This window comes from Parabacteroides gordonii MS-1 = DSM 23371, from assembly GCF_000969825.1.
In the GTDB taxonomy this organism is placed as follows: Bacteria; Bacteroidota; Bacteroidia; order Bacteroidales; family Tannerellaceae; genus Parabacteroides; species Parabacteroides gordonii.
Window position 1 is genome coordinate 1 of the sequence record NZ_KQ033921.1, and the last position, 230,686, is coordinate 230,686.

Annotated in this window: 204 protein-coding genes and 3 pseudogenes; 68 read left to right on the plus strand and 139 right to left on the minus strand. The window is 45.2% G+C overall.

What is annotated here, in order from left to right; genetic code table 11:
- Positions 1–645 precede the first annotated feature (645 nt).
- Positions 646–4,086 carry a SusC/RagA family TonB-linked outer membrane protein gene (locus tag HMPREF1536_RS24360; protein ID WP_028726855.1) on the plus strand — a complete coding sequence of 1,147 codons (3,441 nt, stop codon included), beginning with the start codon at positions 646–648 and terminating at the stop codon, positions 4,084–4,086.
- A 30-nt stretch (positions 4,087–4,116) separates the two neighbouring features.
- Complete coding sequence (locus HMPREF1536_RS24365; protein WP_028726854.1) at positions 4,117–5,985, plus strand: SusD/RagB family nutrient-binding outer membrane lipoprotein; 1,869 nt, start codon at positions 4,117–4,119, stop codon at positions 5,983–5,985.
- A 238-nt stretch (positions 5,986–6,223) separates the two neighbouring features.
- Here HMPREF1536_RS24365 and HMPREF1536_RS24370 read toward each other — a convergent pair whose 3' ends face one another.
- Complete coding sequence (locus HMPREF1536_RS24370; protein WP_028726853.1) at positions 6,224–6,871, minus strand: HU family DNA-binding protein; 648 nt, start codon at positions 6,869–6,871, stop codon at positions 6,224–6,226.
- Between the two features lie 320 nt (positions 6,872–7,191).
- On the opposite strand from HMPREF1536_RS24370, the gene HMPREF1536_RS28300 reads away from it, so the two are divergent.
- The 5 genes from HMPREF1536_RS28300 (at position 7,192) to HMPREF1536_RS24390 (ending at position 13,820) form a co-directional block, all read left to right on the plus strand.
- On the plus strand, positions 7,192–7,443 hold the full coding sequence (locus tag HMPREF1536_RS28300; RefSeq protein ID WP_028726852.1) for a hypothetical protein: 252 nt from the start codon (positions 7,192–7,194) through the stop codon (positions 7,441–7,443).
- Complete coding sequence (locus HMPREF1536_RS28490) at positions 7,359–7,580, plus strand: DUF3874 domain-containing protein (RefSeq protein ID WP_157395709.1); 222 nt, start codon at positions 7,359–7,361, stop codon at positions 7,578–7,580. Before HMPREF1536_RS28300 ends, HMPREF1536_RS28490 begins: the two co-directional genes overlap by 85 nt.
- A gap of 439 nt (positions 7,581–8,019) precedes the next feature.
- Complete coding sequence (locus tag HMPREF1536_RS24380; RefSeq protein WP_028726856.1) at positions 8,020–11,382, plus strand: SusC/RagA family TonB-linked outer membrane protein; 3,363 nt, start codon at positions 8,020–8,022, stop codon at positions 11,380–11,382.
- A gap of 15 nt (positions 11,383–11,397) precedes the next feature.
- Positions 11,398–13,170, plus strand: coding sequence for a SusD/RagB family nutrient-binding outer membrane lipoprotein (locus HMPREF1536_RS24385; protein WP_028726857.1), 1,773 nt, complete (start codon positions 11,398–11,400; stop codon positions 13,168–13,170).
- A gap of 107 nt (positions 13,171–13,277) precedes the next feature.
- A complete protein-coding gene (locus HMPREF1536_RS24390; protein WP_028726858.1) occupies positions 13,278–13,820 on the plus strand; it encodes an FKBP-type peptidyl-prolyl cis-trans isomerase in 543 nt (180 codons plus the stop codon).
- 555 nt (positions 13,821–14,375) lie between these two features.
- Here the strand turns inward: HMPREF1536_RS24390 and HMPREF1536_RS24405 are convergent.
- Both HMPREF1536_RS24405 and HMPREF1536_RS24410 read right to left on the minus strand, forming a co-directional pair.
- Complete coding sequence (locus HMPREF1536_RS24405) at positions 14,376–15,242, minus strand: IS3 family transposase (RefSeq protein WP_233426434.1); 867 nt, start codon at positions 15,240–15,242, stop codon at positions 14,376–14,378.
- A gap of 50 nt (positions 15,243–15,292) precedes the next feature.
- Entirely contained in the window at positions 15,293–15,676 is a 384-nt protein-coding gene (locus tag HMPREF1536_RS24410; RefSeq protein ID WP_046151776.1) for a hypothetical protein, read from the minus strand.
- Between the two features lie 145 nt (positions 15,677–15,821).
- Here HMPREF1536_RS24410 and HMPREF1536_RS24415 point away from each other — a divergent pair, with 145 nt between their 5' ends.
- Positions 15,822–16,109 carry a hypothetical protein gene (locus HMPREF1536_RS24415; protein ID WP_147337578.1) on the plus strand — a complete coding sequence of 96 codons (288 nt, stop codon included), beginning with the start codon at positions 15,822–15,824 and terminating at the stop codon, positions 16,107–16,109.
- Between the two features lie 116 nt (positions 16,110–16,225).
- Here HMPREF1536_RS24415 and HMPREF1536_RS24420 read toward each other — a convergent pair whose 3' ends face one another.
- From HMPREF1536_RS24420 to HMPREF1536_RS24430, 4 genes are all read right to left on the minus strand, one after another.
- On the minus strand, positions 16,226–17,224 hold the full coding sequence (locus HMPREF1536_RS24420; protein ID WP_028728650.1) for a M28 family metallopeptidase: 999 nt from the start codon (positions 17,222–17,224) through the stop codon (positions 16,226–16,228).
- A 215-nt stretch (positions 17,225–17,439) separates the two neighbouring features.
- A complete protein-coding gene (locus tag HMPREF1536_RS28005; RefSeq protein WP_007658304.1) occupies positions 17,440–17,598 on the minus strand; it encodes a hypothetical protein in 159 nt (52 codons plus the stop codon).
- A gap of 194 nt (positions 17,599–17,792) precedes the next feature.
- Positions 17,793–18,332 (minus strand): beta-class carbonic anhydrase, encoded by a 540-nt coding sequence (locus tag HMPREF1536_RS24425; RefSeq protein ID WP_028728651.1) that lies wholly within the window; start codon positions 18,330–18,332, stop codon positions 17,793–17,795.
- Positions 18,333–18,363: 31 nt separating this feature from the next.
- Positions 18,364–19,140: a Cof-type HAD-IIB family hydrolase gene (locus HMPREF1536_RS24430; protein WP_028728652.1), complete on the minus strand. Its 777-nt coding sequence runs from the start codon at positions 19,138–19,140 to the stop codon at positions 18,364–18,366.
- 107 nt (positions 19,141–19,247) lie between these two features.
- Here HMPREF1536_RS24430 and HMPREF1536_RS24435 point away from each other — a divergent pair, with 107 nt between their 5' ends.
- Entirely contained in the window at positions 19,248–20,282 is a 1,035-nt protein-coding gene (locus HMPREF1536_RS24435; protein WP_028728653.1) for an aldo/keto reductase, read from the plus strand.
- A 101-nt stretch (positions 20,283–20,383) separates the two neighbouring features.
- Here HMPREF1536_RS24435 and nifJ read toward each other — a convergent pair whose 3' ends face one another.
- The 3 genes from nifJ to HMPREF1536_RS24450 form a co-directional block, all read right to left on the minus strand.
- Positions 20,384–23,947, minus strand: a complete 3,564-nt coding sequence (nifJ, locus tag HMPREF1536_RS24440; RefSeq protein ID WP_028728654.1) for a pyruvate:ferredoxin (flavodoxin) oxidoreductase — start codon at positions 23,945–23,947, stop codon at positions 20,384–20,386.
- A gap of 33 nt (positions 23,948–23,980) precedes the next feature.
- Entirely contained in the window at positions 23,981–25,159 is a 1,179-nt protein-coding gene (locus HMPREF1536_RS24445) for an ATP-binding protein (protein WP_028728655.1), read from the minus strand.
- Between the two features lie 189 nt (positions 25,160–25,348).
- Positions 25,349–26,368 (minus strand): branched-chain amino acid aminotransferase, encoded by a 1,020-nt coding sequence (locus tag HMPREF1536_RS24450; RefSeq protein ID WP_028728656.1) that lies wholly within the window; start codon positions 26,366–26,368, stop codon positions 25,349–25,351.
- An 83-nt stretch (positions 26,369–26,451) separates the two neighbouring features.
- Here HMPREF1536_RS24450 and metF point away from each other — a divergent pair, with 83 nt between their 5' ends.
- A complete protein-coding gene (gene metF / locus HMPREF1536_RS24455; protein WP_028728657.1) occupies positions 26,452–27,402 on the plus strand; it encodes a methylenetetrahydrofolate reductase [NAD(P)H] in 951 nt (316 codons plus the stop codon).
- A 71-nt stretch (positions 27,403–27,473) separates the two neighbouring features.
- On the opposite strand, the gene HMPREF1536_RS24460 is transcribed toward metF, so the two are convergent.
- The 6 genes from HMPREF1536_RS24460 to HMPREF1536_RS24485 all read right to left on the minus strand — a co-directional run bounded on the left by HMPREF1536_RS24460 (position 27,474) and on the right by HMPREF1536_RS24485 (position 38,491).
- Positions 27,474–30,713, minus strand: a complete 3,240-nt coding sequence (locus HMPREF1536_RS24460) for a glycosyl hydrolase (protein ID WP_028728658.1) — start codon at positions 30,711–30,713, stop codon at positions 27,474–27,476.
- 68 nt (positions 30,714–30,781) lie between these two features.
- Entirely contained in the window at positions 30,782–32,251 is a 1,470-nt protein-coding gene (locus tag HMPREF1536_RS24465; RefSeq protein ID WP_028728659.1) for a RagB/SusD family nutrient uptake outer membrane protein, read from the minus strand.
- 29 nt (positions 32,252–32,280) lie between these two features.
- The gene (locus tag HMPREF1536_RS24470; protein WP_028728660.1) at positions 32,281–35,673 is read right to left on the minus strand and encodes a TonB-dependent receptor; all 3,393 of its coding nucleotides are present in this window, start codon (positions 35,671–35,673) and stop codon (positions 32,281–32,283) included.
- A 390-nt stretch (positions 35,674–36,063) separates the two neighbouring features.
- Positions 36,064–36,990, minus strand: coding sequence for a FecR family protein (locus HMPREF1536_RS24475; protein ID WP_052349866.1), 927 nt, complete (start codon positions 36,988–36,990; stop codon positions 36,064–36,066).
- A 55-nt stretch (positions 36,991–37,045) separates the two neighbouring features.
- Entirely contained in the window at positions 37,046–37,618 is a 573-nt protein-coding gene (locus tag HMPREF1536_RS24480; RefSeq protein ID WP_044192760.1) for an RNA polymerase sigma-70 factor, read from the minus strand.
- A gap of 30 nt (positions 37,619–37,648) precedes the next feature.
- Entirely contained in the window at positions 37,649–38,491 is an 843-nt protein-coding gene (locus tag HMPREF1536_RS24485) for a metallophosphoesterase (protein ID WP_225608010.1), read from the minus strand.
- Positions 38,492–39,442: 951 nt separating this feature from the next.
- On the opposite strand from HMPREF1536_RS24485, the gene HMPREF1536_RS24490 reads away from it, so the two are divergent.
- Positions 39,443–40,567 carry a DNA polymerase III subunit gene (locus HMPREF1536_RS24490; RefSeq protein WP_028728663.1) on the plus strand — a complete coding sequence of 375 codons (1,125 nt, stop codon included), beginning with the start codon at positions 39,443–39,445 and terminating at the stop codon, positions 40,565–40,567.
- Positions 40,568–40,572: 5 nt separating this feature from the next.
- Here HMPREF1536_RS24490 and HMPREF1536_RS24495 read toward each other — a convergent pair whose 3' ends face one another.
- Positions 40,573–41,895 carry an MATE family efflux transporter gene (locus HMPREF1536_RS24495; RefSeq protein WP_028728664.1) on the minus strand — a complete coding sequence of 441 codons (1,323 nt, stop codon included), beginning with the start codon at positions 41,893–41,895 and terminating at the stop codon, positions 40,573–40,575.
- Positions 41,896–42,102: 207 nt separating this feature from the next.
- On the opposite strand from HMPREF1536_RS24495, the gene gldB reads away from it, so the two are divergent.
- A complete protein-coding gene (gene gldB, locus HMPREF1536_RS24500; RefSeq protein ID WP_028728665.1) occupies positions 42,103–43,098 on the plus strand; it encodes a gliding motility lipoprotein GldB in 996 nt (331 codons plus the stop codon).
- A gap of 77 nt (positions 43,099–43,175) precedes the next feature.
- Here gldB and HMPREF1536_RS24505 read toward each other — a convergent pair whose 3' ends face one another.
- From HMPREF1536_RS24505 to HMPREF1536_RS24515, 3 genes are all read right to left on the minus strand, one after another.
- Complete coding sequence (locus tag HMPREF1536_RS24505) at positions 43,176–44,792, minus strand: ABC-F family ATP-binding cassette domain-containing protein (RefSeq protein WP_028728666.1); 1,617 nt, start codon at positions 44,790–44,792, stop codon at positions 43,176–43,178.
- Positions 44,793–45,084: 292 nt separating this feature from the next.
- Positions 45,085–46,875: a glycoside hydrolase family 15 protein gene (locus tag HMPREF1536_RS24510; RefSeq protein ID WP_028728667.1), complete on the minus strand. Its 1,791-nt coding sequence runs from the start codon at positions 46,873–46,875 to the stop codon at positions 45,085–45,087.
- Positions 46,872–49,139 (minus strand): bifunctional alpha,alpha-trehalose-phosphate synthase (UDP-forming)/trehalose-phosphatase, encoded by a 2,268-nt coding sequence (locus HMPREF1536_RS24515; RefSeq protein WP_028728668.1) that lies wholly within the window; start codon positions 49,137–49,139, stop codon positions 46,872–46,874. The genes HMPREF1536_RS24510 and HMPREF1536_RS24515 overlap by 4 nt, the downstream gene beginning before the upstream one ends.
- Before the next feature lie 329 nt (positions 49,140–49,468).
- On the opposite strand from HMPREF1536_RS24515, the gene tpx reads away from it, so the two are divergent.
- Together tpx and HMPREF1536_RS24525 are read left to right on the plus strand one after the other, a co-directional pair.
- Positions 49,469–50,047, plus strand: a complete 579-nt coding sequence (gene tpx, locus HMPREF1536_RS24520; protein WP_081693360.1) for a thiol peroxidase — start codon at positions 49,469–49,471, stop codon at positions 50,045–50,047.
- Positions 50,048–50,494: 447 nt separating this feature from the next.
- Positions 50,495–51,790 carry a site-specific integrase gene (locus tag HMPREF1536_RS24525; RefSeq protein WP_028728670.1) on the plus strand — a complete coding sequence of 432 codons (1,296 nt, stop codon included), beginning with the start codon at positions 50,495–50,497 and terminating at the stop codon, positions 51,788–51,790.
- A 93-nt stretch (positions 51,791–51,883) separates the two neighbouring features.
- On the opposite strand, the gene HMPREF1536_RS24530 is transcribed toward HMPREF1536_RS24525, so the two are convergent.
- Both HMPREF1536_RS24530 and HMPREF1536_RS24535 read right to left on the minus strand, forming a co-directional pair.
- Complete coding sequence (locus HMPREF1536_RS24530) at positions 51,884–52,201, minus strand: helix-turn-helix domain-containing protein (protein ID WP_005858007.1); 318 nt, start codon at positions 52,199–52,201, stop codon at positions 51,884–51,886.
- A 1-nt stretch (position 52,202) separates the two neighbouring features.
- Complete coding sequence (locus HMPREF1536_RS24535; protein ID WP_028728671.1) at positions 52,203–52,496, minus strand: helix-turn-helix domain-containing protein; 294 nt, start codon at positions 52,494–52,496, stop codon at positions 52,203–52,205.
- Between the two features lie 242 nt (positions 52,497–52,738).
- On the opposite strand from HMPREF1536_RS24535, the gene HMPREF1536_RS24540 reads away from it, so the two are divergent.
- Positions 52,739–53,731, plus strand: coding sequence for a ComF family protein (locus tag HMPREF1536_RS24540; protein ID WP_028728672.1), 993 nt, complete (start codon positions 52,739–52,741; stop codon positions 53,729–53,731).
- On the opposite strand, the gene HMPREF1536_RS27345 is transcribed toward HMPREF1536_RS24540, so the two are convergent.
- Positions 53,690–54,001: a hypothetical protein gene (locus HMPREF1536_RS27345; protein WP_081693363.1), complete on the minus strand. Its 312-nt coding sequence runs from the start codon at positions 53,999–54,001 to the stop codon at positions 53,690–53,692. The genes HMPREF1536_RS24540 and HMPREF1536_RS27345 overlap by 42 nt on opposite strands.
- Positions 54,002–54,133: 132 nt before the next feature.
- On the opposite strand from HMPREF1536_RS27345, the gene HMPREF1536_RS24545 reads away from it, so the two are divergent.
- Positions 54,134–54,355, plus strand: a complete 222-nt coding sequence (locus HMPREF1536_RS24545; protein WP_028728673.1) for a hypothetical protein — start codon at positions 54,134–54,136, stop codon at positions 54,353–54,355.
- Between the two features lie 430 nt (positions 54,356–54,785).
- Here HMPREF1536_RS24545 and HMPREF1536_RS24550 read toward each other — a convergent pair whose 3' ends face one another.
- From HMPREF1536_RS24550 to HMPREF1536_RS28305, 3 genes are all read right to left on the minus strand, one after another.
- Positions 54,786–55,376: a DUF4948 family protein gene (locus HMPREF1536_RS24550; protein WP_028728674.1), complete on the minus strand. Its 591-nt coding sequence runs from the start codon at positions 55,374–55,376 to the stop codon at positions 54,786–54,788.
- Positions 55,377–55,463: 87 nt separating this feature from the next.
- Positions 55,464–55,970, minus strand: a complete 507-nt coding sequence (locus tag HMPREF1536_RS24555) for a hypothetical protein (protein WP_028728675.1) — start codon at positions 55,968–55,970, stop codon at positions 55,464–55,466.
- Positions 55,971–56,047: 77 nt separating this feature from the next.
- Positions 56,048–57,349 carry an SMI1/KNR4 family protein gene (locus tag HMPREF1536_RS28305; protein ID WP_225608009.1) on the minus strand — a complete coding sequence of 434 codons (1,302 nt, stop codon included), beginning with the start codon at positions 57,347–57,349 and terminating at the stop codon, positions 56,048–56,050.
- Positions 57,350–57,579: 230 nt separating this feature from the next.
- On the opposite strand from HMPREF1536_RS28305, the gene HMPREF1536_RS28010 reads away from it, so the two are divergent.
- On the plus strand, positions 57,580–57,792 hold the full coding sequence (locus tag HMPREF1536_RS28010) for a hypothetical protein (protein ID WP_199884266.1): 213 nt from the start codon (positions 57,580–57,582) through the stop codon (positions 57,790–57,792).
- Here the strand turns inward: HMPREF1536_RS28010 and HMPREF1536_RS24565 are convergent, their stop codons facing one another.
- The 7 genes from HMPREF1536_RS24565 to HMPREF1536_RS24595 all read right to left on the minus strand — a co-directional run bounded on the left by HMPREF1536_RS24565 (position 57,793) and on the right by HMPREF1536_RS24595 (position 63,832).
- On the minus strand, positions 57,793–59,673 hold the full coding sequence (locus HMPREF1536_RS24565; protein ID WP_028728677.1) for a P-loop NTPase fold protein: 1,881 nt from the start codon (positions 59,671–59,673) through the stop codon (positions 57,793–57,795).
- 96 nt (positions 59,674–59,769) lie between these two features.
- On the minus strand, positions 59,770–60,318 hold the full coding sequence (locus HMPREF1536_RS24570) for a hypothetical protein (protein WP_009041193.1): 549 nt from the start codon (positions 60,316–60,318) through the stop codon (positions 59,770–59,772).
- A 73-nt stretch (positions 60,319–60,391) separates the two neighbouring features.
- On the minus strand, positions 60,392–61,396 hold the full coding sequence (locus HMPREF1536_RS24575) for a hypothetical protein (RefSeq protein ID WP_028728678.1): 1,005 nt from the start codon (positions 61,394–61,396) through the stop codon (positions 60,392–60,394).
- Positions 61,393–61,806 carry an SMI1/KNR4 family protein gene (locus HMPREF1536_RS24580; RefSeq protein WP_005842523.1) on the minus strand — a complete coding sequence of 138 codons (414 nt, stop codon included), beginning with the start codon at positions 61,804–61,806 and terminating at the stop codon, positions 61,393–61,395. Before HMPREF1536_RS24580 ends, HMPREF1536_RS24575 begins: the two co-directional genes overlap by 4 nt.
- A gap of 90 nt (positions 61,807–61,896) precedes the next feature.
- Positions 61,897–62,586, minus strand: coding sequence for a hypothetical protein (locus HMPREF1536_RS24585; RefSeq protein WP_008620113.1), 690 nt, complete (start codon positions 62,584–62,586; stop codon positions 61,897–61,899).
- Between the two features lie 54 nt (positions 62,587–62,640).
- Entirely contained in the window at positions 62,641–63,267 is a 627-nt protein-coding gene (locus tag HMPREF1536_RS24590; RefSeq protein WP_044192787.1) for an SMI1/KNR4 family protein, read from the minus strand.
- A gap of 247 nt (positions 63,268–63,514) precedes the next feature.
- A complete protein-coding gene (locus HMPREF1536_RS24595; RefSeq protein ID WP_028728680.1) occupies positions 63,515–63,832 on the minus strand; it encodes a hypothetical protein in 318 nt (105 codons plus the stop codon).
- Positions 63,833–64,093: 261 nt separating this feature from the next.
- On the opposite strand from HMPREF1536_RS24595, the gene HMPREF1536_RS24600 reads away from it, so the two are divergent.
- The 7 genes from HMPREF1536_RS24600 to HMPREF1536_RS24630 all read left to right on the plus strand — a co-directional run bounded on the left by HMPREF1536_RS24600 (position 64,094) and on the right by HMPREF1536_RS24630 (position 69,615).
- Entirely contained in the window at positions 64,094–65,068 is a 975-nt protein-coding gene (locus tag HMPREF1536_RS24600; protein WP_028728681.1) for an ArdC family protein, read from the plus strand.
- Positions 65,069–65,137: 69 nt separating this feature from the next.
- Positions 65,138–65,776: a hypothetical protein gene (locus tag HMPREF1536_RS24605; RefSeq protein ID WP_028728682.1), complete on the plus strand. Its 639-nt coding sequence runs from the start codon at positions 65,138–65,140 to the stop codon at positions 65,774–65,776.
- A 54-nt stretch (positions 65,777–65,830) separates the two neighbouring features.
- Positions 65,831–66,040, plus strand: coding sequence for a hypothetical protein (locus HMPREF1536_RS24610; RefSeq protein ID WP_028728683.1), 210 nt, complete (start codon positions 65,831–65,833; stop codon positions 66,038–66,040).
- An 11-nt stretch (positions 66,041–66,051) separates the two neighbouring features.
- On the plus strand, positions 66,052–66,600 hold the full coding sequence (locus tag HMPREF1536_RS24615) for an SLOG family protein (protein WP_028728684.1): 549 nt from the start codon (positions 66,052–66,054) through the stop codon (positions 66,598–66,600).
- A 150-nt stretch (positions 66,601–66,750) separates the two neighbouring features.
- Positions 66,751–68,463: a ParB/RepB/Spo0J family partition protein gene (locus HMPREF1536_RS24620; protein WP_028728685.1), complete on the plus strand. Its 1,713-nt coding sequence runs from the start codon at positions 66,751–66,753 to the stop codon at positions 68,461–68,463.
- A 109-nt stretch (positions 68,464–68,572) separates the two neighbouring features.
- Complete coding sequence (locus HMPREF1536_RS24625) at positions 68,573–68,794, plus strand: DUF7688 family protein (protein WP_028728686.1); 222 nt, start codon at positions 68,573–68,575, stop codon at positions 68,792–68,794.
- Positions 68,795–69,171: 377 nt separating this feature from the next.
- Entirely contained in the window at positions 69,172–69,615 is a 444-nt protein-coding gene (locus tag HMPREF1536_RS24630; RefSeq protein ID WP_028728687.1) for a JAB domain-containing protein, read from the plus strand.
- A gap of 151 nt (positions 69,616–69,766) precedes the next feature.
- Here HMPREF1536_RS24630 and HMPREF1536_RS24635 read toward each other — a convergent pair whose 3' ends face one another.
- The 20 genes and pseudogenes from HMPREF1536_RS24635 to HMPREF1536_RS24730 form a co-directional block, all read right to left on the minus strand.
- Complete coding sequence (locus tag HMPREF1536_RS24635; protein ID WP_028728688.1) at positions 69,767–70,612, minus strand: hypothetical protein; 846 nt, start codon at positions 70,610–70,612, stop codon at positions 69,767–69,769.
- Between the two features lie 26 nt (positions 70,613–70,638).
- A complete protein-coding gene (locus HMPREF1536_RS24640) occupies positions 70,639–71,544 on the minus strand; it encodes a hypothetical protein (protein ID WP_028728689.1) in 906 nt (301 codons plus the stop codon).
- The gene (locus HMPREF1536_RS24645) at positions 71,519–71,980 is read right to left on the minus strand and encodes a DUF3872 domain-containing protein (protein WP_028728690.1); all 462 of its coding nucleotides are present in this window, start codon (positions 71,978–71,980) and stop codon (positions 71,519–71,521) included. Before HMPREF1536_RS24645 ends, HMPREF1536_RS24640 begins: the two co-directional genes overlap by 26 nt.
- A gap of 26 nt (positions 71,981–72,006) precedes the next feature.
- Complete coding sequence (locus HMPREF1536_RS24650) at positions 72,007–72,588, minus strand: conjugal transfer protein TraO (protein ID WP_028728691.1); 582 nt, start codon at positions 72,586–72,588, stop codon at positions 72,007–72,009.
- Positions 72,589–72,591: 3 nt separating this feature from the next.
- Complete coding sequence (gene traN, locus HMPREF1536_RS24655) at positions 72,592–73,530, minus strand: conjugative transposon protein TraN (protein WP_028728692.1); 939 nt, start codon at positions 73,528–73,530, stop codon at positions 72,592–72,594.
- Between the two features lie 355 nt (positions 73,531–73,885).
- Entirely contained in the window at positions 73,886–75,277 is a 1,392-nt protein-coding gene (traM, locus tag HMPREF1536_RS24660; protein WP_044192773.1) for a conjugative transposon protein TraM, read from the minus strand.
- A 20-nt stretch (positions 75,278–75,297) separates the two neighbouring features.
- Positions 75,298–76,464, minus strand: coding sequence for a hypothetical protein (locus tag HMPREF1536_RS24665; RefSeq protein WP_028728694.1), 1,167 nt, complete (start codon positions 76,462–76,464; stop codon positions 75,298–75,300).
- Entirely contained in the window at positions 76,439–76,723 is a 285-nt protein-coding gene (locus HMPREF1536_RS24670) for a TraL conjugative transposon family protein (RefSeq protein WP_028728695.1), read from the minus strand. The genes HMPREF1536_RS24665 and HMPREF1536_RS24670 overlap by 26 nt, the downstream gene beginning before the upstream one ends.
- Positions 76,724–76,728: 5 nt before the next feature.
- Entirely contained in the window at positions 76,729–77,352 is a 624-nt protein-coding gene (gene traK / locus HMPREF1536_RS24675) for a conjugative transposon protein TraK (protein ID WP_005647497.1), read from the minus strand.
- Positions 77,353–77,401: 49 nt separating this feature from the next.
- Entirely contained in the window at positions 77,402–78,406 is a 1,005-nt protein-coding gene (gene traJ, locus HMPREF1536_RS24680; RefSeq protein WP_005647499.1) for a conjugative transposon protein TraJ, read from the minus strand.
- Positions 78,407–78,455: 49 nt separating this feature from the next.
- Positions 78,456–79,085 (minus strand): DUF4141 domain-containing protein, encoded by a 630-nt coding sequence (locus HMPREF1536_RS24685; protein ID WP_028728696.1) that lies wholly within the window; start codon positions 79,083–79,085, stop codon positions 78,456–78,458.
- Positions 79,086–79,089: 4 nt separating this feature from the next.
- On the minus strand, positions 79,090–79,452 hold the full coding sequence (locus tag HMPREF1536_RS24690; RefSeq protein WP_028728697.1) for a DUF3876 domain-containing protein: 363 nt from the start codon (positions 79,450–79,452) through the stop codon (positions 79,090–79,092).
- A 207-nt stretch (positions 79,453–79,659) separates the two neighbouring features.
- A complete protein-coding gene (locus HMPREF1536_RS24695) occupies positions 79,660–80,097 on the minus strand; it encodes a TraG family conjugative transposon ATPase (protein ID WP_262496368.1) in 438 nt (145 codons plus the stop codon).
- Positions 80,098–80,189: 92 nt separating this feature from the next.
- Positions 80,190–82,001 carry a reverse transcriptase/maturase family protein gene (locus tag HMPREF1536_RS24700; protein ID WP_046151773.1) on the minus strand — a complete coding sequence of 604 codons (1,812 nt, stop codon included), beginning with the start codon at positions 81,999–82,001 and terminating at the stop codon, positions 80,190–80,192.
- A gap of 559 nt (positions 82,002–82,560) precedes the next feature.
- A pseudogene (locus HMPREF1536_RS24705) lies at positions 82,561–84,651 on the minus strand (TraG family conjugative transposon ATPase); the annotation flags it as partial.
- The gene (locus tag HMPREF1536_RS24710; protein ID WP_028728876.1) at positions 84,648–84,971 is read right to left on the minus strand and encodes a DUF4133 domain-containing protein; all 324 of its coding nucleotides are present in this window, start codon (positions 84,969–84,971) and stop codon (positions 84,648–84,650) included. The pseudogene HMPREF1536_RS24705 and the gene HMPREF1536_RS24710, both read right to left, overlap by 4 nt.
- 11 nt (positions 84,972–84,982) lie before the next feature.
- Entirely contained in the window at positions 84,983–85,282 is a 300-nt protein-coding gene (locus tag HMPREF1536_RS24715) for a DUF4134 domain-containing protein (RefSeq protein WP_028728877.1), read from the minus strand.
- Between the two features lie 18 nt (positions 85,283–85,300).
- Positions 85,301–85,888, minus strand: coding sequence for a DUF4122 family protein (locus HMPREF1536_RS24720; RefSeq protein WP_028728878.1), 588 nt, complete (start codon positions 85,886–85,888; stop codon positions 85,301–85,303).
- Positions 85,889–85,907: 19 nt separating this feature from the next.
- Complete coding sequence (locus HMPREF1536_RS24725) at positions 85,908–86,312, minus strand: DUF3408 domain-containing protein (RefSeq protein ID WP_028728879.1); 405 nt, start codon at positions 86,310–86,312, stop codon at positions 85,908–85,910.
- Positions 86,293–87,072 carry a ParA family protein gene (locus tag HMPREF1536_RS24730; protein ID WP_028728880.1) on the minus strand — a complete coding sequence of 260 codons (780 nt, stop codon included), beginning with the start codon at positions 87,070–87,072 and terminating at the stop codon, positions 86,293–86,295. Before HMPREF1536_RS24730 ends, HMPREF1536_RS24725 begins: the two co-directional genes overlap by 20 nt.
- A gap of 12 nt (positions 87,073–87,084) precedes the next feature.
- Here HMPREF1536_RS24730 and HMPREF1536_RS28015 point away from each other — a divergent pair, with 12 nt between their 5' ends.
- Positions 87,085–87,240 (plus strand): hypothetical protein, encoded by a 156-nt coding sequence (locus tag HMPREF1536_RS28015; protein ID WP_157395724.1) that lies wholly within the window; start codon positions 87,085–87,087, stop codon positions 87,238–87,240.
- 199 nt (positions 87,241–87,439) lie between these two features.
- Here HMPREF1536_RS28015 and HMPREF1536_RS28020 read toward each other — a convergent pair whose 3' ends face one another.
- Positions 87,440–87,772: a hypothetical protein gene (locus tag HMPREF1536_RS28020; protein WP_181980762.1), complete on the minus strand. Its 333-nt coding sequence runs from the start codon at positions 87,770–87,772 to the stop codon at positions 87,440–87,442.
- A 43-nt stretch (positions 87,773–87,815) separates the two neighbouring features.
- Between HMPREF1536_RS28020 and mobA the strand changes: the two genes are divergently transcribed.
- The 4 genes from mobA to HMPREF1536_RS24750 all read left to right on the plus strand — a co-directional run bounded on the left by mobA (position 87,816) and on the right by HMPREF1536_RS24750 (position 92,079).
- On the plus strand, positions 87,816–88,244 hold the full coding sequence (mobA, locus tag HMPREF1536_RS24735) for a conjugal transfer protein MobA (protein ID WP_028728881.1): 429 nt from the start codon (positions 87,816–87,818) through the stop codon (positions 88,242–88,244).
- The gene (gene mobB, locus HMPREF1536_RS24740; protein WP_028728882.1) at positions 88,241–89,539 is read left to right on the plus strand and encodes a conjugal transfer protein MobB; all 1,299 of its coding nucleotides are present in this window, start codon (positions 88,241–88,243) and stop codon (positions 89,537–89,539) included. Before mobA ends, mobB begins: the two co-directional genes overlap by 4 nt.
- 22 nt (positions 89,540–89,561) lie before the next feature.
- The gene (gene mobC / locus HMPREF1536_RS24745; RefSeq protein WP_028728883.1) at positions 89,562–91,568 is read left to right on the plus strand and encodes a conjugal transfer protein MobC; all 2,007 of its coding nucleotides are present in this window, start codon (positions 89,562–89,564) and stop codon (positions 91,566–91,568) included.
- A 115-nt stretch (positions 91,569–91,683) separates the two neighbouring features.
- Positions 91,684–92,079 carry a hypothetical protein gene (locus HMPREF1536_RS24750; RefSeq protein ID WP_028728884.1) on the plus strand — a complete coding sequence of 132 codons (396 nt, stop codon included), beginning with the start codon at positions 91,684–91,686 and terminating at the stop codon, positions 92,077–92,079.
- A gap of 115 nt (positions 92,080–92,194) precedes the next feature.
- Here HMPREF1536_RS24750 and HMPREF1536_RS24755 read toward each other — a convergent pair whose 3' ends face one another.
- From HMPREF1536_RS24755 to HMPREF1536_RS24835, 17 genes are all read right to left on the minus strand, one after another.
- The gene (locus HMPREF1536_RS24755) at positions 92,195–92,578 is read right to left on the minus strand and encodes an Imm44 family immunity protein (protein WP_009017663.1); all 384 of its coding nucleotides are present in this window, start codon (positions 92,576–92,578) and stop codon (positions 92,195–92,197) included.
- A 73-nt stretch (positions 92,579–92,651) separates the two neighbouring features.
- Positions 92,652–93,146 carry an SMI1/KNR4 family protein gene (locus HMPREF1536_RS24760; protein WP_028728885.1) on the minus strand — a complete coding sequence of 165 codons (495 nt, stop codon included), beginning with the start codon at positions 93,144–93,146 and terminating at the stop codon, positions 92,652–92,654.
- A 78-nt stretch (positions 93,147–93,224) separates the two neighbouring features.
- Positions 93,225–93,842, minus strand: a complete 618-nt coding sequence (locus HMPREF1536_RS27770) for an Imm25 family immunity protein (protein ID WP_150115651.1) — start codon at positions 93,840–93,842, stop codon at positions 93,225–93,227.
- A 35-nt stretch (positions 93,843–93,877) separates the two neighbouring features.
- Positions 93,878–94,369: an Imm9 family immunity protein gene (gene imm9 / locus HMPREF1536_RS24770; RefSeq protein ID WP_008620116.1), complete on the minus strand. Its 492-nt coding sequence runs from the start codon at positions 94,367–94,369 to the stop codon at positions 93,878–93,880.
- A gap of 73 nt (positions 94,370–94,442) precedes the next feature.
- Positions 94,443–95,000: a DUF4265 domain-containing protein gene (locus HMPREF1536_RS24775; protein ID WP_223805097.1), complete on the minus strand. Its 558-nt coding sequence runs from the start codon at positions 94,998–95,000 to the stop codon at positions 94,443–94,445.
- Entirely contained in the window at positions 94,969–95,829 is an 861-nt protein-coding gene (locus HMPREF1536_RS26815; RefSeq protein WP_028728886.1) for a hypothetical protein, read from the minus strand. The genes HMPREF1536_RS24775 and HMPREF1536_RS26815 overlap by 32 nt, the downstream gene beginning before the upstream one ends.
- 74 nt (positions 95,830–95,903) lie before the next feature.
- Positions 95,904–96,491: a leucine-rich repeat domain-containing protein gene (locus tag HMPREF1536_RS24785; protein WP_044192934.1), complete on the minus strand. Its 588-nt coding sequence runs from the start codon at positions 96,489–96,491 to the stop codon at positions 95,904–95,906.
- 79 nt (positions 96,492–96,570) lie between these two features.
- A complete protein-coding gene (locus HMPREF1536_RS24790) occupies positions 96,571–96,975 on the minus strand; it encodes an SMI1/KNR4 family protein (protein ID WP_028728888.1) in 405 nt (134 codons plus the stop codon).
- A gap of 73 nt (positions 96,976–97,048) precedes the next feature.
- Complete coding sequence (locus tag HMPREF1536_RS24795) at positions 97,049–97,630, minus strand: SMI1/KNR4 family protein (protein ID WP_028728889.1); 582 nt, start codon at positions 97,628–97,630, stop codon at positions 97,049–97,051.
- Between the two features lie 84 nt (positions 97,631–97,714).
- On the minus strand, positions 97,715–98,149 hold the full coding sequence (locus HMPREF1536_RS24800) for a hypothetical protein (protein ID WP_028728890.1): 435 nt from the start codon (positions 98,147–98,149) through the stop codon (positions 97,715–97,717).
- Positions 98,150–98,231: 82 nt separating this feature from the next.
- Entirely contained in the window at positions 98,232–99,230 is a 999-nt protein-coding gene (locus HMPREF1536_RS24805) for an SMI1/KNR4 family protein (protein ID WP_004328534.1), read from the minus strand.
- A 41-nt stretch (positions 99,231–99,271) separates the two neighbouring features.
- Complete coding sequence (locus HMPREF1536_RS24810) at positions 99,272–99,784, minus strand: ankyrin repeat domain-containing protein (protein WP_007558978.1); 513 nt, start codon at positions 99,782–99,784, stop codon at positions 99,272–99,274.
- A gap of 77 nt (positions 99,785–99,861) precedes the next feature.
- Positions 99,862–100,536, minus strand: a complete 675-nt coding sequence (locus HMPREF1536_RS24815; RefSeq protein WP_007662658.1) for a hypothetical protein — start codon at positions 100,534–100,536, stop codon at positions 99,862–99,864.
- Between the two features lie 42 nt (positions 100,537–100,578).
- The gene (locus tag HMPREF1536_RS24820; RefSeq protein WP_007662657.1) at positions 100,579–101,094 is read right to left on the minus strand and encodes an ankyrin repeat domain-containing protein; all 516 of its coding nucleotides are present in this window, start codon (positions 101,092–101,094) and stop codon (positions 100,579–100,581) included.
- Positions 101,095–101,143: 49 nt separating this feature from the next.
- Positions 101,144–101,731, minus strand: a complete 588-nt coding sequence (locus HMPREF1536_RS24825) for a hypothetical protein (protein ID WP_044192921.1) — start codon at positions 101,729–101,731, stop codon at positions 101,144–101,146.
- 33 nt (positions 101,732–101,764) lie between these two features.
- Positions 101,765–102,328 (minus strand): DUF6707 family protein, encoded by a 564-nt coding sequence (locus HMPREF1536_RS24830; protein WP_044192923.1) that lies wholly within the window; start codon positions 102,326–102,328, stop codon positions 101,765–101,767.
- A 64-nt stretch (positions 102,329–102,392) separates the two neighbouring features.
- Positions 102,393–103,523 carry a tyrosine-type recombinase/integrase gene (locus HMPREF1536_RS24835; RefSeq protein ID WP_182420060.1) on the minus strand — a complete coding sequence of 377 codons (1,131 nt, stop codon included), beginning with the start codon at positions 103,521–103,523 and terminating at the stop codon, positions 102,393–102,395.
- Between the two features lie 277 nt (positions 103,524–103,800).
- Between HMPREF1536_RS24835 and HMPREF1536_RS24840 the strand changes: the two genes are divergently transcribed.
- From HMPREF1536_RS24840 to HMPREF1536_RS24875, 8 genes and pseudogenes are all read left to right on the plus strand, one after another.
- A complete protein-coding gene (locus HMPREF1536_RS24840; protein ID WP_028728893.1) occupies positions 103,801–105,321 on the plus strand; it encodes a DUF4099 domain-containing protein in 1,521 nt (506 codons plus the stop codon).
- Between the two features lie 609 nt (positions 105,322–105,930).
- Positions 105,931–106,836, plus strand: coding sequence for a site-specific integrase (locus HMPREF1536_RS24845; protein ID WP_158236838.1), 906 nt, complete (start codon positions 105,931–105,933; stop codon positions 106,834–106,836).
- A gap of 340 nt (positions 106,837–107,176) precedes the next feature.
- Positions 107,177–107,854, plus strand: coding sequence for a tyrosine-type recombinase/integrase (locus HMPREF1536_RS24850; RefSeq protein WP_192916423.1), 678 nt, complete (start codon positions 107,177–107,179; stop codon positions 107,852–107,854).
- Entirely contained in the window at positions 107,841–108,866 is a 1,026-nt protein-coding gene (locus HMPREF1536_RS24855; protein WP_007754523.1) for a site-specific integrase, read from the plus strand. The genes HMPREF1536_RS24850 and HMPREF1536_RS24855 overlap by 14 nt, the downstream gene beginning before the upstream one ends.
- A gap of 103 nt (positions 108,867–108,969) precedes the next feature.
- Positions 108,970–111,051 (plus strand): annotated as a pseudogene (locus HMPREF1536_RS24860) (DNA topoisomerase); the annotation flags it as partial.
- Positions 111,048–111,524: a hypothetical protein gene (locus HMPREF1536_RS24865; protein ID WP_028728044.1), complete on the plus strand. Its 477-nt coding sequence runs from the start codon at positions 111,048–111,050 to the stop codon at positions 111,522–111,524. The pseudogene HMPREF1536_RS24860 and the gene HMPREF1536_RS24865, both read left to right, overlap by 4 nt.
- A gap of 232 nt (positions 111,525–111,756) precedes the next feature.
- Positions 111,757–112,806, plus strand: coding sequence for a type II toxin-antitoxin system RnlA family toxin (locus HMPREF1536_RS24870; RefSeq protein ID WP_004327332.1), 1,050 nt, complete (start codon positions 111,757–111,759; stop codon positions 112,804–112,806).
- A 4-nt stretch (positions 112,807–112,810) separates the two neighbouring features.
- Positions 112,811–113,197, plus strand: coding sequence for a type II toxin-antitoxin system RnlB family antitoxin (locus tag HMPREF1536_RS24875; RefSeq protein WP_004327330.1), 387 nt, complete (start codon positions 112,811–112,813; stop codon positions 113,195–113,197).
- A gap of 248 nt (positions 113,198–113,445) precedes the next feature.
- On the opposite strand, the gene HMPREF1536_RS24880 is transcribed toward HMPREF1536_RS24875, so the two are convergent.
- The 8 genes and pseudogenes from HMPREF1536_RS24880 to HMPREF1536_RS24915 all read right to left on the minus strand — a co-directional run bounded on the left by HMPREF1536_RS24880 (position 113,446) and on the right by HMPREF1536_RS24915 (position 120,018).
- Entirely contained in the window at positions 113,446–113,937 is a 492-nt protein-coding gene (locus tag HMPREF1536_RS24880; protein WP_028728043.1) for a dihydrofolate reductase family protein, read from the minus strand.
- A gap of 410 nt (positions 113,938–114,347) precedes the next feature.
- The gene (locus HMPREF1536_RS24885) at positions 114,348–114,707 is read right to left on the minus strand and encodes a helix-turn-helix domain-containing protein (RefSeq protein WP_004327328.1); all 360 of its coding nucleotides are present in this window, start codon (positions 114,705–114,707) and stop codon (positions 114,348–114,350) included.
- Entirely contained in the window at positions 114,682–116,781 is a 2,100-nt protein-coding gene (locus HMPREF1536_RS24890) for a bifunctional DNA primase/helicase (RefSeq protein ID WP_028728042.1), read from the minus strand. The genes HMPREF1536_RS24885 and HMPREF1536_RS24890 overlap by 26 nt, the downstream gene beginning before the upstream one ends.
- Positions 116,744–117,172, minus strand: a complete 429-nt coding sequence (locus tag HMPREF1536_RS24895) for a helix-turn-helix domain-containing protein (RefSeq protein WP_028728041.1) — start codon at positions 117,170–117,172, stop codon at positions 116,744–116,746. The genes HMPREF1536_RS24890 and HMPREF1536_RS24895 overlap by 38 nt, the downstream gene beginning before the upstream one ends.
- A gap of 238 nt (positions 117,173–117,410) precedes the next feature.
- The gene (locus HMPREF1536_RS24900; RefSeq protein ID WP_028728040.1) at positions 117,411–118,247 is read right to left on the minus strand and encodes an RteC domain-containing protein; all 837 of its coding nucleotides are present in this window, start codon (positions 118,245–118,247) and stop codon (positions 117,411–117,413) included.
- A gap of 147 nt (positions 118,248–118,394) precedes the next feature.
- The gene (locus HMPREF1536_RS24905; protein ID WP_028728039.1) at positions 118,395–119,240 is read right to left on the minus strand and encodes a helix-turn-helix domain-containing protein; all 846 of its coding nucleotides are present in this window, start codon (positions 119,238–119,240) and stop codon (positions 118,395–118,397) included.
- Positions 119,241–119,463: 223 nt separating this feature from the next.
- Positions 119,464–119,706 (minus strand): annotated as a pseudogene (locus HMPREF1536_RS24910) (hypothetical protein); the annotation flags it as partial.
- 9 nt (positions 119,707–119,715) lie between these two features.
- Complete coding sequence (locus HMPREF1536_RS24915) at positions 119,716–120,018, minus strand: immunity 17 family protein (RefSeq protein WP_081693335.1); 303 nt, start codon at positions 120,016–120,018, stop codon at positions 119,716–119,718.
- Between the two features lie 312 nt (positions 120,019–120,330).
- Here HMPREF1536_RS24915 and HMPREF1536_RS24920 point away from each other — a divergent pair, with 312 nt between their 5' ends.
- On the plus strand, positions 120,331–120,897 hold the full coding sequence (locus HMPREF1536_RS24920; protein ID WP_233426436.1) for a WG repeat-containing protein: 567 nt from the start codon (positions 120,331–120,333) through the stop codon (positions 120,895–120,897).
- A gap of 763 nt (positions 120,898–121,660) precedes the next feature.
- Positions 121,661–122,287: a hypothetical protein gene (locus tag HMPREF1536_RS24925; RefSeq protein WP_028728036.1), complete on the plus strand. Its 627-nt coding sequence runs from the start codon at positions 121,661–121,663 to the stop codon at positions 122,285–122,287.
- Between the two features lie 76 nt (positions 122,288–122,363).
- Here the strand turns inward: HMPREF1536_RS24925 and carB are convergent, their stop codons facing one another.
- The 5 genes from carB to HMPREF1536_RS24950 form a co-directional block, all read right to left on the minus strand.
- On the minus strand, positions 122,364–125,588 hold the full coding sequence (gene carB / locus HMPREF1536_RS24930; protein WP_028728035.1) for a carbamoyl-phosphate synthase (glutamine-hydrolyzing) large subunit: 3,225 nt from the start codon (positions 125,586–125,588) through the stop codon (positions 122,364–122,366).
- Positions 125,589–125,770: 182 nt separating this feature from the next.
- Positions 125,771–126,877: a glutamine-hydrolyzing carbamoyl-phosphate synthase small subunit gene (gene carA / locus HMPREF1536_RS24935; protein WP_028728034.1), complete on the minus strand. Its 1,107-nt coding sequence runs from the start codon at positions 126,875–126,877 to the stop codon at positions 125,771–125,773.
- Positions 126,874–128,760 (minus strand): amidophosphoribosyltransferase, encoded by a 1,887-nt coding sequence (locus HMPREF1536_RS24940; RefSeq protein ID WP_028728033.1) that lies wholly within the window; start codon positions 128,758–128,760, stop codon positions 126,874–126,876. Before HMPREF1536_RS24940 ends, carA begins: the two co-directional genes overlap by 4 nt.
- Before the next feature lie 237 nt (positions 128,761–128,997).
- Positions 128,998–131,919 carry a DEAD/DEAH box helicase gene (locus HMPREF1536_RS24945; RefSeq protein ID WP_028728032.1) on the minus strand — a complete coding sequence of 974 codons (2,922 nt, stop codon included), beginning with the start codon at positions 131,917–131,919 and terminating at the stop codon, positions 128,998–129,000.
- A gap of 37 nt (positions 131,920–131,956) precedes the next feature.
- On the minus strand, positions 131,957–133,087 hold the full coding sequence (locus tag HMPREF1536_RS24950) for a PDDEXK nuclease domain-containing protein (protein ID WP_028728031.1): 1,131 nt from the start codon (positions 133,085–133,087) through the stop codon (positions 131,957–131,959).
- A gap of 157 nt (positions 133,088–133,244) precedes the next feature.
- Here HMPREF1536_RS24950 and HMPREF1536_RS24955 point away from each other — a divergent pair, with 157 nt between their 5' ends.
- Complete coding sequence (locus HMPREF1536_RS24955; protein WP_028728030.1) at positions 133,245–133,793, plus strand: DNA-3-methyladenine glycosylase I; 549 nt, start codon at positions 133,245–133,247, stop codon at positions 133,791–133,793.
- Here the strand turns inward: HMPREF1536_RS24955 and HMPREF1536_RS24960 are convergent.
- A complete protein-coding gene (locus tag HMPREF1536_RS24960; RefSeq protein WP_028728029.1) occupies positions 133,788–134,636 on the minus strand; it encodes a helix-turn-helix transcriptional regulator in 849 nt (282 codons plus the stop codon). The genes HMPREF1536_RS24955 and HMPREF1536_RS24960 overlap by 6 nt on opposite strands.
- Positions 134,637–134,794: 158 nt before the next feature.
- Between HMPREF1536_RS24960 and HMPREF1536_RS24965 the strand changes: the two genes are divergently transcribed.
- The gene (locus HMPREF1536_RS24965) at positions 134,795–136,147 is read left to right on the plus strand and encodes an MATE family efflux transporter (protein ID WP_028728028.1); all 1,353 of its coding nucleotides are present in this window, start codon (positions 134,795–134,797) and stop codon (positions 136,145–136,147) included.
- Positions 136,148–136,393: 246 nt separating this feature from the next.
- Here HMPREF1536_RS24965 and HMPREF1536_RS24970 read toward each other — a convergent pair whose 3' ends face one another.
- The 6 genes from HMPREF1536_RS24970 to HMPREF1536_RS24995 all read right to left on the minus strand — a co-directional run bounded on the left by HMPREF1536_RS24970 (position 136,394) and on the right by HMPREF1536_RS24995 (position 143,679).
- Positions 136,394–136,672 (minus strand): HU family DNA-binding protein, encoded by a 279-nt coding sequence (locus HMPREF1536_RS24970; RefSeq protein WP_028728027.1) that lies wholly within the window; start codon positions 136,670–136,672, stop codon positions 136,394–136,396.
- Positions 136,673–136,701: 29 nt separating this feature from the next.
- Positions 136,702–137,577: a FimB/Mfa2 family fimbrial subunit gene (locus HMPREF1536_RS24975; RefSeq protein ID WP_028728026.1), complete on the minus strand. Its 876-nt coding sequence runs from the start codon at positions 137,575–137,577 to the stop codon at positions 136,702–136,704.
- 93 nt (positions 137,578–137,670) lie between these two features.
- A complete protein-coding gene (locus HMPREF1536_RS24980) occupies positions 137,671–138,798 on the minus strand; it encodes a fimbrial protein (RefSeq protein WP_028728025.1) in 1,128 nt (375 codons plus the stop codon).
- 80 nt (positions 138,799–138,878) lie between these two features.
- Entirely contained in the window at positions 138,879–141,281 is a 2,403-nt protein-coding gene (locus HMPREF1536_RS24985) for a DUF4906 domain-containing protein (RefSeq protein ID WP_052349843.1), read from the minus strand.
- Positions 141,282–141,364: 83 nt separating this feature from the next.
- Entirely contained in the window at positions 141,365–142,294 is a 930-nt protein-coding gene (locus tag HMPREF1536_RS24990; RefSeq protein WP_044192284.1) for a helix-turn-helix domain-containing protein, read from the minus strand.
- A gap of 443 nt (positions 142,295–142,737) precedes the next feature.
- Entirely contained in the window at positions 142,738–143,679 is a 942-nt protein-coding gene (locus HMPREF1536_RS24995; protein ID WP_028728024.1) for a tyrosine-type recombinase/integrase, read from the minus strand.
- Between the two features lie 703 nt (positions 143,680–144,382).
- On the opposite strand from HMPREF1536_RS24995, the gene HMPREF1536_RS25000 reads away from it, so the two are divergent.
- Complete coding sequence (locus tag HMPREF1536_RS25000) at positions 144,383–144,826, plus strand: VOC family protein (protein ID WP_028728023.1); 444 nt, start codon at positions 144,383–144,385, stop codon at positions 144,824–144,826.
- Positions 144,827–144,973: 147 nt separating this feature from the next.
- Here the strand turns inward: HMPREF1536_RS25000 and HMPREF1536_RS25005 are convergent, their stop codons facing one another.
- Positions 144,974–145,696 carry a DUF169 domain-containing protein gene (locus HMPREF1536_RS25005; RefSeq protein ID WP_028728022.1) on the minus strand — a complete coding sequence of 241 codons (723 nt, stop codon included), beginning with the start codon at positions 145,694–145,696 and terminating at the stop codon, positions 144,974–144,976.
- A gap of 233 nt (positions 145,697–145,929) precedes the next feature.
- Between HMPREF1536_RS25005 and HMPREF1536_RS25015 the strand changes: the two genes are divergently transcribed.
- From HMPREF1536_RS25015 to HMPREF1536_RS25025, 3 genes are all read left to right on the plus strand, one after another.
- Positions 145,930–146,808 carry an MBL fold metallo-hydrolase gene (locus tag HMPREF1536_RS25015; protein WP_028728020.1) on the plus strand — a complete coding sequence of 293 codons (879 nt, stop codon included), beginning with the start codon at positions 145,930–145,932 and terminating at the stop codon, positions 146,806–146,808.
- A gap of 22 nt (positions 146,809–146,830) precedes the next feature.
- Positions 146,831–147,286, plus strand: a complete 456-nt coding sequence (locus tag HMPREF1536_RS25020; protein WP_028728019.1) for a GNAT family N-acetyltransferase — start codon at positions 146,831–146,833, stop codon at positions 147,284–147,286.
- A gap of 100 nt (positions 147,287–147,386) precedes the next feature.
- Positions 147,387–148,934: a sensor histidine kinase gene (locus tag HMPREF1536_RS25025; RefSeq protein ID WP_028728018.1), complete on the plus strand. Its 1,548-nt coding sequence runs from the start codon at positions 147,387–147,389 to the stop codon at positions 148,932–148,934.
- Positions 148,935–148,963: 29 nt separating this feature from the next.
- On the opposite strand, the gene HMPREF1536_RS28310 is transcribed toward HMPREF1536_RS25025, so the two are convergent.
- A complete protein-coding gene (locus tag HMPREF1536_RS28310) occupies positions 148,964–149,482 on the minus strand; it encodes a GNAT family N-acetyltransferase (RefSeq protein WP_225608005.1) in 519 nt (172 codons plus the stop codon).
- A 614-nt stretch (positions 149,483–150,096) separates the two neighbouring features.
- Here HMPREF1536_RS28310 and gltB point away from each other — a divergent pair.
- The 3 genes from gltB to asnB all read left to right on the plus strand — a co-directional run bounded on the left by gltB (position 150,097) and on the right by asnB (position 158,045).
- On the plus strand, positions 150,097–154,611 hold the full coding sequence (gene gltB / locus HMPREF1536_RS25035) for a glutamate synthase large subunit (RefSeq protein WP_028728015.1): 4,515 nt from the start codon (positions 150,097–150,099) through the stop codon (positions 154,609–154,611).
- 336 nt (positions 154,612–154,947) lie between these two features.
- On the plus strand, positions 154,948–156,369 hold the full coding sequence (locus HMPREF1536_RS25045; protein WP_028728013.1) for a glutamate synthase subunit beta: 1,422 nt from the start codon (positions 154,948–154,950) through the stop codon (positions 156,367–156,369).
- Between the two features lie 11 nt (positions 156,370–156,380).
- Complete coding sequence (asnB, locus tag HMPREF1536_RS25050; protein ID WP_028728012.1) at positions 156,381–158,045, plus strand: asparagine synthase B; 1,665 nt, start codon at positions 156,381–156,383, stop codon at positions 158,043–158,045.
- A gap of 141 nt (positions 158,046–158,186) precedes the next feature.
- Here the strand turns inward: asnB and HMPREF1536_RS25055 are convergent, their stop codons facing one another.
- Entirely contained in the window at positions 158,187–158,525 is a 339-nt protein-coding gene (locus tag HMPREF1536_RS25055) for a cupin domain-containing protein (RefSeq protein WP_028728011.1), read from the minus strand.
- A gap of 343 nt (positions 158,526–158,868) precedes the next feature.
- Here HMPREF1536_RS25055 and dapF point away from each other — a divergent pair, with 343 nt between their 5' ends.
- The 10 genes from dapF (at position 158,869) to HMPREF1536_RS25105 (ending at position 169,752) form a co-directional block, all read left to right on the plus strand.
- The gene (dapF, locus tag HMPREF1536_RS25060; RefSeq protein WP_028728010.1) at positions 158,869–159,681 is read left to right on the plus strand and encodes a diaminopimelate epimerase; all 813 of its coding nucleotides are present in this window, start codon (positions 158,869–158,871) and stop codon (positions 159,679–159,681) included.
- 62 nt (positions 159,682–159,743) lie between these two features.
- Positions 159,744–160,970: an LL-diaminopimelate aminotransferase gene (locus HMPREF1536_RS25065; RefSeq protein ID WP_028728009.1), complete on the plus strand. Its 1,227-nt coding sequence runs from the start codon at positions 159,744–159,746 to the stop codon at positions 160,968–160,970.
- Positions 160,971–161,045: 75 nt separating this feature from the next.
- Entirely contained in the window at positions 161,046–161,771 is a 726-nt protein-coding gene (locus HMPREF1536_RS25070) for a TorF family putative porin (RefSeq protein WP_044192281.1), read from the plus strand.
- Between the two features lie 149 nt (positions 161,772–161,920).
- Complete coding sequence (locus HMPREF1536_RS25075) at positions 161,921–162,277, plus strand: P-II family nitrogen regulator (RefSeq protein ID WP_028728007.1); 357 nt, start codon at positions 161,921–161,923, stop codon at positions 162,275–162,277.
- Positions 162,278–162,323: 46 nt separating this feature from the next.
- Positions 162,324–163,592: an ammonium transporter gene (locus tag HMPREF1536_RS25080; RefSeq protein WP_046151822.1), complete on the plus strand. Its 1,269-nt coding sequence runs from the start codon at positions 162,324–162,326 to the stop codon at positions 163,590–163,592.
- A 198-nt stretch (positions 163,593–163,790) separates the two neighbouring features.
- Positions 163,791–164,825, plus strand: a complete 1,035-nt coding sequence (asnA, locus tag HMPREF1536_RS25085; RefSeq protein ID WP_028728006.1) for an aspartate--ammonia ligase — start codon at positions 163,791–163,793, stop codon at positions 164,823–164,825.
- 35 nt (positions 164,826–164,860) lie between these two features.
- Entirely contained in the window at positions 164,861–167,047 is a 2,187-nt protein-coding gene (locus HMPREF1536_RS25090; RefSeq protein ID WP_028728005.1) for a glutamine synthetase III family protein, read from the plus strand.
- Positions 167,048–167,238: 191 nt separating this feature from the next.
- Entirely contained in the window at positions 167,239–167,499 is a 261-nt protein-coding gene (locus HMPREF1536_RS25095; RefSeq protein ID WP_028728003.1) for a hypothetical protein, read from the plus strand.
- Positions 167,487–167,810 (plus strand): type II toxin-antitoxin system RelE/ParE family toxin, encoded by a 324-nt coding sequence (locus HMPREF1536_RS25100; RefSeq protein ID WP_028728002.1) that lies wholly within the window; start codon positions 167,487–167,489, stop codon positions 167,808–167,810. The genes HMPREF1536_RS25095 and HMPREF1536_RS25100 overlap by 13 nt, the downstream gene beginning before the upstream one ends.
- A gap of 13 nt (positions 167,811–167,823) precedes the next feature.
- Positions 167,824–169,752 (plus strand): NAD(+) synthase, encoded by a 1,929-nt coding sequence (locus HMPREF1536_RS25105; RefSeq protein WP_028728001.1) that lies wholly within the window; start codon positions 167,824–167,826, stop codon positions 169,750–169,752.
- A gap of 65 nt (positions 169,753–169,817) precedes the next feature.
- Here HMPREF1536_RS25105 and HMPREF1536_RS25110 read toward each other — a convergent pair whose 3' ends face one another.
- The 11 genes from HMPREF1536_RS25110 to HMPREF1536_RS25155 form a co-directional block, all read right to left on the minus strand.
- The gene (locus tag HMPREF1536_RS25110) at positions 169,818–171,224 is read right to left on the minus strand and encodes a Gfo/Idh/MocA family protein (RefSeq protein WP_028728000.1); all 1,407 of its coding nucleotides are present in this window, start codon (positions 171,222–171,224) and stop codon (positions 169,818–169,820) included.
- A gap of 99 nt (positions 171,225–171,323) precedes the next feature.
- Positions 171,324–172,841, minus strand: a complete 1,518-nt coding sequence (locus HMPREF1536_RS25115) for a sulfatase family protein (protein WP_028727999.1) — start codon at positions 172,839–172,841, stop codon at positions 171,324–171,326.
- A gap of 5 nt (positions 172,842–172,846) precedes the next feature.
- Positions 172,847–174,265 (minus strand): sulfatase, encoded by a 1,419-nt coding sequence (locus HMPREF1536_RS25120; protein ID WP_028727998.1) that lies wholly within the window; start codon positions 174,263–174,265, stop codon positions 172,847–172,849.
- Between the two features lie 77 nt (positions 174,266–174,342).
- Positions 174,343–175,860: an arylsulfatase gene (locus tag HMPREF1536_RS25125; protein WP_028727997.1), complete on the minus strand. Its 1,518-nt coding sequence runs from the start codon at positions 175,858–175,860 to the stop codon at positions 174,343–174,345.
- 18 nt (positions 175,861–175,878) lie between these two features.
- Positions 175,879–177,723 (minus strand): RagB/SusD family nutrient uptake outer membrane protein, encoded by a 1,845-nt coding sequence (locus HMPREF1536_RS25130; RefSeq protein WP_199884267.1) that lies wholly within the window; start codon positions 177,721–177,723, stop codon positions 175,879–175,881.
- Positions 177,724–177,732: 9 nt separating this feature from the next.
- Positions 177,733–181,260 (minus strand): SusC/RagA family TonB-linked outer membrane protein, encoded by a 3,528-nt coding sequence (locus HMPREF1536_RS25135; RefSeq protein ID WP_028727995.1) that lies wholly within the window; start codon positions 181,258–181,260, stop codon positions 177,733–177,735.
- A gap of 42 nt (positions 181,261–181,302) precedes the next feature.
- Entirely contained in the window at positions 181,303–182,322 is a 1,020-nt protein-coding gene (locus HMPREF1536_RS25140) for a FecR family protein (RefSeq protein WP_028727994.1), read from the minus strand.
- A gap of 77 nt (positions 182,323–182,399) precedes the next feature.
- Positions 182,400–182,993 (minus strand): RNA polymerase sigma-70 factor, encoded by a 594-nt coding sequence (locus HMPREF1536_RS25145; RefSeq protein WP_028727993.1) that lies wholly within the window; start codon positions 182,991–182,993, stop codon positions 182,400–182,402.
- Between the two features lie 60 nt (positions 182,994–183,053).
- Positions 183,054–184,340 (minus strand): DEAD/DEAH box helicase, encoded by a 1,287-nt coding sequence (locus tag HMPREF1536_RS25150; protein ID WP_028727992.1) that lies wholly within the window; start codon positions 184,338–184,340, stop codon positions 183,054–183,056.
- Positions 184,341–184,465: 125 nt separating this feature from the next.
- A complete protein-coding gene (locus HMPREF1536_RS27775) occupies positions 184,466–184,573 on the minus strand; it encodes a smalltalk protein (RefSeq protein WP_150115652.1) in 108 nt (35 codons plus the stop codon).
- Between the two features lie 39 nt (positions 184,574–184,612).
- On the minus strand, positions 184,613–185,080 hold the full coding sequence (locus tag HMPREF1536_RS25155; RefSeq protein ID WP_028727991.1) for an HU family DNA-binding protein: 468 nt from the start codon (positions 185,078–185,080) through the stop codon (positions 184,613–184,615).
- 581 nt (positions 185,081–185,661) lie between these two features.
- On the opposite strand from HMPREF1536_RS25155, the gene HMPREF1536_RS25160 reads away from it, so the two are divergent.
- Both HMPREF1536_RS25160 and HMPREF1536_RS26820 read left to right on the plus strand, forming a co-directional pair.
- Positions 185,662–186,306 (plus strand): coiled-coil domain-containing protein, encoded by a 645-nt coding sequence (locus HMPREF1536_RS25160; protein ID WP_028727990.1) that lies wholly within the window; start codon positions 185,662–185,664, stop codon positions 186,304–186,306.
- A gap of 4 nt (positions 186,307–186,310) precedes the next feature.
- Positions 186,311–186,850, plus strand: a complete 540-nt coding sequence (locus tag HMPREF1536_RS26820; protein WP_147337587.1) for a hypothetical protein — start codon at positions 186,311–186,313, stop codon at positions 186,848–186,850.
- A 268-nt stretch (positions 186,851–187,118) separates the two neighbouring features.
- On the opposite strand, the gene HMPREF1536_RS25175 is transcribed toward HMPREF1536_RS26820, so the two are convergent.
- The 3 genes from HMPREF1536_RS25175 to HMPREF1536_RS25185 are packed head-to-tail and all read right to left on the minus strand — an operon-like array spanning position 187,119 to position 190,140.
- Entirely contained in the window at positions 187,119–187,907 is a 789-nt protein-coding gene (locus HMPREF1536_RS25175; RefSeq protein WP_028727988.1) for an HNH endonuclease, read from the minus strand.
- A 1-nt stretch (position 187,908) separates the two neighbouring features.
- Positions 187,909–188,610 (minus strand): OmpA/MotB family protein, encoded by a 702-nt coding sequence (locus HMPREF1536_RS25180; RefSeq protein WP_028727987.1) that lies wholly within the window; start codon positions 188,608–188,610, stop codon positions 187,909–187,911.
- A 3-nt stretch (positions 188,611–188,613) separates the two neighbouring features.
- Positions 188,614–190,140 carry a MotA/TolQ/ExbB proton channel family protein gene (locus HMPREF1536_RS25185; protein WP_081693334.1) on the minus strand — a complete coding sequence of 509 codons (1,527 nt, stop codon included), beginning with the start codon at positions 190,138–190,140 and terminating at the stop codon, positions 188,614–188,616.
- A gap of 480 nt (positions 190,141–190,620) precedes the next feature.
- Between HMPREF1536_RS25185 and HMPREF1536_RS25190 the strand changes: the two genes are divergently transcribed.
- The 5 genes from HMPREF1536_RS25190 (at position 190,621) to recQ (ending at position 196,020) form a co-directional block, all read left to right on the plus strand.
- Entirely contained in the window at positions 190,621–190,902 is a 282-nt protein-coding gene (locus tag HMPREF1536_RS25190) for a hypothetical protein (RefSeq protein WP_028727985.1), read from the plus strand.
- A 21-nt stretch (positions 190,903–190,923) separates the two neighbouring features.
- Entirely contained in the window at positions 190,924–191,253 is a 330-nt protein-coding gene (locus HMPREF1536_RS25195) for a hypothetical protein (RefSeq protein WP_044192277.1), read from the plus strand.
- 19 nt (positions 191,254–191,272) lie between these two features.
- Positions 191,273–193,678 carry a BT4734/BF3469 family protein gene (locus tag HMPREF1536_RS25200; RefSeq protein WP_081693333.1) on the plus strand — a complete coding sequence of 802 codons (2,406 nt, stop codon included), beginning with the start codon at positions 191,273–191,275 and terminating at the stop codon, positions 193,676–193,678.
- Positions 193,669–194,082, plus strand: a complete 414-nt coding sequence (locus tag HMPREF1536_RS25205; protein ID WP_028727984.1) for a DUF5675 family protein — start codon at positions 193,669–193,671, stop codon at positions 194,080–194,082. Before HMPREF1536_RS25200 ends, HMPREF1536_RS25205 begins: the two co-directional genes overlap by 10 nt.
- A 105-nt stretch (positions 194,083–194,187) precedes the next feature.
- The gene (gene recQ / locus HMPREF1536_RS25210) at positions 194,188–196,020 is read left to right on the plus strand and encodes a DNA helicase RecQ (protein WP_028727983.1); all 1,833 of its coding nucleotides are present in this window, start codon (positions 194,188–194,190) and stop codon (positions 196,018–196,020) included.
- Positions 196,021–196,049: 29 nt separating this feature from the next.
- Here the strand turns inward: recQ and HMPREF1536_RS25215 are convergent, their stop codons facing one another.
- From HMPREF1536_RS25215 to HMPREF1536_RS25235, 5 genes are all read right to left on the minus strand, one after another.
- Positions 196,050–196,637, minus strand: a complete 588-nt coding sequence (locus HMPREF1536_RS25215; protein ID WP_028727982.1) for an aminotransferase class IV family protein — start codon at positions 196,635–196,637, stop codon at positions 196,050–196,052.
- Positions 196,621–197,607, minus strand: a complete 987-nt coding sequence (locus HMPREF1536_RS25220) for an aminodeoxychorismate synthase component I (protein WP_028727981.1) — start codon at positions 197,605–197,607, stop codon at positions 196,621–196,623. The genes HMPREF1536_RS25215 and HMPREF1536_RS25220 overlap by 17 nt, the downstream gene beginning before the upstream one ends.
- A 1-nt stretch (position 197,608) precedes the next feature.
- Positions 197,609–198,484, minus strand: a complete 876-nt coding sequence (locus HMPREF1536_RS25225; protein WP_028727980.1) for a carbon-nitrogen hydrolase — start codon at positions 198,482–198,484, stop codon at positions 197,609–197,611.
- Positions 198,481–199,509: an agmatine deiminase family protein gene (locus HMPREF1536_RS25230; RefSeq protein ID WP_028727979.1), complete on the minus strand. Its 1,029-nt coding sequence runs from the start codon at positions 199,507–199,509 to the stop codon at positions 198,481–198,483. Before HMPREF1536_RS25230 ends, HMPREF1536_RS25225 begins: the two co-directional genes overlap by 4 nt.
- 104 nt (positions 199,510–199,613) lie before the next feature.
- The gene (locus tag HMPREF1536_RS25235) at positions 199,614–200,864 is read right to left on the minus strand and encodes an ATP-binding protein (RefSeq protein ID WP_028727978.1); all 1,251 of its coding nucleotides are present in this window, start codon (positions 200,862–200,864) and stop codon (positions 199,614–199,616) included.
- A 204-nt stretch (positions 200,865–201,068) separates the two neighbouring features.
- Here HMPREF1536_RS25235 and HMPREF1536_RS25240 point away from each other — a divergent pair, with 204 nt between their 5' ends.
- The 3 genes from HMPREF1536_RS25240 (at position 201,069) to creD (ending at position 203,371) form a co-directional block, all read left to right on the plus strand.
- The gene (locus HMPREF1536_RS25240) at positions 201,069–201,692 is read left to right on the plus strand and encodes a hypothetical protein (RefSeq protein WP_225608004.1); all 624 of its coding nucleotides are present in this window, start codon (positions 201,069–201,071) and stop codon (positions 201,690–201,692) included.
- Positions 201,689–201,979, plus strand: coding sequence for a winged helix-turn-helix domain-containing protein (locus tag HMPREF1536_RS25245; protein WP_028727976.1), 291 nt, complete (start codon positions 201,689–201,691; stop codon positions 201,977–201,979). Before HMPREF1536_RS25240 ends, HMPREF1536_RS25245 begins: the two co-directional genes overlap by 4 nt.
- Before the next feature lie 63 nt (positions 201,980–202,042).
- On the plus strand, positions 202,043–203,371 hold the full coding sequence (gene creD, locus HMPREF1536_RS25250; RefSeq protein WP_028727975.1) for a cell envelope integrity protein CreD: 1,329 nt from the start codon (positions 202,043–202,045) through the stop codon (positions 203,369–203,371).
- Positions 203,372–203,470: 99 nt separating this feature from the next.
- Here the strand turns inward: creD and HMPREF1536_RS25255 are convergent, their stop codons facing one another.
- From HMPREF1536_RS25255 to HMPREF1536_RS25380, 26 genes are all read right to left on the minus strand, one after another.
- Positions 203,471–204,436: a glycosyltransferase family 2 protein gene (locus HMPREF1536_RS25255; RefSeq protein ID WP_028727974.1), complete on the minus strand. Its 966-nt coding sequence runs from the start codon at positions 204,434–204,436 to the stop codon at positions 203,471–203,473.
- A gap of 8 nt (positions 204,437–204,444) precedes the next feature.
- The gene (locus tag HMPREF1536_RS25260) at positions 204,445–205,275 is read right to left on the minus strand and encodes a glycosyltransferase family 2 protein (protein ID WP_044192271.1); all 831 of its coding nucleotides are present in this window, start codon (positions 205,273–205,275) and stop codon (positions 204,445–204,447) included.
- A 5-nt stretch (positions 205,276–205,280) separates the two neighbouring features.
- Entirely contained in the window at positions 205,281–205,847 is a 567-nt protein-coding gene (locus HMPREF1536_RS25265; RefSeq protein ID WP_052349840.1) for a DapH/DapD/GlmU-related protein, read from the minus strand.
- A complete protein-coding gene (locus tag HMPREF1536_RS25270; protein WP_167331504.1) occupies positions 205,840–206,949 on the minus strand; it encodes a glycosyltransferase family 4 protein in 1,110 nt (369 codons plus the stop codon). Before HMPREF1536_RS25270 ends, HMPREF1536_RS25265 begins: the two co-directional genes overlap by 8 nt.
- A gap of 29 nt (positions 206,950–206,978) precedes the next feature.
- On the minus strand, positions 206,979–207,914 hold the full coding sequence (locus HMPREF1536_RS25275) for a hypothetical protein (protein ID WP_028727970.1): 936 nt from the start codon (positions 207,912–207,914) through the stop codon (positions 206,979–206,981).
- On the minus strand, positions 207,911–209,059 hold the full coding sequence (locus HMPREF1536_RS25280; protein WP_028727969.1) for a glycosyltransferase family protein: 1,149 nt from the start codon (positions 209,057–209,059) through the stop codon (positions 207,911–207,913). Before HMPREF1536_RS25280 ends, HMPREF1536_RS25275 begins: the two co-directional genes overlap by 4 nt.
- Positions 209,060–209,074: 15 nt before the next feature.
- Positions 209,075–209,911: a glycosyltransferase family 25 protein gene (locus HMPREF1536_RS25285; RefSeq protein ID WP_052349839.1), complete on the minus strand. Its 837-nt coding sequence runs from the start codon at positions 209,909–209,911 to the stop codon at positions 209,075–209,077.
- Positions 209,850–212,180: a GumC family protein gene (locus tag HMPREF1536_RS25290; RefSeq protein WP_028727968.1), complete on the minus strand. Its 2,331-nt coding sequence runs from the start codon at positions 212,178–212,180 to the stop codon at positions 209,850–209,852. Before HMPREF1536_RS25290 ends, HMPREF1536_RS25285 begins: the two co-directional genes overlap by 62 nt.
- A 6-nt stretch (positions 212,181–212,186) precedes the next feature.
- Positions 212,187–212,966, minus strand: coding sequence for a polysaccharide biosynthesis/export family protein (locus HMPREF1536_RS25295; protein ID WP_044192269.1), 780 nt, complete (start codon positions 212,964–212,966; stop codon positions 212,187–212,189).
- 6 nt (positions 212,967–212,972) lie between these two features.
- Positions 212,973–213,251 (minus strand): HU family DNA-binding protein, encoded by a 279-nt coding sequence (locus HMPREF1536_RS25300; RefSeq protein WP_028727966.1) that lies wholly within the window; start codon positions 213,249–213,251, stop codon positions 212,973–212,975.
- Positions 213,252–213,269: 18 nt separating this feature from the next.
- A complete protein-coding gene (locus HMPREF1536_RS25305) occupies positions 213,270–214,400 on the minus strand; it encodes a glycosyltransferase (protein ID WP_028727965.1) in 1,131 nt (376 codons plus the stop codon).
- A gap of 8 nt (positions 214,401–214,408) precedes the next feature.
- Positions 214,409–215,149, minus strand: coding sequence for a sulfotransferase family 2 domain-containing protein (locus HMPREF1536_RS25310; protein WP_044192266.1), 741 nt, complete (start codon positions 215,147–215,149; stop codon positions 214,409–214,411).
- A 32-nt stretch (positions 215,150–215,181) separates the two neighbouring features.
- On the minus strand, positions 215,182–216,396 hold the full coding sequence (locus tag HMPREF1536_RS25315) for a DNA primase (RefSeq protein ID WP_028727964.1): 1,215 nt from the start codon (positions 216,394–216,396) through the stop codon (positions 215,182–215,184).
- A 47-nt stretch (positions 216,397–216,443) separates the two neighbouring features.
- Complete coding sequence (locus HMPREF1536_RS25320) at positions 216,444–217,832, minus strand: replicative DNA helicase (RefSeq protein WP_044192263.1); 1,389 nt, start codon at positions 217,830–217,832, stop codon at positions 216,444–216,446.
- The gene (locus HMPREF1536_RS25325; RefSeq protein ID WP_028727962.1) at positions 217,832–218,326 is read right to left on the minus strand and encodes a hypothetical protein; all 495 of its coding nucleotides are present in this window, start codon (positions 218,324–218,326) and stop codon (positions 217,832–217,834) included. The genes HMPREF1536_RS25320 and HMPREF1536_RS25325 overlap by 1 nt, the downstream gene beginning before the upstream one ends.
- 317 nt (positions 218,327–218,643) lie before the next feature.
- A complete protein-coding gene (locus HMPREF1536_RS25330; RefSeq protein WP_028727961.1) occupies positions 218,644–219,093 on the minus strand; it encodes a hypothetical protein in 450 nt (149 codons plus the stop codon).
- A 143-nt stretch (positions 219,094–219,236) separates the two neighbouring features.
- The gene (locus tag HMPREF1536_RS25335; RefSeq protein WP_044192262.1) at positions 219,237–220,184 is read right to left on the minus strand and encodes a glycosyltransferase family 10 domain-containing protein; all 948 of its coding nucleotides are present in this window, start codon (positions 220,182–220,184) and stop codon (positions 219,237–219,239) included.
- Positions 220,185–220,242: 58 nt separating this feature from the next.
- Positions 220,243–221,712 (minus strand): MBOAT family O-acyltransferase, encoded by a 1,470-nt coding sequence (locus tag HMPREF1536_RS25340; RefSeq protein ID WP_028727960.1) that lies wholly within the window; start codon positions 221,710–221,712, stop codon positions 220,243–220,245.
- 1 nt (position 221,713) lies between these two features.
- Entirely contained in the window at positions 221,714–222,664 is a 951-nt protein-coding gene (locus HMPREF1536_RS25345) for a hypothetical protein (RefSeq protein WP_028727959.1), read from the minus strand.
- Positions 222,665–222,674: 10 nt separating this feature from the next.
- On the minus strand, positions 222,675–223,832 hold the full coding sequence (locus HMPREF1536_RS25350) for a tetratricopeptide repeat protein (RefSeq protein WP_028727958.1): 1,158 nt from the start codon (positions 223,830–223,832) through the stop codon (positions 222,675–222,677).
- Positions 223,833–223,842: 10 nt separating this feature from the next.
- Positions 223,843–224,994: a hypothetical protein gene (locus HMPREF1536_RS25355; RefSeq protein ID WP_052349838.1), complete on the minus strand. Its 1,152-nt coding sequence runs from the start codon at positions 224,992–224,994 to the stop codon at positions 223,843–223,845.
- 18 nt (positions 224,995–225,012) lie between these two features.
- Positions 225,013–226,140 carry a UDP-N-acetylglucosamine 2-epimerase gene (gene neuC, locus HMPREF1536_RS25360; protein ID WP_028727957.1) on the minus strand — a complete coding sequence of 376 codons (1,128 nt, stop codon included), beginning with the start codon at positions 226,138–226,140 and terminating at the stop codon, positions 225,013–225,015.
- Between the two features lie 6 nt (positions 226,141–226,146).
- Positions 226,147–227,190: an N-acetylneuraminate synthase family protein gene (locus HMPREF1536_RS25365; protein ID WP_028727956.1), complete on the minus strand. Its 1,044-nt coding sequence runs from the start codon at positions 227,188–227,190 to the stop codon at positions 226,147–226,149.
- Positions 227,191–227,208: 18 nt separating this feature from the next.
- Positions 227,209–228,648: a sialate O-acetylesterase gene (locus tag HMPREF1536_RS25370; RefSeq protein WP_052349837.1), complete on the minus strand. Its 1,440-nt coding sequence runs from the start codon at positions 228,646–228,648 to the stop codon at positions 227,209–227,211.
- Between the two features lie 108 nt (positions 228,649–228,756).
- Positions 228,757–229,743 (minus strand): glycosyltransferase family 52, encoded by a 987-nt coding sequence (locus tag HMPREF1536_RS25375; protein WP_052349836.1) that lies wholly within the window; start codon positions 229,741–229,743, stop codon positions 228,757–228,759.
- Between the two features lie 5 nt (positions 229,744–229,748).
- Positions 229,749–230,432, minus strand: coding sequence for an acylneuraminate cytidylyltransferase family protein (locus HMPREF1536_RS25380; RefSeq protein ID WP_028727955.1), 684 nt, complete (start codon positions 230,430–230,432; stop codon positions 229,749–229,751).
- Positions 230,433–230,686 lie beyond the last annotated feature (254 nt).

Genomic DNA, 230,686 nt, shown 5'->3' on the forward strand with positions numbered 1-230,686 from the left:
TGGTCTTTCCTAATTCTCTTTGGATATAATTTTCAGCAATTATTTAGTACTAGGCATTTTTTTAGTTGGCGTTTAGCCATAGTTCTAAAAGAACTCTGTACATTTTATATCCGCGACAAATATATGAAATAATTATTACTCAGTGTTATTTTTCGTCAAAAAAATATCAGGCGATTTCGTTTTTAACACATTGGCTAACAATAATCAATCGATATTAAGTTAAATCAACGTTTGAATCTTAAAGGATATGTTAAATTGCCTTACATTATTTATTGTGTTTATTTTACTTCTACTTTTTTATTAACATCTCTAAAGCTTCTACTTTTAACTAGAATAACGCCCAAAAAGTACTTATCTCAATTCACTCGCTTTATTTGTTAAATACTATTTCATCAGCCGTTTAGATTTGGCATAAACGGCTAGTAATAAGTAGCATATGTATTTTTACACGATGGCGAATTAGCGTTTATAAACATAATATTTACTTAGAAAAATCCACCTTAGTTCTTTTAGAACTAAAAGCTATTAAAAACGCCATTTCACGTAGGCTTTAATCCTAAAGGGCTCTAAATTTAGTATCAAAATGAATTTAGAAGTGCTTATAACGCCAAAAATAACACTTCTTCAATTTTAAAACCATCAATTATGTTGAAAAACTTTAAACCAGTTAGCTTTATTTTGCTTGTTGGCGCATTGTGTTTACCGAAAGGCATGTATGCAGAATTAGTACCAGCCAAGCAAAGTACAAGTGTTTCCCAGCAAAACGGGAAGGTCACAGGTACAGTTGAAGATGATTTCGGCCCTGTTGCCGGAGCATCTGTCGTAGTGAAAGGAACAACCAATGGTAATATTACCGACATGGACGGTAATTTCACATTGGAAGGTGTAAAGAGCGGAGATATCATACAGATATCTTTTATCGGTTACACTACTCAAGAGATTAAGTACACAGGACAGCCTGCTATTCAGGTTAAACTAGCAGAAGACACACAAAAGCTGGATGAAGTAGTTGTAACAGCTTTAGGTATGAAGCGTGAATCGAAAGCTTTAGGTTATGCTGTGACAGAATTAAAGGGGGATGACATTAAAGTAGCTAATACTATTAGTCCGGTAGCCTCTCTGCAAGGAAAAGTAGCCGGTGTTGAAATTTCCAATTCAGATGGTGGTATGTTTGGTTCTACTAAAATCCAAATTCGTGGTGCCTCTACATTGAGCGGAAACAACCAGCCAATCTATGTTGTTGACGGAATTATTCTTGATAACAATGTCAGTAACGGAGAAGAAGCCGGTAATAGTGGGGACGAAGGGATTATTAAAGACTATGGAAATGAATTGAAAAACTTGAACCCGGATGATTTTGAATCTATCTCCGTGTTGAAGGGTGCAGCTGCAACAGCCTTATATGGTTCTCGAGGATTGAATGGTGCGGTGGTTATCACAACTAAAAGTGGTAAAGCCGGTAAAGGGCTGGGTATTAATTTTTCTCAGACTCTCGGCATAGACTACGTTTATAAACAACCGGATTTACAGAATATATATGGTGACGGTGCGCCTGCCGGCTATGTAACTTATGGTGATAAAGATGCAAACGGTAACTATTATCAGTTTGATACCATGAATCAATTTTACAGGAATGCGAATGGGGGACATGCTTTCTTGCAACCTGGAAACTGGGCTGGTAATGCCTGGGGACCTCGTTTCGACGGTAGCCCTATTGAAGGCTATGATCATGAAATGACAACATACAGTCCTGTTAAAAATAATTATAAAGATGCATATAACTTAGGCTTCAATACCAATACCAATGTATCTATATCAGGAGGAAATGAAAAGACAACATTCTATACTTCTTTATCTTATAAATATGCAGATGGTACATTGCCGAATAACTCATTCCAGCGTCTGTCTGCTTTAGCAAAAGCCAGTCATAAGATCACGGATAAAATAACAGTTGAAGCATCTATGAGTTTCGCTAACTCAATGCCGAAGAACTCCCCTTATGCGATCGGCCAATATTTCACCTCTAATATTTATTCATTCGATGATGGTTTCGGACGTTCATACGATTCAGACTATTATCGTCATAAATATAAAGGAGATCATGGTGGTTCGGCCAGCAATTCTTATGGAGACAAATATGGTTCAACACCGGCTCATAATTTATGGTTTAAGCTTTATGAAAACAATTATACTCAGAAAGAGACAAGTGTGCGTCCGACATTGAACGTTAGTGTGGATTTGTTGGACTGGTTGAAGTTTAAAGCTGAAGGTAATATGAACTATTACTATAAACGGGCAGAAAACAAAGAACTGGGTACCGGCTACGCTAATGAGGGCGGTAAATATGCTATGGACCAGTACACTAAAGAGCAAACAAACCTGAATGCAACATTTACCGGTGATAAGACTTTCGGTGATTTCAATGTACATGGATTCTTGCGTGGTGAATATTATAACACAATGGAGCAAAGTATGTCTGAAAATACGGAGGGCGGACTGACCGTTCCCGGACAGTTCTTTATCGGAAATAGTAAGAACCTGGCCAATTTCAGTGGAGAGCTAAAAGGTACCAAAAGAATGATGTCTGTCGCATTTCAAATAGGCGGTAGCTGGAAAAACCAACTCTTCCTGGACATAACCGGACGTAACGACTGGTCTTCGGCTTTGGTTTACACGAACAAAACAGGTAATTACTCTTATTTCTATCCGTCAATTTCAGGTTCATGGTTACTTAATGAAACATTCCGTGATAAGTTACCGGAGTGGATCACATTTGCCAAGATCCGCGGATCTTGGGCACAGGTAGGTAATGATACAAGTCCTTATTACATCAACCAGGGCTATACATTAAATAAGTGGCAGTTCTCTAATAGTTATATTTATGGTTTGGGTATCCCAAATAAAGCGTTGGAGTTGAACTTAAAACCGGAACGCAAAAATGCATGGGAAATTGGTATCGATTGGCGCTTTCTGGATAGCCGTATCGGAATTGATGCAACCTACTATAAAGAAAATACTAAAAACCAGATCATGGAGATTGCCGTACCGTCTGTATCCGGTATCAATAGTGAGCTGATCAATGCCGGTAATATTGAAAATAAGGGTGTTGAAGTAGCGTTGAATACTATTCCTTTCAAAAACAAGGACTGGGAATGGAGTTTGAATTTTACCTATACTAAAAACAGTAATAAAATCCTAGAATTACATCCGGATGTCGCTGATTATATTACATTGACTAATGGTGGCGGTGACTATGCTAATATCAAATCGGTAGCTAAAGTAGGAAAAGAATATGGAACATTGGTTTCAAGTCAACTCCCTAAGATTGATGAAGCTACCGGCAAAGAAGTGTTGGCTTACGACAAAACAAGACGTTATGCTTATGCTTTACGTGACGGAGAAGAAAAGGAAATAGGTTCTATCGTTCCTAACTTCCTCGGATCGGTATCAACCGGTGTTACCTGGAAAAATCTTTCGATAAATATATCGATGGATATGCGTTTCGGTGGATATATTGCTTCTTACGGTAGCCGTTATGGTGATGCTGTGGGTACAACTAAAAATTCCTTGAATTATCGTGATGCTGAACATGGCGGTATTACATGGACAAGTAAATTCGACGGATTAACTTATACGGATGGTTATGTTCCGGATGGTATATTCCCTTCAGGAACAGCGATCGAACAGGCAGATGGTTCTGTTTATACAGTAGGAGGTAGTGGAGAAACTTACCAATCATTATATGAAAAAGGACTTATCGAGCCGACTCATGCTTCAACATGGACATTACAAAGAAATGGCTGGGGAAAAGGTGTTGTAAATGACAGCTGGGTTAAAAAACTGAACTATATCGCATTGCGTGAAGTAAGTATCTTCTACCGTATGCCTTCTAATATAGCAAGTAAGATCGGAGCAAAATCTCTTAGCCTCGGACTTACCGGACGTAACCTGGGATATTTGTTGAACACAATGCCTAACCATGAAAATCCGGAATCTGTACGTGGTACAAAGACTACAGAATTCCGTTGTCCGTCTTTCTCGGCATTCACAGCTAGTTATATGTTCAATATAAATGCAAGTTTCTAATGCTGTCACATTAATTTAATAACAAGAAATATGAAATATACATCATTACTAACTGCAACATTGATCGGTGCAACATTGTTTACAACAAGTTGCATAGACGACTTTGCAGATATAAACACCAATCCAAGTACAGTGAGTAAAGGGGAACTTTCCTATTTGTTTGCTCAGGGAGTACACGATTTTGAACCGGCCGATTATACATTCTGGTTTTATAACGGTAAATACTATGCACAATTTATACAGGCATTCGTTCCCACAGGTGGTAATACGGAATTGTACAACCGTATGGATCAGACAGGAGGACAAGGAAGTCAGAATTATAGCGTGTTGAAGATTGCTCGCGAAATGGACAAGGTAATGAACGACTTAGGCCCGGAGGAAGCTGCAAAATATCAATACGTACGTACATTGCTGGATCCGTTGATCGTTTATCTGGGGATGTTCGATACTGATGGCTATGGAGATATGCCGTTCTCGGAAGCTTGTATGGCCCCCTACACAAATCCGATGTTGTTGACACCGAAGTACGATACAGTACAAGAGATGTATACGAATTGGTTAGATATGTTGAATAATACTATCGATATTTTGACAACAACTCCTGCTGTGGCACAAACATTCCCCGGTAGTCAGGATATGGTATATGCCGGAGATATCGCCAAGTGGGCTAAGCTGGCTAACTCTTTGAAATTGAAAATTGCAGTTCGCCTGCTTTCACAGGATAAAGCCAAGGCGATAGCTATTGCTGAAGAGGTTGCCAAAAGTCCGGCTGGTGTATTAAGCGGAACAGATGATGACTTTATTTTTAACAAAGGAATCACAGACTATCATTTCAATCCGGGTAATACAGTGAGTTTTGGAGCTCCTAAAAAAGAGGTAGCAGACTTCCTTATTAAGAACGAAGACCCTCGCGTACGTTTCTTCTATACCAAGAATCACTTCAACTCAAAAGTAGTACAAGCTTTCTATGATGCAGGAAAAGATGTTCCGGCTTACATCGAAGCAAATGTAAACTCTGAAATGGAGAATGGAAAGAAAGTGTTTAAAAGCTGGAAAGGCGCAGGTGAACCTTGGGTACGTTATTATGGTATACCTGCCGACATAGGTGCTGCTAACCAGACTGCTAAGTATGGTGACTATTTCGATGAGAACCGCTATAAACTGGTTGGTGCTTCTGCAGAAAAAACATTTACCCCTTATTCCATCTTCCAACAGGAAAACTGCCATGGAAACGTAACATATACTGTTCCTGTTGTTCCTGACGGTCCGGTTATCCAGGATAAGGAAAATCATGCATGGTATGGTTTCTATATGACTTCTGGTGAGGTTTATCTGTATTTGGCTGAATTTAAGTTGTTGGGTGCAAACCTGCCGTCCTCGGCGCAAGACTATTTCTCTAAAGGTGTTGAATATTCTGTAAAATCTTACGACCGTTGGGCCGGATTAAATCAGATCCCATATTATGGTACGACTTATGGATATGATCCTAATGAAGTCTCTATCGAGTTGAAAGATGGTGAAATAGAAACGATGCTGGCCAATCCGGACTATCAATTAACAGGCTCTAGGGAAGAACAGTTGGAGAAGGTTTATATACAGGAGTATATACATTTCATGTATCAGCCATCTGACCAGTTTGTTGCTGTACGCCGTTCGGGTATTCCTAAAGTCAGCAGTACATTAATCCCCTGGCAACTGCTGGGACCGAACACCGAAGTGCCCCGTCGATTGGAAATAGGCATACCTAGTAAGACAGATAAAATGTATGAGATCAAGATTGCGTCTTTGAAGTCTCAGAACTTTACAGGTGGAACCAGTCTTGAACCTTCTATCCTGAATCGTGAAAGAGTATGGCAGGATGCCGGTGCCCCTAATTATGGTGAAGGACCGAATTATTAATTGTAATCTGATTAAAAATCATTATAGCTTAAAAAAGCCATCTGGACATTGTTTCAGGTGGCTTTTGTGTAGATAGCGGCCAACTGTAGCGAATGGCAACAATGTCTATTGCGAGTTAAAACTACTCTATCTCGCGTCACCCCATCATCAAAGCATGGCAATCCGTTAACAATCAATGCACAACCCGATGACGCTACCGGGCTGAAACAGCGTCACCCACCCCGGTTTACCATATACTTTACATATCTCCAACATTCGAATCAACCACAAAATTATCCGGCAATTCTATCGGCTCCGGCCGCTTCGTATAGATACATAATCTCTTCGTTCCATCTTCTATTAAAATACCTTCCGCCACAAACTGTTTCAACTCCTTACGGGCCATATACTGCGTACAACCATTCAGCCCCTGATACCCCATCGTGGTAATATAAGCATGACGTTCTAGATACCATAACAGACGCCTTTCTTTTTCTTCCTGTGAAAAATCAGTCTTTTTAGGCTCTTTGTAACGCTCCAGAGGAATATTTTTCAGGGCCTTCTTCAGCTTGGCACAACAACGGAAGTTGACATTTTTGAAATGAACCGACTCACTACGCAACTCTTTTTTGTCTTCCACCGGACGCGAACGTAGTGAGACACTGAAATAACCGATCCCGTCCAAATAAACATTATAACCATCCTCCAGTTTTTCCGTCAGCATATCCGCAATCAGACGGACAGCACCCTTCAGATCGCCTCTGCTGTAAGTGGAGCGTTTGGAGCCCTCTTCTATCAACGCTTCGGTGTTCAGCGTACCCCAGGGAATAATACGGGGATGCAATACTATTTTTTTACCCGAACCCTTTTTCGGCGGATTCTTCTCCATTTTGTAAACTGCTGTCATACTAGTGTGCTTTTATTGTTCTCCCTATATGCTTTTAATGCAAAAGAAAGGACTCATTAAATAGTTGACCAATGTCAACTATATATTCTACCTTGGTAAAACTTTAATTTGACCTTGGTCAACTATATATTTTACCATGATAGAAATATTTAGAATATAGGACCAAAGGTACAAAAATCCGGTAGAAATACAATAGCTCCCGCTTATCTTTTTAATAGAAGAATTAACCATTATCATCCTGATAAAGATCGACTTCCAAGTGTACCAAACCAGTATTTCGGTAGCTATCTTTGAGCAAAATAATTAAAAAGAAAAGTGATATGAAAGCAACATTATTCAGTGCAAATTTAAAAACACCCAGAGCGATCAGCCTGGAAAGTCTGGCTGAATTAATAAAAGACAGTAGCAAAGCAAAACATATTATTGCTTTGCAGGACGAATTGTGCTATACAATGCCCGGAATAATCATCAATTCCAGCAAACGCCGGTGGAAGAACAACTCTTTTTTCAATATTTCCGTTTACCGGAACCCGGAGAGGAAGGTGAACTACTTCCTGCTGCTGAAATATTGAGACGCATCGAGCAACGGAGTAAAATAAAATCCGGTATTCGCAACATGGCTATGTTCGGTAGAATATTACTCAAAAATAATGTAGTAAAGAAACATACTAAAACCGGAAATTACTACCACGTAATCGAACTTCCGTAAAACAAAGGGTGACGCTATTTTAACATTACGGCGTCACCTTGTACATCCCTATCCATCAATCAATTAAACAACCAATCACGACTGATGACTCGGCTTTTACTAAAATTTACATAATTAAGGCAAAATCGCTCCAGCTACAAATCTCTCCCAATCAGTTAATAAATATTTACTAACAAAATAGCTTCAAAAATCGTAAAAAAGTACATGTATGACTGTTTTTAATACTGTTAATATATGTATCCGATAAAACATAACACCTTGATATTCAGTATTGCTTATCCTTAAAATCGCCTTAGTTCTTTTAGAACTATGGCTAAACGCCAACTAAAAAAATGCCTAGTACTAAATAATTGCTGAAAATTATATCCAAAGAGAATTAGGAAAGACCATTGTTTCGCCAAAGCAATGTCTATTTTATGTTCAATAAAAACCATCAATTATGTTGAAAAACTTTAAGCCTGTAGGCTTATTGCTATTAGCCGGTACTTTGGGATTCCCTGGGTATGTGTTTGCGGATACGGCTATTGCAATGCCAAGTACTAGCATTTCCCAGCAAAACGGGAAAGTGACGGGAACAGTAGAAGATGAATTCGGTCCTGTAGCCGGAGCATCTGTTGTAGTGAAAGGAACAACTAATGGATCGATTACCGACATGGACGGTAATTTCACATTGGAAGGAGTAAAAAGCGGTGACGTTATTCAAATTTCTTTTATCGGGTATTCCACCCAAGAAATCAAATATACAGGTCAACCGAATTTAAAAGTAAAAATGGCTGAAGACGCTCAAAAATTGGATGAGGTCGTTGTAACAGCTTTGGGTATTAAACGCGAAAAGAAAGCGTTAGGTTATTCTGTAAGTAGTGTAAAAGGCGAAGAGCTAACAGAAGCCGGTACGCCGATGAATGCTATGCAGGCTCTGTATGGTAAAACATCTGGTTTACAGTTGCAATCTACTGCTTCAGGTCCTTCCGGTGGTATGAACATTAAGGTTCGTAATGCTATTTCTTTGACCGAAGACTCTTCTACCCGTCCGTTGATTGTTGTGGATGGAATTCCTATTCATGATGAAAATACCGGACAGTCTGGTAATAGCCGTACCGGTGGTGACCATGGTACAGGTCTAAATGACATCAATCCGGAAGATATTGCTTCCATCGAAATTCTAAAAGGTGCTAAAGCTGCCGTACTATACGGTTCGGAAGGTGCTAACGGTGTTATGTTGATTACAACTAAAACCGGTGGTAAAAAAGGCTTAGGCATTGATTTCGGGATCAACCATTCCTGGAATGTAGCTGCATACTTACCTGAGTTGCAGAATGAATTCGGTACTGGTTCGAGTGCTGGTACTGCTGCTTTGAAAGAAATCTCTAAAGACGGTTTCTATACTATGACTGACCCGAATACAGGACAGCCAGTTGAGTCATTGTGGAGAGGTTCCCAATATAATTTCGGTCCGCGCTTGGATGGTCGCCAGTTGTTATGGTGGGATGGACAGTATCGTTCTTATTCTGCACAGAAAAATAATCAAAGGGATTTGTACCGCACAGGTGGTCAGACTAATGTGAATTTTGCATTGAGTAATGGCGGTGATTTAGGTTCATTCCGTTTATCGTATAACTACCGTGATTACAATGCAATCTCTTATGGTGCCGACAACAAAGCCCATTCATTCAGTTTTGCTGCGGATCTGAAAGCAAACGACTGGATTAAGGTGAAGATGAACACCAACTTCTCAAATACGAAAGATCATAATGCTCCGTATGCCATGCAAAGTTTTGCAACGTATGGTTTTCCACGCGAACAGGATGTCAACTTGATCAAAGACACGTATCTGACAGATGAAGGTTACAATTATTTCAGTATGAACCAATCTGTTACACAGATGGCTCCTTACACAAATTATATTGCTGGTTATTATTGGTCACAGTTGCGCAATTCAAATGACTATGACCGTAATCACTTGATTCAATCGTTGAACGTTGATGTCAAATTCAATGATAAGTTCTCCTGGAATACACTGGGTGGTATTGACTGGACTGTAGCAGATCAGGAGATTAAACAGCATGTCAGCAAACCTTTGTCTTACGAGAATAAGCAAGGCTGGTATCAGGTTGCAAGCAAACGTAACATGATTATGTACGGCCAGTCTTCTTTCAACTATAATCAGACATTCAATGAAGTCTGGGATTTGTCAGCGATGGTCGGTGGTGCTGTAAAGTATAATAAAGAAGATTATCAGGAACAATACGTAGCGGAAACATTCGCTCTTGAAAACTGGTTCTCTTTGAGTAATACCCGAGAAGATTTCGGACCACGTTCCAGTCGCTCTCGTGGCAATGACCTGCTGTTGAGCGTATTTGCTTCTGCTCAATTGGCCTATGCCAATCAGGTTTATTTGGAAATCCAGGCTCGTAACGACTGGTCCTCTATCCTTCCTCCAGAAAATAACCATTATTTCTATCCGGGTGCCAGCTTGTCATGGATTTTTACAGAAGCATTTGAGATCCCGAGTTTAAATTTCGGTAAAGTACGTGCTTCTTGGGCCGACGTAGGTCGTCCAGGTCCCCGTTATTATGGGAACGTAGACTTTTCATTAGGAGCTTATGGCGGACAACCGACCATGTCTTTACCGGATCATTTGCCACCGGCAGACTTTGCTTCTGCTAATGGAGGATTCCCGGTTCCTAACTTGAAACCTGAACGTAAGCGTGAATATGAAATCGGTTTGGAGGGTGCATTTTTACCAGGCAATCGTATCGGTGTAGATTTCTCTTTCTTCCATAATAATACTTATGACCAGATTACGAAGTTGACAGTGCCTTCTTCTTCCGGTTTGACAGAGGTTCGTATGAATGCGGGTGATATCGCCCAGAGCGGTATTGAATTTTCTCTGAATACAAAGCCGATCATGACTAGAGACTGGACTTGGGAAGTGGGATTCAATTTGGCTAATTATTCAACAAAAGTAAAGAAGTTGGGTAAAGGTATTAACCAGTTGGATATGTGGGGTGCTACAGGTGCCTCTGTTCGAAGCATTCCTAACGGTGAATACGGTGAAATCTATATTTATCCGTATCAGCGTGACGACAATGGTAACCGTATTGTTAATCAGGGAACCGGTGTTTGGGACTTTGATAAAACACAGATGATCAAAGTAGGTAAGATTACCCCGGATGTTGTCGGTGGTCTCACAACCAGCCTTTCATATAAAGACTTTTCATTGAGCGCTGTATTCGACTTCCAGTTCGGTGCAACCATGATTTCGCAGACAAATATGTATTTGTTGGGTAACGGTTCCGGTGTTGAATCATTGAAGTATCGCGATGAAGCTCGTGGCGGTCTACCATATTATGTAAATACAGCTGGTGAGAGAATCAAGTTAGATAGCCATTCGGCAGCCGTTCCTGCAGATTCATTCTATCCGTTCATCTTACATGATGGTGTGATCACTCCAGGTGTTACTAGTGATGGAAAGACAAATGAAAAACTGATCACTGCTGAACAATACTATAGTCAGTTATATTGGCAGGGTGGTATGGATTTGAGTGAAGATCAAATTTATAAAAGTGATTATATAGCTTTGCGCTCTTTGTCGTTTAACTACAATTTGCCGAAAAGCTTCCTGTCAAGGTTCAAGATCCAAAGTGCACGTATCAATGCTTTTGCAAACAACTTGTGCTATATCTATAAGGCAATTCCGAATGTAACACCGGAATCTACACAAGGTACTAACTCCTTTACAGAGGCTACCAGCATCCCGGGTGTTCGCAGCTTTGGTTTGGGTCTTAATGTTTCATTCTAAATCAGATAACAGAATATGAATACAATTAAAAAATACATAACCAGCTTGGCTTTAGGTGTTGCCGTAACCGGAGCAATGGTGTCGTGTGACACGCTGGATGAGAAATTTTATAATCCGGATAAGTTGACAGAAGCCGACTTCAGCTTGCTATTTGCTTCTGCCCAGACAAAAGGACATCTATTCCGGTATGACTATGGTGCTACTTTCCACTATATGAGAGGTTTTGGCAAGATGCTGGGATTAGGTGTCAGCCCGTTATATTTGGACAGAACCCAAAACAATACGATTGTCCGTCCGTGGGATGGATGGTCAGGTACTCCGTTTAATGAATTTATATTCACGCAGACTTGTACAAATTACAGCAAGGAGCTCAGTGGTATGAAATTGTTGTATGCTGACATGACGGAAGAGGAACAGGAGCAAAACAAGGTGTATATGCTTTGTAGCGATATTATCCGTTCTTATGCGTTCCAGCGTGCAACAGACTTGTACGACGATATGCCTTATTCGGAAGCTGGTGGTGCTTTTCAGGAATTGTTCTATCCTAAATATGATACACAGGAAGAGATTTACACGAGTATCATGGAAACTCTGAAAAGTGCAGCAAAAGATTTAAGTGCATATCAATTCCATACAGAAGCAGAAAAGTCGAAATTCTCATCTGTAGATCTTCTGTGTAACGGTGATTTGGACAAATGGATTCGTATGGCTAATTCTTTGCGTTTACGTATGGCAATGCGTCTATGTCATGCAAAACCAGATGTAGCCGTTTCAACGATCAAGGAGTTGGTTGCAGAAAACCGTATGTTGACCGAATATTCGCATGATCTAGGTTTTGAAGAACAGGATAAAACGCATGCATTCGAATTGACTTTCTTCCGTGGTGTTGATGAACGCGGATACGAATCTGGTGCACCGGCTACAATCATTAATGATATCATGAATTATGAATATCAACCAGGTGATGAAAACGGTATTACTCGTCACGATTTTGATCCACGTCTGTATGCTATGTTCCAGCCAGATATCCACGGACGTTATATAGGCTTGCCGTTAACTATAGAAGAAGCAGAAGCGGAACTTCCTAAATATTATACAACACAAGAATTGACTGACATGTATAATTTTAATGATGTGGTTACTAATACATGGAATCCAGAACGTATTCCAGCAATGTACAATCGTCGTACTTATTTCAATTTTGATATGAAGTTTCCGGTAATGGGATCAACAGAAACAAACCTGTTATTGGTAGAAGCAGCTGTACGTTGGCCGGGTGAATTCGGTAGTATTGATGTTAAACAATGTATCAAGAAAGCAATCGATGCTTCTACTCGTTTTTATTACAATGTTAATAAAACAATGAGCTATAACGAATCTTCTCTGCCGAGTATTCTGTACGTTCAGGCAAAGGCTAAAGCTCCGGAGTTGGATGAAGATCATTTGGCTGATTATGAAGAACTGGCAGCTAACAAGTTTGCAGGTCTAGCTTCAACAAAGGATAAACTGAAATTCATTTTCGACCAGAAGTTCTGCCATATGAACATCATGAATCCGTATGAGATTTACAATGAAGCTCGTCGATTGGTAAAAGACTTTGATGGTGAACTGCCATTTGTTGCTACTCCTAACGTTGTATTCCAAGAACGTATGTTCTATCCGTCCAGCGAGTTGACTAACAATGGCGAAAACTTTGCAAAAGTAGCTCATAAGAATACATATGATACTCCGGTATGGTGGACAACCCGTACCACTGCTGCTGAGAACCATAATGGTAATGCATTGTAATAAACATTAGCTTAATGCTACATAACCGCAAAGGCTGTCGAGAAACTTTTTCGACAGCCTTTATTCACTATATAAATCTAGTGTATAACTTAACAAAATAAGTAATAATGAAATCAATTAATGTGATCCTGTGTTGGATAATGGTGATGATGGTCGGCTTACCGGCTTGTAGTGATGACGATGAAAAGACGATACCGGCTCATACGGAAGAGGAGAAAATATGGATTGCCGATAATCAGAAATATTTTCAGGAAAAAAAGGAAGATGTAGAGGATGATGGTCAATTACTGTATCAACGATTGGTTGTGGATGATGATACGCTTTTGTATCGTATACTGGAAACGAGCCAAATAGATTCTTTCCCTAAGATAGATTCTGATGTAAAAGTTTCCATGTTGGGAATACTCCCTGTTTCCCAAACGGTTATTGTAGGTAACAAAGATGGTAATCCGATAGATCAGACTTTAGATCTGGATAGCCCTAATCTGATTAAAGGCCTGGCTACTCTTTTGCCGGAAATTCGTAAAGGGGAAAGAGTGGAAGCTATAATCCCTTATCAGTTAGGATATGGAGATCGAAATTATCCCAATCCATATATTCCGTTATGCTCAACGTTGCAGTTTACTTTCACTGTAAAAAGTTTTGACTAATCATTATAGGATGAAAGTCTTGTATTTCTTTTTGACGGTGAATTTTCTTTTGTCCTGTCTTCCTCTCGTCTTGGGAGCGCAGGAGACGAAAAAAACTCCAACGAATATTTTCTTGTTTGACCGGTTTACTAATGGGAAAATTTTGCTAACTGATGAACGTTGTATAGTAACTCAATTTAATTACAACTGCCAAACACAGGAGCTATATTTTAAGGCAGCCAATAAATACCAAATGATGTATAACACATCGAATGTTGATACTCTTTATATTCAAGATCGGAAATTTGTTCCGGCTCATGAAGGGTGACTTTACCTGAAATAGGTTTACAAATTAATTACTTCAATACTAAAAAACTTGTCAAAATAAGTTTATTCATACTGATACTCTTTACAGTAGCTAACCGTGTCTTACTAAAAAAGTTTACACGGTCAACAATGGACAATCCGGAGCCTCTTTCTTTCCGGGGGAACAAGTGGGAGGGCTCGATGCCCTTCCTCTTGTTTAGGAATAACAATGGCATAAACCATCGCCTATTCTTTCCGGGTCTTGCAAAGTTATACATAATCCTGGTTCATAGCCTCTTTGGGTGTATAAACTTTGTTTTTCCAGTACTTTTTCAATACCCCTGTACCCTGGTGGGCTTTCTCGGGAGTAAGCATATTGTTACTCATATGAGGACGCTTGGTATTATAGAAATCAATGATTTGACACATTTTCTTTTCTATCTCTTCCAGCTTCTCAAACACCCCCATCTTGTAAAGCCACTCCTGTTTGATTATTCCATTAACCCGCTCGGCTACAGCATTGTCTGTTGGCTTGTAATCCTCTGTCATACTGATAGCTATATGATGGTCAGTCAATGTCTGCACATATAAGTCACAGCAATACTGGACGCCTCTGTCCGAATGATGAATCAGTCCTGACAGAGGTTCACTACCAACCTGTTTTATAGCCTGATTTAAAGCACTTAACGTATAAACGGCATGAAGTCCGGGAGCCATGCACCAACCAATTATTTTATGAGAATAAGCATCAGTTATCAGATGCAGATAGCAAACCGTATCTTTTAATGGTATGTAGGTTATGTCGCTTACCCACAATTGATTACGCGCATCCGGTGTGAAGCCTTTTATCAGGTTCTTATGCTTGCGATACCGATGATTGGAGTTTGTTGTCCGACGTCCTTGGGAAGGCTTGAGCATCAGCTTTTTACGCCGTAGAAGCTTGTAAAAAGAATCACGTCCCATCATTTGATCACGCCCATAGAGATCACAAAGGATTAGATACAGTTTAAAAGCACCTATGCCGGGATCTTCCATTCGATATTCCTTTACAGCCGAACAAATCATGTTCTCCACGATCTCTTGGCCAGCATGTTCTTTCTTGTACTGATAGTAGGCTTGCCTACTATTACCAAACAATCCGCAAAGAGTTTCAACACTTTCTTGCTGATACTCTTCACGCAGGAGAGTTACTGTTTGGCACCAGGCTTTTTTCTGATGCTTATGCCCTCATTTTTCTCTGCTACATCAATGAGGAGCTCCAAGCCGCGAGCCCGGAGATTGGCATACCACAGAGCCTTTTCAAGCTCTGCTATACGTTGATTTAACGCCTTTTCGGACCGAGGATTTGATCGGTCTTCAATCTTTTCCATATGCTTGCTTATTACTTCTTCTGACAAAGATAACTCTTTGCCATCAATAGGATAGCGTTGCAGCCAGGATAAAAGCACACGGGTACAGCTTAGACCATACTTCAGTGTTATTGAACGAACACTGCTGCCACTGGCATAGTAGTCTGTTAGAACCTCTAATTTGAAACTTTCTTCATAATGACATTTCTTACGATTTTGCATTTTTTTACACTTTATGGTTACACTGGGTGTAAACCCTATTCAGTATAAGACAGGGTGTCGTTTTCTAGAGTGTATTTCGGTTGGAGAGGAGACTTTACTGGTTGATTGGAAAGTGAGGTTTTATTATAAAGGTAAGCGAAGTGCGATGGGAGTAGTATCTCAAGCTGGAGGCCAAGCTTCAGTAGACATGGAATGGATGCTAAATAAAGGGTTAAGCAATCCAGATAATAGTGTGTATAAAAGAGAGATTCAAAATACATACTGGATCATCTTGAATGGACAGCAAGTATCTTTCAGCAACCTTAAATCATTCTTGAAACTCTATCCCGACACTCACCGGAAAGCTATCCGTCAACTAGCGAAAAACCAGTCCATTAATTTTGATGATCCATGGCAAGTTGCTAAACTTATAATTATTTGCCAAAACTTTTAAACCAGAAAGCGATCATTACATAAATTCTAATCCCCCATTACAAGTATTTGTGATTAAAAATAAAAACAAAGAGGTTATTTCGCTTATAAGGAATAACCTCTTTGTTAAATAATCAATTAATACTTCTTCTCATTCGCCAGATTCCACATATTCAGGAAAGAGGCTTTTGTTATATCGACAATCTTATTCCAATTGATCTTTTCTACGTGGTCGCTCGGCATATGGTAATCCGGATGGCCATTGGTGTGATACCAGATAATTGGTATATCGCGTTTCGCAAATGTTCCGTTATCACTCCCTCCTACCGGTTTATCCCAGGCATGATAGATCGGTTTCAGATTCAGATTGTATTTCTTGATGTCATTCTTCAGCCAGTCACCGAAAGCCTTATTGGCTTCCGTATAGAAATAGTCAACCTGTTCAGGAACTGCTTCATTCGAGTTACGACCGATCATATCATAATTCAAATATCCTTTTATATCTTTCAGGAAAGAACAGTTTTGTACAAAATATTCAGATCCTAATAATCCTTTCTCTTCTCCATCCCAGAATGCAAAGATTACAGTACGCTCCGGTTGCTCATCGGAAGCCAGAAAGGCTTTTGCTACCTGAAGTACGGCAGATACACCCGATGCATTATCGTCTGCTCCGTTATAGATCTGATCGCCTTCCAGCATAGGATCGAATCCTAGATGATCATAATGGGCACCGATAATAACAAATTCATTCGGATTTTTACCTTCTATCTTACCCAGGATATTACGCATCGACAGTTTCTGATGTACACCTTGCTTCAATTGAGCAATCGAATCCGGATGAACCTGGAAACGACCTCTCTTCTGCCTTTCTTTATTATAAGCCTCAAAAGGCTGATAATAAGATTCATTCAAAGGAGCGATACCCATTGTTTTCAAATTGGATACAATATACTCCGCAGCAATACGGCCACCCTGAAATCCAGCCTCACGTCCTTCCAGTTCATCACTGGCTAAAAAGCCGATATAAGCTTCTGCATTTTCTTTATTGATCACGCCTAATCCTTTCTCGACCGGCGACTGTGCCCAAAGGGTAGTAGATAGCATAAGGGATGCTACAAATAATCCTGTTCTCTTCATCGTATGATTGTGTTTTACAAATTATTGGAATAATTAGTTTCAGCTTCCGGTCACAAAGATAAAAGATTAATCTAAGATTTGTAAGGGATAGAAAATAAAAAAAGGCTAATCTTCGCTGTTCTATCAGCGTCGAATGCCCATCCATTATCTCTCACCAGTCTTTATAAAAGACCCTGGTGAAGAGAATACATCAAAATAATATACTTTCTTTTTACTTAATTTTTTGCGTTAGCGCCCATTTCTTCCAACAGGCGGCGGATTTCAGCATTTACTCGCTGACTCATTGTACCATTTCTCATTGACTGGTAACGATCAGCCTGATAACGCAACATCGCTAAAGTACGAAGATTTTCTTCATTTCTACTTGTCATCATAATCTTTACATTTTTATGTCTCCCACGCTTGGAAGACTCATTAATAATTTAACCTAAACTCTTGTCTTTTCTTTTTGTTTACAGTGCAAAGATAAGCACTTTCTTTAAAACTATGCTATAAAACATATAAAATATTTCTATGTTTATATTTATTTAATCTATAGAAATAGTTTTTTTATAAGATAAACAGCCTACTAAACAGCTGTCAATTCACCTGTAACCGAGTTGATTACGAAGCCCCGGACACTAACATCGGACGGAATCAACGGATGGTTACAAACCTGGTTTACGGTATTCCTTACAGAACCTTCTGACGAATCAAAACCATGCAACCACTCTTTAAAATCGACTCCGCAGTAACGTATCATATCAATACGATCTGCCGGAATACCTCGTTTCTTCATTGCCTCAATCATCTCTTCGCTATCCATATGCTGTGCACCGCAATCCGAATGTCCGATGATCATAATCTCGGTTACCCCCAGATCATAAATGGCAACCAACAAACTTCGGATTACACTTCCAAACGGATGCGAGATCACTGCACCTGCGTTTTTGATAACTTTCACATCGCCATTCTTAATACCTAGTGCAGCAGGAAGTAACTCTGTCAGACGAGTATCCATACAGGATACAATGGCAATTTTCTTGTCCGGATACTTATTCGTTATAAACTTCTCATATCCTTTGTTCTTTACGAACTCTTTATTAAATACTAGTAATTCGTCAATCATGAGCTTGCTTTTATAGTTATAACAAAGCAGATCAAATAATGTTCAAATGTTTCAAGGCTTTGAAAATTCCATCTTCATCAACAGAATCCGTGATATAATCTGCATACTGTTTCACATCGTCTTCCGCATTTCCCATAGCGACCCCGATCCCGGCATGTTGAAGCATAGCTACATCGTTGCCCCCATCACCAAAAGCCATACATTCATTCAATGGTATTCTGAAGTATTCCAGCATTTTATCAATCCCTACCCGCTTACTGCTTCCGGCGGGTACTACATCTGTAAATAAAGGATTCCAGCGGGTAGATTCACAATTGGACAGTATGGTCATAATCTTTTTTTCCTGTTCGGCTGTAAAAAAGGAAACCAGCTGATAAGCCGTCTTCCCACGTATTTCATCCATAGGACGGATAGGCGGCTCCGGAAAATTAAGCATATTGAATATCTCCTCCACCGTTTCATCTTTATAATTCATAAAGATTTCCTTTTCCTGTACGAAAGCACAAGGGAAAGACTCTTCAGTTTCCATATAACGGATCAGGGCCTCGATATCCCTATCAGGAATACTGTGTTTATAGATCACTTTATCTTCCCCTGCAAAACAATAACCACCATTTAAAGTCACATACCCGTCAAACTTTAAATCGCCCAGATTATTAATGGAGGTGTAATGGCGCCCTGTAGCAATAAAGACTTTAATACCTTTCTTCCGTAAGAGATCCAATGCTTCAATGGTGGATTGGGGGACTTCGTGCGTTTTAAAACTGACCAATGTTCCGTCGATATCGAAAAAAACTGCCTTAATCATACTTTTCTTATAACCTAAATTTGATACAAAGATAAGAATAAATAAACACATGCAATTTTTATATACATTTGTAGATGCTATCTTAATAACAATTTAATAGGTGAGTTATGGAATATAGACAATTAGGTGGTTCGGGACTGTATGTTCCCGTACTCTGTTTAGGTACTGCTACTTTTGGAGGGACAAATGGTTTCGAAGGATGGGGACATACCCAGGTGGAGGAAGCCAGACGAATGATAAACATGTGCCTGGATGCCGGTGTAAACTTATTTGATACGGCAGACGTTTATTCCGGCGGATTATCAGAAGAAATCTTAGGAAAAGCAATGGAAGGACTTCGGAATAAACTACTTATTTCGACAAAAGCTACATTCAATCTGAATCCGGAAAGCCGCAATGCAATGGGCTCTTCCCGCTTCCACTTGATCAATGCTTGCGAGGCTAGTCTGAAAAGACTGAATACCGATCATATCGATATATATCACATGCATGGATTTGATGCAAACACGCCTGTAGAAGAAACACTCCGTGCTTTGGACGACTTAATCACAGCGGGTAAGGTACGATATATCGCCTGTTCCAATTTCTCCGGCTGGCATCTGATGAAAGCATTATCTGTTTCCGAACGGTATGGCTGGAGTCGTTATGTGGCGCACCAGGTTCATTATTCTTTGCTTAACAGGGAATATGAATGGGAATTGATGCCGCTCGGTATCGACCAGAAAGTAGGTTCTATCATCTGGAGTCCATTATCAGCAGGCCGTTTGGGAGGTAAATACAGACGTAACAATCCTATTCCTGCGGATGGACGTGTAGCACGTGGCGGAAGCCCGATCCCGGATGAAGCGACTTCATACGAACGTCTGTATAATATAATGGATGTATTAGAAGAGGTGGCAGCAGAGACGGGACATAGTATAGCACAATGTGCATTAAACTGGTTATTGCAACGCCCGACCGTTTCCAGCCTTATTATCGGAGCAAGTACGGAAGAGCAATTAAAACAAAACCTGGAAGCTGTCGGATGGAATTTAACACCGGAGCAGATAAAACGCCTGGATGATGTGAGCCAGGTTACTTCTATCTATCCATATTGGCATCAGGCACAATTTCCATTTCTAAACGCACAGCTTCAGTTTTAAAGGAAATAGATAAGAATGAAAAAGCGGAGATCCGAGTAGAATCTCCGCTTTTATTTTATAAGGGTAAAGTTTTTCTCTACCCTATATTGCATATCAAACCATTATGCTTCTTCTTCAACACCCCACTGCTGTTTAGCCAGACGCTTGTAGTTATTAAGTCTCCACTTAGCGTTGCTTTCGGCAGCTTTGAACAATTCGTCAGCTTCAGCCGGGAACTGTTTAGCCAGAGAAGAGAAACGAACCTCACCTTTCAGGAAGTCCTGGAATTTAGCCCAATCCGGTTCTTTGCTATCCAAAGTGAACGGATTCTTTCCTTCTTCTTCCAATGCCGGGTTGTAACGCCACAGGTGCCAGTAACCGCATGCAACTGCATCCGCTTCTTCCTGCTGGCTCTTACCCATACCTTTTCTCAAACCGTGGTTGATACAGGGTGAGTAAGCGATGATCAATGAAGGACCGTCATAAGCTTCAGCTTCACGGATAGCCTTCAATGTCTGAGCCTGGTCAGCACCCATTGCGATCTGAGCCACATATACGTAACCGTAAGTAGTAGCCATCAGACCCAGGTCTTTTTTACGGATTCTCTTACCTGAAGCAGCAAACTTAGCGATTGCACCTACCGGAGTAGCCTTAGAAGACTGACCTCCTGTATTTGAATACACTTCAGTATCCAGAACCAGGATGTTAACATTCTTACCGGAAGCGATCACATGATCCAAACCACCGTAACCGATATCGTAAGAAGCACCGTCACCACCAATGATCCACTGTGAACGTTTCACCAGGAAGTGAGAAAGTTCCTTGATCTGTGCGCTGAGCGGACAGCCGTGAGTGATACCTTCTTCAGCAATAGCCAATACCTGAGGTGCCAATTCTTTTGTCTTGTCGGCATCGTTCTGGTTTTCAACCCAAGCTTTAAGTACTTCCTTAGCTTCAGCAGGCGCGTTGTCGGCTGCGATAATTGCGTTCATCGCATTTGTCAGGCGGGCACGCATCTTTTCGTTAGCCAATTCCATACCCAAACCGAATTCGCAGAAGTCTTCAAACAATGAGTTAGCCCAAGCAGGACCCTGTCCCTTATCGTTTGTAGTATACGGAGTTGAAGGAACTGAACCGGAATAGATAGAAGAACAACCTGTTGCGTTAGCAACCATTTCACGGTCACCGAACAACTGAGTTACCAACTTCACATACGGAGTTTCGCCACAACCGGAGCAAGCACCTGAGAACTCAAACAACGGAGTTGCGAACTGAGAATTCTTCACGTTAGCTTTAACGTCTACCAAGTGTTGTTTGCTTGAAACCTTTTCAACGCAATAGTCCCACTTAGGAGCTTCAGCCAACTGAGTTTCCAGAGCAGCCATCTTCAGCGCTTTACCACCCTTCTTCGGATTACCCGGACAAACATCGGCACAGTTACCACAACCCAGACAGTCGAGAACGTCTACCTGAATACGGAACTGCATTCCGTCAAACTGCTTTCCTGTAGCTTTCAATGAGTCACTGAAAGGAGCACCAGCCTGTTCTGTCGTATCCAATACAAACGGACGGATAGAAGCGTGAGGACAAACATAAGCACACTTGTTACACTGGATACAGTTGTCTGCTTCCCAAACAGGAACGAAGGCAGCTACACCACGTTTTTCGTATTTGGCAGTTCCCTGATGCCATGTACCGTCTTCAATGCCTTCGAATGCAGAAACCTTCAACAAGTCGCCATCCTGAGCATTAATAGGACGAACTACTTCATTGATGAAAGCAGGATCGTTGTTTGCTACAACTTCATCGTCCGGCAGATTAGCCCAACTCGGATCAATTGTCAGTTGAGTATATTCACCACCGCGATCAACGGCTGCATAGTTCTTATTAACTACATCTTCACCTTTCTTACCGTAAGACTTTACGATGAATTTCTTCATCTGTTCAATAGCCAGGTCTACAGGAATTACACCTGTGATACGGAAGAATGCAGACTGAAGGATTGTATTGGTACGGTTACCCAAACCAATTTCCAATGCGATCTGTGTTGCATTGATATAGTAAACAGTAATGTTTTTCTGAGCGAAATAACGTTTTACTTTGTTCGGCAGGTGTTTAGCCAGTTCTTCACCGTTCCATACAGTGTTCAGCAGGAATGTACCGTTTTCACGCAAACCGCGGGTTACGTCGTACATACGCAGGTAAGCCTGAACGTGGCAAGCAACGAAATTCGGAGTATTTACCAAATAAGTAGAACGGATCGGATGATCACCGAAACGCAGGTGAGAACAAGTGAAACCACCAGACTTCTTAGAGTCGTAAGAGAAATATGCCTGGCAATATTTGTTTGTGTTGTCACCGATGATCTTTACAGAGTTCTTGTTAGCACCAACCGTACCGTCAGCACCTAATCCGTAGAACTTAGCTTCGAACATACCTTCGCCACCCAAAGCGATTTCTTCTTTCTGAGGCAAAGAAGTGAATGTAACATCGTCTACGATACCCAGTGTGAACTGGTTCTTCGGCATCGGTAATGCCAGGTTTTCGTAAACTGAAAGGATCTGAGCAGGAGTAGTATCCTTAGAACCCAAACCATAACGGCCACCTACGATAACCGGAGCATTTTCCGTTCCGTAGTAGCAGTCTTTAACATCCAGATACAACGGTTCGCCTGTTGCACCCGGTTCTTTTGTTCTGTCAAGAACTGCAATACGTTTTGCAGTCTTAGGAACAGCAGCCAGGAAGTGCTTTGCAGAGAACGGACGATACAAGTGAACAGAAACCAAACCAACCTTTTCACCCTGAGCTGTCAGGTGGTCGATTGCTTCACGGGCTGCTTCCGTTACAGAACCCATTGCAATAATTACGCGTTCTGCATCTTCTGCTCCGTAATAATCGAACAAACCATACTTACGGCCTGTGATCTTGGAGATTTCGTTCATATATTCTTCTACGATAGCAGGCACTGCATCATAGTATTTGTTAGAAGATTCTCTGTGCTGGAAGAAGTGATCCGGGTTTTCAGCCATACCACGAGCTTCCGGTTTTTCCGGATTCAATGCACGTGCACGGAATTCAGCCAGCGCTTTCTGGTCGATCAGCGGAGCCAGATCGTCATTTTCCAATGCTTCGATCTTCTGGATTTCGTGTGATGTACGGAAACCGTCGAAGAAGTTCACGAAAGGAACGCGAGACTTGATAGTAGCCAGGTGAGCCACACCGGACAAGTCCATAACTTCCTGAACAGAACCTTCTGCCAACATTGCGAAACCTGTCTGACGGGCAGACATAACATCCTGATGATCACCGAAGATACACAAAGCATGAGATGCCAGTGTACGGGCAGATACATGGAATACGCAAGGAAGCAACTCACCGGCAATCTTGTACATGTTAGGGATCATCAGCAACAATCCCTGAGAAGCTGTGTAAGTTGAAGTCAGGGCACCGGCCTGCAAAGATCCGTGAACTGCACCTGCAGCACCACCTTCTGATTGCATTTCCTGTACCAAAACTGTTTCACCGAAAATGTTTTTACGTCCGGCGGCAGCCCATTCGTCTACATATTCTGCCATAGTAGACGACGGAGTGATGGGGTAAATAGCGGCTACTTCGCTGAACATATATGAAATATGAGCAGCAGCCTGATTACCATCACAGGTCAAAAATTTCTTCTGTTTTGTCATAGACTCTTACTATTAGTATTTAAAAATAATTTCTTAGTATAAAAAGCCAAAAAGCCAAAGCGGGATCATGTTGCCATCACCTACTTCAACCTTGTCTACAGCGTAGTATAAATCGGGATTGTTTTTCACTTTCATACTTTCCTCTATCCTGAAATTATACTTTTCATTAACCAGAAAGTGTGCGTTCTTTATTCCTTCGTTCAGTTTATTGTCTTTCAAAAGCTGGTTATAGAAAAAAGATTCGCGCACCGCTTGCACATTTACCTCCATAGGGCGAATGGGGTACATCAGATTCGAATTATACATATATACGGTAGATGGTTTTTTCGGAAACGATTCGCCTACCGGATACAGCATATTCATCAAACGGGCATCGGTCAGATATTTAATGTAATTCATCACTGTCGCCCGTGATGTTTCAATATCTTTACTCAACTGGCTGACATTAGGCGTACAAGGTGCGCTGATAGCCAGCAGATACAGTAATTTACGGAGTTTCGGAAGATAGCTCTGTTCGATTTGCTTAATGTAAAGGACATCCACTTCCAGCATCATATTCATTGTCTTCAACAGGTTCTCGGAAAAATTCCGTTTCTCCAGAAAGAAAGGATAAAAACCATGATGCAGGTAATCCTGAAAATAAGCCATTGGTTTTGCAACCGAACAAATACCTTTCGCAATCTCCTGGTGGTTCTCAATCACTTCATCAAACGTATAGGCAGGAAAACTATTTCCGGACATCAGATTCAGAAACTCACGGAATGAAAAACCACGCAGATTGTATGAAACGACTTTACCCGACAGATCGGGATTTTCCTCTTTCAACCGCATAACGGACGAACCGGAAAAGATGATCTTCAGATCTTCAAAATTATCATAACAATAGCGTAATTCCTTTGACCATCCGGAATATTTGAACACCTGGTCAATCAACAGAACCTTCCCTCCTTTTGCTCTGAATTCAGCAGCAAAATCGACTAACGTACGTTCCGTAAAATAAAAATGATTCAGATTTATATACAGGCACTCTTTATTATCAGCACCAAAGTATTCGCGGGCATAATCCAGTAAAAAAGTGGTTTTACCCACTCCGCGGGAACCTTTGATTCCGATCAACCGGTCGCCCCAGTTAATCTCATCCATCAGCCCTCTGCGCACCGGCGCATGCAAATGTTCTACAAGGTATTTATGTGTTTTAAAGAATGCTTCCACCTCACTGTCTTACTATATAGGCCACAAAGATAGAAATTATCCTCAACTTTGCAATACCGACATAGCAATTTTATTTTCAGTTGACAATCCAAAGTTGGCAAAGCGTATTGACGTTTGAGAAATTGGAGTTGGCAGTTAACGGTTTTATTTAGTTTGTAACCGTTAACTGTCAACGTTCCTTATATCTGATTAATCAATAATGCTGACCCAACCGTATGTATCAGGTTCGTCACCGTATTGGATACCACGCAATTTGTTATACAATTTCTCGCAAACAGATCCGGGTTTACCGTCTTTGGCTATCACATACGATTTATTGATATCCAAATCATCGATCTGTGAGATCGGAGCGATTACTGCCGCTGTACCGCATTCTGCCGCTTCATCAAAAGTAGCTATCTCTTCCACCGGAACAGGACGACGCTCAACCGTCAGCCCCATATCTTCAGCCAACTGCTGCAAGCTCTTGTTTGTAATAGAAGGCAGGATTGAATGGGATTGCGGAGTGATGTAACTGTTTCCACGAATACCGAAGAAGTTAGCCGGGCCACATTCGTCCAGATATTTCTTTTCTTTCGGATCTAAATACAAAACAGCTGCATATCCCTGTTCTTTTGCTTTTTCACCGGCAACGAGACTGGCTGCATAGTTACCACCCACTTTGATCGTACCGGTTCCCTGAGGTGCTGCACGGTCATATTCGCGCATGATACAAACCTTTGACGGCTGGAAGCCTCCTTTGAAATAAGGGCCTACCGGAGTTACAAAGATCATGAACATATATTCGGGAGCCGGCTTAACGCCTACTTGTGCACCCAGACCGATCATCAACGGACGGATATAAAGAGCTGCACCGCTTTCGTAAGGCGGAACAAAACGTTCATTCAGTTTTACGACCTTGCGAACAGCTTCTTCAAATCTTTCGAGAGGAAGTTCGGCCATCTTGATACCACGGCTGGAAGCCTGCATACGCTTGCCGTTTTCATCCATACGGAACACGCGGATCTTTCCGTCTTTTCCTCTGAAAGCCTTCAGACCTTCAAACGATTCCTGTCCGTAATGCAGACAAGTTGCTGCCATATGAATATTGATGATCTCAGAAGAGCTTACTTCCAACTCACCCCATTTACCATCACGATAGTAACACCGTACATTGTAGTCTGTCTTCATATAACCGAATGCCAGATCAGACCAATTAATATTTTCCATATCTTGTCGTAATTAGATTATGAACGCAAAAGTAAGCTATTTCGGATGATAATTGTTACTTTTGCAGCAAAAATAATTAAAATATGAAAGTCATCGATTTGATAAACGGCAGTAAAACGACTGCTTTCTCATTTGAAATACTTCCGCCCTTGAAAGGGAACAGCATACAGAAAGTGTACAATGTGATTGATAAACTGAAAGAGTTCGATCCTAAATACATTAATATAACCTCCCATCACAGCGAATACATCTATAAGACACTTCCCGATGGTAGTTTCCAGAAGGTAAATATCCGGAAACGTCCGGGATCGGTTGCCATTGCTTCCGCTATCCAGAATAAGTATGGCATTCCGGCTGTACCGCATATTATATGTAAGGGGTTTACAAAAGATGAAACGGAATATGCGCTGATCGACCTTAACTTTCTGGGTGTTTACGACCTGCTTTTACTTCGTGGAGATGTAAAGACATTGGAAGCCGGACAAAATACAGAAATGTATCACGAACATGCCACAGACTTACAGGAGCAGGTTAACAATTTCAATAAAGGAATAGCAGTGGACGGATCAACTTTTGAAGCCAATGAAACGCCGTTCTCTTACGGAATGGCTTGTTATCCGGAAAAGCACGAAGAGGCTCCGAATATGGATTCCGATATCTTCTACCTGAAAGAGAAAGTAAAAAACGGAGCTGATTACCTGGTTACCCAAATGTTCTTCGATAACGAAAAATATTATTCATTTGTAGACCGTTGCCGTGCGGAAGGTATCACCGTACCGATCATTCCGGGTATTAAGCCGGTCGTATTCAAAAACCAATTGACGGTATTACCAAAGATATTCCGCTCCGACATACCCGAACCGTTTGCAACCGAACTTCGCAAATGTAAAAATGATGACGAGGTAAAAGCAGTCGGTGTGGAATGGTGTGTCCAACAATGTAAAGACTTAATCGCTCATGGCGTTCCGAGCTTACATTTTTACACTATGATGGCTACGGACAGTGTTTATAAGGTGGCAAAAGAAATTTATTAAAATATAAAAAGGAAAGAAACAGTAAAAACGAGTTTCTTTCCTTTTTAATTAACTAAGTAACATCTAAACAACTAGAACTTTATTATTTCAAGTTTCACTGGCCCGATCAGTCCCGTTTTCTGTAAAGGAGAATCAGGTTGATAATCGTTTATTCCAGCCCATGTTTCCCGTTGTTCTTTCGGCAAGTTCTTATCACCTATCATACGGTTGACCCAAGTATTGACCACATCAATACGAAGTGTATTCTTTCCCTGTTTCAACGCAGAAGATATATCCACACTATACGGCATTGTCCATGCTCCACCCACATATTGTTCGTTAATCCATACTTTTGCCAATTTGTTAACTTCGCCAAGATCCAGATAAACTTTTTCGCCTTTGGATAAAGGACGGTCAAAATTGAAAGTAGTCGTATAAAGCATATTCCCGGAGAAATATTTGATACTGTCATTGGCTGACTTTGATAAATCCTGAAGTTCTTCCAGACGTATCGGAGCCGGATTCGATAATTTGCCATTGAATGTGATATTCCATCCACCTTTCAGTTCAGAGAATGTTACAGGATCAGGGAAATTCTTTGTTCCGGGAGTTGGGTTACCCTTCTCACGGAATACTATAAAACCGCTTTCATATCCATGTAATGTAACTGGCACAGTCGTACCTGTTGCATCTGAAGTAAACTCGGTCAGATCACGTATATTTCCTGTTATAGGATCAAATAATTCAGGACGCAAACCTTTTACCCGGAACTTAAGAGCAGCCTTTTGTGTAGACTCACTTTGATTGGAGATAAAATAGATTTCCGTATTATCCATTTTACGATGTCCGAAAAGGAAAGGTACACCTGCAGGTATTTTACAGTCCTCTGTACATCCGATCTTTGAGAAAACCTCTTCCAATCCTACTCCGTTAAAGAGCATACCTTTTCCTACTTTTGCCGAAGTGGAATTTTTACCGTCAACATCTTTCCACAACTCCATAGCCATCGCCTTTACCTGCTCATCTGCCTGAGGTTGATTCTGAAGACTGGGTGAATGCGTCGGAGGCGTACCTAAAACAATTGCTCCATCCATAACCAATTGTTTGATTTTATTCAGGACTTCCGGACGCATCGTATTTATACGGGGCAAAACCAATACACGATAAGCCGTTCCATGCGGTAATGTAATCAAACCGTCTTTCACTTGTGCATCACGCAGCAAAACTTCCGCATTGATATAATCGAACTGATACCCAACGGGCAGAGCCGGATCCTGAATACCTGTCATCTTAGGAACATCTTCACCTATAAAATAAGCGACATCCGCTATATTAAGCCCTTGTCGAAGCATGTAATTACAACGCTTGACATAATCGATAAATAGATCAATGTGAGAATACCAAGTGTTTGTCCGATAAAATTCAGTACCAAACCACGCATTTGTCCCCGGATATCGATCTGAATCCGGTTGCTGAATAAATACATGCAATAAGGTATTATTTATTCCTTCCGAAAAATATTTATCAGTACGTTGTTTTGCATCAGCGGGTACACGCGAGAAAGCGGGGCCACCACTGGTATTTGATTCGGCAGAGACCAAGTTCTTGCCATAAATATGTGCACAAGATGAAGCGGCACGATTCTCAATATTTCCCAGATTATTCTCCCAGGAAGGAACCACATTAGGTAACCAATACTCACCTCCTACTTCATCAGATTGTCCGCCATACATCAGAAACTCCGCAGGAAATCCCCAATGTCCATAGTTTTCAAGCCAGGTTCTCAGACCGTGCTGATGGGAAAGTTCCCTGAAACCTCCAACATATTCATAAGCAATCTTATCAGCTACCAGACGTCTCATATCCCATAAAAACTTATCTGATTGGGACTGGCTACCAACTACCTGACCAAAGTAAGCCGGTATGAACGGCAGTGCATCATACCCGTAACGTTCTTTAAAACTTTTCAGGAAACCATCCGTAAAGTTCTGACCTCCGGACTCATAACTATCCTGCACTACGACTTTAAAGGTCTTGCGGTCTTCAGCCGGAATACGTTTTAATATCTTCCCGATAAATGCATCAAAATGGCTGGCCACATGCTTTTTATTAATCTTATCTACTTCCAGGCCTGTTCCATCCGGGCCGGCCGGATTGTTGGTGACTGTCGTCGAAGTCATTCCGGTTCTCGACACCGTCCACTCTCCTTCAGGCACCTCCCATGTCAATGTTCCGTCTGCTGTCATACAAGCAGAAATGTCCAAAACATCTTTCGGATCAATATTCAATGAGGTATCTGAAATCTCAGGCTGGTCACGCCACATATAATAATCCCACTGAGGAAGAGGATCCTGGAACATTTTAGCAAATGTTTTTGCAGCATAATTCTCGATCCGGGGAACAGAAGATAGTTCTACTTCCGCAATGCCTCCTTCCTGGTGGCTGTTCTTTACCAACAAACGAAACTCATTTGCAGTCGTTTCGTCAAGCGTCATAACAATCGGGGCAAATGGTTGGAAACCGACGATAACGGCCAGATGATGCCAGTCAATAACAAAACTGGAAAGCGTACGATAAGTATTTCCTTTTTTTGCCTGTAATTCGATCGTTTCATTAATATTCGAATGCGAAGGATAAATTGTCAGACTACGAGCAGTAAACTCTTTCCGGGTCTTTATATCGATACTATAATCTACATTCTGCGGAAGACGCACATCAGATAAACGATCGCCGTCAAACATCTTTTCCACTTGTTTTAATGTCGGTGAAATAGATATCTGGGCATTAGATGAGTTCAAAACCATCTGCTTTGACGACGACGATGGATAAGCGATCACTTTCACATCCTGAAAATCAGCTTTCGGTTTCTCCAGTTTAACAACCACTTTCTGTGGCCCTTTCACTGTCAGATCCGAATGTGTCAAATAACGCATCGACTCACTTGGTTTTATCCAGGGGCCGCCAGCCTGTGTCCATCCCGGAGAATTAAACAGACCTATTTCAATATTTAATTCTGCTGCCTTCTTCAAAGCCGTATGCAAAATATCCCACCACTCGTCACTCATCAGCCGGACATTTCGTCCGCCTTCATAAGGGTCAAAATAATTATGTCCGATAAACGCCCGGTTAATGCCGACACGCTTCATTTCTTCCAGGTCTTTTATAACTCCTTCCTTGGATATATTGCCACACATCCAATACCAATACACACTTGTCTGGACACTTTCAGGAGGAGAGAGAAACTCTGATTCCAGTTTTGAATTATTGACTTTAGATCCGGAACAGGACATAGCCAATAATGCAAAAACTATTATATTTAAATATCTTTTCATGGTTCACTTTATTAATTAGCAAGCTCTTTATCAGGTGTCAGACACCTGATAAAGAGCTTTGATCTTATTTAAAAATAAGGACTTAAGGCAGCTTCTGCAGCAGGCAAAGCATATAGCAATGGAATATTAGTATATGCTGCGGGAGAAACCGTATAACCTTGCGGGAAATAATAAGCCTGAGGATTCGCTTTCACACGTTGGCCATAAGCCTTCATCACAGACTCAGCATTACCACTGCGAACCAAATCCAGCCATCTTTTATTTTCAAAAGCCAGCTCCACACGTCTTTCTTTTAAAATAGCTTCACGAATTGCACTCTGTCCGGATGCCGTACAATCTACCAGGCCGGCACGTTGTCTCACCTGATTCAAATAATTCAATGCTTCACCTGTCTTATTCTGTTCATTTGCCGCTTCAGCTAAAAACAACAGTGTTTCAGCATAACGATATACAGGCCAGTTATCATTGGTGTTACCAGATAAAGCATGTGCATGGCAATATTTCTTAATATAAGGGTACGGCTCGGCATTAGCAATCAGCGTACCGACAGATGCATCCTTTCTTAAATCACCCGGTTCATAAGCTGCGATAATATCCGGTGTCGGAATATTATACCCTTCGACCGTACGAGCGGATTCCGCTATACCAGTAATCGCTGTAATTTCTTCTGCCGAGATAGGTTGAGGCAAGAATGTATAGAAAAAGAAGCTGGCATAACCTTCCGTTCCCTCCTTATATTGAATCTCAAATATAGATTCTTTATGATTCTTATTGGAGGTTTCATAAACCTGATGATAATCCGACAAAAGCTCATATCCGGTCACTTCTTTCAATATCGCTTCAGCTTCCGACCATTTCTTCAAATTAATATACACATTTCCCAACAGCATTTTAGCAGCTCCCGATGTTGCACGTCCTCCTTCCTGACTTGCTTTATCTGGTAATAAATTTGCAGCTTGTTGAGCATCCGAAATAATCTGGTTATAAACATCTTCCACTGAAGACAAAGGTAAAGATGTCTCTTCCAAAGTCTTTACCGGCGTCAGATGCAAAGGCACGCTACCAAAATACTGAACCAGGTCTAAGTAAGCAAAAGCCCGCAAGAAATAAGCCTGACCTTTAATATTATTTTTTGCACTTTCGTCGAACTCAATGCCATCGATCGGTTCCAATAAATGATTTACCCGGGAAATTACCGAATAGTTGGATGCCCATTTATTTAAAGGGACTCTATTATCTGCCTGTTCGATAAAATCCTTTATATATTCAGCCTGGGTCGTTCCACGGTCATTCGGATTAAACTTATAGGTCGTATTATCAGACCGTAACTCACCCATAGCCCATGCCCCTTCATTTCCGCTATACATCCCACGTAATGGAGCATAAGCACCATTAATCGCTTGCTCAAAGTCACTCTGACTTTTATAATAGATTGCAGAGCTTAGTGTCGTTTCCGACGGTATGTCCAGAAAATCATTCGTACAACTACTTAGTAAGAAAGTAATTCCCAGAAACGTTATATACTTACATATTTTCATAACAAAAAGACTTATTCGTTTATAATTTATCAATCGATCGTTAAGCTTATACCCAATGTAAATGTACGGGGAACGGGATAAGTAGAGAAGTCAATACCTTGCAGCAAAGCACTTGGCGCATTTCCGTTTTGATCCACACCGGCTTCCGGGTTTCCGTAAGGATATTTTGTAAATGTATACAGGTTCTGGATACTGCCATATACTCTCAGATTACTTATACCTTTAATCCCCGCACAAGGTATATTATAGCCTAATGTCACATTGTTGATTGTTAAATGGCTACCATTGTATACACTTCTGGAATGGTTCAAACGGTCAGGTTCGGTCGATCCTGTTGTTTTACCATATTTCCCGGCTCCGGGATTTTCAGGAGAACGCCATCTGTCTTTAATATCTTTCAATACATTGAATACACCATCCAGATTCGCAATACCTTCTTCATTCGCCCAAACCTTATTACCATAAGTACCGGATGTCACGATAGATAAATCAAAATTCTTATAAGAGAAATTATTGGTGAAACCGAAAACAAATTTCGGGAACGGGTTTCCTATCTCCGTTTTATCACCATCGACATCCGACCATGTAATCTGGCCATCCCCATTGATATCCTTAAATTTAATCGTACCCACCTGCGAGTCTACCATCTTGGGTGAATTATCGAAATCATGCTGATCGACGTAAACACCTAACTGGATAGGCCCGTAGAACTGTCCGATCCGACCTCCTACTTTTGTAATTGTAGAAACACGTTCTGCATAAGCAACGATCTGATCGCTGTTTCCGGATAAAGACAATACTTTATTATCGCTGAATGCAATATTGAAATTCGTATTCCATTTAAATTCGCCTACGAGGTTTTTTGTATCCAGAGAAAATTCATGTCCCCAGAATTTTAATTCACCGACATTACCCGTAAAACTGGAGAATCCGGACTCCTGAGGAATAGGCAGATTGTAAAGCAATTCGGTTGTACGCTTGTTGTAATAATCGTATGTAAAATTAATACGGTTATTAAGGAAGCCGAAATCAACACCTAAATCCAATTGTTTAGTCGTTTCCCATCCCAGGTTATCATTACCCAGTTGGGTCACGGCCGTACCGCTGGAAGACGTTTCACCAAATACCGTATTAGCACTGCTTACGACATTATAATGAGTATAGTTACCAATATTATTATTACCAACCAATCCGTAACTTCCACGAACCTTCAGGAAAGAAATCGGTTCGATCTTCTGCATAAACTCTTCTTCACTGGCGATCCATCCTAAAGAAACCGACGGGAAATTACCCCATTTTGTATTCTTACCGAAACGGGAAGAACCATCACGACGGATACTTGCATTCAGCAGATAACGTCCTTTATAATCATAGTTCAAACGAGCCAGATAAGAGATCATACTCCATTCCTGGATATCCATAGAGGGATTATTCTTTACAAGCGCCATATTGATCGTCTGGATGCGGTCGTCCGGGAAATTGGAGCCGGATATTTCAGAATAATCACTACGATATTGCTGAACGGTATAACCACCTAAAATATCGAAGGAATGTTCACCGAGCTGTTTAGCATACGACACTGTATTTTCAGACAGCCACGACCAATAGCGGAATGTCTTGTCCGAAAGATAAGCATTGATCTTACTTGGGGCGGCAGCAAAAGCACGGCCTGCAGTAGACGGCTGGAAATAATGAGTATTGCTATTTCCCAAATCAACACTGATACTTGTTTTTAATTTCAAATCACTGATCGGCTCATATTCCAGATAACCGTTGGTCAGCAAGCGATTCCACTGCGATCTGTTCGTTATGTCTTTTGCAGAACGTATCCAGTTCGGAGTTTCAAAAGAGGTTACACCCGGAGTCGTTACCATAACAGGTAATGAACCGTCTGCCTCTTTCCAGGAAAGAATAGGAGGAGTTAATCTGGCATTATCCAGCAATCCGCCACCACTTCCGAAAAATCCATCAGCAGGAGGAGCATCGTCAAAGCTGAAACTCGGTGCGATATTAAACGCAATCTTAAATTTATCATTGAATTTATATTCATTATTCGCACGGGCGGTAAACCGATTATAGGCCGAATTATTTACAACACCTTCCTGTCTGAAATAACCCAGAACGATCGAACTTGTAAAATCACCTTTGCTTGCATTGACAGAAACACTATAATCGCCAATCATGGCAGTGCGCAACATCGCATCATACCAATCGTAACCTTCGCCGTATTGCGACGGATTCTTAAAGGCATCAGGAACTTCTATCCCCATATCTTCATAATGTTCTTTCCTGAACTGAGCCCATTCCGTACCATTCATCAGTTCCGGACGTCCATGTTTAGGAACCTGCTGAATACCCATGTAAGCGTTTGAACTTACTTTGGTTTCACCGGCCTTTGCACGTTTGGTTGTAATCAGAATAACACCGAAGGCAGCTCTCGACCCATACAGAGAAGTGGCGGCCGCATCCTTTAAGACCGTCATGCTCTCTATTTCATTCGGGTTAATGTTATTAATATCTCCGACGATAGGGAAACCATCGACTACATAAAGAGGAGTAGATGTAGTAGAAATAGAAGCGGCACCACGGATACGTACATTAACACCCTGTCCCGGTCGTCCCGAACCCTGGCTGATCTGAACACCAGTAACCTGTCCTTGCATTTTCTGAGAGAACTGACCGACAGGCAGCTCGGAAAGATCATCCAATTTTACCGTTTCCATAGAGCCTGTTACACTTCGTTTATTCTGCGTACCATAGGCAACAACTACTACTTCGTCCAAAGTCTTCAGATCTTCTTTTAAAGTGATAGTGAAAGAACTCTTATTGCCAACCGGAGCTTCGTAGCTTGTATAACCGATATAAGAAACTTCCAGGATAGCATCATCGGATGTTTCCAAAGAGAACCGGCCTTCTACGTCGGTCACTGTACCGTTGGTGGTTCCTTTAATCATCACATTAGCACCGATAATAGGAAGTCCGGTTGCATCGACAACTGTTCCTGTTATATTCTTTTTCCGTTGATCGATGCCTGGTAAATTCATCCTCAATGTTTTCAGGCTCAACACAATTTGCTTGTCATTTACTTTGTAATCGATATCCGTTCCATCGAACAGCCTATGTAAAACAGATTCGACACTGTTTTCATTTACAGACACTGATACTTTACGATCTACATTGATCAATTTACTATTATATAAGAAATAGTAATCTGATTTCGCTTCTATCTCATTAAGCACTTCTTCCACTGTGGCATTGCGCATTTCCAAAGAGACACGGGCAGACTGGGAATAAAGTGTTTCCGCATGGGCTTGAAACAGAAAACCAGCTAACAAAATTGAAGTGATCCGCATACGCATGGGAATTTTTGGTAATAAGTCACAAGAAGACTTAAATTCTTTCGGAATTAATATTTTCTTCATAAATTCACACTAGATTATGATTAGGTGTAAAAACTTAATTAAAAACGGACTTTGAAAGGTAGGATGTTCAAAGAACGTTTATCTCACAGGCGGGAAAACAGCTTCGTTTTCCCGTTCTTTTTGGGGCTATGTTTCTCCTTTTCTCATATACTTTTAAAGTTAACAATTAAACAATATTTATTTCCATATCTCAATATATAGACGAACTGCCCGGAAGAATACCCTACGAAAAAAGTAATCTTTTTTTCAAAAAAATATATTTACTTTATTTTAAACTGCCCGAACAGCACAAGATTCCCCGAACAGGATATCCGATCTATAATAATCAAGACATCCCATCAATAAAAACTTCACACGAATAATTTACTGAATAAAGTAATTCCAGTTATTTTACTTTGGATAATAAGAATGAATAAGTACCTTTTTCTTCGAGAAGGCATAGTCACCCTGCTGCTCCGGTTCTATGATCTCACAACGGATCGGTGCACTCTTTTCCAGTAAAGAAAGTATTTCAGCCAGTGTCTCCGTAGTAAACGTTGCCGAATAAGAATATCCGAACACTTCTTTTCCCTGTAGTTGAATATCCACATTAAAATGACGGGAAAGTTGCTTGGCAACATCTTCCATCGGTGTTCTGCGGAACATGATCCTACCGTCTTTCCAGGCTGTTTCCATTAATATATTAGCCTTTTGCAAGGTGATATTTTTTTCGTTTCTGGCAAATACAGCCTGCTCACCCGGTTTCAAATGCTTACTCAATTGCAAATCCTCCTGCTCGACACTGATTTGTCCTTTGGCTAAAGTAGCTGTTACATTCGGTTCTTTATCATAAGCCTGTACATTAAACTCCGTTCCGTAAGCACTCACGGTTACGCCATCCGAGGTTTGTACATCAAAACGATGGGAAGCGTCCGATTCTACTTTAAAATAAGCCTCTCCCGATAAGTAAACCTGACGTTTTCCAACAAACCGGTTGGGATATATTAGTTTAGAACCGGAATTTAGCCAAACCTCCGAACCGTCGGACAAAACAACCTTTGAGACAACTCCATAAGCTGCTACCAGTTCCACTTGTTCGACCGGCAAAGATTTCCATTGTTCCAAATGATAATACAAGTAACCAGAAAGGATCAACAGCGGTAATAATAATATTGCAGCAAAAGTCCGTATGAACTGCCCCAGACGCACTTTCCAGCGATCGTTCCTGATACGCTTATGTAGTTCTGTCCAGTTCCGATCCACATTTATTTTTTTCTGTGCCATCAGTCTGTCAGAAAGTTCAAGGATAGATTTCATATCTGTATCATGCTCTTTCATAACTATCTTCTATTTTTACTATATAGACGAACAACCTACCCATATACCCTATGCCTCAATAAAGAAATCCGATAAAAAAAGGCAAATAATCCTTCAGCTCCACCCGAAGATGCTTCAAAGCCTTGGTCATATAAGACTCAACCGTTTTTACCGAAATATTTTTCTCTTCGGCTATCTCCGTATATGTTTTCCCGTCAAAACGATTACTCCGAAAGGTGGAAGATATCTGCTCCGGCAATTTATCTAAAGCCTGGTTAAGAAGGTATTCCAGTTCCACAGTCGTATACAGATCGGAAGTATCCTCTTCCGGCTCTTCCATGAACTTCTCTTCCCAACGCTTCTCGACAGCCTGTTTCCGCAACCAATCCAGACAACTGTTCCTCACGGTAGTCAATAAAAAGTTACGGGCTGAAACATGTATATCCAGACTCTTCCTATTCTTCCATATCCGAAAAAAGGTATCCTGCACAATATCTTCACAGGTTGCTTTATCTTCTACATACCGGTAAGCAAACACACATAAAGGAGAGAAAAAATCGTAGAATAATAGCCGGAAAGCTTCCTCGTCATCTGAAAAGGAAATTCGCCGGAACAATTCATCCGTTCTATCTGCTTTTATTGCACCCATCTTCGTGTAAGTATCATTTATTTATATTCCCTATTTCAATGGAATAGTATACGATTTCGTCCTTCCGTATCCGGTCAGCACAAGTCCGTTTTCATAAATATCCACCACACCAAAAGCATTTTTAGACTCTGTTTCAATCATACCTTCCGTCGTTATGCAGGGAATATTTTTATAATAGGCAAAAGCCCCGGTATGATGATGACCGCTGATCACACATTTCACACAAGAGAAATCGACGATGGTATCCAGTATCTCCTGATCGTTCAATGCGGTAAATTCTGTAGCAGGATAAATCGGATTATGCGAAAGCACCAGTACTTTCATGCCGTTTTTCTGTGCCTCTTGCAACTGGTCTTTCAGCCATTGCAGTTGTTTGCTACTGATACCGCCGTTCCAATCCTGGTCATTATTACGTTTGGATGATTTAATACGATCCAGCATAACCGGCAGTTCAGCTTCTTTCCAGGTGCCTTTTATATTGGAATAAGAGGCGATTTCATTGGTGTTCAGCATAATAAAAAGCCAGTCTCCTTTCTTAAAGGAATAATACTCTGCGGGCATATCCAACTTGTTAAACAGGTCTCCATTATTTGTAAAACCTTTGTAATCGTGGTTGCCCGTCGTATGAAAAACAGGAGCATCCAGTTTCTTCAGCAAATCGACCACCGGATCTATGTCAGCAGGGCTTCTGTCTACTATATCACCCAGATTAATCGTAAACTGCACTTTCTGTTCATTTAAACTATCTATGCAGGAAGTTAGTTTCTCCAAAGAGTTTCTGTAATAGCGATCCCCATGCGTATCACAATCGCCGTACTGAATATCAGCAATCAGACCAAAACGGATCAGAGGAGAAGTGTCTTGACTAAACATACGTGTTGCAGAAAAACTGGTTAACAAAACAAAGAGAACTATTAGATATCTGAGATTTTTCATATAATGAGTAATTAACAGGTTCTATACTCTGACAAATGTATTACTATTTTCAGAAAAAGAAAAAATATCGCTTACTATTATCTATTTGTCATTTTGATAATTTACCTGCCGGAGATTACTCTATTCTGCCCCGTTACACACAACGGTTATAAATAAAGCACTCACAAAGACATTGCATTTATCAAAAAGAAATAATCTGCCAATAAATCCAAGCCACAAAACAACAAAACAGCTTATTTACCATCTTATCGTCTACTTTTCATAAATATACCACTCGCATAGATAATCTGAAAGCAGCCATCCACTCAAGCAATATAGAGTAAAAACATGCTCTACGGCATATACTTATCTTACAAAAAGTGCTTATTTCATGAAAAAAAGCCCCCTTATTTACATTTGTTAAGTCCAGTCTTTTGCAAAAAAAGGTCCGGACTTTTATAAATTTTCTTCCGGACCTTTTTCAAAAAACACCCGAATGAAATTTTTCAAGGCCTGTGGAAGGTTTAAACGTTAATGTTTGTAACAATATCAAACCCGAATGCAGCTTTTTAATACCTTTGCCCGTCACTAAAAAAGAGAATACAAGCATATTTTATCACGTATTATTAACTATACATGTCTTTGTGTCATTTTCAACATAAATAAAAAAAAGCTGTTATAATGATAGGGGTTTTCAAAATATTTCTGTCATACAGATAAAAATTAAAAATAAGACTGATATGAAATACATATTATTCATTGCTATGGATTTGGCAGTATATCCTTTCCTGCTATTACTCTTTATAGCTAAAAGTATATTTAGTAAAATACAACCGACACATTAAAACGGCATTTCTTATTTCCCCGATTATTCGTACCTTTGTTCTATCAACTTAACAAGGAGCGTTCATGTACTTCAAAGATATAATCGGTCAGGAAGAGATTAAGAAACAATTAATACACTCAGCTCAGACAGGAGTTGTCCCTCACGCTCAACTCTTTACGGAACAGGGCGGTGCAGGTGCCTTTCCTTTGGCACTGGCTTATGCCCGTTATCTGAATTGTACGCATCGCACAGAGAACGATGCCTGCGGGCAATGTCCTTCCTGCCTGAAGTATAACGAACTGGCTCACCCCGACTTACACTTCGTATTCCCTATCGTATCGAAAAAAGAGAAGAAAAAGGAAGTATGCGACGATTACCTGTCCGAATGGAGAGGTTTTCTGAAAGGCCGCCCTTATTTCAACATAGACGGATGGCTGGATTATATCGAAGCCGGTAACTCGCAGGCGTTGATCTATTCGAAGGAAAGTGACGAAATCATCCGTAAACTGAACCTCAAGATATACGAAGCTACTTACCGCATCCTGCTGGTCTGGCTACCGGAAAAGTTACATCCTACCTGTGCCAATAAGTTATTAAAAGTGATAGAAGAACCGCCTTTGAATACGGTTATCCTGATGGTATCCGAATTACCCGACCAGATATTGGGAACGATCCTGTCGCGTGCACAGCGGATCAATGTCCGTTCCATCCATCCGGAAGCGATCACCGCTGCTATGGTCACACAGTTCGGACTGGCTCCTGACGATGCCAAACATGTAGCTCACCTGGCTAATGGCAGTTATCTGAAGGCTGTCGAAGCAATCAGCCTGAGCGAAGAAAACAGTTTCTATCTGGAACAGTTCAAGACGATGATGCGTAACTCATGGGCACGCAACGTAAAAGGAATGAAAGCGATGGGTGATGTGCTCGCCAGCATCGGACGTGAACGACAGAAGAACTTCCTGCAATATTGCCAACATCTGATCCGTGAGAATTTCATGTACCGCTTCCAGTCACCCGACCTCAATTATATGAATCTGGATGAAGCAGGATTCGCCACCAAGTTCGCCCCCTACGTGAACGAACGAAATGTATTCGACATCATGGAAGAACTGGCTAAAGCGGAACGCCATATCACACAGAACGTAAATGCCAAAATGGTATTCTTCGATCTGTCTCTCAGGCTTACGGTACTGATAAAGAGATAATATCCTTATATCTTCTTATTTCTCCAATTCCCTTTCCAAAGATAGAAGAACGAGATCAGCAGCATCCCGTTGTAAGCAAATTCCGTCGTCCAGCAAACGGCAACATCAGCCATCAGCCAGACTCCAATAAAATAGGTATAAGCCACATATACGAAGATACTTGCCATATCGATCAACAAGGCCGATTGTGTATTTCCGGTGCCCGACACACTAAAGAAATAGATAAAAGCCGGAACAGCCAGTAGATAAGAAGAAAGCATCACCCATAGAGAAGGGATAGAACTCTGTATCAAATCCGGATTATCCGTATATATCCTTAAAACCAGATCCGGGAATAAGGCGAGTAGTGCACTTATAGGCAACACGAAGAAATAACACAGCCGCATCATACGTCCACATAATCCCATCACCTGATCAGATTTCCCCTGGCCGATCAAATTACTGACCAACGAGCTTGAAGTAGAAGCAAACGCATTGACAAACATAAACAGGAAAGAAGATATACTACGCACCACATTCGTAATAGCCAACGGCCGTTCCCCCTGATGTTCCATCACGACAAAGAAGATGAACCAACCGATAAATGCAATGCCATGCTGCACCATAATCCAGATAGATACATTTAATATCTGTTTCAACATCCGGAAATCGATCCCGGTGAAACTGAACATGGCATATTTCTTATAATCGATTTTCTTCCATGTATAAATAATAAAGAACAGCACCGATACAGCTTCCGAGATAGAGGAAGCAATAGCTGCTCCGGCAATCCCTAAGGCCGGAAATCCGAATTTACCGAATATCAGGACATAATTCAGCATCACATTCGTCAGCACCATTACTACAGAGTTGGCTGTCAGTATCTTCGTCTTGGTTATACCCACATAGAAAGCCCTGAACATAACTGCCACGAATGAGAAGAAGAAACCGTAAACACGCCAGTCGATATAACTCATCGTCGCATGATACACGTCATCCGAACCGATCAGCTTCCGCAAGATAACAGGAGAATAGAAATGGGAAACTGTAAATAAAGTAGCGGCAAGTAGTAACAGGAAAAGCGAACCTTGCATAAATACCGGGCCGATCCGTGTATAATCATGTGCCCCATTCCTTCGTGCCATCAATACCTGCGCCCCGACACTAAAGCCGAACCCCAGCATATAAATAACCAGATAATAGACTCCGGCCAATGCCGACGCACCAAGTTCCACCTCTCCTACCCTTCCCAGGTAAGCCGTATCTGTTAACCCGATCATGTGCTCCATCAGCAAACTGATAAGTACAGGATAGGTGATTTGCCAAATTTGTTTATTCGTAAATTGCATATTGGATATTCAAAAGGGCTGCAAAGGTAGTAATAAGATACTTTCCATACAATATAACGTATAAATATCCGTTTATCAATTTGTCATACTATAGCGGGTAAATCAGATTACTATGGCGACTATTTGGAATTAGTATCACGAGTAATATTTTTTAACGTATTAAAATGACAAGGAAAGAAGAAGATACATAACATAAAGATATAAACGATGAGCCTCAAAATATTCCTGACACTCCTCATGACCGTTTGCTTTTGCAGCTGCAACGGACAAAATACAAATGCCAACAGCATTACCTCTGCCGTACCGATGCCAATCAACCGGTTCGATAAAGAATTGTTCCAATTGATCAATTCGGACGACACAACCCTTAATCAGCAGTTATTAGCCAAATATCCGCAAATGACCGAAATACTGGGTAAAGGCATCCTCAACATGCAGTCGCCGGATCTTCCGGGATTCTTTACCAAACTCGAAAACTTTTATTCGGAACCGACCTTGAAGAAGCTGTACGGCGATGCCATCCAAAAGTACGACTCCGTAGCAGGGCTGGAACAATCCCTGGGTAATGCCTTCGCCTGGATACACGAAAACTTCCCGACTATGCAAATACCGGCTTTATATATGCACGTCTCCGGTTTCAACCAGAATGTATTGGTGGGTGACAGCTTATTATCTCTGTCCATCGATAAATATATGGGAGAAGATTATCCTTTATATCAGGACTTCTTTTATGACTATCAACGTAGTAAAATGCAACCCTCGCATGTAGTGCCCGATTATGTTGCAGGCTGGTTGATGTCCGAATATCCGTTCGACGGAAAAGAGAACGTACTGCTCGACCGGATGATTTACGAAGGAAAGATAAAATATATGGTTCTGCTGGCTTTGCCCGAAATGACGCCGGCCAACTTGTTCGGTTATACCGACCAATCATGGGAATGGTGTAAAAATAATGAAGCGAACTTATGGAAAGCGATCGTAGAGCGTAAGCATTTATACACCCCCGATCAAATGACGACCATGAAGTATTTCGAAGATATGCCCGCTCATTTCCTGACCAGCGATGCTCCCGGAAATATCGGAAGCTGGATCGGCTTGCAGATCATCACTCAATATATGAATGAAACAAATGCGACTCCCGAAGCACTGATGAACAACAACAATCCGCAGGAGATTCTGACATTATCGAAGTACAAACCATAGGACATAAAAAAACCGCCCTATTCTCACGAACAAGACGGATAACCTAATCTAACTTAATTCTAATACCATGAAAAACACTATATCTTAATAACAGGACTTGAAGAAAAAAGTTCAACTACCCTGTTTATTTTTATTTCTTTCACAAAATAAAGATCGTGAGATACCAGCAGCACCGTACCGTTATAGTCCTTTATTGCTGCTGTTATTATATTAACACTCTGTATATCCAAATTGTTCGTCGGTTCATCCAAAATAAACAAATCGGGTGTACTATTGCTAACCATCAGGCAACAGATCGCCAGGCGCATCTTCTCTCCCCCGCTTAGTTTTGAACAGCTTTTATCCCAGGTGCCGACCGGGAAAAGAAAACGGCTCAGTATCATTTTTAACTCATGTTCCGGTTTGGCAAACAGGTTAAATTGCTCCAACTGCTCAAAAACCGTAAGATGAGGTTGCACGATCGAATATTCCTGGTCGATATAGATATATTTAAAGTCTGCACGGGTAATAGTTCCTTCCGTCGGTTCCAGTTCTCCCAAGAGTAATTTCAGTAAGGTTGTCTTTCCCGCACCGTTATTTCCGCTGAACCGGATACGGTCGCCGCTTTTTATTTGCAGGTTCAACGGATCTTGCCACAAACGGCTTTCGCCATATCCAAAGTTCACGTCTTTGGCCGTTACCAATATCTTTCCTATATGAAGATCCGGTGAATTAAAATCCGTTTTCATCTGCCGCATATTAGGCAAAGCAGTCTGTATATCCGCAATGGAAGAGCTGATCGCACTCATTTTATCATCGTGTACGTTCTTTAATTTAACGGTACTATTCTCTGCGCCCTCCTTCATGGCCCCCATCATTATCCGGGGAATGCCTTTTTTTACAGCGTTTTTCTCTCCCCTTGAACTCGATTTATTCTTTCTCTCGAGTGCTTCCCTGGCTATCTTCTTTGCCAGACGCAACTCTTTTTCTTTTTCACTTAATTGATTTTGCAAGGCAGCCAGGGCTTGTTCCTTCTGTTCCTTGTAGAATTCATAATTACCGCCATAGAGCGAAATGGTGCTTCTGTCCAGTTCGCAGGTATAAGGCAGCAGGTTCAATAAAGTCCTGTCGTGGCTCACGATAAGCATTGTGGCACGACTCGACTCAATGAAACCGTATAACTTATTTCTGCTTCCGGTATCCAGATGGTTGGTCGGTTCATCCATCAGTATAATTCCCGGAGAATGAATTTGCAGGCCCGACAGGAATACTTTTGTCTTTTCACCGCCACTAAGCGTACACATGGGCTGATCCAACCGGATATGCTGCAATCCCCAAAAGGAAAGAGCCGCCAGACAACGTTCCTCGATATTCCAGTCATCATCCAGAGCGGTAAAATTTCCGATAGATGCATCCCCGGCAATAATGGCCTGCAAGGCTTTAATTTTAGACTCTACCTGTAAGGCCTGCATAACCGTCAACTGATCGTATTGCCCGAAATGCTGGGGCACATAATAAGGTTGGGAAGAACAAACGACTTCGCCCGAAACAGGTTTCAAACCTCCTTCAATAATACGTAGCAAAGTAGATTTACCGGAACCGTTATTTCCGACCAATGAGACTTGTTCTCCTTTATTTACCGTCAAATTAATATTCTGAAACAGTGGTTCTTTATCCGCATGGATATAGCTAAGCTGCTGTACTGATATGCACATAGACTAATTGCTTTAAAAATGTTAGAAACTAAAGTGGATTAAAAACGTGCCTGAGAGTGGCACTCAGATAGCCGGGAAGGTATATAAGGAAAAGGTAATATAAACAATGGGGGTGAAACCATTTTAAGGCACCTCTTAATTAGTATGTAAACCGGCTTTACTTAAGATATTTTCATCGGAGTATTTATAAAATTATGCGGCAAAGATAAGAATACTTTTTGTATATATCCAAATATTATGCAAATTCAATCTAAAACTATGTTTGCCTCCCACCCTCCCCTTTATTAGTCTGTCAGGGACGGAAAAACGGTAACCGCTTATCTTCTTCAGCAAATAAAATGGCTGTTTTCACCAATGCCAGATGAGAATAAGCCTGCGGGAAATTCCCCAATTGTTCTTTTGTATCGAAGTCGATATCTTCACTGAACAATCCCAAATGGTTCGAATATTTCAGTATCTCATCAAACAAAAGCCTGGCCTCATCTTTCCGTCCGGTAACAAACAAGGCTTGTATCAGCCAGAACGTACAGATCGTAAAAGCAGAGGAAGGCATACCGAAATCATCCGCACTATTATAGCGATACATCAGTCCTTTATGGAAAAGAGCCTTTTTCACGGCATCAACAGTCTTAATATACCGTACATCATCCGCCTGAATAAACCCGTAAGGCTCCATCAATAACAGAGACGAATCCAATGCCAGGTTATCATACGTCTGGGAGAAACTCTGTATCTCCTCTTTCCAACCCTGTTCAAACACGTCTTTCCGTATTTCATCCGCTTCCTTTTGCCAGAGTTCGCAATAACCGGGTTTATCCAATAAAGAAGCAATCCGGACTCCACGATCCAAAGCCACCCAGCACATCACCTTCGAGGATACGAAGTGACGGCTCTCCCCTCTGATCTCCCAGATACCTTTATCCGGCTTCCTCCAATCGTCCGTCACCATAGAAAGGATGCTTTTCACCATTTCCCACATATCTTCTATTTCATCCAACGTTCCGGGCATCAAACGATAATACTGGTAGATCAGATCCATCAGGTAACCGAACGAATCATTCTGCCGTTGATGGTAAGCGTCGTTGCCGATCCTTACCGGCCCGGAGTTTTTATAGCCGGACAGATGGGATAAAATTGTCTCTGTCAATAACCGTTCTCCCCGGATGCCATACATAATCTGATAGGACTCATGACGGGCAACAAAGGTAGATTGTATGAAACGCATAAAACGTTTAGCCGCCCCTGCATGGCCGATTTGGAATAAGGTTTCGATTGACATGGATGCATCCCTCAGCCAGCAGAAGCGGTAATCCCAGTTACGCACGTCCCCGATCGTTTCCGGAAGACTGGTGGTAAGAGCTGCCAGAACAGCTCCGTTATAGTACGACATCAACTTCAGTATCAACAGACTGCGTTCGATGACTTCGTTATATAAGGTATATTTCTTTGTCCGGTTCGTCCAGTTCAACCAATAAACAAGCGTACGGCAATATTCCAGTTTTTCCCGTTCGATATCGATCGGTATCACCTTTTCATTATAAGAAAGAAGGAAGAATTCATCCTTTTCGAGGACGATCTCCTTCTGCTCGACAATATGCATTAAGGGTATGGAAGAATACAAATATTGACGGTCTTTATTTTCAAAACAACAATAGGTTTCAAGATATTGCGAAGTCATGTTATAAACGACCTTTCCCCGGGCATAGTTCGGGGCCGGATTGTAATCCACCTTAAAACGGGGAGCGCCTTTTACCGGATGGATATACCGGTAAAGTTCTGCCGGAAGATAATGTTCATTGTCTCTCGAACGGTAACAAGGCATAAAATCCAAGACCACAAACTCATCTGTTTCAGAATAAAAACGGGTTTGCAGGATATTGGTATGAGGCATGTACGATTGTGATATCTGATAACTTTCATCCACTTCAAACCCGAAGTTTCCACCTTTCTCCCTGTCGAGCAGAGAGGCAAAAACAGACGGGGAGTCAAAATCAGGCAAACACAACCATTCGATGTTCCCCGTTTCCGAGATAAGAGCTGCCGTACGGCAATTACCTATAACTCCATAATTCAGATTATTCATATCGATTGTTTTATATTATTACTCAGTAATCCTTTGAAAAAGCCAAAAGCCGATTTGATACGGTCTTTTACATTTTTCTTCTTCTCTACCACATGGCGGTCGATAATACTTTGCAGAAACGGTAAGACCTCCGCCTGCGAAGTCAGATTGTAATTCGCTACATCCGACACATTACCGACCTTGATTGTTACCGAATTACCCGGCAAGGCACGAAACATATCCTCATCCGTCGTATCATCCCCGATCGCCAGTATGAAATCATAATGCCGTTGCCGCATCAGCCGGTTTACTTCAGAACCTTTATTATAATCAGGAGATTTGATCTCTACGACTTTATCTCCCTGCATAATTTGCAGATGGAGAGGCATGCAGATGGAAACCAAAGCATTGACCAACTGCTGCGCCCGCAACGAACCGAGCCAAACATCGCATTCCCGGTAATGCCATGCCAAAGCAGTTTCTTTTATTTCCAGACGGGCACGGGGAGTCTTTTCCACAAACTTGTGCAAGACAGACAATAAACCGTCATCCCAGACTTCCTTTTTCCTTATGTTCTTATGCCACACCCCATCCTCTTTATAGAATGCACCATGTTCAGCGGCGAAAGAAACAGGCAAACTTCCCAGCCATTTATCCAAAGTGAGATGATCCCGTCCGCTATTGATGACAATATGGTTGGCCGGATCATCCGAGAGATCTTTTAAGAATGCAAGCAGTTCCCCAGTTGGACAAGCCTCTTCGGGACGAGCTGCAAGAGCCGCCAACGTACCGTCATAATCGAAAAGAAGTAAACGTTCGCGGGTTTCACGATAAGCCTTGCGGATCGTCTCCACCGTTCGGGCAGATATGAGTTTGCGGCGAAGCTGTTGGTTTTTCAATCCGGTGTCGTTCAATTCGTTTACAAAATCTCCCGCCCATTTGTTTACCGTCTGTACCGAAATGATCTCCTGCATACGTTGCAAACGCATTCTCTGTTCATCTTCCGGCATTTCCAATGCCCGGCAAATGGCTTCATCTATCTGTTCGGCATCATTGGGATTGATCAGCAATGCATCCGTCATTTCTACTGCGGCACCCGCCATTTCACTTAATATCAGGACACCGGTGGTATCAGATTTCGTTGCCACATATTCCTTAGCCACCAGGTTCATACCGTCACGCAAAGGAGTAACCAGTGCCACATCGGCTACATAATACATTGCTGTCAGTTCTTCCAGTGAGAAACTATGATAAAAATAACAGACGGGCGTCCAGTCCATCGTCGAGTAACGTCCGTTGATCGAACCGATCTCCTCATCTATTTTCGTCTTCAGTGTCGCATAACTTCCTACGTGGTCGCGTGACGGGACGATGACCATCGCCAGGGTCACTTTTCCATGATACTCGGGATGCTTTTCGAGAAAAGAGGAAAATCCCCATAACCGGTGTAAGATACCTTTGCTGTAATCCAGCCGGTCGACAGACAAGATCAGTTTATTATTCCCGAACTGTTTACGGGTACGGTCGATAGCCGACCTGACTTCCGGCTTACGGAAAGCTTCATGGTACAGTTCATAATTAATGCCCATCGGCAATGCATCCACCCGGACAATACGGTTACACAACTGTATTTCATCCAGTTTGAAGTCGATACGAAGTACGCGTTCCACGGCACTGATAAAATGCCGCATATAGTCATGTGTATGGAAAGCGATAAAATCCGCTCCCAGCAATCCGTTCAATATCTCCGCCCGTTCCGGCAAAATACGGAATAACTCATAGGAAGGAAAAGGAATATGGTGGAAATAACCGATATTTAGTTCCGGACAAGCCTTCCGCAACATCGCAGGAAGCAGCATCAACTGATAATCCTGTATCCATACCTTGTCACCGGGCTTTACCCAACGGCATATCTCATCACAAAAAAGCTGATTAACCTCCTGATAGGATTGCCAGAAACTATTCTTATAAAGGGTATATACGAAGAAATAATGGCACAAAGGCCAGATCGTACTATTGCTATATCCTTCATAATACTTCTCGATATGCGAACCGGATAAAAAGACCGGGTGAAAGTTCATTTCTTCCAGTTTAGCACCGATCTCCTGCTTTTCTTCCGGTTTGTCCACACATATTCCCGGCCATCCTATCCAATGTTTCTCACAGGAAGTCTGAAGAGAATCCAAGCCGGTTGCCAATCCGCCTTCGCTCCGGGATAATGCGAAGGTTCCATTCTGATCGGCTACTTTAACCGGTAATCTGTTTGATATTATATAGAGTTTCATACAGATTACAGGGCAAAGGGTATGCCAGAAGAACTTATTACGTTTATACAACTTGATAATCAGCATACAACAAGAATACAACACGACATATACAGATTGGTTTCCCTTTCAAAATGGAGTTGTCTTTTTCATTTTGAAAGGGGGGATTAAGAATATTCGTGTGTATCATTAAGGATTGTGACCGAAAACATATGAATGCTATTGCTTTGCTGATAACATCTATCGATGAGCCAATAGATAAAATGAATGGAGAAATCAGATCCGTTTCCCGTTATTATTATAAATTTGTAAACATACAATAAGAACATAACAAAAAGAAAAAGGTAATTATGAGTAGATTATACATTCTGTTGTGCCTGTTGCTTTGTTCCGGTATTTTATCGGCACAATCACCGGACAGCAATTCCGAGAAGATAACCATGCGAGGTAAACCTGTCACCTTATTAGGCACAAAGGCTTATGTAGGTGAAACAGCTCCTGATTTTACAGGGATAGACGGGAAGATGAAAGAAGTAAAGTTATCCGACTTCAAAGGGAAAGTTGTTATACTGTCCGTATTCCCGTCGGTCGATACAAAGGTTTGTGCCGCCCAGACGAGGAAGTTTAACGAAGAGGCTTCCGGTTTAGGAGAGGATGTGGTTGTACTCACCCTGTCGAAAGATTTACCGTTTGCCCTGGAACGTTTCTGTGCGGCGGAAGGTATCGACCGTATTTATACGCTGTCGGATTACAAGGAAAGTGAGTTCGGTATGAATTACGGTTTTCTTATGAAGGAAAATAAATTGCTTGCCCGCGGTGTGGTTGTGGTCGGTAAAGACGGCAAAATATCTTATGTACAGTATGTAAAAGAGATCGGACAGGAACCGGATTATAAAGCGGCTATAGCAGCTGCGAAGAAGGCGAAGTAAACAAAAGAGTCATGCTCATATAAGTTCCATCTGGTACATAAAATATACACTCTTACTAAAAATGAAACAAACAAAAATATCAGGTATTATAGAAGTCATAGTAGCCATAATAGCTAGTAGTTCTAAAGTTATCTCTATATTTCATACTGCATACAGTACATATACAAATCATTTATTTCAAAAAAATCGGCATAAGGCGCAAAGAAAAGCAAAGTTCTACATAAATAAATGCAGGTCAGCATCTTGTATGCAGGGCGGGTTGAAGCAGGCTTCGGCATAAAAAGCCTGAAAACACCCCTTTCGGACAAAGTTCGGCTACTAAACAGCTACCGGTTCCGAAACGGGGTATATGCGACATAACGAGTTCTGTTTCATCGCTTTGCCTTGTTTTGCATAGCTCTTGGTAAGAAATAAGTAACTACCTTTAGAAACGAAAATTTTAGAGTTATGGAAACAAAGAGAAGTACGTTTGCGACCTCGTTCTACATCAAGAGATCCGCAGTGAGAAACCGGGACGGGAAAGCCCCCATCATGGTGAAAATCTCCGTTGACGGCGATGACAAGGCAGTGGGAACCAAGCTGTTTGTTACTCCCGACCTCTGGGAGAACGGCAAGGCGAAAGGCAAGTCCGCCGAGGCAAACGAGATAAACGGGCAACTGAAGGAGGTCTCCGCCCGGCTCACCAACCACTACCACCGCATCCTCCGGGAAGAGGATTTCGTCACCGCCGAGAAGCTGCGCAACGCCTTCCTCGGTGTCGGCGTGATGGAGAACTGCATCCTCAAAGACTTCGGGAACATGAACCGGGAGTTCGGGGCGATGGTGGAGAAAGGGCAGCGAGCCAAGTCCACCTACAACAAGTATCTGGCTGTTTACAACCATTTCAAGACCTTCCTTTGGGAGAAGAAGAAGCGCACCGACATGGCTTACAAGGAACTGACCAAGGAAATCATCACCGATTTCGACAAGTACCTGCGGGTAGAGAAAGGGCTGAGTGCCAATACCCTCTGGATATACACCATGCCCCTGCTCAGCCTGACCGACAAGGCGTGGCGGCGTGGAATCGTCCGCACCGACCCCTTCGGCGAGTACAGCCTTGAGATGCAGGAGACCGACCGGGGCTATCTCACGGAAGAGGAGCTGCGCACCTTGGCTAACGCCGTGTTCGTCAAGAAACAGACCAGCCTCGTGCGGGACATGTTCCTCTTCGGGTGTTTCACCGGGCTTAGCTACATTGACATAAAGACGCTCACCCATGACAAGATACAGCGCATGGACTTCGACGGCGAGGAATGGATCATCACCCGGCGCACCAAGACCCGTGTATCGAGCAACGTTCCCCTCATGGAGATTGCCAAGGAGCTGATAGAGAGGTACAGGGGGCTTGCCGGGGGCGACCTTGTCTTCCCCATGCCCAGCAACAGCGTGTGCAACACCCACCTCAAACGGATAGCCAAAGCCTGCGGCATCCACAAGGAGATCGGCTTCCACCTGAGCCGCCACACCTTCGCCACGACCGTCTATCTCTGCAACGGCGGCACCATCGAGGCGCTCTCCAAGATACTCGGGCACAAGCACATTTCCACGACCCAGATCTACGCCGAGGTGACCAACAGGATGGTAAGCTCCGATTTCCGGGCGATCTCCGGCAACCTTGCCGCCATGCAGCGGAGCGTGCTGGAGAAGAAGGACAGGAAGCAGGACGGGAAGCGGGTGCGCCGCTCCCTCCGGGAAACGGCTTGACGCCTTTCTCCGGTGCAGAATGCGGCAAAGGCAGGAACTTCCGATGCGGTGTCCCTGCCTTTGCTGCATTTCCCGATGCACACCCCCGTGCGTTTATGTTGGACTTTTCCCCCGTTTGCGCTTTGGGCGCATGTCCACGTAGTTCTCCTCCAGCATACGCAGCAGATCCGACTGGCGGTAGAGCGTCTTGCCCGGCAGCGATATGTACGGGATCAGCCGTTGCGTGCGGTAGTCCTGCAACGTTCTCGGCGTGATGTGCAGCAGCCTGCACACGTCCTCGCCCGTGAGATAGACCTCGCCGTTCATCGCCGGGCGGAAGTGCGCCGTTACCGTGTCAAGGTACCTCATGCCTTCCTCCAGTGCCTCGAAGTACGCCCGTACCTCTTCCGTGTCCCTTGTGATCACTTCCATCTCACTCGTCCTCCGTCATTTCCCGGCTCATGGTTTCCACGAACGCCTCCACGTCCTCCGTCCGGTAGTAAATCTTGTGGTTGATCTGGCTGTACGGCAGCAGCCCCCGGTCACGGTAGGTCTGCAATGTCCGCTTGCTGATGCCTAATTTCTCGCACACGTCCGCCCCGTCCATCCAGTTCATCTTTTCGGGCGGGCGGTAGCGGGCGCAAAGCTCCCTCACGTGCTGCGAAAAGCTGCCGAACCGTTCCTTCATCTCCTCGAAGGTCTTTCTCTCGATGCTTACTATTTCCATTGTCCCGATACGTTTTTATGGTTATACTTCCCTGCAAATATACCGGTCTGTATATGTCCGTGTATCAAAACCGTACCGCTTGTCCTCGTTTTGCTTCACGTTTGTAGCCTTGTCACGTTCCGGGCGGTGAAAAGCAGGGAGAAGCTCTACATATCCGCACGCCCTTCCGCATATTTTCCGCCCTTTCCGCTTGCCGTGTGCCGGACATTTCGCATATTTGTAACCGACCAAACATCATCACTATGGACGAGGCTGTCTTTATCGCGCAATACACCTTCCTTGCCACTCCTGCGGTCATCGAGGAGGAGAGCCGCATCTTGGGCAAGATCGCACGCCGCCTGCGCTGCGAGTACGTCATCCGTTTCGAGGACGACGGCAAGTTCTATTTCCTGCTGGAGACCCGTTCCGGCTACGAGGAGCATTTCGCCCGGTGCGGCTGGTACATCGTCAGCCAGACCGACTTCAACAGCCGCCTGACCATCGGCATGGGCTTGTACGAGAGCGGGAACTTGGCGGGATTCATGTACAGGCTCGATTCCGGCAGCGAGGACGAGGCACGTTTCTGGAACAATATCCTTGTCTTCACTTTCTTCAATGACTTCCGCAAGGCGTTCTTTCCGCTCGACAACCGCTTTCAGGGTTTCTTCCGCTTGGACGGCAGCTTGTGTTTATACCTTTATGACTATTGCCCCGTCCGGCGGAACGACAAGATCACCTTCGAGGGGAAGAAGGTGTCGAACGCCGTCTGGCGTTTCAAGAGCGGTGAGCAGACCGACCTCTTCGTCAAGCTCTTCTCCATCGCCGCCAGCCGCATCCGGGCGATTCAGGAGAACAGGCACTGTGCCGTGCTGGTTCCCGTCCCGGCATCCACACGGGAGAAGCACCGCACCCGATACGAGGCGTTCTGCCGCAAGCTCTCGGCGGACATGGGAGTTGCCGACGGGTACGGGGCGATAACCGTCGCTTATGACCGGGCGCAATACAAGGGCACGCACGGGAACGGAGACCGCACCGCCAATCTGGAGTTCCACCCCGAATATTTCAAGGACAAATGTGTTTTATTGGTAGATGACGTGCTTACAACCGGCTCTACATTTCTTCAGCTAAGGCGCAAGCTGATCGAGCACGGTGCAAAGTTCGTGATAGGCATGTTTCTTGCCAAGACAATCGCTTTCGAGGACGAGCGGAAGGATCTATCCATAAATGACTATACAAATCCAACAACATCGAAGTAGTGTCAGTACAAAATGTACCAGCAGTATTTTTCCGCTATACTTGAAACGATAGCAGGCAGATGCGATAAAGCCGATGGCACTCCAACCAATCGCCACCCAGCCCGTAAGGATATAGTTTTCGGAAGATTCATAGCTCCAACTTAATCCTTCACAACCTATCGGGTAAAGTTCCGGATGCTTTGAGAATTGTATAGAGTCAGCGACAACCGCCCACAGCAACAGCAGACAGCATAGCCCCCACAATATCCTTGATATTGATTGTAGTTTCATTTATGTCGTTTCTGTTTTATAGTTGTAGCCATATCTTTTATATTTTTGCTTTATTCCTAATATTCAGAGAATAATTAACCTTTCAAAGACGATTTATTCGTTTGTTTTTGTATTATTTTATTTCTAAACAACATGTATGATACCAATAAACAAAGTAAAAATGGAATTGTAATATTATACAAACACATTGTTCCTGAAAATAAGAGTATTAAGATTGGAATAATAAAAAATGATAGAAAACTGCATAAGCTGTTACGTCTTATTTTTGCAAAACAATTCAAAAACAAAGTGGTTGATCCAACAGACAATATCAAAACTCCAAGAATTGACCATGTCAATAGCATGCCTTTATAAGTAGTATCAAGATTATCGTTTGGTACAGGTTTCGTGCTTTGAGCTGTCAGCCAAGTAATTCCCAAAGTACACAATAGGCTGGCACATAATATTCCAAACCATATTTTTAGTAAAAGATTGAATATAAAATATTTCTGTTTCATGTTCTTATTACAGCTAATGGTTTACAGCATCCCGCATATTCCATTTCATTCAATCACAAATATAAAAAACAAGAGCGAAACTTCGGAATATTCGGTTTCCCTTTTTTCCAAAGTATGCTTTAAAGCAGTTTTATAAATGGTTATTGAGGCGTTCCCCTCCGGGGCAGGCTTTCCGTTATAAGTCCTCGCAGAGGTATGGGATTTTTCCCCGGTTTGCGCTCAATCCTTAGCGCATGGCTGTTTCGTCCTGACGTCCGCTGTCAACCGCTCCGTGTCGGCATTTCAAGTTATCGTGAATGGTCTAACTTGATGTACCAGCCTGCCTTGACGGGCTTGTACAGCGTGGTGTCGTTGTACGTCCTGCGATAGATCTCGTTCAGGTCGCCGTGTTCGGTGATACGGATATTCCGGCGGCTTTCCAATCCGGGATCGTAAACGAAACTCTTGGACGTTCCCGCATCCACGATGCCGTGGGAATAGTACGGCATAACGAGGCTCACATATACCGAATCCGCCGTTTCCCATTCCCTGCGGTCAACAAGGACAAGACCGCATCCAATCTCTGCCAACAGGGAATCGAGCTGTATTCGGTCTGGCTTCAGCAGCCCATATACCGGGAGGTCTTGTTCGTCATTTGATTCATGGTATATATCGCTTTGCTCTGTTGAATCAAGTATAATGACCTCTTCCGGAGAAAGCGGCGGGTAGTGGAAACTGCCTTCTGAACTCTCTGACATGATTTCGTACACCTTGCGGAACGCCGCCTCGTGCGTGGTAAAGTGGCGTATCATTTCCTCGTCGCTCGGTGGCATGGGCGGCTCTCCGCAACTTGCGGCAAACAGGCTTGCTAAAAGCAGGATTATGGCGAATGTTCTCATATTTTTATGTAGATGATGCTTGGCAGCGCTTCGCTTTAAGCGGCAGTGCTGTTTGTTATCTAAATCTTAATGTCTTTATTGGCAAAATCAAGGCACTATTTCGTAAACGGTTCGCTCATTGTTCCTGAAAATGGTATGCTCAATCTGGCTTCCGACCTTTACGATACTGTCTATATCCGCATTGACTTTCAGGCTAAGGACGGGAGCGTATTTCAGATGTTCGTAATCGACCGGAGTATTGTTATAGGTTGTTTCGACAATAGGATAATTATGTTCCTTTGCGAACTGTTTCAAGGTATCTATGTAAGGAAGCTGCTCTTTATCCATAGCTTCAAAATCTATGTAAAATTTTCCGTTCTCCAGCACAAAGTAGATGCAGTCCACACCATTGGAACAAATACCTATAAAATCATAATCAGTATTTCCTGCCTGCACGTTTCTCAATACATCCGGCAGTTTGTCTATCGTAATCCGGGCAGCAACCGGGATATTGGAGTTTATACCGTCGTTTTGCGTCACTCGTTTATTCCCATGCCCGCAACTCAATAAACTTAAGATAGAAGTAAATATTCCCATAATTTTTAAGTATCTCATAGTTTTATGCTTATTATTAAATAGATAATGTTTGGCAGCGTTCCGCTTTAAGCGGTTTGTACTGTTTGTAATTGGAGTTATTCCATTTTATACATTTTTTTCTCCCAACTTTTTAATTCTTGAAGAACAGGCTTGGGATTATGTAATATTTGATTAAGAAACTCTGTAAAGGTTGGTTCCAACACTTTAACTTCTTGGGTCTCACAATCAAAGAGAAAAACTCCCCCTTCTTTATTCTCATCATCAGTCAATTTAAGAACAATCACGCCATGATCAGAATACCGTCCTATTGCAAAATACCCTTCATCAAGAATTTCCTCCTGCATTTCTTGGTTTTCCTCAATCAGGATTTTATCCCATGAATGTATTGGCTTCGGATAGAGGAAAACATCTATATCCCAAAATATTTCATAGAAATGTTTATATTTCAAATAGCTTTTATAGGAAAGAGGAAGAATGACATTCAGCTCACCTTCCAACTTATCAATATCTTCGTCTGAAATCTGGCTATCTATCGCTTTCCATATATGATCTTTTTCAGTTATGATATCCACCATATAATTGGTATGTCCCGGTTGAGTCACATATATTTTAGGCGATTTTCCTTCAAGCAGGTTATTGTCCAGAAAATCCTGCATCTCCGGTTCTATGGTTGGTTCATAAGAAGCAACATACATTAGGTATTCTTTATGCTCCTGAACAAGTTCCAGACATTTGTCTATGTAACTCCTTATTGTCGTCTCATTTTTGATGCTTGAAACTTTCCCTGTTTTTAATGTCGGTGTTCTACGAGTATTTTTCCGGCATTCTTCCTGCTCTGTTTTGTTTTCCGGATTCACCAATTTCATAGCGAATTTTTCCTTGATAATGATATTTTTTAACTTTTCACTGATGAACCATTCGTATGTATCTTTCGTATCTCTTGCTATATAGAAATCTTTCAAACAGCGGTTTGCTATAATGGGTGGAATAGAAAATAGGCTGCTATCATCATTTTGGGCTTGTAGCTCTGTTTGTTGGTGATCTATTACATTCATATAATTAAGAATTTTAGCAGCATAAAAGTCTTTCTTCTGATTTTCGCAGCATATCTCTATGGGATAAAAAATAACTTCGTCTTTTAAAATATGGCTTAGTCTATCTACAAATCTTTGGCTGAAAATGGGAAAGCAACAGAAGGTACGTAAAAAATCACATTTGTCTAAATCTTTTTTTGTCAGACCTTCTTGAGCAATACCTTTCAATTTGGTGTATTTCAAAAATCGCCCATCACCATTATTATGATTGAAGTAATTATATATTCTATCATAATTACCTTGAATTATGATTATAGTGTTCGATTTTCTCAGAACCGATTCTATTTTGTATATTCTTTCCATAATGATTTACTCCAATAACATGTAATTCTTTACATTTTCCGCTATTATCTTCGCTCAATTACAAATATATATCATAAGGGCGAAACTTCGGAATATTCGGTCTTCCTTTTTTCAAGGTATGCTCAAAAGCAGTTTTTGCGGGCGGTTGTTTGGGCGTTCCCCTTCGGGTCGGTCTTTCCGCTGCAAGTCCTCGCTATGCTGTGGGCTTTCCCCTGCAATCCCTAACGTGGGTGAAAGGGTTTTCACTTTCTTGCGCTTGCACCTTGGCGCACGGGCTGTCCCGTCCCGGCGTCCGTTTCCGACCATTCCGGCAGGCTGCATGGCCGAAGCCGGACATCGGGGCGGAAGGACAAACGGGACACGTCCGTGCCATCACACGGGATGAAGTTCATCATCGGCATATCCCTTGCCAGACCATCGCTTTCGAGGATGAACGGGAATAGCTATTTCACTTTTGCGGTAATTTCATCTATCGGGTTTGTAATTTTCTCAATGGAATACTTTTCTATCAATCTTCTATTTGCCGCTTCTGTCTTTAATTTCTCATTGATTAATTTTAGTTGGGGCAGATCCGATTGGCAGCATTCGTTCAAGTATTCTATTTCAGTGCCATAGGAGGTATATTTATAACGAGACTGCAAAAAATGCAGAAAGGTGTTGCGTGATTCGTTAGACAATCCCAAAATACTTTTTGAAACCTTGTCCGCATCAGCCTCTTGGAATATTGAAGTATCCCTATAAAGACGCTGTTTGACCGGGATTGCATCATTCAATGCCAGATTCAGGCGTTCGCAAGTTTCATCCGTCAGATTTTCCAGCATGGCAGACACTTTATTAGGACATTTCTCAAATCTTTGCTCGAATAGTTTTTGAAAATACGCAACCAGTACATTCAAAATTCGATCTGAACCAATATTAGAATGATTCCTTCTTGCACCCGCATGTACCTTTGAGCTACAATTCAACAAACCCTCCATGTCGTTGATACCTTCCATCAGCCTGTCTATGGAGTGCTTGCCTTGGGCAATGATGTCTTCCTCGGATACGTGAACAAGGTTGTCGCTATATAAAACCGATAGTACAGATATAATGACAAACAATTCTTTTAGATCAACGCTTTTATCCGCAAAGTAATACCGTACCGTTTCCTCGTAATGTTTCTCGTATTCTTCGTTATCCAGTCTCCAATAATCATACAGATAGTCCCAACTATTCAAACTTGCGTCTTCGGCAGCAAAGTATTGCTGCAAATAGGTTGTGTCAAAATACCCGCTTTCCAGATAGCAGACAATTTCATTGACGATAAAATCACTGAAAATATCCAACCGCTTGCCTATCTCTATAAAATGGTATTTGGAGAGGATTTTTTCACGCTCCTCATTTTTCTCTTTATCTGGGAACATATTGTGCAGGCTGTTGAACAGGCTCGCAATTTCGGTATTTCCACCCTTATACTCGCAGTAAACGGCGACAAAATTTGCCAATAGTGATGTTATGATAAGTTTGTATTTGGGAGATTCATGATAATGTTCCGGCAAAGCCATGATTATCCTGTGGTAATCGTTCAGACATTGCCGAAGGACTCTTAAATTATCGAATTTAGAGGCGTGGAATATCTTGATTATAAGCTCTTTGTTTTCAGACAATAGGTTTCTGTTGTTGGCGGATATTTCGCCAATGAAAAAATCGAGTGTCTCCTCTATATTCACTTTAATCTCGAAAGTGCGCCCGATGGTCTTTTCCTTGAAATCCTTGAATTTCAAATTAGATTTTTCGCCCTCTTTTTCGGAAATCTTGTTCTCATCGCCAATGATGATGACCTTGCATTTACAATGTTCCGAAAAGTAATTGATGTATCCCAACAAGGTTTCCAGTTTTACATCACATCTTTCAAGGTCGTCAAAAATCAGAATCTTGTTTCCTTTTATTTCGGAATTTTCTTCTTTCAACAACAAAATGGAGTCCAAGTCACAGGTTACACTTCCTTCATCCTTGCCGTCACCGTCAATGTCGTATTTCAAAGCGATTTTCGAGGCGGCTTTTAATATATTCTTGGCAAGTTTCATTCCCTTGCTGTACAACCACGGGGATATTTCCTTGTTGATTTGTTCTGTGATTTGCTGGGTAGTGGTCAAACCGTATAAAGACACATAAATAGGCTGCCATTTTAACTTGTCCGCATCTCTGTTATTTTTCAGTTGCTCCATCCATTGACGGATGAAAAACGTTTTGCCGCATCCCCAAGCGCCTCGCAACATGATGGCATATTGCGGATCGGGTATTTCCGCATATTCATTTAAAAAGGTGAGTATGTTTCTATTCATAACCATGTTCATTAGAGGTTTCAAAGTTACGGAAAAGAGTCGTAGTGTTCGGCAACCTTCCGCTTGTTCAGTCGGCTTGCTGTTTGTTATAATCAATCATATCACCGAAAAATCATTAATAGGCTTATAAGAGTATTTCACCCTAAAGCCTTCATCATCCCAGTTTCGGGCGGCGATAATCGCATGTGTCAAATCCAGCCGATATGTTTTAAGGCATGATTTGATTGCGGATACAGCCCGTTCTTCCTCCACGACTATACAATAAATATTCAATTTGCCGTTATCTATTGCAAAACTTTCGACTACACCTATACCTCGCCAGCCCAAATGTTCTTTTAGATACTCTGAAACTTTGTCTTTTAACCATTTATCCCGTTTGTTCCCATCCTTGCTTTTCAATAGATATTGAACTACTATCGTACATAATTGATTTTCGGACAACTTTGTATATCCTTCACTCGCACATACATTACTAAAATCCTGTAAACGTATAGCTGCTTCTTTCTCTGTCATACTTGTTTTCGCAATAGTTCCAACATATCCAACTTTTCCAGAATGCTCAATTAGAACCTTATCGGCATTTTCATACCACATTTCCTTGTAGTATAGACCTTTTGTTTCAATTTGTTTATATAGCGTTATCATGATATGATTGGTTATAATGTTTTGCAGCGTTCCGCTTTAAATGTTTCATCTGTTTGTCAGCAATCTTGTTTTTTTACCATATACCAACTTCACAAATACCCTTGAATCTATCTAATACCATTCCGTTTTTTTTATCACTTCCCAAATTTACACTTATATGCTTGAGGTTAGGAAGATTTTCAGGAATTATATTATCCAATACATCAAAAGGCAATTGCAAGAGTAAGTTTTTTAAATTCTCGTGGTATAAAGGAAAACTTTGTAACCGTTTCATATTGGCAAGAGACATACCGGTTAAAGAATGAAGGTTGCTTAAATCCGGCATTTCTTCAACATTGCTAAGTCCGTCTAAACCAATAGATCTTAGTTCTTTCAAGTCCAATAAAAAATTAAGATTCAATATTTTCGGAGAACGGTATATATCTATGCTTCTTAAATTTGGTGCCTTAATACCTAAATGTGCCCCATCCTTTAAATTAAAACAAGTTAATGTTTCCAAGTTTGGTAAGCAGGATAATATGTTTGAATCTAACCCTTTTATTTTTAAGCGTTTCAGTCTGTTCAGCTTGTTCAATGTAGGATATTGATATTTCGTTATAGGATAAAAACTCATACAGAGTTCTTCCAGTTTCTCCAATGAAACAAGTTCGTCAATACAGAGTTTATTATCATATAGTGCATCAATAACTATACTCCTCAAATTTCTGAATATTGAAATTCCTTCAATTGTTTTCAGAATATTCTCGGTGTAATTATACGATTCAACTCCTATTATATTGTCACTTATACATTCAAAATAGGAGAAAGCAATCAGATTGTTGTTATTTGAACGCATTACCAATGTTACTTCTGTCGTTTCATTGATTATAGCTTCTTTTAGAAGTTTCAATTTCTCTATGTCAGGTTGTTCTTCTATCAACAATCGCAACTTATTATCTTCATGCTTTAATCCGATAATCTGTTCTTCTGTATATTGATTTAATTTTTCAATGAACATATAATTTGTATTTACAGGGTTGCTAATGTCTGGTGGATAATCATCATTAAATGAGATTGATCCGCTTGTTATCCGTCTCATTCCTTTTTTAATGATGAAATAAACGATTCAAAATCACTCGCCAATAAGGAAAGAGCTACTTCTTCCATTTCCAAGAAATAGATTTTACCTTCAGCTTTGTCAAAAACGAAATAATTGCCGAATGGATCTATAGCAAATGGTATTACAGTATTCGGGATTATATCACTCAAATCAGTTATTGTCGCCGAATACGTCAAGTCTTCAAATTCTGTGGACTTTATGGGCAGAAAGAAATCCACCACATAATCCTGACTATTTTGAGTGTATATCGTTTTATTTGGTTGACCTCCGTTATTGGCAAGAAGGAACGATTTGATTTCCTGCGGGAAAATAAATTTGTTTTTCCGCTCAACATCAGCTATATCCTTAGCTGTAATTGATTCTGATTTATTGTTAAATTCAAGTTCCATTTTATTTTTTATTTTGACGGATAATGTTTGGTGGATAACCGACCATTTCGAGAGCAATTAATCCGCTTTTATCTGCCCATTCTATTCTTCTCATTGTTCAAAATGGATATTATTCTCTGCGACATATTTCTTAATCGGCTCAACTATATCGGTAACGTAGTTTGTGCACTTAAAAAATTCTCTAAATATCCAACCTCCTTCACTTGCTTTGGCTAATGGAACCAAAGTTTCTTCAATGAACTCTTCATGGTTGCACAAGAGAGAACAGATTACTCCTAAGCTAAACTGTTTATCTGCATATATATGTTGAATATGACCCGAATTTGAGTAAAAATCTATAATTTTTGTATATTGTTTGACAAAAGGTATGATATACGGAAAAAAATCCTTTTTCAAATCGTTTAAGAATCTCTCAACGTTAGGAGTCTTGTCACTCTTATTCCCGAAAAAATAATCCATATCCATTAGATGCTGCTTAAACCAATCAATATTATTATCAAAGCAAACTATGATGTTACCACCAGCGTCTTTTTTATTTAATGGTTCTAATACAAGACTACATAAATATGGATTCTTTATTTTAGCTGATACACCCATACAAAAAGTGTTTTTACCGGCATATCCACCTTGGGTTGTTTGAAAGTAAAACTCAATACTACAATCGTTTTCCACTATGTAAGTAAAGTAGTCTTTATTCTTTTTTGCTTTGACCACATTTACAGGAAGCATCTCTTGTATTCTTGTAAACATGTATTTTAGGACTTCCGCTTTAGTTTCCATATCACTTTTTTTAGTTCATATTATTGGGCAGATAATGTCCGACAGCGTTCCGCTTTAAGCGGTAGTGCTGTGTGTTAGTGATTCATTTATGTTCTCAATTTCCATATCAAGAAAGGTTACATACCATTCTATAAATGATATTCTTTGCCCATCTTTCAATTTCGGTACAAGTCCACTATAATCAGCTCGTCCATCAAACCAAATATGTCCTTTTTCATTTCCATTCACCACCAATAGAAATGTACATCCATGTCCGAAATGACTTATTTGCAGACAGCCTGCAATATGTGCGGTACTAATATACGCATTAACAATTTCCGTTTCCGGGTATCCCTCGTTCCAATTAAAGGAGGTTATCCATTCTTCATTCCAACTATCTTGATATGGGAATTTTTCATTCAAGGAAATATTAGGTTTGTCTCTTAATTTGAAATCAACAATAGCTTTATCAAGAGGCAATAATCCATATCCCGGTCCGAAACCTCCATTTCCTATTTCAGAAATAAAAGTTCTGTAATCATCAGGAAGAGTTATACAATGTTTATGCTCAAACCCCTTAATATCTTCTTCAGATAGACAAGGATTATAAGATACCTCTTGTTCCTTTACTCCAAAAGATGCAAATTCTTTATGGCGTCTTATGAAAGCCAATTTTTCTAATATTTCCTTTTTTTGATTCATAATCACTGACATGTAATTATCCACGTTTTCCGCTATTATCTTCGCTCAATTACAAATATATATCATAAGGGCGAAACTTCGGAATATTCGGTCTTCCTTTTTTCAAGGTATGCTTAAAAGCAGTTTTTGCGGGCGGTTGTTTGGGCGTTCCCCTTCGGGTCGGGCTTTCCGCTGCAAGTCCTCGCTATGCTGTGGGCTTTCCCCTGCAATCCCTAACGTGGGTGAAAGGGCTTTCACTGTCTTGCGCTTACACCTTGGCGCACGGGCTGTCCCGTCCCGGCGTCCGTTTCCGACCACTTCGGCAGGCTGCATGGCCGAAGCCGGACATCGGGCGGAAGGACAAACGGAACACATCCGTCCGTGCCGTCACACGGGGCTTCGGCTGTTCGCCGAAACCTCCCGTGCCCCGTCCCGCCCGAAAGAGTTCCCCGGCGTTTGTCCGGCAGCCGGAACCTGACCGTCCTCCCATATACTTCTCCCGCCCGTATCTCCTTGCCTTGGGAAACGGGCGTTCCCGGCTCTCCGGAAGGCTTCTTTTTCCTGCACCCGGAAAGTAACTTACCATTGGCTGAAATGACTGACAGGGCATTTTTTCCCTAAGCTGATTGGAAAAACATTGACGAAGGTAGGCGGAGGTGAAAGCAAATCCGCAAAAAATGCCAAATCTCCACCCGGCGGGTAGTATTTACCATTTTTTCAGATGGTTGCAATTCACCTTTTCCGCTATCAATGATGGTCAATGTTCTTCCCAATCAGCCAAGGGAAAAAAATTGGTTGGGGCGACAAGCGATGAAAACAGAGTAATAACGATTAAAATTTGTGAGTTATGGCAACAACGAACAGCACTATCGAAAAGATTGCACCGATGTTCACCGATTTGTTAATCAAGAAAATCGAGTGCTTGAAAACGGATTGGCAAAAACCGTGGATAGCGAGCCTTGAACAAGGTTTGCCCCGCAACATCAGAGGAACGCTCTATAACGGCGGCAATGTCTTGATGTTATTGTTCTACACCGAGTTTATGAAATTCACTTTGCCCGTGTTCCTCACGTTCAACCAAGCAAAGGAGGAGGACTTGAGCGTCAGCAAGGGCGCACGTTCGTTCCCCGTCTATTATTGGTTCAAGTTCGTGGTACACAAGGAAACGAAAAAGACAATCAAGTACGAGGAATACCGCAAGCTGACCGCAGCCGAGCAGGAAAATTACAAGGTCATCCCGCAGATGAAGTATTACAATGTCTTCAACATCGACCAGACCGATTTTGCAGGGAAATACCCCGAACGCTACGAGCGCATGAAAAAGGGAGAGCACCCCGAAGACTATTCGGACGGGATGATTTACGAGGCGTTGGACGAACTTGTCTGTCTGCAAAATTGGTATTGCCCCATCAAGGTGCAGTATTCGGACAGTGCCTACTATTCGCCCTCTTCCGACCATATCGTTTGCCCGCAGCGTGAGCAGTTCCCGCAGGGAGCGGAATATTACGGCACGCTCCTGCACGAGATGGCGCACAGCACGGGAAGCCCCCAACGGCTGAACCGCACGTTCGGCAGCTTCTTCGGGGATGCGCTCTACGCCCGTGAGGAACTTGTCGCCGAACTTACCGCAGCCCTTTGCGGTGCGTTCTTCGGCTACGCAGCCGCACCGCAGGAGAACAACGCCGCCTATCTGAAACACTGGCTCACCAAGCTAAAGGAAGAACCCGCCTTTTTGGTGGAGATATTGGGGGACGTGAACAAGGCGGCGAAGATGATTGCCGACAAGGTAACCGAACCGATGAACGAACCCGCAGCAGCCTAAGCGGGACAACAAAGAACAAGAGTATCAACCAACGGGCGGAGCAGTCCGCCCCACTAAAGACATAAGACGATGAAAACATTATCGGAAAAGGAATTTAACGGGTTAAACATAAAAGTTATGTTTACCGAGAAGGTGGAACAGGCAAAAAAAGAGCTGTCTCCACTCATGCAGGAGATAAGGAAGTACATGCCCCAAGCGGAATACGGCTACCACGTGGTAAGCGGTGAATACCCCGCATTTTACGGCGTGCGCATAGAGTTCACGTACAACGGCATCCGTTTTCATGTGTACAAGATAAACAAAGAGAACAAGTACAAGATAGCCGCCGACATGGAACACTTTGAATATGTCAACCGCTACGACATCGAAAGGGCGGGCAGCCAATACGAAAAGCCGTGCAATATCGGCGTGTTCACCGCCAAGAAAATAAACGATTGGATAAACTACTGCACGCAGATATACAGGCAGGTGGAGCAGGAAAATGCGGAGAACTCGAAAAAGGTAGCCGACTTCTTGAAAAGTATCGAGAACGAACCCGTAAGCTGGGAACGTAGAAACTATGCGAAAGGGACGATAACCCGCAACGGCTTGCGCTTCACTTTCTACATAGAGAAAGGACACCTCTCCTTTGAACTGTCCCTAAGTTATCGGGGAACGGCTGATTACGACACGTTCCGGCTGTTGGCTGATAACCGCTATATCCCGTAAGGGAACTGTTAAAGAACCACGGGCGGAGCAATCCGCCCGACAATACCCAAGAACATGAAAACGGCATTTGTTTACAAACTGATATACCGCCTAATCCTTTGGGCTTCGGTGGCTTATTTCCTTACCACCGCCGCAGGGCAGCTTTTCGCCTTGTTGCTTGTCGTGGCTCTGTTTTACTTCGTGGCACGGCTTGTTTTCGCCCTTGCGTGGCGGCTGTTTGTCGGCTTCGTGTTCGTACTGATAATCATTCTTTTAATACTCTAATATTTACCGATATGGAAACAAGGACATGGACAGAAAACGGAACACCCGTTACCAAAGAAAAGACGGTAGCCTTTTCGGGACACCGCACCAACCGTATAGCCAAGTTCACGACAGACCGTGAGAAACTCTTCAGGGAGGTGGCGTTCGACACGTTCGCAGCCATCGAAAGTTATTGTATCAAAAAAGGCTACGACACCTTTTTGTCGGGAATGTGCGAGGGCTTCGACCTTATCGCAGCAGAGGAAGTATTGAACCTCAAAAAAAGATACCCGCATATCCGTCTGAAATGCGTTGTCCCCTTCAAGGGACAAGCCGAACGGTACACCCAAGCCGACAAGCAGCGTTACGACACCATTTTGGCGCAAGCCGATGAAGTGGTAACCTTGCAGGACGGATATACCGAGGGCTGTTTCCTGCGCCGTAACGACTACCTTTTGGAAAACTCCGCTTTTCTGATGGTCTATTACGATACGGTAGCCATAGGCGGCACGTTCTACACCCTCAAACGGGCAGTAGAGCAGAAAAAGAAGTTCGCGAACGTATGCTATAACCGCAGGTAGCCCCGTAAGGGCGGATTTTCCGCCCGCTACTTTCTTTCGTGAGCCGGAGCGGGAAAAGAAAGATAGCAAAGAAACCGATTTCCCGAACGGAACGGTTTGTCAAAAATCAAAAAGAACAACTATAAACAATCAACTTAAAAATAACAGATTATGAAGACAAAAGCAAATCAATCAGCAGCAGATAAAAACATCACGATGGTAGCATTGGCAGACATTCAGCCGAGCGGTTTCAACCCACGCAAGCGTTTCGATGAAGCAGCCCTTTACGAACTTGCCGAGAGCATCAAACGGCAGGGCGTGTTGCAGCCCATCACCGTGCGCCCCGTTGACGGGACAGACCGTTACGGGATTGTTTTCGGGGAACGCCGTTACCGTGCGTCCGTCATTGCGGGCAGGGACGAAATTCCCGCAATCGTAACCGAGTTGTCGGACGAGGAAGCCGAGGAAATGGCGATTACCGAGAACTTGCAGCGCAAGGACGTGACACCCGTGGAGGAAGCCGCAGCCTATCAACGGCTTATCGAGAGCGGACGCCATACCGTGCAGACCTTGGCGCAACTCTTCGGAAAGAACGAGAACTACATCCGCACACGGCTGAAATTCACCGCCCTTATCCCCGAAATCGCCGCCCTTTTGGAGGCGGACGAGCTGACCATCAGCGTGGCGGCTGAAATCTGCCGATACGGGGAGGACATTCAGCGTGAGGTGTACGAGAAGCATTTGCAGGACGAGGGAACGTACAACAGTTGGCGGGGACTGAAAGCCGCCGATGTCGCAAGGCGCATCGAACAGAACTTCACCACCGACCTGCAATACTACCGCTTCGACAAGACCGAGTGCGCTACGTGCGCACACAACACCAACAACCTGCTGCTGTTCCGTGATGGCGGGTGCGGGCATTGCGCCAACCGCACGTGCCTTGCCGAAATGAACGCATCCTACCTCATGGAGCGGGCTGTGCAAATCATGCAGACCCAGCCGGGCGTGTCGCTCTGCCGTGACCGCTACTGCACCAACGAAACGGTGGCAGAACGGCTAATCGCTTCGGGCTACGAGGTGGAGACCCTTGACAGGTACACCGCCTTTCCAAACTGCCCGAAAGAACCCAAAGCCGAAAATTTCAACGACCCCGAACGCTACGGGGAAGCCCGCACCCGCTACGAGCAGCAATGGGCGGACTACATGGAGCAGGAGGAGGAAATCACCCGCAGGAGCGAAGCGGGGGAAATCACCGTCTATGCCAAAATCGGGCAGAAGGAGATTGACTTCTGCTATGTGGAGAACGTGACCGAAGCGCAGACAGCGGACGGAAAGCCCGCACCCGCACCGCTCTCACCCGTGGAGAAATTGGAGAAGCAGGACGAGCGCAACAAGGAAATCGCACTCGAACGCACGGTGGAAGACACCAAGAAACAAATCCTCGAAGCCGACATCACGGGCGGCAAGTTCAGTGCGGACGAAGATACCATGTTGTACTTCTTCCTTCTGTCCTCGCTCCGTAAGGAACACTTCGCAGCCGTGGGGATTGCGGAAGACAAGCAGTATATCACGGACGAGGACAAGATGGGGATTATCGGCAATCTCACCGTGAGGATGAAGACCATCATCCGCAGGGACTTCCTTGTAGCCAACTTCAAGGGAGCGTGCGGCAACAACACCGTGGCGACCCTCTTGCTTGACTTCGCACGCAGGCACATGCCGGAGGAACTCGCCAACATCGAAAGGGAGTACAACGGGGTGTACGAGAAGCGACACCAGCGCATCGAGGAAAAGAAAGCCGTCCTCTTGGTGCAGGAACGGGCAAGGGAGCGCAAGGTAACGCAACCCGAAGAAGAACCGCAAACCGAAGAGATTGCAGCCTAAGGACAAAGGGCAGGGCGGAGAAATCCGCCCGCTACTTTCTTTCGTGAGCCGTAGCGAAAAAGAAAGATAGCAAAGAAACCGATTTTTCAACTTTCAAATTTTGATAACAATGAAGCAGGAAATCAGACAGAACGGGAAAACCGTCCTTTACAGCGGGGACGGTCATAGCATCCCCATGATATTCAACAACCTTGTCGGGAAGAACCTCAAAGGCAGGGAGTATTCGGACTATATCGCTCTCGTAGCCATTCCCGACATGGGATTTACCTACGGGAAGATAGCGTATTATTCGGACGGGAATTTAATCGCAACGGGGGAAATCAAGCCATAACATTCCCCCTCTATGTTTCATCGCCGCAGGTCCGGGACGGGTAGCGATCCGCCCGGACTTCTATTTTTACCCGCCCGTGGGAAAGGATTGACCCGACATTCCGGACGCACTTCTTTTTCTTTCGGTGAGCCGGATGCGGACAAAGACAAAGAAGCAAAAAGAAACCCCTTGACCCACCGGATTTTTAGCCAAGCTCCACACTCATTTTTTAGCAAATCTACGGGGAAAAACGGACAAGTCGCAAGGCTGAACCTGACGGTTTTGCGCACAATCTCCACACCTTTGGGTCGTATTCCACGCAAAAGCCTTGCATGAAGTCCGCTCTTTCCCCGTGCCCCAAAGCAAAAAATAAATGTTTCACTTTTAATTTTTGCATTATGAATACACTGTCTTTTCCTCAAATCACCGTAAGTTACAAGGACGCTGACGCATCCAAGAGAGTTAAAATCCACTCTTCCAAGGAGTCTTACGACATCCTCAAGCCCTTCTACGAGGACTGTATGCAGCACCACGAGGAGTGCTGGGCGATGTACCTGAACCGGGCAGGCAAGCTGCTGGGCGTTTCGTGCATCTCACGCAGCGGGATAGACTGTACGGTGGTGGACATACGCATCGTCCTCCAGACGGCTCTCGTTTCCCATGCTTCGGGAATCATCCTCTCGCACAACCACCCGTCCGGCTCGACGGTGGCAAGCACACAGGACAACAACCTGACCAGCCAGTTGAAGAAAGGCTGCGAGGCAATCGGCATCCGCCTTTTGGACCACATCATACTGACCGAGGACACCTACCTCAGCTACACCGACGAGGGGATGCTTTAAGCACCCCCTTTTTTGTTCGCTATTCGTTTTGCACTTCTTTTCTTTCGTGAGCGGGGCGGAAAAAGAACAAGAAGCAAAAGAAACCGGAAGACGATAGGGCGGATATGAAAAAAGCATCCCGAAGGATGCTTTCCATTTCGTCCGGTTCATGCTACATCTTCAATCCCCGTTTCCGCTCCTGCCGGATGTCGGAGAAGGAGAACTTCCCCGTCTCCTTGTCGAACTTCACCGCCTTGTCCTTCTGCACGCCGTCCGGCGTCTCCATCCGTTTCACCTCCAGCGGCTTCCCGTTGTAGAAGTCCGTCATTTGCCGGTAGCTGAACTTTTCCCCCGTCAGGCTTTCCATCAGGCTGTTCAGCGTATATACGCTGTCTTGGTTATGCACGCTCTCCGGCACGAACTCCGGGTGGTTCCTCACCCAGTCCGGGAACTTCGTTGTCGCCATCAGGCAGACCTCCGGCGAGCGTTCCGCCCACGGGATCATCATCAGCGACTCCCGGCTGTGGGCGGCGCACCTGACATACACTTCGGGCGTGAGCAGGCTTTTCGGCACTCCGCCACGCCCGATGGCGGACATTCCTGACGTTTCAGCCGCCACCAGCACCCGTTTCTGCGTTTGCAGGTGCACGGGCAGGACGCTGATGCACCTGCCGTCCAGCGGCAGCAGGAAGTCCGCCATTTCGCCGTTCATCACCTCCGGGCGGATGCTTGCCGCCACCCCGTAGAGTTCCTCCGGGCAGACCTTGCTGCACTCCTTCAGCACCTCCATGCACACCTCCGGGGACGGGATATGCTGAACCAGCCGGAAGCGGTCGTTCCCGAACCCCGCTTCCGTTTCCAGCGCCTTCCGGCACAGTTCCGGTGTCTTCACCTCTTCGGGCACGTTCTCCAACTGCCAGCCGTCCTCTTCAACGGCGGCACGGCAAACCTCCGCCGTGCGGTCGTGCCTGCATATTATCTCCAAAGGCACCTGATACATTCTTTCTTCTTGTTCCATGTTTCTGTTTTTTTAGATAGGTTGTTTCATATTTTCATTCCGTTGCGCCTCTTGGGTGCGTCGTTCCGTTCCGGCTCTTGCCGTTCCTTCTGCTCCTGCCGCTGGCTGAGAGGGGCGATGCGGAACGTCTCTTTCTGCCGGTCGAAAGTCACCTCACGGTCTTTCAGGAAACCATCGGGCACCTCGATGCACTTGACCGCCATCGGCTTTCCCCCGTAGAAGTCCGCCATCTGACCGTAGGTGAATTTCCCGCCCGTCATCTGCTCCATCAGGCGGCACAGCGAGTACACGTTGCAATAGCTGTCCACCGGTTGCGGCACGACATGGGGGTGGGCATGGATCATCCCGGGATAGTTCAGGTACGCCGTCAGGCACGCTTCCGGCGACCGTTCCCTCCACGGAATCATCACGAATGACATCCAGCTATGTTCGGCGCATTTCCGCCACAGCTCCGGCGTTTTCAATCCCGGCTTCACCCGGTCGGAAAGTAGGGCGGACGCCCCCGACACTTCCACCGCCTTCGCCGCCCGCTCCGGCGTTTGCAGGTGGACGGGCAGCAGGGACAGGCACCTGCCGTCCTCCGCCACCAGAAAATCCGCCATCTTCCCGTCGAACACCTCCGGTCGGATTGCCGAAGCCACCTCGTAAAGATCGGCTCTGCCCTCGCCGTACCAGTCCCGTATGGCTTCCATGCAGACCTCTGCGAACGGGATATGGTGCAGCAATGCCAGATGCCCGTAACCGAGTTCCGCACTCACTGCCAGCGCACGGCGGCACATCTCCGGGGTTTTCATGTCCTCCGGCACATGCTCCAGCGACCATCCGAACTCCCTGACGGCATCGGCGCACCGCTCTGCGGTACACTCGTGCCGACACAGGTCTTTCAGTTCCGCCAAAGCCGGTACCTCACTCTTTCTCAGTTCCACTTCCATCCCCGTCCTCCTTGTCGTTGTCCGCATTGAAGTCGTATTCCAGCTCGACAGCCTGACCGTCCGAGTCCTCCACCCAGACGGTGAAGCTGCTCTGCTCGTCCGACAGCGGGGTGAAATAGAGCCGGAACGTCTCTTTCTCCAGCGGGTAGCGGTCATTGGGCAGCAACGCCGTACCGTCTTCCAGTTTGAGCGTGCCTTCCCCGTCGAAGAGGAACCAGCGGATCGTGTACCGGGTGTCCTCCCAGCGTCCTTCCCGTTTCAGCTCGCACCGTATCTCCGCCGTCTCGTTTATTTTCAGCTCTTTCGGGACGGGCATCGTCTCCACCGTGAACGGGTATTTCGTCTGAATGTCCAGCCCGTCATTACAGGCTGCGACCAGCACGAGGGCGGCCACGATGTAGCAGCCCGTGAGTATTTTATAAATCATTGTCCTCATATATACATTATTATATTATATGGCAGTTATCGAATCATAAAACGTATTCCCACGCCGACCTGCGTGTGGAACTTCCCGCAGTCGCCGCCGAACAGCACCCGTTGGCGACCGTTTACCAGCAAGACAATCTTGTCCGTCACGTAGGCGGACAGCTCCAGCGTCAGCGCACCCCCGTAGATGAAATTGTCTTCATCCGGGAGCCGGGAGCCGTCCGGCAGCAGGCTCTCGCCCCAGTTCACCGTCTCGTACCCGGCAAGGGCGAACAGCCCCAGTGCGGCGAAAAATGTCTTCTTCCGGTCGGAAAGGAAGTTCAGGTAATAGCCGCCCTCGCCCGTGAACTGGCTCGCCGGATAGAGGCAGTCCCGGTAGCCGTACCGCTTCTCCAAGTATTCCGCACCGACCACCCAATGGTGGGCGTTCTTCGTGTAGGTGCTCACCGCTATCCCGGCGTGGTAGCCGAAGCCGTCGCCGTTTTTCCAGCGCATGTTGTCCGACAGCCCGCCCGTGAGCTGTATGCCCCTCATTCCGGGCAGGCACCGTTGGGCGTGTGCCCGGTTGAAAGTCAGGCACACCCCGAAAAGCAGGATAATGAACAGTAACCTTTTCATCGCTTACTTGATTTTCAGTTCGTTAATCTGTTTTGCCGCCACGAGGTCGGCGTTCTCCACCCGGATGGTCTGGTGCCTGCCGCCGTCCTTCTCGAACAGCTCGATGACCAGCAGCTTGTCGTCCGGTATGGTGAACTGCGGGACGGCATACACCGTGCGCACGTCGCTTTTCCCCTCCGTCACCAGCACCTCGTTGTAGCTGCGCACCGGGTCGATCACCCGTTCCTGAATGGCGGTGCGCTTCGGCACTTTCTTGTCCACGATCTTGAACCGGATAAAGTCCGTCCGGAAAGCCACGTTCGATCTGTTCCTCGTTTCCGTGTGGAAATAGAACAGCCCGTTGTGCGAGTGGACGGATTTCAGGAGGAACTGCACCCCGAAGCGTTTGCAGCCCAAGTGCCGGATCTCCCGTCTGTCCTCCTTGTAGATGCTCTGCATGATGAGCTTCACCAAGAGCGGGCTTTCGTTACCCAGTTCCCGGAAATGGATGTTCATCCGGGTGTGGGAGAAGTCCGTCGTGTCCCCGTTCTCCAAAAAATCCTTCATCTCGATGTTCAGCATCTCCGGCTCATGCGCATACCGGGCATTGAACGAATAGAAGCTCCCGTCCTCGCAGATAACGGAAAAGTTCGTTTCCCCCGGAAACCCCTCGGTGGTCGCCTTTACCCGGATCACGTTCTCCGCACCGTCCGCTTTCCCGGCGATAATCCAATTGCTCCCCAAGTCCACGTACCGTACCGCCGAGGGGAAGATGATATGCACTGTCTTGGCGAACGTCACCTGCACCCCGTGGGGCGTAACCATCTGCCGGTAGGGTAGCTTCCGTGTAATCCCCTGATACAGGTCGTTGCCCGCAGCCCGCTGTATCGTATCATTCACTTGTGCGTTCGCACCCGTCACCATGCCCATAAGCAGGGCGACCCATCCAAAAATCTTTTTCATTTGTCCTTTCTTTTTAATTATTGTTCTAATTATTATTGCTAATTATCATATCCTCCAGCCACTTCCTCCATACAAAAAACTACCTACAGCATAGCAGACCGACCTCATTTTCGCAGCGTAAAGCGAACGACCGAAGTGCAGCGTTAAAAAGAAAAAGCTGTTTGAGCGTTAGCGAAAAGTCCGTTTAAATGAGAGCAGAGCCAAACTTGTTTGTGCTATGCCGAACGTAGGACTTTCGCCGTAGGCAATTCTTTTTCTTTAGCGGAACGCAGGAAGAGAGTAGCGAGAAAATGCAGTCTTGACTTTTTCTTTTTGGTATCTTTTTCTTTTGCGTCAAGGCAAAAGAAAAAGTACGCTACTCCTTGGCGTAAAGCATCAGCTCATACCCCGCTTTCAGGTGCACCTTTACCGTGCGGAACTTCTTGGCAAGGTACTGGCTGCCGCCCTGCATCAGCCCACGGGTGATGTCCATCGCCACCTGCTGTCCGGCGCTCCGTGCGAACGAGATGCTCGTTCCCAACCCGCCGCCGATGTTCGCCATCGCCTCCTTTGCCGCTTCCTGTTCCAGTGATGAAGGGACAGACAAGCCTTTCTGCCCGTCGCTGTCATACACCGCCAGCTCCACGGGCAGCAAGTTCCCTCGGTATTCGACGGACGACACCACGATATCCAGCCGTTCCCCCTGTACCTTTCCCGTACCCGCAACGAGCGTGTTCTGCGGAATCACAAGGTTTCCCGCTTGCAGCGGTTCGAGCAGCCGGAGCTTCACCGTCTGTCCGTCCATAATCGTCTGATCCCCGTGGATGCACGCCCGTATCGTGTTCTTCCCCATAGCGTACCCGCTGCCTACCGCCGTGTTGAAGCCGTAGTTCCTCGGCTGGCTGTACTGCCGCATGAACTCCGCATCGCTCAATGGCTGTTGCAGCCCCGATACCGTCCGCTCCCGTGCCGCCTGCACCGCCACGGCGGGCTGTCCCAAACCGTTGCCGTCCTGTCCGGTGGCGGGCACCTGCACGGCTGCGCCGTCCCGCCCGTTCTGTCCCATGTACTTGGCGGCAAGCTCGTAGCTCTTCTCCATCAGCGCCACCTGATCGTCGATTCCGCCCGCCTGCCGTTCCCTTTCTTCCAGCTTGGCGGTCAGCTCCTCCACCTGCCTTTTCAGCTCCTCCTTTTCCCCGTCCACCTTCGGCTCCTCGTAGAACGAGCCGAGCTGACGGTTGATGTCCCGGTAGGCGGTAACGGAGGAACGGCTGCCGCCGCCATTGTCCGAATAGTCCCTGAACGGTTCCCGTTCAGGCTCGCTGTCCGGCAGTTCCATTTCCACCCCGTCCGTATCGCTCTCTTCGGAGAAGGCGAAGTCCTCCAGCGAGCGCACCTTCTCCGCCTGCTGTTTCTCCGCCTGCGCCTGCTCGTAGGCTTTCCGCTTGTCGCCGATGATCCCGTCGTTCTCCGGCAGGGGGATGTCGGCGTTGAACGCCCCCACGGTGTCCCGGTTCACGTCCCGCTCCTCCGAAGGTGCGAATATCAGCCACATCGAGCCGAGGAACAGCAAGCCCATCAGCGGATATACCATCAGCTTCTTCCGTTGCTGCAACTGTTTCGGCGTGAGCGGCTTGGCTGTCTTCTTCTCCTTTTTCCCGCCGCCCTTGTCCTCCTTCTTTCCGTTCCCCGTCTCCGGGGCTGCGGCATCCGCCACCGTCACGTGCTGCGTTGCCGTTGCTTTTTCTTGGTTCTGTTCTTCCATCATGTCAAAAATTTATGGTTGTCCTACATTCTGATTCTTCTCCCCGGAGGCTTCCTTCTGCCTGTCTCCCCGGTTTGCCGCTTGCCGGGCGGCTCCTTCCGTTCCCGTTTGAGCGATGCCGTGGGGCTTGCCCGGTTGTCCGCACGCAGGTGCGCAGCCTTCCGTTCCCGGCTTGCCGCCTTTTCGGGGAACAGCCTCGCTTCCAGCCCTGCCAGTTCTTTCGCCGCACGCTCCCGGATGGCACGGTTGTGGCGTCCGATGGCGGCTTCCGGGTAGTCCCGGGAGAAGTCCCCGTTGTCCTCGCTCAGGTGGTAGTCCCACCTCAGCCGGGCGATACCGGCAAAGTTCTCCGTCAGCCCGTACTTCTCCACCGTCTCCTTCGGTACTTCCCGCTGACCGTCCCAGCCGTGGCGGGCGAGCCCGTGGAGCAGCGCCCGTTCCGCCTTCACCGCTTCCAGATAGTCGCCGGGCAGTCTGCCGCCCGTCTTCCTCTCGTAAAGGGCGGCGGCTTGCCGCATCAGCTTTCCCCTCTCGTCCGCCTCCCGCAACTCGATCTGTTCCATGACGGTGTGGTTGTCGCCCCGCATCTCCTCGCTCCATTCCCGGCTCAGTTCTTCGAGCCTGCGGTAGCCTTCCGCCAGCCCGTGGCGGATGGTCACCGAGTCGTCCGGTTTCTCGCCTTTCAGGGCAAGCCTTTTCAGTGCGTCGAGGTCGCCCTCCCTCATGCAGCAGTTCAGCAGCCGGTGCGCCGCATCCCGTTCCGCCTGCGCTTCGGGGGATAGCGGCTGCGGGGCGTTGCGCCTCGTGTTCTCATACTCCAGCACCTTGTATTGCGCCGCCAGACGCAGCATCGGGCTTTCCGCCGCCTCCCTCACGCTCCGGGGGATTGCCGCCCCCTCACGCATCCCGTAACGGGTCTCTTTCAGGGCGTCCATGACCGCCCGCCATTCGGGATAGCCCGTCTGGTACACGTACCGGAAGAACCTGTGTTCCAGCAGCAGCTCCGCCTGTTTCCTTGTCACCTCCGGGCAGTCCCGGTAGTCCCTGACGGACTGGAGGATTGCACCGGCATCCGCACGCCTCTTATTCAGCAGGCTCCCGAAATACGCCGCCACCTGCCTCATGTTCCGCTCCTCCTGCCGCTCCCGGCGGCGGAGCAGCCACTCACTCAACTTCTCCGCCAGTCCCATGCCGTCCGCTTTCAAAAGGGTTGATAATACTGTCATTGGGCAATTGCAGGCGTCTGATATGCTCTATCCCCAGTTCCTTCCCGTCGTTCCTGCCGATACGGTAGATGGAGGAGACGGTCATATAGACCGACAGTGCGCCGAACGCCGCCAGCATCACGAGGATGATTGCCACACGCATGTCGGGCGAGATACGCCCGGCGAGGCGGCGGAGCTTCCCGTCCGCCCAGTCCTGCGCCTTTGTGATGAATTTCCTTATCATAGCCGTCAGCGTTTGAGGGTCTGCAAATCCTTGTTCTCCGTGATCTCGAACCCCTCGATGATGAAGCCCTGCGGGTTGTTGTCGCTCCTGACCGCATCCAGCAGGCGGCAGCGGGTCACAAGGCTGCGCTCCGTAACGGAGCTTTCCCTCAGGATGATCTGCCGGGCGAATGTCCGCACGCTGTACGGGTACTTGTCGAAGTCGCACCGCAGGCTGTCTATCTCTATCATCTGGTTGATGTTCCCCGAGATTATCCGGTTGTAATACCCCTTTTCCGAGAGGTCCTTGTAGTAGTTGAAGGCGCTCTTGTCCGCCAGCAGCAGCGAGCGTTTGATATTCCCCTCGATAGCCGACTTGTCGGGCGAGAGCGTGAAGAACAGCTCGTGGAAGCGGCGCACGTGCTCCCGTGCCTCCACCGGGCGGTTCTGCCGCACGTCCTGCGAGAGCGCCAGCATCAGGCTCTTGCCGTTGTCCAGCACGTAGATCTTCTGCCGCTGCGCCTCGGCGAAGCTGTACGACTTCCACAGGGCGAAGCCCGTCACCACGGCGCACAGGCAGGCGAATACCAGCGTGAAGAGCCGTATCTGCCTGAAGCTCGTTTCGATATTTTTCAAACTTTTAAATTCCATGTTTCCGGTTTTTTATTCGTTATGACTCATTTTCTTGGGGCATCCGCCGCTACTTGATGATTTTTCCGGCGATGTTCCCCACGGCGGCACCCGCACCCGCTGCGGCGACGTTGCCGACCCTGTTTGCGGTCTGGTTCATCGCACGGTTGGCTTGGCTCACCCCGCCCGCCATGATGATCCAGTTGGCGACCGTCGGGATGGTGAAGTACCCGAATATCCCGATGATTAAAAAGATGATGTACACCGTGTTCGAGCTGTCCGGGATGAAGGTCGGGTCGCTCATCGCCTCGATGTCACGGGTGAGCATCAGCACTTGGATGCGTGCCAGCACCGAGCTGAACAGGTCGCTCACGGGCAGCCACATGTAGATGGAGATGTACCTCGTTATCCACTGCGTGAGCGTGCTCTGGAACCCGTCATAGACCGAGAGGGCGAACGCTATCGGACCGAGGATGGAGAGGGCGATCAGGAAGAACGTCCGTATCGTGTCGATCACCAGCGCAGCCGACTGGAACAGCAGTTCGAGCAGTTCTTGGAACCACAGCCGGATGTTCCGCTTCATGTTGTATTCCGTCCGGTCGATGTACATCACCGCCATCGTCTTCAAGTCCTTGGGCGACCAGCCCAGCTCGTCGAGCTTCTTGTCGAAGTCCTCCTTGCTCGCCAGATACGCCTTCTCCGGGTCACGGCGGAACGCCTCCCTCTCCAGCGTTTCCTTCTGCTCCCGGTATCGGTTCATGTCGAAGGTCTGTGATTCGAGCATCCCGTGGCAGCCCTTCACCACGGGCGAGAGCACCGCGTTGATCGTGCCGATGACGAAAGTGGGGAAGAAGAGGATGCACAGCCCGATGGCGAACGGGCGGAGCAGCGGGTACACGTCGATGGGTTCGGCACGGGCGAGCGCCTGCCACACCTTGGCGGCTACGTAGAACAGCGCACCCAGCCCGGCGATTCCCTTGGCTACACCCGTCAGCTTCTCGCAGAGCGGCATCATGTCCTGATACAATACCTGCAATATCTCGTGCAGGTTCGTGAAGTCTATCGCTAACAACATAGTCCTATATTATATTTATGTACGTAAACATTATTGTATATTGCCGGTCTCACCAGTAACGGTCTTCCGCATCCCCGTAGAGAGCCACCACCCGGCCGGCGTCCTTTTTCTTCTTCGCCCGCAGGTAGCTCACCGAGATGTTCTTGTCCGTGTAATACTGCACGAGGTTGCGGTACTCCAGCAGCCGCTTGTAGCTCTGGTCGATGATCGCCAGCCGTTCGGCGTCCGAGAGCGACATCCCCGTCACGTTCACCACGTTCTTCAGGTCTTGCAGGATGTCCGCACTCTCGCTCAGCAGCTTGGCGTACCCGAACGAGATGGTTTCCAGCTCGTCCGGCGTGTAGTTCGGGTCTCCTAACATCTTCTGGTAGTTGCGCACGTAGATTTCCGAGATGTCCGCCACCAGCCCGATGGACTTCTTCACCTTCACGCCGCCTTTCACCACGTCATGCACCGCCTTGAGCGCATCGTAATACTTCCGCCCCTGCTCGAATATCTTCGCCGTCTCCCTGAAGCCGTCCAGCGTGTGCTGTGCGGTGGCGGAGGTCTCCACCATCTCCTTAGCCGTGTTGATGATGCCCTGCGCCAGATTGCCGGGGTCGTGTACGACCCATTGGGCGTTGGCCGCACCTGTCGTCAGGCACGCCACGCCCAGAATGATTGCCTTTATCGTTCTCATGTCCTTACTGTTTTAGGGTTCCGTCACTCTTTCTCCTGTACTCTCCGCCCGGCGACAGCCGGATGCGGTCTTTCTCCCGGTCATAGTCCATCATCACGGCGAAGCCCGTCTCGATGAACAGCACCCCTTCCGTTTCCCGGACGAGGTAGGTCTCCGCTTCACTGCCGCCCATGTGGTTCCTGTGCATGACCGTTACACGGTACTTGCCGTCCTCTTCCCAGAGGGTGAAGGGCGGCTTGCCGCCCGTGCTGACCCACTCGCCGCACATCTTTTCCAACCGTTCCGCATTTGTCTCCTTGCAGGAAATGACAAACGCCAGCGCCACTGTTACCGCCGACAGCAGCAGGATTAAATTCAATCGTTTCATCTTGATTCCGTTTTTTTAAGTTTTACAAAATTTTATTCTCTCCATTCCGTTTAGCCGTTTGTACATCCAGCCGTTTAGCCAGCCAGCCGTTTAACCGTTTAACCGTTTGACCGTTTGGTCAATCATCCGACCCTTTAGCCGTTCGTCCGGTCAATCAACCATCCGTCCGGCAGCCTGTTCGCCGCTCACCGCCAGCACATCGGTACATTATTTATACTTCGTCTCCGCCAGCCGCTTGATGGCAAGCTCCAAATCCCCGCCCAGCTCTTCCGCCAGTGCGAACACCTCCGTCTTCTCGCTCTCCTCGGTGGTATAGGTCAGGTATTCGGCAGCCGATACCTCCGTGGCATACACCGCCGACTGCACACCGTTCAGACCGATCCACACCTCCTTGTACTTCCGTCCGGGATGGTTGGCAAGGTTGATGGAGAGTATCTGCGACTTCTCCTTGTCCGTCAGACCGAGCATCGACTGGATGCCGTCGAACTTGTTCATGTACTTCTTCTGGTCGAGCAGGATCTTGCAGTCCGAGTTGGTGATGATAGCCTCCTTCACGATGGGGGACGAGATGATGTCGTCCACCTCCTGCGTGACGACAATCGCCTCGCCGAAATATTTCCTGACAGTTTTATGTAGGCTAAGCACCCAGCGCCTTGTCATATTTCTATGGTAGGTTTCCAAATGCTCGCCCCCGAACCGGACTTACACCTCTCAGCGTATCCGGCTCTCCACTAATTTTAGTCTATCTTTCCGTCATGTATCTTTTTGTGACAACTCCTGCACACGGCAATCGTTTTGCGTTTGCGGGCAATCATGTGTCGTTCCCAGCTTTCCTTACCCTGCAAGTTCTTTAGTTTCCTTACATGGTGCATAACAAGGTCGTCTGTCGCTCCACATAATTCACACTCATGGGCTTTCAGCCTTTCAACAAGACTTGTCCGCCCCGCAGTATAAATTGTTCGTGGCATGGTGTCACATTCCGATTTATAGGTGGGCTTCTTGCGTTTGAAGCCACCGTCGTAAAAGTATCTTTCCTTTACACCTGTTTTAGTCATGTGCTTTATGATAAACCTACCGTTCTTACGATATTTCTTGTTTACCTTGCGTGTGCGGCACTTATATTTGCCTGCAAACGTTTTGTACATGCTGTATTCCATGATGTACTTGAAATTATTCAAGGCATGGGCACAGTTGTTGGCTATGGAGTAGTAATTATAGAAACCCACGATTTCCCGATTATAGCTATCAAGGATTTCAAGGTCGTCATTGAATATCAGTCCCGATTTACATTTCGGTTTCCATATTTCCTTTCCGTTACGGTTTGTCATTTCCAAGACTCCCCAATCGAACAGTTTTTTACGGACAGTTTCCATACTGACATTCAAGCAGACCCTTTTACCATAGGTTCTTCTTAATCTACCCCGTTTATCACGTCTTTGGTCGTTGGACTTTCTTACAGTAATTTCATATCCGAGAAACTTGGCAGGTCTTTCGGTATGGGTGACAAGTGTCTTTTCATCAGACAGTTCCAATGCCAGTTTATCAGCAAGGAAGTTTTTAATATCTCCCTTTATCTGTTGCGCATCTTGCTTACTTCCGATAATTCCCACGAGAAAATCATCTGCATATCTCGCATATTTCATTCTCCTGTAATCGGCATCCATTTCTTCGCCATTGGGATATTTAGCCCGTCCTTGTTCTATTGCTTTCAGTTCAAGGATTAGCTTTACCCTTTGCCTTTCGTCTTTTACGGACTTCAATCTTCGCACAATACGTTTTCTTGCATTGCCGAAGTCCAAACTTTCTCTACTGAATTTTCGTTTCTTCCCTTTATCGAATTTGGCTATGTATTCCTTTATATACTTATCCAGCTTGTCAAGGTATATATTAGCCAATATCGGGCTGATGATACCCCCTTGCGGTGTGCCACTGTAAGTATTGTGGAATTGCCATTCTTCGATATATCCCGCTTTCAAAAACTTGCGTACTAAGCGTATGAAGCGTTCGTCCGCAATGCGCTCCTTGAGTATGTTTATTAATACATCATGGCTTATATTATCAAAGAAACCTTTTATATCTCCCTCTACAAACCACTTTGCACCGCTAAACTCCTTTTGGATGTGAGTTAATGCAGTATGGCAGCTTCGATTGGGTCGAAACCCATGCGAGGTGTATTCAAAATTTCCCTCGTATATGGCTTCCAATACCATTCTTACTACTTCTTGTATTAACTTGTCATTGAAAGTCGGTACGCCAAGAGGTCTTTTCTTACCGTTTTTCTTCGGTATGTACACCCTCTTTGACGGTTGGGGCTGGTACGTTTCATCTTTTAACGTATCAATCAACTTTTCAATTCGTTTCAGGCTCATGTTGTCAATGGTCTGACCGTCCGAACCTTTAGTCATGTTGCCCTCTTTGGCGTAGATGTGCTGATAGGCAACATAGAACATTTCCTCATTGAACAAAATTCTGTAAAGACGTTCAAACTTGTAGCTTACATCCTTACTGTGTTCTGATAGACTGTTTAATACTCTTTCTGGACTTCTCATAATGTCTCTCACATTTTCCGTTAATTGTATTAATAATTAGCTGCTTCCCTTCGCCATGTACAAGGCGTTACCTTGCTCGGACTACTATGGAAGCTCCGTTACCACTCCGAATTTTCATAGGTCAAACCTAATAGCCTTTCGGCACTTCGGGATAGGTAATCCCCGTTTATTACATCGTAACTGTTGGCATGATAGATTGTCGGATACGACTTCCGTCCTTCACTCGCTTACTGCGGTTGTGTCGTGATAAGTTCTTGCTACATTCATACCTATACACTGAAGTAGTATCACGATATGGCGATTGATAGTTACCTTACGCCATAGCCTAAAGGGGAACCACTCGGACTATCGTTTAATCAATTCGGACTTTATCCTCATATCTATCTTTTCATCTCGCCATTCAGTCGCAGTTTGGTAACTAACTGACTTATGACTTTTCCGACATGCTACACTCCCTGCTCGGTTAAGTTTTCCCGAAAACAGATAAGTCGGCTGATGATAGGTTATTTTCAAAGAACACTTTCCTAATCTCTTGCCAAAGAGATGTTTACGATGCAACCTTTACGGGCGCACAGAGGTACTTCAGATATTCACTCATACTCGGCGAGGAAAGGGCTTTCCAAGCCTCCTCGCAGATCAGCATCTTCCGCACCCCTTTCAGGCGGCGCAGCTTGTTGATGAAGGCTTCCATGATGATGATCGTAACCACGGGGAACAGCTCGGCATTATCTTTTATACTGTCAATTTCAAATACGATGAACCGCTTGTGCAGCAGGTCGATGTTCTCGTTCGAGTTCAGCAGGAAGTCGTAGCGCCCGCCCTTGTAATACTGCCTGAGCGTGGTCAGGAAGTTGTCGATGTTGAAGTCCTTCCGGCTCACCTTGATGTCCCTTGCAGCCAGCTCCTTCCGATAATCGTTCAGCATGTACTCGTAGAAGGTGTCGAACGAGGGGACGATGTCCCGGTTCTGCTGTATCCGGCGGATGTACGCCGAGACCGCACTGCCCAGCTCGCCGCTCTCCGTCTTCGTGATTTTCTCGTCCTCGCCCTTCCACAGTGCCAGCAGCAGCGTCTTGATGCTGTCCTTCTTCTCCACGCTGAACTTGTAGTCGTCCGTGAAGAAGGGGTTGAAGCTGATGGGCTTCTCCTCCGTGTACGTGTAGTAAATCCCGTCCTCGCCCTTGGTCTTGCGGTGGATCAGCTCGCACAGCCCTTGGTACGAGTTGCCCGTGTCGATCAGCACGATGTGGCTGTTTTGCTCGTAATACTGGCGCACGAGGTGGTTCATGAAGAACGACTTGCCGCTTCCGCTCGGACCGAGGACAAACTTGTTGCGGTTCGAGATCACCCCTTTCTTCATCGGCAGGTCGCTGATGTCCAGATGCAGCGGTCTGCCCGTCATCCTGTCCGCCATCTTGATGCCGAAGGGCGAGAGCGAGTCCTTGTAGTTCGTCTCTTCGGTGAAGAAGCACAGGGCTTGCGGGATGAACGTGTAGAAGCTCTCCTCGAAGGGGAAGTCCCCCTCGTTGCCCGGTATCGCCGCCCAAAAGAGCGTGGGCACGTCCACCGTGTTGTGCCTCGGCTTGCACTCCATCAGGGCGAGCTGGCTGCCCACCTCGTTCTTGATGCGCCTGAGTTCCTCCCTCTCGTCGCTCCATGCCATCACGTTGCAGTGGCAGCGCACCGAGGTCAGCCCTTTCGAGTGCGCCTCGTTCAGGTATTCCTCGATCCATGCCTTGTTGATCTGGTTGGAGCGGGAGTAGCGGGAGAGCGAGTGCATGTTCCGGGCGGTCTGCTCGAAGCGTTTCAGGTTCTCCCCGTGGTCGTCGATGAAGATGTACTGGTTGTAGCAGTGGTTGCAGTCCAGCAGCAAGCCCACCGGGGCGGCGAACGACAGCCGGCAGTCCGAGCGGTCGGTCGAGAGCCGCTCGTAGCGGCTGTCCGTCGCCACCTTGCCCGGCAGGTCTTCCGTGTCCGAGAGGGTGTGCAGGCAGAGGATGTCGTCGCCGATGCGCATCTCATCCGGGTTCAACTGGATGTCCTTCAGCACCGTCGTGTCGTGCTGCGAGAGCGAGAGGTACTTCTCCACGATGCCCGCCGCCGTTTCCGTCCCGGTGATCTCGTCCGTCGTGAGGCGGCGCAGCGTAACCAGTCCGCTGTCGTTCATGATCTTCTCGAACTGACCGACCGCTTCGATGAACCTCGTAACCGTCTCCCGGTCCTCGATCTCCTTGGGGACAAGCCTGCCCTTGCAGAGGGTGGAGAACGTGCTTTCCTGACGGCTCCGTGCCTTCGTCGTCTTGGTAAGGAACAGGTAGCAGAAGTGGTTCAGGAACGGGCGTTCGTTGAAGTGCCTCTCAAAGCTCCGGCTCAGGAAGCTAAGGTCGTCCCTGTCCGTTTCCGGCCGGTACTTCTCCTCGATGAAGAAGTCCTGCTTGTGCACGATGGAATACTCCGGCAGCACCTTCACCGCCTTGTGCCAAGCCGAGTGGACCGCCTCGTACTCGCTTCCCGTGACGGAGAACAGTTCCGGCAGTTCCACCCTGAAGGCGACCGTCACGTCCGCCTCCTTGCTCACGATGCAGCCGTTCTCCACCGCCAGCAGCGGGAACTTGCTTTCGAGCGTCGCCGCTTTCATTACGTTTCTCATTCTTGCCAGTGTTTAAAGGTGAATAATCGGGGGATTTTCAGCCGGTTCACCACGTACCTCGGATGCCGCCTGCGGGCGGCTGCCTTCATCAGCCCGTGCGTGCCGTACCGGGCGTTCAGCCGGAAGGTCAGCCATACCAGCAGCGTAGCCGCAACCACGCCGAAGCCGATGCACACCCACTGGTTCACGCCCGCCATGTACAGGATGACGAACACCACGAACACGGCGAGCAGACCGCCGCAGAAGATGAAGAGGTACTGGCTTTCCAGCCCCTTGAACTCCACGTTCCTGCCGATCCCCTTGTTGATTTCCATGTCCATAATCCGCTGTTTTACAGGAAGAACGAACGCAGGATGGTGGCGGCTACAATCAGGAAGATGCAGGCTCCGAACCAGCTCGCCGCCGTCTTCGACGTGTCTGGGTCTCCGGAGCTGAACTTCCCGTACACTTTCACCCCTCCGATCAAGCCGACCACCGCACCGATGGCGTAAATCAGTTTCGTTCCCGGCTCAAAATACGAGGTAACCATCTGCGTGGCTTCCGTGATACCCGCCTGCCCGTTTCCCTGCGCCATTGCGCCCACGGCAACCAGTATGCAGGCCGCCGTGAATAAGATTCTCTTTTGTCTCATTTGTCTTTAAAATTTTAATTAAACATTATGGTTGTCCATCAGCCGGGCGACACGCTCACGTGCGCCCTCGAACTCGTCCAGCATCGCCTCCCAGATGTCCGACCCCATCACGGACGGCAGCACCTCACGGGCTTCCCGCTCCGCCTTTTCGTCCGCATTGTCCGACACCAGTACCCGGCGCACCTTTTTCAGGTCATCGAAGGAGTACCCCGTGGCGAAGTCGGGGTTGCCGTCCGGGTAATAAGCCCCTAATTCCTCTTCCTCCTCCAGTTCCCGGATCTCCTCCGGCGTGGGTTCATAGTCCGTCTCCTCCTCGTCCTCCTCCGGCTCGATGTCGGAGTAGTCCGCCCCGTCGTCCTCCGCTGCGGGTTCGTCCACGGCTCCGGCTGCCGCTTCCTCCCCGTCCTCCGCTGCGAAGGGCAGGTAGGTGCTTTCTCCCATGACCGTGTACGGCTTGCCCGGTTGCCCCGGTTCCTTTCCCGTTCCGTCCGTGTCTTCGTCCGTCTCCGCTGTCCCGAATATCCCGGCGATGTCCTGCCGGTAGTATTTCCACAGCACGACAAGGTAATAGAGCAGCAGGACGGTGAGCGATAATTTCAGTATCATGCCGTTTCCTCCTTCCTTTTTAAAAGAGGTTCTCCAGTTTCCCGGCGTATGCCGCCTCGATCTCCTCCCGGTATTGCTCGAAGTGCTGCGCCAGCACGTTGTCGATGTATGCCGAGAGCGACACCTTGCCGCCCGTCAGCATCACCGAGATTTTGGCGATGCGCTCGTGGTACTCACGGCGCACATAGACCGGCTTGCCGTAGCGGGCGGGGATGTCCATGCCTTTGAGGAAGGTCGTCTCGTAGTCCGCCTGCCTTCCCTTGCGCCGTCTTGTGTCCGCCGTTTTCCCTTCCTGCGCCTTCTCCACCGGCACGGAGGTTTCCCCCTTTCCGGTTCCCGGTTCTCCCGTTCCTGCCGCCTCGCCCGCCATCATCCGCATCAGCAGTTCCTCGTCGATGGGCTTCTCATTCCGCTGCTTCTTCATAGCCTTCCAGTTTGAGGATGGTCGCTATCTCACGGGTCAGTTCGGGGATGCCGCTGCCTGCCAGCATCCGCCTGTCGGGAGCCAGCAGCGTGGAGCGGAACACCGTCCGTCCCGTGCCGTCCGCCTCCTTGCGGAAGCGTTTCGTGTCGGGGATGCGGGTTTGCAGCATCGGCAGCCCCATGTCGGCGACCACCTGCCCGTACTTCTCGTACAGCCCGCTCGTTTCCCGCTTGTCGACTTGGTTCCAGAAAAGGTAAAGCCCCTTCAGACGGCTCGTCTCCTTGCCCAGCATCATCCGTTGCAGCACGTCGAGGAAGGAGAGCGTGCTTTCCAGCACCGCCTTGTCCGCACTCACCGGGGCGAAGATGTAGTCCATCTGTGCGATCGTGCGCAGGATGCCCGCCGAGTTCACCGTGCCCGGCAGGTCGAAGAAGAGCAGGTCGTAGCAGCCTTCCGCCGCCAGCTCCCTTGCCGTGTCAGGGGCTTGCTCCACCCGGCACTTGCGCACCGGATAGGCGGCACGCCCCGGCTGCCGCATCTGTTCGTAAGCCGCCCGTTTCAGGTGTTCGTTCTCCAGTACCGCCCGGCTGTCCCGCTCCCGCATCTCGTACAGGCTGTACTGCGGGAAGTCGCAGTCGATCACCGCTAACGGACACCCCAGACGGTAGTGCAGGTAGCCCGCCACCAGCACCGTGATAGCCGTCTTGCCGCTGCCGCCTTTCTGTGTGGCGAAAGCCACGTTCAATGTCTGTCTGTCCATATCGTCATTCTGTTGGTTATTCATCCGGCTGCCCGTGCAGCCGCTTCTCTGTTCACTCAATCAGTCAGCCTTTCAGCCACTTTGCCGGTCATTCGTCCGTTCATTCGTTCAGGCATCCGTTCATCCAATCATCCGGCTGTTCAGCCGTTTGACCGTTTAGCCGTTTAGTCATTTAACCGTTTGGCTGTTTAGCCGATCGTCCGGCTGGTTATCCGGTTGTCCGTCCGTTTGTCCGGCAAGACCGTCAGCCGTTCGGCTGTCCGTCCGGTCGGCTATCCGGTTGTTTCCTTGTCTATCCGGACAGTCGTTTCACCGCTTCCACGGCGCAAAGGAATATCAAAATACCGGTAGTTTATCCGTTTGATTATCAGCGTGTCGTGCATTGTCTTTCCACCCGTAGGTTTGTCGCATCCGGGTATGGTGTCCGGACGGGAAAAGGGCTGTTACTTTGCAGGCGGAAACCAAAATGGAGTAAGAATGGAGAAGAGCGGCAACCGCCCGAGGGAGTGCCCCGGCACTCCGCAGCAGGCAAGGGCATCCCCAATCTGTCCGGCAGGACGGATTTTATTTTCAAACGAAAATGGCAAGTTGTGTGCTGCGGCACTCGAAATGAATTTCGTGCCTCACCACCACCTTGCCCCCTCGATGTGGCATCCCCCTCCGGAGTCGGGGGATGCTCACGGGGGAGAGCCGTAGGCATACGGCGTTTTCAGACCATGTTTCACTTAAAATTTTACAGGATGATGGACAATCAGAAGAAGTATGCGGGCAACCACGGGCGAAAGCCCAAGCCCGACAAGATGCGCCACCGCTACGTGTTCCGTCTGGACGACGGGGACAACGCCCGTTTCCTCGCGCTTTTCGACGAGTCGGGCAAGGCGACCAAGGCGGAGTTTATCGTTTCCGCACTTTTCGGCAGGGAGATTAAGGTCATTAAACTGGATAAGGGGACGCAGGATTTCTACATGCGCCTGACCACCTTCCACTCGCAGTTCCGTGCCATAGGCACGAACTACAACCAATGCGTGCGTGCGCTCAAATCCAATTTCTCGGAGAAGAAAGCCCTCGCTTTCCTCTACAAGCTGGAGCGGCACACCCTCGAACTGGTCGAGTTAAGCAAGCGGATTTCCGCACTGGTGGAGGAGTTCCGGAGCAAATACCCCGTCCGATGATAGCCAAGATCTCGCACGGCAGCAGCCTTTACGGGGTGCTTGCCTACAACCAGTTGAAGGTGGACGAGCGGCACGCCGACGTGCTTTTCACCAGCCGGATTATCGAGCCGCAGGGCGATGCTCCCTACACGATAGGGCATCTTTCCCGCTCGTTCGGTGACTACCTCACAGCCAACCGCAAGACCGAGAAGCCCGTCCTGCATATCTCCCTCAATCCCGACCCGAAGGATTGCTTGAGCGAGGAGCGGTTTGTCAGCTTGGCGGAGGAGTACATGCGGCGCATGGGCTTCGGCGACCAGCCCTATATCGTCTATCGCCACAACGACATCGGGCGGGAGCACCTGCACATCGTCTCCGTCCGGGTGGACGAAACCGGGCGTGCGATTTCCGACAGCTACGAGCACGGGCGTTCGATGAAGGTCTGCCGGGAGCTGGAGAGGCAGTTCGGTCTTGTCCCGGCTACGCCCAAGCAGTGGAAGGAGGGGCTGCCCTTGTCGCCCGTCGGTTACGGGGACGGCAACCTCAAGGGGCAGTTGGCGGGAGTCATCCGCCCGCTTGCCCGGGAGTGGCGTTTCCGTACACTGGGAGAATACCGGGCGGTGCTTTCGCTCTACGGCATCACGGTGGACGAGGTGAAGGGGGAATACGGCGGGCGGGAGTATCACGGCTTGACCTATTCGGCAACCGACAGGGAGGGCAACAAGGTCGGCAAGCCCTTCAAGTCCTCCGTGTTCGGCAAGGAGGCGGGCGTCGCAGCCCTCGAAAGGCGGATGCACAACGCTGCCGCATGGGAAAAGACCCACAAGGAAGTCGCCGCCGCCACCGCCGGAAAGGTTTCCGCCGCCATGCAGACCGCAGGGCATGACCGGGCGCAGTTCGAGCGGGAACTCATGCGGCAGGGAATCGGCGTGGTATTCCGTCAGAATGAAGCCGGGCGCATCTATGGGGCGACCTTCATCGACCATGCCGCCAAAGCCGTCTTCAACGGCTCCCGTCTGGGCAAGGAGTTCTCCGCAGGCGTGTTCAACGACCTTTTCGCCGGGCAGGAAGGTATTCACTTGCCACAACCCTCCGCCGGAGTGGAACATCCCACCCGGCAGCAGGAGCATACGGGCGCATCCCAATGGGACGGACACGATACCGGCTATCGTCCCGACCACAAGGACGGCACCACCCAGAACGTGGCGGCCGCCTTCAACCTCTTTGCCCCCGTACCCGGCGGAGCGTCCGGCGACCAGCCCGTACCTCCGCAACGCAAAAAGAAAAAGAGGCGCAAGTACGGCAGGCAACAATAATCAACTTAAAATTCAACGAATTATGCAAAACGAAGACGATTTGCGTGGACTCGCCAAAGTCATGGAGTTCATGCGTGCGATAAGCATTTTATTTGTAGTGGTAAATATTTACTGGTTCTGTTACCAGTCCGTCCGGGAGTGGGGCATCGACATCGGCGTTGTCGATAGGATATTGCTCGGCTTCCAGCGTACCGCCGGGCTGTTCTCCAATATCCTCTGGACGAAGCTCTTCGCCGTGCTGTTCCTCGCCCTTAGCTGCCTCGGCACAAAGGGCGTGAAGGAACAGAAAATCACGTGGCGCAGGATCATCCTTTGCGGCGTGTCCGGCTTGCTGCTCTTTTTCGGCAACGGGTGGTTGCTCACCCTTCCTCTGCCGCTTCCGGCGGACACCGTGCTGTATATCGCCACCCTTACCGCAGGGTATATCTGCCTGCTCATGGCGGGACTGTGGATGTCCCGTCTGCTGAAGACCGACCTGCTCGAAGACGTGTTCAACGTCGAGAACGAATCCTTCATGCAGGAGACCGAGTTGAAGGAGAACGAGTATTCCGTCAACCTTCGCACCCGCTTCTGGTTCAGGGGCAGGGCGTATGACGGATGGATCAACCTTGTCAATCCCTTCCGTGCGACGATGGTCTTGGGCACGCCCGGTTCGGGCAAGTCCTATGCGATAATCAACCAGTATATCAAACAGACCATCGAGAAGGGCTATTCGCTTTTCCTGTATGATTTCAAGTACCCCGACCTCTCCGAGATAGCCTACAACCACCTGCTCGCCCATTTGGACGGCTACAAGGTCAAGCCCAAGTTCTACGTGATAAACTTCGACAATCCGAGGGAGAGCCACCGCTGCAACCCCATCCACCCGGACTTCATGACCGACATATCCGATGCCTACGAGAGTGCCTACACGATTATGTTAAATTTGAACCGCACGTGGATTTCCAAACAGGGCGATTTCTTCGTAGAATCGCCTATCATTCTGTTAGCCAGCATTATATGGTATCTCAAAATCTACAAGAACGGCAAGTATTGCACCTTCCCCCATGCCATTGAGTTCCTGAACCGCAAGTACGCCGACATTTTCCCCATCCTCACCTCGTACCCGGAGTTGGAGAACTACCTTTCTCCCTTCATGGACGCATGGGAATCCTCGGCGGTGGAGCAGTTGCAGGGGCAGATAGCCAGTGCCAAGATACCGCTTTCCCGCATGATCTCCCCGGCGCTCTACTGGGTGATGACGGCGGACGATTTCACCCTCGACATCAACAATCCCGAAGAGCCGAAGGTGCTCGTAGTCGGTAACAACCCCGACCGTCAGGGCATCTACGGGGCGGCGTTGGGACTGTACAACTCCCGCATCGTGAAACTCATCAACAAGAAGAAGCGGCTCAAATCCGCCGTGATTATCGACGAGCTGCCCACCATCTATATGCGTGGACTGGACAACCTCATTGCCACCGCCCGAAGCAACAAGGTAGCCGTCATGCTCGGCTTTCAGGATTTCAGCCAGCTAAAGCGTGATTATGGAGACAAAGAGTCCGCTGTTATTTGCAATACGGTCGGCAATGTCTTTGCAGGTCAGGTAGTTGCCGAAACTGCCAAGACGCTCTCCGAGCGTTTCGGCAAGGTCTTGCAGAAACGGCAGAACATGACTATCAACCGGAACGAGACCTCCGTCTCCATCAATACCCAGATGGACAGCCTCATTCCGGCAAGCAAGATTTCCAACCTCACACAGGGTATGTTCGTCGGGGCGGTAGCCGACAATTTCGACGAGCGTATCGAGCAGAAGATTTTCCATGCCGAGATTGTCGTGGATAACGAGAAGGTCAGGCGGGAGACCGCCCGCTACGTGAAGATACCGCAGATCATCGACTTCACCGACAAGGACGGCAACGACACCATGCAGCAGCAGATCGACGCCAACTACTACCGCATCAAGAGCGAGGTCAGGCAGATTGTCGCCGACGAGATCGGGCGCATCAAAGCAGACCCGGAGCTGTCGCATCTGATTAAGGACAAGTGAGGATAAAAATACCCCGTCGGCAAGAACAAGCCGGCGAGGTTCTTTTTATCGGGTATGGTGTTTTTCGGCATGAAGTAATGGTTAAGTGGGTAGAAAACATTATTTTTGTAATGATATGGATAAGGACAATCGCAAATACCGGTTCTGCTTCATCGACTATATGTGGTATGTAGCCGAGATATGGCACGAAAGGGAGCATACCAACCTTAACGGGCGTATGCTGTTGCTCTTTTGCTGGCTCTTTGCCATACTCGTACCGCTTGGAACACCGTTGATGTTTCGCTATTTCAGTTGGATTGTTGCTTTTGCCATAGTGATGATTCTTTGCTTTCTTCCCGACTTGTTCTGTCAGCTCCGCTACACAGCCGGGCGGCGTGAAGCACTTCGTGAATATTACGGAAAGATGAAACATCCCGGCAGGAAGCTCGCCAAAATAGTCCTTATCGCTATCGCCCTGACCGTGGTGAATGTCGCACTGATGTTTCACTTCGGGTTTATACATTGGGCATGATAAACGGCAGGAGAATAAGCATCGGTTCTATCTCTGGGATTACTTACATATCGGCTAATTTCCATTTCACGGCAGAAGCCGAAACATCATCATCGTTCCGCTTTAAGCAGTAGTGCTATTTGTTACTAACGAATTCATTAATTGATGCTTTCATTTTTTCTACAATTACATCAATATATTGTTGTGGAATGTTTTTATTTTTATAGTTCTCAATAGCATCAAGAATACTTTGTTTCAATATCTCAACGCATTGAGAATCATTTGCTGTTTCAAATTTATCAAATGGGAGTAGAATTTCCAATTCTATCCGATTACGTTTTTTCGAATATCTACTTAATGGATTTGCAGTAAATCCTTTTAAGCAGAATACATAGAAACTTAGTTCATTAATATATGAAATATCACATAGACAATCCATATATTCTATTACAGAGTTTCTTGCTTTACGAAACTTATCAGAAATACTATGTTCCAATTCACCTCCAATAAAAACTTTCATACAAATTTGTTATCGTTAGTAATGTTTGGCGGACAATCAATCTTTCAGAGAGATTTATCTGCTTGTTATAAACCTATTTGAAATTTGTCAGTATATCATTCTTTTTATTGGAAGACAACATTTCCAATAAATGATTGAAGCTATCGCAAACAAATTCTGCCGAATCTTCAAATTCAGGTTCAACTCCATAATAGATTTTACCGTAATTTTCCGGAGATAAATCTATGCACAAATATTGGTATCCATCTTTTACTGACATAAGAATAGGAATATGGCTATCCCAAAACAGGCGTATCATATCACAGGATTCCTTATCATCTGCCAACGCCTCAAGTCCCATCAGCTCAAATTCATTCCAACGGAATCCGCTATCGCTTTCTCCGTTAAAATCCTCTATGGAATTAAACCAAACATTATCACTTTCATTCGTGATTGTCTGAAACCGTTGTAAAAACTCCTGATAGTCCGCAGGAAGTTCGGAGTACCGATTTTGTAAATCAGAGCTTAATTCTTTTCTTTCCAATCGTTCTGTAACGACGAATCCTATATTTTTCAGTGCTTCAATCATATTTTTATTTTACGAGTTTATAATGGGTTGGTGAGGGACAGCGTTTAGCTGTTATATCGACCTTGTTAGTAATATATTTCACAGAGAATAAATGTAACATAACTCCCAAATTATGTCAATAGTGGAATTTAGCCCAAGTTTATCAAAGAACATTTTCATTTCCCCTGATAGGTTATTATTGAAAATATTTTCAATAATAACCCGGCAGTTTTTTTTACTGTTTAGTATCTTCTTATTGTAATTAGCCTGTTCCAAGACCATCTTATAAAACGGCATGAGATATAAGGTAAACACCTCATATCGCCCATTATGAAAAGAAGGTGTCTTCATTTCTATTTGAGACACATTAATTAAATTAACCAAACTGCCGCTTTCAATAATATTGACTATTTTACCTTCGCATTCTTTGAAAAAAGTTTCATCGCAGGTTTGGTTATATCCAATCTGGATCTTAATGTTTGCTGACAGATTTTCAAGCCCATCATCCGGACGATCAATGACACCAACCCACATTGTTACTTCTAATGAGCCATTATGTTTATATACTCGTGCTATTATATAACAATAATATATATCAATGATATGTTTACTTAAACATATAAGATCATCATACCATAATTTCTTAGGGCACTTAAAGTTATACTCATTGAGTAAACGTTGAAATTCATTTATAACACTGTGAAATTCAGATTTCATATTTATTACTAATGGTTTGCAGCGTTCCGCCTTATTCAGTCGGTAGTGCTGTTTGTTATAAACTCTTTTTTCTTTATTCTTTTGCCGTTACATGTAAAGCCATAAGTAAAAGCTGCATCTATGGTTTGTTTTGCACTCTCAAGAATATAATGATACAAATTATCATATTTACTAAAGCATGGAGAAAGAATGTAGAAGTTTTTAATATTTAAAGGAATATAAATCCCCGTCATATCGGATATTCCATAGCGTGCTTCCTCCAAATTTGGTACTGGTATGGAAATAGATATTTCAAACTCTTTATTAGATGGGAAACGTTTTGCCCGTTTGAAAATCCCAATCCCCCCATTAGTATTTCGAAGATTTATCTGTATGAGAAGTTTCCAATCTCCCAAATCATCTAAGTTGATTTGGTTATTGTAATCTTCCATATAACCATTCAACTCTCGGTAAATTGAGCGCAGTAAGTCCAATTCTCCAAGTTCAGGGATTTCACTACTTATTAAAACTGCATATTGATTATTCATACATTCATCCTTATATCCAGAGTTTATAATGTTCGGCAGCGTTCCGCTTATTCAGTCGGTCTGCTGTTTGTTATCAACTTATATTTTGTCTGACAACACCATGTTCATAAGCCAAACTATCACATTCTTTTTGCATATTGGTCAGAACATCTTCGACCACTTTTAAGGAAACTTCTTGTGGTACATTTATGGATACGAATGAAGAGAGATTAGAAATCTCTACCTTGCATCCCATATCAAGTAGTTTGTCTCTGACCATCTGCATACGTTTATCGTTAAAATGTACCCTCAATGTGCTATTTCCAGAGGGATTCACTATGGATTGAAAATGATATTCGCCATCTTCTTCTGTAACACATATCTCATCCCCCAAACTGATTCCATAGGTATAGAATGGCACATTATCGACAATATAGGTATCATTACTTGCCTTTTTGCACCACAAACCTTCAATAGAAAATGGTGGATAGCCATCTTCATCTTGTTCCAAGTGGAATAGCACTTTTATATGTTTGTCTTTTTTCATTTTATTCATTAATAAGTTGATAATGTTAGGTGGATAATCGGCTGTTGGTAGATTAATCCGTTTGTTAGTCGCTCTATTGTTTCCAGAATTTTTCAAGTTCATCATACTCTCCAAACCAATACTGAAAAGCTATCTTATCAATGCCGTTTTTGCCTCTCCAAAAATCCACTGGGTAATTCCAATCAGAACTTCGGCTGCTTCTTGGAGTACATCCTTCATTAAACTCATAAAAGGAACCTCTATATTTTTCAGTGTGGAGAATACTAAGGTATCCCATTATTTCCAACAGACGTTGTAAAGCTAATTCTGCAAACTTAACACTTATACGCTTTTCCTCTTTCTTCCAATGCTTGAAAAATTCTTTTTTCTTCAACAATTTGTACACATAACGAATCCCGTCTGATTCCTGCACGGATGTGATAGTCTCAAAGATTTCTTTAAGAATACTCAGCCCTTCCTTTTGTTGTTTGGGATCATACAGGAAATTCACACTTTCCCTATTCTCTTGCTGTAAGCATTGTACCATGTGAAAAACATCAGATTCATTCACCCCATATTTGGGATTGAATGGATATTTTTCAATATCTTTCTCAAAGGAAGACGAACAAATATAACAAGAGTTTATTGTAGGTTCATCCATAATTTCTCTTTGTTGTTCTACGGTCATATTCTCAAAGGAGAGGTATTTTCTTTCTAAGAATAGTTTTTTATTTTCTTTTATCCACAACCTCTCGTCTTTGTAAAAATCACCTGTTTTAGGAATGTCGTATATTGAATATGAATGAACATAATATGTTTTCATTTTCGACAAAACTTGAAGCCCAAAATGAATCCGACCTATTGGCAAGGTTTGTATGAATAGCTCAGTAAGCCGCTTCTTGTCAGAAGAAGTGTACTCTTTCAACAATAGTTCTATGGCTTCGTTATGTGTCATTTTTATTATTATTTTTAAGTGGCTAATGTCCGGCAGATAATCGACCGTTAGGGAGATTCATCCGCTTGTTATCGTCATAAATTGTACTTCATTAATAATGATTTAAATTCTTCATTTAACCTCTTTCCTCCAAATTGAGCAGCAACTTTTTGAATACTGTCTTTTTGCATTACAAATTCCAATTCAGTAGGCTTTAATTGAGAACAACACCAATCAAATACACGCAAATTGGGAATATCGGCAATGTTTTTTATATCAACTAAATTTTTACATTCCCAAATAAATAACCAATATAAACTATGTAAGTTCGATAAATTGGGGAATTTGCTAAACGGTTTTATGTTACAAATGATTAGTTCTTCTAAAGGAGAAAGATTGGCTATATAATCAAATGTTTGCTCTTCTTTTGTGGCAATACCATTAATACATAATCTCTTTAGATGTGTCAATTTGTTTAATGCTGTATAGTCATTGAATTTACACGAATACATCCTGATATCTTGCAATTCGGGCATATCCAAAATAAAATCCATTGAGTTGCCTTTAATATGCCACAACGATAACATGGTTGCATTTTTATACTTGTTCAATTTGATTTGAGGACAAGTAAGATATGCAACGTGAACACCATTCTGCTCAATTCTTTTTATTCCTTTCTCCATGTTCGTTTTTATTTTAATGACGATAATGTCCGGCAGATAAACCGCCTTCAATGTTTCATCTGTTTGTTAGCAACCGCTTTTACCATTCAGGAAAATTATCTTCTATATATTGTTCTAACGATGGAGCGATGGTTTTTATTTCGGCATCACTATCATGATAGTATATTTCGACCTCTCCTTTAGAATTTATCATTATGGGATTGCCAGAACCATCATCTGAAATCACATAAGTATCTGTAACTTCAGGATGAACTTCTCTTAATGATTTAGTTTCTTCGACCACATTTTCATTGCCGTCTAAAGCATTAATCATCATTCCTGCGTATGCTGTTCCGAAATTCTTGATAAAGTCTATATAGTCAGAACTAAATTTTACTCCTAACTCTTGTTCCGCACATAATACCTGCTCATCAGATGCAGGTGTCCCAATCATATCATGTGCCGTTAGAAATCTTCTCAATCGTTCTATAAGTTCCTTTTTCATATTTATTTCCTCGGTGGCTAATGTTTGGCAGCGTTCCGCTTTTAGTCGGTTTGCTGTTTGTTAGTCGCTTATTCTATATCGGTAGTGTTTTTTCTCTTGACACAAGCATTCTACCTCTATCATCGTAAAGCGTAAATAGTCTTTGGGATTCTGATATGAGCATATCTTCAAAAGAATCCCATGACAAGAGAGAGGTAGCATCTCTACTTTTACAGAAATGAACCTTTCCATTTTCAGAATCTATATAGAGCTTTGAGCCATCATATCTATATCCTCCAATGAAAAAATAAGTATCTTTTGCGTTTTTAGGTCTTTCGTAAATGTTTGACTCAATTAAGCCATAAGGCTCTGGAGTCGCGTTTGGATTTCGATTATATGATTTTCTCATTCCATACAAACTGAAATGGAAGAAAAGATGTAAGCCATTGGAATCAGTCATTAAAAACGAGCGGAATTGAGCCGGAATCTCTCTTTTCAAATCTCGCTCTAACTCAACAATATCATCTTCATTTAGCGTAGCAAAGACGCAAAAATTATATGCTTCAGGAGCAATGAAAGGTGCATGACCATATTCTTTTGTCCCGTTTTCATATTCTTTACATCCATACTTTTCAAAAGTCTGAATGTATTTCTTTATTTCTGTAAACGCACTCATATTCTTTTTTCTTTTATTTTTTCAAGCGACTAATGTTTAGCAGATAAACTGCCTTAAATGTTTCATCTGTTTGTTAGCAATCTTTTAAGAAAGCAACATGAAGTGCCATTCTTTAGGATAGTCCTTCTTTATCATATTGAACAACAACTTTACATTATTGGAATGCTGTTTTGTCAATATGGAGTATATATATTCATGACAGGCGCAGCAGGCTCGTTCTTTATTAGAAGCAACACAATGAAAAGAATCATCTGTATTTTCCTCTACACAAAACCAGTTCCATCCATAGTGCTTTTGGATGGTGTTTCCTAACAGGGAACCTAACTCATAAGCCCTATCCGTAATTTCCTCGTCATCTGAACTTTCAAAATTATTGAGATAGTTCTTTATGCCATCAAGGATGGCAGAGGATTCAGCACTTTCCTGCAAACCTATAAGGACTAAACCTTTAGCCGCAAGCTGATCTATTTCTATTCGTTCGTCCTCATTAATTGGACGGTATTCTATAATTTCACTCATTGCTTTCTTTTTTTCGTCAATTGCTAATGTTTGGTGGATAATCATCATTAAAGGAGATTGATCCGCTTGTTATCTGCCCGCTTTATTCCTCTTCTTCGATAAAATGATTTATAAAGTAATTGAATGACTGGGCGATGTAACGAGTATTTGTTTCAAAGTTGTATTCTCTTGAAGCGTTTTCGTCCCACTCGTCAGTCAAGTAATAGTAAATCTTTTTATTCTTCAAGTTCAACGCATAATAGTTTCCACCCGAATCCATAGCAAAAGGCAACAGGTTGCTTGGCATTAGATTTCTGCTCCACATGTCTTTGGCTATGACTTCAATTGTTTCAAAAGCATTGGTGCGTTCCTTTATCGGAAAGAACGCATTTATCTCCACCCAATCCAAATCCTCGTCCTGCGGTTGAAAACAATATGGTGATGGCATACCACCGTTGAACTTGAGGTAAAAGTTCTTCATGCCTGCCGGAATCTTTACATTCAACTCAACCTCAAAATTCTTTATATCTTCTTTTGTTAGCGAAGCCGAACAGTCCGAAAGTTCAGGCATTACACCTTCTATTTCTATAATCTCCGTTTGTTGTTCCTCTTCGATTTTTGGGAAAGCAACGAGATTATTGAAAAAATCATCTATTGAATCCGCTATCAATTGAGGTTCATCAAAAATAAATGCATCGCTATTTTTTACAAAACCAATAATTTTATAAAAATATACAGCTCTGTTTTTTATATTGATTGCAATTACACCAATATTTCTCAAATTGTTATGTCCACTGGCAAATAGCAGAATATTGTCAGAAATCGAATTAGAACTACGATGCTCCAAGGTTTCTCCTTCAACAGTATGAAAAAGAGCATTCTTAAAACTCTTATTATATTTGAACGGTTGGAAAATTCTAATTTCCACTTCGTAATATTTGTTTATGGAGATGGTTTGCTGTTTAGGTTCTCCTCCATTATATTGTAAATAGAACTCTTTCAGTCTTTCCGGCAAAACATGACCCAACTTGCTCTCAACTTCTTCAAAATCTTTGAGAGTAAGACTTTTTTGACAATTTTCTAATTCTATTTTCATATTCATTCTTTTTATGGGCAGATAATGTCCGGCAGCGTGCCGCTTGTTCAGTCGGTTTGCTGTTTGTTATCGTTGTTAAAGAATCTTCTTACATCATAATTTGCGATAGTTCTTGCCAATGATTTAGGAGATACTCCATTGTTGTTCTCTATATCGGGATTAGCTCCATTTTTCAAAAGGTGTTCGATAAAAAAGCCATCTCCCTTGTATTGCATAACAGCTTCCCATAAAGGAGTATTACCATTTGCATTTTGCATATCTATATCTGCATTATGATTCAGGAGTAATTCAAAAATACCTTTCAACTGATATTGAACAGAAAGATATAATGCAGTGCGTCCGTCTTTCCTTTTTTCATTTATATCCAACCCTTTTTTTACAAATTCGGGTATAATTACACCTGCGGGATGTACGATACTCTTGTAATTCATTATATAGTAATGAAGTAGATTACTCCCATATTTATCTTTACTATTTATGTCATAATCTATTAGAGCTTGTATAAACCTGTTTGAGTCATCACTCAATAATTCAAGTTTCATATCTTCTATTGTTCTCATTTCTTTGATTCTAATGTAAACAACGATAATGTTCGGCGGATAAACCACCTTAAAAGTTTCATCTGTTTGTTATCGACCTATTTTATTTTTAGTTTTTGACTATATGCAAGTATTACAAAACGATTATCTAATCCACAATCAATTACATCATTCTTTTCTAATTGAGAATAGGCTTTTACAAATCTATTTCGACATTTACTTGAATGTATGTAATGATTGAAGTAGTTCTCGGCTTGTTCCTTTTCACCATATCTCAACATATATGGCAGGGCAAGGAGAGAGTCTTTCGTGTATTGATTGAAACAACAGCCATGTTGCGTAATGAAGTCAATAGCCATTTGTCTATTCTCAAATAAATCAAATATCGGACAAGCATATTTTTCAAGTAAATCAATTATTGTTTTTATTGATGGAGCATAGCTTAGTCCGGCAAGATCCCAAGATTGATATTGATTTATTGGCGATAGGTATCCAATATGATTATGATATACTAAGCCATCATCATTGACATTGAGATTCTCTTCTTGCACCCACTTTTTCAAGTTTTTACAGGTAATCGTAATCAGTGGATATATAGCCACACTACAAGATGAATTATATACACTTGAACGAAACCATATTTCAAAAGTCAAATTTTTGTCTTTTGAAATCTTTTTCAAACATTGTCCATTTTTAGACGGCTTAAATCCCATTGCGATAAAAGGAATAGCTATCTCATTGCAGGCTTTAATAAATATATCTCTTGGTTTCATTTCTTGTTCTTTTCAGGTCGATAATGTTTGGCAGCGTTCCACTTATTCAGTCGGTTTGCTGTTTGTTATCAAATTCTCATTTATCCATTTCTTTACTTTTTTCGTTACAAATGACATTGGAGAAACACCTGAATTATTATTCACTGTTATATCTGCACCATTTTCCAATAATGTAATCGCAGATTTGTCATTTCTATCAAAAATGGCAATGAATAGCGGGGTACGACCATTTTCTTCTTGGATATTTAAGTTTGCCTTTGACCCTGCAAGAAGTTCTATAATTTCCGGGCTATTCTCTTGAGCAGCGAAATGCAACGCCGTCCACCCAGAGTCATCTTGCAAATCCAAATTCAAACCATTCATTTTGTATTGCTTTATTAGTTCAATGGCAAACGTACTCTTTCCTTCGACAATGAAATTCATTAATAGATTTCTTCCATCTCTATCCACAAAATCACATCCATACTTATCCACAAATGATATGACTTTTGTAAAATCATCTTCGTCGAATAATTCAAACATCAGATCTTCTGCTTCTTCGTTATATTTTGTACTCATAACTGCTTTATTTTAGAATTTGATAATGTTTGGTGGCTAACCGACCTTTTTAGGGGAGGCTAAGCCGCTTGTTATATGCCATTTCCAAATTATTAAAGATATTAAAACCTATATATGATTCTTTGTTGGGGTATCTCAACCTATAATAGCAATTCCAATAACTAATCATTTGATTTTTAGTTCGATCAAAGAATTTTTCATTTTCTCCGATAAAACGAAGGTAGCTATCCATATTACACTCCAAATGCTTCTTCACATCGTATAAAATATTATCTACATATTCTCCTAATAGCTTAAAGCAAAATGGTATAGTCCAATATTCTGTGCAGGAGATTAGGTTTTGTAGATGGCGTTGCCTTACAAAACCATTATTATGTCTTGTGAAAATACAGTCAAGAATATTTCTTTGTACTGCTGTCATATTGGACGGTGTCTGTTCTCTCATATATACCCGTTCTGGAATTGCTATATTCAAACCTCCAAGATTGACGATATAGTATCGGCTGCTTATATCATCATTTTTCATCACAAGCATATCCAATACTCTCCGTACATCTTTTGCGAGATCCGGAGGAAATGAATTTAATATTTTATCCTTTTCATACATGGCATATAATGCCCGGTGGATAATCGCCATTAAAGGAGATTGATCCGCTTGTTATCTTTTTTGCTACATTCCTTTTAAGTTCTCTTTTATTTCCTCTACTCTTGCCTCAATCTTCTCAAGGGGATATTTTTCACTTCCACCGAGAGCATATATCAATACTAACTCTCTCATTTCAGCGTAAAGAGCCTCTCTTATATCTGTTTTATTCCCAAGTTGGATACTTTCTTGAACATTTTGCTCTCGTCCTTCTAATAGCGAACCGTTGCATCGACTCTTTATATTTTCAACATCCGTCTCTGCCTGCATGATTCCCGCCAATGCCTTAGATTCATGCAGAACATCTTTACTTTTTCTTGAAGCATAATAGACTAAAGCCAACACCAGTTCGACTTGTGTCCATGTATTCCAGTTGCCAGTAAACGATACAGCAAGAAGTATTGAATACAGTTGAGTAAACTGATTGGTATAACCATAAATATACAGCCAAAAACACAGGTCTTTCAGATTTTCCAAATCTTTTGAAGACTTGAAGTTCATCTTTTTCAGAACCTTCTTGCTCAAACTCTCGATACGTTTATTCCCGAGAGAAGATAGGCTCAATACAATATTTGTTAGTTCTTCGTTCATCGCTTATTGTTTATTTATTCAAAAAGATAACATGTAATTATCAGCGGTTTTCGCTGTTATTTTCTTATTTAACTATCTCATTATCACTTTCAAGAATATCATCCAATGGAGTGCGGATGCTGCTCTTGAAAGTGTCGGCTATATGCACGTACATTTCCGTCGTTTTCAGTTGGTTATGTCCCAACAGCTCTTTCACGATTTTCAAGTCCGTGCCTTGTTCGATCAGATGCGTGGCGAACGAGTGCCGCAACAGGTGGGGGTACACCCGCTTGGTGATTCCGGCTTCCTTCGCCGCCTCTTTCAGCTTCTTCGACACGATGCTCTCCGTAAACGGCTCGCCCTTGTACCGCTCGAAGAGCCATTCCTGCGGCTTGTACAGCTTGGTGTACTCGGTCAGTTTCCTGACAAGGGGCTTCGACAGCAGCGTGTAGCGGTCTTTCCTCCCTTTGCCCTGCCGTACCCGTATCAGCGAACGGCTCACGTTAATGTCGTGGGGCTTCAAGTCCAGCAGCTCGCTGATTCTCAACCCGGCGGAGTAGAGCAGCGAGAACATGCAGAACAGCCGGATGTCCGGACCGGTTGCGTCAAGGATGGATTTTATCTCCTCCTTGCTCAGCACGTCGGGCAGCGTCCGTTCCCGTTTGGCTCGCTTTACCTCGTAACATTTCCGTTCCAATCCCAGCACTTTCTCGAAATAAAACTTGATCGAGTTGATGCGCAAGTTCTGTTGGCACGACGAGATCCCCCGTGTGTCAATCAGGTGCACGATGTAGGCGTTGATTTCTTCCGGTCGGATGTAGCGGAGGTTTCTTCCCGCAAAGTATTGCTGGAACTCCTTGAAATAGGCGGTGTACGCACGGACGGTATGCTCGCTGTACCGCAGTTGCCGCAGCGTCTCGGCATAGCCGGGCGGGATGGCGGGGCTGGTTTTCCCGTTTTTCTTGGGCTGGGTGTTTTTCAGGGCGGAGTAGTCAATATACGCCGTTTCCACATGGCGGTCGAAAAAGCCGGACAGGTCGAACCCTTCTTCCGGCAGGTAGGCTCTGTCCCCCTCGAACCGCACGCCCTTCTCTTTCGACAGCGACAGCCGGATGGCATCGTCCTCGTCGAACTCCACTTCCACGTATTTCTGCCCGTCACGGATGGCAGGTGAAAGCGTTATTCTCGGTTTGCTCTGATAGACTTTCATACGCATCGCATGGGTGGCAATGACAGACCGTGTCCCTCATTACCCATATTTTACAAATATAGAGAAAACAACGAATTATCGCCGTTTTCCGGAGGAGAAAAATGCGTGCTGGGCATGATTTTTTGGTATTTTTCACAGGAAAGGGCTGCGACAAACCTGCGAACCGGACGACAAGTGCGGACAGCCCGCCCCGGACTTGCACGTTCCCCGTGTTTCTCCCTCTATATTTACGCCCGGTTTCACTTGAGAACCAATAGTATTCACCATTTAAAAACATTAGATTATGGACGAACGACCGGACAGCAGCCAGCAGTTGATGGACATCCTGCTCGTCATGGACGAGAAAGGCACGCTCCAAGCCGTCAGCGGAGTAAAGGACGGCGAGTTACAGACCAAGAACCCCTTGGAGGACAACAACGACCTCCTGCGGGTGGATCGCCACGGCGATATGTTTTCGAATTTCTTTTCCAACCTCTGGAACCAGTTGAAAGACCCGACCCGCTTCCACTTCTTCCGTGTGCCGGAAGAGGAGGTGCAACGGGTAGCCGCCGATTTCCGGCAGCGGGAGAGCCAGTCCGTCAAGACGGGCGAGCCGCTCGTTGCGCAGTACGAGGTGCAGCCGCCCGTGCAGGCGCAGCAGCAGACCCAAGCCGGGCAGCAGCAACAGCCGGAGGGTGCGCCGCAGCAGTCCGCCGGGCAGACCGAACAGAACCCGCAGTACAAGTACCGCCCGGAGGACATCGACTGGAACAGCCTCGCCGCACTCGGCGTGCAGCGGGAGCAGATCGAGGGCAACGGGATGCTCGACCAGATGCTCCGGGGCTTCCAGACCGACAAGACCGTCCGGGTGCATTTCCACTTCGACGGCATCTCGCACAGCAACGACAGCCAGCTCTCGCTCAAGCCCGGCACGGACGGCAGGCTGACCGTGTGCAGCCACGGCATCCTCGACCCGGAGAAGATGCAGAAGCAGTTCTTCGGCTACGACATCACCGACTCCGACAAGCAGGTGCTCCGGCAGACGGGCAACATGGGACACCCGGCGACCGTCACCAACCGGGCGGGCGAACAGGTCGAAGCCCTTGTCAGCCGCAACCTCAAGACCAACGAGCTGGTCGCCTTCCCGCTCTCCAAGGTCAATATCCCGGCGGAGAAGAACGGGCATACCTTCACCCCGGACGAGATAGCCCGGCTCAAACAGGGCGAGGCGGTGGTCTGCCGGTTCCTTTCCAGAGCCAAGGAGGGGGAGCAGCCCAAGATTTACCCGGCTCCCGTGCAGTTCAGCGCAGCCAAGATGCAGCTCGAATTTCTCTTCGGCGACCGGGGCAGGCTGGCGATGGATGCGTACAAGGCGAACCTGAAACAGACCGCCAATCAGGAGGTGCCGAAGACTTTCCGCAAGCAGGAGCTTACCGAGAAGTCCCGCCTCGAACTCGAAGCCGGGGGAACGGTCAAGGTTTCCGGCTTGGTGGACAAGAAAGGAAAAGCCTACCAAGGCTACATCACATGGAAGCCCGGCGAGAAGCCCGCCTTCATGTTCCCCAAGGACTACAAGGCGGCGCTCGAAGAGGGGCGTGTCAAGCCCGCCGTGGAGAACGAGGTGCAGGTGGCGGTCAATTCCGAGGGCAAGACCGTCGAGACGACCCGCAACCTGAAAGAAGCCCTGCAATCCGCACAGCAGCGACCCACCGGGGAGCAGAAACAGCAGCAGGAGCGCAGGCAGGAGCAGAAAGAGGACCGGAAACAGGCACAGAAGCAGGAACAGCCCGACAAGCCCAAGCGCAGCCGGGGTGTCCGCCGCTGATTTCCCCGCCATTCTGTAAATGAATTACCGGTTATCCCGTCCGAGCGGCGGGATAACTTTTGTCAAACCGTTAAATTTTAAAGAAATATGATTACAGCAGTCATCGCTGAAAAGTTATCACGAGTTATGATAACTTTTCTTATCACAAGTAAATTATTATCCAAAGCTATAAGCTAATACACCAAATAACTGACAGATAATCAATCAAACTCGTGATAATAATGTTCTGATAATAATATGCTATATTGTGGAGAGAGTAATGTTGCTCCCTCCAAATATAGTATTATGGACAATAAAAATCATTTTGAATCCAAAGTTTCGGATTTTTTAGAAGCGTTGCGTAAAGCCGGATATTCAGAATCGACTATCCGACAGTATAAAAAGACCTGTCGTCTTTTTATCGTTTACATGGATATAAACTACATACAAGACTGTAATGTAGAATCCATCGATTTGTTTTTAAAGACTATGCCACAAGAAAAAACGCGGTTGATACATGGAACCAATTATCGATTACTGCTATTCGTTAATTATCTTACGGATAGAACTATCCAAAAACCAGTTGTAAGATACGTTATACGCAAATTCTCAGGAGAAATAGGAGGCATTATGACAAAATACCTTCATCTCTTGGAAGAACAAAGACTATCTCCTAAAACGATAGATGGCTACGAACATGTGTTCAGCTATTTTCTCAGGCATTTGTCTTTGAGGAATGTATCCCGCATCTCAGATATAGGTGAGGATGATGTGCTAACTTTTATATCTTCCAGCCAAAACAGTAAACAAAGAGTATTGGCAACGATGCGTGCATTTTGTCGTTACCTGTACGAACAAAAGCTTATCAATAAGAATATTGATTATGTGATAGGAAGAAACCGTTATATTGTAAAAGAAAAACTACCGTCGACATACACTTGTGAAGAAGTCTTGCAAATAGAATCTTCGGTAAATCAATCCACTCCTGTAGGAAAACGAGATTACGCCATGCTCCTATTAGCAACACGGTTAGGACTACGTTCCTCCGATATTGCCGGATTACAATTCAGTAATTTAGACTGGGATAGAAACATTATCCGCCTGATACAGTACAAGACTAAACGTGAAATAGAATTGCCACTCTTAAAGGATGTAGGAGAAGCTATCATCAATTATGTGAAATATGGCAGACCGAGTTCTTCTTCCAAACAGATATTCCTATCCTCTTTAGCCCCATATAATCCTGTGAATGGGGCGGTGGTTTCCTTGTCGGTCAGAAAGATTATCTGCCATTCAAGAATAGATACAAGGGATAGAAAAAAAGGTCCTCACGCTATGAGACATACTTTAGCCAGCCAGCTATTGCGTAATGGCATATCACTGCCCGTCATTTCTGAGACATTGGGACACAAAACTACACAAACGACAATGGGCTATCTTCGGATAGACATTGATGGTTTGATGAAATGTGTCCTTGAAGTCCCGGATGTCCCATCCGATTTCTACACACAGAAAGGAGGTTTGTTCTATGTCTGAACAATTCATATATCAAAGCGTGTTCGCACCTTATTTTAAGGATTTTCTTGCGATGAAAGAAAATCAGGTTTCCGACATTGGACGGATAAAGTGGATGCTCTTGGAGTTTGACAAGTTCTTTGTTAATAGCAACATCAGGGATGTGTTCATAACTAAAAGCATGATTGATACATGGAAGTGCACCCGCATACATGATAAAAAGAAAACCCTCTATGACAAGGTGTCCATGTTCCGACAGTTTTGCCTATACTTATGCCACATAGGAAAAGAATGCTATATACCCAAGTTACCAAAGAAGGAATATTCGGATTTTACTCCTTATGTGTTTACCCGTGGACAGATGCAGGACATCTTTGAAGCTTGCGACAAGCAAAGGATGCATAGTCATAATATATATTGTAATCTTTTTGCATTACCTGCTTTATATAGAATCTTATATGCTACAGGGATTAGAATCGGGGAAGCCATATCCATTAGGAATCGGGATGTTGATTTGAGAAGGAATTGCATCATTATTCGGAAGACAAAGAACAAGATGGAAAGGCTTATTCCTTTAAGCGACTCCCTGTCCAAGGTTCTACAACAGTATTTGGAATATCGCAACAAGATGCCCTTGCCAGACGTTGATGCCCCGGACAAGTTCTTGTTAATATCCCCATCAGGACGACCGTTATCTTCTTGTACTGTTTTGGGCGGTTTCAAGAAAGTGTTGGAAAAATGCAATATACCTTGTTCGAGCAACCGTTCCGGAGGAGCCTGCATACATAGTCTCAGACATACTTTTGCCGTCCATTCCCTTGCAAAGATGGTGCAAGAAGGAATGGACATATATTGTGCGCTTCCTCTTTTGTCGGTCTTCTTGGGGCATAAGACGTTGAAAGGGACTGAAACCTACGTGCGCCTGACACAAGATATGTTTCCCGATATTCTATTGAAACAAAATACGATAACACGGTTTGTGTACCCTCAAACAAACATAATAACTAATTTAAATGTAGATACTTATGAAAACGACTGACTTTGCGAAGCATTTAACGGCTTTTTTCACAGAGTACCTTATCGGAGAAAGAGGCGTAAGCCCTAATACCATACGGTCATACAGCGAATCATTTAGCTTGCTGTTAAACTTTCTGGACGAACAGGTAAACATAAAGGCTGATAATCTTAGATTGGAACATATTACCAGAAAAACGGTTTTAAACTTCCTTGATTGGTTACAAGACACGAAAAAATCGAGTAACGCGACTAGAAATCAAAGATTGGCGGCATTACGTTCTTTTTGTACATATATGCAATATGAGGATGTAAAGCGTCTGGAACAATGGCAAGAGATATTATCCATCAAGGTAAAAACACATGAAAAAAGAAGTGTCAATTATCTCAGCATAGATGGCATTAAGCTTTTATTGGCACAAATACCAATCAACACGAAAAAAGGACGACGGGATTTAGCTTTGATATCCCTGCTCTATGATAGTGGAGCCAGAGTACAAGAATTAATAGACTTGACACCCGCATCTTTGAAATTGGAAAAGCCTTGTCATGTCACCTTATTTGGTAAAGGACGCAAAAAAAGAATTGTCCCTTTACAAGACGAACAAGTGAATTTATTACGCAGTTATATGGAAGAGAATCGTTTAGACCTGTCCGGTTTTAATCAAAGACCTCTTTTCTTTAACAGTTGTGGCAGAAAGCTAACAAACTCTGGCATATCTTATATCTTGAATAATTATATTAATCACGCCCGAATACAAGATCCGGAACTTATACCGGAAAAAATAAGCCCGCATACTTTACGACACAGTAAAGCTATGCACTTGTTACAAGCTGGTGTAAATTTGGTCTATATTCGTGATATTTTAGGACATGTATCTATACAAACTACTGAAATATATGCTCGGGCTGATTCTAAACAAAAAAGAGAGGCTTTGGAATCAGCTTATGTTAATATGATACCAAACGATATAACAGAACGTTCATGGGAAAAAGACCAGGAACTTAAGATATGGCTAAGGAATCTATCTAAATGAAGATGATTATTATCCAAAGCTGTAATATAAAGTAATGTGTTTAAATAGCTGATATACAGACAGACAAAAATAAAGGCTTTGGATAATAATTTACTTGTGATAAGAAAAGCCTTCCGTAGCGAAGGATATAGCAAACGTGTTGAATGTCCGGGAGCGGCACGATGGCTACCTCTCAGGTAACGGCTACCTCGTTACCTGGGCGTTCGGCCATCTCGTCCAGCTCGCCATGCCCGAAGCATACGGCTACACGGGCTTCCGGCGTGAGAACCTGCCCATTCTGCCGCAGGAGTTCAAGTACATCCCCCGCCAGATACGGGAGGGCAAGGAGTACAAGCCCGACCCCGGCGTGCTCAAACAGTTGAAGGTCATCAAAGAGGTTTTCGACCGTTCCGACCGTATCGTCGTGGCGACCGATGCCGGGCGTGAGGGCGAAGCCATTCATCGGTACATCTACAATTACCTTGGCTGCCGCAAGCCCTGCCTGCGCCTCTGGATCTCCTCGCTGACCGACCGTGCCATCCGGGAAGGGCTGGACAACCTCAGACCCGGCAGCGACTACGACAACCTCTACCGTGCCGCCGAAGCCCGTGCCATCGCCGACTGGGAGATTGGATTGAATGCGACTCAAGCACTTTCCATCGCCGCCGGGCAGGGCATCTACTCCCTCGGAAGGGTGCAGACGCCCACCTTGATGATGATCTGCTCCCGTTATCTGGAGAACAGGGATTTCACCCCGCAGACCTATTACCGGCTGAAGGTTACGGCGGAAAAGGACGGCACGCCCTTCGCCGCCATCTCCGAATTGCGTTACGAAACCCTTCCGGCGGCAAACGCCGCCCTCGCTGCTGTTACCGCAACGGGAATGGTGGAGGTTGCCGACGTGCAGCGCAGGGAGGTGAGCCAAGAGCCTCCCTTGCTCTATGACCTGACCTCCTTGCAGAAAGAGGCGAACGGCAGGTACGGCTTCTCGGCGGACAAGACCCTCTCCGTCGCCCAGTCGCTTTACGAGAAGAAGGTGCTGAGCTACCCCCGTACCGGCTCCCGCTACCTCTCGGACGATGTGTTCGACGAGATACCCGACCGCATCGCCCTGCTGGAGCGGTACCCGGCTTTCGCCGCCCATGCCGCCGCCCTGAAAGGGGCTTCGCTCAACCGCCGCAGCGTGGATGCGGGGAAAGTTACCGACCACCATGCGCTCATCATCACCGAGTGTCTGCCCGGCGAGCTGTCCGCCGACGAGCGCACGGTGTACGACATGGTAGCCGCCCGCCTGCTCGAAGCCTTCTCCGCCCGTTGCCTCAAGGACGTTACCACCGTCTCCTTCACGGCGGGGAACAGCGTGTTCACCGCCAAGGGAACGGTCGTCAGGTCTGCCGGATGGCGTGCCGTGCGTGGCGAGCGGGACGAGGACGACGAGGGAACAGCCGCTTTGCCGCCCTTGCAGCCCGGCGAGTCTTTCCCCCTGCAATCGGCGGAGTGCGTGGAGAAACAGACCAAGCCCCGTCCCCTGCACACCGAGAGCAGCCTCCTTTCGGCGATGGAGCATTGCGGCAGGGAGTTGCAGGACGACGAGCTGCGGGACAGCCTGAAAGGGAACGGCATCGGCACGCCCGCCACCCGTGCCTCCATCATCGAGACCCTCTTTGCCCGTAACTACGTGCGCCGGGAGAAGAAGAGCCTCGTGCCGACCGACAAGGGGCTTGCCGTGTATCAGATAGTGAAGGACAAGCGCATCGCCGATGTCGAGATGACCGGGCAGTGGGAGACCGCCCTCGCCAAGATCGAGAGCGGGGAGATGAATCCCGACACCTTCCGCAAAGGCATCGAGATCTATGCCGCCCAGATTACCGAAGAACTCCTGCAAGTGCAGGTATCGGTGGCGGACGGCGGACATATCCCGTGCCCCAAGTGCCGTTCCGGTCGCATCCTCCTTTACCCGAAGGTCGCCAAGTGCAGCAACGTCGATTGTGGGCTTACCGTCTTCCGTGGCAAGGGGGAGAAACAGCTCACCGACAGCCAGATTACCGACCTTGTAACCAAAGGCAAAACATCCCTTATCAAAGGCTTCAGGAGCAGGGAGGGCAAGCCCTTCGATGCGTACCTCACCTTCGACAAGGACTTCCGCACCGTGTACGGGTTCCCGCCTCGCACGGACAAGTCCAAAGGAAAGGAGCGCAGGCGATGAACGGCATCGGTTGGATCACCGTGGCGGAAGCCGCCCGGCTCTGCGGCACGGACGAGCTGCGCATCACCCTCTGGATGAACGGCAACCACATCGCCTATGCCCGTTTCGACGGCATCCTGATGATCGACGGCGCATCCCTTGCCACCCTGTTTAGCCGCAACCGGGTCGCCACCATCTACGAGGACGTGGCACAGCAGCGGGGCAAGCCCGGCAGACCGGGCAGGCTCCGCCGCCTGCTCGACACCCCACTCGACACCTTCGGCTTGTCGCAGCGCATCGTCCGGGCGTGCCGGGAGCTGGGCGTCTTCACCGTGGAGCACCTGCTCGTCCACCTCCGCCGCTTCCGCTTCTCCCGCCTGTACTGTGTCCGCAACTTCGGCAGCGGATCGGCAGCCGAGACCCTCCGGCGGCTCCGGCAGGACGGCTTGACAGACAGCGGCAGCCCACGGGATTTCAAGGTCTTGTACCCGTAATCCCGGCAATATTCACTATCTTTGCCAGCCGATTATATAAGAAGGCGGATTTGTCTTTCCCATAACCGACTGGCAAATACTCGAAAGGATTTCGAACCTATTCTGTTCATAATATGAAGCGTTCCATTTCCCTTTAAACAGCCTTTTTACAGCTCAAAAAGGGTTAAATGCTTGAATTTGTGGACATATATTCGAAAAATATTGTATTTTTGTACCCGAAAATAGGACGACAATGGCTAAAAAGCACTCATTATCTGTTGAAAACATAGATCAGGTTGCTATTGATTTTATAGCGACAAAACCTTCATATTCAATCAAAATAACAGATTGCCAAGAAGGTAAATTAAAAAAAATAGCAATAACTCATAATAAGGAAACTGGTATCTTAAACTGTTTTATTAATGGCGGGCAAGTTTCTTATAGTACGCAAGGAAAAGCACATTTAAAAGGAATATGTGAAGAATGTTGGAACGTTATCCTTCAAAATACTTCAATTCCTTGCCCTGATAAGAAAAGCTTTACGGCAAAAGGAATAAGTGAAGAAGATTTTGATGCTTTTATAGATGTATTATCGGAAAGTGATGAAATCGAAATAACTACGGTCAATACAGATAACAATCCTGCTATCAGGAACCAATATCATTTAAAGGGGAAATATGATGCCAAGGTATCTATTATTTTTTATAATAATGGGACTTTATTTTTACAGGGAGCTGTAACAGCTTTTTATATTGAGCTTATTACAGAAATAATGGAGACAATATCTTCTGTTCCAACCGAAGTAATGGAAGACTTCTTGGCTATTCAACCTTTAGTAGGATGTGTGATAGAAAAAGATTTGAATAAGCATTTCACGAAAACTGAAAACATTGAAGGAAGTATTCTTGAAGATTTTCTGAAAACATCTATTGCTCTTGCTAACTCCGGTGTTGTGGTTGATGATTACGGGTGTTATACATTCGGTATAATGAAGGCTTTGGATGGCTTGATTAGCAAAAGACTCTTGGAAGACGCACCGGATTTTAAAGATTATGGTACATATTTTGAGAGAGGTAAAGATGGAAACTACCATTTTTTGGAGAATGTGGGAACTTACAATGGTAATCCCTCGTTAAAAAGAGCATTGGAAAAGGCGTATGACTTTTATAACAAGAATCGGCATACAACTTTCCATATTGATCGCAGGAACTTAGAAACAAGCAGAACCTTATATTATGATGAAGCGGTGAACATAATAAAGGATGGACTTGTTATTATAAATGACTTATGTACTAATTGGTAAAGAAATGAAGACAAAAGATTATCAAATAATCTCTTTAGGAGAACGAAGTTTTTTAGTAGTAGTTCTGTCATTGGAAATGACGGATTACTATTGGACTGCTCTCCAATCAGAATTGGCAAAATATAATGTTGCCGATGCTGAAGTTTATTTTGATTTTCTATACCGTAACGGATTAAAAAATAGATTTTTCAAAACTAAGCTCATGGGAGTTAGTCTATTGAATAATTCTTTGAGAAAATGTAAAGCTACACAAGAGTGTATTAGTGCTTCTGATAAATTCTTTACTTTGCATAAGGATGTGATTGAACATAGCGTATTATCGTCTATTCAAAAAACATTCTTTAGAAAGAAATTAGACAGAACTAATATTCTTCCGACAAATGTACTTTAACATTATAAAGGAATTAATATATTAGAACAAAAGGTGCATCATTGATGCACCTTTTGTTTATACTTCAAATTTAGGCATCAGTAAGACCTAAATTCAACATATCTTTGTCATTCCAACTATTTCCGTTATCTTTGCACCAGTAGAACCTGCCAAGCCTCTTGATAATGCTCAAATCGGCGGGTCGTTTTTTTATAACCCGTCATCCTTTCCTGAATGACCCAAGCCACTTTTCAGTGGCTTTTTGCATTTCATGGGCATACCCTTCCGTACACCGTCCGGATTTTCCCGTCCTCCAATACCTTGCTCGACCGCACGATCCACGTCCTGCCATCATTCAGCCCGCACTCCAGTGCCTTCTCGCCGCCGCCGACCAGTACCGGCACGGTTATCACCACGATTTCGTCCGCCAGCCCGTTATCCAAGAGCAAAGCCCCGGTTTCCGCTCCGTAAGCCGTTACCGTACCTTCGCCGTCCGCTTTTATTCCCCGCAGTTCCGCTGCCGCATCCCCTGTAACAAACCGCACCCGTTCCTTCTCCGTCAGGTCAATACAGCCGTCCGTCACGACCAAAGTCTCTTTTGCCGTGAGCGGCCAGCCCAGATGGTTCAGGTAAATGCGCAGGTAGGTTTCCTCGTCGATCAGCACGCAGCCGGAGGCGTCCACCGCCGTATCGAAATACTTGTCCGATCTGACCGGACAACCGTCAATGGATTGGTACACGTGCAAGGTAATCTGTTTCATATCAATGTGTTTTTAAGGATTATGTCCGCCTCGCACCCAAAAGAACAGCGTGAACTCACGCTATTCCGAAGTAAAGGTACTGGTATTACCCGATAAGCAGAATAGGCAAGCCCACGCCGTATAAGCATACAGCATGAACATTGCGCCATTCGTCTTGCTTATCAAAAATTACCAGTTTTTTACTTCAAGACGTTCAGCGAACGTACAATATGTATATCAATCCCCGCCTGCTTCCAAGCCGGGCATGAATCTTCTATGTCACGACAGCGACCGTGCCCGAAAGCACCGCCTTCTGTCTTCGTGCGAACAAAGATACGGAAACTTCCCGAATAACAAAACAATAGCCCCGCCTAATCTCACGATCCGGCAGGGCTTCATCCACTAAAAGCACCGTCAGAAAAATGTCATTCTCACGGGAACAGCCCCCTTTTCCTGCGCCTTTCCTCTTTCCGGGCTTCCTTCTCCTTGCGTTTCGCAGCCCGTTCCTCCACGTCGGCGAAACGGGTGCGGATGAACTCGTGCACGTCCTTCGTGCGGTAGAACACCTTGCCGCTGATGGTGAAGTACGGCAGCACCCCGATGGCACGGTAGCGTTGCAGCGTGCGGATGCCCACCTTCAGCAGCAGGCACAGGTCTTGGTTGTCCAGCACCTCCTCGCCGTCGAGCGTGTTGTTCTTCTTCAGCACCCTTTCCAGCAATTTCTCCGTCCGGTCGAAGCGTTCCATGATGCGCTCCATCCAGCCCTCAAACTCTTCCCTGTCCGTGTACATAGCAGTCGCCCTCCTTTTCGATGATTTCCTTTTCCCGCATATAGCGGATGTAGCCTTTCGCCGTCCGTTCCTTCACTTCCAGCATCTCCTGTATCAGCTCGCACAGTTCGATGTAGCCGTACTTCTCCTGCCGGGCGAACGCCTCCCGTGCCATCTCCGCCAGCTCCTTCTCCTTGCGCTTCTCTTTCTCCGCCCTCGGCTTCTCGCCCACATAGACGGGCATCCCGGCTTGCTTGTCCCATCTGAACTGCATCAGCGGAATATCCAGCGGGCTGCCGTCCCTGACCTTCAACGCCTTCACCACCGACACCTCCGGGTTTTCGTCCTTCTCGATGGAGAGGATGGCGGCGGACTTGCGTTGCAGCTCGCTGCCGAGGTGTCCCCGCAGTTTCAGTCCGTTCGGCACGAAATGCACCACGGCGGCGATGCACGTGCGGTAGATTCCCGCCAGCCGGTAGATCTCGTCAATCAGCGCCACGCTCTCCGCCTCGTCGTTGGCGCAGCGGATCAGGTCCGCCACCCCGTCGATGACGACCAGATGGATGCCCCCGTGCAGGTAGTGGTACCGGTCCATGCTCTGCACGATGGCGGTCAACCGCTCGCTTCTCGACATCCCCGTCAGGCAGTACACGTGCAGGTACTCCGGCATCCGCTCACGCCCGGCACGGCGCAGCAGCCGCCCCGTGTTCTTGTGGAGCTGTTGCTCGCTCTGTTCCGTGTCGTAGAGCAGCACCGCACGCCCCTTGCGGTTCGGTTCCACCCGCACCCCCAAGAGATCGGCGTCCGTCTCCCGTTCCATGATCGCCCCGGCGACCAGTGCGGCGGTGTAGTTGCTCTTGCCCGTCCCTTCACCGCCCGTGATGCAGAGGATATTCTCTTCCGAGCCTAACGGCACGTCCCCGGCGGTAACGATGGCGACCGCCTGTTCGGGCGGGTGGTCATAGTCGATCTCGCACGATTTCAGCATCGCCAGCGTGTCCCCGTACAGCGTGTCGAGCAGTTTCAGGAACAGCCCCATCAGCTCCTCCCTCGTGTGCCCGGCTTTGAAGTAGTCCGTCACGTCCTTCTCCGCCTTCGTCCCCGGCAGCGGCAGCACCAGCCGTTTCACCCCGTACTCCGCCAGTTGCGCACGGTGCTTCTCCGAGCATTCCAGCCCCGTCTTGTCCGTGTCGTACAGCAGCACGATGTGCTTGAAGCGATAGACCAGCTTGCGCACGGTCTTCGCCGGGATGACCGAGGTCTCCGAGTTGAAGCAGATGGCGTGGAAGCCGTGCGCCGCCAGCGTCAGCACGTCCTTCTCGCCGCCCGTGAGGAAGAGCAGGTCGCCCTTCGAGGGCAGTTGCTCCAGCCCGAAGCAGTAGTTGTCGCCCGTGTGCCCGCCATAGACGAAGCGCACCTCCGACATCGGGCGATAGACCTTCACGCCCCATTTCCCCCTGTACCCGAACATCGGTTCCGCCGGGGTGGAGCTGAAGCCGAACGCCTTGCCCTCCCTCGTCTCGCCCCGGTACTCGGCGAGCGATATCGTCCCGTAGCGGCGCAGCACCTCCACGGTGATGCCCGATGCGCCCCAGTAGGCAAGCTCCCCCTCGGTGAAGGGCTTCTCCGCCGCCCGGTAGGGCTTCGGCTCGGGACGGTCGGCGGACACTGCCGCCTCTTCCGTGTCCGTTCCGGCTTCCCCGGCACCGCCGCCCCTTGCGCCCGTTACGGGCCGCAATCTCCGGCAGCCCCCGGTTCCTACCGTCCCGTCGGTCGGGATGTCCCCGTCCAGTCCGAGGCACAGCTCCCGGTCGATGGTGTGCAGCACCTCCACGAAGTCGGCGGCGTTCCGGCAGTCCAGCCCTTTCAGCTTCGCCACGAGGAAGAAACAGTCGCCCGAATAGTCCCCGTTGCCGAAGTCCTTCATCCGGTACGTACCGCTCCGGCGGTCGTAATACACGTTGCACGAAGCCTTGCTGTCGGCGTACAGCGGGTTCAGGAAGTTCCTGCCCACCCGCCACTTCACGGGCAGGTAGTGGCGGAACACGTCCAGCCCGTTACTGGTTCTTGCCAGCACTTCTTCCTTTCTTACCATAGCTGCCGTTTTTTCGGTTATGCAGGGGATGTTCCGCTATCATCCGGTCGATCTTGGCGGCGGGCGTCTCCACCATCCACCGCTCACGCAGGCTCTCGACAGCCTGCCGGGGATAGCGTATCTGCCGCCCAATCATCGAATAGGGGACGATGTTCTTCTGGCGGTAGCGTTGCAGGGTGCGGTGGCTGATGTCCAGCGCCTCGCACACCTCCTTGTGCGTCATCCACTTCGGGTCGGCTTTCCGTCCCTTGGTCGCAGGGCTTTCCGCTTCCTCTTTCCGTTTGCGCTCCGTTTCCTCCCGGTTCCGGGATTCCTCCACGTAGGCGGTTATCTTCTCGATCTTCTCCACGAGCAGGCGGTAGGCGTTGCTCTCGATGGTCATTATTTCCATTGTCGTACTCATTTTTAGGTTTCTGCCGCAAATGTCGCCCGATTCGCCGGTTTTTCCTGCCACTATATCAGCACCTTGGCAAAGATTTTTTTTCGGGGCGCATTTTCGCCCTTCCTGCCGTTCCGGGCGGTAAAAAGGACCGAAACGGGGTAAAAAAGAGCGTCCGAAAGGCTCTTTCCAGCCCTTCGGACGCTCCCTTCCCGTGTCCTGCCGTCTCTGCCACCCCGTTGCCAACTTGCTACCGGCTATCCATGTCCCGCATCTTTTTCAGCAGCCTCTCCTTCATCTCGTCCAAGAACGCCGTCGGGTTCTGTTGCCCCCGCAGCCTGCCGAAAGCGTGGTACACGTTGCCCAGATCCACGTGGAAATGCTTCTCGAACAGCGCAGCCAGCTCGCCGATCTCGGCGTTGCCCTCGTCCACGCTTCCCGTCACGTGTATGCCATAGACGAGCAGTATGGCGGCAACCTTCGTGTTCGTCCAGCGGTGTTCCTTCTCCGGCACGGCTTCCGTCTCCGTCCCCTGCGCCGCACGCTCCATCCGGCGGCTCAGGTGTACCAGCAGCATCTCCACCGAGATCAGCCGTGCCGCCAGTATGTCGTAGCCCGTGGAGAACTCCGCCTCCTCGTCCAGCACGAAGCTGCCGCTCTCGGGGCTTAGCTCGCCCTTCGCCCGCAGGAAATAGTAGCTGTCCCGGTACGTCGCCCCGCTGTGGTAATACTGGTAAAAGGGCAGGTAGCGTTCCATCATCCGCTCGGCACGCTCCATCGCCTTGCGGTAGTACGGTTCGGCGACACGCAGGCAGGCGGGGCAGCCGCTCTCTATCTGGTACACCCGGTAATAGTACAGCAGCCTGCCCGTCAGGGCGGGCTTGTAATACTTGAAGTAGAGGATCTCCTTCGCGTCCCCGGCGAACGGATGGGCGAGGGCGTACTCCTTCAGTTCCCGGTTCTTGCCTTTCAGGTACGAGACCATCTCACGGCAGACGCATATCACCTCCTTGCCGTCCATGCCGGGGGCTGTGGTCGCCATGCGCTGATCCACCTCCTTCAGCAGCCCGTTAAAATATTCTTCCATATAAATCTTGTTTCATGTTGTTTATAAGGGCGCAAAGTTAGCGGACGGCAGGGAAACGGACGTTCTGAATCCTCACCGCCGGATTCGGATTGTCCGCCAATCGGCTCCGGACGGTCGGTTTTTCACGGCAGGGCTGGAAAAGGGAGGCTAAACTGTACGGGCGCACCGGGCGATTTCACGGATTTCGGCAGGAGTAGCCTTCAGGTGCTTCTTGCAGAAGTCCCACAGGTAGCTCGGAGTGGCGAAGCCGCACACGTCGGCAATCTCTTGAAGGGGCATGTCCGTGTCCGCCAGCAGGGAGGTCACGTGCGCCTTCCGCTGTTCCGTCAGCCAGCGGTGCGGAGTGGTGTTCAGCTCCTCCTTGAAACGCCGTCCCAGCGTATTTACCGACATGGCGCATTCCCGTGCCAGTTCCTCCACGTTCTTCACCTTGGGCAGAGCCAGTGCGATTTCTTCCCGGAACGAGCAGCCCCGCAGGTGCGGCAGGTACTTTTCTACCTCCTGCAAGTCCGCCTTGCCGAACATCGGCGGTATGCCCTTGCGGTACTCGGACGCCCGTTCACGGCGGAAGCGGAACAGCAGTCCCGCCAGACGGTTGCAGAGCACGTTCAGGTGCGGGTATTCGTCGTAGGCGTTGATGCTTGCCTGCATCCGGCAGAGGAACAGGAATCCTCCGCAGTCCCTTTCCCGGAAATACGCCTCCGCCGTTTCCAGCAGGAAGTCTGACGAGCTTCCGTGGCGGTGATAGGCGACCAGTATCAGCAGCCCGGCTTCCTCCTTCACCCGGTACGAAAGTACGGGGTGGTGTTCCCGCAGCAGCTCCACCAGCCGCACCATCCGTCCGTTCTCCCGTGCGAGCCGTTCCGCCGCAATCCATGTCACCGGACGCTCCGCATCCGTTTGCGGCAATACCTTGCGTACCTTTTCCATCCACTCCCGCCATCCCTCCCGGACGGCTTCATTCATTAGAATTAGTGTAAGATTCTGTTTCATTTTGTTTCAACACGATATTAAATAATACAAATCTTACACGAAATTACAAATTGTTTGCAATAGATGTCCTGCCGACACCCCGTATCGGTCACGATATTTCCTTGAATTACAGATTCGGATTTTACTCCATAGGTTCGGATATTCAGTCGTGAAAAAACAGAAAGGCTGTGCCGGTTCCACCCGCAGAACGGCATGACAGTAAGCAGGGGGAGTCGGAAGAAGGTCATTCACCGGTTGGTGAGTGCGTCTTTTCAACGGGATATTTACCGTCCCGTATCTCCTGCAACCTTTCGATCAGTGGTTGCTCCTTGGAATGGTTCTTTTGTTCGGCTATGATGAAGAACGATGCAAAACTGCCGATAACATACAGCCGGAACAGGCATTGACCGAGCAGTTTCCGGTATTCGCCCATTGTCTCGTACTTCGCCTGCATCGCTTTCAGCTTCGCAGGACGGTAATACAGCTTTCCGCTTGCTTATCCCGTTACGGAGAACAGCAACAGGGCGCATCCCGCTGCGACGGCAACGATCAGCCCCAGCCAGAAACGGTAACTCCTTTCACCCAGCGTACCCAGCCAGAAATTCCCTTCCCAACTTCCCGGACGGGAGTACGTCCACCGCCATCCGCAGACAATCCCCACGAGCCACAGCAGCAAGATTCCCGCCACGATCAGGTAGCCGTACCTCGGATGCGCCTGCAACCACTCCGGCAGACCATCCATAAACTCGCTTATCTTATCGAACCATTCCATAGCAATAACAGAAAAAGCCAAATTCATACCTTACGGACGAACCGTTATACCTCAAAAACAAAAATAGCGAAAAGTCCAATCACTCAAAAAGTTTCGCTGCAAAAATCTTTCCCGTGTGGAAGAAAATCATTTTATTTGCACCTATATAGCCGCAAACGTATGAAGAAAGCCTCCCCACATAAAAGAACCAGTCGGCCGAAGCTCCCCGGATTCTTCGACCACCTCTTTTATTGGACGTGGCACAGTTGTCGGCATGGCTTCCCGGACCGTAGTTTTGCGGTCATCAGCGTGGTTCAGTTCGCCTGCCTCCTGTTTCCTGTCGCCATCGCTTTACAGTTCTTGGACACTCCGGCTGTCCGCTTTCTTTACGAAACAGACGACCGCCTTACGCTTTTCCCGCTGATACTGCCGTTCCCCGTATTGCTCTGGAGGAATATGCGCATCTATACCGAGGAGCGTTACCGCATGATGCACGACTTTTACGGGGCGTTCCATGTATCGGTGCGGCAACGCTATCGCCTCCGTTTCCTTGTCTGCATGGCGCTTGCAGTTCTCGCCATCCTGCTTGAAATATGGCTGTTCACCCTTTATCATGACCGCTGCACGGCCATATCCTCCGGCAACACAAGCCTCTATGTCCCGTATCAGTATGACAACGGCAACGACCCCGTGCAGGAAGGCGTTTACCGCATCGTCGATGAAAAAGGGCGTATCGGATATGCGGACGAGCATGGCAATACCCTCATAGAGCCACGCTTCGCTTTTGGCTTTCCTTTCGAGAACGGGAAGGCGAAAGTAACCGACACGGGAGAACTGGAAGAAGTTCCCGGTTCGGATGGGGAATACCACTATTGGGAAAGCGATGATTGGTATTACATCGACCGCAAAGGGCAAAGGATTGAATAAAAGCCCCAAGACTGCCCTAAGCCCGAGATTCCAGCCCCCGCCTGCCAAGCCCTTGCAGGGCAAACACAAAGCAATCAAGCCCTATCGGAACATCCCGTTCATCCCACCTTTCCCCCGAAACAAACATCAAATTTCAAAACCAACTCATTTACAGTAACTTAAAAGATTTTCGGTGCAAGCCGCAAAACAGCCCTGTGTGGCTGGTGCAAGGTGCAGCTATATATATAAATATAGCTGCACCTTGCACCACAGAAATACACACTGAAAATCAACATTTTACACTTCGGGTAAAACCACGGGTGCAACCTCGTTTTTTGCACCGCCTCTTGATTTTATGCTTTTCCTGTAATCCGGTAATCCCGAAAAATAAAAAATCCCCGAAACATTTCCCTTTTTCGGTCAAAATCCCTATATTTGCATCAGTTCCAAGAGCAGAGCGAAGCAATGCAGCGAAACCCGCACAGCTACCAAATCGCTACCGGCTACCGAACTTTCTACTCTTTAAGTCTTATCTACCAACCGATTACAAAAAAACGATTGTTTTTACAAGAAAAATATTGAAGATAGAGTTTTAATATTAGAGAAAGAGTCTAATACAGTAAAACCTCAAAAGAGAAGTACACCTAAAGCCCAAATAATAATATTTACAAGCTTTAAAGGAGGAGTCGGCACTTCTACCTTAACTACATTGTTTTGTAATCATATCTCAAATCAATATAATATTCTTTTGATTGATGCACATCAACAACTAACATGTTACAATATGCGGGAAAACGACCTTATTACTACTCCTGAAGCAAAGCCTTTATATGAGATTGAAGCTATTTCAGTCGAAGGTCTGGTTAATCATCTTGATGTAGTAAAAAATAAATATGACTATATAGTAATAGATCTACCTCGTTTTTTTTATTATGAAGATAACTTAGAGAGTATCTTCATAAGAAGCAACTATATATTTGCTCCATTCCATATTCCCTATAATTATTCTGTCGAACAATCTAATAATGATTTCTTACACCAAGTAGAAGGGCGATTAGACTTATTTATTGAATTACGAAAGAAAATAAAAAGTATAAATAAAGATATTACCTTTACTTTAGTTCCATACGAAAATGACGTAACTGAAGAATTTAAGGAATGGATTGAAAAATTCGACATGTCTTTACTCCCACAAACATTTAAAAGATATAGCGAACTCCCTTCTTACATTGATACAATCTCTGATTTATGCAAGAACAAAAGTATTGCTTATGCTCCATATATAACAAACACAAAAGCAATAATATATTACTTAGAAAAAGAAACTATCGCTAATAATTATATTGAAGAACAAAATAATCTTTTTAAGAAAAGAATGAGAAATATACTCAACCAATATAAAAAGAGATAAAGGCTACACGCTCTTTATCAATAAAAACAAAAGGGTAAAACTTTAAAGCGAACTAAAGTTTTACCCTTTTATTCCTTTATTTATATTCCTGCCAGCTCTTGATCTCGATATCGTCGATCGATAAGGTGCAGAATGCTTCGATAAAGGCGCTTGCCAGGCGGGCATTCGTGATCAGAGGGACATTCAGGTCGGTTGCGGCACGGCGGATCTTATAACCGTTGTCCAGCTCACCGGCTGAAAGGTCGCGCGGGATATTGACCACCATGTCGATCTTCTTTTCATGCAACATGGTGAGTGCCTGAGGCTGTTTGCCTTCTTCACTCGGCCAATAGACCAAAGTGCTAGGGATATTGTTTTCTTCCAGGAAGCGGTGTGTTCCGCCAGTAGCGAACAGACTGTATCCTTTGCGGGCAAGCATCTTCGCTGCATCCAGCATGGCCACTTTCTGCTTCGGTGTTCCGGTCGAGAGCAGGATATTCTTTGCCGGGATACGCTGTCCGACCGACAACATACTGGTCAGCACTGCTTCCGAGAGATCATCGCCAAGACAACCTACCTCACCGGTCGATGCCATATCCACACCCAGCACCGGGTCGGCTTTCTGCAAGCGGTTGAAGGAGAACTGAGAAGCTTTGATACCTACATAATCGAGGTCGAACGCATTCTTATGCGGCTTTTCGACAGGCAAGCCCAGCATGATACGGGTAGCCAGTTCGATAAAGTTTATCTTCAAGACCTTGCTCACGAAGGGGAAACTACGTGAAGCGCGGAGATTACATTCAATAACCTTGATCTCGTTGCCCTTCGCCAGATACTGGATATTGAACGGGCCGGAGATATTCAGCTCCTTCGCGATCTGCTTGCTGATACGTTTGATGCGGCGTACCGTTTCCACATACAGCTTCTGTGCCGGGAACTGGATCGTCGCGTCACCGGAGTGCACACCGGCAAATTCGATATGTTCGCTGATGGCATACATCACGATCTCGCCATGATCGGCCACCGCATCCATCTCCACCTCTTTGGCATGTTCGATGAACTGGCTGACTACGACCGGATGCTTCTTGCTGACGTTGGCCGCCAGTTGAAGGAAACGTTCCAATTCTTCCTGGTTGGAGCAGACATTCATCGCCGCACCACTCAGCACGTAACTCGGGCGAACCAGTACCGGGAAACCTACCTCCTCCACGAATGTATTGATATCGTCCATAGAAGAAAGCTCTTTCCAACGCGGCTGGTCTACTCCGATGCGGTCGAGCATGGCGGAGAACTTCTCACGGTCTTCGGCATTGTCGATACTCTTCGCGGATGTTCCGAGGATATTTACATGTTGTTCATCCAGGCGCATCGCCAGGTTGTTCGGTATCTGCCCTCCGGTAGAGACGATCACGCCGTGCGGATTTTCGAGTTCGAGGATGTCCATTACCCGTTCGAAAGTCAGTTCGTCGAAGTAAAGACGGTCGCACATATCGTAGTCGGTCGAAACCGTTTCAGGGTTATAGTTGATCATCACCGAGCGCCAACCCTCCTTGCGGATCGTGTTCAGCGCCTGCACACCACACCAGTCGAACTCAACCGAGCTACCGATACGGTAAGCACCCGAACCCAGTACCACGATAGAACGTTTATCGCCTACATACTGCACATCGTTTTCCGTTCCGCTGTAAGTCAGATACAAGTAGTTGGTCTGTGCCGGATATTCGGCGGCTAGGGTATCGATCTGTTTCACTACCGGAAGAATGCCGCGGTATTTACGATCCTGGCGCACCTGCAGGATGGCTCTTTCACCATCTTCCATTTTATCTTTGAAGATGGCGCGGGCAATCTGGAAGTCAGAGAAACCCTGCACTTTGGCCAGACGGAACAGGTCGTCGGGTATATCGGTTATCTTGCTGAAGCTTTCCAGAGCTCCGGCGGTCTGGATGATATTATATAGTTTCTGAAGGAACCATTTGTCGATCTTTGTCAGGTCGTGTATCTGGTCGATCGTGTAACCGGCACGGAAGGCCTTGCTGATGACGAAGATACGACGGTCGGTCGGCTCGTTCAACGCCTTGTCGATATCGGGAATGACCAGCTCTTTGTTTTCTACAAAGCCGTGCATACCCTGTCCGATCATGCGGAGACCTTTCTGGATCGCCTCTTCGAAAGTACGGCCGATCGCCATCACCTCTCCTACCGACTTCATGCTTGAACCCAGTTCGCGGGCTACACCGTGGAACTTACCCAAGTCCCAGCGCGGTATCTTACATACCACATAGTCGAGTGCCGGTTCGAAGAAAGCGCTGGTCGTTTTCGTTACCGAGTTCTTCAGGTCGAACAGGCCGTAGCCCAGGCCTAATTTGGCTGCCACGAAAGCCAACGGATAACCGGTTGCTTTCGATGCCAGAGCGGAAGAACGGCTCAGGCGGGCATTGACTTCGATCACCCGGTAGTCTTCCGATTCGGGGTCGTAGGCGTACTGCACGTTACATTCTCCTACAATTCCAATATGGCGGATAATGCGGATAGCCAGTTCGCGCAGTTTATGATAGTCCGTATTGGTCAGCGTTTGTGAAGGGGCGATCACGATAGACTCGCCGGTATGGATGCCCAGCGGGTCGAAGTTTTCCATGTTACACACCGTGATACAGTTGTCGAAGCGGTCGCGCACCACCTCGTATTCCACTTCCTTCCACCCTTTCAGGCTCTTCTCCACCAATACCTGGGGAGAGAAAGAGAAGGCTTTTTCGACCAGCACGTCCAGTTCTTCTTCATTGTCGCAGAAGCCTGAACCCAGGCCTCCCAACGCATAAGCGGCACGCACGATCACCGGATAACCCAGTTCGGCGGCAGCACGGCGGGCATCGGCAGCGTTCTCCACCGCTTCGCTCTTGATCGTCTTTACATCGATCTCGTCCAGCTTGCGGACAAACAGTTCACGGTCTTCCGTGTCCATGATGGCTTGTACCGGAGTACCCAGCACACGGACGTTATATTTTTCCAGCACACCGCTCTGGTAAAGCGCCACACCGCAGTTGAGCGCCGTCTGTCCGCCGAATGCCAGCAGGATACCTTCGGGGCGTTCCTTTTCGATCACCTTTTCCACAAAGAAAGGAGTGACGGGCAGGAAATAAACCGTGTCCGCAACCCCTTCCGAAGTCTGTACCGTTGCAATGTTCGGGTTGATAAGCACCGTCTGGATACCTTCTTCCTTGATGGCTTTCAATGCCTGGCTGCCTGAATAGTCGAACTCGCCCGCCTCACCGATCTTGAGGGCGCCGCTTCCTAGTATCAGGACTTTCTTTATATCTTCTTTCATATCTACCTTATTTTTCTTGTTAACATATTTTAGGCGCATCGACTAACCAACGTTGGTTAGCTTGTCTCACTGCCTCCAGAGAGGGATTGTCAGTGCCTCCACTTAGAAGGTGTCGCTGCCGTTGGCAAAAATGCTTTGCCTGCTCACGCAAAGGGTCTTTGCCTTACCATGCAAAAGTGCTGCTACAACAACTCAACGAATTTATCGAACATAAACTCCGTATCCGTCGGACCGCTACAAGCCTCCGGGTGGAACTGTGAGGAGAAGAAAGGTTTCGTTTTATGTTTGATACCTTCGTTCGTGCCGTCGTTCATATTGATGAAGAGCGGTTCCCAGTCAGCGCCCAGTGTATCGTTATCCACCGCATACCCGTGGTTCTGTGAGGTGATGAAGCATTTCTCCGTTCCCACCATGCGAACTGGCTGGTTATGGCTGCGGTGTCCGTATTTCAGTTTGTAGATAGATGCGCCTCCGGCTTTTGCCAGCAATTGGTTACCCATGCAGATACCGCAGATCGGTTTATCTCCGGAGAGTGCCTTGCGGATATTCTGGACAGCCGCATCGCAGGTATCCGGGTCGCCGGGGCCGTTGCTGATGAACAGGCCGTCGTATTCCAGCGTATTGAAATCGTAATCCCAGGGTACGCGGATAACCGTTACATTACGCTTCAGCAGGCAGCGAATAATGTTATGCTTCACCCCGCAGTCCACCAGGACAACCCGCTTTTTGCCTTCACCTTCCCCGTAAGTAATCACTTCCTTACAGGACACTTTATCTACATAATTCACATTCGCGTACTCTCCGAAATCGGTTGCTTCGGCTTTTTCCCCGCCAATCACGATCTTTCCCATCATCACGCCATGTTCGCGCAGTTTCTTGGTCAGGGCACGTGTATCTATCCCGTAAATTCCCGGGATGCCTTCTTCCTCCAACCAGCTTCCCAAACTTTCTACAGCATTCCAATGACTATACTCATGACTGTAATCGCTTACGATAATGGCATCGGCATGAATCTTTTCACTCTCCATGAAAGTGGCAATTCCATCCGCTCCGAACGTACGGGCGGGTACACCGTAATTTCCCACCAACGGATAAGTTAACACCATCAGCTGGCCGGCATAAGAAGGGTCGGTCAGGCTTTCAGGATAACCTGTCATGGCAGTGTTGAACACTACTTCGCCGGTTACCTCTTTTTCGCAGCCAAAAGAAAAGCCACGAAAAACAGTCCCGTCGTCTAAGATCAAAGTTGCTGTTTTTTCTGTTTGCATATAATCTGTATCTTGTGTCATTTGACTAAATATTCTTCTTCCATATAATGTATGAAGGCATTGTTCACCATGCGCGCACCGCCCGGAGTCGGATAATCGCCGGAGAAATACCAGTCGCCCGGATGGTTCGGACAAGAGGCATGCAAGCCTTCGAGCGTTTGATAAACAATCTCGACCTTTGCCCGCGTACCTGCCGGGGTAAGCAATTCGACCATCTTGGCGGAGATCTCCTCGTCGGTGAACGGGGCATATATCTCCTTCACATAGTTGACGGTCGAGCCATCCGGCTGCGCCTGTTGCTGTTTCGCTTTCCGGTAAGCCTCCGTCAGCACCGGCTCCATCCCTCGGTCTTTCAGCAAAGCCACCGCCGCCCTGAATGCGATAAACTCATTCATACGCGACATGTCGATGCCGTAATAGTCCGGATAACGAACCTGCGGTGATGAAGAAACGATCACGATCTTCTTCGGATGCAAACGATCTAATATGCCGATAATACTCTGTTTCAATGTTGTTCCCCTGACGATGCTATCATCTATTACAACCAGATTATCGACGAAAGGTTCGATACTTCCGTAGGTAATATCATATACATGGGCTGCCAGATCGTTGCGGCTGTTTCCTTCGGCGATAAAGGTACGTAATTTTATGTCTTTAATTGCAACCTTTTCGGCACGAACACGCATGGAAAGTATCTGATCGAGTTCCTCTTCCTGCAAAAGATGGCTGCGGTCGGCGATCCATTCCTTTTTCAGTTTGTTCAGGTGGTTGTTCAGTCCTTCCTGCATACCGAAATAGGCAACCTCGGCCGTGTTGGGGATAAAGGAGAAGACGGTATGCCTGATATCATGGTCAACCGCTTTCAGGATCGGTTGCACCAGGTTTTCCCCCAGCTTTTTACGTTCTCGGTAGATATCCACGTCGCTACCGCGGGAGAAGTAGATACGTTCGAACGAGCAGGCTTTGTTCTCCTTCGGTTCGACGATCTGCGAGGTTCTGAACTGTCCCTCTTTGCTGATAAACATCGCCTCGCCACGCTGCAACTCTTTTATATCTTCGGCCTGTACATTCATGGCTGTCTGGATAACCGGACGTTCGGAAGCCAGTACCACGATCTCGTCATCCGCATAATAGAATGCCGGACGGATACCCCACGGGTCACGTACGCTGAACGACTCGCCGCTACCAGTCAGGCCGCAGATCACAAACCCACCGTCCCAGGTCGGCACGCATCGCTTCAGTACGTTCGAGAGATCGACATGTGCTTCGATAGCGTTTGTGATCTCCATCCCTTTCAGTCCTTCCCCCTCATATTTCTGATACAAACGCTCTATCTCGCGATCCAGGCGGTGTCCCATCTGTTCGAGCATAATGTAGGTATCGGCATACTTACGCGGATGTTGCCCGATAGCCGTTATCTCTTCAAAAATATCATTTACGTTTGTGAGGTTGAAATTTCCGCAAAGAGCGAGGTTCTTAGCTCTCCAGTTGTTGCGGCGTAAAAAAGGATGGACGTAGGAAATACCGGACTTACCGGTCGTACTGTAACGGAGATGCCCCATATAAAGTTCTCCGGCGAAAGGAAGGTTTGCTTTAGCAAAAAGGGGATCGTTTAATTTACCGGGTGGTAAATCTTTGTAATGATCGTGAACGGCGGCAAATATCTCGGTTATAGCTCCTGTTCCCAACGCTCTTTCCCGAAACATATATTCTTCACCGGGACTTGCTTCTAACTTCACGCAGGCTAAACCGGCTCCTTCTTGACCGCGGTTATGCTGCTTTTCCATCAGTAAGTAGAGTTTATTCAGACCGTACATCCAGGTACCATACTTTTGATGATAATACTCTAAAGGCTTTAGTAACCGGACCATGGCGACTCCACACTCATGTTTAAGTTGTTCCATCTGGTTATATCTTGTTTATTTCAACTGCAAAGATACGCACTTTATCAAACACATTGTTCATATTAATGCAAAATAATTGACATATTAATAGAAATAATCATTTTATCCGGCATTTGGTTAAAATATTATATATTTCCGCATTGTTTCGATAAAGTTACAATTTCAAAGAAAGAGCCGATCGCGAATATGAAATCTGTAAGGAGATTAAGGAGATATGATATAATTAATAACACCCGATCATAGCAAATCCTCCCACTCCCTATCCGTCAGCGACTTCAGCGGATCGTTTTCGGTGATGAATGTTTCGGCCAGTTCGCTCTTGGACTCTTGCAGGTTGCGTATCTTCTCCTCGATCGTGTCGGCAGTGATGAAACGGTAGACAAAGACCTGTTTATCCTGCCCGATACGGTGGGCACGGCCTTCCGCCTGCAACTCTGCCGCCGGATTCCACCAGGGATCGATGATGAATACATAATCGGCATCCGTCAGGTTCAAACCGACTCCACCTGCTTTCAGGGAAATGAAAAAGGCAGAAACATCAGGCCGGGTCGAAAAGCGGGTGATCTCCCTTTCCCTGTCGACCGTACTGCCGGTAAGCATTGCATATGGCCAGTCACGTTCCGTAAATGCCTTCGCCAACAAATCCAGGTGCGTGACAAAAGAGGAAAAGATCAATACCTTATGTCCTTCGCTGACCAATGTTTCAAAAGCATCCAGCACCTGCTCTATCTTTCCCGAACTACCCGTATAATCCGGCATCACCATCCGGGGATGATTAGCCAGCTGACGCAAACGGGTAATCCCGTTCAGAGCGACAAACGCATTCTTATTGCGTTCCTGCAAGATCGTATTCCGCAATGCATTCTTTTCTTTTTGGTAGACTTCCCGCTGTTCAGGTGTCATTTCACAGAATACCAGCTCTTCCGTCAATGGCGGAAGTTCGGGTGCTACCTGTTGCTTGGTTCGCCGCAGGAAGAAAGGACGGATAATCTCCTGCAATCTTTTCGCAGCTTTCTCATTTCCCTCTTTCGTGATCGGCTGAATAAAATATTTCCTGAAACCATCCGCAGATCCCAGCAAGCCTGGATTGATAAAATTGAATTGTGCCCATAAGTCTTTCAGCGAGTTTTCGATCGGAGTCCCAGTCAGTACCAGGCGATGCTCACATTGCAGGCGGACAACCGAATGGTATGTCATGGAAGCCGGATTCTTTATATTCTGGCTTTCATCCAGTATCACATACGTAAAACGATACTTCTCCAGCAATTCGATATCCCTCCGGAGAAGCCCGTAAGTGACCAATACGATATTATACCGGTTGAAACTCTTCCAGGGTTCCCTCCTTTTCTGGTCGCCCGTATAAGTATAAACGCTCAATGTACTGAACTTACGGATCTCCCGTTTCCAGTTCGGCAACAAAGAGGTAGGTACGACGATCAGCGATGCAGGGAGAAGCGTCTCCTCTTTCTCTTTTTTCTTTTCGTCCGGCAAATCCATTCCGAAGAACGAGAGTTGTCCACCGGAGTCGATCGTGATATTTGCCGGTTCAGCTTCAGGCAGAGTAACCTCTACGGGTTCTTCCGGATCATATATATGTTGCAGCAAAGTTATCGTCTGCAATGTTTTCCCCAGTCCCATATCATCCGCCAGGCAACCACCAAAGCCGTTTGCCGCCAGATGAACCAGCCATGAAAAACCTTCCTGCTGGTACGGACGCAAGGTCGCTTTTATTTTAGGTGGAACAGCAACAGACTCTTTCTGCACATACTCCTTCGATAAAGTATCATCCTGCTCCAATACAGAAACGATCCCCAGGTGCATTTTCCGCACTCTGATCTCCTCTGTCCGGTCGTCGCCGAAGGCAAACAAATCGCTATACTTCTCAAACCAGTCCTCCGGCAATAAAGCCACCTGCCCGTCCGGCAGCACAAACTCCCGCTTCCCCTCCTGAATATGTTTTCTGAAACGGATAAAAGGGAATTGGTAATCGCCCATACGAACCATTATACGAATATCGAACCAGTCGGGAGAAGAAGCGATCTCTTGGGTAAGCGAAACCTCTCCCAGATAGAAACTCAGCGATGTATCTGTCTTTATAAAAGAGAAGCAAGACTCCAACTCCGTTTTATGTCGTTGCAGCCAATCGATAAAAGTATATCCGCCCGACTCCGCAGCCCGGACAAATTGCGTATCTGTAATCTGCTTGAAGTTCCATTGTTCGAGCAGGCTGATATAAGTTTGTTCCAACCGCGGGTCGCGTGTAAAATAATAAATGACAGGCTTTCCATCCATCTTTTCCAACCGGGGATAAGTAAACTCACATTTCTTTCCCGGTGAGAAATACCGGTCTCCGTACCGGAATCGCAATTGTAATGCCGGTTCGTCATTTATAGACCGTTCGACCGATAATTCAGGGACACAGGTTCGTACCTCCCGAATAATATCAAAGCCGGAAGATTCGCTGGGATAGTCACCAATCAAAGGAAGTACAACCATCTCCAGATACTTTTCGGCATCAGCCAGCGGCACTTCCACATATTTTCGGGTCTGAAAAGGAATAACTTTCGATGCTTCGATCCGCTTGAATGCCAGCAACCTATCATCGAGCAGAAATATAGCTGGTCGGGATGACAGCAACATAAACCGCCTCTTCTTCAGTAAAGGGATCTCTTCCCCATCCATCCGGCTGATGGCTGTATAACGGAAAGAGTGATCCGTTATCTCGAAACGAAAAGAAATCTCCGCCTCTTTCTCTGAAAAACGTATCCGGTCATGTCCATAAAGCTGTTTGACTCCGGGCTCCTTGAAATAGACAGGTAAATGATTCGCCCGCATCAACCTGACCATCTCCCTTATTTTCTTATCTATAAACGGACGAAGCTGCTTCTTCAACAAATCCGGCGCTATCGAGTTCAGGAAAGCAGCAACGGTACGCTGCCTGGAATACACCTGCATCAGATTCTTTTCCGAATAGCTTTGCGCAATGGCAATCGCCCGCTTCTCCATATCCGACAACTCCATGTCGTCCCCGGCATGGGTAGCCTGCTCCTCCACACTGATCACATCCGTAGATACAGGTTTGGCAAAATAAGGAATAAGCAAAGGCCCCAAAACGGGATGGTTACTTAATGCGATGATTAATATATGGTTCTCGGACATTCGACTGATTATTTTATCTGAAAAGAAATTAGTTTATTTACTGATTAATAGTCTTCAATATCAAATCTTTCAACTGCTGCTCCGTTGGAAGTTGTAGTTTATATTTAGACACAAAGATCTGTTCATCCAAACCTGTTGTTGCATATTGAACTAAAGCATTATTCTTATCTGTTACCAACAAAATTCCAATAGGTGGATTATCTCCGGGCTCCATCATCTCCGCCCGATAATAATTCAAATATGAATATAATTGCGACACATGAGAATGATTAAATGCAGAGATTTTCAGTTCGCAAAGAACATGACATTTCAATATTCTATGGTAAAATACCATATCAATAAAATAAAACTCATCACCAATCAAAATACGCTTTTGTCTTGCTTCAAAGCAAAACCCATTCCCCAATTCTATAATGAAATCACGCAAATGGTCGAGTAAAAGTGTTTCAAGTTCATCTTCTTTGACAAATGATAAACGTTGTGGTGGGATATTCAAGAACTCAAAGAAATAATCATCCTTGACAGCATCAGTGACGGTCTGCGGATGGATTTTCTGTTTGATTACAGATAATGCATTTTCTATATTACCGGACAAACCAACCCGTTCATAACTCAAAGATTCGATCTGACGTCTAAGTTCCCGAACAGAAAGTCCGGTTTGAATGGTTAGCATCTCATAATACATTCGTTTAATAGGATCATCAATCTTTAGTAGCTCAATAAAATGAGAGAAAGATATTGAAGAAAATATTTTATCGGCAGGCATTCCATCTATATCACACTCACCATCAACGACTTGCAATTTATGCGACAGTGTCGCACAAATCTCTTCTTTATCCTCTTCCAACGATTTATGTGACGCTGTCGCATAAATTAATCGAAATGAGCCGCTAATAAGTCTGGCAAATGCAGGATAAGTAAGATAAAACTTTCTCGACCATTGAAATAAGGTCACATTTAATCCTTTCTGATTCAATTTTTGTTCCAGTTGCTTCAATAACTGTTCACCATATTGCGCCCGGTCTTCACCATTCTGTTCAAACTCCACAATGTAAAAACCCACAAGCCAATTACGTATAGTCTGGAATTGGTTGACTGCTTTTACTGCATTCTGCTGTAATTGCTGATGAGTATTCTCTATGATAGCTGCTAACTGCTCAAAATTCATTACTACTAACTTTTCATATTGCATCCAAATGTACTTAATATTACATAATCAAATGTATAAAAACATTACTATTTTCAGTTTTACCCTCATATATAAATTCTTCTGAAATAAATAATTACTTTTGTTTAATCATAAAATACTAAATAATTACCGAATCATGTCATACTGCGAATACATAAATACCATCACTGGTTGGGCTCTCGATCTGAACAAAACATATCACGATGAGAAATATGGTTTTCCTATCGAAGATGATAACGAACTGTTCGGCAGGCTCCTGCTGGAAATCAACCAGGCAGGCTTGAGCTGGTCGACCATATTGAGAAAAGAAGCAGCTTTCCGTATTGCTTACGACAAGTTCGATATCGAAACGATTGCCAACTATACGGAAACAGAAGAAGCCAGGCTTTTATCCGATCCCGGTATTATCCGGAACAGGCTAAAAGTAAAAGCTGCCATCCACAATGCACAGGTCATTATGGAACTGAAAAAGGAATACGGCTCATTCAAAAGCTGGCTGGATCATCATCATCCTAAAACCAAAGACGAATGGACAAAACTGTTCAAACAAACATTCAAATTCACCGGTGGGGAGATCGTCAATGAGTTTCTGTTAAGTACCGGATATCTTGAAGGTGCCCATACGCCCGATTGTCCCATATACCAGAAAATATTGGACAAAAACCCGGCATGGAGAAGATTATAACACACTTTTCTGTAAAGCCCGGTATTCACTGGCAGCCATCCCCGTATGTCTTTTAAAATAACGTCCCAGATAGGATTGATCAGGAAAATGGAGTATTTCGGCTATCTCCTGAATGGTATATTCGGTAGACTGAAGAAGTACTTTTATTTCCAGGATCACCCGCTTGTCGATAATCTCTTTCGGTGAAGCAAAAGAGCTGCAAGCATGGCAAACCATGCGGAGATAAGAAAGCGTTATGCAAAGTTTGTCGGCATAAAACAAGGCATCACGCTGTTCGCGGCAATGCGTATCGAGTAAAGACATAAACTGATGATAACGCTCCTGCTTACGGGTAAATTTACCGACCGTTTGCTCAAAATAATTTAGACTTTTATCGTACAACCATAAAAGATAATTCTGTATAAAATTACGGAGCATCAATGCATTGAACTGATTACTTTTATCTTCAAAGATCAGTTTTCCCATATTCATCCAGACAGCTATATTTTTTAATAGCGAAGACTCATCCGGATAAGTATAACAAGGCGTTTCACGCAGGTAACTGGAAAACGGCACTCCCAAACGAAGGCTCACCTCATCATACACTTCCTTAGGAAACGTCAATATTTTGACATGAAATGTTTCTGAAGCACTCAGCAGATAAAAGGTCGTACCCGGCAAAACGATCATTTCCGTATTCTTCACGATTTCACATTTCTGTACACCGACCGAGACAACAGCCTCTCCTTCCGTGCACAATAAAATAAAACCACCTTCCATCCTGAACGGATAGTTAAGCAGCATATCCAGATTCGTCTCACTGTACCAGAACGACTCATTAAAGAACGAAAGATTCTTTTCCATCAGTTTATTTTAATACACAAAAATAGTTCTTTTCAGGAATAAAACCAACAAGAGAGTTGCGATAATGAACAATACAGTCGTACTTATGAAAAGGATCAGGCATTTATATCGGCCTACCTTTGCTGCGTTAAAAAATAAATCGTTTAAACATTTCAGCAATGTCAAAATTAAAAATGGATTATGCGGGGGGAAGTATCGGGAAGTTGTTTATAAAACAATTAGTCCCCAACATCCTGGGAATGGTGTTCGGTGCCCTGTTTATAATTGTAGACGGGATATTCGTAGGAAACGGGCTCGGAAGCGATGCCCTGGCTGCCATCAATATAGTTGTACCGATCTTTACCGTCATGACCGGTATCGGCCTGATGTTCGGTATGGGAGCAGCAATTATCGCAACGATCCACCTATCGAGAGGTAAACGCAGCAGTGCCAATGTGGTGATCACCGAGTCGTTCATTATTTCATCGCTGCTGATGTTTCTGTGTTCCATTATTGGAGTATGTTTTCCGGATGAGATCGTGATCCTGCTGGGTGCACCTTCCGGTATCGTCAGCCAGGCAAGTGAATACCTGATCACATTCTCTTGTTTCTCGGTATTCCAGATGGCTTTGAGTTCGCTACCTTTCTTTGTCAGGATAAGCAGTCCGAATTACAGTTTACTCTGTTTAAGTGTTGCTACGGTTCTAAATATTATACTCGACTACCTGTTTATCTTTGTATTCAAATGGGGGTTGTTCGGTGCTGCTTTTGCAACCGGGCTGGGTCAGGCTGTAGGTACTATTATGCTTATAGGCTTCCTGATGAGAAGATCGTCTCCCATCAGGTTTGTCAGACCTCGTATCAACAGGAGAAATATACAGTTTGCTCTTGGCAATACAGCCTCGATCTGCCGGCTGGGATTTCCGGTGTTACTGAGTGAAATAACAATTTCTGTTATGGCGGTAACGGGCAATTATACGTTCAGCCGTTATATCGGAGTGGATGGAGTGGCTGCTTTTAGTGTGATAAATTATCTGTTTCCCGTTGTATTTATGGTGTTCAATGCAGTAATACAGTCAGCACAACCAATTGTCAGTTACAATTACGGATTGAGACAACCCGCCCGGTACATAAAAGCCGTTCGATTGGCTTTATTTTCGGCGATAGGGATCAGTACGGTATTCGTTTTAGTATCTACCTTATTCAATCAAGTGATCGTATCGATGTTTATACCTGATCTTACCAACCCTGCCGGAATACTTGCAGCCGAAGGATTGCCTTATTTCTCGTTGGATTTCATTTTCTTCGGGATCAACGTTGTTGCCATCGGATATTATATGTCGATCGGGAATGTCAGACGGGCACTGATCTTCACCACGATACGCGGAATTTTACCGGTGATATGCTTTTTGATTCTGCCGGTATGGTTCGGTACGGTAGGTATCTGGCTTTCAGTCCCGGTAGCAGAAATACTTTCGGCTTCCGTAGTTGCTGTCGTTGTTTTCGCTAAGCGGAAACAACGACAGTGCTAACTCGGCATAATACCTTCAATCATCACAGAGATCCTCAAACGACTTAAATTTCCCTATCAACAACATAACCGATTCGGGTTTGCATCGACCGAATAATAATTCTAATTGATGGAATTTTTCTTCCATTGCGCAATACTTCCGAGGGGAATGATTTGTCCCTCTTCCGCTCCACGCAAAGCCGGATTCGCCTGTCGACAAAAAAAGATCCGTGACAAAAGATATTCCGGCTTTCTTTCCTGTCAGTATCTATTTTTTATTTAATGCTTCAAGTAACATCTTACCCGGTTTGAACTTCACGCTGTTGCGTGCAGGAATAACGGTCGGCACACCGTTTTTCGGATTACGCCCGGGTCGTTCTGCCTGTTGCCAAAGAGTAAATGTCCCGAAGCCCAACAGCATAATAGTTCTTTCTGTCAGAATCTCCTCTTCTAGAATTCCTTGGAAAGAATGAATAAAATCTCGCGCCTGCACCTCCGTAACCGACATGCGAAGGGCTATCTTTTTTACTAAATCTGTTCTGTTCATATGTATAATTTATTAGAATTATTACTTTTTCAAAACTCTTTCCATATCTCCTTACTGCCCCAATCGGTCACTTTCACACCCACACTGACACTTCCCTTGAAATTGACAAACACGTTAAGCAGCCGCCCCTCGACAGCCCGGAGAGGTTTACCCTGGCTATCGGACACAATAGTGGTCTTTAGTACGTTCCGGTGATAAATATCAATTTTAATATCATTATCCGTAGAGAATATATTAAAAACGGAAGAGACAAAATCTCCCGTATTATCGAACGCGGCATCAGGACTGTAGCTTACATCCGCACCATTAAGCTTACCGTAAAAATCCAGTCTGTCACTGCTTTTCCGCAGTACGTAATGAAACTCTCCATCCGTATCTCCAACATATTCCTTGAGATAACGTGCCGTAACAACAACACCCGATGTTTTACGTTTAAGGGACAGCACCTTTGTGGAAGTTTCGTTTGCCAGCATATCTATGGAACCGTAAAACAGGTCATCGGGTGAACCGGCGAGGGGCAGTGTTGTTTTAGTTTGGATAAGAGATACAAATGCCGTCTCCAAATGGTCACCTTTATGGAGCGTGGGCATCAACTGGTTTCCTTGTCTGCCGTTTCCCCATACCACCACCGTCAAAGCCTCGTGGTCGGGATAATCGAATGTTATAGATTCCAGGAGAGTACCCTCGTAGGAGTCCAGAAATTTTTTATCTTTATCGAAGATATAAAACGTAACATCTTTTACGACCTCGGCATCGATCTCATTTCCGTCCTCATCAAAGGCCGTAACCTTCAATGAAAACTGGGGTGTACCGGCATCTTCTCTGGCACATCCGGCAAATACAAATGCCGCAACTAACACGGAAAGTAGTAGCCCAAAAGAGTTACGATATTTGTTGTGTTGCATAACAGTTAATTTTAATATTGAAGAATAGTAACCTATAGTATATTATCTTGCAACGGCATTGCATCTGCCGTTGCAAGAAGGTAAATAGGTTGATTAGTTAAATTCTTTATTTATAATTTTTGCCTCCCATGTGGCTGCATTCACTGTAATTGTGATTTCTGCGGATTTCGGTAAATCTTCAGGGGTGGTTGTTCCACCACTACCTCCACCATTATTAACATTACCTGTAAGGGTTAATGTCACGGTATATTTTTTACCGGGCTCAATTGTCATGCCCGCATCCGAAGCATTAAAATGTACAGGATAGTAAATCAGATCCTCCGTTCCATCGGCATTAGTACGGGTCGATGCGATAGTCAGGATGGTCGGACGTATCAAGCCGCCTCCGAAATCATGATCGCCATTGTAACCGAATGTGTAAAAATGGTATTCTACCTCCCCAGAGGTTGCAAACGGTTGCTCCACCGTATCATTCAATACATCTGCCTGAGCTACGCCGGTAGTAGTAGCCGTTGCTATTCCGGAAAAGAAGTTGCTTTGAGTCACTTTTTCCGCACTTTCCGCGAAGAATTTACCGTCCGCTCCGGCAAACAATAGAGCCACACTGTTATCGGCAATTGAAACTGAGCCTACCCCCGGAGTATTATTCCTACGTTTGTCCATAACCACCACGTCGATTCGTGCCGCTACAAACGCCAGGTTTACAGAAACCGAAGCCGTCGATGGATCTCCTGAGCTTAATCCCGGAGTGAACGGGCCAACCAAACTCACACCACTCATCCACAGGTGGTCCGAAGTCTGAGTCGACGCACCTGTTTCATCGATAAGCTTGCCCGTGCGGGTTTTAAGGTCATTTTCATCGGTTATGCCCGCAAAAGGCCCTCCATCGATTACTCCCGTATTAGCAACGACATAGATTTTGCTTGCGGTTGTATTTGCATCATTCACGACGCCGTCAGCAGCACTGTTCATATACTTAGGTGTACCTACGAGTTTACCACCAGCATCGAACAGAAATATAATGTAATCGTTTACTGCGACATCTGTCGCATCTCCAGGATCACCTGTCGCTTTGCTCATCGACTCTGCCGAGCCCTTGATTTTAACAGTTATGCTAGCTTTACTCCCTGCCGAAGTCATATTTTCCGTTGTATCTTCTTTTGAACAAGAGAAGATAGTCAGGATAGCGAAAGCCACTGCTAGAAATTTAATTTTAGTCATTGTTTTTCTTATTTAAAATGTTTATAAATTATTTACAAGATCTAATGATATAATATTGCTTATCAACAGTTTAATTTTATTTAATAGGCCCATACTTTATGCTCCCTTATACACCGTACCCTTAACAAATCCGTCTTAGTCCCGTGAACAGGGCCACCCGCCGAACTGCCACCCTCTTTAAGCAGCACTCTATATATCAATTGTTCAGGTCGCGTCTGCTCTTCTGAACTGGTCGAGTATACCTGGTTGTTATCCGGATACCTTACATTTTGATTCTTCAAATCATTGTGCGTAGGCATAAACCAGTTGGCCTCACTCTCATCGATTATACCGTCACCATTCATGTCGCGGTTCTTTTCATGACAATAGCGTGATGCCGAACTTTTATAGATAGGGTGATAAATATTTTCAGCTGGATCAGGATAAAAATATGGAGCAACAGTCGGTTTAGTGTAATTGGGTATCGGACCGGTACCTCCTGTTTTACCATTACCATACATCTCCCGATAAGTTTTCCCGAAGTTTCTCGGCAAACGAGAGTTTATGCCTTCCCAGTTTACCTCAACATCGGTATAAACTGTATGTGCTGTCATTAATTGGCCATGCTCAGTCTTGTGGCCACTAGGTCCATCATATACAACAGTTCCTGAATATCCCCATTGCATCGTGGTCGTTCTCTGCAGCGATGGATCAATACCCGGATTCAGTGCCAGTGCAGCTTCCTCGATCCTTTCGAATACAAATGTTCTCTTGCCTACTATTCTTAAAGCAGTTTCGTTAAAAATAACCGGGTAGGTATTTATCATAGCTGCTGTTTGATCCCCCTTCGGAAACAAGTCTAGATATCCCGTCTGAGTAACAATATAGTCTTTCACTTCAGGCCTTGATCCATTACCGCCTTTATAGAACGAGAAACGGATAGTGGCGCTGCGGGTACCGTCAGGGTCGTCACCGTTCTTAAAGAAATCATCGGCATAAACATATAGTGTATTGTTCGTAACCGTCACACCAGAAAAAGGAATATCCGTAATCTTATAACACATGCGGTAGGTTGCATCGGCATATGTCATCGCATCGTCGTCCTCTTGTCCCTCGGGAATGGTATTCCAGCCACCCTTATCAGCCAAAGCCGCCCTCACACTTTTGTGCGGGATATATTTGGCACGGACAAAGCTGCCGGGCTCACCCGTCTGTTGCTGCCACTCATCATGCGGAGCTTCCTGCTTCACCTGGTGAAACATCAGATTCAGGGGTGATATTTTAAGCCATGTGGCTTCAAAACCGTCCTCGTCATAAGTTCTGCCATCCGCATCCACGATCTCCATTGTAGCCACTCCTTCGGAAGCATGGATACGCATTGGGCGGAAGTCCGGATGACAGTCCATATCCAGGTTATCCCCGTGATCTACCCTGAAATCGCCAACGTAATATTCTACATTCGAATCCACATCAATGTCGTTGAGTCCATTTACCGTTACGTTAAAGGTGTAGTGATTGCCACGAACGATATCATAGTTGCTGTGATTGTCTTCCCCCAGATAGATATAGGCGGAAACCTGCTTGGTTTCGGATCCAAACTTGTGCATCGCGCTGATCAGGATGGCTGTAGCGCGCTTGGGTTTAAACCAGGCTTTCCCCTTATCATCTTCATCATCAAATGCCATTTCCGGATATTGAGCCTCTTCCACAGGCAAAGCTCTATCGACACGTCCCCCACGCCGGTTTTCGAACAAATAGAGTTCCTGAGTGACAGATTTGTTTTCCATATCAATTTCGTCAAACGGGTTATCCCCTCCTGTAGTAAGCCAATACTTAGCGTCGTTGTTGATCTCCGGATCAGGGTTTACGTCCCCGGTTGCTGGAAAAAGATAACTGCTTGTAGGAGCATCTACCACATCCCAACCCAGCACAGTTACCTCCTGGTCTTCAGGGGTGTTGACTCTGACCTTCAGCGTGACCTTGGCTGCGAGGAATTTGAGTTCAATCGCGTCCGGTAACACGTTTTCCCCATCCTGAATATTCACATCCTCCGCATAGCCTGTCATCATTAACGGATTATCATCAAGCCCGAAACCAAGTTCAAGAGCAGCTACCGTAGCATCTTCGAGTTCCGGGTAGGTGTAGATGGCCTCCAGCCGGCTGTCAAGTCCATCCGCCACATTGGCAACGACACAGATTTTGCAGTTGCTACCCGAAAAAGTTTCTACATCCAGTGAAGTGCCCAGATCACCGGTGTATTTCCGGTTGGTCAAGATATCTCCTTGGTTGTTAAATATCATCACCCGCAGGCTCTCAATCTTTTTTTCCTTGTCAGGTGACATCGCCCGGGTCTTCCCGCTGCCCATCGTTGCCATATCCATTTTCAGACTTACCAGAGCCGGCTTGCCCTCCTTCACATTGCTGCCATTATTCCTTAATTCTTCATCAGAACATGATGTCGACAGCAATACTCCAAATAACAGTGTAATTATTATCTTTTTCATCTTTCATTTTATTTGCTGCAAAGTAAGAGTTGTTTTTCAAGGGAGATATTACAAAAGTTTCCAATTCACATAAACAATCTGTCTTAAATCGTATATTTCCCTTGTTTTTCATCCATTATCATATCTTTTCCAATACTTATTTCACCTGCAACAGCTTTTTCGATCAGCACAGTCGGGGTACATTTAAAATTGTGTTTGCAATAGGCCTGCAAATGTGAGAGGTTGTCAAAATCAAACTCGATCATCAACTGTTTGACTGTAATCCCGGGTTCAGCTGCTTTATTAATCATCCTGGTTAACTTTTTAATTGTCAGCCATTGTTTGGTGGTTATGCCAAACACTTCTCTGAATTTGGCATAAAAAGCCGATTTACTCATACAGGATAGCTCCATCAACTCTTTTGCCGATTTCACATTGCCATAATTCTCCAGCACAAAGCGCTTAAACTCGAATGACTGGGAAAGTATCGGATAAAACAGCCCGGCTAGTTCCTCTTTACTATAAAAATAGCGCAGACAAAGAAAAAGCTCATTGTGTTTCGCTTCGTGCAGATGCCCGCAATTCGCTTTATATTTTAGATAACAAACCGTCAATTCGCAAAAGACATCAAACGGGTATCTTATCGGTAAAGGCTCAAAATTGTAATCCATGCTATCAGCCAACTCGGTCAAAAGTTGAAAATTAAGTTTCTCACAACTGGTAGTCGGTGCTTCAAAGGCAAGAGTCAATATCTGAACATCTTCTAGACATTCCCCACTTACCAGTGATGCCTGAGCAATTAAAAAAAATTCTCCCCCACTGATTATCCTGTTTTCCGAAAGATTATAATTTAATCGAATTTTCCCTTCCAGTATAATAACAAGGTAATTTTTCATAGTCTCCCGTTCCAGTTTCCGGGTTGATCCTTTTTTAAATTCCTGAAAAAAAAATCCCGTATCGATCTCTTTGAGATATTTCCCACAGGTCAGATGCTCATTTACATAAAGCAAATTAGCTTTCATCGTTTGTTTCATATGCTTAGTCGTATAAAACCCTTATTTTGTAAATAAGGGAAACGGGCACTTTTTTAAAGATATACCGACTAATTAAAAGGAGATTTTGTTTATAAAGGCTGCTTTTTTTTTATGAAAAACAATGGAATATCAGCTATCAAACAGAATATAGTTGAAAAACGAGGTGTTATCAATAGTTAAAAACAAGGTTAGTCCTACCTGACTATATGCGTATTTTCGGATTATCACGAAAAACAGTTATTGCCTGGAAAAATTTATAAATAAATATGTAATTCAAGATATTTCTTTCTGCAATAGATAAATATATCAGTAGAAACCACTTCTTTTTCTCACTTAATTCTTTACATTTGCAATAAAATATCTTTTACATCATGATTTGTAAGGTGTAATCATTTAATTAATAACTTATTACATGAAACTTACCCTTATTTACAAAATAAGGGTCATGCCACCTTCACTAACAAATCCCCAACCGATTTGGTAATCATACTATTAGCCTCATTCATCACCGATTGATTCAATTGCTTAAGATAAATACGTGTAGTATTTTCAGAGGTATGTCCGAGTGCCTGGCTGATAACAGCAATCGGAATACCACACAATAATGCTTCGGATGCCCAAGTATGCCGGAAACGGTAAGTAGTCAACTGTATCGGGCTTATCAGAAATTGTCCGATCTCTTTCAAAGCTTCATTCTGGCATCTCAATAGTGATTTATAAGTTTCATAAGAAGCATTTTCTTCTTTAAGCAACGGAAAGAGGAAAGGTGTATCTTCCTGCTTATATTTATCCAGTATAATCTTCATCCCTTCTGTCATTCCGATACGTATCTCCGTTCCCGTTTTCCGACGATTGTAAATAATCTCTCCTTCCCTGATATTCTCCGGCTTAAGATGCACAAGATCCACAAATGCCATCCCGCAAGCCATAAAACTGAACAGGCTCAGATCGGCTGCCATCTCCAGTTCAGGCCTGTCGTCCAACTTGAGTCCGGCAATTTCCTCCATCACCTCACGCGACAATGCCCGTTTTGCCGTCGCTTGCTGTTTGATCTTCAATTTTGCAAAAGGCTTGCAATTCTTTACCTCTTCCGATCCATCAATCACCAGATTATACATCGCCCTGAAATTACTCAGATAGGTATTCACCGTATTCACTTTCAATCCTTTGCTTTTAAGATAGGCTTCGAACTCCATCACAAAGCGTTGTGTCACTCTCCTGAGCGGTAGCCTCTTTCCTTCACAAAACAACTCCAACCAGTTTGTGGCCGCCCGATACAGATCTGCAGTACTATCCCTCCCATCCTGTCTTTTCCGCGTTATACACGCCCTAAAACAGGAAAACAAATCGGATACCATCATTACTCTCTCGTTTTTCTTTCTCATATCAAATCTATTTTTCAATTATTATCCCCTTATTCCATGCTCTTTTCAAATATGAGGGGCTAAAAGAATCTTTAAACTCATCCTGTCTCGCTAAAGTTTGTAAAAAAACATCTATCTACATGTTTACAATCTTATCAAAATGTTTATACAACCAGCCTTTTATCATCTTTTTGTCACATTTTCGTCATTAAATAAAACTGTCAAAATCTCCAAAACCTCTCTTTCAGAGATTTTCATTCCATTTTTCAATACTTTTTTGACAAGATTTCAAAAATCATTTAGATGATTTTTAAAATGGTTTAAATGGTTTGCCAAGGTCATTTAGATGAGTAGAGCAAGTTATACTGATGAGTTCGGGAAATCATTTAGATAATCTTGCTGATGGTATACCAAACTGATTGTCGATTGATTGTTTGTGTAGAAATATGATATCTGGAAACTATTGGAGAATAAGATAAACAAGAAATAATCATGCTACGGTCAATCTGACAGCAAGGAGAATACACATTAAATAACAAAATGATATCCATCTTAAGTTATATACTAATCAGTAAAAAGTCATATTTTTGTAGAGCAATGCTTGAAACAAGTAGTTAAGCATTGCGTCACTTTGCCTACTTCATAGTTTTAAAAACTATATTCATAGATAATGAATAATTTAGAAAACATATATATTAAGAATAACCATAAAAATTCAACAACAATGAAATTTAGTAATGTAAGATTATTAGTTAAGGATTTTCCTAAATGCTTTAAGTTCTACTCTGAACAACTTGGATTAGAACCGGCTTGGGGTGATGAGAACAGTGGATATGCCAGTTTTAAGGTAGCAGACGGAATAGAAGGATTTGCTCTTTTTGTATCCGACTGGATGGCACCGTCTGTAGGTAATGCAAATAAAGAATTGCCAGTAGGGTTTCGGGAGAAATCACTTGTATCATTCAGTGTGGATAATGTTGATGATACTTATGCTGCTTTAAAAGGAAAGGGTGTGGTATTTGTCAATGAACCTACCAATATGGCTGATTGGGGGATGCGCACAGTACATTTGCGCGATCCCGAAGATAATTTAATAGAACTTTTTTCCCCATTGGCTCCGGAGCAATGTAGTGAAGAGCTAATAGAAGAATGTAAGAAATATGAATAAAGAAGGGAGTTCTCTTAGAAACCTCCTCTTTTAGAATCTGTATCTCCATACAGTTACTGGGACTGGACCAAGAACACCTAAAAAGTAAAGATAGTAAAGCCGGCCTAATCCCCGGCTTCACACTTTTTACGTATAAACCAAATTACATTAGAGGCCACCTCTCTCATTCATTCTTTCCTTGATTTTCCTCCAGGCATGCGTATCGAACAGACAGCTACTCCGCATGGTATCATACATTTCTTTAAACCGGGACATCGGTATCATAAAACTTAGAATATCCGGCTCAAAATAAGGACGTACGGAAGGATCGAAGAATCCGATGAACGTACGTTTTCCTCCTCTCGCATTTTCAATAACGGCCTGTGTGACTACGGAGCAACAACCGGAACCGAATAGAGAGGTGACAGCGTCCTGTGAATTATTATCGAAAAACGCCCAGGTAGCCAGACCGGAAAGCATATCGGGTGTCGCTAAAAACAGGATTCCTTCCAGATTATCAAAACTTTCGGCATTATCCATACGGGTAAAATTCAGATAATCCATTTTAGCTCTAGGAACCTGCAAATCATCAAGAAATTCGATTACCCCTTCCGGAGTCTGTTTATATTTTTCCTTTAAGGATACAAATCCGGGAATCCGTTCCGGCATTTCCGTAAAACCTGTATAAAATTTTCCGCCACCACAACCGATAGTTTCGACACTCAAACTAACCGTTTGTCCGGCTCTGACCTCTTTCATACATTTAAATAAACACCCACCGATTTTATCGACCGGATTTACCGGTTGCTCCGAATACCAAAAGACAATAGGAAGATCTACTTTATCTCCGAATGCTTCGCGATAGTTATTGAGAAATACTTGTATGTCCATGATACAGATGATTTATTGGTTTTGTCAAATATACGAAAAGATTCTATATGTTATGATCGGAAATATCAAAACAATCTGGCAGATAGCGATATTCGCATTACTGGCTTTCGTTGAAGATACAATTGTAATTATCCTAATGAAAAAACTGGAATTAAACAGGAAGAGTATATTTTCAATTAGAATAATAGTATATTTGAACTGTTATTTTCAATATCAATCTAAAGACTATAGCCATGTACGAACTTCAGCAAGCAGGTGAACAGAGTTACTATATAAATTCTCCGGCAAAAATCGGTATCTATCGGCAAAATGAGACAGATATTTATCTGATCGACAGTGGCAACGACAAAGAAGCAGCCAAGAAAATCATTAAAATTGCCGCACAGCAAAACTGGAAAATAAAAGGAGTCATCAATACCCATTCCAATGCTGACCATATCGGAGGTAACGCCTATTTGCAACAACAAGTCAGCTGTCCGATCTTTGCAAATGGAATAGAGGCTGCTTTTACACAGTATCCGATACTGGAGCCATCGTTTTTGTATGGAGGGTATCCATGCAAAGATTTACGCAATAAGTTTCTGATGGCTAAAGAGAGTCATACCTTGCCTTTCTCGGACAAGGATTTTCCCCAAGAGGTGGAAGTCATACCCTTACCCGGTCATTTTTTTGATATGGTGGGGTTCCGTACTCCGGATGATACTGTTTTCTTGGCAGACTGTATCAGCAGTAAAAATACCCTCAACAAATATCAGGTTTCTTTCATTTATAATGTAGCCCAATATCTGGAAACACTTGATTTCGTTGAAAAAATCAAAGCTGCCCGTTTTGTTCCTTCACATGCGGAAATGACGGCAGACATCAAAGGGCTGGTTGCTGTCAACCGGAACAAGATCTACGAGATTGCCGATACTCTACTCGAAATCTGCTCCACTCCTCAAAATAGCGAAAACGTCCTTCAGATGCTTTTCGACAAATACGAATTATCTATGAACTTTGAGCAATACGTACTGGTAGGCAGCACGATACGCTCCTATCTTTCTTGGCTCAAGGATCTCGGTAAACTATCCGTCAGCTTTGAGAATAACATGCTCCAATGGAAAAGTATTTAATCATCAATTTAAATTCAACATCATGAAAATTATATCAGTACGAGAAAATCCGACTTATAAGGATATAGCTATCAAATATTTTCAAAGTAAATGGCCTGATGCATATCCTATACTCTATGAAGATTCTATTAATCACAGTATAGACTCTCCGAATCCACTCCCTCAATGGTATCTATTGGAAAAGGATAATGAAATAATTGGTTGCGCCGGACTGATCACCAATGATTTTATCAGCCGGATGGATTTGTATCCATGGGTTTGTGCCGTATATATAGATGAAAACCACCGGGGACATTTTTACAGTACACTTTTATTGGAGAAAGCCAAAGAAGATGCAGTTAAAGCCGGTTTCAAGAATTTATACCTGTCTACAGAGCATATCGGATTCTATGAAAAGCTGGGATTCAATTACATAGGGCAAGGATACCATCCCTGGGAAGACGAGTCCCGTATCTATGAAATAAGGATAAAACCATAAATCCTACAGATAAATTATACATGATTCGAACTTTTTCAGCATAACTCATGCTTTGATTTTGAATAAATACATATATTTGCTTAAAATTAAATTTGAAGTTATGAGAATCATGTATTTTATCATCACCCTCGTTATCTGTTTCTGCACGACCACTCTCCAGGCAGAAAACAGAGCTAATGATCTAATGAAACAGGCTCAAAGTAGCCTGGAACAGAAAGACTACACTAAAGCCCGTTACCTATTCCTTCAAGCTTACAAAGCCTTCTCCAACGAAGGAGACTACACGCAAGCCATCGACTGTGGAACAAAAGCAACGTATCTTTATTATCGCGAGAACTACTATCAGGAGGCATTCGAACTTTGCCGCCAAATGACTCAATTTCTACTGACGGAAGAAGAAAAAGCGCAAAAAACGTTCTATGATCAACGTTTCCAGTTGACAAAAGAACGGTTGCAAATGTACATAAAACTGAAGAATGCCGCCCAGGCTCAACTTCAACTGAATACACTGGATAACCTGGCCAGCCAGTCCGGCAGCAGCAAGTTGTCAGACGACCTGTTATACACCCAGACCAGTTATTATTATACTTTCGGACAAAACGAGCAGGGAGACGCATCCTTCCAGAAACTTATCAACCAATATAAGGATAAAAAGGAATACGACAAAGTAAGCGATTGCTACAGGAACCTGATTGCTATTGCCCGTACGGCAAACAATGCTTCCCTGATGGAACGAACCTATGAAAAGTACATCGTCTGGACGGATTCTGTAAAAGCATTAAATGCGCAGGATGAATTAGGGGCATTACAGCTCAAATATGATGAAAGCCTGCAGACAATACAGGAAAAAGACGACAAATTATCCGGTAAACAATATATGATAGTCGGTCTTTGTACACTGGTTGTCATCCTTATTGCCGGATTACTTTTCGTTGCGTTCCTGTTATTACGTTTCATTGTTCTCAACAAAAAACTGAAAAACATTATCAAGACTACCAACGAGCATAGCGAACAACAAACCTTGTTCATACAGAGTATATCAGAGCAGATGAAACCTACGCTCGATAAACTTGACGTATCAGCCAGGGAGTTGCGTACCACTGCTCCACAACAGGCCGGTTCGATCCAGACACGGGTAGATGCGCTAAAACAGTTCAGTGTAAACATACAGGAACTGTCTTCCCTGGAAAGCTCGCTGCTGGAACCGTACGAAACACAATCATTCAATGTAGGTAGCTTCTGCAAGAAAACAATGGATAAGGTAAAAGATAAGATTAATCCCGATGTAGAAGTTATTGTAGACGCTCCACAACTGGAAGTAAAAACAAATGCTGAACAATTGGAACGCATCTTATTACACCTGCTGAATAATGCGGCCCAATATACGACCTCTGGTAAAATATGGCTGGAATTCAAGAGAAAGGGTGCTCACCTTTGCCACCTTATCGTGACAGATAACGGAACAGGTATTCCTGACGAACAAAAGGAAAACCTTTTCAAGCCATTCAGCGAAGTCAAGGATCTGGCAGAAGGTGACGGACTAGGTTTACCTATTTGTGCCCTGATCGCCAATAAACTGAATGGCAATCTCTCTATCGATATGGAATATAAGAAAGGAGCCCGGTTCATTCTGGTATTACAGATATGAAACAGATCATATAAAACTCAGTAAAACCATCAGTATACAGAAGTCTTCCGGTATTCCCGGAAGACTTTTTTGTTCTCTGTCTCACCTGTCAACACCAGCTCAAATCCTAGCTTCTCACAAACTCTGACAGACCCTGTATTCTGATCATACACACGGGTAATAAGCTCCGTACAACCCAACCGATTGAAAGCGTAATCGATCAGCCCTTTGCAGACTTCCGTCCCATATCCCTTATTCCAGTACATTTGATCGATGATATAACCGACCTCCATCTTCTTCGGATCAGAAAAGGAGTTGAATAATCCGGCTTCACCGATAACCTTATTTTCACCTCTGAGTTTAACAGCAAACATGCCGTAACCTTTCGGATATCCGGTTTCATTAATTGCCTTATAACGGTTTTCAAGCTCTTGAAAAGTCCAGTCATATTTACCCGACTGAATATACCTCATATTTACCTCCTGCGTATAGATGGATAAAAGAGCCTTCAGCTCCTCTACTATGGAAACTTCCTTTATAATGAGTCTTTCCGTTTCAAAATGAATCATACGGTTATATTTATCAAGAAACACATTAGTACCTAACGCCAGGACACGTTGATTTTCTATAAAGTCCTGGCCATATTTAAGCCATCGCCTCGTAAATGATTTGAATTTACTGCATGGAAAAATCCGGCACTGGAAACAATGAGTAATACCTTTCTCTTTACAACACAGATGAAAAGTTTTGCATCGCTCACATCTATCCGAATACTCTGCTCCCTTGCAGGGTTTCTTTATCCGTGTGTAATTTGGGCAACCACCACAAAAGACGCCGCAAGCCGGAACTCTGCCATTGTAAACAATATCAATCATACAGAAATAAGCTAAGTTTCCTGACAAAGATAAACAAATTCTATTCTTTGAATTATCATTGTGTTAGTTTTTCCTGGGAAAAGCGAGCAACAACACCTTATAGATTGTAACTAAAAACAGGCTTATCAGTTTCATATTAATACTAATTACCCTAAATATCATGTCAAATAGAAACGTCATATCCCGATAAACAAAAAAAACGTCAATGTTTAACACTACCACATGTGTCATTATGAAAGAAACCATCTATATTTGCCAAACAATTTGACAACAAAACAGGTATTACACAAACATAAGGTCAACAAACAATGAAAGAACAGATCCATTTGAACAGAAAGCAGGGATTATATGATCCTGCGAATGAGCATGACGCGTGTGGAGTAGGAATGTTGGTAAACATTCATGGAGGAAAGTCGCACGACATTGTAGAGTCAGCCCTTAAGGTATTGGAAAATATGCGTCATCGCGGTGCAGAAGGTGCCGATAATAAGACTGGTGACGGTGCGGGTATCTTACTTCAGATCCCTCATGAATTTATTCTGTTGCAGGGAATACCCGTTCCCGAAAAGGGAAAATACGGGACAGGTCTGGTCTTTCTTCCCAAAGACGAAGCACAGCGTTCGGCCATCCTCAGCATTATGATCGAGGAGATCGAAAAGGAAGGGCTTACTTTGATGCATCTGCGGAAAGTCCCGGTAAACAGCGACATATTGGGAAAGGATGCATTGGCTACTGAACCGGACATCAAGCAAATCTTCATTACCGGCTGCGATAATCAGCAGGAACTGGAATTGAAGTTGTACATCATTCGAAAACGCATTGAAAAGAAGGTCTCAGCTTCCGACCTGGTGGCAAAAAATGATTTCTACGTAGCTTCTTTGTCTACAAGGAATATAGTATATAAGGGAATGCTGGAGTCCATGCAGCTCCGGCATTACTTCCCGGATCTGACAAATAACTACTTTACAAGCGGGCTGGCCTTGGTTCACTCCCGCTTCAGTACGAATACATTTCCTACCTGGAGCCTGGCACAACCGTTCCGCCTTCTGGCACACAATGGGGAGATCAACACGATCCGGGGAAACAGGGGATGGATGGAAGCGCGCGAAAGCGTACTCACCTCTCCTACCATCGGCAGTATTGAAAGTATCCGCCCGATCATTCAACCGGGGATGAGCGATAGTGCTTCGCTGGATAATGTGCTGGAGTTTCTGGTGGCATCGGGGTTGAGCTTGCCGCATGCGATGGCGATGCTCGTGCCGGAAAGTTCGAACGAAAAGAATCCGATATCGGACGACCTGAAAGCGTTCTACGAATATCATTCGATATTGATGGAACCTTGGGACGGCCCGGCAGCATTGCTGTTCAGCGACGGACGGTTTGCCGGAGGAATGCTCGACCGTAACGGTCTGCGCCCGGCGCGTTATCTGATCACGAAAAATGATATGATGCTGGTGGCATCCGAGGTGGGCGTAATGGACTTTGAAGCCAATGAGATCAAAGAGAAAGGACGTCTGCAACCGGGCAAGATACTGATGGTAGATACCGAGAAAGGCGAAATCTATTACGACGGTGAACTGAAAAAGCAATTGGCCGAAGCGAAACCTTACAAAACATGGCTGGCCACCAACCGCGTAGAACTGGATGAGCTGAAATCCGGTCGTAAAGTACCTCACACGGTAGATAATTACGATAAATTGCTCCGTACTTTCGGCTATAGCCGCGAAGATGTGGAAAAGATTATTGTACCGATGTGTACCGGTGGAACCGAACCTATCGGATCGATGGGAAACGATACGCCGCTGGCTGTATTATCCGACCGTCCGCAATTGCTATACAACTATTTCCGCCAGCAGTTCGCACAGGTTACCAATCCTCCGATCGACCCGATCCGGGAAGAACTCGTGATGAGCCTGGAGGAATATATCGGGGCGGTAGGTAACAATATTCTGGTTCCCAGTGAAAGTCATTGTAAGATGGTACGGCTTAATCATCCGATCCTGACCAACACGCAACTGGATCTGCTCTGCAATATCCGCTATAAGGGTTTCAACTCCGTAAAGCTTCCGATGCTGTTTGAAGTAGCCAAAGGACGTGAAGGGTTGAAAGCCGCACTCGACGATCTATGCAAGCAGGCGGAACAATCCGTTACGGATGGTGTCAACTATATTATCTTAAGCGATAAGAATGTGGACGGGAAATATGCTCAGATACCCTCACTGCTGGCTGTAAGTGCCGTTCATCATCACCTGATATCGGTACAGAAGCGTGTGCAGACGGCATTGGTTGTCGAGACCGGCGAGATGCGCGAGGTTATGCATGCCGCTTTACTATTGGGCTACGGGGCTAGCGCCATCAACCCGTACATGGTTTTCGCTATATTGAAGGAGCTGGAAAGCAAGCATGAGATACAACTTAACTACGAAACGGCCCGCAAGAATTATGTAAAATCTATCTGCAAAGGACTCTTTAAAGTCATGAGCAAGATGGGTATCAGTACGATCCGCAGTTATCGTGGTGCCAAGTTGTTTGAAGCTGTCGGCCTGGACGCGGAAGTGGCACGTACTTATTTCGGGGGGACGACCAGCAACGTCGGCGGTATCCGGTTGGAAGAGATAGCACGCGATGCTATTGCGCTGCACGAACAGGCATTCGACCGTCCGGTGGATGAAATGCTCGAACACAAAGGGATCTACAGTTTCCGGAAAGACGGCGAGAAACATGCCTGGAACCCGGAGACAATCTCTACCCTTCAACTGGCTACCCGCCTGGGGAGCTACAAGAAATTTAAAGAGTACTCGCAGATGGTGGACGGCAAGGAGTCGCCTATCTTCCTTCGCGATTTTCTTACGTTCAGGAAGAAAAAATCTATTCCGATCGAACAAGTGGAGCCGGTGGAGGCAATCATGAAACGTTTCGTCACAGGTGCTATGAGCTTCGGTTCCATCAGCAAGGAAGCTCATGAAACGATGGCTATGGCCATGAACAAGATACATGGGCGCAGTAATACCGGAGAAGGTGGTGAAGACGCTTCCCGCTTCATTCCCCGGAAAGACGGCCTGTCGCTGCGGTCGGCCATCAAGCAGGTTGCATCCGGACGCTTCGGCGTTACGACCGAATACCTGGTGAATGCAGACGAGATACAGATCAAAGTAGCCCAGGGCGCAAAGCCGGGTGAGGGCGGTCAGCTGCCGGGTTATAAGGTAAATGACGTTATTGCCAAAACCCGCCATTCGATACCGGGAATTTCGTTAATCTCTCCCCCGCCTCACCACGATATTTATTCGATCGAGGATCTGGCACAGCTGATATTCGACCTGAAGAATGTAAATCCCCGGGCGGAGATTAGCGTCAAGCTGGTATCGGAAAGCGGTGTCGGTACGATTGCCGCAGGTGTGGCGAAGGCGAAGGCAGACCGTATTATTATCTCGGGAGCCGAGGGTGGAACGGGTGCTTCGCCGATCAGCTCGATCCGTTATGCCGGGTTGCCGCCCGAACTGGGATTGTCGGAGACGCAACAAACATTGGTAATGAACAGCCTGCGTGGTCAGGTACGCCTGCAAACAGACGGACAGCTGAAAACAGGGCGTGATATTGTGTTGATGGCCTTGCTCGGAGCAGAGGAATTTGGTTTTGCCACCTCTGCGCTGATCGTTCTTGGTTGCGTGATGATGCGCAAATGCCACATGAATACATGCCCGGTTGGTGTCGCCACGCAAGATGAAACGTTGCGCAAGCGTTTCCTCGGACGGTATGAGTATCTGGTGAATTTCTTTACCTTCCTGGCCGAAGAAGTACGCGAGCATCTGGCCGAAATGGGTTACAGCAAACTGGATGATATCATCGGACATACCGAGTTGATCGTCCGCAAATCGTCCGATGGGATGACCAAGCACGATCTGTTGGACTTCTCCCATCTCCTGCATCTTCCGGAACAGGCGGCTCATACGCCTATCCATCACACAACCAATCAGGTGCACCATATAGAGAATGTAAAAGACGTGGATATCATCAACCATGCCAAAGGAGCCATCGAGTCTCAGCAGGAAGTCTCGCTTGATTACGCGATCACGAATACCGACCGTTCCGTAGGTGCCATGCTATCCGGTGAGATAGCCAAACGTTACGGGAATGCCGGACTGCCCGATCATACCCTTAATATCAAGTTCAAAGGCTCTGCCGGACAAAGTTTTGGGGCGTTCCTGTCACACGGAGTTCATTTCCGGCTGGAAGGAGAGGCGAACGATTATCTGGGGAAAGGACTTAGCGGTGGCCGCATCAGCCTGATGCCCCCTATACGTTCTACTTTTGTAGCCGAAGATAATACCATTGCCGGCAACACCTTATTATATGGGGCAACCGGCGGAGAAGTTTACATCAATGGTCGTGTCGGTGAACGCTTCTGCGTACGAAATAGCGGAGCCATCGCCGTTGTGGAAGGTGTCGGAGATCACTGTTGCGAATATATGACTGGCGGCCGCGTCGTCGTGCTCGGACAAACCGGACGGAACTTTGCAGCCGGAATGAGCGGCGGTGTAGCTTATGTATGGAACAAGGCCGGCGACTTCGATTACTACTGCAATATGGAAATGGTAGAGTTATCGTTGATCGAAGACAGCACGGCTCGCAAGGAATTGCATGAACTGATCCGCAAACACTATCATTATACCGGCAGTCATCTGGCAGGAAAGATACTGGACAGTTGGGATAAACAGGTAGATCAATTTATCCGGATCGTCCCGATCGAATATAAAAAGGTTCTTCAAGAGGAGCAGATGAAAAAGTTACAGCAAAAGATTGAAGAAATGCAGCGTGATTACTAAATATGTGCGTATACGTTTTAAATTATTTATACAGAAACGCCATGCGCTCAACAAAATGCTTCGATAAAGATATTTTTGCGTTTTGTCGTATGCATTTATCCTTCGATAAGGATATTTATACGTTTTGTCGCATGTATTTATCATTCGATAAAGATTTTTTATCGCTTTTACGCACGTATTTGTCTTTCGATAATTATATCGAAGCATTTTTACGCATGCATTTGCTCTTCGATACGATTTTCGAAAAGCCCTTATCAGGTAAAAGGGTTATTTATAATCGTATTTTGATGAAAATATTCAAATGATAGTCTCAAAAAATTAAAATAGAAATTATATATGGCAAATCCTAGAGCATTCCTCACTATATCCCGACAAGAAGCAGGCTACCGTCCTGTAGAAGATCGTATCGGCGACTTCAGCGAAGTAGAACAAACACTCAACAGCAGTGACCGCCGCCGCCAGGCTTCCCGCTGCATGGATTGCGGTGTCCCCTTCTGTCACTGGGCGTGCCCCATTGGTAACAAACAACCCGAATGGCAGGACTTCCTCTACAAAGGACAATGGAAAGAAGCCTTCCACGTATTGGAACAGACCTGTGACTTTCCTGAATTTACCGGCCGCGTCTGCCCCGCCCTGTGTGAAAAAAGTTGCGTACTGAAACTTAGTTGCGATGAACCCGTCACTATCCGTGAAAATGAAGTGGCCATCGTAGAAGCCGCCTTTCGCGAAGGTTTCATACAACCTGTACAGCCCGTACGTAACGGTAAACGTGTAGCCGTGATCGGTAGCGGCCCTGCCGGGTTGACCGTTGCCAACCAATTAAACCGTAAAGGGTACGAAGTGACAGTCTTTGAAAAAGACGAATTGCCCGGTGGCCTTCTCCGTTTCGGTATCCCCAACTTCAAACTGGGAAAAAATATCATCGACCGCCGTATCCGGCTGATGGAGAAAGAAGGTATCCGGTTCCGTGTCAATACAATGGTCGGAAAGGAAATACGGACAAAAGACATAGTCGGCGAGTACGATGCCGTCTGCGTAGCCATTGGTGCCGAGATACCGCGCGACCTGCCGATCGAAGGCCGTAACCTCAAAGGCATCCATTTTGCCCTCGAACTATTGGGACAGCAGAACCGCCTGCTCGAAGGCATCGCCATCCCCCCTAAAAACATCATCAACTGCAAAGGAAAGAAAGTCCTCGTAATTGGTGGTGGCGATACGGGGAGCGACTGCGTAGGCACGGCCAACCGTCACGGTGCCGCTTCTGTCACCCAGATCGAAATCATGCCTAAACCACCCGTCGGACACAACCCGGCTACTCCCTGGCCTATGTATCCGCAGGTATTGAAGACCAGCAGCAGCCACGAAGAAGGTTGCATACGTCGCTGGTGCCTCACCTCTTCCCGTTTCATCGGAGATAAAAACACCCTGAAAGGCGTTGAAGTGGAAGAAGTGGAATGGTTGCCATCGAAGGATGGTAACCGGCCGGAAATGAAAATGACCGGAAAGAAAGAAGTCATCGAAGCCGACTTGGTGTTCCTTGCTATGGGCTTCGTCCACCCCGAACAGGAAGGGCTGGTAAAAGAGCTCGAACTGGCCGTAGACGGACGCAAGAACATAACGGTAGACAGCAACAACCGGATAGCCGGCAGCAACATCTTCGCCTGTGGCGATGCCGTCAGCGGTGCCAGCCTGGTAGTACGGGCAATGGCTTCGGGACGTAAAACAGCAGAAGCAATAGATAAATATCTAACCAAATAAAACAACAGATCATGTGTGGCATTACAGCAATCTTCAACATCCGCAGCGATGCAAACGAACTTCGCAGACAAGCGTTAGAAATGAGTAAACGTATCCGTCACCGGGGCCCGGATTGGAGCGGGATCTACCAAGGCAAATCCGCCATCCTTGCCCACGAGCGTCTCTCCATCGTCGACCCGGCTTCCGGCGGCCAACCACTGAAAAGTAAGGACGGTAAACTGATCCTGACTGTAAACGGTGAAATCTACAACCACCGTGAAATCCGCGAGGAGCTGAAAGGTGAATACGACTTCATGACCGGCTCCGATTGTGAAGTCATCCTCGCCCTCTACCGCAAATACGGTACCGGTTGCGTAGAAAAATTAAGCGGCATCTTCGCCTTCGCCCTTTACGATGAAGAAAACGATACTTACCTGATTGCCCGCGATGCAATCGGCGTCATCCCTTTATATATGGGGTATGACGACCATGGGCATCTCCTCGTCTCCTCCGAGTTGAAAGGCCTGGAAGGCTTCGCCACCATCTACAACCAATTCAAGCCCGGCCACTATTTCTACAGTAAAGATACCGACCTCACGAAATGGTATGTCCGCGACTGGATGAATTACGAAAACGTAAAGGACAACCCGGCCAGCGTCGCAGAACTTCGCGAAGCCCTCGAAGCAGCCGTGCAACGTCAACTGATGAGTGACGTTCCCTATGGCGTACTGCTTTCCGGCGGCCTGGATTCGTCCATCACCTCCGCTATCGCCAAGAAATATGCAGCCAAGCGTATCGAAACCGGCGGTAAATCCGATGCTTGGTGGCCGCAACTCCACTCATTCGCCATCGGGTTGAAAGGGGCTCCCGACCTGATCGCCGCCCAAAAAGTAGCCGACGCGATCGGAACCGTGCACCATGAGATCAACTATACCGTGCAGGAAGGCCTGGACGCCATCCGCGACGTAATCTATTATATCGAGACTTACGATGTGACGACCGTACGCGCCTCCACCCCGATGTACCTGATCTCCCGCGTCATCAAAAGCATGGGGATAAAAATGGTGCTAAGCGGAGAAGGAGCCGACGAGATTTTCGGCGGTTATCTTTACTTCCACAAAGCACCCGACGCCCGTACATTCCATGAAGAGACCTTGCGCAAGATCAGCAAGCTCTACCTATACGATTGCCTGCGGGCCAACAAAAGCCTGTGCGCCTGGGGAGTGGAAGGCCGTGTCCCCTTCCTCGACAAGGAGTTCCTCGACGTGGCTATGCGACTGAACCCGTCTGCCAAAATGTGTCCGGGCAAGACGATCGAGAAGAAGATCCTCCGCGAAGCCTTTGCCGATATGCTGCCGGAAGAAATCGTCTGGCGTCAGAAAGAACAATTCTCCGACGGTGTAGGCTACAGCTGGATCGACACATTGAAAAAGATCACTTCCGAGCTGATTACCGACGAAGAAATGTCCCATGCTGCCGATCGTTTCCCGATCAACACGCCGCAGAACAAGGAAGAATATTATTACCGTACGATCTTTGAAGAGCACTTCCCCAGCGAAAGTGCCGCTCGAAGCGTTCCCTCGGTACCGAGCGTAGCCTGCTCCACTCCCGAAGCCCTAGCCTGGGACGCCGCCTTCAGAAATATGAACGAACCGAGCGGCCGCTCCATCAAAGGGGTACATGAAGCTGCTTATTGATCCGCTCCACACAAACCGGAAGCAAATAATCATTCCTCCCGATTGAAAACAGAAATACATCCGAAAGAAATCCAATTTCCCTTCGGATGTATTTTTTACTTTATGTCACCGGATATCTATCTACCGGATACATTTTGATAGTTACAGAAAATCTTTCCTGAGCGGAGTAAACGTATCGATCACAACGCCTGCTTCCAGGCACTCGCAACCATGCAGAACACCCGGCTTCATGTAAACGCCATCTCCGGCCCTTACAATCTGAGTCTCCCCGTCCGTCGTGAATTTGAAGATACCGCTAGCCACATAAGTAACCTGTGAATGAGGATGTGTATGCGGTGCACCGACACCTCCCGTCTCAAACCGAACCTTTACCATCATTATATCGTCGTTGTATCCCATGATCTGACGTCGTACGCCTCCGCCGAGATCCTCCCATTCGATCCCGTTTTCAAACTGAAAATTTGCACTTTCCTGTTCCATGTCTATTCTACTTCTTTTAGTTATACCACAAAAGTAAAGATAAAATGCAGATAACCTACCGTAAAGCCCCCGATGAACAAAAGAATATCCGGAAATGTTTTAACAAGTGTAGTTTGAACGACATTCCAGCAAGTTTCTACGTATGCCAACTTACAATATAGCTGATATAACCGTTATTAAATTACAATTCATCACAAAGAAAGGGGTGTTTTGAGCAAAATCATCACGATACATATATTTATAGTACATTTAGACGCACTTAATATTTATAATATATCAAAACGTCGTATATTTGCATAGTAATAAAACAAAAGGTAACAATAACAGGAGTAAAATAAATAAAATGACAAATCCAATTACATTCACAAAGATGCACGGAGCCGGAAACGACTATATATACGTGAACACAATGGCTTATCCGCTTGAAAATCCGGAAGAACTGGCCATCAGGTGGAGCGCCCCGCACACAGGTATCGGGTCGGATGGATTAGTCTTAATAGGAACATCGGAAAAAGCCGATTTCAGCATGCGGATCTTCAACGCTGACGGCTCGGAAGCCATGATGTGTGGCAATGCTTCGCGCTGTATCGGCAAATACGTTTACGAGATGGGACTGACCGATAAGGAGACAGTTACCCTGGAAACTTTATCCGGTATCAAAGAGCTCCGACTGAAGATATCACCCAACGGCAGCGTCAACGAAGTAACCGTCGACATGGGAATCCCCGAAATAAACGGAACGCCCCTCGAACTGGAAGCCGGCGGACAAACTTACACCGGCACGAGCGTATCGATGGGCAACCCTCACCTAGTTATTTTTGTTAATGATATAGACAAGATCGACTTACCGGCCATCGGCCCGCTACTGGAGCATCACCCGCTCTTCCCCGACCGGACAAACGTAGAGTTCGTGCAGGTATTGAAAGAGGATGAAGTCCGGATGCGGGTATGGGAACGGGGCTCGGGCATTACCCAGGCCTGCGGAACAGGTGCCTGCGCCACAGCAGTGGCAGGCATAACAAGCGGTAAGACAAAACGCAAGACGAAGGTAATCATGGACGGTGGCCCGCTTACCATCCAATGGGACGAAAGTTCCGGAAAGGTCTTTATGACCGGAGAAGCAGTCACCGTATTTGAAGGAACAATTAAAATATAGCAACACGAATGGCAGGCTGTCCTGCCCTGAACACAACAACAACATAAAACAATAGAACGAGTATGGCACTGATTAATGAACACTTCCTGAAACTACAGAACAGCTACCTGTTTTCCGACATCGCAAAAAAGGTAAACAGTTTCAAAGTAACACACCCTAAAGACAAAATAATCCGTATGGGGATCGGTGATGTAACACAGCCCCTGGCTCCTGCCGTCATCGAAGCCATGCATAAAGCGGTTGATGACCTGGCAACCACGGACAACTTCCACGGTTATGGCCCTGAACAGGGATACAGTTTCCTGATCGACGCCATCATCAAGAACGATTATGCCAGCCGCGGTGTCTTCCTGGAACCGGGAGAGGTATTTGTCAGCGACGGTGCCAAAAGCGATTGTGGTAATATAGGCGATATTCTTCGCCACGACAACAGCATCGGGGTACTCGATCCGGTTTACCCCGTATATATAGACTCCAACGTCATGAGCGGACGTACCGGAGTACTGGAAGACGGCAAATGGAGCGATGTTGTTTATATCCCTTGCACGGAAGCGAACAACTTCACGCCCGAATTGCCCGCTCGCAGGGTAGATATCCTCTACCTCTGCTACCCGAACAACCCGACAGGCACTACCCTGACTAAAGACGAGTTGAAGAAATGGGTAAACTATGCACTGGCTAACGACGTCCTGATCATGTACGACTCGGCTTACGAGGCTTACATCCAGGATCCGAACATCCCCCATTCGATCTATGAGATCAAAGGGGCGAAGAAGGTAGCCATCGAATTCCGCAGCTTCTCGAAGACCGCGGGTTTCACCGGAGTACGTTGCGGATATACGGTTGTCCCCAAAGAGCTTAACGGCTTCACCCTGGGGGGCGAACGGGTTCAGTTGAATAAGCTATGGAACCGTCGCCAGACAACCAAATTCAACGGAACCAGCTATATCACCCAGCGGGGTGCCGAAGCGGTTTACTCTCCGGAAGGAAAAGAACAAGTAAAAGCAACGATCAATTACTATATGACCAACGCTCATATCATGAAAGAAGCCATTCAGGGATGCGGCCTGAAGGTGTGGGGTGGCGAAAACGCTCCCTACCTTTGGATAAAAGCACCTAAAGACCTCAGCTCCTGGAAATTCTTCGATAAGCTGTTGTATGAAGTAAATATCGTTGGGACACCGGGCGTAGGATTCGGCCCGAGTGGCGAAGGTTATCTGAGACTCACCGCCTTTGGCGACAGGGACGATACTTTGGAAGCTATGGCCAGGCTGAAGAAGTGGCTCTGATCATAACGACATAGCGGAAAGGCGCACCCCGCTTCGTTACCGGCAAAGGCTTTTATAAACAAAAAGAGAAACATTATGGAAACAATGACTTTCAGGCAGTCAACTTTGACTGCTACGGCTCTACTTATGTCTTTTGCGACCTTTGCACAGGAAGAAAAACAATTTGAAATCGCGCCTTCTGCCGACCTTGTCAGCAGCTATGTATGGCGCGGGGTGTACCAGACAGGGGCATCTGTCCAGCCGAGCATCAACTTATCGTATGCCGGCTTCTCTCTCACGGCGTGGGGTTCCACGGATTTTTCCAGCTTAAGCGATCCGGATAAGGGGAAAGAGTTCGACCTCACAATAGGATACGGGATCGGCGGATTCAGTATAGGAGTTACAGATTACTGGTGGGCAGGCGAAGGACATCGCTACGGGGATTATTCGAACAGCCACTTCTTTGAAGGAACTGCCGGCTACAAATTCGGAGAGTCGTTTCCCCTGGGAATAACCTGGAGTACGATGTTTGCCGGTGGCGACAAGAAAGCGGACGGCGACCGGCGGTTCTCCACCTACGTCGAAGCGGCCTACGACTTCAGCGTATTGGGTGTGGATGTCACCCCGAGCATCGGAGTCTCCCCCTGGACAGGAATGTACCACCGCGAAGGCAAAGACGGCTTCGCCCTCTGCACCATCGCCCTCAAGGCCAGTAAGGAGATAAAGATAACAGGCTCGTTCTCGTTGCCGGTCTTTGCCCAAGCGATCGTAGCTCCTAACCAGGACAATGTGTTTTTAGTTTTCGGACTAAGTATAAAGTAATTAATTAATGATTTAGGTTATCTCATGAAAAGGATCGTATAGGGAAGCCGGCCGCAAACATCGATTTTATAGAATGTTATACCGCTAAACCACCTGACTATGGCGGGCTGCTCTATACTCCTTTTTATCAACTATTAAACAGTAAGGTTATGAAAAAGATTGAAGCTATTATTCGTAAGACCAAGTTTGAAGAAGTGAAAGAAGCGCTTCTCGAAGCAGACATTGAATGGTTCTCTTACTACGACGTGAGAGGTGTCGGCAAAGCCCGGCAGGGACGCATCTACCGCGGAGTCGTTTACGACACCAGTTATATAGAACGTATCCTCATCTCCATCGTAGTGCGCGACAAGAACGTGGAGAAAACAATACAGGCCGTCATCAGCGCCGCACAAACGGGTGAGATCGGCGACGGACGTATCTTCGTCATCCCCGTGGAAGACTCCATCCGCATCCGCACCGGCGAACGGGGAGACATCGCACTCTACAATGCCGAACAGGAGAAATGACCCACGGAACCAGACAAAATAACAAACGAAACAAATACAAACGATTATGGACACGACATATACTATTACAGATTTAGCACTATCGCTCGACACCGTATGGATGCTGCTGGCAGCCATGCTTGTATTCTTCATGCAACCGGGATTTGCCCTGGTGGAAGCCGGCTTCACCCGCACCAAGAACACCGCCAACATATTAATGAAGAACCTGCTCGACTTCTCGCTCGGTTCGTTGCTGTTCTGGGCGATCGGCTTCGGGGTCATGTTCGGTGCAGGCGGGTTTATCGGGATGCCGCATCTCTTCAACATCAGTTTTTACCAGACTGAATTGCCTGTCGAAGGTTTCCTGATCTTCCAGACCGTGTTCTGCGCCACGGCGGCCACCATCGTTTCGGGTGCTATGGCGGAACGTACGAAGTTCTCCATGTACCTGGCCTATACGGTGCTGATCAGCGTACTGATCTATCCTGTCAGCGGTCACTGGACATGGGGCGGCGGCTGGCTGATGAACGGTGAAGCGGGTAGCTTTATGATGAATACCTTCGGAACGACTTTCCACGACTTCGCCGGATCGACCGTCGTGCATTCTGTCGGCGGATGGGTCGCCCTGGTAGGCGCCGCCATCATAGGCCCCCGCATCGGCAAATACGGCAAAGACAGGAAATCGCGTGCCATCCCCGGTCATAACCTGACCATTGCTTGCCTGGGTGTCTTTATCCTTTGGTTCGGCTGGTTTGGTTTCAACCCCGGATCGCAACTGGCCGCCGCCGGCGAGGGCAACCGCCTGGCTATCTCGCATGTATTCCTGACCACCAACCTGGCTGCTTGCGCAGGCGGATTCTCCTCCCTGATCGTTGCCTGGATGAAATATAAGAAACCGTCGTTGTCGCTGACCCTCAACGGGGTATTGGCCGGACTGGTCGGCATCACCGCCGGTTGCGACCTGGTGTCGCCTGTCGGGGCTGTCCTGATCGGTGCGATCTGCGGAACGGTCATGATCTTTGCCGTCGACTTTATCGACCATGTGATGAAGATAGATGATCCGGTCGGTGCCTCATCGGTACACGGAGTCTGCGGATTCCTCGGAACCATACTGACCGGATTGTTCGCCACCGAAGAAGGCCTCTTCTACTCCGGTAGCGCAAACTTCCTGCTGGCACAACTTTTTGGAGCCATCGTGGTAGGATGCTGGGCGGCAGGAATGGGATTCGTGGTCTTTAAAGGACTCAATATCGTACATGGCCTCCGCGTCCCTGCCCGTGTAGAGGAAGAAGGACTCGACATCTACGAGCATGGCGAGACGGCTTACAACAGTTAGGTATGTGTTGCACCACCCGGATGGTGCAGACTACCTCACCAGTATGGTGTAGATAACACCATCCGGATAGTGTAAACTACACCATCCCGGTGAGGCGATCAACACCATCCGGATGAGGTAACACCTCGCTCGGGAAGGTAAGGATTCCCTCTCCTCCCGTATCGACAAGAACAATCAACATTTTAAACTATATACACTATGTCACTGATTATTCCAAAAGACTACAAGCAGACGCTTACCCCGGAGACAACGGAACAGGCGATCCAGTTGTTAAAGTCCAGTTTCCAGGAGAAGTTGTCGAAGTCACTGAACCTGCGCCGCGTAACGGCACCGCTCTTTGTCCTCTCGGGCACCGGCATCAACGACGACCTGAACGGGGTGGAACGTCCCGTCACCTTCCCCATCCATTGCATGGGCGACCGCAAGGCCGAAGTGGTTCACTCGCTCGCCAAATGGAAACGGATGAAGCTGGCCGCTTACCGCATCCCCGCCGGCTACGGCCTTTATACAGATATGAATGCCATCCGTGGCGATGAAGATCTCGACAACCTCCACTCCCTGTACGTCGACCAGTGGGACTGGGAAAAGACCATCCGCCCGGAAGACCGTAACCTGGATTACCTGAAGCGCACCGTGCGCTCCATCTATACGATACTGAAAGAAATCGAGGAGATGGTTTACATCCAATATCCTCATATCACTCCTTCCCTGCCGGACAACATCACATTCATCCATTCGGAAGAGTTACAGAAGATGTATCCGGGCACTCCTCCCCGTGAACGCGAAAACAAAGCCGCCGAGAAGTTCGGTGCCATCTTTGTAATCGGCATCGGCGGCGAACTGCTCAACGGCGAGAAGCATGACGGACGCGCACCGGACTACGACGACTGGAGCACGGTCAACTCCGACGGCTTCAACGGCCTGAATGGCGACATCATCCTCTGGAACGACGTGCTGGGATGTGCCTTCGAGCTTTCATCGATGGGCATCCGTGTCGACAAAGAAGCACTACAACGCCAGTTGAAGGAACGCGGATGCCCCGAACGTGCCGGACTGGAATTTCATAAGATGCTACTGGAAGGCCACCTGCCCCAATCCATCGGCGGCGGTATCGGACAGAGCCGTCTCTGCATGTTCTTCCTCCGCAAAGCGCATATAGGCGAGGTGCAGGCTTCGATCTGGCCTGCCGAACAGGCGGAGGTTTGCAGACAACATAACATTATTCTCTTATAACCCACGAATAAACAATCACTATAAAATCAGGTATTATGTCAAAGTTAAGATTCAGAGTAGTAGAGTCGGCCTTCAAGAAAAGAGCCGCAGAAGTAGCCGAACCGGCAGAACGTCCTTCGGTATATTTCGCCAAGAACGTGTTCAACCGCGAGAAGATGTTCAAATATCTTCCGGAGAAGGCCTACGCCCGACTGGTAGACTCTATCGACAACGGCACTCCCCTCGACCGCGAAACGGCCGATGCGGTGGCCGCAGGTATGAAGAAATGGGCGATCGAAATGGGAGCCACCCACTACACCCACTGGTTCCATCCGTTGACCGAAGGTACCGCCGAGAAGCACGATGCCTTTGTGGAACACGACGGTAAAGGCGGAATGATGGAAGAGTTTGCCGGTAAGCTTTTGATACAACAGGAACCGGATGCGTCCAGCTTCCCGAACGGCGGCATCCGCAACACCTTCGAAGCCCGCGGTTACTCGGCCTGGGATCCTTCGTCGCCGGCCTTTATCGTTGGCGACACCTTGTGCATCCCGACGATCTTTATCGCTTATACCGGTGAGTCGCTCGACTATAAGGCGCCGTTGCTGAAAGCGTTGGAAGCCGTCAACAAAGCGGCGGTCGATGTATGTCATTACTTCAATCCGGATGTGAAGAAAGTCTATTCTTACCTGGGCTGGGAACAGGAATACTTCCTGGTGGACGAGGGTCTGTATGCCGCCCGTCCCGACCTGTTGCTTAGCGGACGTACGTTGATGGGACACGAAAGCAGCAAGAACCAGCAACTGGAAGACCATTACTTCGGTGCCATCCCGACCCGCGTAATGGAATTTATGAAAGAACTTGAGATAGAATCCCTCAAACTGGGTATTCCTTTGAAAACCCGCCACAATGAAGTCGCCCCTAACCAGTTCGAGCTGGCTCCTATCTTCGAGGAATGCAACCTGGCCAACGACCACAACCTGCTGGTTATGGCGTTGATGCGTAAGATCTCCCGCAAGCATGGGTTCCGTGTGTTGTTGCACGAAAAGCCGTTCAAAGGGGTGAACGGATCGGGCAAGCATAACAACTGGTCACTGGGTACCGACACCGGAATCGGCCTGATGGGGCCGGGAAAGACACCGGAAGATAACCTGCGTTTCATCACTTTCGTGGTCAATGTGCTGATGGCCGTCTACCGTCATAACGGGTTGTTGAAAGCCAGTATCTCCTCTGCCACCAACGCCCACCGCCTGGGGGCTAACGAGGCACCGCCTGCTATCATCTCCAGTTTCCTCGGCACCCAGCTATCGCAAGTATTGGAGCATCTGGAAAAGAGCGAACCCGAAGACCTGATGCTGGCCGGCAAGCAGGGAATGAAGCTCGATATCGCCCGCATCCCCGAGCTACTGATCGATAACACCGACCGTAACCGCACCTCTCCTTTTGCCTTCACCGGCAACCGTTTCGAGTTCCGCGCCGTAGGCTCCGAAGCCAATTGTGCCTCCGCCATGCTCGCCCTCAACGCCGCCGTAGCCGAACAATTGAAGCTCTTCAAAGCCGAAGTCGACGCGAAGATCGCCGGGGGTAAAGAGAAATATGCGGCCATCCTCGAAGTGCTCCGCAAAGACATCAAGGCCTGCAAAGCCATCCACTTCGACGGCAACGGCTATAGCGACGAATGGAAAGCCGAAGCCCTGCGCCGTGGCCTGGATTGCGAAACAAGCGTGCCGCTGATCTTCGACAACTACCTGAAGGAGAGTAGCATCCGAATGTTCGAATCGACAGGCGTCATGAACCGCAAGGAGCTGGAAGCCCGCAACGAGGTGAAATGGGAAACCTACACCAAGAAGATCCAGATCGAAGCCCGCGTGCTGGGTGACCTGGCGATGAACCATATCATCCCGATGGCTACCCGTTACCAGACATCCCTGATCGATAACGTGTACAAGATGAAAGACCTTTTCCCGGCAGAGAAAGCCTCCGTCCTCTCCGCCCGCAACCTGGAGATCATCGAGGATATCGCCTGCCGTACCAACTTCATCAAAGAGAAGGTAGACGAAATGGTCGAAGCCCGCAAGGTGGCCAACAAGATCGATAGCGAACGCGAGAAGGCAATCGCCTACCACGACACCATCGTCCCGATGTTGGAAGAGATCCGCTACCACATCGACAAGCTGGAACTGGTGGTGGACGACCAGATGTGGACGTTGCCGAAGTACCGCGAATTATTGTTTATCCGATAAAAAACACACACTCTTTCTGAGAGCCGAGATCTCTCCCATCGTATCCCGGCTCTTCACTTCAGACAATAGTTTTTTGTTGATTGTTTTGTGTTGCAAGGGAAGCATGCTGAGAAGTATGGCTTCCCTTCTTTTATTTTCCCAAAGAAATGCATACCTTTGAAGCATCATTATATAAGAAAGGAGTTTACGTTATGACGGCAATGGAATTACAACAATGGAAAAAGAACTTCGTAGAGGATTATCTGGACGAGATAGATGATCTGGAAGTGTTGGAGAAAATCAAGAAATACGTGAAACGCGTTATGCCCAAGAAAGAGAATCCTCGCCCTTGCGTAGTTCATTCGCAGGAAGAGATGATTGCGGCAATCAGGGAATCTGAAGAGGCAATCGAGCGCGGAGAATATATCACCGATGAAGAACTTTCCGAAGAAATAAAAACATGGTGGAAATAGCGTATCGTCTTATTTGGTCCAGACCTGCCCAAAAAGAATTAAAAGCCATAGCCTTATACTATAAAAAAGAGGTCTCTTTAAGAGTTGCCCAAAGTATAATTGAAGCTATTCAAGCAGAAGCAAGACGGCTTATACACATGCCTTTCATAGGACAAATAGAGCCATCTTTAGCCGATGATCCTCACGAGTATCGTTATTTGATCAGTGGTCATTATAAGATCGTCTATCACATCAAAAAAGATAAGATACGTATAAACAATATCTTCGATTGCCGGCAAGACCCCGATAAACTCAAACACGCTATTCGATAAAATATAAACAAATATGAACTACGGATTTGTAAAAGTAGCAGCATCCGTCCCCCACGTACAGGTGGCGGACTGTTTTTATAATATTCAGCAGATAGAAGGGCTGATGCGCAAGGCCTCGGAAAAGGACGTACAGATAATCGCCTTCCCCGAAATGTCCGTGACGGCCTATACCTGCCTGGATTTGTTCTCCCAGCAAACGTTACTGAAGAATGCGGAACAAGCCTTGTTGACGCTGGTCGGCAACACCGCCGATCTGAACCTGCTTACGATTGTCGGTGCCCCGTTGGTTACGGAAAACAGGCTGATCAATGCCGCCATCGTCTTTCAGAGCGGAAAGATACTTGGAGTTGTTCCGAAAACATATATTCCTAACTATAAGGAGTTTCAGGAGAAACGCTGGTTTACCTCAGCCACGGAGCTACAGGAAAACACGATCCGGATAGGGAATAACGAATATCCGCTGGATAGCCACCTGCTATTCACCGCCGGACAGGCAACCGTTGGTATCGAGATATGCGAAGACTTGTGGGTTCCTGTCCCCCCCAGCTCCCTACTGGCGATGGAAGGGGCGAATATCCTGGTCAATATCTCCGCCAGCAACGAGCTGATCGGAAAACATCATTACCTGCGTTCGCTGATCTGCCAACAATCCGCCCGTTGTATGGCCGGATATGTATATGCTTCGGCCGGGTTCGGAGAATCGAGCACCGACCTGGTCTTTGCCGGTAACGGTATCATTGCCGAAAACGGGAACCTGTTGGAAGAATCTCCCCGTTTCACCATGCAGGAGCAACTCACTATCAGCGAAATAGATATCGAGAACCTGCAGAACGACCGCCAGGTAAATACAAGCTTCATGCATGGGACTTCCGTTCTGCCGACCGGCCGGGCCACCCGCATCCCCTTTGCCCTGGCCGAAGGTTCAGATAAACAAGTATTGACCCGTCCGGTCGATCCTCATCCGTTTGTCCCGTCCGGTGATGCATTGAAAGAACGTTGCGAAGAAATCTTCCAGATACAGGTAGCCGGGCTGGCTAAACGGTTGGTTCATACCCATTCTAAAACGGCCGTTGTCGGTATCTCCGGCGGCCTCGACTCTACCCTGGCCCTGCTCGTTACCGTCATGACTTTCGACGCCCTCCGTATCCCCCGCCATCAGATACTCGGTATCACTATGCCGGGCTTCGGAACGACCGACCGCACCTACACCAATGCCTGCGACCTGATCCGTTCATTGGGTGTCACCCTGAAAGAGATCTCTATCAAGGATGCCTGCATCCAGCATTTCAAAGACATCGACCACGACCCGTCTGTGCACGACGTAACCTACGAAAATAGCCAGGCCCGCGAACGTACCCAGATCCTGATGGACGTAGCCAATCAGGCAAACGGCCTGGTGATCGGTACCGGCGACCTTTCGGAACTGGCCTTAGGGTGGGCTACCTATAATGGCGACCATATGTCGATGTACGGCGTAAACGGTAGCATCCCGAAAACGCTTGTTAAATACCTGGTAGAATGGGTGGCCCATAACCGCGTGGACGAAGCCTCCCGCGCCACCCTGCTGGATATCGTAGACACTCCCATCAGCCCGGAACTGATCCCGGCCGACGAAAACGGCAATATCAAACAGAAAACGGAAGACCTCGTGGGCCCTTACGAACTCCACGACTTCTTCCTCTATCATTATCTCCGTTTCGGTGCGTCTCCCTCCAAAATATATTACCTGGCTCAGAAAGCCTTCGGAGATAGCTACGAGAAGGAAGTAATCAAGAAATGGCTCCATACTTTCTTCCGCCGTTTCTTCCAGCAACAATTCAAACGTAGTTGCCTGCCCGACGGCCCGAAAGTAGGCTCCGTCAGCCTCTCCCCCCGTGGCGACTGGCGCATGCCGAGCGATGCAATGGCAACACTCTGGCTAAAAGAGATAGAACAATTATAAAAGCAAACAAAAGCGGCTACCGGAAAACCCGATAGCCGCTTCTTATTTTATCGATTATCTACCGATTACATACCGAATGCAGGTTTACGGTGAATCCACTGACCGCGAGTGAAGTCGGGGAAGTCAACCAAGGCACCGCCACGGGCGATAGACATTTCAGACAAACCGGAGATAGCACTCCAGGCGGCCGCATCGTAGCAATCCATAGGAGCCGGTTTCTTGTTCTTGATAGCATCGATCAGGTCGTACATCATGATAAAGTCCATACCACCGTGACCGGCTTCTTTTGCCTGGGCATCCAACTGAGCCCATAGTTTGTGGTCGTATTTCTTGAACCATTCGTCAGAGTCGTCCCAACGGTGAGGTTTGGACTTGCCCTGTACATACACATGGTCGCCATCGTTCATCCACAAACCTTCGGTTCCCTGAACACGGAAGCCCAGTGAATAAGGACGAGGAGAGTTTGTATCGTGTGTAACGATAATCGTCTGGCCGTTCGCACATTTGATCATAGAAGTCACGATATCACCCAGGTTGAAGCGAACCTTAGCCAACGGATGATTTTCGCCACCGTTATCTACAATGAACTTATGCAATCCGCGAGATTGTGTAGCCATAGCCGACAAAGAAAGGAAACGGTTACCGCGGTTGATGTCCATACAATTGGCAACCGGGCCGATCCCGTGAGTCGGGTAAATATCACCGTTACGTGTTACGGAATGTTGTGTACGCCATTGAGCTTCGGCAAAAGCCGTCGGGCCCATACGCAGGTCACCGCTTCCGGGTACATAGTTATAATTCTTTCCATCGTTGAACTTCACTTCACGCAAGTCGTGTTCGTAACCGCAACCACCGTGTAGCAATTCGCCGAACAAACCTTCGCGAACCATGTTCAATGCCGCCATGCAATCGCGACGATAGCAAACATTTTCCATGATGTTCAGATGGCTACCCGTAGCTTCCGATACGTTCACCAGATCCCAGCATTCTTCAATTGTATTGGCCGCAGAAACTTCCACGCCCACATAAGGAACACCGGCTTTCATAGCCGCAACCGACATCGGAACGTGCCATTCCCACGGGCTGGCGATGATCACACAATCGAATTCTTCGTTATTCAACATCTTCTCAAATTCACGTTCGCCACCTTTGTACACTTTAGGCGCATCCACGTTAAACTTAGCGATGTGTTTCAACGTACGATCGATCGGGCCCTGCTGGATGTCGCAGATGGCAACAATCTTATTTCCAGGGATAGCCAGCACATTGTTGATGTGTTCATGACAACGTGAACCGGTTCCGATAAAACCGAAACGCAATTTGCCGTCATCTTTTCCGGCTGTTTTTTTCTTCTGAGGTTCAGATGAACCTGTCACGGTAGTAGCAGAGGCATTGCCTGCCATAGCCAGTCCAGCCGCACCAACTCCGGCGGCGGTCATTTTCTTAAGAAAGGAACGACGAGTGTTTTCCATGTTCTCTATTTAGTATTTTATGTTAAGTGGGCAAATTTATAAATAATTAATCAACTTCTCAATATGGTTTAGCCAAAAAGAATTAATCTAAATTTCCCGTTAATAATTCGTTATTTTACCAGTCTCTCTTTTGAGCTTCTCAAAAGTCATCATCATCTGACGGAGACGCCTGGGTTCCTTCTCCGCCAGATTATGCCTTTGTCCGATATCTTCTTTTACGTTATATAACTGATAGCAGTTACTTAACCCGCAAAAATCAGCTTCTTCCGGATCACCGGAGTAATCCGGATAAGGCGGGATCATCACCCAATCTCCCTGACGGAGCGCATAATTAAAGTAGCCTTCTATCACCAGCTCCCTACGTCCCTGGTCGCTTTTCCCCAGAAATACGGGTAATGTATTCTGGCTATCCGTTTTATCGGAGTAGGTCTGTCCGGTCAGTGCGGCCAACGAAGCCAATAAATCCATCTGACAAACCAGCGCATCCGACACCCCCGGTTTAACCGCCGCCGGCCAACGCAACAGGAAAGGAATACTTGTCCCTCCGTCATACAAGCTGGTCTTGCCACCTCGCAAAGGGCCAGCCATCTTATGATCGCCAACCAGTTCAACCGCCTGATCCTGATAACCGTCATCCAGGACAGGGCCATTATCACTGGTGAATATAATCAGCGTATTTTCAGTTAGCCCCTGTTTATCCAATTCTTTCAGGAATTCGGTCACACACCAGTCTGCTTCCAGAATAACATCGCCACGAGGGCCCATCCCCGACTTGCCCACAAACTTCTGGTTCGGCACACGGGGCACATGCGGCTGATGCAATCCGTAATAAAGGAAGAAAGGTTTATCCTTATGATCCCTGACAAAACCTTTGGCCTTTTCAAGGAACAACTCAGCCATATCCTCGTCTTTCCATTGGGCCGCTTTTCCTCCCTTTTGGAATCCGATACGCGGTACCCCGTTTACGATTGCTCCGGCATGCCCCACGCTGGGATGCATACGCAATAGTTCGGGATTATCCTTTCCGGTCGGTTCGCCAGGAAAGTTCTCCTTATAGCTCACATATAACGGATCATCCGGTTCGAGCCCGACTCCCCGGCCATTTTCGATAAAGATACAGGGTACACGGTCGTTGGTGGCCGCCTGGATAAAAGAATAATCGTAACCCACTTCCTTCGCACCGGGATAAACCGTTTTGTTCCAGTCTACCGCCCCATCACCCAATCCCAAATGCCATTTACCGACCGAACCGGTCACGTAGCCGGCCTGCTTCATCACCTTCGGTAAAGTGATTTGCTGGGTGTCGATGATCAATGCCGCATTGCCCGGAAGGATCTTGGCATCCCGGTTCGTCCAGGGATACAGGCCGGTGAGAAGCGAATAGCGGCTGGGCGTGGAAGTGGCCGCCGTGCAATACCCTTGCGTAAAACGCAATCCTTCATTGGCTATCCTGTCCATACCTGGGGTTTGGATGGAAGTGGCTCCATAACAACTCAGATCGCCATAACCCAGGTCGTCGGCTACAATAATTACGATGTTGGGTTGTTGTGCAACAGCTGATGCAGGAAAAATCAATCCAGCAATCAGGCAGTTCAAATTAATTCTTTTTACTTTCATACGGATTATTTCTTGCTTTCAGGTTTATACAATGGGTTCAAACGATCCGGAACAGGAGCATTTGTCTCCTTCTTCCAGGCATTCAGTCGGTCATACAATTGGGCTGTCTTATCCGGATACTTACCGGAAACATCCTGTTTTTCAGAAGGGTCACGATTCAGGTCATACAATTCCAAAGCGCCATCTTCATAGTTTTCGATTAACTTCCATCCTTTTTGGAGGATAACGGAAACCGGACGGGACCGGAATAGAGGGTCACGAGCTTCATTCAAACCGGGTCCCGTTTCCAGATAAGCCGGGAAATGCCAGTAAAGCGTCCGGTCATTCAGATAGTCTGTTTTTCCCTCATTCAGCAAAGGCAACAAATCTTCGCCATCAGGGGTTATTACCGGGTCGGCTCCTGCCAGATGAACCAGGGTCGGGTACAAATCCAGTTGCGAAACCGGCTCCGTACGGGTTATTCCTCCTTCGTATGCCCCTTTCATATAGATAATGAACGGCTCGCGAATCCCTCCTTCATAAAAAGAGCCTTTCCCAGCCCGCAACGGCCATTGGCGCGAAATATGGTAGACACCTCCGTTATCCGAAGTAAAAACGATCAGTGTATTTTCCGACAAGCCGTTCTTTTCGACCGCATCGAGCACACGCCCGATACCGGCATCCATATTCTCGACCATCGCCGCATAAACCGGATTGTTGTGCGCTTCCGTCGCGTTTTTCCGTTTATATTTCTCTATCAATTCCGATTTAGCCTGCAAAGGCGTATGAACCGCATAGGTAGCATAATAGAGAAAAAAAGGTCGTTCACGGTTGACCGTATCTATATACTGAACCACTTCCGACGCAAGCCTGTCCATCAGGTATTCGCCCTCAGGCCCATCCGTCAGGTTCGGATTCTTGTAAGGAGAAAAATAACTTTTCGGGTGTCCGGCCTCATAGCCTGCGATATTTACCTCCATCCCGTTCTTCAAAGGGTCGGCGGTGATATGCCATTTTCCCACATGGCAGGTCTGATATCCGGCAGCACGTAGAGCCTGTGGTAAAAGCCAGGCCGAATCGTCCAGCGCCTTTTTATTTTCGCAAGGAATAAGTTTGCGGTCTTCCGCTTTGCCGCGTTCGGCAGGAGCAACGGTGTAGACGCCATGGCGGGGAGTATTCAGCCCGGTCATCAGGCAAGCCCGGCTGGGAGCACTATTGGCTGCTCCGGCATAGGCATTCTGAAAGCTGACGCCCATTTTATGGAGCCTGTCAATATGAGGAGTTTCATAATATGTACTTCCGTTATATCCGACATCGGCCCATCCCAGGTCGTCGATATTGATTAAAATAATGTTCGGCTGTACCTGAGTTTTTTTTGTTACGGCCATACTGCTGTTTACCGCACATAATACTCCCCAAGCCACCAGTAATTTCTTGTTATTCATAGGAATTATAAAATATAAGCAGGGACAGATAAAAAATATCTGTCCCGACAAATGTATAAATAAATCTGTTAAAAAAGCTACATTGCGAATCTTTTAATCACCGGCTCTTCATGAGCCTCTTTCATCTTTTCCCGCATTGTACTGATAATTTCCGGATGATCAGAGGCTACATTCACCTGTTCTCTCGGATCTTTCTCCAGATCGAACAACATCATATCACCTTCTCCCTCTTTTTTTATATTCAGGATCAATCCTTTCCATTTACCCATACGGATAGCTTTCGATCCGCCTCCCTCGGGATACTCCCAATATAAATACTCATGTTCTGGTTGTTTTTTCCCTGTTAATTCAGGAACGAAACTGATACCGTCTGTTTGGGGAGAAGCAATACCGGCCAATTCACAAACCGTTGGCATTACATCCCAGGATGCACAGATATGATCGCTCGTCGTACCCGGTTTGATATTCCCTTCCCAGGTGACAATCATCGGGACACGGATTCCACCTTCACGGATAGATGCTTTACCCCATCCGGCTTCCGATTTAAAGGGTTTAGCACTATCAAACCAGGGAGAGTCACTACCTCCGTTAAATGTCGGGCCGTTATCGCTTGTGAAAACAATAACCGTATTCTCATAAATACCCAGCTCTTTCAGCTTCTTTACAAGTCCACCGATTTGCTCGTCCCAGTAACTGATCATCGCCGCATAGGTTGCGCGGGGATAACGGCAAGGGAAATACCCCTTATTTCCGACATAAGGTTCTTCTGTCCCGAACTTATCGACATAATGTTTCACCCATCGCTCCGGAGCCTGTAACGGTACATGCGGTAGTGGAGTAGTCCATGCCAAAAAGAAAGGCTCATCCTTGCTACGCTCCACAAATTTAAGAATTTCATCATACATCAGATCACAACTATATACCTTCTGGGTATATTTATCATAGCTCTTTTCATCATAAGGATCTGCTCCTTCGTCCAGCTTCGTGCCCGGAATCAACAAATGATTGGGAAGATACTCCCTCACCTCATTCCGGTAAAGGAATGGTGGGTAATAAGTATGCGCCTGGCGTTGGCAATTATACCCATAAAAGAAGTCAAACCCCATTTTATTAGGTGTTCCTTCCGAACCTGGATATCCCAACCCCCATTTACCGATACATCCGGTCGTATAGCCGGCTTCTTTAAGGACGGAGGGAATCGTTACGGTTCCGGCTAATAAAGGACGTTGCCCTTCCAATGTCGAATCGGCCAGCATCGCTTCATGGCTCCAGACTTCACCGCGTTCGCGCATTTCATCATTTCCGCGAATATAAGCATGCCCGCTATGCAAACCTGTAAAAGTAATGCAACGCGACGGAGCCGAAACTGCTGTACCTGCATAGTTTTGTGTAAAACGCATACCACGCTCCGCCAACTTGTCTATATTCGGCGTCTCGATTTGTTGTTGCCCGTAGCAGCCCAATTCCGCATACCCCAAATCGTCTGCCAGAATGTAGATAATATTAGGCTGCTTGGATTCTTTTTCCTTTGTGCATCCAGAAACCAGAAACACACTCAAGAAAGAGGAAGTCAATAATAAATTTGTTTTTTTCATGATCTCTATATAATTAGATTAATTCCATCCCGGATTTTGAACCAGATTTGTGTTCAAAGATAAATCATTTAATGGAATAGGATACAAATAATATTGATCCTGCCATCCTAAACCATCCTGAACCGGATCATTAAACAAATAAATATATCCTTCCTGCAAATCGGGATTAGGCAGTTTAGTATTCGGATCCCATATCTTAACTTGTGAAGAGACCTCAGAACGTTTCACCCACATTCCTATCTGCTGGCGGTTAATGAACCAAGGAGCTTTCTTCCAACGACGAATATCATAGAAACCGAAACCTTCTCCCATCAATTCTACAATACGTTCGCGGCGTATTTCCCAAAGTATCGGATCTACGGTCTGATCACGATCAGGATCGAACGTTTCATCAATTTCTGCAACTTTCATCAAAGCGACATTAGCACGAGGACGCAATTTATTAATTGTTTTATCAGCAACATTCTGGTCGAAAGCCCCCAACTCATACTTTGCTTCTGCATAATTCAGCAAGACCTCTTCTATTTTAAATATAGGCTTATCCGCCGTATTCATACTTGACTGATTACTGTTTGTATCCCATCTGTTATAATGTTTATACATGTAATACCCTGATCTGCAAGCCAGAAATACCTGAGGGGCTCCCGGTTCTATATTGGGAATGCTTCTAACCAAAGTCCCGCTCCAGTTAAAAACAGGTAGAGCTTTATGAGAAGCGGTAGTAACCCCGGCATTAATCATATAATCGATATATTCACGATCAGCAGGATCATCCGTAAAAGACCAGTCCGTGTTTGAACCGGCTGCATTTACTTTATAGGGAGGTAAAACAACCTGCAACAAACGATGATCACGATTTCTCATTTCATCATATAAAGATTTATCTCCATCATAAAGAGCACTTTTCTTTATCGGTTTCCCATCCTGGCATAAATACATATTAACCATACCTTTATTCATTTCATTCGCTCCGGATGAAGTTCTTTCATAATGTCCGTGATTTGAGGTCAGCACATTAGCCACATACTCTTTATATAAAATAACACCCGGAACCTTCCCCAGATCCTCACTGGTAAACATCTCACCATAATTCGCATGTACCGTAGGGAAAGCTTTCATTAGCTCTTCCGAAGCTCTTACCGATTCATTCAGAAATACCGTTTCATCTCCCAATCCATGATATTTTCTCCACGTTCCCTCAAAAAGACAAAAACGGGAGATCAAAGCACGAATGCAATGTACATTAATCGTATTGTTTCCATCACCACCCGTTTTTATATTCTTCTCTGCATAAAGCAGATCATCAAGCACATGCTGTGCCACTTCTTTCCGTGGTGTTCGTATACCCAACATCATTTCTTCATTATCTTCTGTAATAATGCGGTCCACCCAAGGGACATCCCCGAAGCGTGCTATCAATTCGGCATAATAAAAAGCACGAAAAAAATAACCAACAGACCGCCAATGAGCCTGGTCTGCCTCATTCATCGACGACTTCTCAATATTACCCAACATGATATTTACATTACGCACGAACGTAAAGTCCCAACCTTCGCCGGACGATGGAACGGTAGCGGTTCGAAAAGCATATTTATTACGGGCATTCACCCCTTTCTTCTCCAAATAACCGGCTAGAACATCGCCTTCATAATATCCATTCTCAGATGTCGTACCTACTTTTCGTAGAATATTATCATCATTGAACACTTTATATAATTGCCAGCCATACGTTTTAAAATTATCATATGTCTTAAATGCCGTTGCCTCCGTTTGAGATTCGACAGGATGTCTTTCCAGAAAATCGTCGTTGCAGGAAACTAAAAACAATAATGTTACGAATATTATTATATACTTTTTCATCATAATCATTTTTTATAAAGTAAGATTAACACCAAATGAGATTGTACGATAGAAGGGGTATTGCCAACTCAGACGTTCCGGGTCATATCCTTTCGGCAAATGTGACCATGTATGAAGATTCTCTACACTACAAAAAATCTTTGCGCTACTCAAAGTAATCTTTTGCAAAAAACTCCTGGGAACATTATAACCCAATGTAATATTTTTCAATCGCAAATAAGCTCCATTCATTAAATATTTAGTTTGAATCCGCTGATTAGACGTTGCATTTGCCTTTTCACCATAAATACGATGCCATTCCGCATTCGGGTTTACAGCTGTCCAATCTCCATTAGCAGGATCTTTGGGCTTCCAGTAATCCAACTGATTATCAAAAATCGTTCCGAACTGCCCCGAATGGAATGCCCAACGTAAAGCATCGTCAATCCACACATCACGTTTACCGGTACCCTGCAACAAAAAGCTTAAATCGAAACCTTTCCAGTTTACCCCACCAGTAATTCCATACTGATACCTCGAGGTTGAATTACCTATAATCTTTCTGTCACCCGGATTCGAAATATTATCTTCTCCTTCATCTATCTGGTTCGTACTGCCTTCATGATCTCTCAGGTTCTTAAATTTCACATCTCCCGGTCGTACTTGAGTACCTTTAATAGAGGTGACTCCCTCTTTCAGTTTCCAGGATGTCGTATTTTCAAAATCATCAATCGTATAATAACCATTCGATACATACCCCCAGATCTCCCCGATCTCCATACCCTCTCGATAGCGTCTTTCGCTCTTTTTTGCGTCTTCATACTTTTCATTCCGGTCACGGAAAAGGCCGACTTCGTTATTATATTTAGTGACATGTGTCCTCGAGTCAAATAAGTTGAATCCAATATTATATCCCCATTCACCAATCTTATCACGCCAATTTACCGCCAATTCCCATCCTTTCGTCCGCAAATCGGCCGTATTCTGTAAAGGAGCCGTTGCTCCCACCACACTAGGAAACTCCATTCCGGGCGCCAACATTCCTTTAGTGTCCCTACGATACCAATCGAAAGTGGATTGCAAGCGATAATTAAACATAGACATATCAAATCCAATATCTAATGTTTCGACTCTTTCCCAAGTAAAATTAGACCGAACCAGTCCCGGAGCTTTTAAAGTAGTAGGACGCGAACCGTCGACTACCCATTCTGCCAACTCGGAAGCCATCAGGGGAGTAAAAGCATACTCATCAATTGCCTGATTACCGATTTCCCCCCATGAACCACGTAGTTTAAACTGGCTTAATACAGATTTAGACCACCTCATAAACGCCTCTTCTCCCAATTGCCAACCTAAAGATACAGAAGGGAAAAAGCCGTATCTGCTATCTTTGGGGAATTTGGATGATCCGTCATAACGTCCGTTCACCTCAAATAAATACTTATTCATATAATCATAATTCACGCGGAAAAAACCGCTTCTTATCGTATACTCTCTGTATTTATCTTTAGCTATCGTCTCTCCTGTAGAACCACTGAACGAAGGCATTTCCTCGCTAATCATGTCTTTCCGGTTCACTTCAAGTTCTTCCAAGTTCCGCGACTCCTGATTAAAGCCAGCCATCACCTTAAAGTTATGTTTTTCTTGCAATGAAAACATATATGTTCCATAGAGATTGATCGCATTATAGTCAGTCGTTCTCTTTGTATTCCAATACTGAGAGGTTGCCGCACTTGAATTTTTATTTAATTGTATAGAAGTATAATCAAACGGTGCATTATACTTTTTCTGATCATAAATATTTTTATCAAAAGTATATTCAAATGCAACTTCCAAGCCTTTCAAGGGTTTCAAGAGCGTTCGTGAATAGATACGCGGATTTTCATTTATCGTAGTCATCGGATCTGCATACAAGATATAATTTTTAGGAGTATTTATCGGAAGCATTTCTCCTTTACACTCCATTTCCCCTTCCGGATTCAGATTTGCCAAACGCAACCCATATATATTACCATCATGTCCATCATAAGGTATTCTTTTCGTTCCTTTCGCATAGCGTATGTCTAATGAGGTATTTAACCATTCAGTAATGTCGGCAGAAACATACGAGCTGGCAGAGAGTCGTTTATAAGAATCCTTATTCGTTATCAGTACACCTTGATTATTTGTGTATCCGAGAGAAAGACGGTATGAAATAGCTTCGCTTCCTCCTGAAGCCGAAACATTATGAGTTTGCTGAAAGCCGAATTTATCAAGCATATTCTTATACAAATCATTTTCATGCAGATAGTAACGGACTTTTCCCGGATTATCTTCCTTCGGAATATAAATACCGTTATAAGTCGTCTCAAAATCCCCGGGATTCTCCCTGTATTCCCGAATATATTGCATCCACAAGTCTACATCCTGATTTCCAAAATATTTTCCTCCTAAAAACTCTGCATCTTTATAAGCCTGAAGCATACTCAAAGCATCCGCCTGTTGCGGACGATTGATCGAGTTTATAAAACCGAAGTTATTATTGTAATTCAACTGAAGACGACTACCCTTTTTAGCCTTTTTCGTTGTTATTAATATAACACCGAAAGCAGCACGGGCACCATAAATAGCAGCTGAAGCCGCATCCTTCAGCACGGAGACAGATTCAATGTCTTCCGGATTTATCAGGTCTATTTGTGCAGGAACATTATCTACAAGAACTAAAGGTTCGCCTCCATTCAAAGATGTTGTTCCACGAATATTGAATTCTTTACTTTGTCCGGGTGTAGATCCACCGGAGATAACCAGCCCCGGCATTGTCCCTTGTAAAGCACTCATCACACTCGTCACCGGACGGTCACCCAACACTTTATCCATCTGAACAACCGATACGGCCCCCGTCAGGTTTTCCTTTTTCTGTACACCATAACCAACCACCACAACTTCACTTAGTGTTTGTGTGTCTTCCTTAAGTTTGACCGAAAGGACTTTATCTGATGTAATTTTAATTACTTGAGAGACATAACCGATATAAGAGATTTCAATCATTTTCTCATCGCCGGTAAAAATTAAAGAAAAATTACCGTCGATATCCGTTATTCCTCCGTTCGTAGTTCCCTTTTCAATAATACTGGCACCGATAACAGGGTCTCCGGTCACCGCATCTACGACCTGTCCTTTTACTTGTCCCTTAGATTGTTGAATACCGGGAAGTATTGTATTTTTATCTGATACCGGTTTAGATGTTTTTTTATAAATGACAATTCTCTTGTCGTTTATAAAAAAATCAGCATGCTGATTTTTTAACGCATTAGTAAGTATTTCCTCTACCGACATTTTATCGACATCCAGCCGTATCTTCTCTTCCAGATTAATATCATTATTCCTGATCAGAAAAGAATAGTGAAATCGCTTCTCGATCAAATCGAAAAGTTCCCGAAGCGTAGCGCTCTCCATTTGTACAGATAAATAAGCGGTCTGCAATTCCGTAGCTGATAACATTTCCGTAGTTAATGGTAACCCACCAAAAACACAAGCTGTAATCGCTAATCTACAAGTTTTTCCCCATTTGGTTACTTTCATAAATCACAAAAATTAAGATTATACAATTATATCTGTTTAAAATTATCTATCCACAATTATTATATTGTTTCCTTTTCTAGACCATTTGTATTTCTTCTCCACATCTATCTCTTTTAAAATATGGGACAAACTATAGTCGGCGGAAAAGCTTCCGGAAAAGACTTCATTCTTCAACACACTACTAAGTATCGTTATACGAACATCATATTTCCGTTCCAGCTCTTTTGCTATTCTTTCAAATGGTAAGTCTTTGAACTTCATACAACCATCTATCCACAAACAAGCATCCGAAGCTTTTACGGCTACCGTTTTCATCACATGCGTTTTCTTATCGTATCGTAACATCTGATCGGGGAATAATATAGCATCCTGCATACCATATTCGTCATCTGAAGACGCCGCATGCACATCCACTTTTCCGGAAAGTAAAGCCACCGAAATCTCGTCATCGTCCTCATAAGCCTTCACATTAAAAGAAGTACCCAGCACCTTTACACTGATATCTTCGGAATTTACCAGAAATGGAATCAACGAATCGGACTCAACCTCAAAATACGCTTCTCCGTTCAGCCAGACTTCCCGTTTTTCTTTCCCGAAATCGGTGGTATATTTTAATGACGAACCGGCATTCATCCAAACGACAGAATGATCGGGTAAGATAACCTTCGAACGTGCTCCCATCGGAACGATCGTTTCAAACGCCTGCAAATCCATTCCAGATCGATTTTGAGTACCGGCAAAATAGGAAAGAGCCCCAATCGTGAATGTCAGCAAAACGACGGAAGCAACCCTAAGCCATACATTCAATGCTTTCCGCTTTTTCGATACGCTAGAGGGGAAGTGAGTTAAATAGCCAAAGTTCTTTTCAAAATCGCCTTTCCTGTTCTGCTCAAAAAGAGGGACATGAACGGTAGCCCAGCTATCCGCCATTTCAGAAAATGATTTTTTATTTACTTCGTCAGCTTCCAGCCAGGTCAGTAAATCCTTCTTTTCCTCCTCATTCAAGTCGCCGGCCAAATAACCGAACACTAATTCTTCTATATATTCTTTTCTTTCTTGCATATTGTTTCAAAGCCGTTTTATCGACTTTCTACTCCTATATACACAAGAAAAGCAAAGTGCGTTTAAAAGAAATGTAATTATTTTTCAGAAAAATCAAATAAAAAGAGGAATAGCGGATAAATATCTCCCAGCAGGTCTTTTAGCTTTGACAAACCTATTTTTATTTGTCCCCTGACCGTACTTGAAGTGATATTGTTGGCCTGGGCAATTTCTTCGTAAGTCTTATTATGATAAAGGTATTCGATAAATATAGTGCGGCACCTGGGGGGAAGCTGATTTATTGCCTCATAAATTTTCTCCTCCATCTCTTTGTTTTCCAAATAAGCCAACGGATGAGTACCGGTAGCAGCCAACTCTTCCTGGATAGCCAGCAATCCATCCTGCACTTCAGAGAAGGGAACCATTTGCAAACGTTGTTGGCGAAGATAATTCACACAACGGTTCCGGACAGAACGGATCAGATAAGGCAACAACGGACTGACCAGTGTGGAACGATTGTTCCACACACTGAGAAAAATATCATTTACCACCTCACGGGCGGCTTCCGCATTAAAAATGTATTTGGTGGCTACCGCACAAAGATAGGTGTAGCAAGAAGAATAAAGCTGTTCGAATGCTTTCGTATCTCCCTCATTTATACGTGCTACAATATCTTCTTCTATCTTCGGCATTAGGACACAAGTTCAATATATCGCGCAAAAATAATTAAAATCCGTAAAGAACCTAATCGTTTACGGTTTCTTTTTAGCAACCTTCTGATTTCCGCCTTCCGCCCGCTTCTTATTGCGCCAGTAACTACCGTCGCGTTTGCTACCGAACATATTGCGGCGTTTGGACTCCTGTTTGATGGCTTCTTTCTTTTCCGCCACGGCTGCTTTCACATCGGCCGTTTCGAATTCGTTTCCACCGGCAACGGGTATCTGCTTGCCGATCAGCCTCTGGATATCCTTCAGGTAAGGTACTTCCTCCGCATCACAAAAAGAATAAGCCACCCCGCTACGACCTGCACGGCCTGTACGTCCGATACGGTGTACATACGTTTCCGGAACATTCGGCAATTCATAGTTTATCACGTGCGAAAGATGATCCACGTCGATACCGCGTGCGGCGATATCCGTTGCGATCAGGACACGGGTGGTATGATCTTTGAAATTGGTCAATGCACGCTGGCGCGCCGTCTGGCTTTTATTTCCGTGGATGGCTTCTGCTCCGATATTCGCTTTTGCCAGGACACGGGCCACCTTGTCGGCACCATGTTTCGTTCGGGTAAATACCAGCACCGACTCCAACGAAGAATCCTTCAGCAAATGGGTAAGCAGGCTAACCTTCTCCGCCTTCTCCACAAAATAGACAGACTGGTCTATCTTCTCCACCGTCGACGAAGCGGGCGTAACTTCCACCTTCTGAGGATCGTGCAGGATGGTACCCGCCAGACGTTCTATTTCGGGCGGCATGGTAGCCGAGAAAAACAGGGATTGACGCTTCTTGGGCAATAAAGGCAGGATACGTTTGATATCATGGATAAATCCCATGTCGAGCATACGGTCGGCCTCATCCAACACGAAATAATCAAGATACTTCAGGCTGATAAATCCCTGGCCCGTCAGGTCGAGCAGGCGTCCGGGCGTTGCGATCAACACATCCACTCCCCGCTGGAGAGCGTCGGTTTGCGGCTTCTGTCCTACTCCGCCGAATATAACGGTATGTTTTACGCCGGCATATTTGCCGTAGGCCGTAAAGCTTTCCCCGATCTGGATAGCCAGCTCACGGGTAGGTGTCAGGATCAATGCCTTGATACCGCGTACTTTGCCATTCTGGCGTTCATTATACAAATTCTGAATGATCGGTATAGAGAATGCAGCCGTCTTGCCTGTTCCGGTTTGTGCACAACCTAATAAGTCATAACCATCTAAAACGTAGGGAATTGCTTCTGCTTGTATAGGGGTTGGAATTGTGTAACCTTCTTGTTGCAGAGCCTTTTGTATCGGCTCTATCAGTTCTAATTGTTCAAATGTCATCTAATAATAATGTTGAGCCATCACGGCTCGTTAAATAAATAATGGGACAAAGATAATAAAAAAAGAATTGAAAATGGGGGAAATTCCATTTTCAATTCTCAACTTCTCGACTTCACTACTCAAATTCAAAGCGCTATGCAGGAGGTAATTCCCAGCGAGGTAGCCACGGCTGAGAGGATGGCCAGTAACGTCTGGATGATGAACTTCCAGGTCTCTTTCTTTTTCTCACTCATGATCTTTCTGTTTTAAAAGGGTACTAATTAATTAATAATTTACTCGATGACAGGACGGTCGTCTTCGCCTCCACCTCCGCCGCCTCCTTCCTGGGGCGTGCCTGCATAGGCGGTGAGCTCCGTCAGACGGCATCGCTTGCGCAGTTCCTGGTTGCTCCAGGTCTTGGTGTTGCGCACGTTGAGATGCACGCCCTTGATGTTGGCGGCGGTAAACTCCTGCGCCGTAGCAGCCGGCGAGGTGCTCATGCCGATGGAGAATAGCCCCAGCTCTCCCAGACGTACCGACTTGCCGTCGAGTACCAGTTCCTGCAAGCAGGAGAGCATGTCGATCAATACACCGTGGATGACGCCGCGCGAGTAGGGCGAGTTGTGCTCCGACATGTGGGTGACGAAGTCTTCAAATTCCACCATGCGATCCTGTACCGCCTTGCCGTACCATTTGTCTTTAAAATCGCCTGCACGTTTTTCCTGATACTTTCTGAACTTCAATGTTCCTGTTGTTGTCATGTTGTTGTCGTGTTAAAGGGTTAGTGATATTGTTTATTCTTCTGACACAAAGGTACGCCGCACTCCTCCCAAAGCCCAAAAACGGGCAGCACTAAGATGTGAATTTCAGTTAATAAACGGAAGATATTTACAAAGCTATGCTTTTCGGTGCGGGGAAAATAGCTTTCGGGTATGCAGAGCTATGATTTCGTTTGTCCTGCGGAATTGTTCCCGCGGAGGCTCCGTCTCTTACTCCCCTTACAAAACTGACAAATTACAATAATATAAATTATATTTTTCTATAGGTGGGAGCAGTATTTTTTAATAATTATATTATATATAAATATATTTATATATAATATAATACAGTTACTCTTACATTTCTCCGACACGAATAGTTTTCTCTAATTGTAATTATTGTAAGGTGTAAGTATTGTAAGGCGTCCCTCTTGTGACGGGTCATATTTGCCACGAAAAAAAAATACCGTTTTATATTTCTTTTGTTTATAAATCTTTTCAGTAACTTTGTCTGTAAGAGGCATGTTTCTTGGAAGTTTTCTTTAAATAAGAAGACGGAACTGTTTTCTGAAAAACGCTAAAGTATGGAATCCCGTGCGCCGATAGAGGCATTGTTAAAACAAATGGGTGAAGCTCTGAACCCCGACATAAAAGAAGAGATGAAAAAAGCGTATCCGGAGGCTTGGTCTTTGGCTCAAAACTTTTTTGAAGCAGAAGGTGATGATTCATCTGCCGCTTCAAAGAGAGAAGCGGAAGAGCACACGGACTATCTAGAAAAACGTCTAGACCAGCTTTTGATGCAGTGCGAGCGCCAGAATGAGGAAATCAGCAAGCAAGCCGGACAAATCAAGTCCTTGCGGCAAACGGTTAGGATGCTTGCGGAGATTGTCAGAAGGCAACAACAAGACCAGGAGAAAAAAACAGGCGAAATAGAACTGCTTAAGAAAAAGGTGGAACGCCTTGAAAACGAATTTGAATCGTGGAAACAGACCGAACGCCACTCGCTTGCGGAATGCCTCCGCCTGTTGGAGGGATATCCTGCTTCGCAAAACGAAGATGTCAACACGCTTGTGCTTTTCCTCCTCAAGATATTTCGAACGATTTCAGAACAAGAGCACGAACGGCTTTGCCATCTGGGCCAGAAGGAGCCGGGACCTCCGGTGCAATTCAACAAACCGGTGTATGAAGTGAGCGGAAACGAGCGGGTGAATATTGGAAAACAAAGCTGAAAAGATGGAAGACAAGAAACAGGATAATCAACGCGACGGAATACCAGGCATGTCGTTCAATGCCCCCGTGACGTTCAACGCACCAATGTTCGACATCCACGACAATACGAATGTGTACATCAACGCCAGCCCCGACGAACAGGGCGGTTCGCGAACCGCCCCTACCTCTGCATCCTCTCCGGTCGGAGACAAAAAGGTGCTCGAAGCTCTCGGCGCCCTCCTGGAAGCCACCGACGAGCAGGGCCGGCCTATCTTCACCGAGAAAGGCCAATGGTATGCCGTTTACCGGGTTTTGAGCGAGCAGATGGGTTATCCGAAAGAGATGCGCGATTTTTGCAACGCCATGACTGGCATGGGGATGGACAAGGTCTGTCCCGCCATTAGCTACGAATCGATCAAGAAAATTCCTCAAAATGTTCATCTCCCCTCATCCAAAGTAACTCTTTGGAGTACCTATCTTGCCCGGGCAGACGAAAAGATGCGTAAACAGATTGTTGTGGCGATGGAGTTAATGAAAAGGTTGGAATCGGATTATAGTGGGTAATGCATATTATGGAAAAAATAGTTGAATCGTTGTTTGTTTTTATTGTTTATTTTATATTAATGATAGTGTGTTTTTGGGTAGTGTATATTGTTCTAGAAATCAAAGACACTAAAGAAAACAGAATTATATTTTGTGTATTGGTTATAATAAGCACAATATTAGGACTATTAGGATTGACTTAGGGAAATTTTATCATTATTTCGTAAACACAGCTAATAAATCTTTGGAATACATTGCAGCGATTCTTTGTTATCCAAATTCTCTATACCTAATATTTCTTCAAAAAGTCTTGTAACCAAATATAATTTGCTCCTTTAGAGAAACGAATCTCGTGAATCTTATCCACTTTAGAGTGGCACTTTACACATAAGCATTCCAGATTTTCTTCACGATTGTCTGTTTTATTGCCATTACGATGGTGGCAATGGATGTAGCCATAATCAAAAATATTTGTAATATGGATGCCACATCGTTCACAAGTGTATTTGTGCTTTTCTCTATAACGTTTACTGACATCCTGCCACTCTTTTGTGTAACCCAAAACATCAACATCTGTCACTGTTTCTTGTGGAGTGGCTTTCTTTAATTCATTTACAAAATCTTCGTTATCCTTATAGACATCACTTTGTTCGCTTCTTAGAATTTCGGCACAATATTTACATAGCGGAAGAAAATTAACCGTCTTATCTATATAGTTGTCATCCATATCGCAAACTTGCACTTTATCATCATTACTCCAACGATATTCAGCAGTAAACGAACCTCGTGCCTTAAACTCTTGAATGGTTCTGCAATTACGAATGTGAAAACGTGGTTTCCCATATTGTGCTAAATGATATTCCCTTTTATACATAAATCCCCCATGCTTTTGTCCGTCAGGAGTTTTAAAAAAAATACCTCCATCCGTAATCTCGATAGTTCCATCTTTGATGTCTTTTATAGAAACATCAACAGGTTTAATAGGACGATAGACCTCAACTTTCTCTATTTGATATCCCAACTCTTCTAAAGTGTTTTTCAATTTCGGGAATGTATAAATTGGATTTTCTTTCTCCATTTTATTTAGCAATTTTCTTCACAAATTCTTCTATCATTTTTTCGCTTGTTGTAATAATCCGGAATTCAACTCTCCGGGATTTTTCATAATTAATAGAATTGCCGGACTCATACGTCAAATGGTTTTGACTATCCAATGTCCTGCCATAAGATAGTCCATTGGCTGTAAACCAATATTCCAACATCCGTTGTTGGTCTGATGTATATTTTTGAAATGTAGGCATGGAACGAAAATACTGTAATACGCTCAATGAACGGCGTTGTGATAAAATCACATTTGCAATGTACGGGTCAGATGATAATGTAGGAAATGGTGTCGGGTCTGTATGTCCCTCTATTCTAATTTCGCTAATATTATTCTTTAATGAATCTGTTAGTAAAATATCAAAGTACTTGGGTAGAAATTCTTCTAATATATTACAGAATGCAGGAGTTAAATCCCACGAACCTGTTTGGAAGAGAACGGTCGGATTAGTAAAACGTAATGATAAATCTTTTCCTATTGTCATTTCCCACCTTGCTGTATCAGTTTTAAATTTGTCTACTAATTTATCATGCAAATTTTGACGGGCCTCTATATATTGTGCTAATACATCTGCGTTTTTGTTCACCCTGCTAATATATGCAATAGCAACAAATAAGAATATAACCATTAGTCCAGTCATCAAGTCAGACACAGACATCCAAACATTATGCTTTGCCATATTTTATTTTCTTTTAATCATTGCCTGTATACAAGAATCTAATTCAGCTAATGTTGCACTTAGCCTAGAATAGAATTGTTTATCCAAATCCGTTAATTGGGCATTCAGACTGTCACTACCTTTTTTAATGAACCCAACCCCTTCTTCCAGCTGTTTTTTAGTATCTTGCCAAAACTCTTTATTGTAATCACGTATAGAACTTAATTCCTCCAATTTCTTAATTAAAAGCTGTACACCATCAACAAAATTCCTTTGCTTCCTTACCCATTCATTTAGTTTTGATGTAGAATCATCGAACTTAATCATATTATCTTTTGTCAAATCTACGGTTTCAGATAGTTTAGTCGTTATCGTTGAGAATTTAGTGTCTTCTATCATTACTTTCTGCAATTCGGTAATCAGTTTTGCCAACATACCACTTGTTCCACTTAATTGAGCTGCATATTCTGCAACATTAGTGAGAACGGTAGACGTCCTTTCAAATTCTGTAACCATCTTTGTATATTGGTGTGTCAAATCAGAAATCATTTGTTTATTTTCTTGTTGCCAAATATTCAATTTTTCAACGCTCTGATTTAATTGTTCGAAATTTTCCTTTATCAATTTGCTGACTATTGCATTCATTTGGTTTTGAAATTCTAAAGTTGCTTGTTTCATTACCTCAACTAAGGCTTCAGTATTACTTTTCTTTAGCAATTCAGCAAATTCATCAAATTTTTGCGTTAGCAAATGGTTGGTTTCTCCCATTTTTATTTCTATTTCATCAACTTCGGCACGAAGAACTTCGCTAAGTTTCTTGGTCGCATCTTGCGTCTCTTGTAAGATAGAGGCTGAAGCGGATGAAATATCCAATTGCTCTCCTATGCGATCATCAATATGTTCTATATTGGCATTAAGTGTATCTAATTTATTTATAGTTTGTTGACCATTACTTGCAATTGCAGATAGATGAGTTTCTTGTGAGCGAATTAAAAGTGTCATTTCATCTATTTTGACTGTATTAAATACATTAATCTGATTTAACAAAGTGTTATAAAAAGCCGTTTGATTCTGTGTTTGCTGATTCATGGATTGAAGTAAAGCCTGCATAGCTTCAACGTTCTGCCGGTTCATAGATTCAACTGCATCACATATGCGAGCCGTTGCTTCATCTTGATTACTTGGTTGCCCTGCTTCGTATTTATCGTAAATTTTATTGATGATAAAATTGGTAATCATAGATGAAATCATACCTAATAGAGAAGTATAAAAAGCGGTTTTCAGTCCTTCCAATAATACGGGAATGCTTTTATCTAAATCTTGAGTGTTAAACTCAGACAACCCAATTGTAATTCCCCAAAAAGTGCCTAATACTCCTAAGGTTGACAAAAAAGTCGGGAATAGGTCCACTGTCCGCTTCCGCTTTTGTAGCTCATTTTTTTTCTTCCAAAAGAAAATTAATGCAATACAGACTATTAATGCCAATGAAATTGTTCCAATACAAATTGGCAACGTAATGTAGTGTGCCAAAGATATTATAAAATCATTCATATCTATGTGTTTTAATTTATTCAACCTCAAAAGGGAAGCGTGGAACTGCATTCCACGTCTTAGTCTGGAGGTCGTAGGAAACCCATAGATACAGATATAGTAATAGCAGCCCACGCTTATAACGTGAGAACCACTATGCTATCCTTGTATCTAATCTGAAAATTTCCTACGTTCCCAAACTACAAGATAAACATAACGCTTCTTTTTTCTAATATGTCTTGGAAAGAGTTACCTCAAACCAATCGCAAAAATAGTATAAAACTTCAAAAACAGAGTTGTTTGAGAGTAATATCTTTATGTCACAATGAAATAAAACTCTTTTCACTCCCCCATTCCCCGAATCGTTCCCCTTGGGGGAGAATACTTCCCGGGGGGATAGCGGAGATCTACCTTTGCCTCTGTAAGCCGCTGATAGAGCGGTTTACGGGGGCTTTTTCATTTGAAGGCCTTCCTTTATTAACTTTAAAAAGTAGAATAAACATGGAAAAGTATGTGACAATCCTACATCAGTATCCGCCTCAGAGTCGGACGTACACCGACCGGGACGGGCAGTCGAAAATCTTTCATACACGCGGCTTTCATTTGACGGATGGCATCGATGAGTTTTATGCCGAAATACAGGGCGAGGGGGCACTTAGCGCAGGTGAGTTTGATCCGAACATGACTCACCGGGTTCAATGTTTCTTGCGTGCACGCCGCTACACAGATAAGAACGGAGCAGAACGGTTTGATAATCAGATCATCATCACCAAATTAATTTAACAATCTTCTAAACGGAACGACATGGAACTAAAAATTCAAATTTCAGACAACACTTACCAACGGCTTCTTTCGTCAGGTAGCCGCCTGCAAGGTACTATCGGACTGGTAAATCCCAATGAGGGTAATTTCAACGAGCATATCCGCCACACGCCGGAAAACGGGAGCGATAACTCAAAATACATTCGCCTGCGCCACGGCCGGGTGAGTGTGAACGAGAACCGCGTGCGTTTCACCCTACACATCGGACTGGACGAAGCAGGTATCATACCCTCCGAGGCCATCGAAAATGAGAGCCGCGAAGCAGGCGGATTCGTGGACGACATACTCGACACCATCGAACGATATCATTAAAAAACAAACTATTTTTATCATGAGCTTTGGAATTTCAAATAATGTAAGAAGTCGGGTGGTACGCACATGTACCCCCGAGCTGTTCCGGGGAGTAATAGATTCTCCCCTGGTGGCCGGGATATGCGCCGAGATAGAAGATGCCCTGGAAGCCACAAGGCGGGGTGAAATGTCGAAAGAGGACTTCGACACACTGAAAGCGGAACGCAAGAAAATGCTTCCGGTCATTACGCCGCACGCCACTTTCAAGAACGGCCGACGGTTGAATGCCGATGCCGTGCCGTCGGGACTTTCCATGTACGATGTGGATCATATCACCGACCCACGCGGATATTATAAAGCCCACGTAGAAGGCAGGGAAAAGGAGTTGGGCGTGGTACTGGCACACGTAACGCCATCCACCGAGGGACTTCGTCTACTCTTTGTAATTGAAAATGGAGAATTGAAAATTGAAAATTATAAAGACAAGAATACTACGGGAAGTGTTTTGGCAGAAGCGCAACGCCGGATGTCGGAGCAATTGGGCGATGCTAATTATGATGGGGCGGTAAAGGACCTGGCACGTTGCTCGTTTCTTGTACCCCGCGATTATATCCTATATCTGGACGAAAAGGCTTTGTTTGCGGAATATCCGGCAAATGGCACACAGATGACACAGATCGAGCAGATGACCACAGATCAAAATCCGCGTAAATCTGCGCCATCTGTGTCATCTGCGTGCCATGAGGAGACAAATCAGAATAACGAACCCGCAGACCCAAGCACAGATAATTCTCAATCATTTAAAGGCGTTCCGTATAAAAATATCATTGCTGAATGGATTCGCCTCACGGGTGGCGAACCGCAAAAAGGCGAACGCAACACCCGCTTGCACCGCCTGGCATCGCACCTGCGCTATATCACGGATAATGACGAAAATCTTTTATTCGCCATCATGCCCCGCTACGACCTTACGGAAGAAGAGATGCGCGGATTGATTCACTCGGCCTGTACCGCCAAGTTCTGTTCCACACCCAAAGAGATGCGCGAGGCGGTACGCCTGGCAATGAATAATGAAGAATCAATAATGAATAATTGCCCTGCGGACGGAAACAATAATACTTCATTAAATACTCCTCCGGCTCTCCCTAAGAAGCTCCCGGGGTTGATAAAACTCCTGCTGAGCCGCACACCGGACATTTATCAGCCCGCCGTGGCACATGCCGTTTTTCCCGCGTTAGCCGCCCACCTACATAAGGTACGGTTTCGTTATATCGACAATGTGCTACATGAAGCAACGCTTATGAACGTCCTTATGGCAGGCACCGGCGCGGGTAAGGATTGCATCTCCGAACCCATCAACCGCATCATGGCAGACATCCGTTTAAGAGACGAGGAGAACCTGCGCCGCGAACGCGAGTGGAAGAACGAAGTCAACTCCAAAGGGGCGAACAAGGACAAACGAGCGCGTCCCGAAGGCTTGGTCATTCAAGAGATCGATGCCGATATGACGAACCCCGCCTTCGTGATGCGTACCGCCGAAGCAAACGGACATTTTCTTTACACGAAATTGAACGAGATCGACCAGTTCGATGCCCTGCGCGGAGGGACAAGGGGCCAGCAACAATTCCAAATCATGTGCCTTAGCTTTGACCCCGGAAACCGCTATGGACAGACCCGCGTAGGTACCCAGTCCGTCACGGAGAAAGTAACCATCCGCTTCAACTGGAATGCCGCCACCACGATCCTGAAGGGCAAACGTTACTTCTCGCGGGTGTTGACGGACGGCCCGATCTCACGCATCAACTTTTGTACCATCCCCGAACGTGAAATCGGTGCCGATATGCCTGTGTACGGCGAATACGATGCCGCTTTCGACGAAGAACTCCGCCCATCCATCGAGAACCTCTGCCGTGCCGTGGGCGAGGTGGATTGCCCCGAAGCGTTCCGCCTGGCTAAGAAGCTCAAGGAGGAGTGTGCCGACTTTGCTCGCCTCTCCCAATCGAGAATATATGAAAATCTTTCGTTTCGGGCCAACGTAATTGCGTATTTGAAGGCCTGTGTGCTCTATGTGGCAAACGGCCGTAAGTGGGACAAAACGATGGAGGACTTCGTTCGCTGGAGCTTGAAATACGATCTTTGGTGCAAGATGGAGTTCTTCGGAACGGATATCGAGGAGGCAATGAGCGGAAGTGGCATGGCATCGGACAGACAAAAACGTCGCGGACGAACCAATCTCTTAGAGCTGCTTCCCGAAGAGTTCACCTTAGCAGATGCCGTTCGTGTACGCCAATCGCAAGGCATGGATGCCGAGGGCGCACGAAATATGCTTTGGCAATGGACACACCGGCATTACATTACAAAACTTACAATTAATGAAAACGACTTGAAAGGTGCATCTACCTCCACCAGGCCGGAAACCTATAAAAAGACTGAGAAATGGAAATAACCCTGACACGCATCGCCCGTCGCAAGACCTACACGATAGGCCGGCTAGCAATCGACGGAGAATACATTTGTGATACGTTAGAACCCACCTGGCGCGACATCGGCTGGGGAAGGCCGGGCAAGAAGATAGCCGGCAAAACCGCCATTCCGGAAGGCCGCTATCCGGTGGTGGTGACCTTCAGTCCCCGGTTCCAGCGGTGGCTTCCTCTCCTACTCCACGTGTCCCTGTTCGAGAGTATCCGTATCCATGCCGGCAATACGATGAACGACACAACAGGGTGTATCCTGCCCGGGTTGAATAAAAAGAAAGGCCAGGTAATAGATTCGCGTATCTGGGAACACCGCATCGTCCGCCGCCTGGCAAATCGTCCCGAAGGGGAGGCGGTGTGGATAGAGGTGAAATAAATCTGAGGCAAGTGATTATTATTTATAATAGGAAAAGGAGTTGTACCCTCGTGCATAGCTCCTTTTCTAAATATTATACTATCTTTGTGAATTGATTTTAGGACGATGAAAGAGTTGCTGTTGCTATTAAAGAAGTTCTTTGGGTATACTTCTTTCCGCCCATTACAGGCGGAGATCATACAACGTATTTTGAGGAAAGAGGATTCACTGGTGCTGATGCCTACCGGTGGGGGGAAATCGATTTGCTTCCAACTACCGGCTATTTATCTGCCGGGGACGGCGGTTGTTATCTCCCCTTTGATCGCACTGATGAAAGACCAGGTAGGCGGGTTGGTGGCCAACGGCATTCCGGCCGCCGCACTCAATAGTATGATGCCTGACGAAGAACGGCAACAAGTCAAACAACTCTGCATCCAGGGAAAGATCAAGCTGCTTTATATCTCCCCCGAAGGACTGATCGGTGAGCTCCACTGGCTGCTTCCCCGCATGGATATATCGTTGATAGCCATCGACGAAGCCCATTGTATCTCGCATTGGGGGCACGACTTCCGGCCAGAATATACGCAACTGGCGGTACTCAAGGAGCATTTCCCTAAAATACCGATCGTCGCCCTGACCGCGACCGCCGACAAGGTGACGCGTACGGATATAATCAACCAGTTGAACCTGCGCGATCCGGAAGTATTCGTCTCTTCTTTCGACCGTCCCAACCTTTCCCTGACGATCCGCCGGGGACTAAACAAGAAAGAGAAAACGGCCGCCATCGTCCATTTCATCCATGCACACCGAAAGCAGAGCGGTATCGTCTACTGCATGAGCCGGAACAGTACCGAAAAACTGGCTGAAGAGCTTTCTTCCTACGGGATCAAGGCAACCGCCTATCATGCCGGACTTGCGCCCGCGGTGCGCGAAAAGGCACAGGATGATTTTATCAACGATCGGGTAAATGTTGTCTGTGCAACGGTTGCTTTCGGTATGGGAATCGACAAAAGCAATGTCCGCTGGGTTGTACATTATAATATGCCCGGAAGCATTGAAAACTACTACCAGGAGATAGGACGTGCCGGACGGGATGGGATGAAGAGCGACACCTTGCTGTTCTATTCGGTGGGCGACCTGCTCGTGCTCCGTCGTTTTGCCGAGGAAAGTGGACAAAGGGATGTCAATCTTCAGAAACTGAACCGGATGCGCCGTTATTGCGAAGCGGATATCTGCCGCCGCCGTATCCTGCTTAGTTATTTCGGGGAAGAGACGGATCAGGATTGCGGAAATTGCGATGTCTGCAAGAATCCCCCTCAACGCTTCGACGGTAGCATATTGGTTCAGAAAGCACTTAGCGCCATCTTCCGTACCGGTCAGTTTGTCGGTATGAATATGTTGATCAATATTCTCCGCGGATCGGAAAAAGCGGATATTACCGAAAAGGGATATGATAAACTAAAGACCTACGGAGCAGGAAAAGACCTGACCTACAAGGAGTGGAAAGAGTATCTGTACCAGATGCTCCAGTTGGGATATATCGAGATCGATTACGTAAATGCCGGTATACTAAAGGTAACGCCACTGGGAAGAAAAATATTGTTCGGCGAGCAGAAAGCCATGATGGCCATTTACAAAGAAACGGAAGAAAAGGTATTCTTACGCAAGAAAGACGGCAAATTCAAATACCGCCCGATCAAACCGATACAGGCGGCTTCCGTCGAAGAGACATTGCTCGACTCGCTTCAACAGCTCCGCAAGCAGATCGCCGAACGGGAACAAACACCGGCATATATCATCTTCTCCGATGATTCTCTGGAAGATATGGTACAAAAGAAACCCGTCACGCTGGACGAGTTCAGCGAGATACATGGTGTAGGGCAAATCAAATTGGACAAGTACGGCAAAGTATTTGTAGCACTGATACGGTTCGTACTACGGTTACCCAAAGAGGGATAACACTTTACTTTGCCGGGTACTTTCTTCTTTTAAAGGATATGTTGAACGGGAAGTTCTATCTCTCCGAAACCGATCATTGCATTGAACAGACGGATCAGGGAATAGCGAGATAAGTCGTGCGGGCGAATGGCGGCGGGAACAATCAGCCCTTTGCCCAATAAAGACGCTCTCATCGTCCCTTCCAGCAAGGGCTTTTCGGGTGTTTCCCATTGTTCGCCATTCCATAGGGCGATATTGGCTATCGAGGTATCCGTCAGAAAGCCGTCGCGGATAATCAGTATATCGTCGGCTTCGCCTTTCTGCTTGAATAATTCATCCAGCTTCTGCCGGTTACTACTCTTATAGGTGTAATCCAACCCGTCGGATGTTACCATCCTCAGGCTCTTCACCGGACGGATCGTGTAAGGCTGATATTCGACCTTTTCTACTTCATCCTGATATTCGATACGGCATTTGGTACGTTCGGTATACTCGCCGGGCTGGATATAATCAGCCAGGTTAACGGGCAAGTTACATTCAAATATATCCCTCCGCGTCTTGTTGAAGCGGTAGTTATGAAAGCCCAGATTAAGGGCCTTCCCATTCTCGATACGGATTGTTTCAATAAATTGGCACATATACTTTTTGTTTCATTTCGTTATATTCACTCTGCAAATCACTCCGGGAAGTGATGCCTCCTCCACTCTTAAACACCAGCCGTCCGTCCTGCTCTTCCAGGAAACGGATCATGACGGCGCTATCCAGTTTACGGCCGTCAAAATAGCCGGTCACGCCCGTATAAAATCCCCGGTCATACGTCTCCGCTTCCGCAATGATCTCCATCGTCTTTTTCTTCGGTGCACCGGTGATCGAACCGGCCGGCAAGAGGCTGAAAAGGATTTGTCCCAAAGAAGCCTGCCATTTTCCCTCCAGCTTTCCTCTTATCTCGGAACTGACCTGCAAGAGGCGCCCCCTGTTGGTCAGCAACTCGTCGATATACCGATAACGGGTAACCGTCACCTCCGATGCCACCTGGCTCAAATCGTTACGGATCAGATCGACAATCGTAGCATGTTCCGCCTCCTCCTTGCCGTCTGCCAGGATGCGTTCGCGGGCATCCGGCAAAGAAGCGTCGATCGTCCCTTTCATCGGATAAGAATAGATAAAACCGTCCTCGATACGCACGAATATCTCGGGGGAGAAGACGACAAAGCGATCCTTCGCCCATAATTTATAGGGGGCATGCGAACAGGCAAAAACCTCTTTCAAGGTCAGGTTCGTTTGTACCGGAGTGGCACAGGTCAGATTCACCAGATACGAATTACCGGCATGAATATGATCGGAGACAATACGGAAAGACTGGGAATAGGCTTCATACGAAACCGGATCGGTATGCCACACCACCTGTTTATCCGGCAATGCCACCGTCTCCGGGATAACATTGGTGAAACCATTCAGATCGTATAGCAACTCTTCCGGATCGATAGCATCCGTCTCCCCTATCCAAACCTGTTCCTGCTTATAATCGACGACAAAGACAAAAGGCCGTCCGGATAATCCCAATCGATTCATGTACCGGACGGCTTCTTCCTTATTGCATAATTTCATATCAGATCAAAAATCGCTCTGTCAGTCCGCCAAAAGCATCGATACGGCGGTCGCGGAAGAAAGGCCACCAACGGCGCACATTCTCACTACGTGCCTTGTCTATCTCTACCACGCGGACTTCTTCATGGTCATTCGGAAATTCAGCCAACAACTCTCCCTGCGGGCCCGCTACAAAACTATTCCCCCAGAACCGGATACCGTTTGTCTGCCCCGAAGGATCCGTCTCGTGTCCCGTACGGTTCACGGTAATCACCGGAAGTCCGTTGGCTACGGCATGACCCCGTTGCACGGTTACCCAGGCATCCAACTGGCGTTTCTTCTCTTCCTCCGTATCACTACTTTCCCAACCGATGGCGGTCGGATAGATCAACATTTCGGATCCTTTCATAGCCATCAGGCGGGCGGCTTCCGGATACCATTGATCCCAGCAAACCAGCACGCCGAGTTTACCGACCGAAGTCTGTATGGGTTCAAAGCCCAGGTCGCCCGGTGTAAAATAGAATTTCTCGTAATAAGCCGGATCATCCGGTATATGCATTTTACGATACTTTCCGGCAATCGTGCCGTCACGTTCAATCACCACCGCCGTATTATGATAGAGTCCCGGCGCACGCCTTTCAAAAAGGGAAAGCACCAGCACGACACCCAGCTCTTTCGCCAGTGCACCGAACGCTTCGGTAGATGGCCCCGGAATTGGTTCTGCCTGGTCGAACACCTGTGTATCTTCTGTCTGGCAGAAATAGAGCCCGTTATGCAACTCTTGTAGCACGACCAGTTCCGCCCCTTCTTCCGCACAAAGCCGGATGCTATTTTTCAGTTTCTTTATATTATCTGTCCGGTCACAGGTATTTGCCTGTTGAATTAATCCTACTTTCATACGATAAAATCTTTCGGGTATTGCATTGTCACACAATGCAACGAACCATGTTGTTTAATCAACGGTAAACAATCGATACCTACAATCTCCCTGTCCGGGAAAGCTTCTTGCAAGGCGGCTTTAGCCTCCTCGTCTTTCGGTGAATTATAGAAAGGGAGCAAGACCGCCCCGTTTATAATCAGGAAGTTGGCATAAGTAGCCGGTAAACGTTCACCCTCCCATTCCACTTTATCCGCCATAGGCAAAGCGATCAGGCGGTAAGGTTCGCCGTTGGCCTGGGTGAACTCTTTCAGCTCCTCCTCCATTTCCTGTAATTCGGCAAAATGTTCATCTTCTTCGTCCGTGCATTGCACATAGGCAATCGTATCTTCGCTACAAAAACGGGCCAGCGTATCGACATGGCTATCGGTATCGTCGCCCGCCAGGTAACCGCTTTCCAGCCACAAGATACGATCCAGGCCGAACACCTGTTTCAGGTAGCTTTCCAACTCTTCCTGCTGAAGGTATTCATTTCTGTTCACGGAAGAAAGGCATTCGACCGTAGTCAGTAAAGTACCCTTTCCGTCCGACTCGATACTACCGCCTTCCAATACGAACGGTTGCATATTGACCGGAACGACCTCCTCCGCAAACGTCTTCCCATGGAATAATTTACGTGTGATCAGGTTATCGTGATTAGCCGCAAACTTCATGCCCCAGCCGTTAAATACGAAATCGTACACCACCGGTATGCCTTCCTCAAAGACCGAAATACCTCCATGATCGCGTGCCCAGGTATCGCTCGTCTCCATTTCGCGGAAGATGATACGGCTATAATCCACCTCTCCCAGTTGGGAGCGCACCACCGATTCATCCGGACAAACGATCAGTAACTTTTCCCGTTTGATCACTTCTTTGGCAATCGAGACAAAGCAAGGAACCACCTCGTCCAGTATCGGTGCCCAGTCAGTCCCTTCATGTGGCCAGGTCAGTTGAACCGCGCTTTGCGGATACCATTCGGCCGGCAATATTGTTTTATTCTCCATGTCTGCTAAATTTATTTTCTGGTTACAAAGATAAGCATTTATTGAAAGCAAGCGATCACATGCAAAATCCACTGTTTTCAGAAAGCTGATACTTACTAATCAGGCTAAAGACTTGCCATGTCAAGCAAGAAATCGTAGATACTCATCATCTGTATACCGTTCTCATCGCTCCATGATTTGGTGTGTTCACCCACTATCAACAACTTTCTGAAAGAGTCGCCAACCAAACGCAACGAACGCTTTTCCTGTTCCATCTTCTCTTCATCCGGCATACGCCATGCCGACTGGATATAGATTCGTTCGCTTCCTTTGTTGCAGACGAAATCCACCTCTAACGTTACCCTTTGCTGCTGTCCTTCTGAATTTCTAATACGGTGATAGATATTACCTACATCCACAAGCCAGCCGCGTCTCCTCATTTCGTTATATATAACATTCTCCATCAGATGTGTGGGCTCGATCTGCCGGAATGAAAGAATGGCATTTCTCAAACCGATATCCTGATAATAGCACTTATATAAAGAACCGATATATTTACGTCCTTTTATATCGTATCGCTCCGACTTTTCGATTAGAAATGCGTCCTGCATATATTCCAGATATGTAGATACGGTCTTATCGGAAATATTCCGGACATTGCTTACCGACTTGAATGTATTGGCTATGTTCGAGGCATTCACGGGAGCACCTATACTTGAGGCAAGCGCTTGAGAAAGTTCTTCAAACTCGGGCTTCAATTCTATATTGTTCCGTTCATAAATGTCACGCAAATAAACTGTACGGTACAAACGGCGAAGAAACTCTGATTTCTTGTCATCACCATCCTGCGTCAGCAATTGGGGTAGACCGCCATACATCAGATATTCAGCCCATCCGTCTTCCTTCGAACCTTCATACACAGACATGAACTCATGGAATGACAATGGCCATACATGAATCTCGTCACCTCGTCCCCTAAACTCCGTAACAACATCCGACGAAAGGAAGCGCGAATTGGATCCTGTTACATATACATCCGTGCCTTCCATTACAGACAGACTGGAAAGAACTTCCACAAAATCCTTTACTTCTTGAACCTCATCGACGATGATGTAATAGGTAGAATCATCGACCATCCGTCCGTCTAACCAGTCCAACAGGTAATCAGGATCTTTAAACACCTTGTTTTTCCGACTCTCCATATCTATGATAATGATATGATCGTCTGAAACTCCTTCATCCAGCAAATGTTGACGAAAGAGTTTTTTTAGCAGGAATGATTTGCCGGAACGACGCAGCCCTGTTATGATTTTAATAAGACCGTTGCCCTTAGATCGTTGGAGCTTATCTATGTATGTACTTCTGTTTACAATCATTAATTTGCTAATAAATGTCACATGTGACAGTTTTTCGAACACAAAGTTATATATTTTCCTTCAAACAAGAGCATAGTTCAATGAAAACAACCGACTAAACTTTAATCCTGATTCATAATACTCATAAAAAAACACCTCCTTGTAATTGGTATATTCAGAAACCTTACTAACTTTGCACCACAAAGTACTTTTTATCATAAGTATATGAACAAACAATTAGAAGACATAAAAGCAATACGCGAGATGATGGAAAGATCATCCAAACTCCTGTCATTAAGCGGGCTATCCGGTATTTCAGCCGGGATTATTGCTATTATTGGCGCGGCACTCGCCTATTTCCATATTTTGCAGGAACCTTCAACCGCCGGCTTCGAAACGACCCACGAAGCCATGTTCCGCGAAATAACATTGCTGATAACGGATGCTTCCGCCGTCTTGCTCTTTTCTATTTGTTTCGGTATCTACTTTTCGTGGAGAAAGTCGGTTAAGAAAAACCTGATGCCCTCCAAGAGCCTGATAAAAAAGACACTATACAACCTCGGTATTCCTTTGGTAGCCGGTGGTATCTTTGCCCTTATTTTCCTGTTGCGCGGCGACCTGCCGATGGCTATTACAATGACGCTGACTTTCTATGGCCTGGCGTTGATCAATGTATCCAAATACACCCTCGACGAAGTCCATTATCTTGGCCTGACGGAAGTCATACTGGGAATACTCGCGGCCCTGTTACCGGATTGGAGCCTCCTGCTCTGGACAATCGGGTTCGGAGTCTGCCACATCATTTACGGCACGGCCATGTATATTAAATATGATCTGAAAAAGGAATGAAAAACATAATATCCAAATTAAATAAAGCTTTTGAAAGCCGTATACGATTAGGTATTATGTCTATTCTTTCGGTGAACGAATCGGCTGACTTCAACACGATGAAGCAACTGATGGAACTGACCGACGGGAATCTGGCCAGCCACCTGAAAGCATTGGAGACTATCGGATATATCCAGTCCTCCAAGCAATTCATCGGACGGAAACCCAATACACAATATATGATCACTGAAGAAGGACGGAAAAGCTTCAAAGAGCATCTGAACGCTTTAGAAGAACTTATCAAATAATTTTTTTACCTACTCACTTTGAAAAACAAAGTACTTTTTAGACACAATAAACAGCTTAAGATTATGGAAACAACAATTAAAAAAGCAGGAAAAATCAACCAGTCTATCACATTCAAAGCACTGGTTATCGGCTTTCTGACCATTATCCTACTTATTCCGGGCATAATGATCCAGGATTTGATACGGGAAAGACAAGACAGAAGTGTCGAAACAATCGAAAAGATCAATGCCAAATGGAGCAATGCCCAGACCATCTGCGGCCCGGTACTCACGATCCCCTACACCACCCAGGTGGATGCAAACAACAAAACAGTCCTTCAGGAACATACAATAAGCATCACGCCTGAAAACCTGAATATCGACACACAACTATTCCCTGAGGAAAGATATTACGGGATCTATAAAACGATCCTCTACAAAAGTGAAATAGACCTGTCCGGAAACTTCGATAAGATCAATTACCAGAAGACCGACAACAGTACCATCCATTGGGATCAAGCCTACCTGACTATCGGAGTTTCCGACTTGAGAGGTATCACCGAAAATATCAGCTTTACGCTCGACAACAAGCAGTATCCGGTAGAAGCCGCCGGTAATTACGACAGGCTGATGGGAAAGATATTGGTAGTCAGTCTAAATAATGCTGACACTCTTTTAACCGGCCAGCCATTAAACTTCAATTGCAAATTAAAACTGAACGGTAGCAGTAATATCAATTTCATACCTATAGGCAAAACCTCCAAAGTCCACGTTGCCGGCACCTGGAAATCTCCCGGCTTCATCGGCAACTTCAGCCCCGAACATACCATTACCGAAAACGGATTTGATGCAAACTGGAGTGTCCTCCGCTTCAACCGCAGCATCCCTGAAACATGGATAGACAATCAGGTGGAGACTTTCGAAGATGCCTCTTTCGGCGTTAACCTGATCGACCCGGTAAACCATTACCAGCAAAACATGCGTTCGGCAAAATACGCATTCATGTTCATCGCACTGACATTCGTCGTCTTTTTCTTTGTCGAAATACTGACAAAAAAACGCATCCATCCCATCCAGTATTTGCTGGTCGGCATCGCCTTGATCCTGTTCTACAGCCTGCTTTTATCGATCTCCGAACAAATAAACTTCGGCATCGCATACCTGATAGCCAGCATAGCGACTATCGGACTGATCACGGTTTATACACATAGCATCTTTAAGAATAAGGTGCAGACAGGCGGTTTAGCTGCCATGCTGTGTATGCTTTACATATTCCTTTATGTAGTGCTTCAGCTGGAAGACATCGCGTTGCTGATAGGAAGTGTGGGGTTGTTTATTATATTAGGCATTATCATGTTCTTCTCACGAAAAATTAATTGGTATAGACAAGAGGAAGAAACACCCAACGATTGATCAGAGATAAAAATAAATGCTCACATTATACCCGGATGGTACAACTAAAACACAATCGCTATTTTTGTATCATTCGGGTATAATATGCATATCGAAAAATCATTTAAACTTACGCCATAAACAAATCATATACAAATAGATTCTTGCGATCAAACTCGCTATAGAGGGAAATACGAAAAAAGTATTTATCATTAAATAAAAATCTATCCTTTTCCTCCACAGAAAAGCTTTTACTTCTTTTTTATTCCAATAATAATCATACAGAATAGTTTTAACCTCCATTTTCTTCAAACTTATACATTCCAGAAAAAAAGAAAAAAACATCAAATAGACTCTTTCCCTGATCGGTTGAGTGTAAGGATACACATCCAGAAGTGAAAACACAGATCTTATCATGTAAAATTTAGATTCCCACATTATTTCTTCATTCCGGTTAGTTAGGGAACCCGTACGCTTTACATAATTATACAGGCAAGCATCGACCACCACCGGTTTCTTTACCTTCAACACAATCTGCATGGTAGTAAATAAGTCCTCTCCGTTAACCACAGGCTTGTAAATGATATCATCGCATAAAGACCGCCTTATCAACCGCGCCCATAACTCATATCCTCCGCGAAGCATACAGAGAAAAAAAGCCTCACCGGATAAACCTTTCATTCTGCTATTACGCCAAACTTCATGCCGCTCATTACCTAATACATCATAGTAATTAGCAACAACATAGTCTGCATCCTGTTTTATCGCCTCATCATATAATATTTCTATTGCATTCGGTTCTATATAATCATCTCCGTCCAGATGAAACACATATTCTCCGCAAGCCACTTCCAAACCTGATTTACGGGCATAAATCAACCCTTGATTTTCTTTTGTAATTACTTTTATACGATCATCTATTGCTGCATATGCAGCAATAATCTGAGATGAATCATCTCGCGATCCGTCATTCACAACAATAATCTCTATATCTTGAAACGTTTGATTGACACAGGATGATAAACATTTATCAAGAAAAGGTGCAACATTATACACCGGAATAATTATTGAAACTTTTATATCCATCTGTTCTATTAGTTATTTATTACACTTATCCGTTTAAGTTCAATGATTTTACTTTTTATCTGAAAAAAATACTGCATTTTATAGAGACTGAATAGTAGCCCAGCTCTGCCATCCAGCATTCCTAAGCGGAAAAAATAAGCATACAGAAAATACAAAGGAGCCAAAAACCAACTATCCAGCAGGAAATACTTCACTTTCTGCCGGAACGTCAAAGGGGTTTCGGATTTTATCAATTGAAAAAAACGATGAACCTCCCAGGTCGAATAAGCATTATGTTTGGCTATATAATGTTCCAATCCTTTATAATCGTTATGGATCAGCGGAACAGGCAACACGCCTACTTTTCCGTCTATAACCGGATGTTCATGAATCTCCATATCCAGATGCGACCAGGAATGCTCGTCGATGTATTCATATTCGCCTTTGTCTTTTCTAAATAAAGCCAGCTTACGCATCTTCACTCCATGCTTTAACTGTCTGCCCATAAAATGATCGTTATAATAAATCCAGAAGCCACAGTAATCCGTACGTTCTATCGTCTTTCTGACACAAACTATAAAATCATTCGTAACCGATTCGTCCGCATCCAAAAACAATACCCAGGTATTCTGTAATTCCACATTCCTCAATACCCAGTTCCGTTTTTTGGGGAATCGGCCATTCCATGTAAATTCGATCAGACGGCATCCATATTCCTCAGCTATTTGTGGTGTTTTATCCGTACTGTACGAATCCACCACGATAACTTCAGAAAAATCTTTTAATAAGGACAAACAACGCGGAAGGTTCTTTTCTTCATTTTTCACCGGAATAATAACCGATACCGGAATTTTTTCCATACTATTTATTCTGATTTCAAAATACGTTTTTTTATCTCTCTTGCCGGATTTCCTCCTACAATAGTCCACGCTTCAATATCTTTTGTAACCACACTCCCTGTCCCCACTACAGCCCCTTCTCCTATATCCACACCAGGCAAAATCAATGCTTTTGCACCGATGAAAACATTTGCTCCGATATTTATTTCACCGATCATCAAGGGAAGTCTTAATGTTGATAAATCATGTGTTCCATTACACACATAAGAATATTGAGACAAAACCGAACGTTTTCCAAAACGAACCACCCCAAGATTATAAACTTCGGAATAAGGGCCCAAACAAGCACCTTCTTTCATTTCCAACAACCAAGGAATAAAAATACGGCAGGAAGAAAAGATGAACACTTTCTCTAAACGAGCTCCAAACAATCGAAGCAGAAACAACCGCCAAAAATTAAGTTTTTTGGGTGTCCAGCGAAAAAAGAGCAACCAGACTATATGCCAGAAACGAATACCCAACGCCTCTTTAACAGACCATGAAGATGTACTAATATCCTTTTGATATATAGCTTTCAACCATACTTTAGCCATGATTATTCAATAATATTTTAAATTCAGATAAATACTGATCGGCTATATGACTGTTCGAAAATCTACGGGAAGATCGAAAGGCTTCCACCCCTATCTCTTTACGCCAATCCGGATGCTCCATCAACTGCTCTATGATCGATGCCAACTCCTCCACAGCATTCGGACTCCGATGGTCAAAAACAAAACCATTGACTCCATCCTCTATAAAATCATTGAAACACTCCAATGCGGAAACGATTACCGGCCGTCCTATCCCCATAGCTTCCAAGGGAGACACACCAAACGTCTCGCCTTTCTCGGCAACAGACGGATAACAATAGATATCGCAAGAAGCTATTTTTTCAGCTAATAACGACGGATTTGATATAGGATCTGCCCACGTAATCCTTCCTTTTGCCATCTTTTCCAATTGCCGGACATATTGCTCTCCTCCACCTCCGGATGCAATATCCCTAGCACCGACAAACACCAGATTTATCCCGGGATACTTAACCCGTAAAGTTTCAACTGCCAGCACAAGTATATTCAATCCTTTTTCCGGGTGAATACGGCCATGATACATGATTATCAGATCATCAGTCGTTTCTTTTTCCCTATACGTATAAATGTTTGTATCTATCGGATTATTAATCGTTCTTATTTTATCCTTTTTATCCGGCAATTGCTTTTTCAACGCCCTTTCTACTGCTGTCGATACACAACAAAACATATCCGTCCAGCAATAATACCGGTATTGTCCTTTCGGGTAACGAGCCACGTTATAGACTGATACCGAATATTTATACCGAAACAACCGGCATAGCAATGGTGACCAGAAAGTATTCATGATCAATATATCAGTCTTTTTTACTTTACGTAAAGCATTGAATGAATATATAAAATCAAAAAACAAATCCTTTGCCAAATGTGCACCTCTACGATAACCGGGAATATAAATATGTTCGATATCCTCATTTCCCGTATCCGATACCTGAAAACCGACCGGCTTTTTGGATATAATTTCAACGCCGTGCCCTTTTTTAATAAATTCAAGAGCAAGATCATACCAAAGTTTCTCTATCGCTCCGATTCCCTTGGGCGGTATATATCCAAAGGGTCCCATAATAATTACGATCTGCATAGTCGTTTATCTTATTTATACATCGTCAATATTCTTTCTGAAAAAAGACTCAGATGTTCAGCCAGTTTTTGTTGTCCATGCTCATTCAGATGAATATTATCCCGGTAATCATCAAAAGACATATATTTCAACCCCTCTATTACCGGTACGGTATCCCGTACACAAAATTCCAGAATTTCTTTGCCTTCCCTGTTATACGTTCCACGCTCCAATTCTGTTTTCTCCGGATGAAGCCATATAAAAAACGGAATACCGGCATGACGGAAACGAGAAGCCAAAGCCTCAAAACCGGTATTAAAAACCTTTCCATCCTTAGATATTTCAGATACACCCTTATCTGAATCAGGACACCCCAAATAGGAGAGCAAATAACGAGGTATCAAATAACGATCGAACAGTTCGATCCAGGCAGACAAATACTGCCGGCTGGAAAAACCCGGTAATACATCGATAACCGACTGATGATTTATATTATCATGCGCATCGTGCGAACTACAAACCAGAAATGCTACTTTACCGCTAAACATTCCATAACGCTTCAGGTAAGCCTCGCAATTATCCGGACCCCAACTACCGGCTGAAATATTCAGCACTTGTACATCTTTTCCCATAAATGTGGAAAGATCATTGCTTAAACGGGATGTAGCGAGACTATCCTGATCAGTCAATGCCCCTCCGTTCAGCACGGAATCGCCCAATCCCAGCACAATAAAAGCAGAAGAATCGACCGGAGTATTCCGTTGTGAATACGCATTGTATACGATGTGTCTTTTAAAACGATAACGGTTCTGATCCGGCTGAGCTATATACTCAAAATCCGGATCGGACTGCATCAATACCGAATCACAGAATCCCCACTCCCGACGGAGGTACACCTCACCTGCCACCAGTAAAACCAACAGACTCCCACCCGCTATCAGCAGGTACTTTTTTACCATCCTTTTCATTTGATCATTTTTAATAAATTCATCTGATTTGTATACTCCATACCTACAAATTCCTGCGAATATCTTTCTGCCGCTTCCTTTCTCACAAGAATATCCTTTGCTGAAAGTGCATTCAGAAAAGTAAGAATCGAGTCCGATAATTCCGTAAAATCCGGTATCAACCAGATTGCTTCCGGAAACATACAGGCACCTTCCGACTCCTTATTGGCATTGTATAATACAGGTATTCCCCAGCAAATCGCACTGACCACTTTCGACGGTACGCAAACATGATTCCATGCCGGTAATAGAGAAGCCACACAGATGTCTACATATTGCATCTCTGCCGGAGCAATATAATCCAGCAAGACCACCGTTTCAAATGCACTCACCTCCTTCAGTACCTGTTGCGCTTTTGCTCCATATAATCTAAGTAATATCAAATGTTTCTCGGGATCCAATTGCCTAATCAACTCCAACAAGAATACATCGTTATGGGCCTCACCGATATTTCCCGCATAACAGAAAATGATCTTATCCCGATTGGCTTTCCGCCAAAGCGGTTCGGCTGCTTCTTCTTTCGGACATATCCCGCAAGGCAACACGATATGAGGAATATAGGATTGTTTATATTGTCGGCACAGATAACGATACTGCTGTTCGCCTAACGCGATCAGGAAATCCGGTACATGACGATAAACAAAAGAAGAGATTATCCGGTACGCAGGATGATTGCATGACACCAACCCCGCCGAAGCGAATGCTTCCGGATACAGATCCATCGTCCAGAACACCAGCTTGCTTCGGTAAAACGGACGGAATAAGACTGCCCAGGCATTGATCAAAGAAGGATCGGTCAATACGACTTTCAATTGATGCTGTGGTAACAACATGGAATAAATCACCAACCGAAAGCCATCTATCAAATTACCTATAAGACGAAGCCATTTATTTTTACCACTATAAAAATCAGGTAATTCGATGGTTTGATAGGGTAATTTCTCCTCACGTTGTGAAACCTGCCCTTTGTAAGGAGCATGAATGGAAAGTACGATCACATCGACTCCGTTTTCCCATAAATAATCAGCCAGTTTACGAACCGGACGTCCGGTTGCCGAAGGATGAAGTGCGCCGTATTTATTGATGATTACGACTCTTTTTCGCATGTCTATTGAATAATTTTATTCATCAATACCACGTGAATAATGTTGTTTTGACAATCTACCAAACTTCAACAACATCCGACAAGAAATCAGCCTACAGCATCTTGATATACATCTATTAATAAAATTTTTACGAGTCACCTTCTCTTGCTGAATTTCACTTGGGATTGTTCCTCTTGTAGATTCATCTGCTGCGAAATACGGATAAATCCCCTCTACCTGTATTCCTTTTTCTCTCATAAAAGAAAAATCGTCTGCAACTATAAAAGAACAGTCCGACAGCAGACGTTTCGCAGCCTGACGATTGACCAAATAGCCACAAGTTCCGTATGCTCGATAAATTTTATAAAAAGTAAATTTACCCAACGTACGATATTTCTTCGGATAATATAGATCATGATACCCCAACGTAATGACATAAGGCTTATTATCCTTATATTCATTCAGTATATCGTTTAATATTGTTTCAACATATTCCGGATATATAAAACAAACATCGTCTTCCAGAACCAAAGCAAATTCTTCCTCCGATTCCAAAAGTTTCCTGTAACAGATCCTATGACTTAAGGTACAACCGATCTCTCCCCCTTTAGGAGTACGATAATAATGATTAACAAACTTTTTTAAATCGAAACAGGCCTTGATTTCTTCCTGTTTCAACTTTCTACCATCAACAGCTTCCACCAATTCGACATCCATAAAAGGATATTTTGCAGTTTCAGCCAGTATGGCTTTTCGACGATCAACCGAATCTTTCAGGTTGATTACATACGTTTTTATTTTCATATTCGATTCATTGATAACCATAATAACTTTTACCATATCCGTAGCCATAATATCCGTAACCATAGCCATATCCGGCATGTTTATAACGGACATCATTCAACAAGACTGACATACAAGGCAACTTACCGTTAGTATACAAAGCTTCAATATCCGGCAACCGCCGGCGATCCATCATTCCTTCCCGTATGACATAAATACACATATCGACACACCGGCTGATTATCTGAGCATCAGCCACCATTCCATAAGGAACTGTATCGATAATGATATATTCATAACGCTCTTTCAATAGCCCGATCAACTCGTCAAGCAACTGTCCTAACAACAACTCCGACGGGTTTGGAGGAAGAGGCCCGGAAGATATGACATCCAATCCTTCAAAACCTGTATAGGGACGGATCAACTCATCCGGGTTGTTTACTCTTCCCGATAAATAATGAGTCAGTCCCGGTAATACATTTCCCTCATCATCCTTTGACGACCTCTTACGAATATCCATTTCCAGCAAAACAGTTCGTTTTCCTGCCAAAACCAGAGAAGCCGCCAGATTGTGCGAAACAAATGATTTTCCGGAAGACGGATTAAAGGAAGTCAACATCAGTACCTGCGATTTTTTCTGTTCATTCAGTATAAAGTTCATATTGATCCGTACAATACGGAACGCTTCCGATACCCCATCCCTCTTTTCCCTGCTTACCACCATCAGCTCTTTTTGACGTTTATGCGGTATTTCTCCCAGGAAAGGAATAGTCAGATTATCTTCAATATCTTTCCGTCCGCGCACAGTTACATCCAGCATCGGTCCCAGATAGAAGAATAATCCCGGTATAAACAAACCGGCAAGCAATGCTCCAAATAAAATCACCCAGGAAGCGGTACCTGCCATACCTGCTCCGTAAGCGGAATCGACTATATGAAGATTACTTTCAGCTGTAGCCGATGACAAAGCATTCTCCTCCCGCTTATTCAACAGGTAAAGGAATAACTCCTCCTTGATTTTCTGCTGCCGTTCTATCGAAAGCACATATCGCTGTTGCGTCGGTATATTACTGATCCTGCCGATTTCCAGCAATCGCATCCTTCCGGCATAATCCAGTTTCATATCGATCTCTCTTTTGGCATTTTTCAGGCTCTGGCTGATTACCCTACGCAGGGAGGCTATTTCATTCGTCAGCGACTTAACCACAGGACTCTCGTCTCCACCACTTTCCCGCAATTTCTCCCGTTCCAGTATGGCAGAGTTATATTTACTGAACAATTCTTCCTGCCCTGCACTCAGTATGCCTGTATTAGCTGGCAAAAGAGACTCATTCTTCAAAGGATCATGCAAATACTGCTGAATCAGGTCAATCAGATCTTTTTGTCCGGTCAGATCGATCACATCCCGATCATACCGGCTTCGGTTTTCCAGAGCGACCTTTGCTTCTATACCCAAATCTGCCGATCGGTTTTGTTTCCGGTAATCCTCGATATCACTCTCTACATTTCCCAACTCCTCATTGATCAGTTTTAACCGTTCGTCTATAAAGACCGCTGTGCTTTGCATGATCTGATTTTTATCCTTCATCGACTCATCTACATATACACGAACCAACGTGTTCAGAATATCGTCCGCTCTATCCGGATCTGTGTCCTGATAAGTCAGAGTCAATAAATTAGCCTCTTTAATGGAACGTTCCACATTCAGTTTGCCCAGTAGGGAAGAAACAAGCGATTTATGTTCATGACAGGTAATAAACACCGGCATATTTAACCAATCCTTATTGAAAGAAGAACTCCGGTTCACAACTATCTTTCCGATCGGTGTGATTACTTCCGCACCGAAATTATATTCCATCACACCATCCGGATCATCAGCCAGACCTTGTATTTTGTAACGACTTTCCGACAGTGGAATGATCGAAAAAAAAGCAGGCTCACTGAATGTGGAATCCGGAAAAGAAATTCGGACCGGCATATCCGTATACATCTCTCTTTTTTTAAATCCGTCATCTGCCGCATACTCTATTTCCAGTCCTAATCGCCAGATCACTTCACCCATCAACAAACGAGACTTAAAAATCAGAGCTTCTCCATCGATATTATTATTATTACTATCGTCAAACATCTGCTTTTCATTAAATGCCTCCTCCGTTTTCACTTTGTTTTTTAGCTGCACGATCGCTTCCCGTTTATAGACCACCGGAACAATCCTTGTATAAACATAAGCGCCTCCCACACAAAGAAAAACGGACAAAACAAACCAATGCCATTTCGTCAGCAACACATCCAAAATCGTACGGAGATTAAATTCATCCATCAACTTGAAGCTGTCTGTATAAGGATTCTGTTCTTTCATCTTCTTTTATTTAAATATCAAAATACTCATAGTGGTAAGGAAAGATATAAGCGATATCCAGGTTCCCACATTCGTAAACTGGTTCTGCACACTCGTTTCCGCCCGGACCCGGTTCGGTTCCACATACACCATATCATTCTGTTTCAGATAATAATCGGGAGACTGGAAAACGTCTCTCGAACGCAAATCATGATACAAAATCGTACGTACCCCATTCGTTTCCCGGACAACTGCCACCCGGTTACGACGTCCGTGAATCGTTAAATCGCCCGCCAGGCTCAATGCTTCAAACAAGGTAATACGTTCGGTATTTATGTTAAAAGTTCCCGGTTTACTCACTTCGCCAAGTATCGAGATACGAAAGTTCAGAAAACGAACCGTAACGACCGGATTTTTTATATACCCTTCTTTCTCCAGCCTGCCCTGAATCAGGTTGATTAACTGACGACGGTCCAAACCGACTACTTTTATTTCTCCCAGTAAGGGGAAATTAATCGTCCCATCTGCTTCTACCAGATACCCGGCACTACTTCCCCCACCCATATTCCCATTACCATCGTATTGGCTACCATACCGCAAGAATGGACGCAGTAACTCTTGATCCGGGCAACTCACATTTATATCCAGCAAATCATCTTTCTGTATCTTCAGAGTGACCGTATCGATCACAGTCGTTTTATTCAGTAGATCCTCCCCCTGCAAATAGGCAATATCCTTTACCGATCCGCAAGAAGTTAACAGACAAACTACGATATAACCCCAAAACAGCCCCCAGTCTTTTCCCATATTAAATTATTTTTCATTTATTTTTTCAATCAATCCTTTTCCCGGTTTGAATTTCACACTCACACGCTTCGGTATCTTACACTCCTGACCGCTTCTGGGATTACGCCCTATACGTTCTGTCTGTTGCCAGGGCATATAATGCCCGAAATTCTGTATGAGAACGGACTCGTCATGCGTTATCGACTCACATATCACATCGCTCATAGTGTCTATAAAACACAGGGCTTGCGTAACAGTCGTAGACATACGGCTTGCCACTTCCTTAGCTAATTTAATCTTGTTCATAAGTATATTATTATTTGTTTAGTCATATACAAATTCAGGTTTATCCCCCCGATCGGCTACCCAGGCATACAACTCCTTCATCTGTCGGGAAACGACATCGACCGAATATTTATCCAGCACCAACCGACGGCCACGTTTCCCCATTGCCTGTAATTCATCTTCATTAAGCGACAAAACATCCTGTACTGCTTCGGTCAGCGTATCGACATCATTATTCACCCAACGGCCGCACCGGTAAGTATCCAAGTCCTGCCACGGGGAACCAGTCGAAGCGATAACCGGAACTTCCTGCAGCAGTGCTTCAGGTGTAATAATACCGCAATTTTCAAAATCACTGGGAACCACAAGGCAAGTCAAGGAAGCGAGCAGGCGGCTCTTCTTCTCTCCTATGACAAAACCCTCGAACTTCACCCTTCGCAACTTCAGCCGTTCCGTTTCATTTCTGAGAAACTGCATATACGCAGGATCTCCGTTGCCCATCACCAGCAGTTCGCCCGGTTCTCCCAGACGATGCCAAATTTCCAACAACCGTTCCACCCGTTTACGGGGATGCACGCGCCCCAGGTAACCGATGCGTTTTATATCTCTCGAATACAACGGCTCCGCCTGATCGTCGCACTCCATCGGATAAGGTAATACGGCTACCGGATTGGTAAACCCTAATGCACGGTAATGTTCCATCTCTTCCCGGCAGGTAGCATGGATACAGGCAGCTTGTTGCAACTGCCGGCGCTGAAATAAATTCAAAGCCATCTTTTTTATCCGGGAAGATTGTGCCAGCGCCTCCGGATACAGCGTTCCGTGAAGAGTAACCAGGTAAGGACATCCCTGCTTCCGGGCATACCGGGCCGTAGTATATCCCGAATACAACCATATACCCTGAATATGATAGATATCGACATTTTTTATCTTTGCAAGTTCCTGCGGGATCGCCTTCGAATATCCCCAACGCTTATCATGAAAACCAAGACGGGGCAGATAACGGATGGAGGGATCGTCCGATACTGCCTCTTCACCCGGAGCCGGTTGGTTTGTTACTATCTCTACATCCATTCCAAGCGATCTCATCCCTTGCATCGTCAATAATGCGGTACGTGTAGGTCCACCATGAGACGTACTCATGGAATTAATGACATGAATAATTTTCATTTTAGTATTTATTTTTTGATTGTGATCTTTGGGGTCGCATACCTCAGGAATAATTCCATATCTTCCGGATACAGCTTTTCAATCATCGCATGCATGTAATTAGGTATGACATAATCTTTTGCAATAGACAAACGGCTTTGATATTCTGATAATCCGAATATATCCAATAACTTTATCCAGTCGCTCTCCGACTCATAATAGAAAACTTCTACCTCTTTACCCCAAAAATAACTTTGAGGGTTCAACCAGGGAATACTTTTATTTCGAATGAATAAATCTTGTTTTGAACGTTTTAAAGAAAAAATCCTTTTACAACAATTCTCTGCAGAAACCGTAAAGAGTTTCTGCAGAGAATAAGGATATGTTCCGGAACATACACTTCGAAACAAGGCAGTTTTTCCTTTTAATCTCAATCCATCTTTTGTAACAAATGCATAATAAATTTTAATGAAGCCAATTTTTTTAATACCGATTAACCGACTCTTTACCTCCTTAATTGCAGAATAAAAACGATGATACGGATTACGTACCATCACAACGATCCGATACTCTCTCCAATCAGGAATAAAACGAGATAAATCATTATAAGTAATATGGCCTAAATCCGTATTATACTCCGGTGTAAAAGATCCCCACCATTTTGTTCCCTCTGTTTCTCCATACTTTTCAATATAAATATCTCTGAGAAAAGTTCCGCCACATTTCGGATTATGTAAGAATATCACCTTACGTTCTTTGTCTACAATCATTTTTGTATTACTTAAAAGTTATTATTCATTGTTTAAGTCAATAGCCAGTCCGCTTTCAACACCGGAGAATGCGCCAATAAAGTCGTCACTTTTCCCAACCGTTTATGCAAAGGAATCATACGGGCAAACAGATCTGCACGCTCTGTTGCAGTCAAAGCCAGTTGCAAGTCAGACAACAGTTGTTTGATCTGTTTCAATAAATCGGTTTCATATATTTCCAAACGACTAAAACGGGTTGCTTTTCTGATATATCCGGTAAATTCCGTATTTCCCATCTTGCGAAGCTGTGAATCAGGATCCTGTTCCGGTTCGAGGATGATCCGGCCGACAGAAAAACCTTTTGCTGATAATAGCCGGGCGGATCTGAACCCATTTGTTTGTCCAGCTTCATCACCATCCAGCATGACGATGGCACACCGTGTATATCGACTGAGTTGTGCGACATGATCTTCGGTCAGTGCCGTACCACATAAGGCTACCGTGTTTTGAAATCCGGCTGCGTACATGGCTAATACATCCTTATAACCTTCAGTGATATAGACAAATTTGTGCTTACGTATTTCGTCCTGCGCTTGATACAAACCATACAATATCTCACTTTTATGATAGACCGGACTGGTCGATGAGTTGATATATTTACGAATACCCGTCCCTTCGGTTTCTCCCCGATAACGCCCGGCAAAAGCAACCAACTCACCCCGTTCGTTGCGGATCGGGAAGATCAGGCGGTTACAGAATGCATCATAGTCGGATGGTAAAAAATAAGAGGCGATACCCACCTCGAACCTACTGTAAGTCTCCCGCAAGATTTCTTCTTCTGGGACATATTCTTCCAGCAAATCCAGTACCATCCGGTGGTTACGGAGCAGATTGTCTATATAAAGTTGACTGACCGGTTCTACCGGTACCGGTTGTTGTTTCGGTTGTACCGGAGGATATTTCACCGGTCGGTAATCGTTTCCTGTATCCGGTAAACCATACCAGGCTGCCAGCTTATGCAATGCCGTACGGAAGTCGCAACCTTCCATTCGCTGTACGAATTTGAACAGATCGCCTCCCTCGCCACAGGCAAAGCATTTGTAATATTGTTCTTTCACATTCACATAGAGCGACGGATGCCGGTCGGCATGGAACGGACAAAGCCCCACCAGGGTTTTCGCCGAACTTCCTCCGCGTTTCAGAGGAAGGTAGCGTTCCACTACCTCCTCCAAACGGGCAACTTGTTTTATCCGATCTTTCAGATTCATGATTAACAGCTGTGAGTTCTTATCCGCGTCATTCGCATCATCTGCGTCTAAATCACTTTCGGATCATAATCCGTCAAACAGGTCATAGCGGGATTGTAGCGGAATTTAGCAGTACCAGTCGCTCCGTTGCGATTCTTGGCAACCAGCATCAAACCGACTCCGCGCAAGTCTTCCTTTGTTTTCGGATCATAATAAATATTGTATTTCTCGGCACGGTAGACAAAAACCACCACATCGGCTATCTGTTCGATCGCTCCCGAGTTACGCAAATCGCTCAATACAGGCAGGTGCGGAGCCGGACGGCGTTCGCTTTCACGGTTCATCTGTGCCAGCAACACGACAGGGATCTCCATCTCTTCCGCCATCAATTTGATTTTACGAGCCACATTTCCCATAGCCAGGTCGGTCGTTTCCTGCAGGTTACTCTTCGACACGACGATATTGATCAGGTTCAGGTAATCGATAAACAAAACAGCCAATTTCCCCTGCTTATGCAACGCCTGTGCCTTGGCACGCATCTCCTCGATCGTATCCGAACCGCAATATTCGAGGATGATCGGAAGCTGTTCCAACTCCTGTTGCGCTTTCGCCAGGCGTTCACGTTCCGACCGGGTAGTTCCTTTGAAACGCAGACGGTCGGTATCGACCCCGCTCAGCATCGAAAGCAGACGCATCACCAACTGTTCCTTACTCATTTCCACACTGAAAAAAGCAACCGCTTTCCCTTGCCGGGCTGCCGACAAAGCCATCCACAGCGCAACAGCCGATTTACCCATCGAAGGACGGGCAGGGATCACCACCAGTTCGCCTTTGTACAGGCCGCCGGTCAACCGGTCCAGTTCGCCGAAACCGGTACGGATATGCATGTCCGTTCCCGTCTCACGCTCCGCCTGTTCCCGGTATGAATGGGTTAACACACGGGTAGCCACTTTGGCTGCCTCTTCCAAGGTCGAGACATGCATCTGCTCGCTGCGCAACGAATCGACCACATGATCCAGCCCGTTCAACAGTTCCGTCACATCCGCCGACGGCCGGGCCACTTCCGTTTCTTTCTTCTTCAATTCCTCCTGCATTCGGCGCAGTATATAATTATCGACCAGTTCGTCCGCATGATAACGGATATGGTGATCGCTGCGCACGTCGAGCAACATATCCGAAAGGAAAGACAACCCGTTCAACCGTTCGTACTGCGACAGATCCAACCGTATCATTTCCTGTTCGACCGTCAGCATATCCACCCCTTTGCCGGCATCCACCAACGACAGGATCGAAGTATAAACAAACCGGAGTCCGGGATGGTAGAACATTTCAGGACGTAAACGGCCCATTACGTCGAAGATGGCATCCGGACTACTCAGCAAACCGGCAATCACTGCTTTTTCGATATCCTGACAGACATGTACCTGCCCGGGATTGTTGTTTGTATTCGCATTCATCAGTTCACCGCTCCTTTCTGCCCGTTTTGATGAGTATAAAAATTATTGATCGCATCAAAGAAGCCATCGCCTCCTTCCGTTCCGGCAGGAGGAAGATCCGTCGGATTGTTTGCCGTATCTCTCTTAATCACGACTTGCTGTTCGTAGTTCATCAGGACGATCAGCTTATAGCTATCCAGATCTTTTACCTGCAAAAACAGATTTTTCTCCAATCGCTCCAGGCATCGCTTAACCGATTTACGGCACAAACCGGTCAAACCGGCAATTTCCGTAAACGAAGTCACCCATTCTCCCGGACGGCACACATACGAGAAGTCATTCAGACAAACCACTCCTTCACTGAAATACGCAAAAGTTTGTACACACAGCCACACGGCTGCCAGACGGCTTTGTTCGCCGTCGCCGCTGAAAAAAGCTTTCAGCACATTTCTTCCTACCTTCAGATAACCGCATTTACGGTAACCCGGTGTCATGCTTTCCTTACATTTCCTCATAATTCTACCCTTTTTGTTTAATATTTGAAATGTCCCGGCAAAAGTCCCGGCAAAGGTACATCTGAAAGTTTTTGATTTTCATAATCATCAAACCGCTTACGATCCGTAACGATTACACCCCTTGTTACAGCTCTCTTTAATATAGAAGAAATATTATTTATAATAAATACAAAGGGGACCATCAAAAAATTTTAAAGACCAGCCGGTTAACTATCCGATTACAAGCAAAGGTACATTCCATATACCGGCTGCGGTTTTTATAAAAATACAAGGAAAGCAGAATAAAGCATCCTCATTCCAAGCGTGTTAACTAATTATTACTTGAAATCATTCTTCTTATAATCGGTAAAAAAACTTAAAACAGACTCATATTCCAGCAAGTTGTCATACAAACCCTGCAATATGCTGGAATATTTGAGATCCGGATCGAATACAGAATCGATCGCTACTGCCAGTTCTTTTGCCTGGCAACCGAACCGCCCCGTCTTTAACAGGGCTGTCATGACAGCCATAAATAACCGGGAGTCGTTTACTTTCACCTTCTTTACCTCCAGCACATCCGGCCGGTACCCGAAATATTCGAGTATCGTAGGTCGATACACTTCAAAGAAACGTTTTGAAAACTTTTGCCATGTCTTTTTCTCTTTCACCAGATGGGTAGTACGCAGGAAAACGGCGCATTCGACAATCTTCCCGACCGGGTCGGATTGTTTTTGAATATTAATTCTAAAGGCAGGAAAAGACAGCTGATCCCCTCCTCCCGACATTTGATAAAAAATTTTTGCATAAACAGATCATTTATGCCCGGAAGAGAATGCTTTACCTGCTAAAAATGTATGTACTTTTGACTTTAAAATAAGGTACTTTTGAATTCAAAAGTCTAGTCTTAACATTTCAAAACATACCTATTTCATTTACGGATTATTTTCTTTGCAAACTTTTTTAAATAACTCCATATTTTTTTTTCTATAATCAATTCTTTAATCATATTTTGTACATATCCATATTCTGTCCGTCTGTAAGCTTCACATAAAGATTGATCGAATATATTTCGGAAAAAGACCAGTTGCTTTTCTCTTTCGCAATTGTAATAATCCATATAACTATCTCCATATGGCCAGAAAGGAGTAGTTATTTTTTCCAGATAGGCGGCATCATCGTTGTCCAGACGGATTATTTCTTCCACCATCTCTTCTATAGTCGAAAAATCCATTAGATTGACAAACGAGTTCGAACGAATGTTCGAACTGATACTGGGGCTCCCCCAGTATATCGGCAATGACTGTGCCCTGAAGGGATCAGAAATCTTCTCCGTCACATAACCCGGTTGACTTGAATTTTCGATCGCCAGAGTAAATTTATATTCTTTCAGGAACAAATGTTTATCCTTTACCTTTTCTCCCATATTATTCAGGAAAGTTCCTCCCGCATCGACCCGTTTATATTTCGATAAGGCATTGAATATCTTTTCACGAAAAGGATCTGCACACCAATTATTCGAATACACAAAATTGCAGAATTTGCGATTAAGCAATTTCTCTGTATCCAGATCCGGATGATAATTATTCTGCCATCCGAATAACCGATTCGTAAACGTACGGTCGCCGCACTGAATTTCAGATAAGCTTACAGCATAATCACAAAGGTTCAAATCAGGGATCAGATTCTCACCACAATAAAATATCTTTATACAACGATTATATCGTAAATGTTCATATCCAAAACAAGAATAAAAAAGGTAATCCGGGTTTTCTTCATCGATTATTATATCGTATTCAGATAATAAAAAATTCAAATGGTATTTGTAATCAAATCCCGGCCAAAAGTCAATAAAATAACAACGAATCTTTTTCTTCATTATATTTCAAAATAATAGAGTTTCACAATTTGACGTATAATAATGTGCTAATGCAGATTCAAAACTGGAAATAAATAAAGGGTACATCCTCCAGCTTCGTTAAAAAGAAAAGGGCCATTACAATGCTGTAATAAACCATATACCGCCCCCAACGGGGAAACATATCTATTTGTAATACATGATCCTTATCACGCTGAAACCATTCGCACAAGAATAGCACCAGGATAAAAAAATATATTTTTTTAGGGATTAAAGCCAAAGACCAGTCTGCCACAGATGAGAAACTACATATCTTCGACAAGTAATCAAACGCTTGAGTGATCGTCTCCGAACGAAAGAATATCCAACCGACCGTCACCAGTATAAAAGTCCAAAATATGGATACGGCCTCGCCTGGCGAAGGCAAAACTTTGCCTTCGCCAGGCATATCGATATGCCTGCGATTTTTCTTTCCCAACAATAGAGGCAGGAACAACAAACCATTAAAAAACCCCCAAAACAAAAATGTAAGGTTTGCCCCATGCCAGAACCCGCTAAGCGTAAATATGATCAATGTATTACGAACACTCTGCCAACGATTGCCTCGGCTACCGCCCAAAGGTATATAAACATAATCCCTGAACCAGGTAGTGAGCGAAATATGCCAACGCCGCCAGAACTCTGCTATATCACGTGAGAAATAAGGCACATTAAAGTTTTTCATCAGGCGAATACCGAACAGCCGGGCCGTACCGATCGCTATGTCCGAATAGCCGGAAAAATCACAATAAATCTGAATAGAGAAGCAAACAGCGGCCAGAATCAAGCTAAGAGACGGCTTTGTGATATAGTCCGCATAAATCTGATCTACAAAAGCCGCACAACTATCGGCTACTACCACTTTCTTAAACAATCCCCATAAAATCTGCCGCAAACCATCAACAGCTGCCGGATAAGAGAAGATCCGCTCTTTATAGAATTGTGGCAACAACTGTGTTGCTCTTTCGATAGGACCGGCTACCAATTGAGGGAAGAAACTGACATAAGCAAAAAACGAAACAATATCATTCGTTGCTTCCATTTTTCCCTTATATACATCGATCGTATAACTCAATGCCTGGAATGTATAAAAACTGATGCCTACCGGCAAGACCAGACCGAGCGTACGGACCTGCAAGGATATTCCCAGCAAATGGGAAGCCTCCACAAAACTCGTTACAAAGAAATCATAATATTTGAAATAGCCCAGGATACCCAGATTAAATATAATATTGCCGACGCTAACCAGCCACGCACGGTTGTTAAACCAACGATCCGCTTTTCCGGAATCTTTTTTCCGGAAATAAGCGATCAGCCGGCCGGATATAAAACTCACCAGTGTAGTCAGTGCGATCAGGAACAAAAAACGAACGTCCCACCATCCGTAAAACAGATAACTGACAGCGACAATAAACAAATTCTGTAATTTAAGGTTCCTGCCGAAGACAAACCAATACAGTAAAAACACAATCGGAAGAAAGACCCCGAACTCCATGGAATTGAACAGCATATTACAATCTTATTTTCATCTCAGTTAGTAAAGAATCAACGTCATGCGCCAAACGGACAGAAAAAAGTTCTGCACCTTTATAATTCAAATGAACAGGGTCATAGAAACAAGAATTATCTTCGATCATAAAATCAGTATAATCCAACAAGGGTAGTCGACGAACAGAAGAGACGCTGTCTATCAACAAAAACGAATCTTCTATATTCGATAAATCCTTATAGGCAATCTGCTGTATCGGACTTTTGAACAAAACGACCTGTATCCCTTCTCCCTGACATTCATCCAAAAAACGATAAAACATATCTATACGTTTTACTCCCCTTTCAAAAACACGACTCTCTGATAAAAGCCCTAGTTCCATCATTTCCTGTTTCAGCAAGACTGCACCTTTTCTAAAAATAACATATTCATTTTTTGGCGAATCGATTTTATCTTTCAAAAAATTCAGCACAAGCTTGCTATTTCCCCTATATTTCATACCGGGAACATATAAATCGAAAAAAGAAATATCCATTTCTTCTGTCAGTTCAGAAAAGTAGGGGTCATTCAAAAAAATCAGATAATCTTCTTTTATGGAAGAGTAAGACATATGATATGCTCCCAGCCATAGAAAATCGATATTACACAGAATCAACCGGGGTTTTTTATTATTATGAGAACGATAAAGTTTCCATGCCACATCCGATATTTCAATCGGCCCCCCTGATACCCCTAAATTATAAGATTTCACATGCAGAATACTGTCTATTAACAATGGATCGACATGGCATCCGGCACGTGAATTACCGACAACCAGAACATCCGCTTCTATAGGATTATACAGCATGTTCCATCTTTTGTAAAGTATAGCATCGCTCTTTTTCAAATATTGACCGACTAAAAAGTCGTATAAACAAGTAACGATAACCAAAGGAAAAAGAAAAAGAAAACTATGTAACAAAAATTTTTTCATTTACCTTTTTTTATTCATTTACTATCCTCAGATTCTCACGAGCCAGCCTCGGATTCTGCGGAAGTGATTTACGAAAATAAGCTGTTGCCGTTTCTTTATTGCCATCCATCAATGACAATACACCCAGATTATTATAAGCGCGTCGATCTCTACCGGCCTGATTGAAGAAGTAACGGGCAGACTCTTTATCCCCCTGCGATAAAGCAGCAGCAGCGGCATTCAATTGGATTACAGCACACGATGGATAGGTGTAAGCAGCCAACTCGTATACTTCACGATATTGATCTGTCCCCGGACGGTACAGGGAAGCGGCACGGATAAAGTCAGTCAAAGCAACCTTTTCCGGTTGGCTGTAAATTTGTTCTATCAGGTCAGGATTGTTAACCGGAACAGTCTGCGACTCTGTCTCCACAGCCAGTTCCATACGCCGCAAGCGGCCGAAAAAACTTTTTTCAATGTCTTTATATACAGCTCCGTTATCCATTGCTTTAATTTGTTTACGGCGGTTATCAGGATCGTCGGTCAGCTGAAATATAGCTAGAACACGGCCGCTATATTTCTTATCCGATTTAGCAATGAGTTCTTTTAAACCGTCCCAATCCTCACCAACCCAATCGACTGTAACCAGGCCATTATCAGGCAAGTTGTATTGTTTCTGCAAATAGGCCTTGAACAGGATGGAACGGTTTCCGGCCAGGCGTTCATTTTCCTTCGTACTACCGTCGGGAGAGGCATAGCCGGTGATACGGATTTTCGTTATACCACCGGCTGCCGATTGTAAAAGGGGTTTCAGATGTTCTTCCAGTTTTGTCAGTTCAGCCCGGTTATTGCCGTATTTGGGATTGACCGATACGCCTCCTGCCGGATAATCGATATACACAGAAAGAAGTTGGGAAACCACCTTCGGAGCCAGTTCTTCATCCGGAGTGATATAATTGATCATCCGGTTGTAAACAGACTGGGCATCGATTTGCAATTGGGGGATCAGGATGCTTCTAGCCGGCAGTCCGGCCGGATCAGTAATATTACTATCTTCTCCCGAAACTGCTTGCACCTGACTTGCTACTTCATAAATGTCGTTTGTCACTGCTTGTTCCTGTGTATGACAAGCCGGCAGAACGGCCAGCAAACCAAAGCCGGCTATTCCTTCTAAAATTCTTTTTCTCATGATTTGTTATTTATTTTATTATTTGGTTAACAGGTGGTATATTTTTATCATAAACAAATGAAAACAAATGATATTTAAAATGATATTTCCTTATATCCAGTATATTGCCTTTTATCAGATCGTATAGAGACATCTTAAAAAAATCAACCAATTCAACTTTTTGGTCTATCAAATGGCCTTCACTTTCTTCACAATCTGCAAATTTCATATGATACCAACAAAATCCGCCATACAGGGATAAGCAATTATTATGATGAAACCTTTCAATGATCCGATATTTTTTATAATAATCATTATATACGATTTTATACGTTACTTCTTTCGGGTCATACGTTTGATACATAGGGGAAAAAAAGGTATGATCGGATATCTGAAATATAAAAGTATCTCCAGAACCATTAAAAGCTAAAGAGGTACCTATATTTTCCTTGAATCCTGCTATGCCCCATTTACCATTTTTCTTAGACAAATTTATGCCGGATAAAATGGTCATACATTTTATCCGGCATACCTGTTTAAACAGGTATGCGTTATATTGTCTGAACACTGTTTTTTGAAATGGAAGAAAATCAATTAACCGCAAAAAAAACATATTGAAAGACATACCCAATATGATTCTGAATATTTCCAGATATTTATCTGCCATATATTCACCCAAAGTAATCTTCTGTTGCAACTCATTCCGATAAGCATCGCAAAGTCGCTTCAACCGGTCTGAAAAATAAATCTGGTCGGCATCTATTTTCACGGCATACCGGTAGCGGGCCTTCAATAAGGTATAATTATAATAATTACTTAACAAATGAACAGAATCTTCTGGAAGCCCCACCGCATATTGAAAGTCCTCTTTTGAAAGATTATGGGTATATACCGGAGGTGCATAGAAAAAAGTACGTATTTTATCTGGATATTGCAACCTTTTTTGTTCTACTATTTCCTCTGTTCCATCCGTACTTTCCTGATAGCAAATGATCAGTTCATCCAATGCAGCTATACAGCTATCGATACTTTGAGCCACCCAACGGGCTTCATCTTTTACACGCATCAAACCACTTACACCACAAAGACGCTCTCTCTCCAATTCGGACAAATCGACCATATAGTCGACCGGATTATAATCCCCTTTTACACATAAAGGACATGTACACGGAGCCTTTTTCATATTACTATACTTAGTGTATTAAATTTTATCTAGATCCCTGAATTGCTTTTGCCGGGAAATACCCCAAAAAGCAGGAGAACTCAACAGTTCCAGAAACTTCTCCGCACTACTACCTTTGCCAAAAGTATATTCCGGTTTTACCGCTATCGGCCCGATACCGGAGATAGCCGTCAGTATATGCTCCGGATCTTCGGGAACATTACAGATAAAAGAAGAACTGGCCCGATTCTGTTGACGGCTGCCGATATTGATACAGGGAACCCCGTAAGCCGGAGCTTCACGGACACCGGCACTCGAATTGCCGACAATAAACTCCGCATTCTTCAGCAACGATAAAAAATATTCAAAGCGCATCGAAGGGATCAGGCGGAAACGAGGATGTTTTTTTAACCGTTCATAGGTATCCAGTATTAGATGCGATCCCAAGTCGTTATTTGGATAGATCACAACATAATTATGTGTATCCTTCAATAAAGCCTCTACCAGCCGATTGACATGCAAGGCAGTTCGATCGTACTCCGTAGTTACCGGGTGGTACATCACGATAGCATAGTTATCATAAAGTATTTCGTAGTATTCCTTTACTGTAGTCAGAGCCGGTAGTTCATCGGAAAACATGACATCCATATCAGGAGAACCGATCACAAAAACAGACTCTTCCTGTTCTCCCATCTGTATCAAACGACACCGGGCTTTGTCGTTGGCCACAAAATGTGTATGACTCAGTTTGCTGACCGCATGACGGATCAATTCATCGATCGTGCCTGACAATTCTCCTCCTTCGATATGGGCAACCAGGATATTATTTAAACTACCGGTGATAGCTCCCGCCAGAGCTTCCACCCTGTCACCGTGAACGACAATCAGGTCGGCCCGATTTTCTTTCAGATAAGTAGACAGCCCATCGATGGTTTTACTCAGGGTCAGATCCATTGTTGCTTCGGATGTGTGGTTCAGATACTTAAAAATTCTTTTACAACCACAACGCTCTACCTCCAGATAAGTCGATCCATACAAACTCTGCATATGCATACCGGTAACAAAAATCGAAACTTCAAAATCCGGATGGCTATCCAGTATCTTTATCAACGACTTCAACTTTCCGAAATCGGCACGCGTTCCGGTTACAAACAAGATACGTTTCATACTTTTTTATTTCTCAATCATATCATACAGTAACTGTACATCTTCATCGATATCCACAGTTGCTTTCTTCCCCAATATACTTTCATACGAATCAGCCAGGATACCATCCACGCCGGGACGCTTCACCCAAAGGTTCTCCCGAGTAAAACATTCGCCTTTTTTTACGGGACGGATCGTAACGACTGTTGCGTAAGCAAAATCGATCGTTACCTGTTCTTCCGGTAAAGGTCCTTTATGTCCGCCACGCATCGAATAGATCATACGGCTTTGCTCTATCAGTTCGCGTGTTGCCTGTTCATCCATCGAACAACAGATATCCGGCCCACGACGATCCATCCGGTCGGTAAAATGACGTTCTACAATCGAGGCACCCAGGGCAACGGCAGAGAGACAGGCCAGGTTGCTTGTCGTATGGTCGGACAAGCCGTATACATAACCGGGAAAAGCCTCCGCCATTTCCTGCATGGCTCCCAAACGAACCAGATTGGCCGGAGTCGGATAAAGATTCGTTGTATGCAAAAGAGCTACAGGTACATGATATTCTTTAAAAATATCTACCGCTTTACGAATACTGTCGATCGTATTCATTCCGGTAGACAATATCACCGGTTTATGGAACCGGGCGATATGCTCCAGCAAAGGATAATTATTGCATTCTCCCGAACCTATCTTGAACGCCGGTACATCCATCCGTTGCAAGCGATCGGCTGCCGCACGTGAAAAGGGGGTACTGATAAAGATCATGCCTTTCGACTGTACGTATTTCTGCAACGCGGTTTCATCTTCTTCCGAAAGTGCGCAACGATTCATTATTTCATAGATGGATACATCCGCATTGCCGGGCACTACCTGTTTTGCCACTCCGCACATTTCATCCTCTACGATATGCGTCTGATGTTTCAACACTTCCACGCCTGCACGTGCTGCTGCATCCACCATCTCGAATGCGGTCTGCAACGAGCCTTCATGATTGATACCCAATTCGGCTACGATCAAAGGAGGATATGCCGGTCCAACAGGCCGACCGGCAATGAGCAATTCGTTTTTCATATAAGTTTCCTGATATTTTTACTGAGTTATTTCTATTTCAAATGCTGCTGCAGGTAAACCGTTGCCGTTGACCAGATTGGCTTTACAGGGATATGCGTCGAATGCATAATGAACCCGGCAGGGAGACTGCACTTCCGGACAGGCGACAAGCAATTGCTCCTCCTCTATTCTTCCGTCGGCAGGATAAAATTTACCATCTGCTCCTGCCACCTTTATCGTCTGTACTGAAGCTCCGTCCGAGGTTTGCAACCCTGAAGCAAAATCGAACTTAATACGTATTAAGTTCTCGTGAAGCCATGCTTCACGAGGCTGAGGGCCGCATGGTACAATATCTTTCTGTCCGTATGTATAATGCAATGCCAGACGAGCGAGGCGTTCACCCATAGGTCGACGATTTTTAAAATGAGGATTATCTTCAACCGATAAGTCGTAAGAGACAGCCATACCGACATAAGGTATTTTCTTCAGCAATTTACGCTGCGCCTCCCGGATTTCAGAATAATAATACTTTGTCCCTTTTCCAAATGCATTCTCATAATTCATGCCATGTAATTGCACATAATTAAAAGGAAAACATTCTCCCCAATCTGTCCGCCAACTACGAATCAACAGTTCTTGTAAACGTTCAAACTGAACTGAATCGTTCAACTGGGCGCTACTTTCACCGGCAAACCAGATACATCCGCGGATCGGATACCCTTTTATCGGACGGATACATACCTCATAGCAATAGCCGGGATGATACGGATGCAATTGTTCCTGTTCCGGTATACTTTTCCCTATATTCTCTATTGCCCGCTCTTTCATCCATTTTGTTACCCGACTGTTTTCATACCAGTTACTCAATATTTCGGGAAACTCCCGTTGTAAAACGTGCCGTTCAATCCAACAATATTCAGCTGTTCCTCCCACCGGATTGACAATCAGACCGACCGGAATACCCAAACGGGAAGATAATTCTTCCCCATAATAATAGGCAATAGCAGACAAATCTCCTAAAAAAGGACTACGACATTCCCGCCAACCTGTATACGATATATAACGGTACCGGTTTATACAACGGTTCACTCCCCAGGCCCATTTACCCGGATAAGTGAGAGCAAATGGATACAAACTGAAGTAACGATATGGAACCCGATTATTCGGATCTCTATTTTCAGGTAGATAATTCCGCATAGTTACGACCATATTACTTTGTCCCGAACAAAGCCAGACTTCTCCGGCATACACATCTTTATAAACCAGTTGCTTTTTAGGGGTACTTACTTCCATCCGGAAAGGACCGCCGGGAAGAATAGCCTCCAATACGACCTCCCATCTGCCGTCAGACCGACAACAGGTTTGTTGCATGTGTCCGGCTATACGGACTGTTACCCATTCTCCGGAACAAGCCTGTCCCTGTATCCGAAGGGGTTTATTGCATTGCAAGATCATCCCGTCGGCATATAACGGTGACATTTTTAGACCTCGCACACGTTCTTTATTCACACACTTCAGGTTGAAATAAAATGGATAAAGCGTTCTCTTTATTATGCTTAACACTCGCCTGAGCATATCGGTTATTGACTATCTTGTTACTTGTTTATTTGAGATGCCATTGTAAATATTACGCCTTTTCGCTTCCTCTATCAAGGCAGGAGTAACGTCATATCCGGAAATAACCTTTTCAATTCCATCTCCCAGACTGAACACAGCTGTTGAATTTACCGTAATCACTTTATGTAAAGTAATCTCCTGCAACAGGAGTAATTCCAACGGACAAGGTGTATTTAGGATTTGTGCCGAAGGAAAATAAACGGAATAATCCGTTTTTTCATACGGATGAACTTTGATCAACACTTTCGATTCATCCTGACCGGCAAGCAACCTGCGATAAACCTCTATCTTATCCGATTCGGTAAAAACTAATGAATATTCACTAAAGGGTTGAGTCAACAGAAGTGTATCGCATGCTTTCATTAATTCAAGAGTGTTTTCTTCAAACATAAAAACATCCAGTATCCTTTTTTTCTTTGTCGGGCTTTTTCGTTGCCACAATGATTTTAAGTCGATTACTTTTGTTTTGGGAAGGATAATATCCGGTATGGGTAAAATACCGGTTAAATAAATACATTCAACACCATCCGCTAATCCGAAAGGAGGATATGTATCGCCATACATCCATCTTCTCCACCGCACTTTTTCTTTTTTTGTAACCTGATACTCCGGCTCCGTTACGGCTTCGTAAGAAAGTGTTCCATCTTCCAAATAAAATAGATGTTTAAACAGCCTTATAAATAAATTGGTGAAATGTAACCACCCCCCCAAATAAACAGGCAGATTGCGATTCCGTAATGCAAACCAATAGATTGTCAGCAAGGAAGCACAGCGGAATTTCCTTTTTTCAGATAATATCTTTGCCCCGGATATACGTTGTACGATAGATACCGGAAACTTTTCATGAAAGAAAAATAAAGTTTCCTCTTCCTTACAGGGAGCAAGTAAATAATATTGCAACAATGCATAGGGATTGGGGAGATAAACTATTGTCTTATAACGATCTAACAGATTCATCTTATTTATTTGATTTTTTCTTTATTATATTTATGACTATAATAGGCTACCATTTCAAAATCTTCCTGCGTATCGATATCCAGATAGCCGAACGAATGATCGACAATCAATGAATATAACGATTCCCCCCGGATACGACTTTTCAGGATCAATTCCCTATGACTGATATATAATAATCCGTTCTCAAAATAAAGCGGTTCCATATCCTGACTGCGTTGTCCGAATGTAAAGTTCCAGGGAATAAACCGGCCATCTGTCAAACGCCCCAGCTTACGAACTAAAGGAGATACCGTAAACAGGCTGTCGTATATACCAGTCTCTATCGTTTGTAATGCTTCTTCCATCATTCCATCCGGGCGAAGAGGATTCGTAGCTTGCAATAAGATCATATAATCGAACTCCTTCTGGTAGGAAAGGAGTTCGATTGCAGCATGCTGCAAAGCCGAATCGGTCGAACACCGATCGCCCGATAATTCTTCCGGCCGTTCGATAACTCCTGCCCCATAGCGACGGGCCACTTCTGCGATTTCCTCATTGTCTGTCGATACATATACTTCCGTATCGGGTAGAACCTTTCGGGAATAAAGGATGGAATGAGCCAATAAAGGGATTCCTCCCAGGGGATATATATTTTTCCCAGGAAAACGTTTCGACCCGCCGCGAGCGGGGATTACTGTAACATATTTCATATTAATTCAGAGTTTGTCTTTCCTTCGTAGCGGAAGGAAGTAGTCGGTAGTTCAAGATTTGGTTTAATCTTTAGTAGATAGCAATGGTTCAATTATTGACAGATGTGAATGTTACTTTTCTCTTGAAAGAAAAGTAACCAAAAGTTCAAGGCTACACCGGCTTCGCTGCTACGGTGAAAGACTACGCTGTCGTCTGCGAACTCGCTTCGCTCAAACAGCGCAGCCTCCTGACGCTTCGTCTTTCCCCTTCGCGG

Bases quoted from the DNA above. Each gene is read 5' to 3' on its own strand.
- HMPREF1536_RS24830 (WP_044192923.1), bottom strand. From the start codon at position 102,328: ATGAACGAAGAACTAACAAATATTGTATTGAGCCTATCTTCTCTCGGG.
- HMPREF1536_RS25370 (WP_052349837.1), bottom strand. From the start codon at position 228,648: ATGTCACCGTTATATGCCGACGGGATGATCTTGCAATGCAATAAACCC.
- HMPREF1536_RS24430 (WP_028728652.1), bottom strand. From the start codon at position 19,140: ATGATTAAGGCAGTTTTTTTCGATATCGACGGAACATTGGTCAGTTTT.
- HMPREF1536_RS24750 (WP_028728884.1), top strand. From the start codon at position 91,684: ATGGATAAGGACAATCGCAAATACCGGTTCTGCTTCATCGACTATATG.
- HMPREF1536_RS25275 (WP_028727970.1), bottom strand. From the start codon at position 207,914: ATGAAAAGGATGGTAAAAAAGTACCTGCTGATAGCGGGTGGGAGTCTG.
- HMPREF1536_RS25200 (WP_081693333.1), top strand. From the start codon at position 191,273: ATGAGCTTTGGAATTTCAAATAATGTAAGAAGTCGGGTGGTACGCACA.
- HMPREF1536_RS24760 (WP_028728885.1), bottom strand. From the start codon at position 93,146: ATGATTGAAGCACTGAAAAATATAGGATTCGTCGTTACAGAACGATTG.
- HMPREF1536_RS24815 (WP_007662658.1), bottom strand. From the start codon at position 100,536: ATGAAACCAAGAGATATATTTATTAAAGCCTGCAATGAGATAGCTATT.
- HMPREF1536_RS24870 (WP_004327332.1), top strand. From the start codon at position 111,757: ATGGCTAAAAAGCACTCATTATCTGTTGAAAACATAGATCAGGTTGCT.
- HMPREF1536_RS24855 (WP_007754523.1), top strand. From the start codon at position 107,841: ATGAAAACGACTGACTTTGCGAAGCATTTAACGGCTTTTTTCACAGAG.
- asnB (WP_028728012.1), top strand. From the start codon at position 156,381: ATGTGTGGCATTACAGCAATCTTCAACATCCGCAGCGATGCAAACGAA.
- HMPREF1536_RS24630 (WP_028728687.1), top strand. From the start codon at position 69,172: ATGAATACACTGTCTTTTCCTCAAATCACCGTAAGTTACAAGGACGCT.
- HMPREF1536_RS27345 (WP_081693363.1), bottom strand. From the start codon at position 54,001: ATGAAACTACAATCAATATCAAGGATATTGTGGGGGCTATGCTGTCTG.
- HMPREF1536_RS24720 (WP_028728878.1), bottom strand. From the start codon at position 85,888: ATGATACTGAAATTATCGCTCACCGTCCTGCTGCTCTATTACCTTGTC.
- HMPREF1536_RS24850 (WP_192916423.1), top strand. From the start codon at position 107,177: ATGCAGGACATCTTTGAAGCTTGCGACAAGCAAAGGATGCATAGTCAT.
- HMPREF1536_RS24940 (WP_028728033.1), bottom strand. From the start codon at position 128,760: ATGGAACAACTTAAACATGAGTGTGGAGTCGCCATGGTCCGGTTACTA.
- HMPREF1536_RS26815 (WP_028728886.1), bottom strand. From the start codon at position 95,829: ATGACACATAACGAAGCCATAGAACTATTGTTGAAAGAGTACACTTCT.
- HMPREF1536_RS24840 (WP_028728893.1), top strand. From the start codon at position 103,801: ATGGACGAACGACCGGACAGCAGCCAGCAGTTGATGGACATCCTGCTC.
- HMPREF1536_RS24650 (WP_028728691.1), bottom strand. From the start codon at position 72,588: ATGAAAAGGTTACTGTTCATTATCCTGCTTTTCGGGGTGTGCCTGACT.
- HMPREF1536_RS25270 (WP_167331504.1), bottom strand. From the start codon at position 206,949: ATGGGACCCTTTGGATATATACCGCCCAAGGGAATCGGAGCGATAGAG.
- HMPREF1536_RS25230 (WP_028727979.1), bottom strand. From the start codon at position 199,509: ATGGAGAATAAAACAATATTGCCGGCCGAATGGTATCCGCAAAGCGCG.
- HMPREF1536_RS28300 (WP_028726852.1), top strand. From the start codon at position 7,192: ATGAAAGCAACATTATTCAGTGCAAATTTAAAAACACCCAGAGCGATC.
- HMPREF1536_RS24950 (WP_028728031.1), bottom strand. From the start codon at position 133,087: ATGAATTTTGAGCAGTTAGCAGCTATCATAGAGAATACTCATCAGCAA.
- HMPREF1536_RS24365 (WP_028726854.1), top strand. From the start codon at position 4,117: ATGAAATATACATCATTACTAACTGCAACATTGATCGGTGCAACATTG.
- HMPREF1536_RS25300 (WP_028727966.1), bottom strand. From the start codon at position 213,251: ATGAACAAGATTAAATTAGCTAAGGAAGTGGCAAGCCGTATGTCTACG.
- HMPREF1536_RS24605 (WP_028728682.1), top strand. From the start codon at position 65,138: ATGAAAACATTATCGGAAAAGGAATTTAACGGGTTAAACATAAAAGTT.
- HMPREF1536_RS25125 (WP_028727997.1), bottom strand. From the start codon at position 175,860: ATGAAAAAAACAAATTTATTATTGACTTCCTCTTTCTTGAGTGTGTTT.
- HMPREF1536_RS24370 (WP_028726853.1), bottom strand. From the start codon at position 6,871: ATGACAGCAGTTTACAAAATGGAGAAGAATCCGCCGAAAAAGGGTTCG.
- mobC (WP_028728883.1), top strand. From the start codon at position 89,562: ATGCAAAACGAAGACGATTTGCGTGGACTCGCCAAAGTCATGGAGTTC.
- HMPREF1536_RS24925 (WP_028728036.1), top strand. From the start codon at position 121,661: ATGCGGGAAAACGACCTTATTACTACTCCTGAAGCAAAGCCTTTATAT.
- HMPREF1536_RS24465 (WP_028728659.1), bottom strand. From the start codon at position 32,251: ATGAAAATATGTAAGTATATAACGTTTCTGGGAATTACTTTCTTACTA.
- HMPREF1536_RS25185 (WP_081693334.1), bottom strand. From the start codon at position 190,140: ATGAATGATTTTATAATATCTTTGGCACACTACATTACGTTGCCAATT.
- HMPREF1536_RS25260 (WP_044192271.1), bottom strand. From the start codon at position 205,275: ATGGAAAAAATTCCGGTATCGGTTATTATTCCGGTGAAAAATGAAGAA.
- HMPREF1536_RS25240 (WP_225608004.1), top strand. From the start codon at position 201,069: ATGAACAAACAATTAGAAGACATAAAAGCAATACGCGAGATGATGGAA.
- carA (WP_028728034.1), bottom strand. From the start codon at position 126,877: ATGACACAAGATACAGATTATATGCAAACAGAAAAAACAGCAACTTTG.
- HMPREF1536_RS24410 (WP_046151776.1), bottom strand. From the start codon at position 15,676: ATGCAAAATCGTAAGAAATGTCATTATGAAGAAAGTTTCAAATTAGAG.
- HMPREF1536_RS25375 (WP_052349836.1), bottom strand. From the start codon at position 229,743: ATGAATCTGTTAGATCGTTATAAGACAATAGTTTATCTCCCCAATCCC.
- HMPREF1536_RS25255 (WP_028727974.1), bottom strand. From the start codon at position 204,436: ATGGATATAAAAGTTTCAATAATTATTCCGGTGTATAATGTTGCACCT.
- HMPREF1536_RS24690 (WP_028728697.1), bottom strand. From the start codon at position 79,452: ATGAAACGATTGAATTTAATCCTGCTGCTGTCGGCGGTAACAGTGGCG.
- HMPREF1536_RS24385 (WP_028726857.1), top strand. From the start codon at position 11,398: ATGAATACAATTAAAAAATACATAACCAGCTTGGCTTTAGGTGTTGCC.
- HMPREF1536_RS24415 (WP_147337578.1), top strand. From the start codon at position 15,822: ATGGGAGTAGTATCTCAAGCTGGAGGCCAAGCTTCAGTAGACATGGAA.
- HMPREF1536_RS25285 (WP_052349839.1), bottom strand. From the start codon at position 209,911: ATGGCTATGGTTACGGATATTATGGCTACGGATATGGTAAAAGTTATT.
- carB (WP_028728035.1), bottom strand. From the start codon at position 125,588: ATGAAAGAAGATATAAAGAAAGTCCTGATACTAGGAAGCGGCGCCCTC.
- HMPREF1536_RS25005 (WP_028728022.1), bottom strand. From the start codon at position 145,696: ATGGACATACAAGTATTTCTCAATAACTATCGCGAAGCATTCGGAGAT.
- mobB (WP_028728882.1), top strand. From the start codon at position 88,241: ATGATAGCCAAGATCTCGCACGGCAGCAGCCTTTACGGGGTGCTTGCC.
- HMPREF1536_RS24965 (WP_028728028.1), top strand. From the start codon at position 134,795: ATGTCAAAATTAAAAATGGATTATGCGGGGGGAAGTATCGGGAAGTTG.
- HMPREF1536_RS24665 (WP_028728694.1), bottom strand. From the start codon at position 76,464: ATGGGACTGGCGGAGAAGTTGAGTGAGTGGCTGCTCCGCCGCCGGGAG.
- HMPREF1536_RS24880 (WP_028728043.1), bottom strand. From the start codon at position 113,937: ATGAAACAGATTACCTTGCACGTGTACCAATCCATTGACGGTTGTCCG.
- HMPREF1536_RS24875 (WP_004327330.1), top strand. From the start codon at position 112,811: ATGAAGACAAAAGATTATCAAATAATCTCTTTAGGAGAACGAAGTTTT.
- HMPREF1536_RS25295 (WP_044192269.1), bottom strand. From the start codon at position 212,966: ATGGGAAAAGACTGGGGGCTGTTTTGGGGTTATATCGTAGTTTGTCTG.
- HMPREF1536_RS25020 (WP_028728019.1), top strand. From the start codon at position 146,831: ATGAAAATTATATCAGTACGAGAAAATCCGACTTATAAGGATATAGCT.
- HMPREF1536_RS24470 (WP_028728660.1), bottom strand. From the start codon at position 35,673: ATGAAGAAAATATTAATTCCGAAAGAATTTAAGTCTTCTTGTGACTTA.
- HMPREF1536_RS27770 (WP_150115651.1), bottom strand. From the start codon at position 93,842: ATGAAATCTGAATTTCACAGTGTTATAAATGAATTTCAACGTTTACTC.
- HMPREF1536_RS24785 (WP_044192934.1), bottom strand. From the start codon at position 96,491: ATGGAGAAAGGAATAAAAAGAATTGAGCAGAATGGTGTTCACGTTGCA.
- HMPREF1536_RS24635 (WP_028728688.1), bottom strand. From the start codon at position 70,612: ATGGAACAAGAAGAAAGAATGTATCAGGTGCCTTTGGAGATAATATGC.
- imm9 (WP_008620116.1), bottom strand. From the start codon at position 94,369: ATGAATAATCAATATGCAGTTTTAATAAGTAGTGAAATCCCTGAACTT.
- HMPREF1536_RS24670 (WP_028728695.1), bottom strand. From the start codon at position 76,723: ATGATAAGGAAATTCATCACAAAGGCGCAGGACTGGGCGGACGGGAAG.
- HMPREF1536_RS24625 (WP_028728686.1), top strand. From the start codon at position 68,573: ATGAAGCAGGAAATCAGACAGAACGGGAAAACCGTCCTTTACAGCGGG.
- HMPREF1536_RS25290 (WP_028727968.1), bottom strand. From the start codon at position 212,180: ATGAAAGAACAGAATCCTTATACAGACAGCTTCAAGTTGATGGATGAA.
- HMPREF1536_RS24620 (WP_028728685.1), top strand. From the start codon at position 66,751: ATGAAGACAAAAGCAAATCAATCAGCAGCAGATAAAAACATCACGATG.
- HMPREF1536_RS25235 (WP_028727978.1), bottom strand. From the start codon at position 200,864: ATGATTGTAAACAGAAGTACATACATAGATAAGCTCCAACGATCTAAG.
- metF (WP_028728657.1), top strand. From the start codon at position 26,452: ATGAAAGTCATCGATTTGATAAACGGCAGTAAAACGACTGCTTTCTCA.
- HMPREF1536_RS24835 (WP_182420060.1), bottom strand. From the start codon at position 103,523: ATGCGTATGAAAGTCTATCAGAGCAAACCGAGAATAACGCTTTCACCT.
- HMPREF1536_RS24510 (WP_028728667.1), bottom strand. From the start codon at position 46,875: ATGAATAATCTGAATTATGGAGTTATAGGTAATTGCCGTACGGCAGCT.
- HMPREF1536_RS25225 (WP_028727980.1), bottom strand. From the start codon at position 198,484: ATGAAAGTAGGATTAATTCAACAGGCAAATACCTGTGACCGGACAGAT.
- HMPREF1536_RS24975 (WP_028728026.1), bottom strand. From the start codon at position 137,577: ATGCAACACAACAAATATCGTAACTCTTTTGGGCTACTACTTTCCGTG.
- gldB (WP_028728665.1), top strand. From the start codon at position 42,103: ATGAGCCTCAAAATATTCCTGACACTCCTCATGACCGTTTGCTTTTGC.
- HMPREF1536_RS24725 (WP_028728879.1), bottom strand. From the start codon at position 86,312: ATGAAGAAGCAGCGGAATGAGAAGCCCATCGACGAGGAACTGCTGATG.
- HMPREF1536_RS24525 (WP_028728670.1), top strand. From the start codon at position 50,495: ATGGAAACAAAGAGAAGTACGTTTGCGACCTCGTTCTACATCAAGAGA.
- HMPREF1536_RS24845 (WP_158236838.1), top strand. From the start codon at position 105,931: ATGACAAAATACCTTCATCTCTTGGAAGAACAAAGACTATCTCCTAAA.
- HMPREF1536_RS25310 (WP_044192266.1), bottom strand. From the start codon at position 215,149: ATGATTGTAGACAAAGAACGTAAGGTGATATTCTTACATAATCCGAAA.
- HMPREF1536_RS25325 (WP_028727962.1), bottom strand. From the start codon at position 218,326: ATGAGGAAATGTAAGGAAAGCATGACACCGGGTTACCGTAAATGCGGT.
- HMPREF1536_RS25160 (WP_028727990.1), top strand. From the start codon at position 185,662: ATGGAATCCCGTGCGCCGATAGAGGCATTGTTAAAACAAATGGGTGAA.
- HMPREF1536_RS25195 (WP_044192277.1), top strand. From the start codon at position 190,924: ATGGAACTAAAAATTCAAATTTCAGACAACACTTACCAACGGCTTCTT.
- HMPREF1536_RS25150 (WP_028727992.1), bottom strand. From the start codon at position 184,340: ATGACATTTGAACAATTAGAACTGATAGAGCCGATACAAAAGGCTCTG.
- HMPREF1536_RS24390 (WP_028726858.1), top strand. From the start codon at position 13,278: ATGAAATCAATTAATGTGATCCTGTGTTGGATAATGGTGATGATGGTC.
- HMPREF1536_RS24460 (WP_028728658.1), bottom strand. From the start codon at position 30,713: ATGAAAAGATATTTAAATATAATAGTTTTTGCATTATTGGCTATGTCC.
- HMPREF1536_RS25305 (WP_028727965.1), bottom strand. From the start codon at position 214,400: ATGAAAATTATTCATGTCATTAATTCCATGAGTACGTCTCATGGTGGA.
- HMPREF1536_RS24360 (WP_028726855.1), top strand. From the start codon at position 646: ATGTTGAAAAACTTTAAACCAGTTAGCTTTATTTTGCTTGTTGGCGCA.
- HMPREF1536_RS24495 (WP_028728664.1), bottom strand. From the start codon at position 41,895: ATGCAATTTACGAATAAACAAATTTGGCAAATCACCTATCCTGTACTT.
- HMPREF1536_RS25175 (WP_028727988.1), bottom strand. From the start codon at position 187,907: ATGGAGAAAGAAAATCCAATTTATACATTCCCGAAATTGAAAAACACT.
- HMPREF1536_RS28305 (WP_225608009.1), bottom strand. From the start codon at position 57,349: ATGGAAAGAATATACAAAATAGAATCGGTTCTGAGAAAATCGAACACT.
- HMPREF1536_RS25320 (WP_044192263.1), bottom strand. From the start codon at position 217,832: ATGAATGCGAATACAAACAACAATCCCGGGCAGGTACATGTCTGTCAG.
- HMPREF1536_RS24890 (WP_028728042.1), bottom strand. From the start codon at position 116,781: ATGGTAAGAAAGGAAGAAGTGCTGGCAAGAACCAGTAACGGGCTGGAC.
- HMPREF1536_RS25340 (WP_028727960.1), bottom strand. From the start codon at position 221,712: ATGCTGTTCAATTCCATGGAGTTCGGGGTCTTTCTTCCGATTGTGTTT.
- HMPREF1536_RS25345 (WP_028727959.1), bottom strand. From the start codon at position 222,664: ATGAAAAAATTTTTGTTACATAGTTTTCTTTTTCTTTTTCCTTTGGTT.
- HMPREF1536_RS25110 (WP_028728000.1), bottom strand. From the start codon at position 171,224: ATGGAAAACACTCGTCGTTCCTTTCTTAAGAAAATGACCGCCGCCGGA.
- HMPREF1536_RS25180 (WP_028727987.1), bottom strand. From the start codon at position 188,610: ATGGCAAAGCATAATGTTTGGATGTCTGTGTCTGACTTGATGACTGGA.
- HMPREF1536_RS25220 (WP_028727981.1), bottom strand. From the start codon at position 197,607: ATGAAATTATGCAATAAGGAAGAAGCCGTCCGGTACATGAATCGATTG.
- HMPREF1536_RS25070 (WP_044192281.1), top strand. From the start codon at position 161,046: ATGGAAACAATGACTTTCAGGCAGTCAACTTTGACTGCTACGGCTCTA.
- traN (WP_028728692.1), bottom strand. From the start codon at position 73,530: ATGAAAAAGATTTTTGGATGGGTCGCCCTGCTTATGGGCATGGTGACG.
- HMPREF1536_RS25115 (WP_028727999.1), bottom strand. From the start codon at position 172,841: ATGAAAGTAAAAAGAATTAATTTGAACTGCCTGATTGCTGGATTGATT.
- HMPREF1536_RS24980 (WP_028728025.1), bottom strand. From the start codon at position 138,798: ATGACTAAAATTAAATTTCTAGCAGTGGCTTTCGCTATCCTGACTATC.
- HMPREF1536_RS24485 (WP_225608010.1), bottom strand. From the start codon at position 38,491: ATGTTTAGTCAAGACACTTCTCCTCTGATCCGTTTTGGTCTGATTGCT.
- HMPREF1536_RS24505 (WP_028728666.1), bottom strand. From the start codon at position 44,792: ATGTGCATATCAGTACAGCAGCTTAGCTATATCCATGCGGATAAAGAA.
- HMPREF1536_RS25190 (WP_028727985.1), top strand. From the start codon at position 190,621: ATGGAAAAGTATGTGACAATCCTACATCAGTATCCGCCTCAGAGTCGG.
- HMPREF1536_RS24900 (WP_028728040.1), bottom strand. From the start codon at position 118,247: ATGGAAGAATATTTTAACGGGCTGCTGAAGGAGGTGGATCAGCGCATG.
- HMPREF1536_RS25120 (WP_028727998.1), bottom strand. From the start codon at position 174,265: ATGAATAACAAGAAATTACTGGTGGCTTGGGGAGTATTATGTGCGGTA.
- HMPREF1536_RS24555 (WP_028728675.1), bottom strand. From the start codon at position 55,970: ATGAGATACTTAAAAATTATGGGAATATTTACTTCTATCTTAAGTTTA.
- HMPREF1536_RS24610 (WP_028728683.1), top strand. From the start codon at position 65,831: ATGAAAACGGCATTTGTTTACAAACTGATATACCGCCTAATCCTTTGG.
- HMPREF1536_RS24545 (WP_028728673.1), top strand. From the start codon at position 54,134: ATGTATGATACCAATAAACAAAGTAAAAATGGAATTGTAATATTATAC.
- HMPREF1536_RS24800 (WP_028728890.1), bottom strand. From the start codon at position 98,149: ATGAGTGAAATTATAGAATACCGTCCAATTAATGAGGACGAACGAATA.
- HMPREF1536_RS24490 (WP_028728663.1), top strand. From the start codon at position 39,443: ATGTACTTCAAAGATATAATCGGTCAGGAAGAGATTAAGAAACAATTA.
- HMPREF1536_RS28310 (WP_225608005.1), bottom strand. From the start codon at position 149,482: ATGATTCATTTTGAAACGGAAAGACTCATTATAAAGGAAGTTTCCATA.
- HMPREF1536_RS24775 (WP_223805097.1), bottom strand. From the start codon at position 95,000: ATGATGAACTTGAAAAATTCTGGAAACAATAGAGCGACTAACAAACGG.
- HMPREF1536_RS25025 (WP_028728018.1), top strand. From the start codon at position 147,387: ATGAGAATCATGTATTTTATCATCACCCTCGTTATCTGTTTCTGCACG.
- HMPREF1536_RS24820 (WP_007662657.1), bottom strand. From the start codon at position 101,094: ATGAGTACAAAATATAACGAAGAAGCAGAAGATCTGATGTTTGAATTA.
- HMPREF1536_RS25365 (WP_028727956.1), bottom strand. From the start codon at position 227,190: ATGAAAAACGAATTGCTCATTGCCGGTCGGCCTGTTGGACCGGCATAT.
- HMPREF1536_RS25065 (WP_028728009.1), top strand. From the start codon at position 159,744: ATGGCACTGATTAATGAACACTTCCTGAAACTACAGAACAGCTACCTG.
- HMPREF1536_RS24420 (WP_028728650.1), bottom strand. From the start codon at position 17,224: ATGAAGAGAACAGGATTATTTGTAGCATCCCTTATGCTATCTACTACC.
- HMPREF1536_RS24790 (WP_028728888.1), bottom strand. From the start codon at position 96,975: ATGAAAAAGGAACTTATAGAACGATTGAGAAGATTTCTAACGGCACAT.
- HMPREF1536_RS25145 (WP_028727993.1), bottom strand. From the start codon at position 182,993: ATGCCGAAGATAGAAGAAGATATTGTAGCACGTATAAATGAGGGAGAT.
- HMPREF1536_RS24895 (WP_028728041.1), bottom strand. From the start codon at position 117,172: ATGGAAATAATGACCATCGAGAGCAACGCCTACCGCCTGCTCGTGGAG.
- HMPREF1536_RS25000 (WP_028728023.1), top strand. From the start codon at position 144,383: ATGAAATTTAGTAATGTAAGATTATTAGTTAAGGATTTTCCTAAATGC.
- nifJ (WP_028728654.1), bottom strand. From the start codon at position 23,947: ATGACAAAACAGAAGAAATTTTTGACCTGTGATGGTAATCAGGCTGCT.
- HMPREF1536_RS24685 (WP_028728696.1), bottom strand. From the start codon at position 79,085: ATGAGAACGATAAAGGCAATCATTCTGGGCGTGGCGTGCCTGACGACA.
- HMPREF1536_RS25280 (WP_028727969.1), bottom strand. From the start codon at position 209,059: ATGCGAAAAAGAGTCGTAATCATCAATAAATACGGCGCACTTCATCCT.
- HMPREF1536_RS24700 (WP_046151773.1), bottom strand. From the start codon at position 82,001: ATGAGAAGTCCAGAAAGAGTATTAAACAGTCTATCAGAACACAGTAAG.
- HMPREF1536_RS24645 (WP_028728690.1), bottom strand. From the start codon at position 71,980: ATGAGGACAATGATTTATAAAATACTCACGGGCTGCTACATCGTGGCC.
- HMPREF1536_RS24425 (WP_028728651.1), bottom strand. From the start codon at position 18,332: ATGATTGACGAATTACTAGTATTTAATAAAGAGTTCGTAAAGAACAAA.
- mobA (WP_028728881.1), top strand. From the start codon at position 87,816: ATGGACAATCAGAAGAAGTATGCGGGCAACCACGGGCGAAAGCCCAAG.
- HMPREF1536_RS25215 (WP_028727982.1), bottom strand. From the start codon at position 196,637: ATGTGCCAATTTATTGAAACAATCCGTATCGAGAATGGGAAGGCCCTT.
- HMPREF1536_RS25045 (WP_028728013.1), top strand. From the start codon at position 154,948: ATGGCAAATCCTAGAGCATTCCTCACTATATCCCGACAAGAAGCAGGC.
- HMPREF1536_RS24990 (WP_044192284.1), bottom strand. From the start codon at position 142,294: ATGAAACAAACGATGAAAGCTAATTTGCTTTATGTAAATGAGCATCTG.
- HMPREF1536_RS25055 (WP_028728011.1), bottom strand. From the start codon at position 158,525: ATGGAACAGGAAAGTGCAAATTTTCAGTTTGAAAACGGGATCGAATGG.
- HMPREF1536_RS25090 (WP_028728005.1), top strand. From the start codon at position 164,861: ATGTCAAAGTTAAGATTCAGAGTAGTAGAGTCGGCCTTCAAGAAAAGA.
- HMPREF1536_RS28005 (WP_007658304.1), bottom strand. From the start codon at position 17,598: ATGATGACAAGTAGAAATGAAGAAAATCTTCGTACTTTAGCGATGTTG.
- gltB (WP_028728015.1), top strand. From the start codon at position 150,097: ATGAAAGAACAGATCCATTTGAACAGAAAGCAGGGATTATATGATCCT.
- recQ (WP_028727983.1), top strand. From the start codon at position 194,188: ATGAAAGAGTTGCTGTTGCTATTAAAGAAGTTCTTTGGGTATACTTCT.
- HMPREF1536_RS24960 (WP_028728029.1), bottom strand. From the start codon at position 134,636: ATGGAAAAGAATCTTTCGTTCTTTAATGAGTCGTTCTGGTACAGTGAG.
- traM (WP_044192773.1), bottom strand. From the start codon at position 75,277: ATGATGGAAGAACAGAACCAAGAAAAAGCAACGGCAACGCAGCACGTG.
- HMPREF1536_RS24970 (WP_028728027.1), bottom strand. From the start codon at position 136,672: ATGAACAGAACAGATTTAGTAAAAAAGATAGCCCTTCGCATGTCGGTT.
- HMPREF1536_RS24905 (WP_028728039.1), bottom strand. From the start codon at position 119,240: ATGAAACAGAATCTTACACTAATTCTAATGAATGAAGCCGTCCGGGAG.
- HMPREF1536_RS24580 (WP_005842523.1), bottom strand. From the start codon at position 61,806: ATGGAACTTGAATTTAACAATAAATCAGAATCAATTACAGCTAAGGAT.
- HMPREF1536_RS24805 (WP_004328534.1), bottom strand. From the start codon at position 99,230: ATGAATATGAAAATAGAATTAGAAAATTGTCAAAAAAGTCTTACTCTC.
- creD (WP_028727975.1), top strand. From the start codon at position 202,043: ATGGAAACAACAATTAAAAAAGCAGGAAAAATCAACCAGTCTATCACA.
- HMPREF1536_RS25100 (WP_028728002.1), top strand. From the start codon at position 167,487: ATGGTGGAAATAGCGTATCGTCTTATTTGGTCCAGACCTGCCCAAAAA.
- HMPREF1536_RS24985 (WP_052349843.1), bottom strand. From the start codon at position 141,281: ATGAAAAAGATAATAATTACACTGTTATTTGGAGTATTGCTGTCGACA.
- HMPREF1536_RS24825 (WP_044192921.1), bottom strand. From the start codon at position 101,731: ATGGCGATTATCCACCGGGCATTATATGCCATGTATGAAAAGGATAAA.
- HMPREF1536_RS24575 (WP_028728678.1), bottom strand. From the start codon at position 61,396: ATGAGACGGATAACAAGCGGATCAATCTCATTTAATGATGATTATCCA.
- HMPREF1536_RS24615 (WP_028728684.1), top strand. From the start codon at position 66,052: ATGGAAACAAGGACATGGACAGAAAACGGAACACCCGTTACCAAAGAA.
- HMPREF1536_RS24435 (WP_028728653.1), top strand. From the start codon at position 19,248: ATGGAATATAGACAATTAGGTGGTTCGGGACTGTATGTTCCCGTACTC.
- HMPREF1536_RS25080 (WP_046151822.1), top strand. From the start codon at position 162,324: ATGGACACGACATATACTATTACAGATTTAGCACTATCGCTCGACACC.
- HMPREF1536_RS24550 (WP_028728674.1), bottom strand. From the start codon at position 55,376: ATGAGAACATTCGCCATAATCCTGCTTTTAGCAAGCCTGTTTGCCGCA.
- HMPREF1536_RS25355 (WP_052349838.1), bottom strand. From the start codon at position 224,994: ATGAAAAAGGCTCCGTGTACATGTCCTTTATGTGTAAAAGGGGATTAT.
- HMPREF1536_RS27775 (WP_150115652.1), bottom strand. From the start codon at position 184,573: ATGAGTGAGAAAAAGAAAGAGACCTGGAAGTTCATCATCCAGACGTTA.
- HMPREF1536_RS24570 (WP_009041193.1), bottom strand. From the start codon at position 60,318: ATGATAACGCTATATAAACAAATTGAAACAAAAGGTCTATACTACAAG.
- HMPREF1536_RS24515 (WP_028728668.1), bottom strand. From the start codon at position 49,139: ATGAAACTCTATATAATATCAAACAGATTACCGGTTAAAGTAGCCGAT.
- traK (WP_005647497.1), bottom strand. From the start codon at position 77,352: ATGGAATTTAAAAGTTTGAAAAATATCGAAACGAGCTTCAGGCAGATA.
- HMPREF1536_RS25205 (WP_028727984.1), top strand. From the start codon at position 193,669: ATGGAAATAACCCTGACACGCATCGCCCGTCGCAAGACCTACACGATA.
- HMPREF1536_RS24995 (WP_028728024.1), bottom strand. From the start codon at position 143,679: ATGAGAAAGAAAAACGAGAGAGTAATGATGGTATCCGATTTGTTTTCC.
- HMPREF1536_RS25095 (WP_028728003.1), top strand. From the start codon at position 167,239: ATGACGGCAATGGAATTACAACAATGGAAAAAGAACTTCGTAGAGGAT.
- HMPREF1536_RS25140 (WP_028727994.1), bottom strand. From the start codon at position 182,322: ATGCAAGAAAGAAAAGAATATATAGAAGAATTAGTGTTCGGTTATTTG.
- HMPREF1536_RS25380 (WP_028727955.1), bottom strand. From the start codon at position 230,432: ATGAAATATGTTACAGTAATCCCCGCTCGCGGCGGGTCGAAACGTTTT.
- HMPREF1536_RS25130 (WP_199884267.1), bottom strand. From the start codon at position 177,723: ATGATGAAAAAGTATATAATAATATTCGTAACATTATTGTTTTTAGTT.
- HMPREF1536_RS24595 (WP_028728680.1), bottom strand. From the start codon at position 63,832: ATGGTAAGTTACTTTCCGGGTGCAGGAAAAAGAAGCCTTCCGGAGAGC.
- HMPREF1536_RS26820 (WP_147337587.1), top strand. From the start codon at position 186,311: ATGGAAGACAAGAAACAGGATAATCAACGCGACGGAATACCAGGCATG.
- HMPREF1536_RS28020 (WP_181980762.1), bottom strand. From the start codon at position 87,772: ATGCCTACGGCTCTCCCCCGTGAGCATCCCCCGACTCCGGAGGGGGAT.
- HMPREF1536_RS24865 (WP_028728044.1), top strand. From the start codon at position 111,048: ATGAACGGCATCGGTTGGATCACCGTGGCGGAAGCCGCCCGGCTCTGC.
- HMPREF1536_RS24755 (WP_009017663.1), bottom strand. From the start codon at position 92,578: ATGAAAGTTTTTATTGGAGGTGAATTGGAACATAGTATTTCTGATAAG.
- HMPREF1536_RS24600 (WP_028728681.1), top strand. From the start codon at position 64,094: ATGGCAACAACGAACAGCACTATCGAAAAGATTGCACCGATGTTCACC.
- HMPREF1536_RS25075 (WP_028728007.1), top strand. From the start codon at position 161,921: ATGAAAAAGATTGAAGCTATTATTCGTAAGACCAAGTTTGAAGAAGTG.
- HMPREF1536_RS25315 (WP_028727964.1), bottom strand. From the start codon at position 216,396: ATGAATCTGAAAGATCGGATAAAACAAGTTGCCCGTTTGGAGGAGGTA.
- HMPREF1536_RS24955 (WP_028728030.1), top strand. From the start codon at position 133,245: ATGTCATACTGCGAATACATAAATACCATCACTGGTTGGGCTCTCGAT.
- asnA (WP_028728006.1), top strand. From the start codon at position 163,791: ATGTCACTGATTATTCCAAAAGACTACAAGCAGACGCTTACCCCGGAG.
- HMPREF1536_RS25335 (WP_044192262.1), bottom strand. From the start codon at position 220,184: ATGAAGAAAAAGATTCGTTGTTATTTTATTGACTTTTGGCCGGGATTT.
- HMPREF1536_RS24885 (WP_004327328.1), bottom strand. From the start codon at position 114,707: ATGTACACGGACAGGGAAGAGTTTGAGGGCTGGATGGAGCGCATCATG.
- HMPREF1536_RS24810 (WP_007558978.1), bottom strand. From the start codon at position 99,784: ATGAGAACAATAGAAGATATGAAACTTGAATTATTGAGTGATGACTCA.
- traJ (WP_005647499.1), bottom strand. From the start codon at position 78,406: ATGTTGTTAGCGATAGACTTCACGAACCTGCACGAGATATTGCAGGTA.
- HMPREF1536_RS24730 (WP_028728880.1), bottom strand. From the start codon at position 87,072: ATGGACAGACAGACATTGAACGTGGCTTTCGCCACACAGAAAGGCGGC.
- HMPREF1536_RS25105 (WP_028728001.1), top strand. From the start codon at position 167,824: ATGAACTACGGATTTGTAAAAGTAGCAGCATCCGTCCCCCACGTACAG.
- HMPREF1536_RS24450 (WP_028728656.1), bottom strand. From the start codon at position 26,368: ATGGAAAATATTAATTGGTCTGATCTGGCATTCGGTTATATGAAGACA.
- HMPREF1536_RS24480 (WP_044192760.1), bottom strand. From the start codon at position 37,618: ATGGGTGCAATAAAAGCAGATAGAACGGATGAATTGTTCCGGCGAATT.
- HMPREF1536_RS24475 (WP_052349866.1), bottom strand. From the start codon at position 36,990: ATGAAAGAGCATGATACAGATATGAAATCTATCCTTGAACTTTCTGAC.
- HMPREF1536_RS24535 (WP_028728671.1), bottom strand. From the start codon at position 52,496: ATGGAAATAGTAAGCATCGAGAGAAAGACCTTCGAGGAGATGAAGGAA.
- HMPREF1536_RS24590 (WP_044192787.1), bottom strand. From the start codon at position 63,267: ATGAATCAAAAAAAGGAAATATTAGAAAAATTGGCTTTCATAAGACGC.
- HMPREF1536_RS25135 (WP_028727995.1), bottom strand. From the start codon at position 181,260: ATGAAAGTAACCAAATGGGGAAAAACTTGTAGATTAGCGATTACAGCT.
- HMPREF1536_RS24565 (WP_028728677.1), bottom strand. From the start codon at position 59,673: ATGAATAGAAACATACTCACCTTTTTAAATGAATATGCGGAAATACCC.
- HMPREF1536_RS24540 (WP_028728672.1), top strand. From the start codon at position 52,739: ATGGACGAGGCTGTCTTTATCGCGCAATACACCTTCCTTGCCACTCCT.
- HMPREF1536_RS25155 (WP_028727991.1), bottom strand. From the start codon at position 185,080: ATGACAACAACAGGAACATTGAAGTTCAGAAAGTATCAGGAAAAACGT.
- HMPREF1536_RS24795 (WP_028728889.1), bottom strand. From the start codon at position 97,630: ATGAGTGCGTTTACAGAAATAAAGAAATACATTCAGACTTTTGAAAAG.
- HMPREF1536_RS24915 (WP_081693335.1), bottom strand. From the start codon at position 120,018: ATGAATTTGGCTTTTTCTGTTATTGCTATGGAATGGTTCGATAAGATA.
- dapF (WP_028728010.1), top strand. From the start codon at position 158,869: ATGACAAATCCAATTACATTCACAAAGATGCACGGAGCCGGAAACGAC.
- HMPREF1536_RS25330 (WP_028727961.1), bottom strand. From the start codon at position 219,093: ATGTCGGGAGGAGGGGATCAGCTGTCTTTTCCTGCCTTTAGAATTAAT.
- HMPREF1536_RS25265 (WP_052349840.1), bottom strand. From the start codon at position 205,847: ATGGCTAAAGTATGGTTGAAAGCTATATATCAAAAGGATATTAGTACA.
- HMPREF1536_RS25350 (WP_028727958.1), bottom strand. From the start codon at position 223,832: ATGAGAAAAAGAATTTTAGAAGGAATAGCCGGCTTTGGTTTGCTGGCC.
- HMPREF1536_RS24380 (WP_028726856.1), top strand. From the start codon at position 8,020: ATGTTGAAAAACTTTAAGCCTGTAGGCTTATTGCTATTAGCCGGTACT.
- neuC (WP_028727957.1), bottom strand. From the start codon at position 226,140: ATGAAACGTATCTTGTTTGTAACCGGAACGCGTGCCGATTTCGGAAAG.
- HMPREF1536_RS24715 (WP_028728877.1), bottom strand. From the start codon at position 85,282: ATGAGACAAAAGAGAATCTTATTCACGGCGGCCTGCATACTGGTTGCC.
- HMPREF1536_RS24710 (WP_028728876.1), bottom strand. From the start codon at position 84,971: ATGGACATGGAAATCAACAAGGGGATCGGCAGGAACGTGGAGTTCAAG.
- HMPREF1536_RS25015 (WP_028728020.1), top strand. From the start codon at position 145,930: ATGTACGAACTTCAGCAAGCAGGTGAACAGAGTTACTATATAAATTCT.
- HMPREF1536_RS24585 (WP_008620113.1), bottom strand. From the start codon at position 62,586: ATGGAAACTAAAGCGGAAGTCCTAAAATACATGTTTACAAGAATACAA.
- HMPREF1536_RS24640 (WP_028728689.1), bottom strand. From the start codon at position 71,544: ATGGAAGTGGAACTGAGAAAGAGTGAGGTACCGGCTTTGGCGGAACTG.
- HMPREF1536_RS25245 (WP_028727976.1), top strand. From the start codon at position 201,689: ATGAAAAACATAATATCCAAATTAAATAAAGCTTTTGAAAGCCGTATA.
- tpx (WP_081693360.1), top strand. From the start codon at position 49,469: ATGAGTAGATTATACATTCTGTTGTGCCTGTTGCTTTGTTCCGGTATT.
- HMPREF1536_RS24945 (WP_028728032.1), bottom strand. From the start codon at position 131,919: ATGTCCGAGAACCATATATTAATCATCGCATTAAGTAACCATCCCGTT.
- HMPREF1536_RS24530 (WP_005858007.1), bottom strand. From the start codon at position 52,201: ATGGAAGTGATCACAAGGGACACGGAAGAGGTACGGGCGTACTTCGAG.